Here is a 230686-nt window from a genome sequence, read left to right as displayed (position 1 = left end):
ACCTTATCGTGCCGCTGCCCTTCGAGCAGTGGCACACGGTGGTTGAGTACCCTGGTCTTGCCTGTCGTATTCGCCTGCAGCGTGCAGGGCATCTGCTGGGTTCCGCTTATGTCGAGTGCGATATGCAGCATGAGCAAACCAACAGCCGGTATGTGTTTTCTGGCGATCTGGGCGCTTGTGGCAACCCGCTGCTGCGCCCGGTGCAGCCCCCGGAGCGTGCTGACGTGCTGGTGCTGGAAAGCACCTACGGCGACCGCCTGCACCCGCAGGCAGACGACCGCCGTCAGCGGCTGGAAGACGCCATCGACCGAGCCCTCGCCGACAAGGGCACCCTCCTGATTCCTGCATTCAGTCTTGGTCGCACGCAGGAGCTATTGTACGAGCTGGAAGACATTCTGCACCGCAAAGCCCTGCTGAACACTACCGGCCCGGCTCCGGACGGTGAGCCAATCGACTGGTCACAGTTGCCCATCATCCTCGATTCGCCCTTGGCTCAGCGCATCACCAGCGTGTACCGGGAGCTGCACGAATACTGGAATGCTGAAGCCAGGGCGCGTGTTGCAGCAGGGCGCGATCCACTCGGCTTCAGCCAACTGATCAGTGTGGACACCCATGCCCGCCACCAGCAGGTGGTCAATTACCTCAAGAGCACCGGGCGACCGGCGATCGTGATTGCCGGCAATGGCATGTGTTCGGGTGGGCGCATCGTCAATTACCTCAAGGCCATGCTGGGGGATCCGCGGCATGAGGTGATGTTTGTGGGGTACCAGGCTAAGGGGACTCCGGGGGCGGTGATACAGGCGAGTGAGGGGGCTGAAGGTTTCGTGCAGCTAGATCTGGATGGAGAGGCTTGCGAGATTCGGGCTAAGGTGATGACGTTGAGTGGGTATTCTGGGCATGCGGATCAGGCCGGTCTCTTGGTATTCGCGACCGGAATACAGCATGCGCCCACTAAGATAGTGCTAGTGCACGGAGAGAGAGCTTCGAAAAACATGTTGGCATCCGTACTGAAGCAAGCGTTTGCGCGCGGTACATCAAGTACGCGTATTTCAGTTCCTGGTTGACCACTCTGCAGAGATTTTGAGGGCGCACAGCTACCTGGGAACCACTAACATCATAAGAACTCCAATCGTGTTCGTTTCATTCGTCTTGACCGGACGGTCTTGGTAGGGTGCAATTACGTGATGCATGCAGGCAAATTGACGCTACGCGATGCCACGTACCTCTATGGTGAGGCCTGTAGATCAAGTGCTTGGCCCGTACCAAGGATGAGCTCAGTGTTTGAATGATGTTAGACGGCCCCTAGGATAATCAGAATAAATGCGTAACGAACCTCAGTGCCCAAATCGTGATGATGAAATCGACCTTTTCGAATTGATGCAGGGAATATGGCGCCAGAGGTTGTGGGTGGGGGTGGTCGCTACACCAATTGTAGCGGCGGGCGTTGCTTATGCATTGTTGGCCACGCCAGTCTACGAGGCGAGGCTATTTGTAGAGCCGCCCAGCCAGAATGATATTGCGCAGTTGAATCTCGGCCGTGGTGGTGAGTCTGGCTTGAGCTACCTGACCGTGAAGGATGTGTATGACATCCACCTTCAGGCATTGCAGTCAGAGGGCGTGCGCTACGCTTTTTTCCGTGATGTGTATTTGCCAAGCTTGAGTGAAGAAAGGCGTAAGGGTTCGCGCGATTCGTTGTACAGCGAGTTTGCCAATTTGCTGGCTGTGGCGCCTGCAGGCAAAGGTTCCTCTACGCGCTACATGGTCACTGCTTCGGTTGCCGACCCTCAGCAGGCGGCTAAGTGGGTAGTGGCGTACAACGAGCTTGCCGCGGGGAACGCCAAACGTGAAGTGCTCGAAAGCAATCGCAGTGACATGCTAGTCAAGGCGGACAACCTGCAAACTCAGATTGACGCTCGGAAAGCCAGCGCGCGACGGGAGCGTGAAGACAACATTGTACGGTTGAAGGAGGCGCTGCTAGTTGCGAAATCCATTGGTCTGGAAAAACCACCAGTCATTTCGCAATCGCTGACCGATGAAGTGTCTGCGGCAATGGGGGGGGCGCTCACCTACATGCGAGGGAGCAAAGCGTTGGAGTCCGAGATCGCGAACCTTGAAGCGCGTACCTCTGATGAGCCGTTCATTCGTGGCCTACGTCCCTTGCAAGAAAAGGTCACGTTTTACCGTAATCTGAAGATTGACCCATCGGATATAAATGTGTTTGAACAGGATGGTGCTGTGGAGCTGCCGGACCGACCGGTCAAACCGAAAAGGGCGCTTATCGTTGTGCTGAGCGCAGTGCTGGGCCTCGGTGCTGGTGTTCTGTTGGCATTCGGCAGAGACCTCTGGATTCGGCGTCGGTCATTTTGAGTACCCCGCTTGTGAGCGATCGGTTTTAGTTGATATCAAAATACTGTTACGTGAGGGGCGATGACCGTTTTTCATAGGGCAAGGAGCCTGCCTTGATGACGTAAGGTAGTGCAAAGGTGTAGTGTGGATGGTCCGTCTATCACGAGATAGAGCGCGTTGGCGGGCTGTCGTTGCCGAGTTCATGGCGGGTCTGCGCCTCGAATCACGGTCGTACTGTTTTAGCTGGAGTTCATCCCCTCGTAGGATGAAATAGACATCTTAAACACCCCGCCTCCTGTCATATGTGCAGGCGGGTAATAGAGAAGGGTGGTTCACGCGATATGACGGATCTCAAGAAGCAGGCGGTTGAAAAGTTCAAGGGTAGAACAGCTCTGATAGGTATAGTAGGGCTTGGGTATGTTGGCCTGCCCCTCATGCTGCGTTATAACGCTATCGGCTTTAACGTTTTAGGCATAGACATTGACGAAGTAAAAGTTGGGCGCTTGAACGCAGGCCAGAGCTACATTGAGCATCTTTCCAGTGAGCGAATCGCTGCGGCTCGCCAGCAAGGGTTCGAGGCGACCTCAGATTTTAGTCGGGCCAGCGAATGTGACGCCCTCATTCTTTGCGTTCCTACGCCTCTGAATAAATATCGCGAACCTGACATGAGCTTCGTCATCAATACAACCGATGCGATAAAACCCTATTTGCGGGGCGGTCAGGTAGTGTCGCTGGAAAGTACTACCTACCCGGGTACCACCGAGGAGGAGCTGCTGCCGCGCCTGCAAGAAGGTGGTTTGAAGGTAGGGGAGGATATCTTCCTTGTTTATTCTCCAGAGCGGGAAGACCCGGGTAATCCGAACTTCGAAACACGAACGATTCCCAAAGTCATCGGCGGGCATACGCCAAGTTGCCTGGAAGTCGGCATCGCCCTGTATGACCAGGCTATCGAGAAAGTCGTACCGGTGAGTTCGACCAAGGCTGCCGAGATGACCAAGCTGCTAGAGAACATTCATCGTGCCGTCAACATCGGTCTGGTCAACGAAATGAAAATTGTCGCTGACCGCATGGGTATCGATATCTTCGAAGTGGTGGATGCAGCGGCAACCAAGCCATTCGGTTTTACCGCTTACTATCCCGGTCCGGGGCTTGGCGGACACTGCATTCCTATCGATCCTTTCTACCTGACCTGGAAGGCGCGTGAGTACGGTGTCAACACCCGCTTCATCGAGCTCTCGGGTGAGGTCAACCAGGGTATGCCGGAGTATGTCCTCGGTAAGCTGATGGATGGTCTGAATGAGTCAGGCAAGGCTCTGAAAGGGAGTCGAATCTTGGTGCTGGGAATTGCTTATAAGAAGAACGTCGATGACATGCGCGAATCGCCTTCGGTCGAGATTATGGAGTTGATCCAGGCTAAAGGTGGCGTGGTGGCCTACAGTGACCCGCATGTGCCGGTATTCCCGAAAATGCGCGAGCATCATTTCGACCTTCGCAGTGAGCCCTTGACGGCAGAAAACCTGGCTTCGTTCGATGCTGTGCTGTTGGCTACCGACCATGACAAGTTCGACTATGCGCTGATCGAAGCCAAGGCCAGGTTGATCGTAGACAGCCGTGGTAAGTACCGTTCTCCAGCTGCTCATATCATCAAGGCTTGAGCCTCGAGTCGATTCGCCCATCCGCCCGGGTTCTGGCTTCGGGCGGGTTCACCTGTTTGGTAAGGAAAGTTCATGAAGAATTTCGCACTGATCGGCGCCGCTGGTTACATTGCCCCCCGGCATATGCGGGCCATCAAGGACACCGGCAATCGCCTGGTCTCGGCCTACGACATCAATGATTCTGTGGGCATCATCGACAGCATCTCTCCTCAAAGCGAGTTCTTCACCGAGTTTGAATTTTTCCTCGAGCATGCACACAGCCTGAAGCGAGAAGCCGCGAGCGCGCTGGACTATGTCTCGATCTGCTCGCCGAATTACCTGCATTACCCACATATCGCTGCGGGTTTACGCCTGGGTTGCGATGTGATCTGCGAGAAGCCGCTGGTCCCAACGCCAGAAATGCTAGATCAGCTTTCGCTTATCGAAAATGAAACGGGTAAGCGCTTGTATAACATCCTGCAACTTCGTCATCACCAGGCGATTATCAAGCTCAAGGACAAGGTTGCCGCTGAGAACCGTGTACACAAATACGAAGTCGACCTTACCTATATCACTTCACGCGGCAAGTGGTACCTGAAGAGTTGGAAAGGTGACCCTCGCAAGTCGTTTGGGGTTGCTACCAATATTGGTGTCCACTTCTACGACATGCTTCATTTCATCTTCGGCAAGCTGCAGCGCAACGTCGTGCACTATTCATCCGAGCACAAGGCCGCCGGCTACCTTGAGTACGAGAAAGCGCGCGTGCGCTGGTTCCTTTCGGTAGATGCCAACGACCTACCCGAGTCCGTAAAAGGTAAAAAGCCAACTTACCGTTCAATCACTGTGGATGGCGAGGAAATGGAGTTCTCCGAAGGGTTCACCGACCTGCACACCACCAGCTATGAAGAAATTCTGGCAGGGCGTGGCTACGGTATCGAGGACGCCCGCCATTGTGTGGAGACCGTCAACGTAATCCGCAGCGCCGCTATAGCGCAGGCCAAGGACAACGAGGCGCACCCTTTCGTCCTCGGGCTTTCTCGCTGAAAACCCAGGGATAGCGGGCGGCCCGCAGGCCGCCTTTCCACGTGCGATACATTCAGTAAGGTCTTTGCCAGCTTGCCCAATAACAATGAAACTTTGCCGCAGGACTTGAACACGTTACGGTCGCGTAAGGGCATGCGGCTGGACGTTCAGGGGCTGCGCGCGGTAGCGGTTTTGGCTGTTCTTATCTGCCACATGGGCAGCGCATGGCTCCCGGCGGGGTTCGTCGGCGTCGAAGTGTTTTTCGTCATATCGGGTTTTATCATTACGGCGCTACTGACTGAGCCAGGGCAGAAGATCCACCTGGCAGGCTTCTACCTGAACCGTATTAAACGCATTGTTCCCGCGTACGCCGCCATGCTGGCGGCGGCCATTCTGCTAGTGTGGAGCACGATGAGAGTGGAGACGGGCGCGCAGGGCAGCCACTATTTCTCGCTCCTCGCTCGCATACCTGAATTCCTGGTGGGGGGCGTAGCCGCTCTCGGTCTACGGGATCGTGAAATACCCTCGCTTGTTTCGACGCTTCTCGGCTTGCTGGGCCTGGGCTTGCTTGCAGCCAGCTTTGTGCTGATTGATAAAACTCTATTCCCCGGTTTATGGTTGCTCGCACCTTGTTTAGGCACCGCACTGGTGATCGCGGCACGCCGAGGCCATGTCAATAATCTCCTGGCCACCCCAGGCTGGGTATGGGTCGGGGGCATCTCTTACTCTCTATATCTATGGCGAGCAGGGCAGGTGTGCATTTTCTGGACCTCTCCAATTCAGGTTTTTTGCCGACGCCCCTTACGAGCATGGAGCGGTTATCTACTTGGATAACCACCATCTGAATGAAGTCGGCGCGCGTCGCTACGGATATTTTGCGCGCGGGCGGCTACAGCAGTTGTACGACCAAACTCAATCCAGCGTGAGTCTCAAGTAATGAATCATTATCAGCATCCTAGTGCAATCGTCGATGAAGGCGCGCAGATTGGCAAAGATTCGCGTGTTTGGCATTTCGTCCATATATGTAGCGGTGCCCGGATCGGTGCAGGCGTTTCCCTTGGACAAAACGTCTTTGTCGGCAACAAGGTCGTGATTGGTGACCGCTGCAAGATTCAGAACAACGTGTCGGTGTACGACAACGTCACATTGGAGGAAGGGGTATTCTGCGGGCCGAGCATGGTCTTCACCAACGTCTACAACCCACGTTCGCTCATCGAGCGCAAGGACCAGTATCGGGACACCCTTGTGAAGAAAGGCGCAACTCTGGGGGCGAACTGCACGATCGTTTGCGGGGTCACAATTGGTGAATTTGCTTTTGTAGGTGCGGGCGCGGTGGTCAATAAGGACGTACCGGCCTATGCGCTGATGGTCGGAGTGCCGGCCAAACAGATCGGCTGGATGAGTGAGTTTGGCGAGCAACTGGATGTAGGCGTAGATGGCCAAGCCATTTGCTCACAAACAGGTGCAACGTACGTAGTACGCGGTAATTCCCTTGAAAAACTGGATGTTTGATCATGATTGAGTTCATCGACCTGAAACAGCAACAAACACGCATAAAGGCGTCTATCGATGCCGGTATTCAGCGCGTATTGAGTCATGGTCAATACATCTTGGGTCCTGAAGTAGCCGAGTTGGAGGACCGACTGGCGGCTTATGTCGGGGCGGCTCACTGCATCACCTGTGCCAATGGCACTGATGCCTTGCAAATTGTTCAAATGGCACTTGGTGTCGGGCCTGGTGACGAAGTTATCACGCCCGGTTTCACCTATATTGCGACGGCTGAAACTGTTGCGTTGCTCGGTGCGAAGCCTGTGTACGTCGATGTTGATGAGCGCACATGCAACCTGGATGTAGCGCAACTGGAGGCCGCCATAACGCCGCGTACGAAAGCGATAGTCCCCGTCTCGCTTTACGGGCAGTGCGCTGATTTTGATGCGATCAACCAGATTGCAGAAAAATATAATCTACCGGTTATTGAGGATGCGGCGCAGAGCTTTGGAGCTACTTACAATGGGCGGCGCTCTTGTGGGTTGACCACGGTGGCATGCACCAGTTTTTTTCCAAGTAAACCCCTCGGCGGTTATGGTGATGGTGGTGCGATATTTACAAACGACCCAGCGCTTGCTCTTATTATTCGTCAGATTGCCCGACACGGCCAGGAAAAGCGTTATCACCATATAAGGGTAGGCGTCAACAGTCGGCTCGATACCCTACAGGCCGCTGTACTTCTGGCGAAGCTCGATATTTTTGATAGTGAAATAGTGCTTCGTCAGCAGGCGGCGAAACGCTACTGTGAGCTTTTGAGTGGGCACGATTCAATCAAGCTCCCTCATATTGCAGCGGGGAATTCCTCGGTCTTTGCCCAATTCACTGTCCAGGTAGAGGATCGGGAGAAAGTCCAGGCTGAGTTGAAAAGTCGTGGGGTGCCGAGTGTGGTTCACTATCCCATTCCTCTTAATAAACAAACCGCAGTCGCTTCTGACGCTTATCTCCCGGTAGGGGATGCACTGGCGACTAAGGTATTGAGCTTGCCGATGCATCCCTATTTGAGTGAGGTCGAAATCAAAGCTGTAGCAGACGCTCTAATTAGTGCGTGCGGTAAGAATAAATGAAAGTTTTTGAGTATGTTTCGTCGTACTGGCGAGATGTTTTTTTGCAAGCCTCAGGAAATACGGTAGCACAAGTCGTTGGGGTGTTGGGTATTCCGTTGCTGTCAAGGTTGTATGCGCCCCAAGAGTTCGCGTTGCAAAGTATTTTCCTGCAGCTCGTCATGTTCTTCGCGGGTGTCATGACTTGGAGGTATGAGTATTTTTTTCAAATGCTTAAAGACGATCAGCAAGCGCGTTGGTTGTTATCTGGGATAATAAAGCTTGGCATTGTTTCTGGGGTTGTACTTACCATTGCGCTGTACGCGTTCTCGGCGGAAATTTCGCAACTGTTGTCCGTTGAACAAGGCGCTAATTTACTACTTATTGCACCTGTCAGTGCATTTCTAGTGTCCCTGGCGTTGGCGTTTCAACACAATGCCCAGCGCTTAGGTGACTACAAGATTTCCGCATTATCGGAAGTGTTTGGTAAATCATCCTATGTTGCGTCGGGCGCGTTGTTGGCGACGGTAAGCACGAGCGGTTTGGTTTTTACGACATTATTTAGTGCGTTGGGCAAAATTGGTGCCCTTCTGCGCTACTCTAAAGACCTTATCTACGGTGCTCGTGTACATGCGCCCAACACCATGAGCCCTTTTAAAAAGCATGCCAGTGGTGCCAATGCCATGGTGATGTCACATGTCTTGGTTACTGTTAGCAGTGCGGCACCCATTTTTTTCATATCGGCCGTATACGGTACGGAAGTACTTGGGCAATTTTCGATGGTCATGGCAACGATCTTCCTTCCCTCTGGACTGATAGGTGCAGCTATAGGCCAGGTTTTCTATCAGCGTGCGGCGTCGCACGCGGAGGAACCGCTGGTTCTTAGAGGGCTCTGGAACATGACCATACGAAAACTGACGCTATTTGGAGTTCCAATCTATTTGTGCGCTGGTATTTTGTCCCCTTGGCTTTATCCGTTTGTTTTGGGAAGCCAATGGGGTGATGCGGGACTGTACGCGCAAGTTTTGATGGTTGCCGCGCTCAGTGCCTTCGTCAGTACGCCCTTGGATCGCGTCTCATTGGTGCTTCGCTACAACTGGTATATGCCTGCATTACATGTGTTCAGGCTGACAGCAACAGGAGTGCTACTTGCGCTCGCTACTCATTTCGCCCTTGATTTCAAAGACTTCTTGCTATTTTATGTCGTGCAGGTATCGGCCGTGTATCTTCTCGATCTTTTGTTTGCTCATTTTTTGATCGTTCACGCGGTCAGGAACGGTGCGGCGGCAATGGGAGAGTCTTGATGTATGGTTGATATAATCAAAGTTTTGCGCATGGGTATGCTGTGATTGGCAAGGTAAGTTGTGTCGGGATAAATGGCATGCGTCGGCTAACCGAGAGCGATAGATCATAATGAGCAATGAAGTGTCGGGTCGTTATAGGGAGCAGGATGCTTTAGTGTTGCCAGGCTCTTTGGTGTTAGTAAGGTTGGCGCGCATAAAACTACTGGTGGCTGTGGTATTTTATGTTTGTGCACTTATTTACGGCCATGATCGATACCTTTCTCTAGTGCAGGGGTTTTGGGGGTTCAATTCGCCTAGCTTTAATCTTGGCAGTATGCTGCTTATCATCGTCCTGGCTGTGGTTCCTGTTTTTGTTATGCCTTTATACCTGACAAGGCCGTCTACTTTATTTATTTATGCTTTGGTATTTTGCGTTTACCTACCAGCGATCGTCATCGGAATGCTTAATCATGAAGACTCCCTTGATCGTTACTTCTGGTTATTCTTTTGTTTTTGCATCGGTCTTGTCGGTTGTTGCTTGGCTGTTCGCTGTGTTCCCTTGCGAAGTAACGCTTCCAGATCGTTGTCGAGGCCTTTGGTGCTTGCCTGCGTGCTGGGTTCGCTAACTTCCTTCTTGGTCTTGTTTCTGACGTATCGGGACATTCTTTCGTTTTCGGGTGCGGATGATATTTATGCGCAAAGGGAGAAGGGGGCGGCTACATCCTTGTTTATAGGCTACTGCCAGGTTTATTTGGCTTATTTTTTATCGCCGGTGCTTTTTGCTACCGGTTTAGTGTCGAGGCGTGTCCTGATCGCGTTGCTCGGCTTTGCTGGTTTTATTTTTGTGTTCATGATCACCGCTGAGCGAACGGTGTTTCTCATGCCTTTCGCAATGTTTTTGTTGGCTTTCATTTTCAAAAGGCGTGGCGGTAATCCTAATAATCCTGCGTATTTGTTTGCGGGCGGCGGGATGATGATCTTTCTGATTGCTGCGCTCTACGATCAGGTAGGTATTTTCAGAGAGTTGGGCTTCTATTTTTATACACGTTTAATCGCTTATCCTGGCTTATTTGTTACCCAGTATTATGATCTCTTCGCAGCGCAAGGTTTTACTTACTGGGCTCACGTGTCTGGCATCGGTCGATTAGTTGATGTCCCTGCAGCGTTTGCAACTGATGAAAAATGGCCTCTTCTTGGCAAAATTCTGGCTGAGCGGGTGCTCGGTGTACAAAGCCAGTCTAATGCCAGTTTTGTGGCTACCGATGGCGTCGCCGCTGCCGGCGCCCCGGGAATACTGGTCATCTTCGTGCTTTACACAGCCTGGCTGATTGCACTTGATTGGGTGTCCCAAGGGTGGAACAAGGTGTTGCTGCTGACGGCACTTTTTCCTCTCGCATTTGTAACCACGAATGGACCTTTTTTTACCATGCTGGCTTCCTTTGGCGGAGGGCTGTGGATTGCCATGCTTTGGGCTGACAAGTTTAGAATAAAACTATGGGGGTATCGACTGTGATTGGATATATCATCTCGCGGATACTAAAAAAATCACGGGGATCTGCGCTGATCGACTCGCATGTTCCTCGTAGTTCGAAGGTAGAGTCTGGCAGTACGTTATTTTCCACACGTTTTGGTGAGCATAGCTTTTGCGGCTATGATTGCACGTTCATAAAAACTACTATTGGGTCATTTTGCTCAGTTGCCAATAATGTTGTGGTGGGTGGCGCGCGACACCCAATCGAGTACGTCTCGACCAGTCCCGTGTTTCTGGCGCATAAAGAGAGTATCAAGAAGAAATTCTCTCGGCATGAGTACCGTTGGGACCCTACCACGACCATAGGGCACGATGTCTGGATCGGGGAGGGCGTTTTGATAAAGGGTGGGATTACGATCGGAACCGGTGCTGTGATAGGCATGGGCAGCGTGGTTACCAAGGATGTCCCTCCTTATGCTATCTATGGCGGCAACCCGGCACGCTTGATCCGTTACAGATTTCCTGAGTCCATTGTTGAGGGACTTCTGAAAAGTCGTTGGTGGGAACTATCGGATGAGCAATTGAGTGTGGCTGCTGCCCATTTCACCGATCCAGAAGCTTTTTTGAAAAATCAGAATTTGCTATGAAAATCATTCATCTGTGTGTTTCATGTTTCTATATCGATGGCTATCGGTATCAAGAAAATGAGCTAGTGCGCGAGCACGTAGATACCGGCCACGATGTATTAGTGGTGGCGTCCACGGAAACCTATCTGGATAATTTGACCCTTGGCTATACCACGCCAGGTGATTATATGGGGACGGATGGAGCTCGCGTTATACGGTTACCTTACAGTGGTTTCGGTCCGTTCTTTTTGAGAAAGAAGCTCAGGATTCACAAACAACTGGGGCGTATTCTTGAGACGTTTGCTCCAGATGTGATCATGTTTCATGGGTTGTGTGGCTGGGAGTTGCGCACTGCGGCGCGGTACAAATGCAAGCACGCGAATGTTAAGCTTTATGTCGATAGTCATGAGGATGCAAATAATAGTGCGGTAAGCAGGTTGTCAAAACTGCTTCACAAATTTTACTACCGTCCAATCATTAGGGCGGCGCTGCCGAGCATAGACAAGGTGCTTTGCATTTCTCGAGAGACTCTCGATTTTTGCCGAAAACAATACGGCATCGACGATGCATCTATGGAGTTTTTCCCGCTGGGCGGAAGGATCGCCGATGACTCAAGCTATACAAAAAATCGGTCTGAAACACGCGCGATGCTGGGTATCGCCCCTGGTCAAACAGTGTTTATTCAGTCTGGGAAGTTTGATGAAAAAAAGAAGCTGGTTCAAAGTCTTCGGGCGTTCTCGCGATTGCAATCTGAAGGTTTCCAGTTTTTGATCGTTGGGCAATTGCATGACTCCATTGCCGAGGAGGCGCGTGAGCTCATTGCCAGAGACCCCCGTATCACTTTCTTGGGCTGGAAAACTGCCGATGAATTATACGATTTGTTGTGCGCGGCTGATGTGTATGTCCAGCCCGGGAGCCAATCAGCGACAATGCAGATGAGCCTCTGCGCTCGCCGGCCTGTTATCGTTGCTGACGTGCCCAGTCATGTTCCGTTTGTGCAGGGAAATGGATGGACCATTCGAGATGAAAGCGATTTGCTCAGCGCCTTTGCAAAGATTGAGGCAGATCCTGGAATATTGGATACTTACTCGAGGCGGTCTTATGAAATTGCTTCGAGTCTTTTGGATTATCGTCGCATGGCAAAGCGCCTGCTGACCTAATTGCTGGAAGCTAATATGAAAAACTACAAGATTTGTACCCGTTGTATCATGGATACCAGTGATCCAAATATTCGCTTTGATCAGCATGGTGTTTGCGAGTACTGCGCCAACTTCGAGAGTGAAATCAAGCCCAATTGGGACACTGGCGCGCATGGCGAGTCCCAATTGATGGCGCTGGCAGAAAAAATCAAGAAGCACGGTAGAGGCAAGGATTTCGACTGCATCATCGGTTTGAGCGGCGGCCTGGACAGCTCCTATGCCGCTTACATAGCCAAAAATGTCATGGGGCTGAGACCGTTGCTGTTCCACGTAGATGCGGGATGGAACACTGATCAGGCTGTTGGCAACATCGAGCGCTTGGTCGACGGGCTCGGCCTGGATCTCTACACCGATGTAATCAATTGGGAAGAAATGAAGGACCTTCAAGTGGCCTTCTTGCGCTCGCAGATTTCCGACCAGGATTTACCGCAGGATGCAGCCTTCTTCTCTTCGCTTTACAAGTTTGCACGCAAGCACAAGATAAAATATGTCTTGACCGGCGCAAATTACTCGACGGAGTGCTGCCGTGAGCCCGAAGAGTGGGGCGGCTATCCAGGGATCGATAAGACATTATTCAATGACATTCATGGACAATTCGGAAAGCGATCACTGAAGAGCTTCCCGCTAGTTGATATCCTTACCTACAAGATTTTTTACCAGCGCATTCTCGGCATGCAGATTGTCAAGCCTCTGAATCTCGTGCCCTACGTCAAGGCGGATGCAGAAGCCACGTTGGAGCGCCTGTTCGGCTGGAAGCGATTCAAGCATAAGCACCACGAGTCACGCTTCACGCGTTTTTACGAAGATTACTGGATGCCGCGCAAGTTTGGCTACGAAAAGCGCCGCGCGCATTTCTCCAGCCTGATCATGACAGGCCAGCTGACGCGGGAGGCGGCCCTTGAGCGGATTGCCAAGCCTGAGATGGACGAAAACTTCCTGAAATCGGAGTTCGAGTACGTCGCGCACAAGCTGGACTTGACTGTGCCTGAGCTTCAGGGCATTTTTGAAGGTCAGAACAAGACCTTCCGTGACTACAAAAACAAACGTTTCCTGATCGGCATTGGGGCGAGAGTGCTCAGCGCCATCGGATTGGAAAGAAGGCTGTTCAGATGATTACCATCATTGATTACGGCTTGGGCAACATCCAGGCATTCGTCAACGTCTATAGACGCTTGCACATTCCGGTATCGGTTGCGCAAACCGCAGCGCAGTTGGACGGCGCAACCAAACTGATCCTCCCCGGCGTCGGCGCCTTCGACCACGCGATCGAACGGCTGGATGCCTCTGGCATGCGTCCTGCTCTCGAAGCGCTGGTACAGCAGCACAAGGTGCCTGTGCTTGGTATCTGTGTGGGTATGCAAATTCTCGCCAACAGCAGTGAGGAAGGGCAACTGGCAGGCCTGGGCTGGGTACCTGGGTGCGTTCGGTCCTTCAAGTCCGTCCCGAACCTTGCAGATCTGCCGTTGCCTCACATGGGTTGGAATGATGTGGCTGCACTCAACGACAACTCCTTGTTTAAAGGCTTCGAGGATGAGGCGCGGTTCTATTTCCTGCATTCGTTCTTCTTTGAGTGTGAACAGGAGCAGCACCGGGCAGCGATCTCATCCTACGGGCTTGAGTTCAGCTGCGCCGTTCAGGCCGGGAACGTCTATGGCGTTCAGTTCCATCCTGAGAAGAGTCACCACTTTGGTGTCGGCTTGCTGAAAAACTTCGCGGAACTGTGAGCGGAAACTGACAAATGCTAAGACCACGGATCATTCCATGCCTGCTCATCCAAGACGGTGGGCTGGTGAAGACGGTCAAATTCAAGGACCCGAAATACGTCGGAGATCCCATCAATGCGGTGAAGATCTTCAATGAAAAGGAAGCCGATGAACTGATCGTGATTGATATCGATGCCACTGCCCATGGTGTCGAGCCCAACTATACCCAGATCGCCAAGCTTGCAGCCGAGTGCCGCATGCCACTGTGTTATGGCGGGGGTATCCGCACTGCAGAACAAGCCAAGAAGATCATCCAGTTGGGCGTCGAGAAGGTGGCCATCAGTTCAGCTGCGCTCGATAACCCTCGGCTGGTGACCCAGATTGCCGAGGAAATCGGCACCCAGAGCGTCGTGGTAGTACTGGACCACAAATCGCGCTTGTTGAGCAAGCATCAGGAAGTATGGACGCACAACGGCACGCGCAATACCAAGCGTAACGTCGTTGAAGTTGCACAAGAGCTGGAAAAGCTTGGTGCCGGTGAGATCGTGCTCAACTCCATTGAGAACGATGGGAGGATGAAGGGCTATGACCTCGAGCTGGCCAGCAAGCTGCGGGCCGCGGTGCATATTCCTATCACCATACTGGGTGGGGGAGGGTCACTCGAAGATATGGCCAGCGTGGTCAAGGCGTGCGGTGTGGTAGGCGTGGCAGCAGGCAGTTTCTTCGTATTCAAGGGGACCTATCGAGCTGTGCTGATCAGCTACCCAACTGCCCAGCAGAAAGACGACATCATTTATTCCGCTCTACGAGCCCGCTAACTTCCAACGTGCGTCGCAAGGGTCAGATCATATGTTCAAAGGTAAGAAGCTCCTCATCACCGGTGGCACGGGGTCTTTTGGCAACGCTGTGCTCAAGCGGTTTCTCGATAGCGATATTGCTGAAGTGCGAGTTTTCAGCCGCGACGAAAAGAAGCAGGACGATATGCGCAAGCGCTACGACAGCGCCAAGTTAAAGTTTTACATCGGCGATGTTCGCGATTACCAGAGCGTGCTGAACGCCACGCGAGGGGTCGACTATATCTTCCACGCTGCCGCGTTGAAGCAGGTACCTTCCTGCGAGTTCCACCCGATGGAGGCTGTGAAGACCAACGTCCTCGGCACCGAGAACGTCCTTGAGGCAGCGATCCAGAACGAAGTACAGCGTGTGGTCTGCCTCAGTACCGACAAAGCGGTATATCCGATCAATGCCATGGGTATTTCCAAAGCCATGATGGAAAAGGTCATGGTGGCAAAGTCGCGCAACCTCGACCAGACCAAAACGGTCATTTGCGGTACCCGCTACGGCAATGTCATGGCATCGCGCGGGTCGGTGATTCCGCTATTCGTCGAGCAGGTTCGCGCAGGCAAGTCATTGTCGATCACAGACCCGAACATGACTCGTTTCATGATGACGCTGGCTGACGCTGTGGACCTGGTTCTGTATGCCTTCGAGCACGGTAACAACGGTGACCTGTTCGTACAGAAAGCGCCTGCTGCGACGGTCGAAACCTTGGCCATTGCATTGACCTCGCTGCTTGGCAAGCCCGAGCACCCTGTGCAGGTTATCGGTACCCGTCATGGTGAAAAACTCTACGAGGCCCTGCTCAGTCGTGAGGAGATGGCCTGTGCCGATGACATGGGCAACTACTTCCGGGTACCGCCAGACCTGCGCGATCTAAACTACAGCAAATTCGTTGAGCAAGGTGAAGAGAAGATCTCAAGGACTGAAGATTACAATTCGCACAACACTGAACGCCTAGACGTTATAGGCATGCAAGCATTGCTGCTCAAGCTCGAATTCATTCAGGCCATTCAGCGTGGCGAACATGCTACTCCGGAGGAATGAGTGATGAAGGTTCTGGTTACCGGCGGCAATGGCTTTATCGCGCGCAACCTGCTGGTTCACCTCAAGGAACGTAAGAACATCGAGGTGACTTTGTTTGTCCGCGGCGATGACCTGGGCACCTTGAACCGCAAGGTCGCCGAAGCGGATTGCATCTTCCATCTGGCAGGTGTAAATCGCCCCCAGGACCCCGCGGAGTTCGACAGCGGCAACAGCGAACTGACTCAGCAGCTATGTGATGCAGTCAAGGCTTCCGGGCGCAAGATACCGGTGGTGTACTCGTCATCCATTCAGGCGGAGCGTGACAATCCATATGGTGTCAGCAAGCTCGCGGCTGAGCGGGCTTTGACGACCTTGGGCCAGCAGAGCGAAAGCCCGGTTTACATCTTCCGGTTGCCCAACGTATTCGGGAAATGGGCACGACCGAACTACAACTCGGCCGTTGCGACCTTCTGCCATAACATTTCCCACGACCTACCTATCCAGATTCACGACGAATCTGCAGCATTGAACCTGGTCTATGTAGATGATGTGGTCAGCAAATTTCTCGCCATCATGGATGGAGAGGTGCCGAACAGCGGCCTGGTAGAGGTCGAACCGATCTACAGCACTACCGTAGGCGAGTTAGCGAAGCAGATACGCCGCTTCCGTGACAGCCGTGCCACCCTGGTTACCGAGAACGTGGGCGTGGGTCTGGTCAGAGCGCTGTACTCCACTTATCTGAGCTACCTGCCGCCATCTGCATTCACCTATGAGGTACCCAAGTACGGCGACCCGCGTGGCGTTTTCGTAGAAATGCTGAAAACCCCCGAAGCCGGGCAGTTTTCCTACTTTACGGCACACCCAGGCATTACACGTGGCGGTCACTATCATCACTCGAAAACCGAGAAGTTCCTAGTCATCAAAGGCAAGGCTAACTTCCGCTTCCGTCAGGTAGTGACAGGCGAGTTTTACGAGCTGCAGACCAGCGGTGAGTCGCCGACCATTGTCGAGACGGTACCAGGCTGGACCCATGACATCACCAATATCGGTGATGACGAGATGATCGTCATGCTTTGGGCCAATGAAATCTTTGACCGTGAACACCCAGACACCTATGCACTGCCGGTCTGCCCTTGACCCGGCTGGGCTAGGAATGAGAATTGTATGAAAAAGCTCAAAATCGTCACCGTTGTTGGAACACGTCCAGAAATCATTCGCTTGTCTAGGGTCCTGAGTGCGCTCGATGAACACTGTGAACATGTGCTGGTGCACACCGGGCAGAATTACGACTACGAACTGAACGAGATTTTTTTCCAGGATCTGGGCATTCGTAAGCCGGATCACTTCCTGAACGCAGCAGGTGCTTCCGGCGCCGAAACCATCGGTAATGTGATCATTGCGGTGGATCGTGTGCTGGCTGAGGTTAATCCGGAGGCTTTGCTGGTGCTGGGCGACACCAACAGCTGCATGGCTGTGATCTCGGCCAAGCGGCGTAAGATCCCTACCTTCCACATGGAAGCTGGCAACCGTTGTTTCGACATGCGCGTGCCCGAAGAGATCAACCGCCGCATCGTGGACCATACCGCTGACATCAACCTTACCTACAGCACCATCGCGCGTGACTACCTGTTACGCGAAGGCCTACCAGCCGATCGCGTCATCAAGACCGGTAGCCCGATGTTCGAAGTGCTCAACCATTACCGCGACGGTATTGAGGCGTCCGATGTGCTTGAGCGGCTTGGGCTTGAGGCGGGTAAGTTCTTTGTGGTCAGCGCGCACCGCGAAGAAAACATCGATTCCGACAAAAACTTCCTCAAGTTGGTCGATGCACTCAATACCGTTGCCGAACAATTTGATTTGCCAGTTATTGTTTCTACCCACCCCCGCACCCAAAAGCGCGTCGACGTGATGGGGGTTACGTTCCATGCCAATGTACGCTTGCTGAAGCCCTTGGGTTTCAAGGATTACAACAAGCTGCAACTCACCTCCAAGGCGGTGCTGTCCGACAGCGGCACCATCAACGAAGAGGCGTCGATACTCAACTTCCCAGCCTTGAATATCCGTGAGGCTCATGAGCGCCCTGAAGGCATGGAGGAAGCGGCTGCGATGATGGTCGGACTTGATGCCGAGCGGATTCTGCAGGGGCTGAGCATTCTCGAAAGCCAATTGCGCGGCGAGCAGCGCAGCCTGCGATTGGTGGCCGATTACAGCATGCCGAACGTTTCGGACAAGGTGGTGCGTATCGTTCACAGCTACACCGACTACGTTAACCGCACAGTATGGAAACGGTACTGAACCTGTGGAAGGCATACCCGAGAAGAAACTGAAGGTGCTGGTGGTCAGTCAGTACTTCTGGCCAGAGAACATGCGTATCAATGACATGGTTCGTGACCTCACGGAAAAGGGCCACGAAGTCACGGTGCTGACGGGGTGGCCAAACTACCCCGAGGGCAAAGTTTTCCAGCGATACAAGGATAATCCTGACCAGTTCTATAACTACGAAGGGGCCGAAGTCGTCAGGGTGCCACTGGTACCCCGTGGCAAGCGCAGTATCCAGTTGATACTAAACTACCTTTCATTCGTGCTATCGGCATCTGTGCTGGGGCCACTCAAGCTCAGAGGAAAACAGTTCGATGCCATATTTGTTTATGCGGTGTCGCCGATTCTTGCCGCGATTCCCGCAGTGGTGCTTCGCCGTTTGAAGCGCGCGCCGTTGTTCATCTGGGTGCTCGACTTGTGGCCGGAAACGCTGCGCGCGGTGAATGTCATCCACAATCCCAAAGTGTTGGAACTGGTGGGTTTGGCTGTTTCCTGGATCTACAACCGCACCGATTACCTATTGTTGCAGTCTCACGGCTTTTTCGACAACGTGCGCCGTTATTGCACAAAGCCCATCGATGCAGATCGCCTAGTGTACTTCCCAAGCTGGGCCGAAGATGATTTTTCGGCTCAGGTGCTTGAGACTTCGAAGCTGATTAAACCCGATGATGCGACGTTCACCGTGGTGTTTGCCGGTAACTTGGGGGAAGCACAGGATTTTCCGGCAATTCTCGATGCTGCAGAGGTGTTGCGTAGCCAGGTTTCGGTGCGTTGGGTGATCGTTGGGGATGGTCGTATGAGTAGCTGGCTCGAGGAGCAGGTACGCAGCCGAGGGCTGGACAACATTTTGCTGCTCGGACGACATCCGTTGGAAGAAATGCCGCCGCTGTTTGCACAGGCTGATGCTTTGCTGGTGTCCCTGCGGACCAATGACGTCTTCGAGAAGACTATTCCCGGCAAGGTTCAGGCATACCTGGCATCCGGCCGCCCGATACTCGGCATGATCAACGGGGAAGCCGCGCGCGTGATCGAGTCGTCTGGGGCAGGGTTCGCCTGCGAATCGGGAAATGGCGGCGGGTTGGCCAATATTACCCGGCAGCTGGCGGAGCTAACTGCGGCACAACGCCAGCAGATGGGCACGGCAGGGCGGCAATATTACGAACAGGAGTTCGCTCGGCCTGCGCTGTTGACGCGACTGGAACGCCTTTTTAGCAACGCCACTATGAGAAGGTCAGGACGATGAGCCACAAGGTTTTTCTCACCGGAGCCAGCGGCTTCGTCGGGAGTGCAATTTTGCGCAGGCTCGTGGCTGATGGGACCCCCGTGACTGCTGCTGTCAGGCGGGGGAGTGCAGCGCCGTCTCCGTTGGTACGGAGCGTACTGTTCCAGTCGTTCGAACAAGATAACGATTGGGGGGGGGCACTGACAGAGTGTGATGTTGTGGTCCATAGCGCAGCGCGTGTTCATGTGATGAATGACACCGAGGCCGACCCGTTAGCAGCCTTTAGAAGAGTCAACGTAGAAGGGACATTGGCACTGGCCCGCCAAGCCATTGCGGCAGGGGTTAAACGGTTTGTGTTCATCAGTTCGATCAAAGTGAACGGTGAAGGTACCCTGCCTGGTAGACCTTATTCCGCCAATGACACCCCGCTGCCGCAAGATCCGTATGGCGTTTCAAAGCTGGAGGCTGAAGTGGCCTTGCAGGCGCTCGCAAGGGAATCTGGCCTTGAGGTGGTGATCGTGCGCCCGGTGCTGGTGTACGGGCCAGGTGTAAAGGCCAACTTCCTTAATATGATGCGCTGGCTCGACCGAGGCATCCCTCTGCCGTTTGGGGCCATACACAATCGACGAAGCCTGGTAGCTCTGGAGAATCTGGTGGACTTGGTTGTCACGTGCATTGGTCATGAAGCGGCAGCCAACCAGGTATTTTTGGTCAGTGATGGAGAGGACCTTTCCACTACCGAGTTGCTGCGGCGTATGGCGAAGGCGCTGGGCAGACCGGCGCGATTGCTGCCGGTACCGGCAGGCTTGCTGAGTGCTGGTGCCAAAGCGCTCGGCAAAGGTAGTTTGTCTCAGCGCCTATGTGGATCGTTGCAGGTGGATATCAAGAAAACACGCGATTTGCTCGGCTGGTGCCCCCCGGTAAAGGTGGATACTGCGCTTCAAGCTGCCGCCAGGCACTATCAGGAATACGATAAGAAATGATGCTTTTGTGGTTTCTTCCGGCCATATTGATTATGTCACTCTTGATGACAGCGGGCTTGCGCCGCTATGCGCTGGCGCGCAGTGTCATGGACGTGCCCAATGCACGTAGCTCGCATACAGTCCCCACACCAAGGGGCGGCGGCGTGGCTATTGTTCTGACGTTCCTGCTGGCCATGATTGGCCTCATGCTGTCAGGTACCGAACAGATCAATACGCTGCTGGCGGTGGGGGGAGCAGGGGCATTGATCGCGGTCATTGGTTTCATGGATGACCATGGGCATATTGCTGCTCGCTGGCGACTGCTCGGGCACTTCGTTGCGGCTGCCTGGATGCTTGGTTGGCTGGGTGGGCTGCCACCACTGGTAATGTTTGGCTGGACGCTGGAGCTGGGCTGGTTTGGGGGGCTGCTGGCTGCTTTCTATCTGGTGTGGTTGCTTAACCTGTACAACTTCATGGATGGTATTGACGGCATTGCCAGCGTCGAAGCCATTACTGCGTGCCTTGGCGCGGCGTGGCTTTACTGGCTCGCAGGCCTCGGCGGTACCGCTGTGTTGCCGTTGCTGCTGGCAGCGTCGGTGTCAGGCTTTCTTTACTGGAACTTTCCTCCTGCGAAGATTTTCATGGGGGATGCAGGCAGCGGGTTCATCGGCATTGTGCTGGGCGGGCTTTCGCTACAGGCAGCGTGGGTGTCCCCCTCCATGTTTTGGTGCTGGCTGATTTTGCTGGGGGTATTCATTGTTGATGCAACCTATACCCTTGTGAGGCGTTTGCTGCGCGGCGACAAGGTCTACGAGGCTCACCGCAGCCATGCTTATCAATTTGCCTCGCGCGCTTACGGCAAGCACCTGCCGGTTACTGTCGCGGTAGCTGCCCTCAATGTCTGCTGGTTGCTGCCTATTGCATATTGTGTTGCCCAGTTGGGCCTGGATGGCGCGGTGGGGGTGGTGCTGGCCTATGTGCCATTGATATTGCTGGCGATACGGTACCGTGCGGGCGACCTGGAAAATTGACACTAGAGTAATGGGACAACGGATTGCCGGTTGACAAATGGAAGGCATTTAGAGGGGTTATGGGAATAGTGCGAAAAAAACTGCTTGCTCTGCCTCGTCGGCACAAGCGCATGTTGCAGGTGCTGACCGATATCGTGTTGATATGGGTCGCTCTGTGGATGGCGTTTGTGGTGCGTCTCGGTATCGAAGAGCTGGCCAACCCCATCATCGACCACTCGTGGTTGTTCCTGTGTGCCCCGGTTGTGTCCATCCCGCTGTTCATTCGTTTTGGTCTGTACCGCGCCGTCATGCGCTACTTCGGCAACGACGCTCTGATTGCCATCATCAAGGCCGTTACGCTGTCCGCGCTGCTTCTGGGGTTCATCATTTATTGGGCCAGTAACCACCAGAACGTCGTGCCACGCTCAATCACCTTCAACTACTGGTGGCTCAGCCTGATCATGATCGGCGGGCTGCGTCTGGCCATGCGCCAGTACTTCCTGGGCGACTGGTTTGCCGCAGCCGCGCAACATGTACCGTTCGCCCAACGTGACGATGGCCTGCCCAAAGTCGCCATCTATGGTGCAGGTGCTGCCGGTAACCAGCTGGTGGCTGCCTTGCGCATGGACCGGGCCATGCGCCCTGTGGCGTTCATCGATGACGATCCCAGTATCAGTGATCGCGTGATTGCAGGGCTGCAGGTCTACCGTCCAGAGCAACTTGACCAGATGATCAACGTGACGGGCGCCCAGGAAATTCTGCTGGCCATCCCTTCATCAACGCGCACCCGTCGCAGGGAGATTCTCAACTTCCTGGAAGGCTATCCGCTCCATGTTCGCAGTGTGCCGGGCATCATGGACTTGGCCAGCGGCCGGGTGAAAGTCGATGATATTCAGGAGGTCGACATTGGCGACTTGCTGGGGCGGGATACAGTGCCTGCCCAGGCTGACCTCCTGGAGCGCTGCATTACCGAGCAAACGGTGTTGGTGACCGGGGCTGGTGGTTCCATTGGTTCAGAGCTTTGCCGGCAGATTTTGGGGCAGACGCCCAAGTACTTGCTGCTTTTCGATCACAGCGAATTCAACCTCTACAGCATCCTCTCCGAGCTGGAGCAGCGTGTTGCCCGTGAATCCCTTACGGTCAGCCTGGTACCCATCCTGGGCTCGGTGCGCAACCAGTCCCAGCTTCTGGACATCATGCGCACCTGGCACGTCGACACTGTCTATCACGCAGCTGCCTATAAGCACGTGCCGATGGTGGAGCACAACATCACCGAAGGCCTGATGAATAATGTCATCGGCACACTGCACACTGCCCAGGCCGCGTTGCAGGCCGGAGTTGCCAACTTCGTGCTGATTTCCACCGACAAGGCCGTGCGCCCGACCAATGTGATGGGCAGCACCAAGCGCTTGGCCGAGATGACCCTGCAGGCGCTGAGCCGTGAAGTGGCGCCGGTGCTGTTTGGCGACAGCAGCAACGTTTCGCAGGTGAACAAGACCCGCTTCACCATGGTGCGCTTCGGTAACGTGCTGGGCTCATCGGGGTCGGTGATTCCGCTGTTCCACAAGCAGATCAAGGCGGGCGGCCCGCTTACCGTCACCCACCCCAAGATCACCCGCTACTTCATGACCATTCCCGAGGCCGCGCAGCTGGTAATTCAGGCCGGCTCCATGGGCAAGGGGGGCGATGTGTTCGTGCTGGACATGGGCGAGCCGGTGAAAATTGTGGAACTGGCCGAGAAGATGATTCACCTGTCTGGCTTCAGTGTGCGCTCCGAGCGTAACCCGATGGGTGATATTGCCATTGAGTTCACCGGGTTGCGCCCGGGTGAAAAGCTATATGAAGAGTTGCTGATCGGCGATAACGTCATTGCGACCCGTCACCCGATGATCATGAGTGCCAACGAAGACTTCCTGCCCTGGGATACGCTCAAGGAGTTCCTGCGGCAGCTGATGGCGGCAGCGGCGGTTGATGACTTTGTGCGGGTACGGCAGTTACTGCGCGAAACCGTGAGCGGCTATTCGCCGGAAGGCGAGATTGTCGACTGGATTTACCAGCAGCGGCGCCTGGAGCCTTGACCTTGCTTTGCAGGTAAACCTGCTTCCACAGGGCCGCAGCGCGGCCCCTGTATCTCCGCCATTCCAGCCTGAATATCACGTTGCCATCGTCTTCGCTCTCGAATCAACCGCCGACAGGCTAGAATCCTGAAAGTGGAAGCGCAGACCCTGACAACGGAAGCAGACAAACATGACCATTCTGGTAACCGGCGGTGCAGGCTTTATCGGGGCGAACTTCGTTTTGGACTGGCTGGCCGGCGATGACGAACCCGTGGTCAACCTGGACAAACTCACCTATGCAGGCAACCTGCAGACCCTGAGCAGCCTGCAGGGCGACAAGCGCCATATCTTCGTGCACGGCGACATTGCCGATAGCCGGCTGGTCGCGGAATTACTCAATGCCCATCAGCCCCGTGCCATCATCAACTTTGCCGCCGAGTCTCACGTCGACCGCTCGATCCATGGCCCGCAAGCCTTCATCGAAACCAACGTCGTCGGCACGTTCCAGTTGCTGGAAGCCGCGCGTGCATACTGGGGCGGCCTTGATGAGCCGGCGCGGCAGGCATTCCGCTTCCTGCATGTGTCTACCGACGAAGTGTATGGCTCTCTGACTGCCGACGAACCGGCTTTCACTGAAACCCACCAGTACCAGCCTAACAGCCCGTACTCGGCCAGCAAGGCTGCCAGCGACCACTTGGTGCGTTCGTACTACCACACCTACGGCCTGCCGGTGCTGACCACCAATTGCTCGAACAATTACGGCCCTTATCACTTCCCGGAAAAGCTCATCCCGCTGATGATCGTCAACGCCCTGGCCGGCAAGCCGCTGCCGGTATATGGCGACGGTCAGCAGATTCGCGACTGGTTGTACGTAAAGGACCACTGCAGCGCCATCCGCCGCGTACTGGAGGCCGGCAAAGCCGGTGAGGTGTACAACGTCGGCGGCTGGAATGAAAAGCCCAACCTGGACATCGTCAACCGCGTATGCGCGCTGCTGGACGAACTGCGCCCACGCGCCGACGGCAAGCCCTACGCCGAACAGATCACCTATGTAAGCGACCGTCCAGGTCACGACCGCCGTTATGCCATCGATGCCCGCAAGCTGGAGCAGGAGCTTGGCTGGAAGCCTGCGGAAACGTTCGAAACCGGCATCCGCAAAACCGTGGCCTGGTACCTCGACAACCAGGACTGGGTGCAGAACGTGCAGTCTGGCAGTTACCGCGACTGGGTAGAAAAAAACTACGCAGGGCGTTCTGCATGAAGGTGCTGCTGCTGGGCAAGGACGGTCAGGTAGGATGGGAACTGCAACGCAGCCTGGCCCCACTGGGGCAGTTGCTGGCGCTGAACGCTCGCAGCCAGGCGTACTGTGGCGACCTGGCCAACTTGCCGGGCCTGGCCGAAACTGTCCGTGTCTATGCCCCCGATGTCATCGTCAATGCGGCGGCCTACACTGCCGTGGACAAGGCCGAGAGTGACCGTGAGCAAGCCTTCAAGGTAAACGCCGACGCCGTCGGCGTGCTGGCCCGCGCTGCCGCCGAATGTGGCGCGCTACTGGTACATTACTCCACCGACTATGTGTTCCCGGGGCAGGGCACCCAGCCCTGGCGCGAAGACGATGCCGTTGACCCATTGAATACCTATGGCGCCAGCAAGCTGGCCGGCGAGCAAGCGATCCAGGCTGCCGGTTGCCAGCACCTGATCTTCCGCACCTGCTGGGTGTATGCCGCACGCGGCAACAATTTCGCCAAAACCATGCTGCGCCTGGCTGCGGAGCGTGACAGCCTGGGCGTGATCGATGACCAGCACGGTGCCCCGACGGGGGCAGAACTGATCGCCGACATCACCGCCCACGCCATTGTCGCCACGCGCCGCAACCCATCCCTGGCTGGCCTGTACCACCTGGCCGCTGAGGGTGAAACCACCTGGTGCGGCTATGCCCGTTACGTACTGGAGCAAGCGGCGGTCCATGGCGTGCCGCTGAAAGCTCATGCCGAGAACGTCACCCCCTTGACCACAGAGGCTTACCCGACGGCGGCCATGCGGCCGGCCAACTCGCGTCTCGATACCCATAAACTGCAGAAGGCCTTTGCCCTGACCCTGCCAGACTGGCGCCTGGGTGTGGCTCGCATGCTGACGGAAATCCACGAGAAAGGACCACTATGAAGCGTAAAGGCATCATTCTGGCGGGTGGGTCGGGTACCCGCCTGCACCCGGCGACCCTGGCAATTTCCAAGCAACTGCTGCCGGTGTACGACAAGCCGATGATCTATTACCCGCTGACCACACTGATGCTGGCGGGCATTCATGACATCCTGATCATCTCCACCCCGCAAGACACCCCCCGCTTCGAGCAGCTGCTGGGCAACGGCCACCGCTGGGGCATCAACATCACCTACGCCGTGCAGCCATCTCCGGACGGCCTGGCCCAGGCGTTTCTAATTGGCGAAGACTTCCTCGGCAACGCCCCCACCGCGCTGGTGCTGGGTGACAACATCTATTACGGCCACGACTTCCAGCAGTTGCTGCGCAACGCGATGGACCGCCAGGGCAGCGCCAGTGTGTTCGCCTATCACGTGCAAGACCCCGAGCGTTATGGCGTGGTCGAATTCGACGGGCAAGGTAATGCCATCAGCCTGGAAGAGAAACCGGCCAAACCCAAGTCCAACTATGCCGTGACCGGGTTGTACTTCTACGACAACGACGTGATCGAGATTGCCAAAAGCATTCGGCCATCCGCGCGTGGTGAGCTGGAGATTACCGACGTGAACCGCGCGTACCTGGAGCAGCACCGTTTGTCGGTAGAGATCATGGGGCGCGGGTATGCCTGGCTGGATACCGGGACGCATGACTCGTTGCTTGAGGCAAGCGGGTATATCGCGACGATCGAGCGGCGGCAAGGGCTGAAAGTGGCCTGTCCCGAAGAGGTGGCATTCCGGCAGGGGTGGATCGATGCCCAACAGTTGGAAACGCTGGCAGCACCGCTGGCCAAGACCGGTTATGGCCAGTACCTGCTGCGTTTGATTCAAGGCACGGTTTATTGAGGTAACAACCTCGGTGGGGCGGGGCCGCCATTCCACGGGCGGTTCAAGCCTCGAAGGGGCCGGGCCTGCTGGCCAATTTCCACCCGCCGTTCACCGTTGCCGGCGCTACCGTATTCGCGGGTAAACCCGCTCCTACGCAGATTGGTGGTGGACACACCTCGGTGGCTGGGCACGGGCCGTCGTGTAGGAGCGGGTTTACCCGCGAAAGGGCCGCCCCTGCTGGCCAATTTCCACCCGCCGTTCACCGTTGCCGGCGCTACCGTATTCGCGGGTAAACCCGCTCCTACACAGATTGGTGGTGGACACACCTCGGTGGTTGGACACAGGCCGCCGTGTAGGAGCGGGTTTACCCGCGAAAGGGCCGGCCCTGCTGGCCAATCTCCACCCGCCATTCACCGTCGCAGCCGCCACCGTATTCGCGGGTAAACCCGCTCCTACGCAGATTGGTGGTGGACACACCTCGGGGGTTGGACACAGGCTGGTGGTGGACACAGGTCGGTGGGTGGGCACAGGCCGTCGTGTAGGAGCGGGTTTACCCGCGAAGGGGCCGGGCCTGCTGGCCAATTTCCACCCGCCGTTCACCGTTGCCGGCGCCACCGTATTCGCGGGTAAACCCGCTCCCACGCTGTGAACCATCCCTCACCCCAGGGTTTTCCCACCCCCACAACCCGCGTATCATCTGCACACACAAATCTGAACATTCCCACGCCAGTTCCAGACCATGAGTCTTGCGCCCCCTGCGTGCATGGCAGTTTCAGGTACCCAGACAATCATCAGTGACATATAACGAATGGCCAGTTTCGTGGCCAGGCCAGGCATGCCGGCTGTCCGACGGATGGGACGGTGCCCGATGAGATTTGAAGGAATAGGTTTTGATCAAGCGTAGAAAGGTTGCAATCGTTGGTTGTGCGTACCGTTTTCCTGGCTCTTCCAATGCGGGCTTCTGGCAAAACCTGATGGAGGGCCGCGACCTGGTGACCCAGGTTGACCCGTCGCGTTGGAACAAACGCGAGTTCCTGCACCCGGACAAGGCCAGCCCTGCATCCAGCTACACCTTCGCCTCAGGCACCCTGGGTGATATCAGCGCTTTCGACGCTGGCTTCTTCAGCATCTCGCCGCGTGAAGCCGCGATGATGGACCCGCAGCAGCGCATGCTGCTGGAAATGTGCTGGGAAACCTTCGAAAACGCCGGGGTCAAGCCGTCCAGCCTGCGTGGCAGCAACTGTGGCGTGTACCTGGGCATCGCCGGTGTCGAGCAGTCCTACCGCCTGCTCGAGGACCTGTCGGCCATCGATGGCGCCACGGCGACCGGCAACACCATGAGTATCGCGGCCAACCGCCTGTCGTTTTTCTACGACCTGCGTGGCCCAAGCATGGCCATCGACACCGCCTGCTCGTCGTCGCTGGTGGCCTTCCACCAGGCGTGCCAGGCCATCCTCAGCGGTGATGTCGACCAAGCCGTGACGGGCGGTATCAGCCTGCACATGCACCCGTTCGGTTTCATGATCTTCGCCAAGGCGACCATGCTGTCGCGCACCGGGCGCTGCCAGTCGTTCGACGAAAACGGCGACGGTTACGCCCGCTCCGAAGGCGGCGGGTTGTTCCTGCTCAAGGACTACGACCAGGCAGTGGCCGATGGAAATACCATTTTGGCGGTGGTGGCGGCCAGTGCGGTGAACACCGACGGACGCAAGTCCAGCCTGACCCTGCCCAATGCCGAGGCCCAGGCGGCATTGCTCAAGCGCGCCTACGCCCAGGCCGGCATCGCCCCCGAGCAATTGGACTACCTGGAGGCCCACGGCACCGGTACCGCCGTGGGAGACCCGATCGAAACCCGCGCCATCGGCGAGGCGCTGGGCCAGGCGCGCGGCGCCGGCAACCCGCTGCCAATCGGCTCGGTGAAGAGCAACCTCGGGCACCTTGAAGCCGCCTCTGGCGTGGCTGGCCTGATGAAGGCACTGAACTGCCTGGCCGAGCGCACCGTGCCCGCTACCATTGGCGTGCAGGCGCTCAACCCGAACATCGCGTTCGCCGACCTCAACCTGCAGGTGGTCACCGAGCCCCTTCCGCTCAAGGCCGATGGCCAGTTGACCGTGGGGGTGAACTCGTTCGGCTTTGGCGGCGCCAACGCCCATGTCATCCTGCAAAGCCCCGAGCCACAGGCGCCGGCAGCGCAAGCGGGCAGCGCCCGGCGCGTGCCGTTACTGCTCAGTGCCAAGAGCGAACAAGGCCTGCGCGCAACCGCAGAGCGCTTTGCCGCCTACCTGGCCGGGCAGCCCCAGGCCGACTATTACGATGTGGCCTACCAGGCGATGTTCCGCCGTGATGCACACAGCCACCGCCTGCTGCTGGTCTGCGACAACGCGGCCGAAGCCGCCCAGGCGCTGGACGACTATGCCCAGGACCCGACCCTCAGCGAACTGAGTGCAGTGCTGGAGGCCGGCCAGGCTCTGGACGGCGCCTCGGCACCGGTATTTGTCTACTCCGGCAACGGCTCGCAATGGCAGGGCATGGGCCGGGCGATGCTCGACCAGCCGCTGTTCGCTGCCGCCGTGGATGAAGTGGACGCGTTGTTCCAGCCCTTGGCGGGCTACTCGCTGCGCGCCGAGCTGCTGGGTGACAACGGCGAAGGCCGTTATGCACGTACCGAAATCGCCCAGCCTGCGCTGTTTGCCCTGCAAGTGGCGGTTACCAAAGTGCTGGCTGCCGAAGGCATCCACCCGGTGGCGGTGATCGGCCACAGTGTGGGTGAAGTGGCGGCAGCCTGGGCCAGCGGCGCGTTGAGCCTGGAGGACGCCACCCAGGTCATCTACCACCGCAGCCGCCTGCAGGGCCTGACCCGTGGTACCGGTAAGATGACCGCGGTCGGCCTCTCGGGTGAAGCCACGGCGCAGCTGATTGCCGAACTGAAACTGGACGGCCGCCTGGTGGTGGCGGGCGAGAACAGCGCCCGCGGCGCCACTGTGGCCGGTGAGGTCGACGCCCTGGCACTGCTGGAAGCGGCCCTGGAAGAGCGCCAGGTATTCGCCCGTCGCCTGGACCTGGACTACGCCTTCCACTCGCCGGCCATGGACCCGATCAAGCAAGCGGTTATCGACGACCTCGCGCATATCCGCCCGCAGGCTACGAAGATCCCGTTCTACTCCACTGTCGTCGGTGGCCAGTTGAACGGCGAACGCCTGGACAGCCAGTACTGGTGGCAGAACATTCGCTTCCCGGTGCTGTTCCAGGGCGCGCTGGCTGCCTTGGTGCGCAATGGCCTTAACCTGTTCGTCGAAGTGGGCCCGCATGCGATCCTGCGCAGCTACGTCAACGATGTGCTGGTTGAGTGCGAACAACCGGGGCAGGTGATTGGTACCCTCAAGCGCAACGACCACAGCCCGCTGCTGCTGGAACGTACCGTAGCCCGCCTGCAGATTGCCGCCGTCGAGCCACAGTGGCAGGCACGCTTCCCGGTGACCGGGCGCCCGCTTCGCCTGCCTAACTATGCCTGGCAGCACGACCATTTCAGCTTGCCGGTCACTGCCGAGGCCTATGGCCCGCTGAGCCACGAGCGCGTGCACCCGTTGCTGGGTTACCCGGTAACAGACCAGGCGCTGACCTGGGAAAACCGCCTGGATACCCAGCAGTACCCGACCCTGGCCGACCACAAGGTGGGTGAGTCGGTACTGTTCCCGGGTGCAGGCTTTACCGAGCTGGCCCTGGCCGTGGCGCAACTGCACCAGCCGGGCGAGTTCGTCGATATCGAAGAGCTGGAAATTCACAACCCTCTGCTGCTGAGCAGCGAGGTCATCAAGAAAGTGCGCGTGCAGGTCGAAGAGGCCGACGGCACATTGCGCATCAGCTCGCGCACGTTGATGCAACGCGAAGACTGGGTACAGCACGTGGTTGCACGCTTGCCGGGCGAAGCGCGCGGTGTGCTGCTGGACTCCCGGGCACCGGCGTTGCCAGCCCGCCCGGCAGACTTCACCGGCGAGCAGCACCTGGCAATGACCAGCGCGGTTGGCCTGAACTACGGCCCCGCTTACCAGACCGTGGCCGCAGCCTGGGTGGAAGGGGAGCGCGTGTTGGCTCAGTTGGTCGTGCCTGCTGCCATCGAACACGAACTGGCAAGCCTGCACCTGCACCCGGCGCTGCTGGATGGTGCCTTCCAGCTGATTACCGAGCTGCTGGCCAGCCGCCAGGGGCATGACGATGGCCTGGCGTTCATCCCCGTCAAGCTTGGGCGCGTTGCCTTTACCAATGCTGGCGGTGTGCCGGTGCTGGCCGAGGTGCGCCAGCGCAAGCGCACCGCGCATTCGCTGCTGGTCGACTTCACCCTGTTCGATGCCAGCGGCGCTGCCGTACTGGCGATCAAGGATGCGCGCATGCGTGCCGTGCGCCTGCAGTACGACCGCAGTGGCGACATCAAGCGTATGGGCCATGTAGGGCAGGCCGCGCCAGGCGCGGTTGTGCCTGTGCAGCGTAACGCCGCGGCCTGCTCGCCGCTGGCCGAGGCCTTGCAGTGCCTGGCCGACGAGCCGGCACAGGTGCGTTACCTGAATGAAGTGGAGCCACTGCTGGATGTGCTGTGCAGCAGCTTTGTCCTCGATGCGGTGGAACAGGCCGGCGGCCGCATCAGTGCCGAGCAGGTCGCGCAGTGGTCGCAGGGCCAGGGCGACTTCCTGGCGATGCTGTTGCGCCATGCCGAGCACGACGGCAGCCTGCTGCGTAGCGCTGACGGTGGCTGGCAATTGGTCGACCAGGGCGAGCGCCCGACCTCGCAGGCTATCTGGCAAGAGCTGTTCAGAAGCTACCCCGAGTACTTCCAGATTATCCATTCCGTGGGCCGTATCGGCCGTCATCTGTCGGCGTTGCTGGATGGCAGCCAGGCCTTCGACACTCTGCAACCGCGCGAAACCAGCGGTGCCAGCCTGGCGCGCCTGGTGCTGGGTGCGGCAGGGCAGCAGCACCTGCTCAGCGGTATTGGCCAAACCCTGGCCGCGCGCCTGGCGCAGCTGCCGCCCGGCCAGCGCCTGCGGGTGCTGGAATTCGGCTTTGGTGGCGCTTCGTTTGCCGAGCTGTTGTACGCCGGTCTGGATTTCGATCGCCTCGATTATGCCTACTGCGTCGCCGAGCCCGAGCTTGAGCAGCGTCTGCGTGACGATTGCCCGGCGTTGGAGGTACTTGGCCTGGAGCAACTGGCCGAAGCCGGTACGTTCGACTGGGTCCTGGTGCCTACCGACTTCGGCCCCCTTGGTACCGTGGGTGACGCCCTGCGCCTGGCCAGTGGCCGGCTCAACCCGCACGGCCAGTTGGCGCTGCTTGGGCAGTACCCGGCGCGCTGGGCCGATTTCGTCTTCGGTGCCCAGCCAGATTGGTGGCTGGCCGGCCCGCAGCAGGCGTTGTCGCGCCAGCAAGGCCCGGCGTTCTGGAGCCATGAGCTGCAGCGACATGGCCTGACCGCGCTGCGCACGCTGGAGGCGTTGCCGGGTAACGCCTGTGGTAGCTACCTGTTGCTGGCGGACAAGCCCGCCGGTGCTGACACTGCTGCACCCGTGGCCGTGCAGCGCTGGGCCGTACTCGCCGAAGCCGGGCAGGGCGCTGCCCTGCGCCTGGCAGAGCAACTGCGCGCCCAAGGCCAGCAGGTTGACCTGTTGCAGCCGGGTGACGCCCAGGCGCTGGCGGCCCAGCTTGGCGCCTTTGCCCAGCCCCCTGAGCATGTGCTGCACCTGGCTGGTTTCGACAGCGGCACAGGCCTCGATGGCCAGGCCGAGCGCTGCATGCAAGCGGCCGCGCTGGTGCAGGCCTGTGAGTCGCTGACGATCGCCCCGCAGTGCTGGCTGTTCAGCCGTGGCGCTGCCGAGCACCTGTACAGCGTCGACACCGCCGCTGAGGTTGCGGCCATCGGCGACGCCGCCTTGTGGGGCTTTGGCCGTACCTTGGCCAACGAATCCCCGCACTGTCGTATTCGCCTGCTCGATCTGGCCCACGCGGCAGCGGTCGAGCTGGCGGTACCTGCGTTGCTGCACGCCGACAGCGAAACCGAGCTGGCCCTGGACGCCGAAGGCCGTCGCTACGTGCCGCGCCTGCGCGTGCTGGCCGACCAGCCGCGCCGCGCAGTGGGCGATGCGCAGTGGGTGTGCCTGGGCTTCGACCTGCCGGGCCAGCTGCGCAACCTGCGCTGGGAAGTGCGTGAGCCGCGTCAACCGGCGGCGGATGAGCTGGACATTCAGGTGCGTGCGACGGGCCTTAACTTCCGTGACGTGATGTTCGCCCTCGGCCTGCTGTCGGATGAAGCCATCGAAAACGGCTTCTCCGGCCCTACCTTGGGCTTCGAATTTGCCGGTGTGGTGCAAGGCAAAGGCGCCGAGGCAGTGGGCGACTTCGCCCCGGGTGACCGTGTGGTGGGCTTTGGCCCCTGCAGCTTCGCCAACCGCCTGGTCACCAACGCCAACGCCGTTGCACGCATCCCCGAAGGGATGTCGTTCGAAGCGGCGGCGACCATTCCGAGTACCTTCTTCACCGTGTACTACGCGCTGCATCACCTGGCGCGCCTGGAGCCGGGCGAGAAGGTGCTGATCCACGGCGCTGCCGGTGGCGTGGGCATCGCGGCCATCCAGATCGCCAAATGGCTGGGCGCAGAAATTCACGCCACCGCAGGCAGCGACGAGAAGCGCGACTTCCTGCGCCTGCTGGGCGTCAGCCACATCTACGACTCCCGTTCGCTGGCGTATGCCGACCAGGTGCTGGCAGCCACCGGTGGGCGTGGCGTGGACGTGGTGCTCAATTCGCTGGCCGGTGAGGCCATCAACCGCAACCTGCAGGTGCTGAAGCCGTTTGGTCGCTTCCTGGAGTTGGGCAAGCGCGACTTCTACCAGAACACCCGTATTGGCTTGCGCCCGTTCCGCAACAACATCAGCTATTTCGGTATCGACGCTGACCAACTGATGAGCGAGCGCCCCGCGCTCACCCGCCGCCTGTTCGCCGAGATGATGGAACTGTTCGAGCAGGGCATCCTGCACCCGTTGCCGTTCCGCGAGTTCGACGCCAACCAGGTGGTCGAGGCCTACCGTTACATGCAGCAGGCGCGGCAGATTGGCAAGGTCGTGGTGACGTACGCCAACCCGATCCAGCAAACCGTCGACACCCGCGTGCAGCCGGTGCGGGCACTGCAGCTTGCCGCCGATGCCAGCTACCTGGTCACCGGCGGCCTGGGTGGCTTTGGCTTGCGTACTGCGCAGTGGCTGATCGACAAAGGTGCCCGTCACCTGGTGTTGCTGGGCCGTCGTGGCCCGGCCAGTGAAGAGGCCCAACCGCAGCTGGCGTTGTGGCACGCCCAAGGTATCGATGTGCAGGCCGTGGCGTGCGACATCACCGACCGTGAGCAACTGCGCGGGGTGTTCGATCGCATCGGCGCCAGCCCATGGCCACTGCGTGGCCTGGTGCATGCCGCGACGGTGATTGACGACAGCCTGATCCGCAACCTTGACGGCGACCAGTTGCGTCGCGTGCTGGAACCCAAGGCCAAGGGCGCTCAGTACCTGCACGAGCTGACCCAGGGCCTGGCGCTGGACTTCTTCGTGATGTTCTCCTCGGCCACCACCTTGTTCGGCAACCCCGGCCAGGCCAACTACGTGGCGGCCAACCACTGGCTCGAAGCCCTTGCGCGGCACCGTCGTGCTCAGGGCCAGGCAGCCACCGCCGTGCTGTGGGGCGCCATCGACGATGTCGGTTTCCTGGCGCGCAACAGCCAGATCAAGGACGCCCTGCAGAGCCGCATGGGGGGCTCGGCGCTGCGGGCCGAGGCCGCCTTGGCACAGCTTGAGGCCATGCTGTTGCAGGGTGATAACGGCCATGGCGTGCTGGAGCTGGACTTCAAGGCGCTGGCGCGCTTCCTGCCGAGCGCCACTACACCGCGCTTCAGCGAACTGGCCCGCGCCTATGGCGGCGACCATGAGGATGAAGGTGGCGGTGAGGACATCCAGCGCATGCTGGAGGAGCTTGACGATGGCGAACTGCTCGAACGCTTCGTAGACATGCTCAAGCACGAGGTGTGCGAGATTTTGCGCCTGCCGCCAGCACGCCTGGATGCCCAGCGCCCGCTGCAGGAAATGGGGCTCGATTCGTTGATGAGCGTTGAGTTGGTGGTGGCGCTGGAAGAGCGTTTCGGTATTCGCCTGCCGGTGATGGAACTGAGCGACAGCTCCAGCATCGACAAGCTTGCCGCACGCTTGCTGGAGCTGCTGCGCGGTGAAGCGGGCAGCGGCGAAGAGCAACTGGCGCAGAATGTGCTTGCCCGCCATGGCAGCGAGCACAGTGCCGAAGAGTTGGCGCAGTTGAACGCAGCCTTGGCCGACAGCAACGCGGCACCCAACCGATTGATTGATTAAGAGTGCCAGATGACAGCCAGAACCCCGACCGGCCTTGGTGGCGATGCCAAGCAACGCCTGATCCAGCAAGCCCTCGCCCGGCGCCGCCATGTGGCTGCCGAGGGCGAGCAGGGCGCCACCCTGGAGCAGGTACAGCAGGCTGCCCTGAAGGTGCCCGAAGCGCACTATCGCTTTGATCTGCACCCGGGGTACCAGCAACTGCGGGTACTCCAGCAAAGCGCCATGCAGTTGGGCGTGAGCAACCCGTTCTTCCGTATGCACCAGGGCACCGCCGGTGCCCAGACGCAGATTGGCGAGCGCGAGTTTCTCAACTTTGCCAGTTACAACTACCTGGGCTACTCCGGCCACCCGACCGTGGCCGAAGCGGCCAAGGCGGCGATCGACCGCTACGGCACCTCGGTGTCGGCCAGCCGCCCGGTGTCTGGCGACCGCCCGCTGCACCGCGAGCTGGAGCGCGAACTGGCGCGCCTGTACGAGGTGGACGATGCGGTGGTGATGGTCAGCGGCCATGCCACCAACGTCACCACCATCGGCTACCTGTTCGGGCCACGCGACCTGGTGGTGCATGACGAGCTGATTCACAACAGCGTGCTGCAGGGTATCCAGCTGTCCGGTGCCCGCCGTCTGAGTTTTGCCCACAACGACTGGCAGGCGCTGGACCGCCTGCTGGGCGAGCAACGCCAGCACTTCGAGCGGGTGCTGGTGGTGGTGGAAGGCATCTACAGCATGGACGGCGACTACCCCGAGCTACCCCGGTTCGTCGAGCTCAAGCATAAGCACAAGGTTTTCCTCATGGTGGATGAAGCTCATTCGCTGGGGGTGATGGGTGCGACGGGCAAAGGTATTCGCGAGCACTATGGGTTGGCTGGCGATGACGTCGACATCTGGATGGGGACCTTGAGCAAGACCCTGGCCAGTTGCGGCGGGTACATTGCGGGCCGCACGGCACTGATCGAGCACCTGAAGTTTCTGGCGCCGGGCTTCTTGTACAGTGTTGGCATGCCGCCGGCGGTCACGGCCTCTGCGTTGGCAGCGTTGAAGCTGCTGGCTACAGACAGCGAGCGGGTAGCGCAAGTGCAGGCGCGAGGGGAGCTGTTCCTGCGCCTGGCGCGTGAAGCTGGGTTGGACACGGCGACCAGTACCGGGTTGGCGGTGATCCCGGTGATTACCGGCAGTTCGTTCAAGGCCGGCCGCTTGTCCAGCGCCCTGTTCGAGCGTGGCATCAATGCCCAGCCGATCCTGTACCCCGCGGTGCCCGAGCATTCGGCGCGGGTGCGGTTTTTTGTGTCTTGCGAGCATACGGAAGAGCAGATCAGGCATACCGTGGCGGTGGTGGCGCAGGAGATGGCGCGGCTGGGGTGAGGGCCACGCCTACAGCCAGATGGCATCCCAGTGTGGGTATTCGCCGACATTGGGTGCCAGGCCGGCCCTGACTGGGTTGGCAATGATGTAGCGAGCGGCGTTGAGCAGTTCATCATCCTTGCGCATGGCGCGATCGCAGTAGCCCGCCTGCCAGATGGGGTTGGTTGTTACGCCAGCCTTGTGCAAGGCAAGGCTGGACCTTGATTTGAAGCGGCGCATCAACGTGGCCAGCGTCACCTGTTTCAGTTCTATCAGCCAATGCACATGGTCGGGCATGACCACCCAGGCCAGCGTGGCGCAGCTGTTTTCCCGGTCTGCCTGGCGCAGGTGATTGACCACCAGCCTGGCCAGGTTGAAGTTGTGAAACAGCGGGCGACGCTGGTGGGTGACGGTTGTCAGCATGTACAGCCTGCCGGGGTGTGAAACCCGATGGCGGCGCAGATGGTGGGCGTGGGCGTAGTGCATGTGGTCATCCTTGAGGCTTCGATCGTTCGAGCCAGCGTAGACGTCCTCATGACGTCAGCAGCGATTCAACCATTGCAGAATGTGCCCACTGACCAGGGGGGACGGTGATTGGCCAGGGATATTGGCTAGCAGGCCCGGCCCTTTCGCGGGTAAACCCGCTCCTACGACGGCGTGCGCCCAACCACGGATGCGTTTCCGTGTAGGAGCGGGTTCACCCGCGAATACGGTGGCGGCAGCAACGGTGAACGGCCAGGGATACTGGCCCGCAGGCCCGGCCCTTTCGCGGGTAAACCCGCTCCTACGAGGGCCTGCGCCCAACCACCGATCTGTGTCCACCCCAGATCAGGTGTAGGAGCGGGTTCACCCGCGAATACGGTGGCGGCAGCTACGGTGAACGGCCAAGGATACTGGCCCGCAGGCCCGGCCCTTTCGCGGGTAAACCCGCTCCTACGACGGTCGGCGCTCAACCACGGATGCGTTTCCGTGTAGGAGCGGGTTTACCCGCGAATACGGTGGCGGCGGCAACGGTGAATGACCAGGGATATTGGCCCGCAGGCCCGGCCCTTTCGCGGGTAAACCCGCTCCTACGACGGTTTGCGTTCAACCACCGGTCCGGTCCGGGCCGGGCGTGGGTCAGATATGCGGTGCCTCATACGCATTCAACTGCTCCACAAACCGCCAATGGCTCTTCTTGCCAAACCCCATCAACCGCTTCAACCGGATATCCCAGCGCATGTGGTGATTGGCAATCCATGGCAATGCAAACAGGTGCGCCCCGCGCCAGGGGATGAACGGGTTACGCCGCAGGCTGGCATAAATCTCGACGCGGTGGCTGGCCTGATGGCTCGCACAGCGGGCATGGAAACCAGACGTGTCGGCCACCACCAGGGTGTTGGCTGGCACCGCAAAGCGACGGGGCGGCGGCAGACCGAGGGCCGCCAGCTCGGGCTCGTCGATGCGGAATGAACCCTCACGGTGCATCTGCTCGCCGGAGCGCGCCGCCCCCAAGCTTTGACGATACTCCCAGGCCAAACGCTCCGGCGTCAGGCGGTGCGAGCCCGGCACATAACTGAACGGCCCTTGGTCATCCGCCACATCGTCCAGGAACAACCACGCTTTCGCCGTGGGGTGGAAGGTGTCGGCATGCAGGCGGGTCTGCGGGTCCTGGTCGGCATTGGCAGCGTCGATCACGATCGACTGCAACTGGTAGGTAATGCCACCTGTATTGGACGACGCATAGGCAATCAGGTCGCGCACCCCACGGTCCGCCACAAACGCCGCACTGGCCGGGTTTTGCGCCAGCACGTCCTGGTCAAGGCTGACCCGGCGGGTAACCGCGCGGCCCTGGCGCATTTCCCAGCCAGTGCTGCGCAATGCACCCAGCTCGGCGCGCAAGGCCGCAAACTGCTCGGCAGGCAGGGCGTTTTCACGAATGAAAAAACCGTTCTGCTCAAAATGCGCACGCTCACCGGCATCCAGCCGCGAGGCCAGCGCATTGCGACGGTAACCTGCCATGGCCATCGCCAACTGACGACGCTGCACATGCAGGCCCAGGGCATTGAGCCGGGCGCTGCCCAGCACCGGGTTGTTCTCGAACGACTTGGCATGGGTAGCCAACTGCAGGCAATGCCAGGGGAGTGCCGCGTAACGGCCGATGTCCTTGATCGAAACAGGCATGATCTAGTCCTTTGATGGGGCCAATGGCCGGCCACAGCCGAGCATGGTCCGGGTATAGTTGAGCAACGGCGCCACTCGCCGATAGGCCACCGGCGCCGGGTGGGGCGCGCTGAGGCAGGCGAGGGCGTGCCAGGCATCGCAGGGCAGGTCTTGCTGGACGTCGGCATAGCGCGCATAGCGCAACAAGGCGCCGGCTACCAACTGGTCCAGGGTTAAACGCCGGGTGCGGCGGGGCAAGGGCTGATGGTCCTCGGTCAGGCCCCAGCCGGCATAGAACGGCGTGCCATAGGTGACCACCGGCAGCCCGCGCAGCAAGGCTTCGAAACCGGCGGTGGAACTGAGCGTATGCAGTGCATCGACCTGGCCATACAGGCTGGCGATGTCCACACCCGCCAGTACCTGATCGGCCAGCCCCACCAGCTGTGCCGGGGCAATGTGCCCGCGGCGCTTGCCGGCTTCCACGTCCGGGTGCGGCTTGTACAGAATCCAGGCATCCGGCAACCGCGCGCGCACCTGTTGCAGCAGCCGCAGGTTGCACCCGGCACCGCCACCACTGCATAGCGCCGAGGCGTCATCTTCGACCTGGCCCACCACCAGTACCCGCAGCTGCCCCGGCTGCCCCAGCAAGGCCGGGCGCACATTGCTGCGCAGGTTGAACTTGCTGGTGCCGCTGGCAACGATCTGCGCCCGCAAGCGCGCCGCTTCGGCCAGGCATGGGGCGTCGAATTCACCCTGCTGCAACAGCTGCTCCAGGTCGCTGGCAGACTGCGCATCGTAATGAATGCCACCCCGGTCCAGCACCAGTGACAGCGCCGGGCTGTTGGTAGCCCCCAACCCCGTGGAGCGCAAGAAACCATCCTCGACCCGCCACACTGGCACCCCCGCCTGGCGCGCACGTTCGGCCAGGCCGGCCGGCTCGCGCGCAGCCCATACCAGCAGCCGGCCCTGTTCGGCCGCTACCTGGCTTATCAGTTGCGGGCTGTCCACGCTGAAGCGCAACTGCCCCCAACGGCTTGCGAAAAAGCGCCGGATGTTGTGCTGCTTGTGCCGCTTCACGCCCAGTACCGTGGTGGGGCCGGCAAACGCAGCATCGCGGGCTTTCTTGCTGGCCAACTGGCGGGCAACGGTCAAGGCATCGGTCAATTGGCCGCTCAATGGGTCGACATAACGGCAGTAACGCACATAGGCCGCCGCCACCAGTTGCACAAGGTCTGGCCGTGCCTGCCGGCGAGCAATGGCCATGCGGTCATCGGTCAGCCCCCAGCCCGCATAGAACGGTAGCCCGAAGCAGGTGACCGGCACGCCCTGGATCAACGCCTCCAGCCCGGCCTGGCTGGTACCCACGTACACGCGCCGGGCACGCCGGGCCAGTGACGCCCAGGCTACCGGCCGCGCCTCCAGCGTTACCCCACGGGCCCGCGCGGCATCCAGCAGGCAACTGGGCTTTTGCCCGCCCAGGCAGTCTGGGTGAATGCGCACGCGCACGTCGGCATCCGGGTTTTCTGCCAGGGCCTCATCCAGCATTCGCACATAGTCGGCTTCGCATAGCCCGCCGCCCGGGATCGAATAATCCCCGGCAGTTTGGTCCACCACCAGCACCAGCGGTCGTTCACGGCCCAGCGGGTCGTCGTCGGGCAGGTCCTGGGCGTTGTTGTACTTGCCGATGCCGCTGCTGCGCATCAAGGCAATCAGTTCGCGGGCGCAATTCAGTTCATAAGCGCTAAGCGCCTCGGGCTGCTGCAGGATGTTTTCCAGCAGCGAAGGGCGGTCAGCCAGGTAGTGGATGCCCACCGGGTCGACCACCATGGACATCGGCGTATCGCCCTCGATGCCCAGCGACGAAGAGCGCAAAAAACCGTCTTCCAGCGCAATGTAGGGCAGCCCCCAGCGCTGGCACAGCACCCGGGCATGGGCCGACGACTGCTTGTAGCCGATACCGGCAATGGCCTTGAGCCCTTTGGGCGCCTTGCGGCCACGGCGCCACAGCCAGAAGGGCGGGCCTTCCGGGCCGAGGAACTGCGGCAGGTGCAGGACCTTCCAGGCCACCCATTGCGACATGATGCCGACCCAGCCGGTGCCCTCTACCAGGGCATCGGGTGGCGAGTAACCTTCGGGCGAGTTGGGTGCAAAGGGCGGTGTGTTGTGCATTACACGGCCCGCCACATGTTGCGCACCGGCGGGAACGGCACCCAGCGCTTGCGGCGCAGGGCAAAGCCATTATGCAGGTACAGGTGCTGCGCCCGATGATTGCTCAGCGGCACCTCCAACTCTACCTGGGTAAAGCCCTGGCCGGCGGCGTGCGCGCAGCACGCCTGCACCAGCGCCGAGCCCACGCCTTGCTGGCGTGCGGCCTTGCTGACCCGCAGCCCGTACAGCAAGAACGGGTAGCGCCATTCGCGCAGCTCGCTCAGGCAGAACCCGATAAACCGCACCCAGCCACTCAACACGCCGAACTCACGCACGAACGGCCGCCAGTGCCAGGCAAACGGCCCGCGCCGGCCATGCTTGAACGCGGCAAAGCCCAGTGCCTGCTCGCCGTCGAAGGCCAGCAGCACACGGTCCCAGTGGATAGCCGACCCCAGCAAGCGATAGCGGCAGGCCGTATTGCCAATCAGAAACGCCAGCGACCCCCGCCCCTCGGTCAGCAAGCGGGCCAAGGCAGGGTCTGCGGCACGCTCCGGCGACAGGTCCGATCCCAAAACGATACGCACCACGTTGTCAGGCTACCCCGGCACTGGCCATGGGCGTGTCCTGGCGGGTTGCCGGCGCCAAGGCATGGGCCAGCAATGTGCTGGAAAGCTGCTGCACCGGCATTGGCCTGGCCCCACAGCCAGGCTGGCGGCGGTTGGACCACACCAGGTAGTCGGTATCACCCGCGGGCGCACCAACAGCCTGGTACACCTCGGGCAGGATCGGCACATGGTCGCCAAAGAAGCACAGCAGCGCCTCGTTCGGCTGGGCCAGCAAGGTTTCGCGCAGCATGCCCAGCATGCGGTCGGCATTGCCGATGTGCCGCAGGTAGGGCGCCAGGTCTTTCATGCCCGGTTGCAGCGGGCGGTCGAACCAGGCGGGCAGCTCGTGCGCGGCTACGCTTTCCAGGTGCAATGGGCCATGGTTTTCCATGGTGACCGCATGGATGAACAGCGGCTGGGTGCGGCCTGGCGCCTGCAGCAGCGCGCGGATTTTGTCTGCCACGGCGCAATCACCAATGAACGGCCCGGCCTTTTGCGAAGCGTTGAACGCCTTCACATCGATGAATTCATCAAAGCCCAATGCCGGCAGCACCTTGTTGCGGCCATAGAAACCACCATCGTACGGGTGGATGCAAATGGTCCGGTACCCCTGCGCCTTGAGCCTGGAGGCGATACTGGGCAGGCCCTGGCGGGCCAGCACCCGGTACGGGTTGAAGCGGTGCACGCCCAGCCGGTCGGCAGGGATGCCGGTAAGGTAGGCGAACTCGGTCCGCACCGTATTGGCGCCCCAGGCCGCCACCTGCAGTTTGCCCCGGGCCAGCGCCTGGCTGGCCAGCAGGTCGTACTGTTCGAGCACTTGCGGACGCACGCCAGGCCACAGCCCACGCACATCGAAGAACGACTCACTCTGCACCGAGACCAAGTCCGGCAGCGCCCCGGCCTGGGCCACTGGCGGCTGCGAAGAGGCCGGCGCAGCCCCACCCGCAAACGGCGAGCCCAGCCCGTCCCGATCCACCGGCGCCCGCGCCGCCCAGAAGTACCGCCACAAGCTGGCCGCCAACCCCCAGCCACGCACATCCTGCTCGGCATCAAAGCTCGGCTTCACAGGCCGATGCCCCAGGCGCAGCAAGCCCAGGCCCAGCGCCAACGGCAGCAACGCCTCAAGCCGCGCGCCCGCCACCTCGAAGCTCAACCCCGCCCACAGGTAAACCAGAAAGCCCACCGCCAGCAGCGCGGCCTTGCCAAAGCCAAAGAACGGCAAGTACAACCGCGGAAACTTCACTGCATCGCTGAAATACTCGAAATCTGCACACACAAACGGCTCGCGCAGCGAGTGATACTTGGCGTTGCTGACCAGCACGATCAGCAGCCACAGCAGCAACACATTCACGCCACTGAACAACGGCCGCGCCGTCAGGGCATACAACAGCCCGAAGGCCACACACCACAGTCCCGCGTGCAGCAGCCAGCAATCGGCCGGGCGACGCAGGGCAGGGCGGGGAACCAGCAGGCGCTCGACCGCGACGGTCAAGCCCAGGCCGATCAAAGCGACCGGCAACATGGAAACATCAATCACTGTACTTCAACCCACGCAGGATCATCGAAGAAAGCCACTGCGGGATAAGCCCCAGCAGCCAGGTGCCCAGGTTGAGCGGGAACGGAAAGCTGATACGCGCCTGGTTCGCCGCCAGCCCGCGCTTGATACGCCTGGCCGCTTTGTCGGCGGTCCACAGAAAAGGTTTAGGCCCGGGCATTTCGAAGCACATCTTCGACTCCACATACCCCGGCACAATCACATTCACTTTTACCCCTTCCGGCGCCAGCCAGTCGCGGATGGCCTCGCCGTACACCCGGATGGCGGCCTTGCTGGCGCTGTAGGTCGGAGTGACCGGCAAGCCACGCCAGCCCGCCAGCGAGCTGAACAGGGCGATCTGCCCGTCGCCTCGGCTGCGCATGGCGGGCAGGGCGGCTTCGACGGTGGCCAGGGCGGCCATCACGTTCACTTCGATCAGGGCGCGGCTCTCGTCCCAGTCTTCCGCTTCGCCATTGGCGCCCACGGCGGTGTTAAGCCCTGCGCCCACCAGCACCAGGTCGGGCTGATGCTGCTCGCTCACCCGGCGCACCATGGCCCGCAGGGCGTCCAGGTCGCGCACGTCGAGGGCCTCCAGCAACACCTGGGCACCCAGGACGCGGCATTGTTCGGCCATTTCGGCCAGGCGGTCCTGGCGCCGGCCTTGCAGGATCAGCGTCACCCCCGGGGCGGCGTAGGCAGGCGCCAGCGCGCCACCGATACCGCCTGTGGCGCCGGTGATGAGGATGCAGCGGGGTGAGGCATGCGAACTCATAGGTATTTTTCGATTCTTGAGGTTTTCGCCATCAGCACTTCCAGGCAGTTGGCCACGGCCATGTCCATGCCGCAGGCGGTGTAGAAGCCGCCGTTGACCTGGGTGGTGTGGATGACCGTGTTGCGGAAGCGATGGAAGAGCTTGATGTCCGGCATGTCCGGTGTGTGCCAGAAATCAGCCAGGCTGCCTTGGTGGGTAAGGCCGGGCATGGCGTAGATAGGGTCGGCCAGGGTGATGGTCGGGCGCCCGTGCAGCAGCGCCGAAGCGCCGGCGGTGCTGTTGACGGTAATCATGCCATTGATGTGCGAGAGCAAGGTTGGCATATGCCCGCTTTCCATGAACTCGACCCGGTCGGCTACATCGTATTCGCGGGCCAGCGCCTCGGTGACGCGCCGGTAGTTGACCAGGCCAGGCGTCAGCGGATGGTTCTTGACCAGCAGGCGGGCATTGAACGGGGCGTGCAGCGAGAACGAGTCGATCACGTGCTCGATGACCTGAGTCATGTTGTCGAACGGCGAGTGATCGCGGATCTGCGCGTCGCTGTCCAACTGCAGCGGCAGCAGGAAGGTGGGCTGGCGCTCACGGGCGACATCGGCGACCAGAGCGTCGTCGCGGCTGCGGGCGCGGAGCAGGCGCAGGCCTTGGCGAATGAAGCCTGCGTATTCCACTGCGGCGTTGAAAGGGGCATGGGTTCGGTAGTTCGGGTAGAAAAGGGCGTTAAGGGCGCCCCCGGTGTGATACATCACATCATGTGCTGCGCGCGCGGTGAACGACAGTTTGAACGAGTTGCCGTTTTGGTAGCGCGGGATGTATTTGCCCACATCGCGGTACCACTCCGGGTCCCGTGGCAAGCGCGAGTTGTTGTTGACGCCGTCGCGCTCCAGAGTGATCCAGTAAGGGCGGAAGTAGCCTTCCTCGAAGACGTGCACGCGAATGCCTTGCAGGCGGGCAAGCCTTATCGCCGTGCGGTGTACCGGGCGGCAGTCGCCGAACAGGACAAGGTCGGTGATGTTCAGCTCACCAAAAGTCTTCGCATAGTAGGCCTCTAAATCAGCTGTTTGCTGGCCACAGCGCTGCCGTGAACCGGAACCATAGAGCACGTCACCTACGTTGAAGCTTATGCTGTGCACCCGCTGATCAATCGAACGAAGGCCTTTGGCCAAACGATTGAAAAAGGGTGAGCTCACGCCTTGTAGAAACAGAAAGCTATTACGCGGAATCCCCAGCAGCGGACGACGCGTCGGCTCGAGAATCAGGCTGCCGGGCGCTTCCTGCCCAGCAAACTGCTCAACCGTCGTTTCAAATCCTGCCATCTGGAAGTTGCTCCGGGCTGCGGTAATGCATGCCAGTGTTGTAGTTCGTAAAGGGTCTGTTCTGCAGTGGTGAAACGATTGGTGATTCGGCTGACGTAGGTGGGATAAAGCAGGAGCGTCGCCGCCACCAGTTCATCCAGCGTTAACGTTCGACAGCGTCGACTTCGCACTTGAGCATCCAGCTCGTTGTCCATCGTCAGTCCCCAGCCGGCATAGAATGGCTGGCCATAGGTGGTAACCGGCACTCCACGAAGCAGTGCCTCGAAGCCCGACTGCGAAGTGAGCACATGCACCTCATCGACCACCGCCAACAGTTGATGCAGGGGAGTGTCGCCGATGACTTCGTCGCACCAGTGCACCGTTTGCGCTTCGTCGCTGCCGCTTGCACGTGTACCTGCCAGTACTTCTGGATGCGGCTTGTACAGCACCCAGGCCTGTGGATTACGTTCGCGTACTGCACGCAGCAACTGCAGGTTGCTGAGAATGCTTGTGCCACCGAAGCGAATCGAGGCATCACCCTCGACTTGCCCGGTGACGAGAATTACCTTGTGCGCATCTGTTGGCCGTTGCCAGGACTTGCCCGGCAGGTTGTATTTGGTCAGCCCCGCGTTGCAGATCGCCAGGCGCAGCTCTTGTGCGCGCATCAATAACTGGGTGTCAAACGTATTGTTGGCGAGCATTTGTTCCAAGCGCGACGGGCGTGTGGCGTCGTAATAAATGCCAATATCATCGATCACCCACGACAGTGGCCGAGCTTTACCAGCGCCTAGGCCGACAGAGCGCAAAAAACCGTCTTCAACGCGGTGGATCTTTTGGGGGTGGCCGAGCAGCTCAAAATCGAGTTTGCAGCCCCAAGTAATGACGGGCATCGACGCAGACACACGCTTCTTGGGTTTGACGAAGCGTATCGCACTGCCGTTGAAGAACAGTTTGGCTAATGGCTCTTTCCAGCGGCTGAAACCGCATACTTGCATCGATGCTGGCATCAAGCTGCGATGGTAGCGTTGCAGGCCTAACCATTTGATCAAAGATTCCGGGGTACTCGGCTCGCCCCGTTCAGGACAGATGTAGCGTGGGTAGCGCACCAAGCTCGCGTGGATCAGTTGGGCAAGACTAATCGGCGAGCGGCGAGAAGGGGCGGGCAGACGATCATCCGTCAGCCCCCATCCGGCATAAAATGGCATGCCCCAGGTATGTACCTGTACCCCCCACAGCAATGCGTCGAAGCCTAGCTGCGAAGTCATTACGTATACCGCGCGCATGCGCGGCAAAAGCTCAGCAGGATGAACGTTCTGAGTTAGAACCATCACCCGCGGGAGCTTTGCTACTGCAGCCAGATCGAAGTGCCCCGACTTACGCCCCGCAACCACGTCAGGGTGGACCTTGAGGAGAATTGTGCTGGCTGGGTAACGAGCCAAAGCTTCATTGAGCATCGCCACGAAATCGTCAGCTGTCGCACCTTGCAACGATGCGTCGCCGAACGTTTGGTCTGCCACTAGTACGCAGTTCGCTGGAAGGGCGGGCACTTCAATACGCGAATCGTTGTATTTCGACACCCGCTGCTCTTGCCAGAGCGCTTTGAGCGCCATCGCTCGTGCTTGCTGCTCGTGAGTGAGGGGCTCAGCGATCAACTGCTCCAGCCGAGAAGGTTGGCGGGCGTCGTAGTAGACACCGACATCATCGACAATCAGAGACAGTGGCGGCTCATCGGCACCTAGGCCTACAGAACGCAGGAACCCATCTTCGATGGTCAGCACCGGCTTTCCGGCTTTGCGCGCAGCGGCCATGGCCAAGTGCGCGCTTGGTTTGCGGCCCCATGCCATTACCCAATCCGCTTCCGAAACGTCAGCCACGACGCCGTTCTGCAGCTCGAAATCGGGCAGCAGCGCAGGCAAAGTTCTGATCTGCTGAGCCCCTTTGGACAGGATCAACAGGCGTTGGCGAGGCAAAACGTCATCCATAAACGTGTAGCGGGGTTCCGTTACCAAGGTCGCAATGGGCAGAAGGCCAAGTATCCAGTGGGCGATTTGAAGCGGCGAATCTTAATACAGATTCAGGATTGTTGGATGGTTTTATTGCGTTTTTTTCCCGGTGAAACGCAATGGATCCGGGTAGATCTCAGAGGATGACATCAAAGTGACATCTATTCACAGCAGGCTGAGGAGGTACTTGTACTTCTCCAGCAGCAGAGGCATGCGATCTCGCTCACGGTACTCTTGGATGGTTTCGGGGCGCAGGCAGTGGTAAAGCGCTGTCAAAAGGAACACATACTGCTGGTTCCGAGCAGCTTCATCAGGATTGAATTTCTCTGGTAGCGCGCTGCGGTAAGCTTCGCTGAACTCCTTCTGCGCTGACAGGAAAAGCGCCATTTCCTTTCGTCGGAACAGGCTTCCCAAATAGGCGCCGCCGTCGAAGCCAATGCGCCCTATCTTGACCTCGCTCCAGTCAATCAGATGCAACTGTCCATTGGTGACGAAGAGGTTTTTGCGTAGGTAGTCCATGTGGCAGATGCAATGTGGACTGCGCTGCGCCGCAACGGCCAGCTTACGTATTAATGGCTTGAACTTATCGAAACGCTCGGCCAATCCAGCAAATAGCGCATCCTCACGCCCAAGTGCAACTAGCCCAGGCAAACATCGCAAAAAATTGAATCGAGGCCTTAAGAGGAACCATGGCCGGAAGAAATCCATGCTCCATAGCAATGGTGCCTTGCTCAGCGATTGATCCCTTATCCAGCTATGGCTAAGGTCTTCCAGTTCAGTAATGCCCAGTGCCAGTTGACGCGCTATCGCGTGCATACGCGGTGGCTTGCCGCGTACAAACTCGGTGAAAATCAAACTCTCCCAGGGCGTTTCGATTACCCCCAGGCATGACGGGTATCTAAAATGTGTGCTACCTGTCAGCATTCCCTCCGCGCGATGCAGTCGCGCCTCCTGACTGCCAAGGAACGCAATCTTACGAATCGATTTTTCTACTAACTCGACGGGTTGCCCGGTACATGGGTCAATCAGGCGGTGGTGGCGCACGTAGTTAACAAACGAGGCATTCGAGGCCAAGTCCTGGCTACTGATGTCCAGCGCCAGCCCCCTCCACTGGGGCATCAGTGCGTGCAAGTGGTTTGCCAGGGGGGCATGGTGCCAGCGGTAGAGCGTCTTGCCCAGTGCAGGCGGGTGAGAAGGGGTATTCATGACATCCAATCAGCAGCAGCCCTTCGTCAATCTATAGCTCTAAAGACGACCATGCTGCGTCATGTAGGGCCAAGACACAACGAAAAATTACAACAAGATGTTGATTTTCAAGGCGCATACGGAGGCACGCAGGGTTGTATCCCTTGGGTTGGGTGGGCGGCGACGATCCTTCCGCGCTTCATTTTTAACGGCTCAGGGGGGAGGTTTGATCCAGCTTCTGCCCTTGGCGCTTTGCTTAACATGCCAAAAACCTTACCATTCGGTACGCCGTACTATCTGCAATCTCAGAGACGAAAATGAACCACCTCAGCATCGCTAAAGAAGCTCTCATTGCACAGGCGCAGGCCGTAACCCAATTGGCAGACCGCTTGGATGGGGAATTCCAAAGCGCCGTTGAACTCATTCTCGGTTGCCAAGGCCGTACCGTAGTCTGCGGAATGGGCAAATCTGGCCTGATAGGACAAAAGATGGTTGCCACCTTCGCCTCCACGGGTACGCCAAGCTTTTTCCTGCACCCTGCCGAGGCTTTCCATGGCGATCTGGGAATGCTTAAGCCGATCGATGTCCTGATTCTCATCAGCTACAGCGGCGAAACGGAAGAGTTGATTAAGCTGATCCCGAGCCTGAAGTCGTTTGGGAACAAAATCATCGCCATGACGGGAAATGGCAAATCGACATTGGCAAAGCACGCCGACATTTGGTTGGATATTTCGGTGGAGCGCGAGGTTTGTCCGAATAATCTGGCACCGACAACATCGACTTTGGCGACTATGGCCATGGGAGACGCCTTGGCTGTCGCATTGATTGAAGCGATCCGCTTCAAGCCAATGGATTTTGCTCGTTATCACCCCGGTGGCAGCTTGGGTAGAAAGCTATTGACCCGCGTCTGCGATGTTATGCATTCACCAGCGCCGGTCGTAACACCAACTACAAGTTTCCATGACTGTCTGCTTGTCATGACTCAAAGCCGATTGGGCCTTACCATTGTGATGGATGGCGATAAGCTGGTCGGCATCGTCACTGATGGGGATCTCCGTCGTGCATTGCTGGCGGATGAAAGAACTATTCACTCCGTCGTGAGTGAGTTTATGACAGGCAACCCTCATACGATACAACAAGATGCGCAGCTTTCGGTGGCTGAATCTTACATGCTTGACAATAAAATTAGGGCTCTGGCGGTTACAAACGAAAGTGGTGTGCTTGTTGGTGTAGTAGAGATCTTTGATTGATCTGGTGTTGATGGTTTGAGCGCGCATAGCCATCAAGTAGAAGGTCTTGTTATTTTTACCAGAAAATTATTACAGTTTTTGGATGGAAGAAAAAGCTCTTAGTAAGAATATGCTGACGAACGGCTAGAGGTTTTAATAAAAATGAAATATTGGCGCGGTTATATATGGCCTAGATTGCTTTTTCAGCAATGCAGGACTAACGATAATGACCTTGCTAATATTACTGGGTATTTTGTTCGTTGCGTTGACCTTCTCTGGTTTTGGTTGGTACTTTCATCTATGTAAAGGTATGCACTATGAGTAGTGCTTTGTCTAAAAAAGCCACCTAAAGGTGGCTTTTTCTTACGACGCTTTACCTGCTTTGTAAAAATTTGCAAAACAGAAATTTGTCGCGTCGATGTAGCCTTCGGCGCCACCGCAGTCGAAACGCTTGCCCTTGAATTTGTAGGCGATCACGCAGCCTTTCTGCGCCTGTTGCATAAGCGCGTCGGTGATCTGGATTTCACCGCCTTTGCCCGGCTGGGTATTGGCGATGATGTCGAAGATATCCGGGGTCAAGATGTAGCGGCCAATGATCGCCAGGTTCGACGGGGCGTCTTCAGGCTTTGGCTTCTCGACCATGTTGGTGACGCGGAAAATGTCGTCACGGATCATGTCGCCAGCGATTACGCCGTATTTGTTGGTTTCCTGCGGGTCGACTTCTTGGATGGCGACAATCGAGCAGCGGAATTGCTTGTAAAGCTTAACCATCTGAGTCAGTACGCCGTCACCTTCCGGGTTGACGCACAGGTCATCTGCCAATACCACGGCGAATGGCTCTTCACCGATCAGCGGGCGGCCGGTGAGGATAGCGTGGCCGAGGCCTTTCATCTCGGTCTGGCGGGTGTAGGAGAACGAGCACTCGTCTAGCAAACGACGGATACCGACCAGGTATTTTTCCTTGTCGGTGCCCTTGATCTGGTTCTCCAGCTCGTAGCTGATGTCGAAGTGGTCTTCCAGGGCGCGCTTGCCGCGACCGGTGACGATTGAGATCTCATTCAGGCCGGCATCCAATGCCTCTTCGACGCCATACTGGATCAATGGCTTGTTGACCACCGGCAGCATTTCCTTAGGCATGGCTTTGGTTGCAGGCAGGAAGCGAGTACCGTAGCCAGCTGCAGGGAACAAACATTTGCGAATCATGAAATTCCTTATCAAAATGAAAGCGTGGAAGCATGGAAAATAATACACAAATGTACTTTGATGGGCAACTGAGAATTGCTATTCTGTAGCTCGCTGGAAGTTGTGAGCGTCGATCTGATTTTTTCCTGTACGGGATTCAGGGCGTTTAATTTATTAAGCTGTATAGATATATGATTGAGAGGGATGATGTCGGACTTGAAATATAGGGTGGCGGTTTGTGCGATTTGCCGAAATGAACGCAACTATATTGAGGAGTGGGTGGCTTTCTATAAGTCACTTGGGTTTGAGGGGGTCTTCATATATGACAATGTCAGCGATGATGGTACTTCAGAACTCTTGGCGTCATTGCATGCAGTAAAAGAATTAACTCGAGTTCACTGGCCGCGTAAAGAAGGTATTCCGCCCCAGCGTGATGCATATGGACACTTTTTAGAGTGTTATGCACAAGATTACGATTATGTGTTGATATGCGATCTTGATGAGTTTTTGGTTATTGACGATGGCAGTGTGCAGTCTCTAATTGCCGAGGCAGAGCATGTAAGCCCTAATGTAGGGGCTATTGCTTTCCCATGGCTAATATTTGGGTCCGGTGGTCAGCTCACGGAAACCAATGAATTGGTAATAGAGCGCTTCACAAAATGTGATGCAAAAGTGGCTAGGACGGTGAAAACACTGTTCGCGAGTAAGAATACTTACAATATGCGGACTCATATATGTGACCTGCTAGGTGGTATTTACCTTGATAATGCATTGAGAACGGCTGAGTGGGATCAGCGGATGCCTATCAAGTTAAAGTCACCAGTAGCCGGCAAAGCCAGGATTCATCATTACTACACAAAATCCAAGGAGGAGTGGCTGAGGCGTAGGGCGCAACCTAAAGCAGATAGGGCGAAATTGGAGTTGAAAAATATTGAAGAGTATGAAAAGTACAGCGCTCTCCATACTGAAAATCTCCAAGGTTGTGCATTGTCTGCGCAAGTCAGGCCAATCATACAAGAGTTACGCTCAAAGGTTGCTGGTTTGCAAGAAAGTGTGCGGAATGCTGAGGTGGAATTAGTCTCGGTAAGTAGTGAATGGCTATTTGGTTTGATAAAAAATATTTCAAGTTCAACGCCAGTCGCTCTTAGGCTTTCCGGTGAGACTGGAGATGAGGTCTCGATTAACTCGAAAAGAATCTCAGAGGATGTCCATATTTTCACATATAAGAATAAGTGGAGAAAGACTTACTCGAAAAGTTTCAGTTTGTCACTGGTAGGCTCTGATAGAACGCAGAGCTTCACTGAGAGCGACTACCCTGAAGCTATGAATAGCTTAGCTTTGTTAGCTAAATTTATGCCAAGCGCAGAAGAGCACATTTTCTCAATAGCCTTGCTGGCATTGAGCCAAAGAACTAGTCGCCAGGTTTTTGAGTTCTGCAATAAGATTGAATTTCCTCGAAATAGGAAATTCAAGCGGTTTTTTGCATTGCTTTCGGTATACGAAGTTAGTGCTGACAAGGATGCTTTTAGAAGAGAGCTCGAGAAAGAGGATGATGACTTCAAGAAAATGATATTTGATAGAAAAAAATCTCCGTATATATCTGGTTTGTTGTGCTAGTCATAATATGCGACCAGTTTCGGCTGGTCGCATGAAAGACAGGAATAATTACTTAAATTATTGTGCGCTCCCAAGGTGCGCGATGACTCAATCTTAGCTCAAAGAACTTTTTTGTCATTTCTTTGTAATTGGTGTCGTCAGCGCTTCCGTTACCGTCGTTGAAGCAAAGGAATTTATACTTAAACGCATCCTTGGATATGATGGCGCTAATATTGTTAGGTCGGACAATTAGTCCGGATGCGTCGGATTTGACTGCTTGCCCTGTTAGCTGCGCATAGTGATGATAGAAAAACGATGTAATGTTTACATCTTGTTCGCTTCTCAGTTTGGAAAGTCGAGTCTTGGTGAATGCGCTTGGGTACTTTGATTCGATTTCAGCCATAACTGATTTTTTCAGGCAGTAGGGCACATGTCGATGCAGGGTTCTCGCATTGTAATGTGGGAAGTCTTTAGCCAAAAGTGCTCTAACATTATTTGCTGCAATAAGATAGTCCGGTGCTTCTGCTGTAGGTATTCCGCTTACCATGCCATAGGGCTCAAAGTAAGTGACGGATCGGCCTGTCTCATCAAAAAAGTCTACAGGTAGGCAGGGTTGTGAAAGTATGAAGTCATCATTGAGATAGATGAATTTTTCTGTCAAACCTGGAATTCTGTGTAGGCAAGCTTCTATCGCATGCGAGTTGAATGTCGGTAGAGCACTTTTGTCTGGGAAAATCGCTTCGTGCGTAACCCAGTTTATTCTTGAGTCATCTACTAGCCAAGTGGGTTTGCTACAATTAGAGACGATATGAATACGATTCAGCCATGGGGCGTACTTGTTGAGTGAGCGCAGAGAGTACCGTAGCTCATCATTGCTTGTGTAGCGGTCGGGGTCGAACGGCTGCTCTGGGAATGACTCTTTCCAAAGAGACTGCCACGTAGTATCTGCATGATTTACCCAAGTGTAAACCGCATCAATCTTCTCACATTCAGCATCTGCAGCTTTATTAAAAATTCTGTCAAAGTCTTGAACGGCAAACCGCCTGACCCAAGCACGATTAGAGCGAACGGTAGCGTCGCCGTCCGGGCCAATGTCATATGGGTAAAAATGCAGAACGCACAATTGTCCTTGAGGGCTTGAAATCTCGACCACAAAGTTTGGTCGTGAACTAAGCGCTTTGGAGGTTGATGCTGTGTCGAGTTTTTGAGCTGCCGGGGATACAATGTTAACACCTCCACCTAGCGTGTAAATTGTAATGTCCGTAGGCGCGGCAGCCTTAAGGTCAGCCAGAAATGAAATAAGTCCAGTTATGTAGCCACTCCAAATTACAATACTATTCGGGTCTCTACCATCCTCAGCACCTTGACCAGTGTTTAAGTGCTTGCGGATATAAGCTGGTAAACCAGTGCGGTTAACCTCCATCAGGTCAATGGTTTTGGCGGTAGTCAGTGACGTCTGAGCGGTCTTCTGAAGCGCGGCCGGTGGGGCACCTTTGAATACACGCTTACGAAACATGTCATAGAAGAAGAGGTTAGGGTCACGAATTAGTTTTTTAAGTTTTTTGTAGCGTACGGGTTTATTAGTCATTGATTAAAAACCTTAAGCGGCGTTTAAATGTGTCGTACCTGTCTACATGTCCTGGTTTATTTTCGAACAATGCAGAAAAATGTGAAATTAGTTGGCCGTTATTTGAGCATAACTTGATAAAGTCTTCAATAAGTGTGGCGGATTCTTCTCCACTGGAAGATAGTACTTGATGCTTGCTTTTGAAGATCTCGAAGTTGCTTGCTCGGCTGTCGTGATATTTAGAAGCTTTGGGTTTTGTGTGATGTAGGTGATATGCAAAATCTTTATTTAATAAAGCGGGCAAGCATAACCTGCCCAGCTCTCGCCGAAACCCAGAGGCGAATAACGGAGAGCGAGATGTTTGATTAGAAAAAAATGAAGGCGTTGGCGATATCAGTTCGTGGTGGCGCGCCAAGCGAATCATAAAGTCGAAATCTTCATAACCGTGACCTTCAAATTTTTGATCGAAGCCGCCAACTTGTAGAAAGTCTCCAGAATGCATAAAGGTAATGGATGAGGGGCTAGCGATATGCAAGAAATCTTTACGGGAAAAGTTGAAAAATCTTTTTGTTAGTTCGGCAGGGTTTAATTTTTTCTTTCTAAGGTCTTTCGTTCCTTTTGCTGTAAGATATACGCACGGAATGAAGAACAAAGGTGATTTCTCGCTGGCGAGAAGCGCGAGGTATTTAGTGAATAGCTCAAGATCGGGCCATATATCAACGTCCAATATAAGTAAGAACTTAGTTTGAACGCGTTCAAAGGCGATATTCCTAAGTAAAGAGGTGTTGATGGCGTGGTTGTCTGTTTTCTTGCTTGCTACATGTGTTTTTGAGAAGGAGCTAAGGGTATTATAGGCGAATCTGTCAATCAGTGTCCCACGATCAGCATGGCCAAATACTATTTTGCAGCCGATCGAATTGATAGTTTTGCATAGATGGTAGGCCTTAGACAATATATCGAATGGCCTCTGGGAGAAATCCAGTGGTACTAAGATAGTCAAGTCATCAAACGGCGATTTATTCATACGCAAATGCATTGCTTTCCGAGGTGGCTGCGATAATAGGTTTTGCTAAATGAAACGGCGCGCGATTAAAAGGTCCGCGCGCCGTTCACAGCTTAAGACGCCACTTGGCCAATGTGACCTTGTTTAATATCAGACGCTATTTTGGCACTCCTGCTGTCTTCACCATGCTTTTTGTTGTAGTCGGCAAGGGCTTTTTCAGCGGCTAATGTGTTCCCGGATTTATGCAGTGCATAGGCGAGGTCCAGCTTTGCGTCTCTGTTAGGTTTAAGGTCCTTCCTGGAAAGGAAGTAATTAAAGCTTTCAATAGCAGCATCCCAGTTGCTCAAGGCGAGATGAATCAGGGAGGTTTCTTGCAGCTTTAAACGCTCATTCGTAGACTCTAACCCGTTTATCAACGCTTCTTTGGCTAGCTCTGGATTACCAGCACGACGTCGCGCTCTAGCAAGCTTCAGCCAGGTGTCTGCGTGCAGCTGATTTGATTGGCTCGCAAGCGTCCAATACTTGTCTGCATCCGCCCATTTTGAATTCTGGAAAAATACTTCAGCAGCAGGTATGTTCAGCGCGCCAAAATCCTTGGTGTCTCGCATTTGTTTAAGTGTGAGCATGCACTCTTGATGCTGATTAGCATTGTATTGCGCTTCGAATAGTTTGAGGCGATGATCTTCGGTAGGGGAGGTGTATAGTACTTGTTTCCAAAGATCAGCGGCGTTTGCCCAATCACTACTTTCTAGTGCAACTGTTGCTCGGCAGCGGATTATATCCGGATGGGATTCGTTGTCCGCGAATGTAAGTTGCGCCAATGCCTTATCGGGTAGGCCCTGGGCTACGTAGTGGTTGGCCGCAGTTGCGACAATCGATGAGAGAATAGACTTTGGCTTGGCAGTTGTTATTAGTTTTTCATAAATACTGACCGCATCGTTAATTGGGCGCATCTTGAAAATGGCCTGCAGGCTGAAGCTATTGAGTTCATCGTTGTTGCCATGGATAGCTTGAGCATGCTCCAGCACCTCAAGGGAGCGCTTATGGTCCCCTGATTCCTGTAGTGACTTAATGAGTCTAGCGTATACGCCGACGTCAGGCTGCAACGGAGAGGCAATAGCTTGTTCAAAGCAATAAATAGCCAGACTCCAGTTTTTGGCAGTCATTGCAAAAGTGCCGGTTTCAAACAGGGCGGAAGTTTCGTGGTGCTTCGGGACTACATTGAGCTCGAGCTTTTTGATCGCCTCAACTGTACGACGGCAGTTGTTACCATCATGGAAGACGAAAGTCTTTTCGCATCGCGCGTAATAGAGCTTTGACTCTTCACTATCAGGGGTGAGCAAGTTCTCAATGTTACTTTCTACTTCTACTTGGCTCGAGCACACTGGGCCGAATCCGTCACGACGATAGTCAAAGTAGCCCGGCCTACTTGTATGCTTAGACAAGAATTCTGATTCGTCAAACTGATAGTAGATTACAGGCTTGTTCATTGCTGCCATGTCAAAAGCAACAGATGAATAATCCGTTATCATAATTTTTGAGGACTTAAACAAGGTTTGGATGGACTCTGATCCGTCGTCCTTCCAAATCTCTATATATTCAGGGCACTCGAATTCATTGATGTAAGGTCTAATATTTACGTGTGGTGCGAAGATAACCTTTGTATTGCTTTCGGTGGCAAGTTTCTTCAGTGTTTGGCTATTCAGCAATCCCTTCCAGTGGTGGGCGTACTCTGTTTCAGAGAAGTCTGGATTAATTTCCCTGATATTACTATTGCCAATCGGAGCGCCAACGATGTTGTTACGCCAAGTAGGCATAATCAAAATAGCTGAGCTCTGGGTGTGGTTTCCATCATAGAATACATCATGCCGGGGAAGCCCAGTGATAGCTACTTCCTTGCTGGAGAACAGGTATGGGCTCGTTCCAGAAATGGAGTTGAATTCATCTTGAGTTGAGGTGATAAAGCAGTCAATGTTTTTTGTGTTCAGCCAGACTGACAGATCATTATGAATTACACCGTGTTGCAAGAATGTAAACTTATAATTTATCAGGTCCCCAAAATGCTTTTTGGTGATGCCTGAGAAGATATAATTGTCCGCGTGGGACGAAATGAAATGTGCGCAGTTAATCAGTGCGGCCTTGTGCTCAATGCTGTCAAACGCGACTAAGTTAAATTCCTCGCGAGTAAGACGTTCGTAGTCTGAACTTTCTTCGTGGAGCACAAAGAATGCTTTAATTTCAGGGTGGTGCTTTGATATATACCGATATAGGTGCTCTGCGTTATCGTCGGCATAATTGTCTCTATCCATCAAAAGCCAGCATCCACCAAATTTACTTACCATGGTGGGTTCAGATGCTGCTCGACGAATCTCCAAGATGTCTTCTGGAAGATTGGATTCGTCTATAGGTTTTTTGTCAAATGCACGATAGATTAATTCGATCGGAACTTCGTCTTTGAACTGTTTGCCTTGCAAAGTGATTCGGGTGGGCTTGTTCTGGGCTGTAATCCGGAAGTTATTCCCATCGCCCAACTGTAGCCACAAAATTCGCTCGTAAAGAAACGGTTCGTCAAAGAAGCGATGAATCCGTGTCTTGCTATAAGTTGGTACTAAAATCTTGTTGTCAACAAATACTTGTTCGTCTATTTCGTTAGTAGGTGTAAAGTATTTGAGCTTTACCAGATTTTTTGTGGCGTCGTAGTTGTCAATGTAACTTATGTTGAAGTTTGGCGTGTGCCCTTTGTACTTTGCCACTAGTCCAAGTTTTTGGAAGAACCACATTCCTGCAAGCTCGAAGTTCATCAGCGTATCTTGTTCGATATGGCTGAAAATTTCCTGCATTAATGACTTGTAGTGATCAAGCTGAGGTTCGGTTAAACTGCGAATATCGGAGTCAAATCGAATGACTTTATTTATGTGCCAGGCGATATCATACATGGCTACGCGCTGAATAAATTTCGGTACGCTTCCAAGTAGAGCGATACTTTTTTTGATCAGGCCTAGAGAACCAAGGCGAAGTTGATGGTCATATCGACCAGGGTGCTGCCAGGCGGTATCAAGTGTTGATGTTCCATTATCACGCTTTCTGTAAATGTACTTTGCATCTGCACAGAAGCCAACCTTATCTTTGTAGGCTTCAAGCAAGTAGCTATTTACAAACAAACTGTCTTCAAAGCCGGGCTTCACAAGAGGGTTAAATTGCAGGCCGCTCTGTATTAGTCTCGCGCGCTTGAAAAATACGGCATTGACATTCAGTGCAATGTTTCTACCGGGGTTGGAAATGGGTAGTGTTACATTGCCGTTTGCGAAGCGGAATCTCAAGGGGTGGCTATCGCTCAGTTCTTTCTTGTTTTCATAATAAAATATGAAATTCGCACAAACAGCTTTAAGTTCAGTGGTGTTAGAGCTAATGAACTTATCGATGCATTCAAAATAGTCGCGGGAGAGTAAATCGTCTGAATCGATGAAGGTTACCCATTCATTGGTGGCGTATTCTAGGCCATTGTTCCTTGCTGCACCTTGTCCAGCATTCTGCTGATATAGATATCGAATGTTTTTGGGGTGGCGACGTACCCAAGACGCTGCGATGTTTGCAGTATCATCCTGTGAGCCATCATCAACAATGATTAATTCAATGTGTTTTTCAAAGTCAATGGTCTGTTCTGTGACGCTGCTAAGAAACTCGTCAAGATAAGCTTCGACATTGTAAGCAGCTGTTACAATAGAGTATTTCCTAGTTGCACTTTTTTTAGGTGCAGGAACAACCACTTCTGCAACAGCGGTTTCAAGCTCGGGTGCTTGGACTGCGGCTGGTTTTTGGGAGAACTTAGCCAGGTTATTTTTCCGATTTTTCAATTTTTTTTTCCATAAAAAAGCCAAGACATTCTTCATGTCTTGGCGAAAATAAAGAAGCTTAGTAGGCGCTTACTGCACGCCCCATTACCATGGTCTGTACAATTGGCGAAATGATTTTTTGCCACTCGTAGACCGCCGCATTAGTTACATAAATTGTGTCATCCGGTTTAATCATGATTTGGCGTGCATAAAACAACGCTGCAGGATCGCGCATGTCCAGTCGAAGAACTGTTGGTTTTGCATCAGCGGTGCCTTCAGGCATGCGGAACACAAATACACCTTCTGGGTTGGCATTTGCTTCACGCAGGCCACCTACGCTGCCCAATGCATCAAGTAAGCTTGTATTCTGAGATGGCAAATCTTTCAGGCCGGGTTCGCCAACTGCACCCATGGCCACAAAACGTTGACGCGCGCGGTCCAGCACGACTTCTGAGTTCGGACGTAGAACCATGTTGTTGCCCGCCAGTACATCTTCATAGTTGAACTGCTGAACCTGGCTGCCCGTGCGAACGGTGACGTTGACCAAGTGCGGTTCTAAAACTGGCCCGCCTGCTTGGTTGACAGCGTCCAGCAATGTCAGCGGTCCTTGAAGTGTACTGAAACGACCAGGTGTCTTCACGGCGCCCGCGACCAGCACTGAACCTGACAAATCCCCTACCAGTTCAACGTGGGTCTGCACATCAGTTGTTACGCCTTTAAGCTGCTTGCGAATCATGTTCTCAACTTGGTTGAGTGTCATGCCGGCTACATACTGACGACCAACGTAGGGTAGCGAAATGGTGCCTTGATCATCGATTCGAGTCTTAAGTTGCGTGCCTCCAGTGGCCAACGGTGCGAACAGCGCCGAACCTTCCGGAGCGTTGTCGGTGATCAGCACATTGAGAATATCTCCGGGCATAAGCCGCGCGGTAGGTGCTACTGGCTTGGCGATACTGGATTGAGCAGGCCGCACGGTGGGGCGCATATATGGCGCAATGGTGTTGGCATTGATCTCGACGAGGTTATACGACTCATTTTTGCTCTCGATATCACCCTTGTATGGGCCTGCGCCCGATAGGGTGCCGCCACATCCAGCCAGGCTTAGGGCTGCGAGGGTCAGTGCTGCCAATTTCAGCTTGAAGTTGTGGGATGCAACAACGGATTTAATCACGATGATCCTCGATAGAAGCCAGGATGAAGCGGGTGATGCCGTACAGCATTAGCAGGCCAAGTAATATGGTTGCCAGGTTGTACAGTCGTTCTGGATACAGGGCCAGTTGGGGAGTGTTGGGGCTGACGACAGTAACCAGAGTGCGAATTTTTTTACTGGCTTCGATACGTGCGTTATCAAGAGCGGCCACGGCTGTCTTATAGCTCTCTTCGGCGATACCTGAATCCAGGGTAAGCTGCTGGAATCGAGAGGCGACAACGTTCAATTGCGAGCCATTGGGCGAAGACACGAGCAGGCGTTTTTCTTTGGCCAGTTGCTGGGTGATGGCGTTGACTTTCTGTATTTGCTGCTTGACCTGAGGTGCATCGGCGCGCAGCTTAAACTGCATTTCAGTGAGAGTTGCCTGTTCCTTGGTGTACTGTCCTTCAAGCTCGGCAATAATACTGGCACGGCTTTGGGCGGTGTTACCGCCGTCAAGTACCTTGTTGATGTTCTGGAAATTTATCAGCTCAGTTTTGCGCTCAGCATAATTGAGGCGTGCAGTTTCCAGTTCACCTTTGGCGAATTTCATTTGCTCGCGGGCAATACTATGACTGACTTCGTTTACGAACTGCTCGCTTGCCTTGAGGATGGTGCGCAGCATTTGTTCTGAAAGCTCTGGTGTGAAGGCTTGCACTTCGACCCGCAGTAGACCTGTGGTTTCGTCATAATGTGCCGAGACCATCCGCTGGTAGTACTTAAGCAAGTCTTCGCGATCGGCATCCTTGTCCAACCAGAAAAAAATGTCACTGCGTTGAGCAGAGTATTGCTGTACCCAGTGGAGTCGGTCTTCGAGCAGTAGCATCATGTCAGTTGACACAATGTACTCGCGCAGGTATAGGGTCTCTTCTCGTGAGGCTGGGTTATTACCTGTCAGCAGTGTGGCTAAGCCGGGGACTTGCGCACCCTGATTGCCGCCGTCCTGACGAACCACTACTTGGGCATAGCTAACGTAGCGGTCGATGGCGAACCCGCCGTAATAAATGGCCGCCAGGATCATTGGCAAGACCACCATGCCAATTGCTAGGCGCCAGCCCTTGAGTTTACCTGTACTGCTCATATGTGATGCATCCTTGAATTGGAACCGTGCTGCGATGTTGGAAAGGAAGGGTCATCCGTTATAGGCTTTTATGCCTTCAGCGACATCGTCATAGATTTGGATACCGCCATCACGTACCAGCAGAACGATGTCGCATAACTTTTCAATTTCCGGCATGGAGTGGGAGACTAAGACGACGTTTGACTTCTGCAATCTCTCCTTGAAAACTTCTGCGCATTTGCGCTTGAACTGCGCATCACCCACCGACATCACTTCATCGATCAGGTAGTAATCAAAGTCGAATGCCATGCTCAGGCCGAACGCTAGGCGTGAGCGCATGCCGGAGGAGTATGTCTTGATCGGTTCGTCTATCCAGTCACCAATTTCTGCAAATTCTTGTACGTATCGAATTTTTTCGCGCATGGCGTCGCCAATTGCGCCGTAAATACGGCACACGAACTTCACGTTGTCGCGGCCTGTCATGCTGCCTTGAAAGCCGCCTGTCAGGCCAACTGGCCAGGAGATGCTGCGATCAGTGACAATTGTGCCAGAGTCGGGCACATCCGCGCCGCCGAGCAGGCGCATAAGCGTCGACTTGCCCGCACCGTTGCGTCCTATAAGTCCGATGTTTTTCCCTGGCGGTATGGCCATTGAGAGATTGCGGAAGACATACCGTCGGCCGTTGGGTGTCAGATACGACTTGGTTACGTTTCTAAGCTCGAACACGTTTGGCCTGTACTTAACCGTTTTTCGTGGAAATCAGGTGCATCCTGCGGGCGCGGTAGGCTCCCAGAGATAGGAACAGCAAAATCAATGTGAAGCTGATGACATAGGTCTCGGACACGCCATCCACCGGGGTGTAATGAGGCAGCACCTCGGCGCGAATCAGTTCAAGGATATGCAGGAACGGGTTCAGCAGTAGCAGAGGCATCATTGCCTGGGGTAGGTAAGACGCAGGAACCAGCACACCTGAAATGAAATACAGTGGAAAGAACGCCATGCGAATAACGATTTTTATGCTAGGAAGGGCGTGAGTGATAAGCGCTAGAAGCATGCCCAATCCAAGCGCAAACATAAGGCCTAACAGCAAGGTGGCGACCCATTGCAATGGGCTTTTGATCGACATATCGAAGCCTACCCATGCGAACCCAAACAGCAGCATGGTGTAAACGGTGACGGCAATGCAGGTCTCGACAATAACGCGTGCGATATATGTATCGAGTGGTTTGATCTGTTTGTAGCCAAACAGCGAACGGTTTTCGCGAAGACTGTCCATTAAACGTAGGGCGGTATTGCGATAGAGCAGGAATGGGGCTAGGCCAACCAAAATGAATACCGGGTATTCAACGCCGGAAACGGTACGGCCTCGTATCAGTGCGAACAGCAGAGAAAAAAGAAGGAGGTGAACCAGGGGCTCGAGTAGCATCCACAGCGCGCCTAGGCGTGTGTCGCCGACACGAGCACGCGCCTCGCGTAGGACAAGGGCAAAGATGACGGATTTCTGGATCTGCAGAGACGAACGAGGCTTCAAGATTGCGACCGCAAAACAATGCGGCGCGCCTAGGCACGCCGGAATTCATCTTCAGGAAAGTCCCGTCCTGCGGGCTATTTCACGCGGATATTCCGGAAACTTCCCTGTTCGTAAGGGGCAGAAGGGTAAGCGTCAGGAGGCATGAGCGTCAAGAGAGGTACACCAATAACGAAGGAAAGTTCTGGCTCGCTGTCTATTTTTAAGACGAATGGCGTAAGCGCCATACCATTCATGGGTTTTTTTTGCAACTGTTAATTCGTTTTGTCCTTGGGGTGCGAAGGACTCAAAGGGCGTGGAGCGCCTGGTCGAGCGCTCCGCTGTTTCGCTAGCTTCTATGTTGTTGCTGCTTCGATCAGGGGCTTGGCGTAGGGGCTACGCTATCTCGTGTTGCTCGGTTCAGGCTTGGGCGCCCTCAGTGTTCGATCTGGCGCTATGTGGGGTTGAAATTTTATTCTAAGCAATGATGTCGAGCATTCTAGCCGCTGAATTTAAAATTGCTTCCGTCAATATGACTCCAGGATTGCTTTACTTCGTTATACAAAGACTTCGTGCCATCTGAAAGGCCTAGCATTTGTGCAGCCAAGTAGGCGTAGGCCGCGCACGGAAAGTTTCGGCGGTTTGTTAGCTCAAATGATAGAATTAAGCAATCATAAATGTCTCGCAAGCTAATTGCATATCCATTTACAATGGCGGATGAGTTTCCTTTGGTGAAGGCTGTTAATAGAAGACTTTTGGCTAGGTAGTAAAAGATGTAGTGGTTGCTTATGTCCATTTCGCTCCAATGGCTCCATGCTGCCATGCCCATAGCTAAAACATCTTTATGTCTTGACTCGCGGGCGGCTAAGCTAAGCGAACTTTGGGAGAAATTATCTCCAAATTGAACCGGCCTACCTGCTACAAGAAATCTAGACCAAGTGATCCCGCTCTTAATAATTTTTGCAGGGTTTCCGCCAATTACGACGTTGCTTGGGTGGCGACCGCTTACAACTGCGCCGGCTCCTACAACGGTGTCATTCGAAATTTGCGCGCCCTTAAGAATTAACGCATTGGTAGCAAGCCAGACCCTGTCGCCAAGAAGGATATCTCGAGAGTAGTTGATGCGCTCTCCATTTTCGGCGAAAATTGAATGCATGTCTGATGAGAGTAGTTGAGGGTTGGCAAATAGGCAGTCTTTTCCAATAATTACATTGCTGTTTTCGGATGCATGAATTTTTATGTCGCCGTTGCAGATTAGCCCCTCGCCGATAATAACCTTACACCCTGGCGCAACGATGATTCGTCCGCGAATCTCGCTCATGCCACCAATTCTAAGTTCGGATCCTTCGCCAATTGTGATGTTTGCCTTGGTTAGTTTGATGTCCAGGCCAAGCTCTAGGATTGAATTGGATTCCATTTCAATCCAAGATGATACCATGTGAAGGTTTTTGTGGTTAACTGTCTTTGGAAGAGAGGCAGTTTTAGAGTAGCGAGACCCCATTAAATAAACCCCAACTAAATTTTGCGTTACATTGTTTAATGATTTTGGCTGAATGGCCTTGGGGTGAAAAAGCAGTTCATGACAGCTATTCATCTTTTCCTGGAACATTGGTCGATTCTGATGCTGTCAGGCCAAGATCCTGAACTCTTCACCTTTCAATCGTCCAGTAAGGTAAGCGGCTTCCGCTCAACCAAAGCTCCAGCCCTTTACTTTCAATGCAATCCAGCATTTCTCGAAGGCGTCTCCAGTATCTTCAACTTTTACACGGTAAGACCACGTTATCAAGAGGAAATGATCTGTGAGCGGCTTACGGGGCTTGGTGATCAGTTCCTTGCGCAGATGCACCATGGGGCAGCGAGGATTCAGCAGGGCTGGGAAAAGTCTACGTGTAACTGATACGAGGAGCTGAGCCCGTCGTCCGATGAGGTGGAGGGGGGGGGGCTCTGGGCATTCAAGCTGCTAGCGCCGCTGGTCGTCGTCGGACCATTATCTCCTGCGAGATCAAGAGGCGCTGAAGCGCGGCACGTCATATATGGCCCAATGATATATTGCCTTAAGCAATATTTTATGAACTATGCTTAAGTGCCCCATCAATGCTCGAATGTGTAAAATCGCCTCTTTTTCACTTTTCACCATCCCAAAATGATGAGGCTTCAGCAGGTAACTAGCTTAACCTCATCATTTAGGAGCATCTGTTGAAAATCGCGTAAAAGAAGTCAATGGTGGTTAGGCTGGCTTTGGACTACTCTGGATCCAATCAAGAAATAATCAGCGGCGGGAAAGATTTGACCAGGTCATCCAGCGCCTTGATCTGCGCGAGGAACGGTTCCAACTTATCTAATGGAAGTGCGCTAGGACCATCGCACTTGGCCTGATCCGGATTCGGGTGCGCTTCCAGGAATAGGCCAGCCAAGCCCACGCCCATGCCTGCGCGCGCAAGATCGACGATCTGCTCACGTCGGCCGCCGGAAGCAGCACCGGATGGGTCGCGATTCTGCAGGGCGTGCGTCACGTCAAAAATGATCGGCAGGTCATTGCACATGCGCTTCATCACGCCAAAGCCAAGCATGTCTACAACCAAGTTGTCGTAGCCCATGCAAGTACCGCGATCGCAGAGAATTAACTGGTCGTTACCAGCCTCCTTGAATTTGTGCACGATGTTTTGCATTTGCGATGGGCTAAGGAACTGGGGCTTCTTGATATTGACAGGTTTGCCAGTCTTGGCCAGCGCGACCACAAGGTCGGTTTGCCGCGCAAGGAAGGCAGGAAGCTGCAGCACATCAACCACTTCAGCAACCGGAGCAGCTTGATAAATTTCGTGAACGTCGGTGATGATCGGGACGCCGAACTCAGCTTTCACCTTTTCAAAGATGCGCAATCCTTCTTCCATGCCTGGGCCGCGGAAGGAATGGATGGAAGAGCGATTGGCTTTGTCAAAGCTGGCCTTGAAAACATACGGGATGCCCAGCTTCTCTGTAACGCGTACGTATTCCGCGCATGCTTTCAGGGCAAGGTCTTCGGACTCAAGGACGTTGATTCCACCGAACAGGACAAAAGGAACCAAGTTCGAGCATTCGATTGTGGGGGTGATTCTGATCATTTTTTACTCAATATGTCCATGGGGAGGGGCCCATAGGGAGTGGCGAGGGGGTAAGCAGCATTCCCTCGCTACGCGTGGTTGATCCGATTCTACAATTTTTTGCCAGGTTGATCAGGGTTTACTGAGATGGGCGGATCAGGGCAGCTCTGAGCGTAATACATCTGATTTAGGGTGTTTCTCCACCAGAAGAAACGGGCTTTTCCTCGCCCTTAAAAGCTAATCATTCGAGCTTTTCCCTTTCCCACGCGTGCTCAATGCCTATAATGGCGCCGAATCTGAACCTGGCAATGACTGCTGGGTTCAAGCATCACCCAGCATCAAGGATCTCCCTGCAATGGCGTTTTACCGTACACCCCACGATGTCACTGCTTTGCCAACCTGGAAGGCGCTTCAGCAACACCGCGATGCCATGCAAGGCTTCAGTATGCGTGAAGCCTTTAGCAACGATGTCGATCGTTTCGACCGATTCTCCCTGAGTAGCTGCGGCCTGTTCCTGGATTATTCGAAAAACCTGATCACCGACCAGACTCGTGACTTGTTGGTGAACTTGGCCAGCGAGGTGGGCCTTCAGGGTGCGATCCGGTCGATGCTCGGCGGTGAGGTCATCAACGCTACCGAAGGTCGTCCGGTGCTTCACACGGCATTGCGCCGGCCGGTGGCTGACAAGCTGTATATCAACGGGGTGGACATCATTCCTGAGGTGCACAAGGTACTTAACAAGATTACCGATTTGGTCGGTCGTATCCACAATGGTCTGTGGCGCGGCTACACCGAAAAACCGATTACTGACGTGGTCAATATCGGAATTGGCGGTTCGTTCCTTGGCCCTGAGCTGGTTTCCGAAGCGTTGCTGCCCTATGCCCAACGTGGCGTGCGCTGCCACTATCTCGCAAATATCGACGGTAGCGAGTTCCATGAGCTGTCTGCCAATCTGCGCGCTGAAACCACGTTGTTTATCGTTTCGTCGAAGTCGTTCAACACCCTTGAAACCCTGAAGAACGCTACCGCAGCGCGTACGTGGTACTTGGCGCAGGGTGGTACGGAGGCTGAACTTTATCGTCATTTCATCGCCGTCTCGAGCAATAAGTCTGCTGCATTAGCTTTCGGTATTCGAGAGGAAAACATCTTCCCAATGTGGGATTGGGTGGGTGGACGTTATTCGCTGTGGTCGGCAATCGGCCTGCCGATTGCCCTGGCGATCGGTACTGCAAATTTCAAGGAACTGTTATCTGGTGCGCATGCCATGGACCAGCATTTCCAGTCCGCGCCTTTCAGTGAAAACATGCCCGTGTTGCTGGCTTTGCTGGGCGTGTGGTACGGCAACTTCTGGGGGGCGCATAGCCACGCGATCCTGCCGTATGATCACTACCTGCGCAACATCACCAAACACTTACAGCAGTTGGATATGGAGTCCAATGGTAAGAGTATTTTGCAGGATGGCACACCCGTCAAAACTGAGACCGGGCCGGTAATCTGGGGCGGTGTTGGCTGCAACGGGCAACACGCCTACCACCAACTTTTGCATCAAGGCACTCAGCTGATTCCAGCTGACTTCATCGTACCAGTAGTGAGCTTCAATCCCGTAGCGGACCATCACCAGTGGCTGTACGCCAACTGCCTTTCGCAGAGCCAGGCGTTGATGCTGGGCAAAACGCGTGATGAGGTCGAAGCTGAACTGCGTGGCCAAGGCTTGAGCGAAACAGATATCGAAAGGTTGGCACCACACAAGGTAATTCCAGGCAACCGCCCGAGTAATACCTTGGTGGTCGAGCGCATCAGCCCACGACGTTTGGGTGCCTTGGTAGCCATGTACGAACACAAAGTCTTCGTTCAAAGCGTTATCTGGGGCATCAACGCGTTTGACCAATGGGGCGTGGAACTCGGTAAGGAGTTAGGTGAGGGGGTCTATCAGCGCTTGAACGGGAGCGTTGAAGAGAATGCTGAAGATGGGTCCACGCAGGGACTGATCAACCACTTCCGCAGTCGGCACCGGGGTTGATTCTTCCTAGCGCCAAGAGTCTTTAACGGGTGTAGGTAGGCGTAAGCTTGAAGCCGAACAGAGTTTTTATCGTTTAAATGCTATCGTAAGTCATTCAAATGTATAGCCTCTGCCATGGTGACGCTCGCTTTTTGAAGCGCTATGAGTAATCGAGGCGTGCCAATTACGGCGCGTCTCCCTTAACGTGAAACGATGAAAATCCTTAACCTCAAGAAGTTGTTTATGCCTGATATTTCAGCAGACACAGCCAGCCTTATCCATGCCATAGCCTCTGCCACTGCGGTAATCGCTGCGCTGATCGCCGCCAGTGCGATGATCATTGCCCATATGACCTCGGATGTAAAAAGCCAGCAAACCGAAGTGCCCGTTTCGCGGGGGGCGCAGGTGGTTACTGTTGTCCAGGAGTCGGACGTGCAGGCCAGGCTGGAGATCGAGCAGCTCATGGAGCAGAACGATGCGCTCAGGGCCGAACTTGAGCGCGAGCGGGCCGGGCGGTTGAAGCTGGAAGCCAGCCTGAAGCCCCGAGCGCTGACGCCGCAGGCACATGATGCGTTCAAGGCATTGGCGGGCGAGCTGAAGGCTAAGACGCTGGCGCCGGTGGTGTTGCTGAATATCCACAAAGATGACAAGGAAGCTGTGCGCTTTGCCAAGGAAATTGCCGTTGCGCTGACCAAGGCGGGTGTGCAGGTTCAGATCAAGCAATTGGCTCTGCAGAAGCACAATACCGGTACCCAGGTGGTCGTTTATGCCGGGGTGGGCGGTGACGAGCTTGAGCAGGCATTCAAGACCGCTGAGTTTGCCTCTGACATCAAGCGCTCGGGGCAGAGCCCGCGGGTGAAGGTGGATGATGGGGATGCAATTGCCATTTCGGCGTTTATCAGTGTTTATCCGCGCAGTGAGATTTGAGCGGCGGGTGGGGGTTGTGATCTCGTAGGCATGGGGTGGATGGCACCGGCGGTGCCGGTGTTCGCGGGCGCGCCCGCTCCCACAGTGTGGGGGGGGCTTGGCCAATGCAGTGGTTTGCCCTCGCCACGTCTGGCCTGATGAAGCCCATTTCTTCTGACGGCAAGCGAGGCATAGCCTCGCCTGGTCTCGCGTCATTCCCTTCAGTGGTGCCTGTTTTTCGCAATCTCGATGTCGTTCATCAGGGCTTTTGCGGTGGCCAGCAGGTAATCCGCTGCGCCCAGCATCTTGTGGTCGTCTTCCATGTCACCTTCGCGTACCAAGTGCTTGCAGTAGCCCAGCAGGACGGAGACGTGTTCATAGGCGTCATCGACGGGGATGCCGGGTTGGACGCGCAGCAGGTCCAGGGTGGGGTTGCCGGCTTCGAGGAAGGTTTCGATGCCTGCGGTGAGGAGGGGGGATTGGTTGTGGTTTTTCATGGTGAGAACCCAGTGCGTTGACAGAACCCACCACCTCGATCTTTCTCACGGACAAAGGTGGCAGCCATTGCGCGGGGTGAGAAACCGATGCACTGAAAACGGCCAAGCCGAAGCTTGCCCGCGAATGGCTGCCATTGAACAGTAGAGCAGCAGTGCACAACGGGTTCTCACGCCCGGTCACCAACATGGCGACCCGGTGACGTTATCCCTGAGGCATTTCCCCGACAATTCAGCTGCTTCTGACTGGCGCGTAGGATAGTTCGCTTGGTTGTCCGAGCTGAAGAGGTGGGGCGGGGTTTCAGGAAAGTCTGACGTGAGGAATGTGCATTCCAAGGCAAATATCTTCGCGGTGATTGTTGACTGTTGTTGGGGGGGCACGCGGAAGGGGGGCTGCTGGCCAGTTTTTACTGGGGGTTCAGGGGAGGGCGCGGCTGTCGTATTCGCGGGTGAACCCGCTCCTACATTGAGCGGTGGGGGGTGTTCCAGGTGGCCAGGGCTTCGCGGATGCGCGCGCAGGCTTTGCCATCGCCATAGGGGTTATGGGCGAAGCTCATTTCGCGATACGCCGCCTCATCGGTCAGCAAGGTACTCAACGCCCGCACAATCGATGCCACTTCGGTGCCCACCAGCTTGACCGTACCTGCCGCCACGGCTTCTGGGCGCTCGGTGGTGTCGCGCATCACCAGCACCGGTTTGCCCAGGGCCGGTGCTTCCTCCTGAATGCCACCCGAGTCGGTCAGAATCACATAGGCTCGGGTCATGAGGTAAACGAACGGCAGGTAATCCAGCGGTTCGACAAGGTGGATGTTGCTTACATCCCCCAACAGCCGGTTGACCGGCTCGCGCACGTTGGGGTTGAGGTGGACCGGGTACACCACGTCCAACTCGGGGAATTGCCGCGCAGTCTGCACCAGGGCCTGGCAGATGCGCTCGAAGCCGCCACCAAAGTTCTCGCGCCGGTGGCCGGTGACCAGCAACAGTCGGCGTTCGGCTGCCAGGTAGCTGAAGTGGCTGGCGAAACGGGCCTTCAGCGCGGGGCTTTGCAGCTTTTGCTCCACCTCCAGCAAGGCGTCGATCACGGTGTTGCCGGTGGTGAAGATGTGCGCCGGGTCGGTGCCTTCGCGCAACAGGTTGTCGCGCGAGGTGGCGGTGGGCGCGAAGTGCAGCGCGGCAAGGGCCCCGGTCAGGCGCCGGTTGCCTTCTTCGGGCCAGGGTGAATACAGGTTGTTGGTGCGCAGGCCGGCTTCTACATGGGCAATGGGGATTTGCTGGTAGTAGGCCGCCAGGCTGGTGGCAAAGGTGGTGGCGGTGTCGCCGTGCACCAGCACCACGTCGGGCTTGAACGCAGTTAGCACCGGTCGGATGCCTTGCAAGATGGCGGTGGTCACACCGGTCAGGTCCTGGCCGGCTTTCATGATGTTCAAGTCGTAATCGGGGCTGATGCCGAACAGCTCCAGCACCTGGTCGAGCATTTGCCGGTGCTGGCCGGTGACGCACACGCGGGCTTCGAAGCGGCTGTCCTGGGCCAGTTGCAGGGCTAGCGGGGCCATCTTGATGGCTTCTGGGCGGGTACCGAAAACAGTCAGGGTCTTGAGGGGCACGGCAGTGATCCTCTTGCTCGGGTCCTTGAAGCAGGCCGGTTTCCATTGCTCAAAAATCTAGCAGGCGGGCAATGGCGTGCCAGTTTGTCGGGGGGAGGCTTACCGACTGGGGGGAGGGCGGTTTACCGGGCGGGCCTTGTTCGGCGGGCGTTGTAGGAGAATGGCCGGGCAGTGGTGGGCAGCGGGTATCGGACAAACGGGGATTTGGCTACAGGCACTAGGCCAGGGTCTTGTGCGTTCAGGGCCGGGCCGAGCGGGGCGGAAACGGCCACGGTTTGTGGGTGGGCGAAGTTGAGCGTTTTGCTGACCGATTCGGTAACCATTCGCCGGGGTAGTTGGGTATTGTGCGGCCGGGTTACCCGCTAGGGTTGGTTGCGCAGCCGAAGGAAAGCGGTTGCTGGAAAATGACCAACCCAAGGAGTGTTGACCATGCGCAATAACGTTCTGTCGTACCTGCTGCTGCCGCTGTTCGCCAGTCTGTCGTTCTCCCTGAGCGCCGCCCCGGCCAGCACCATGGCTATGCCCGAACCGGTGCCGGTGGTGGCCCAGGCCCAGGCCCAGCAGGCGCCAAGGCTGGACTTGAACACGGCGGATGCACTCACCCTGCAAAAGGAGCTGAACGGCATTGGCAAGGCCAAGGCGGAGGCTATCGTGGCCTACCGTGAGGCCAATGGGCCGTTTGCTTCGGTGGATGAGCTGCTGGAGATAAAGGGGATAGGCAATGCGTTGCTGGAGCGCAACCGGGACAAGGTGATGGTGGAGTAAGCGGGCAGGGGCCGGGGTGATGCCCTGGCCCGGCCTTTAGCGGTCCTGCGCGTCCTTGGCATCCGCTTCGGCATTACGCTCATGGACCTTGCGCAGTTGTTCTTCGGTCAGCGGCAGTTTCTTGGCCGTGTCGCGCAGCAGCATCAACCCGCCGACAATCGAGCCGAGGGCTATGATGAGTATCAGCCAGGCATACCAGGGCATTGTCGTTCTCCTTAGATCGGGCCGTGGGCAACGGTTACATGAATTTTGAGCAATTGCCCGTTCCGTTGGTTCAATTATAGGTGCCAGGCCTTGTTGGGCCAATTCCGTGACCTGCGGGCCCCAAAGCCTGCGCCACTTCGTTTACAATGCGCGCCGTTTTCGACTTGCCAAGAGACCCTGCCCATGTCCGCCTGCCAGACGCCCCTGATCGTCGCCCTGGATTTCCCTACCCGTGAGGCCGCCCTGAAGCTGGCTGACCAGCTTGACCCTGCGCTGTGCCGGGTGAAGGTTGGCAAGGAGCTGTTCACCAGCAGCGCTTCGGGCATTGTCGAAACCCTGTGTGACAAGGGCTTCGAAGTGTTCCTGGACCTCAAGTTCCACGACATTCCCAATACCACCGCCATGGCGGTAAAGGCTGCCGCCGAGATGGGCGTGTGGATGGTCAACGTGCATTGCTCCGGTGGCCTGCGCATGATGGCGGCCTGCCGTGAAGAACTGGCCAAGCGCAGCGGCCCGCAGCCGTTGCTGATTGGCGTGACCGTGCTGACCAGCATGGAGCGTGAAGACCTGGCCGGCATTGGCCTGGATGTCGACCCCCAGGAGCAAGTGCTGCGTTTGGCGGCGCTGGCGGAAAAAGCGGGTATGGACGGTTTGGTGTGCTCGGCGCTCGAGGCCCCGGCACTGAAGGCGGCGCACCCCTCGTTGCAATTGGTGACCCCGGGCATTCGCCCGGCGGGCAGCGCGCAGGATGACCAGCGCCGTATCCTCACCCCGCGTCAGGCACTGGATGCTGGTTCGGACTACCTGGTGATCGGCCGGCCGATCAGCCAGGCTGCAGACCCTGCGCAAGCGTTGGCAGCGGTGGTAGCGGAGATCCGTGGGTAATTAACCTGCGGCTGTCCAGCAAGGGCCTGTGCCGAACCACCGATGCCTGTGTCGAACCCCTGATGTGGCTGCACCCCTGATCCGTGTGTAGGAGCGGGTTTACCCGCGAATACGGTAGCGGCGGCAACGGTGAACGGCCGGTGGAAATTGGCCGGCAGGCCCGGCCCTTTCGCGGGTGAACCCGCTCCTACGACGGGCTGTGTCGAGCTATCGATGTGTGTCCCCCGTGAATACGGGGGCGGGGCAACGGTGGACGGCGGGTGGAAATTGGCCGGCAGGCCTGGCCCTTTCGCGGGTGAACCCGCTCCTACGACGGGCTGTGCCGAGCCATCGATGTGTGTGACCGCGAACACGGTGGCGGCGGCAACGGTGGATGGCCGGTGGAAATTGGCCGGCAGGCCTGGCCCTTTCGCGGGTGAACCCGCTCCTACGACGGGCTGTGCCGAGCCATCGATGTGTGTCCCCGCGAATACGGGGGCGGGGGCAACGGTTGACGGCGGGTGGAGATTGGTCGGCAGGGCTGGCCCTTTCGCGGGTGAACCCGCTCCTACGACGGGCTGTGCCGAGCCATCGATGTGTGTGACCGCGAATACGGTGGCGGCGGCAACGGTTGACGGCTGGTGGAAATTGGCCGGCAGGCCTGGCCCTTTCGGGCCACCGATGCCTGTGTCGAACCATTGAAGTGGCTGCGCCCCCGATCCGTGTAGGAGCGGGTTTACCCGCGAATACGGTGGCGGCGGCAACGGTGGACGATTGGTGGAAATTGGCCGGCAGGCCTGGCCCTTTCGCGGGTGAACCCGCTCCTACGACGGGCTGTGCCGGGCCAGCGATGTGTGTCACCGCGAATGCGGGGGCGGCGGCAACGGTGGACGGCCGGTGGTAATTGGTCGGCAGGGCTGGCCCTTTCGCGGGTGAACCCGCTCCTACGACGGGCTGTGCCGGGCCATCGATGTGTGTCCCCATAAATACGGGGGCGGCGGCAACGGTGGACGGCTGGTGGGAATTGGCCGGCAGGGCTGGCCCTTTCGCGGGTGAACCCGCTCCTACGACGGGCTGTGTCGAGCCAGCGATGTGTGTCCCCCGCGAATACGGGGGCGGGGGCAACGGTTGACGGCGGGTGGAGATTGGTCGGCAGGGCTGGCCCTTTCGCGGGTGAACCCGCTCCTACGACGGGCTGTGCCCAGCCACCGATGTGTGTCACCGCGAACACGGTGGCGGCGGCAACGGTGGATGGCCGGTGGAAATTGGCCGGCAGGCCTGGCCCTTTCGCGGGTGAACCCGCTCCTACGACGGGCTGTGCCGAGCCATCGATGTGTGTCACCGCGAATACGGTGGTGCCGGCAACGGTGGACGGCGGGTGGAGATTGGCCGGTAGGCCTGGCCCTTTCGGGCCACCGATGCCTGTGTCGAACCATTGATGTGGCTGCGCCCCCGATCCGTGTAGGAGCGGGTTTACCCGCGAATACGGTGGCGGCGGCAACGGTGGACGGCCGGTGGAAATTGGCCGGCAGGCCCGGCCCTTTCGCGGGTGAACCCGATTACAAGGGCCTGTGCCGGGCCATCGGTGGCGTGCAGGGGCGTTTAAACCTTCAACACCAACTTGCCAAAATTCTCCCCGCTGAACAGCTTCAACAAGGTCTCCGGGAAGGTTTCCAGCCCTTCCACCACATCCTCTTTGCTCTTCACCTGACCACTGGCCAACCAGCCGGCAATCTCCTGCGCGGCCTTGCCGTAGTCCTTGGTGTAATCCATCACCACAAAGCCTTCCATGCGCGCGCGGTTCACCAGCAGCGACAGGTAGTTGGCCGGGCCTTTCACCGCTTCTTTGTTGTTGTACTGGCTGATCGCGCCGCAAATCACGATGCGTGCCTTGAAGTTGATGCGCGTCAGCACGGCATCGAGGATATCGCCGCCCACGTTGTCGAAGTACACGTCCACGCCTTTGGGGCATTCGCGCTTCAGGCCGGCCAGCACGTCTTCGGCCTTGTAGTCGATCACGCCGTCAAAGCCCAGTTCGTCCTTCAGGTACTGGCACTTTTCGGCCCCGCCGGCAATGCCGACCACGCGACAGCCTTTGATCTTGGCAATCTGCCCGACAATGCTGCCCACCGCACCGGCCGCGCCGGAAATGACCACGGTGTCGCCAGCTTTGGGTTGGCCGACCTCCAGCAGGGCGAAGTAGGCGGTCATGCCGGTCATGCCCAAGGCTGACAGATAACGGGGCAGGGGGGCCAGCTTGGGGTCGATCTTGTGCAGGCCCTGGGGCTCGCCGGTGAAGTAGTCTTGCACACCGAGGGCGCCGCTCACGTGGTCGCCGGGCTGGTAGCCGGGGTGATTGGAGGCAACCACCTCACCCACACCCAGCGCACGCATTACCTGGCCCAGGGCCACGGGCGGGATGTAGGACTTGCCTTCGTTCATCCAGCCGCGCATGGCCGGGTCCAGCGACAGGTACAGGTTGCGCACCAGTACCTGGCCTTCGCCGGGTTGTTCGGCGGGTACGGTCTCGAAGCTGAAGTCGTCACGGCGCACGGCGCCGACCGGGCGTTTGGCAAGCAGGAAGCGGCGGTTGGTCTGGGTCATGGCGGGTCCTTGTGGGCGGTGGAGGGCGTAAGGCGTTCAATCTACCTTGTTGATGAAGACGGTTCCTTAAAATCACTGACAAGCATGGTAGCCCAACCGTTGCTGTGATGATGCTGCCCGGCCGAGTGGTGGCTGACTATGCTCTGAACCCCACCCCAAACCCTCACAGGAGCACGCGATGAGCATGACGTTTTCTGGCCAGGTAGCCCTGGTGACCGGCGCGGCTGCCGGTATCGGCCGGGCAACCGCCCTGGCGTTCGCCCACGAGGGCATGAAAGTGGTGGTGGCCGACCTCGACCCGGTCGGCGGTGAGGCCACCGTGGCGCAGATCCACGCGGCGGGCGGCGAAGCGCTGTTCATTGCCTGCGACGTGACCCGCGACGCCGAGGTGCGCCAGTTGCATGAGCGCCTGATTGCCGCATATGGCCGGTTGGACTACGCCTTCAACAACGCCGGGATCGAGATCGAGCAACACCGCCTGGCCGAAGGCAGCGAAGCGGAGTTCGATGCCATCATGGGCGTGAACGTGAAGGGCGTGTGGTTGTGCATGAAGTATCAGTTGCCCTTGTTGCTGGCCCAAGGCGGTGGGGCCATCGTCAATACCGCGTCGGTGGCGGGGCTAGGGGCGGCGCCGAAGATGAGCATCTACAGCGCCAGCAAGCATGCGGTCATCGGCCTGACCAAGTCGGCGGCCATCGAGTACGCCAAGAAGGGCATCCGCGTGAACGCCGTGTGCCCGGCCGTGATCGACACCGACATGTTCCGCCGCGCCTACCAGGCCGACCCGCGCAAGGCCGAGTTCGCCGCAGCCATGCACCCGGTGGGGCGCATTGGCAAGGTCGAGGAAATCGCCAGCGCCGTGCTGTACCTGTGCAGTGATGGCGCGGCGTTTACCACCGGGCATTGCCTGACGGTGGATGGTGGGGCTACGGCGATCTGAGTGGATGCCGTGCGGGCTGCTTTGTGGGCAAGCCCGCCCCTGACAAATGCGATCACCAGGCCAAAGCCTACGATGTCGCGTATGGACAGGAGGGGCGTGCCCAGGCCGTTCTGAGCAAGCCGGGCAGCCAGCCGGCCACTCGGCTAAAAGCTGACGCCTATTTTCAGGCCGTACTCGTCACGGGTTTGTTCGTCCGAGTCGGTCATCAGGAACTGCCCGTCCAGTTCATAGTTGTAGCGGCTGAAGTAAAGCGAAGCGTATACCGGCACAGTACCGTGTTGGTTGAACAGCACGCTAAGTTCGGCAAAGGGGTTGGTGGTATCTTTCAAATCAACCTCTTCGTTGCTGACGCCATGTATTTTCAATTGCGAATCGCCATTGATAACCTGGCGTATGCCCGCTTCGAAACGCAAGGTGGCATTATTGAAGCGGTAATTGTACCCCGCCGCCAGTTTGGCGAACGGCGTGCGGTTGGTAAGGTCGACATCATGGCGACTGGTATTGGGTTCCAACCGGTTCCACTTGTAGCCGGCGCCCAGCAGCAGGTCGACTGAATGCCGTTCGGCCAGTGCCAAGCGCCAGCCCAGGTCCAGGTCGGCCTGGCCGTCCTTGAGCTTCTGGTCATGCTGTTTCGAGTACATGCCGCTGGCTTCGGCCTGGTAGACAAGGCCTTGCCTGGCCGTCATCTTGTTGCCGTAGTTAATGAATAAGCCACCTTCGGGCATATCTTCGGTTTCATTATTACGGCCGTTGAGTTCCAGTTGGGTGTAGCTCCCTTGTAGGCCAAGGGTGAACAACGGGGCGGTGGAAGTTTCGGCATAGCCAACGGTTGGCACAGTAAACAGCAGCAACGGGGTGACCACAGCAGTAAACATGGCTGTTTTCATTGCAAACTCCAGGGTGCACTGCAGGTCCGGAGAACGGGCCAGTTACCGATCACGATAGCGACGTTTTTATTGTGTGCAGGGGTGTTTAAAAAAATTTCAATACCCCACTTTTGGCGCAAATTTAATGGCGTCAATAGTGTTCGATAAAGTGTGGATTGGAATAAATGAATGTTTTACTTGCGTCGATTTAATATGGGCAGGTGCCGTCGCAGGTTGAGGGACGGGCTATCATTGATGGCCTAGTGATATCTTTTACAGCTGGCACTGAAAGCGACCCTTTTGCAGTCAAAAACGACAAGACATAGCTATTTGACACTATTCTGACGCCAGGCCCTTGTTCATTGGCAGATAACGTTGCCACCCTTAGCCTTCGGGATAACCTCACTGGCTGAAAGGGGATCGGTGATGGGCACGAGCAAGCACGGTGTGCTGGCCAACCTGGGCATGGCCCGCAAACTTGGCCTGGGCTTTGCCTTGGTGCTGCTGCTGACGCTGGCGGTGGCGGCCATCGGCGTCGTGGCGTTGCAAAGCGTTGGCCAGCGCTTCGACAGCTTGCGTCAGCTGGCCCAGTTCAATACCGACTTGCTGCGCTTGCGCGAGCATGAGCAGGCGTTTGCCCTGCGCTCCGACATGCAGCAGGCCGACGCTTTGCGTGGCGGCCTGCAGGGTTTGGTTGAACGCGCCCGAGGCCTGCCGGCGCTGGCGGCGGCGCAAACCGATCTCGCCGCCTATGGCCAGGCATTCGAAGCCTTTGTCGAGGCCGTGCAAGCCAAGGAGCTGGCGCTGGACATGGCCAGCTGGTCGGTGTCCAACGTGTCCAACAACCTTGATGTGCTGCAGGCCGGCCTGGCCGATGACGGCGTGTACACCCTCAAGCAGTCCCAGGGCCAGCAGGGTGGCGAGTTTCTTGAGCAAGCCGCGCAGGTGGCCCAGGTGTCGCGGCTGATGCTGCAGGCCATGGACGAAGCACGGGTACGCCTGGAAAAAAGCCGCAAGGGCGAGGAGGGTGTGAGCCAGGAGCGTATTGCCCAGACGGTGGAGGCCGCTGGCCTGGTCAGCCAGTTGCAAGGCGCGGTTGGCGATGCCGGTTACCAGAGTGTGTTGGGCGAAGTGGCGGGGCACATTGGCAGTTTCTCGGAAAAACTCAACGAATACACCGACCAGCTGGCCCGCGAGCAGGGGCTGAAGGCGCAGTTGCAAGCCAGCGCCGAGCGGGTTACCGGGCGTGTCGACCAAGCCTATCTTGGGCAGGAGCAGGCCCTGCAAGGCGAGCTGCAGCGCAATGCCATCGCCATCGGCCTGGCCACGGCGCTGGCGTTGCTTGTCGGCGTGTTGGCGGCCTGGCTGATTACCCGCGCTGTGGTCGGCCCGTTGAAGCATGTGATCGCTCGCGCCCAGCGCATTGCGGCGGGTGAACTGGGCTTCGACGCCCAGGCGCCGCGCCGGGATGAGGTGGGGCAACTGATGCAGGCCATGCAGCAGATGGCGGCGGGGCTCTCGGGCATTGTCAGCGGCTTGCAGCAGGGTATCGAACAATTGGCCGGCAGCGCCCAGGCGTTGTCGACGGTGACCGAGCAGACCAACCGTGAGGTGGGCAGCCAGAAGGAGGAAACCGAACAGGTGGCGACCGCCATGCAGCAGATGACTGCCACCGTCCACGATGTGGCGCGCAATGCCGAGGAGGCGGCGCAGGCGGCCCAGGCCGCGGACGAGAAGGTCGACACCGGCCAACAGGTGGTGCGCCAGAGCATGCAGCGCATCGAGCAGCTGGCGTCGGCGGCAGAAGCTGCCAGCGCCGGCATCGACAGCCTCAGTGCCGAAATCCACACCATTGGTGACGTGCTGGAAGTGATCAAGAGCGTGGCCGAGCAAACCAACTTGCTGGCGCTGAATGCCGCCATCGAGGCTGCCCGCGCCGGCGAGCAGGGGCGCGGCTTTGCCGTGGTGGCCGATGAAGTGCGCGCGCTGGCGCGGCGTACCCGGCAATCCACCGAACAGATCGAGACCTTGGTGGCCAGCCTGCGCGGCAATGCCCAACAGTCGGTGGCGCAGATCCGCGGCAGTACCGAGCTGGTACGGCTGGCCGTGGCCGATGCACTGCAGACCGAAAGTGCGCTGGGCAGCATTGCCGCAGCGGTGTCATTGATTCAGCAGATGAACCAGCAGATTGCCGCAGCCGCCGAGCAGCAGAGTTCGGTGGCGGAAGAGATCAGCCGCAGTGTCACGCAGATTCGCGGCAGTGCGGACCAGGCGGCATTGGCGATGCAGGACAATGCCCGGTCCAGTGTCGAGCTGGCGCAGCTGGGCACCGATTTGAAGGGCATGGTGGGGCATTTCAGGTTGTAATCTCGTTACCTGTGCCGGCCCATTCGCGGGTTGTGTGATTTCCCGTCGTAGGAGCGGGTTTACCCGCGAAGAGGCCACCCCAGGCAACAACAACCCTCACCCCCTACGCGAGTTAAGAATCACCAAAGCCAACACCCCCGCCACAATCCCCCAGAACGCCGAACCAATCGAGAACAAGGTCAGCCCCGAAGCGGTCACCATAAAGGTGATCACCGCTGCCTCCCGCTCACGCGCCTCGCTCATGGCCACGGTCAAACCGTTCATGATCGAACCAAACAGGGCCAGTGCCGCAATCGACAGCACCAGCTCTTTCGGCAATGCCGCGAACAGTGCCGCCAAGGTGGCCCCGAACACCCCGGCAATCCCGTAGAAAATCCCGCACCACACTGCCGCGGTGTAGCGTTTGCCTGGGTCTTCATGGGCATGCGGCCCGGTGCAGATCGCCGCGCTGATCGCCGCCAGGTTGACCCCGTGCGAGCCGAACGGCGCCAGCAGCAGCGAGGCAAAGCCAGTGGCCGAAATCAGCGGCGAGGCCGGTACCTGGTAGCCGTCGGCACGCAGGACGGCCACGCCGGGCATGTTCTGTGAGGTCATGGCCACCACGAACAGCGGTATGCCGATGCTGATGGTTGCCGCCAGCGAGAAGCTTGGGGTGGTCCACACCGGCTTGGCCACTTCCAGGTGGAAGCCGCTGAAGTCCAGCAGGCCCAACGCGCCGGACAATGCCGTGCCCACCAGCAGCGCGGCCAGCACGCAATAGCGCGGCGACAGGCGCTTGACCAGCAGATAGCTGAAGAACATGCCCAGCACCAGCAGCGTGCGGTGCTGCGCGGCCACGAAGATTTCGCTGCCGATCTTGAACAGGATGCCCGCCAGCAGCGCCGAGGCCAGCGAGGCCGGGATGCGTTTGACCAGGCGCTCGAAGCTGCCGGTCAGGCCGCACACCAGCACCAGCAAGGCGCAGGTGATGTAGGCGCCAATGGCTTCGCCATAGCTGACCCCACCCAGGCTGGTGATCAGCAGCGCCGCGCCGGGGGTGGACCAGGCGACGGTGATCGGTGTGCGGTAGCGTAGCGATAGGCCGATGCTGCATACCGCCATGCCGATCGACAGCGCCCAGATCCAGGATGAGATCTGCGCGGTGGTCAGCCCGGCAGCCTGGCCGGCCTGGAACATCAGCACCAGCGAACTGGTATAGCCGGTGAGCATGGCAATGAAGCCGGCGACCACCGCCGAGGGGGAGGTGTCTGCCAGGGGCCGCAGGCGTGCGGAAGTGGCATCGGTCATGAACAAAATCCTTGTAAAGGTGTAAGCAGTTTTTTCAGACTACAGCGAGCAAGGTTGATCCTTGCCATACAGCGGCCATTGCTTTTAGCCGTACAGTCGCCAAATATTGGGCGCAATTGCGAAACTGCTTTGCAGGGAGGGTCGATGTACAAGGTTTATGGCGACTACCAGTCGGGTAACTGTTACAAGGTCAAGCTCATGTTGAGCCTGCTGGGCCGGCCGTATGAATGGCACCCGGTGGACATTCTCAAGGGTGAGACCGAAACGCCCGAGTTTCTGGCGATGAACCCTAACGGCAAGGTACCGGTGCTGGAACTGGAAGACGGTAGCTACCTGTGGGAGTCCAACGCCATTCTCAACTACCTGGCCGATGGCAGCGAGTTCCTGCCCAGCGAGCCGCGCCTGCGTACCCAGGTGCTGCAGTGGCAGTTTTTCGAGCAGTACAGCCATGAGCCGTACATTGCCGTGGCGCGGTTCATCCAGTTCTACCTGGGGCTGCCGGACGAGCGCCTGGACGAGTACCGCAAGTTGCACAAAGGCGGCTACAAGGCGCTGAAGGTGATGGAGCGCCAGTTGCAGATGACGCCTTACCTGGTGGGTGAGCAGTACTCGATTGCCGATGTGGCGTTGTATGCCTACACCCATGTGGCGCAGCAGGGCGGGTTCGACCTGGCAGAGTACCCGGCGGTAAGGGCCTGGCTGGAGCGGGTCAGCAGCCACCCGCGGCATGTGCCGATGGTGGGTTGAAAACCGACCTGTTTTCCAGGCTTGTGGGAGCGGGCGTGCCCGCGAACACGGGCGCAGCCCGTGCCAACCACCGCGGTGCCTGCTTCGCGGGCTCGCCCGCTCCCACAAGGGATCTGCAGCGTCAGTCAGATGGCAGCAAACCGCTTATTCCGGTGGTTAGGGTCTGGCTTGAGCGGGTCAGCAGCCACCCGCGGCATGTGCCGATGGTGGGTTGAAAACCGACCTGTTTTCCAGGCGCTTGCGCAATCGTTGTGGTGGGAGCGGGCGTGCCCGCGAACACGGGCGCAGCCCGTGCCAACCACCGCGGTGCCTGCTTCGCGGGCTCGCCCGCTCCCACAAGGGATCTGCAGCGTCAGTCAGATGGCAGCAAACCGCTTATTCCGGTGGTTAGGGTCTGGCTTGAGCGGGTCAGCAGCCACCCGCGGCATGTGCCGATGGTGGGTTGAAAACCGACCTGTTTTCCAGGCGCTTGCGCAATCGTTGTGGGAGCGGGCGTGCCCGCGAACACGGGCGTAGCCCGTGCCAACCACCGCGGTGCCTGCTCCCACAAGGGATCTGCAGCGTCAGTCAGATGGCGGCAAACCGCTTATTCCGGCGGTTAGGGTCTGGCTTGAGCGGGTCATCAGCCACCCGCGGCATGTGCCGATGGTGGGTTGAAAACCGACCTTTTTTCCAGGCGCTTGCGCAATCCTTGTGGGAGCGGGCGTGCCCGCGAACACGGGCGCAGCCCGTGCCAACCACCGCGGAGCCTGCTTCGCGGGCTCGCCCGCTCCCACAAGGGATCTGCAGCGTCAGTCAGATGGCGGCAAACCGCTTATTCCGGCGGTTAGGGTCTGGCTTGAGCGGCTCAGCAGCCACCCGCGGCATGTGCCGATGGTGGGTTGAAAGGACCTGTTTTCCAGGCGCTTGCGCAACCCTTGTGGGAGCGGGCGTGCCCGCGAACACGGGCGCAGCCCGTGCCAACCACCGCGGTGCCTGCTTCGCGGGCTCGCCCGCTCCCACAGAGGGATCTGCAGCGTCAGTCAGATGGCGGCAAACCGCTCATCCAGGTAAGCGATGATTGCCTTGGACTCATACATCCAGGTCACCTTGCCGGCTTCTTCAATGCGCAGGCATGGCACTTTCACCCGGCCGCCACCTTCTTGCAGGGCCTGGCGGTGCACCGGGTCGTTCTTGGCGTCGCGCAGCGCCACCGGCACGTTCAACCGGTGCAGGGTGCGGCGGGTTTTGACGCAGAACGGGCAGGCGTGGAACTGGTACAGCGCCAGCCCCTTGGCCGCTTGCTCGATGCGGGCCTGGGCGGCGGCGTCGCGTTTGCGCTTGGCCGGGCGGCTGATCCAGTCACCGAAGACGATGAGCTGGCCGAGGCCAACCCGCAGGGCTTTGACGATCATGGGCAACTCCTGAAATGCAAAAGCCGACCCTGAAGGGTCGGCTCGGGGTCAGCAACCAATCACTTGATCAGGCTGAGGAACTCGCTACGGGTGGCGGCGTTGTCGCGGAACTCACCCAGCATCACCGAGGTGATCATGGTCGAATTCTGCTTCTCGACACCGCGCATCATCATGCACATGTGCTTGGCTTCGACCACCACGGCCACACCCGCGGCACCGGTTACCTGCTGCACGGCTTCGGCGATCTGGCGGCTGAGGTTTTCCTGGATCTGCAGGCGGCGGGCGTACATGTCGACGATACGTGCCACCTTCGACAGGCCCAGTACCTTGCCCTTCGGCAGGTAGGCAACGTGTGCCTTGCCAATGAACGGCAGCATGTGGTGTTCGCACATCGAATACAGCTCGATGTCCCGGACCAGCACCATTTCGCTGTTGTCAGAGCTGAACAAAGCGTTGTTGGTGACTTCTTCCAGTGTTTGCTCATAACCGCGGCAAAGGTACTTCATCGCCTTTGCAGCCCGCTTGGGCGTGTCGAGCAGGCCCTCACGGGAGACGTCCTCGCCAATCTGGCTGAGGATCTCGGTGTAGTTCTGTTCCAGGGACATGGATCTACCTGTGGGAAAAAATCGCAAAAACGAAGGGTACGGCGGTGAGGGCGGCGCTGCAAGCGCGGCGTTACTCGTCGCGGCCTTCGAGCATGGTTCGCTTCAGCATCACATACACCGCGCCGGTGCCGCCGTGGCGGGCACTGCACGAGGCAAAACCGAGCACTTGCGGGTGCTGGCGCAGCCAGGTGTTGACGTGGCTTTTGATCATCGGGCGCTTGCCGTCCAGGCGCGCGGCCTTGCCGTGGGTCACCCGCACGCAGCGCACCTCCAGTTTGGTGGCTTCGGCGATGAAGTCCCACAAGGTTTCGCGGGCCTTTTCCACCGTCATGCCGTGCAGGTCGAGGCTGCCCTCGAACGGAATCTGCCCCAGCTTCAGCTTGCGCAGCTGGCCTTCCTGTACGCCATCGCGGCGCCACATCAGCTCGTCTTCGGCGCCTACGTCGATGACGAACTGGTCGGACATGCCATCGATGACCAAAGCCTTGTCACTGCGCACGGTTGCCGCCTGGCGCAGGCCGGCCAGCTGCTGGCGGTCGGCCTTGGGCTTGCCGACTTCGGCGCGGTCGTGGCGGATCGGCTTTACGCCGCGCACTTCGGCCTTGAACAGGGAAAAATCGTCGTCTTGCATGATGCCTCCACGTAGGCGGCGTAGTTTACGCGACTGTGGGGCCGTGTGCAGCCTGTGCGGGCCTCTTCGCGGGTGAACCCGCTCCTACGGGGATTGCACATGGCTTCAGGCCGATGCGATCGGGGTGGGAGCGGCCTTGTGTCGCGAAAGGGGTGCGCAGCGCCCCCGAGGATTTCAGCTTCACTGCATGAGTTGCCGGGGCAGCCTGTGCGGGCCTCTTCGCGGGTGAACCCGCTGCTACGGGGATGTCACAGAGCCTGAAGGCGGCGGGGTACCTGTAGGAGCGGGTTTACCCGCGAAGAGGCCCGCACAGGTTACGCAAAACCATCAATCGTGCTTCTTCATCAGGTGCGGCGACAGGTTAAGCTCCCGCCCGCGGCGCAAGCGGATACGGCTGCGCCGCCAGAAGCGCACGCCCAGCCATAGCAACAGCAGGCCGGCCACGGCCAGGGTGCCGGACAACGGTTTGTTGGCATTCAATTCCTGCAGGGCAGGGTAGTTGCCCAGCAGCCCGGCGACGCCGGCCATGGCCAGCAATACGCCCAGCGTCGCCAGCAGGGCCGACAGGCCGGCCGCCAGGCGGGCGCCCCAGTTACGCGGCTCGCGCGGGCGCAGGCGCTTGGCGTCGAAACTGCCTTTAAGCTTCATTCCGCTCTCCTCGGTGGATATCCGGAATTCGACCTGCTGCTGCCCATCCGGTTCCGCCCGGCTGCCGGGCGGTCCTGCAAGCCGCTCAGATCAGGCTGGCGGTGGGGGCCACGCAAGCGAAGTTGTCAGCCATCACGGCCATTTCGCACTGGTGAATCTGCGCGGCCGGAATGACGCCGTCCTTGAATGCCAGGTCACGGGTGGCCGACGCGTCTTCTACCAGGGTGCACCGATAACCATAGTCCTTGGCGCGGCGAACGGTGGTGCTGACGCTGGAATGGCTCATGAAACCACAGACGATCAGGTCCAGGTGGCCCAGCTCCTGCAATGTTTCGTGCAGCTTGGTGTTCTTGAACGCGTTGGGCATGCGTTTTTCGATGACGATTTCACCTTCCAGCGGCTCCAGCCCCGGAATGAACTGGCCAGCCGGCCCCTGGGGGTCGAAGCGGCCACCAACAGTGCCCAGGTGGCGAACATGGATGATCGGACGGCCGCTTTTACGGGCGGCGTCGAGCAACCTGGCGATGTTGGCCACGGCCTCGTCCATGCCTGACAGCTTCAGGGGACCACTGAGGTACTCCTTTTGTGCATCGATGATGATCAGGCTGGCGTGGCTCAGCTTGGCCGGCGGATAGTCGCGGCCAGTGAGGCGAAACATCGTGGTTGGAACGGACATCAAGGGCTCCTTGGATAGGGCTTTTGTATACCTATTCTCCCCTGCCTTGGCGCCAATGGGAATGGTTGACAACGCAAGCGGCGTGGTTACTGGCCTGTGGCTAGCCTTTGGGCAAGGCAAAGGAACAAATGTGCGGGTGGGGCTGTTAGACTTTTGTCCGGTCTGAAAATAGGAGTACCCCGTGATCACATCCCGTCTGCGCACGCTGCGCGACTACATCCGCTGGGCGGTCAGCCGCTTCCACGAGCATGACCTGTTCTTCGGTCACGGTGCCGACAACGCCTGGGACGAAGCCCGCCTGCTGGTGCTGGGTGCGGTGCACCTGCCATGGGAGGTGGCCGACAGCTACCTGGACTGCATGCTCGAGGACGACGAGCGAGTACGCCTTCAGCACCTGCTCAAGCGCCGTATCGAAGAGCGTGTACCGGCCGCCTACCTGCTGGGCGAGGCCTGGTTCTGCGGCATGTCGTTCATCGTCGACGAACGGGTGCTGGTGCCGCGTTCGCCCATTGGCCAGCTGATCGAAAAACGTTTTGAGCCGTGGCTGGCCAGCGAGCCGGCGCGCATTCTGGACCTGTGCACGGGGTCGGGTTGCATCGGCATCGTCGCCGCTGACGTGTTCCCCGAGGCCGAGGTGGTGTTGGCCGACCTGTCGTTCCAGGCCCTTGAAGTGGCCAACCAGAACATCGAGCGCCATGGCCTGGACGGGCGCGTGTACACCGTGCAGGGCGATGGCTTTGGTGGTTTGCCGGGGCAGCGTTTCGACCTGATCCTGTCCAACCCGCCGTATGTCGATGCCGAAGACTTCGACGACATGCCGGCCGAGTACCACCATGAGCCCGAGCTGGGCCTGGCCTGCGGCAGCGACGGCCTGGACCTGGTACGGCGGATGCTGGCCGAAGCGGCTGACCACCTGACCGAGAAGGGTTTGCTGATTGTCGAAGTGGGCAACAGCCAGGTGCATGTCGAGGCGTTGTACCCAGAGGTGGACTTTGCCTGGCTGGAATTCGAGCGTGGCGGGCACGGGGTGTTCATGCTCACCGCCGAGCAGTGCCGCCAGCATCAGGAATTGTTCAAGGCCCGCGTTTAGGCTATTTGGGGCTGCTTTGCAGCCCATCGCGACACAAGGCTCCACAAGGTGCGCGATCAATCTGGACTGCCCCCCAAAAGTTGGACAGTTTTAAGCTGCAGCCTGAGCCCTGTACTCCACAGGGCTCAGGCCATTGAGCCTCAGCTTGATGCGATCATGGTTGTAGTAGTGAATGTACTCATCCAGACCCGCTCTCAGCTCATCAATGCTCTCGAAACGCTTCAGGTAGAAAAACTCAGATTTGAGCGTGCCGAAGAAGCTTTCCATGGCCGCGTTGTCCAGGCAATTGCCTTTTCGAGACATGCTCTGCTTTATCCCGCATTCGCTTAGCTTACGGCGGTATTGCGCCTGCTGGTAATGCCATCCCTGATCCGAATGCAACACGAGCTTCGGTTTCTCTCCCAGGCAATCGAGCGCTTTGCCAAGCATGTTCCCAACCAGGCTATAGCACGGGCGACTGGCCATTTCGTAGGCCACGATTTCGCCGTTGTACAAATCCATCACGGGCGACAGATAGAGCTTCTGTTGAGCTACTTTGAACTCGGTTACGTCAGTCACCCACTTCTGGTTTGGGCGTTGAGCGACAAAATTTCGCTCCAGTACATTCGCTGCCACTTTGCCGACGGTACCTCGATAGGAGCGATATTTCTTGGGGCGCACTACTGATTTCAATCCCTGCTCAGCCATCAGCCGTTCAATGACCTTCTTGTTCACCCGCTTTTCCTTCCTGATTACGAGTGCGATACGGCGATAACCATAAAGCCGTTTCTGCTCGTGATAGACGCGATGCACCAATGCCTTGAGCTCAGCATGCCGGTCTGGCTTCTGCTGAGCTTTGAGCTGGTAGTAGAAGGTGCTGCGCGCCAGCTCGACCAACTGAAGGAGGTCAGGCAAAGGAAACCTGCGCTTGAGTTTGGAAACGATCAGGGCTTTTTCCCGCGTGTTCGTTCCTTTTCCTCGCGCAGAGCCTTGAGCTCCTTTAGGACAGCATTCTCCATGCGCAGGTACTCAAGTTCAGCCATCAGCTGATCTCGAGACTTCTGATCATCATTGGTATCGGTGGGTTTGGCAGGCTTGATCTTCTTCGACACGTCGATTGGCTTTCTTGGCTTGATGGCAGTAGAGGGTGCAGGACTGCCACTGTAGTACTGCCGCTGCCAAATGCCTATCTGAGAGGACTGCCCAAGACCAAAGTGGGCAGCGGTCTGGCGCAGCGAAAGCCGATGCTCGTGCATATAGCTAAGCACCTGCTGTTTGAAATCACTGGTATAGCGCCGCCCATGCGAGCCTGGACCAATGCCATTATTGGCCTGATAACTGGCCACCCAGCGTCGAAGCAGGCTGAAATCGATACCTAAGTGTTGAGCCACCTTTCGGAAACCGTTGCTGCCATCCAGGTAGGCTGTGATCGCTGTGAGCTTGAATTGCTCGGTGTACTTACCCATAGATCCCCCAAGGGTTGGATTGGTGTCCAACTTCTTGGGGGCAGTCCAATCTGTGGGAGCGGCCTTGTGTCGCGATGGGCCGCGAAGCGGCCCCAATCTCCACCGGCTGATGCGGTCTTAGCGGGTAGCAATCCAGATCAACAGCCCTGCCTGGAACACGGCAAACGCTACCAGGCAGGTAATGGTGAAACGCAATCCGCCGTCTTCGCGCTGGTATTTGGCCACGCGCTCATCCCGCTCGCGCAGTTGCCCTTCCTTTTCCTGCAGTTGCTGGTCCGCCTGCTGCAGCAGGTTGGCGGCATCCAGAATCTCCACCCGCTGCAGGCGCTCGTTGCTCCAGGCGGCCTTGAGCTGGCCCACGGTCATATCCGCGGTACGGCCCTTCAGGTGCTGGCTGTCCTCGTACTGCACCTCGATACCCACCCCGCGCAAGCAGTGGTCACGGCGCAGGCGTGAGTCCTCGTTCAGGGCATCCTTGCTCGGCAGCGCCATGCCTTCAACCCGGTAGTGCGACCACCTGCGCTGCAACCACTGCGCGGCCTGGGCCAGCATGAAACGGCCGATGCCACGGTTCACCGGTTCCAGTTGCAGGCCATGTTCATTGCCAATGCGCACCAGGCGCTCGGCATGGTCGACGCGGATGTCCAGGCGGTTCTGCTCTTTGTGCACTTTCTGTCCAGGCAACTGGATTTCCATGCGCAGCAGGCTGTGTGCCTTGTCATGGCGCTCGGCATAGCCGAACTGCACAAAACGCAGCGGCCGCGCGCCGGTGCTGCGGTCGGTAGGCAGTGCTGCCAGGCGCAGCAGCTGGAAATGTTCGGCGGTCAGCTCGGCCCAGGGCAGGGCGGGGATTTCCTGGGGTTCTTCGGCCGGCTCGACGGCGGTGGGGGAGGTGGTCATCAGGGCTTGTCCTCAGCTATGCCTGCTGTATCGGCAGGCATGGCTGAGACCTGAGCCTGTTTGACTTACGCCGAAGGCAAATGCTGGATGAACGTCACAATTCGCTCGCCCAGCTCACGCGCCAGCGGCAGCTCGGGGTTGAGGTAGCTGTCGCGCTGCTGGCTCATGCCCTTGGGGCTGATGCGCAGCATGTGGTTCATGCCATCAATCAGGACCAGTTGTGCATCTGGCTTGGCCGCTTTCAGCCGTTGGGCGTCGGCCACGTCCACCTGTACGTCGTTGCGCCCCTGCACGATCAGCGCGGGCATGGGCAGGCGGGCAAAGGCGGCTGCCGGGTTTTGCTGGAACAGCGAAATCAGGTACGGCTGCACGCTGGGGCGAAACACCTGGCGCAACGGCGCAGGCACGTCCAGGCTGGTCTGCCCGGCCTGCAGGCGGTCGAGCAGGGCACTGCCACTGGCCAGTTGCGCGGGCGGCAGGCGCTGGGCCAGTTGTTCGTGCAGCACCTCGGCCAGCGGCCGGCCGCTGCCGGCCAGGGTGATGACTGCGCTGGCGCCAGCCTGCTCGGCGGCCAGGCTGGCAATCAGTGCGCCTTCGCTGTGGCCAATCAGGATCAGCGGGCCGAAGCGCGGGTCGGCTTTGAGCTTGTGGCTCCAGGCGACCACATCGGCCACGTAGCGCTCCACGCTGAGGTCACGCTCGTCAGGCGTGGCCGGCTGGCTGGCGGCCACCCCGCGTTTGTCGTAACGCACGCTGGCAATGTGTTCGTTGGCCAGCAGCAGGGCCAGGCGCTTCAGGTTGTCGACCCGGCCCGACGCCGGGTTGTTGCCGTCGCGGTCGGTGGGGCCGGAGCCGGCGATGATCAGCACCACTGGCGGCGGGGTGTCCTGTTGCGGCAGCAGCAGGCTGCCGTGCAGCACGCCCTGGCCGGTGTCCAGGTCGATCGGGCGTTGCAGTACAGTGGGGGCGGCGGCCTGGGCCAGGCCGGTGCACAGCAGGAAGAGCAAGGCGACGAGGCGCGACATCATGCGGTACTACATGGGGAGATGTGGGTTTGACCCACTGTTGGCGGGAAGGTTCTATGCAGGGCAGGTCTAGCCCTTTCGCGGGTGAACCCGCTCCTACGGGGGCTGCACACCATTGGAATCTGGTGGTGACCGTGTAGGAGCGGGTTTACCCGCGAAGAGGCCAGCACAGGCCACCCAACCATCTGTATACTGCTGCTTTCGTCCATTTCAGGCAGAACTCGCGGAGCGTCCATGTCCGGCAATACCTACGGCAAGCTGTTCACTGTCACCACCGCTGGCGAGAGCCATGGCCCGGCGTTGGTCGCCATTGTCGATGGATGCCCACCGGGCCTGGAAATTTCCCTCGCCGACCTGCAGCACGACCTTGACCGGCGCAAGCCCGGCACCAGCCGGCACACCACCCAGCGCCAGGAAGCCGACGAGGTGGAAATCCTTTCCGGCGTGTTCGAAGGCCGCACCACCGGCTGCTCGATCGGCCTGCTGATCCGCAACACCGATCAGAAGTCCAAGGACTACTCGGCCATCAAGGACCTGTTCCGCCCGGCCCACGCCGACTACACCTACCACCACAAGTACGGTATCCGCGACTACCGCGGTGGCGGCCGCAGCTCGGCCCGTGAAACCGCCATGCGCGTGGCCGCCGGCGCTATCGCCAAGAAGTTCCTGGCCACCCAGGGCATCACCGTGCGTGGCTACATGAGCCAGCTGGGCCCGATCGAAATCCCGTTCAAGACCTGGGAGTCGGTGGAGCAGAACGCCTTCTTCAGCCCCGATCCGGACAAAGTACCTGAGCTGGAGGCCTACATGGACCAGCTGCGCCGAGACCAGGATTCGGTGGGCGCCAAGATCACCGTGGTCGCAGAAGGCGTGATGCCCGGGCTGGGCGAGCCGATCTTCGACCGCCTGGATGCAGAGCTGGCCCATGCGCTGATGAGCATCAACGCGGTCAAGGGCGTGGAAATCGGCGCCGGTTTCGCCAGTGTGGCCCAGCGCGGCACCGAGCACCGGGACGAACTGACCCCGGAAGGCTTCCTCAGCAACAACGCGGGCGGCATTCTGGGCGGTATTTCCTCGGGCCAGCCGATCGTTGCCCACCTGGCACTGAAGCCCACTTCCAGCATCACCACCCCGGGCCGCTCGATCGATGTCGATGGCAACCCGGTGGACGTCATCACCAAGGGCCGCCACGACCCGTGCGTGGGCATCCGTGCCACGCCGATTGCCGAGGCGATGATGGCCATCGCGTTGATGGACCACCTGCTGCGCCACCGTGCGCAGAATGCCGATGTGCAAGTGAATACCCCGGTGCTGGGCCAGCGCTGATCCAACTGCGCCGGCCTCTTCGCGGGTAAACCCGCTCCTACATTGGGATATCACTGCCCTCAGGTGCAGTGACAGGGTGAAATCCGCGTAGGAGCGGGTTCACCCGCGAAGAGGCCGGCCCAGGTCCCCACAAGGCCACCCCATGCAACCCATTCCCTACTGGCGCCTGTCCAGCTTCTACCTGTTCTATTTCGCCCTGCTGGGCTCCACCGCACCTTTCCTGGCGCTGTACTTCGACCACCTGGGTTTTTCCCCGGCGCGCATCGGCGAGCTGGTGGCCATCCCCATGCTGATGCGCTGCGTGGCCCCCAACCTGTGGGGCTGGCTGGGCGATCGCACGGGCCAGCGGCTGTTGATCGTCCGCCTTGGCGCGCTGTGCACCCTGGCCACCTTCGCCCTGATCTTCTTCGGCAAAAGCTACGCCTGGCTGGCGCTGGTGATGGCCCTGCACGCGTTCTTCTGGCATGCGGTGCTGCCGCAGTTCGAGGTCATCACCCTGGCCCACCTGCACGGGCAGACGTCGCGCTACAGCCAGGTACGTCTGTGGGGTTCGATCGGTTTCATCCTCACCGTGGTTGGCCTGGGCCGCTTGTTCGAATGGTTGAGCCTGGACATCTACCCGGTGGCGCTGGTCACGATCATGGCCGGCATCGTCGCCGCCAGCCTGTGGGTGCCCAATGCCCAGCCGGTGGAGCAGGGCGGGCGCAGCGGCACCGGGGGCTTTCTGCAGCAGTTGCGTGCCCCGGGGGTGATCGCGTTCTACGCGTGCGTGGCCTTGATGCAGCTCAGCCACGGGCCTTACTACACCTTCCTTACCCTGCACCTGGAGCACTTGGGCTACACGCGCGGTGCCATCGGCCTTCTATGGGCGCTTGGGGTGGTGGCCGAGGTGCTGATGTTCATGGTCATGAGCCGCCTGTTCGCCCGTTTCAGCGTGCAGCGCGTGTTGTTGGTCAGCTTCCTGCTGGCGGCATTGCGCTGGCTGCTGCTGGGTAACCTGGCGCAGGAGCCGGCAGTACTGATCTTCGCCCAGCTGCTGCACGCGGCCACCTTCGGCTGCTTCCATGCCGCCAGCATCGCCTTCGTCCAGGCCAGCTTCGGTGCCCGCCAGCAGGGCCAGGGCCAGGCGCTTTACGCAGCGCTGTCGGGGACCGGCGGTGCGCTGGGGGCGCTGTACTCAGGCTACAGCTGGAAGCTGCTGGGCCCCACCTTCACCTTTGGTATGGCCAGTGCCGCAGCCTTGGCCGCAGCCGTTATCATTGCCCTTTGTTCGCAACCGACCAGGACCCGCCCCTGATGAGCATTCTCAGCGTTTTCCACCCCGCCAGCCCGGCACTGCCGAACAAGGTGCTGACTCACCACGACGACATCGCCGCTACGTTGGCCGAGCAGGGCGTGCGCTTTGTGCATGCCGAACCTGGCCTGCGGGTGCGCCCGGGCACGGCCCAGGACGAGGTGCTGGAGGTTTGCCGCGTGTATCTGGATGAGTTGATGACGGCGCATGGTAGCAAGGCCTTCGCGCTGCTCAACCGTGACGGTGAAGACCCGGCACAGGTCGATGTGCGTGAGGAACATGTGCATGATGCCGACGAGCTGTTTGCCGTGATCAGCGGGCGGGCGCAGGTTGGCCTGCGGCTGGGGGACTGGGTGTATTCGGTGCTGTGCGAGAAGGGTGACCAGCTGCTGGTGCCGGCCGGGACGCGGCGTTGGGTTGAGTTGGGTGATACACCGTTTTGCCTGGCGTTGCGCTTGTATGGCAGCGAGCAGGGTGTGGAGGCCCGGTTTACCGGGGATGTGACGGCGCGGGCATTTCTTGGGATCGACGAGCTGTAATCGCATTGCCGGCCTCTTCGCGGGTGAACCCGCTCCTACATTGGTTGCGCCGCCCTTAGGCATCGCGCAGTCAATGTTGCGCCGCCCTTAGACATCGCGCAGTCAATGTAGGAGCGGGTTTACCCGCGAAGAGGCCAGTTCAGGCAATACACCCCTCAGCGGTAAGTCGGCAGGGCAAACCGCTGCTGGCTCTGCAGCATCGAGATGACCGGCAATTCACTGGCCTCTTCAGCCAGGTCACGACGGATAGCACTGATCGCCCAGGACAACTGTTCGGCACTGTGCAGTTGCCCATAGGTCAGCACCCGGCGGGTAACCTTGCCATCCGCTGCGCGCAGGGTAAGCAGTACACCGCCATCGGGCCGGGCTTTGGTATTCACCTGATAGGCCGAAAATACCGATGCGAACTTTTGCTGGATGAGGTCCATATCAACTCCTGGCTGTTGTGTGGCAGACATGAGTTGATGGTTGCAGTGACCGTGCCAGAATCCTGTTTGGCGAAAAAACCAGTAAATACAGTGGGTTACGTGGGGTTTGCAGATGCGGCATCGTGCAGGCTGCACGGTCGTGCATTTTGCACAGTGCATTTTGCACGGGTCAGGGTTTGCCTATCGGTTTCATAGAATCTGAACCTTTGACCGCAATGGCATGCCTGACGAACACTTGGGCCATCAATTATGCCAGGAGGTTCCCTATGTCCAGCCAAGCCGCACCCGCCACCATGAACGATGACGAAACCGCTGCGTTCGCCGAGCAGGTGTTCGAACGTGCCCGCCAGGGCGACGCCGACATGCTCGGGCGCCTGCTTGCCAGCGGCCTGCCGGCCAACCTGCGTAACCACAAGGGCGATACCCTGCTGATGCTGGCCAGCTACCACGGTCACCACGAGGCGGTGCGCGTGCTGCTGGCGCAAGGTGCCGATCCGCTGATTGCCAACGACAACGGCCAGCTGCCGATTGCCGGTGCCGCATTCAAAGGGGACCTGGCGATGATTCGCCTGCTGGTGGAGCATGGCGTGCCGGTGGATGCCGCCGCACAGGACGGTCGCACCGCGCTGATGTTGGCGGCCATGTTCAACCGCAGCGAAATTCTCGACTACCTGCTGGCACAAGGGGCCAACCCGGCGCACCAGGATGCCCGCGGCATCACTGCCCTGATGGCAGCGCAAACCATGGGCGCAGCAGACACTGCCGCGCGCTTGCAAGCGCTGGCCGGCTAACCGCCAGGGGGCATTTGCGGCTATCCTTGGCGACTTTTCACCCGTCGCAGGCCCCCTTTCATGAAAACTCAGTTGCTCGAATTCATCAGCCTCATTGGCGCCGGCTGCATGCGTGAGGCAGACATCGAGCGTATCGCCGACGAGGCCGCCCAGGCCTACGCCGACCCTGCCGCCTTCCTGGCCGCCAACCCCGACATCAACTACGACGACACTTTCCCGATTCCCTTGGGCGAATGGGTGGTGCTGGGCAGCCTGCCGGATACCGTGGTGTTCCAGGCCGACAGCTATCAGGAGCTGTTTCAGCAGATCAGTGATTCGTTCGACAACAGCGTGCCGTTTACCCTCAAGCCCAAGCAACTGGCCCGTACCGAGCCACTGACCGCGCTCAACCGCATCCAGGTGCAGATGGGCGCGCTGAACAAGGAGGCGGGTGGTTATGTGCTGCTCAACTTCAGCCAGTTGCTCGATGACGAGCTGCAGATGGTCATGGTGGGGCAGCAGGACCTGGCACGGGTAATGGAGCTGGGTGCAGCGCTGGGCATCAAGGTCGAGCCGGCGCTGGAGGCTTTGAAAGTCGCCGTCCACATCTGATACCAGTGATTGCTTGTTAGCGGGCATGCCCGCTCCCTCAGGTACTCCAGCGCATCAGGCCCTGTGATAACCCTGTGGGAGCGGGCGAGCCCGCGAAGAGGCCGGCTCACGAAACATCAATCTTCAGCCCAGCGCAGTGTCGAGAAACATCATCACCGCAAACCCGCCCATCAACCCCAGGGTCGCCGCTGTCTGGTGCCCGTTGCGGTGGGTTTCGGGGATCACCTCGTGGCTGACCACAAAGATCATCGCCCCTGCCGCCAGCCCCATGCTGATCGGGTAGGCGAGGGCAAAGCCGGTAGAAATCCCCAGCCCGATCACCGCCCCTAGCGGCTCCATCAGGCCCGACCCTATCGCCACCAACGCGGCCTTCAGGTTGGAAAGCCCGGTGGCGCGCAAGGCCAGTGCCACGGCCAGCCCCTCGGGGATGTCCTGGATGGCTATGGCACTGGTCAGCGGCAGGCCGATGTTCATGTCGCCATTGGCAAAGCTCACGCCAATCGCCATGCCTTCAGGCAGGTTGTGCAGGGTAATCGCCAGCACAAACAGCCACACCCGGCTGATGCGCTCGGCTTCGGGCCCGCACGGGCCGGTGCTTTCGTGTTCATGCGGGGTGAAGCGGTCCAGGCCCAGCATCAGCAGCACACCCAGGCCCATGCCGAGCACCACGGTAAACGCCGCGGCCGGGCCATTGCCCGTGATCTCGCGGGCAGCCTCCAGGCCTGGCAGAATCAGCGAAAACGAACTGGCTGCCAGCATCATGCCGGCAGCAAAGCCCAGCATCACATCCTGGGTGCGCGCGTTGACATCGCGCAGCACCACCGCCAGCACGGCGCCCAGTGCGGTGGCGCCAAAGCCCGACAATCCGCCCAGCATGGCCAGGTGCAGGTTGTCGGCATGGTCGCCGTTCACCGCGTTCCAGAGGCTGGCGGCCAGCAGCACGCCCACCGCCAGCAGGCTCAGCCCCAGGCCGGCACTGAGCCAGGGGGTATCGATGGCTTGCTGGCGCCAGGCCTGCAGCAGTGAAGGTGGGGCGGCGCTTTGGCTGTGGGTAGGTGGCATACGAACCTCGAATCAGTGAATGCAGTCAGTCTATCGAGGGACCTGCGACATCCGCCAAGGATTCCCTTCTATTGGCGCGATAGCTGACTATGCTGTGCAGCAAAGCCTCTGGACAGGAATTCAGACATGGGATCAACCTTCAACAGCCTGGTCGGGCTGATCATTCTGGCGCTGGATATCTGGGCCATTCTCAACGTGATCAAGAGTGGTAGCGAGGTGGGCATCAAGGTGTTGTGGATCTTGTTGATCGCCTTGCTGCCGGTGGTGGGGCTGGTGATCTGGGCAATTGCCGGGCCGCGGGGGAATGTGCGGCTCTAGGCGCGGTACTGACATAGCCAGTAATGGGGCCGTGACAAAATTTTCACATTGGTTTAAACAGAATCCGCACCCGCATAATGCTGCGTTGGCCTGGCGCCATCGCCTCTTCGCAAACCGCAATCCTAGGACCTTCCCATTCATGGCTACCTCCGACGCCTTGAAGCAACAGGGCGCGCGAACGTCATTTTCGCCGACCCTGAAATCCCACCTGGCCTACACGCTGCTCAGTGGCCTGGTGATCATGCTGATGCTCAGCCTGGTGCGCCTGGCGCTGCTGGCCTACAACAACGACATGGTCGGCGATACCCCTTATTCGACGGTCGCCGAAGGCTTCTTCAACGGCTTGCGCTTCGACCTGCGGGTGGTGGTGTACATCAGCATCCCCCTGCTGCTGGCCATGCTCAGCCCCTGGGCCATGGCCCGGCGTGGCGTGTTCCGTTTCTGGCTGACCCTCGCTTCGAGCGTGGTGATGTTCCTCGGCCTGATGGAAATGGACTTCTACCGCGAGTTCCACCAGCGCCTCAACGGCCTGGTGTTCCAGTACATCAAGGAAGACCCGAAAACCGTCATGAGCATGCTCTGGTACGGTTTCCCGGTGGTCCGCTACCTGCTGGCCTGGGCCTTCGGTACCTGGCTGCTGAGCCTGCTGTTCAAAGGTATCGATCGCGCCACCCGCGCCGAAGGCCTGCACCGCGTTGCCCCGTGGTACAAGCGCCTGGCGGTATTCATGGTGATCCTGCTGGTGGCCGTGGCCGCTGCCCGTGGCACCCTGCGCCAGGGCCCGCCGATGCGCTGGGGTGATGCCTTTACCACTGACTCCAACTTCGTCAACCAGCTGGGCCTGAACGGCACCCTGACCCTGATCGACGCCGCCAAGAGCCGCTTTGGCGAGGACCGTGCCAACATCTGGAAGCCAGTCCTGGAGCAGGACGTGGCCACGCAAAGTGTGCGTGAGCAACTGCTGACCGCCCACGACACGCTGGTCGACGCCGACGAAGCCGCTATCCGCCGCGACTTTGTGCCGCCGGCTGACCGTACCCTGCCGATCAAGAACGTGGTGGTGATCCTGATGGAAAGCTTCGCCGGCCACTCGGTAGGTGCGCTGGGCAGCCCCAACAACATCACCCCGTACTTCGACAAGCTGGCCAAAGAAGGCCTGCTGTTCGACCGCTTCTTCTCCAACGGCACCCATACCCACCAGGGCATGTTCGCCACCATGGCCTGCTTCCCCAACCTGCCAGGTTTCGAATACCTGATGCAGACCCCGGAAGGCGGCCATAAGCTGTCGGGCCTGCCGGCCCTGCTCGGCGCCCGTGACTACGACGACGTGTACGTCTACAACGGCGACTTTGCCTGGGACAACCAGTCCGGGTTCTTCGGCAACCAGGGGATGACCACCTTCATCGGCCGTAATGACTTCGTCAACCCGGTGTTCTCCGACCCGACCTGGGGTGTGTCCGACCAGGACATGTTCGACCGGGGCAACGAAGAGCTGGCCAGGCACGATGGCAAGAAGCCGATCTACGCGCTGCTGCAGACGCTGTCCAACCACACGCCGTATGCCCTGCCGAAGGACTTGCCGGTAGAGAAGGTTACCGGCCAGGGCCGTCTGGACGAGCACCTGACCGCCATGCGTTATTCGGACTGGGCGCTGGGCCAGTTCTTCGAGAAGGCGCGTAAGGAGCCTTACTTCAAGGACACCCTGTTCGTCATCGTCGGTGACCATGGCTTTGGCAACCACCAGCAGGTTACCGAGCTGGACCTGGGCCGCTTCAACGTGCCGCTGCTGCTGATTGCCCCGGGCATTCAGGAGAAGTTCGGTGCGGTGAACCACACCGTGGGTACCCAGGTCGACATCGTGCCGACCATCATGGGCCGCCTGGGTGGCAAGGCTCGCCACCAGTGCTGGGGGCGCGACCTGCTCAACCTGCCCGAGGGTGACCAGGGCGTGGGCATGATCAAACCGTCGGGCAGCGAGCAGATTGTCGGGCTGGTGCAGGGTGACCGTATCCTGATCGAGTCCAAGGACATGAGCCCGCGGATGTACCGCTACCAGTTGGGCAGCGAGTTCAAGGCCGAACTGATCGAAAGCCCGGACCAGCCGGAAATGCTCAAGAAGCTGGAAGCGTATATCCAGACGGCGACCAAGAGCCTGCTGGATAACACCGCTGGCGTGGTGCACGGCACACCGAAGTAAACCGGGGCCGCGTTGCGGCCCATTCGCGGGCTTGCCCGCTCCCACAGGCATGCACAGGGTGTGAACCTTGTGCTGGCCCTGTGGGAGCGGGCAAGCCCGCGAATGGGCCCCGCACAATTTTCCCAGACTGAACATTATCCCCGCCCCAAGGTCAGTTATTCAGGCATCACACACCTGGTGTTCGTTGACTGAGAGGGTCCGTTCAATGAAAGAGTGGGAAGTCATTTTTGCCGACCAGAAGGGCGAACCGTCCGCATTGCTGTTGCATGCCGAGCATTGCCCCAGCGAGGAAGACGCTGCGCGGGCCATCCGCTCACACCTGTTTCCGGTGATGGACGAGCTGGACCTCAACGACTTCCAGGACCGTATCATCTCCCCGACCGCACGCTGGCTCAAAGAGCATAGTGGTGTGACCATCACCAGCATTCACGAAGTACCCTGAACCACACGTTTGCGTGGTGCCCTGGCAGGCGCTACGCTGGTGGAGGGCCTACCTGTTCTGTGGGTTGGCGCCGCCTCAATAATTCGCGTCTTGCATCAGCTCGAACTGCCCGGCCGTTGCCGGCAGGTGCGTAGTGCACGGAAAGTCTATCCATTGCTTTATTCAGGAGGACGATTCATGAGCAGCCAGAACGACGATATCAGCAGCAACGTCCTGCGCCAGATGAAGGCAGGCGGTTTCGACTTCACCCAGATCCACCCCATCGAGTTCTATGCCGTATTCCCGGACGAAGCAGGGGCCCGTCGTGCAGCCGGGCAGTTTCGCGGGGAATCGCTCAATGCCCAGGTGAAGGAGCTGGGCGACGGTGCCTGGCACCTGGAACTGAGCAAGGTCATGTACGCCACCCATGGCGGGATTGGCGACTTTGAAGAGGCCTTCGAGCAGTTGGTGACACCGTATGGGGGTGAGGTGGAAGGGTGGGGCGTCAAGCACGAACGGCTCACGGCCTGACAGTTTTGTGTTGGCCCTTTCGCGGGTTAACCCGCGCCTACACATTGATGGATGGTGGACGCCACCTGCCGTTGTAGGAGCGGGTTCACCCGCGAATACGGTGGCGGCGGCAACGATGAACGGCCAGGGATATTGGCCAGCAGGCCCGGCCCTTTCGCGGGTGAACCCGCTCCTACGACGGTCTGTGTCCGACCCCAGGTGTGTGTCCAACCCCCGGTGTGTGTCCATCACCGTGTAGGAGCGGGTTTACCCGCGAAGAGGTCCTCAAGGCTTACGCGTTGCCATGTGCCCCAAATAGGCCAACAGCGCATCCAGTTCCTGTTCACTCAACACACTTTCGGCAAACCCCGGCATCTTCGCCTGCGGCCACTGCCGCAGGCTTTGCGGGTCGCGTATCAACTTGCGTAAATAAACCGGCTGAAAATACTCGGTCGGGTTATACGGCACATTCAAGTCCGGCCCGACCTGGCCATCCCCCGCACCGTTCAACCGATGGCACACCAGGCAGTTCTGCTGGAACAGGGCAAAGCCCTGACGCACCGGGCTGTCGGCCGGCAGCTTCGGGTCGGGCAGCAGCGCAGGAAACCGCTGGTCCACCGGGGCCAGCTTGCGAAGGGTGGCAATTTGGAATGGCCACTGTTCAGGGCGGATGCCGCTGGCCTGCGGCGCAGTCCACACCAGGTAGAACGGCCCGGCACTTGGCTTGCCTTGACCCAGTGGCGGCCACGGCTTGCCTGGGTCTTCCACGGCCAGCCAGGCCCGTGCTGGCCCTGGCTGCAGCAATGCCGCAGCGGGCATTTCGGCGGCAAAGCCATCCAGCGCCACGGCCTGCAGGTGATCGCGGGCGTTCACACCTTCCAGCAGCGTGGCCAGCGGCACTGCCCGATAGTGCATGGGGCGTTTGTAGGATACGTCCTGCTCGATACTGATGTCCTGGGCCTCAGGGTGGCCAAGCAGTTCGGCGCTGCTCCACTGGCGCGATGTCGCGCCCAGTTCAAGGTGCAGTTGCGCCGCCGACAATGGCAGGCTCAGGAGCAACGCTAGCAGGGCAAGGCAGTGGCGCATAGGCAATCTCCGACCATCAAGGCCAGCAGGTTACCTGTGCGTTGCCCGTTGGCGCCACCGCTGCCGTCAGCCAAACAAACGTGTCAGGTTCGGCAAGATCAATAGCAACGTGGTGGCAAATAAAATGAGCCCGGCTTGGCGAATTTTCGATTGTCTGAACATGGCGGACCGCCTTCTTGTTGTTATTCCTGAATACCCGTTGGCTTCCTTGTCGTCGCGCTTCGGGTCGATCGCAGTGGCGTTGCATGGCGCCGGACTGCTTGCCTCTTGAAAGTGGATATACCTTCAACAGTAGGGTGTGCGTTATCCATATTTGAGAACCCTTTGTTCTAACCGTGCACTAAAACCATTCCTCTGGCTATGAGGCCAAGTGCTATCTAGCTGGCACGCTCTATCTAGACAGTGGCGCAACTACCCGGCACGCGCCGACGAAATGTGACCGTTCGTCAGTGCAGCCTACTTGCTTGTACGTGCCTTTCGCGGCAGTCTCTACAGCAGATTCCCACCCATGTCGTTCAGGACTACCCCTATGTCGTTACGCATCTGCATCCTTGAAACCGATGTCCTGCGACCGGAGTTGACGGCGCAATATCAGGGCTACGGCAGGATGTTCGAGCAGCTCTTCTCGCGTCAGCCGATTGCCGCCGAATTTTGTGTGTACAACGTGATGCACGGCGACTATCCCGCCGACAGTGAAAAGTTCGATGCCTACCTTGTGACGGGCAGCAAGGCCGATTCGTTCGGTACCGACCCGTGGATCCAGACGCTAAAGGCCTACCTGCTCAAGCTGTACGAGCGCGGTGAAAAGCTGCTGGGCGTGTGTTTTGGCCACCAGTTGCTGGCCTTGACCCTGGGTGGCAAGGCCGAGCGGGCTGAGCAAGGCTGGGGCGTGGGTATTCATCGCTACTCGTTGGCGGCGCATGCGCCGTGGATGGACCCGGAGGTGTCGGAGCTGACCTTGCTGATCAGTCACCAGGACCAGGTGACCGAACTGCCGGAAGGCGCTACGGTGATCGCCTCCAGCGATTTCTGCCCGAATGCGGCGTACCACATTCGCGACCAGGTGCTGTGCTTCCAGGGCCACCCGGAATTCGTGCATGACTACTCCCGCGCACTGCTCGATGCGCGCCAGGAATACCTGGGTGACGAGGTGTACCACAAGGCCGTCGCCAGCCTGGCCACCGAGCACCAGGGTGATTTGGTAGGGGAGTGGATGTTGCGCTTTATCCAGCAGCCGTCAAAGGCCGGCGACAGCGCCGCGTAATCGGTGGCAACCCTTCGCGGGCACGCCCGCTCCCACAGGTGATGCACAATTTCCAGCATTGTGTGCGACCTGTGGGAGCGGGCGCGCCCGCGAAGAGGCCATCAAAGCCAACCCGATTTCTTGAAGCTGGCATACAACCCGGCACACCCCGTCACAATCACCCCCAGTACCGCGAAGTAACCGTAGTGCCAGCTCAGCTCCGGCATGTTCTGGAAGTTCATCCCGTAAACCCCGGCAATCGCCGTAGGGAATGCCAGAATCGCCGCCCAGGCCGCGAATTTGCGCTGCACGATGCTTTGCCGTGACGACTCCAGCAGCATGCCGATCTCGATCGTCTGGCTGGCAATGTCGCGTATACCGGCCAAGTCCTCCATCTGCCGCGTCACGTGAATCTGCACATCACGAAAGTACGGGCGCATGTTCTTGTCGATGAACGGGAAGCTCAGGCGCTGCAGTTCTTCGCTCACTTCAACCAGGGGTGCCACGTAGCGGCGCAGGCGCAGGATGTCTCGGCGCAGGCTGTGCAGGCGGCGGATGTCGTCTTCCCGCAGCGAGCCGCCCAGTACGCTTTCCTCCAGCGCTTCGATCTCGCCATGAATGGCCTCGCTGACCGGTTGGTAGTTCTCGGTGACGAAGTCGAGCAGGGCGTACAGCACGAAGTCTTCGCCATGTTCCAGCAGCAGGGGCCGAGCCTCGCAGCGCTGGCGGACCATGGCGTAGGATTTGGAGTGGCCGTTGCGGCAGGTGATGATGTAGCCGTTGCCCGCGAAGATATGGGTTTCGATGAATTCCAGCTTGCCTTCGTGGCGCACTGGCGAATAGGTGACGATGAACAACGCGTCACCGAAGGTTTCCAGCTTGGGCCGGCTGTGTTTTTCCAGGGCATCTTCGATGGCCAGTTCGTGCAGGTTGAACTGCGACTGCAGGTTGGCCAGCTCTTCGGCATTGGGCTCTTCCAGGCCGATCCACACGAAATGCCCCGGCTTGCGCGCCCACTCGCTGCCTTCGTCGATGCTGATGTTGGTGACCTTTCTGCCGGCGCTGTACACCGCCGATGCCACGACTCGACCCATGGTTGTCCGCTTATTCGTTTGAACACGGATACAGCTTGGGCTGTACCCGGCTCCAGAGCAACCCCGGATCAGGCCAGTTCTTTTTCCATGCGGTCAATGCACTGCTGCATTTGCCCACGGCATTGCTCGATCAGCGCTGGCAGGTCCTGCAGCGTCATGCCCGTCGTGGCAATGGGCGGCAGCGAGCGCACGATTACCGTGCGCTGGCGCCAGCTGTTCAGGCTCAGGCGCCTGGCATAGCGGCTGACGCAGACCGGCACGATCGGCACACCGGCCTCGATGGCCATTTGAAATGCGCCTTTCTTGAAGGCCAGCAGATGCTCGCCGGGATTGCGGGTGCCTTCGGGGAAAATCCAGATCGAGGTGTCGTCCTGCAGAACCCGGGTGGTCTTCTGTATGGCCCTGCGCGCCTGATAGGCATTCTTGCGGTCGACCAGCACGTTGCCGCCCAGCCAGAACAGTTGGCCGAACAGCGGGATCCAGCCCAGGCTCTTCTTGCCGATGGCGACGGTGCGCTGCGGCACCACTTGGCCCAGCACGAACAGATCGAAGTTGGACTGGTGGTTGGCCACGATCACGCAGCCGGGCGGGTGGTCCCACAATGGGCCGACTTCGGCCTTGACCTTGATGCGCATCAGCCAGGTGGCCGGCAAGCTGTAGAGCCGGGCGAAAACGCGGCTGTTGTCAGGGTTGAAGGGGCGGCACAGGCCAATGAGCAGGCCCACGGTGCCAACGGCAAGAAAATGCAGCCCCAGCAGGAACATACGCAATGAATAAAGCATGGTACGACTCACACCAGACGGTCGCGGTGCAGTGTACGGGTGTGCACTGGCTGGGGCAAACCTTGGTGCAGGCCTGTTCCGGCCCTTTCGCGGGCAAGCCCGCGAAAAGGGCCCGTGCGGCTAGCCCATATGCTGCTGATCCAGTTCGATCGCCTTGTCCAGCGCCTCCAGCAGCCCTTTGCGCACTTTCAGCTTGGTGTTCTTATGCGCCAGCATGTTCAGCTTCTTCAGCTCCCGCGCTGCGGTCATTGCCGCTTCCTGCAACTGCTCGGCCGGCACCACCTTGTCGAGGAAGCCGGCATCCACCGCACCCTGCGGGTCAAACACTTCGGCATTGATCACCGAGCGGTGGAAGGCCGAGCGGCGCAGGCGGTCGCGGGCCAGTTCAATGCCGGCGTGGTGCATGGTCATGCCGATCTGCACTTCGTTCAGGCATACCTTGTACGGCCCTTCGACGCCAATGCGGTAGTCGGCCGACAGCAGCAGGAAGGCGCCCTTGGCCACGGCATTGCCGGGGCAGGCGACCACCACCGGGAACGGGTGCGACAGCAGCCGGCGGGCGAGGGTGGAACCGGCGGTGACCAGGCTGATGGCCTCTTGGGGGCCGCGGGTCATCACCTTGAGGTCGTAACCGCCTGACAGAATGCCCGGTTGCCCGGTGATGATCACTACTGCACGCTCCTCGGTAGCGCGGTCCAGCGCTGCATTGAAGGCAGTGATGACGTCCGGCGAGATGGCATTGACCTTGCCGTTGTTCAGGGTAAGGGTGGCGATGCCGTCTTCGGCGTGGTAGGTAATCAGCTCGCTCATGGCAGAGTCCTTTTGTTGGCGTGGCGACGACGTTACCCAGCGCCAAGGGCGAGGTAAAGCAGCAAGGCTGACTGGTCGGTCAGTGCTCATGGCAGCCCAAGTGCAAATACATGAAAAAATTGAAAAAAATGCTTGCCAAAGGGAAAGTCTTTCACTAAATTAGCGCACCACGACAGGCTGCAAGGCTTGAAGAGAAACGGTGAAGTGTCCGAGTGGTCGAAGGAGCACGCCTGGAAAGTGTGTATACGAGAAATCGTATCAAGGGTTCAAATCCCTTCTTCACCGCCACATTCTACAAAAAGCCCCCGCGCTGAAAAGCACGGGGGCTTTTTGTTTTCAGGGCCATTGGGGGCTGCTGTGCAGCCCATCGCGACACAAGCGGGCTTGCCCGCGAAGCCAACACCGTGGTGGATGGCACGGGCTTCGCCCGTGTTCGCGGGCAAGCCCGCTCCCACAGGGATCGCGCCAGCTTTTAGAAATTGAGCAAGACAGTTGATCCCACAGGCAATCGGGGTACTCCTGGACTGTCCCCAAGAAGTTGGACACCAATCCAACCCTTGGGAGCAGTCCACACCTGTGGGAGCGGCCTTGTGTCGCGAAAGGGCCGCAGAGCGGCCCCGGCAATCTAGAAGCTGATCGAAGCCGAAAGCCGAGCGGTACGCGGTGCCCCCTGGAACAGGTAGTTATCCCCCAGGTAATCCCCCACATCGCGCCAGTAACGCTTGTCCAGCACGTTATCCACCGTCAGCCGCAGCACCGTGTCATACCCGGCAATACGGGTCCTGTAGCGGCTGCCAAGGTCGAACACGGTATACCCGCCAACCTCAACATTGCCCGCCTGGCTCGCATGCTTGCTGGCGCTATACCGCGCACCGCCCAGCAGCGCCAGCCCCGGAACCGGCAGGGTATATTCCGCATGCAGCGCCGCCCGGAATTTAGGCACGTTGATCGCCTGGTGCCCTTCATAGGCTTCGGTACCGCTGTTCTGCACCCGCGCCCGAATGGCTGCCGCACTGGCCTGTACCTGCAGGTTCGGGGTCACCCGGCCGCTGGCGCCCAGTTCCAGGCCGGTATTCTTCTGCTGCCCTTGCTGTACGTAGGTGAAGTTGCCGGTGCCGTCCGGGCGCGCGTACTGGTAAGCCTGGCGGATCTGGAACAGGGCGGCACTCAGGCTCAGGCCTTGCCAGTCGTGCTTGACGCCCAGTTCCAATTGGCGGGAGGTGGTGGGTGCAAGGATCTCAGCTGCATTGCTGGCGAACCAGGGGGCCGTGCCTCCGGCAGACAGGCCCTTGGCGTAGCTGGCGTATACCGTGGTGTTCGGCTGCGGTTTGTAGATAAGCGCAGCGTTGGGCAGTAGCTCGTATTGGCGGGTATGGCGCCCGGCTACGCCGTTCTCGTCCCAGGTCTTTTCATCCAGGCGCACTTCACGGGCGCCCAGCACGGTCTGCCATTGCTCGTTGAAGCTGATGCGGTCGCTGACGAACAAGCCGTACTGGCGGCTGTCGAGCCGGCGTTCGCTGGCGCCGACGGGTTTGTCGGACGGATCGAGGTCCGGGGCGCCGGTATGGATGTTGCCGGTACCAAGCCACTCGTTGTAGTACGGGCGCTGATCCAGTGTGCGTCGCTGCGCACTGGTACCCACGGTCAGCTCGTGCCCCACCCCCAGCGCATCGAAGTGCCCGTTGAGCATGGCCTGCGCCTCGTCTGTACGGCGGGTATCGTCGGGGCTGCGGAAGTCATAGATGTCGTAGTCGCCATTGCTGCCGAAAAACGCCCCCTCGCTCGAACCCCAGGCAAACGCGCTGTAGTCGTCGATCACCACTTTGCTGCGGGAGGCGCTCACGGTGCCGGTCCAGGTATCGTTGAAGCGGTATTCGAAGCGCCCACCCAGGTTCAGCGAGTCGTTCTGCACGGGCTTTGCCCAATGCTGGTAGGCCAGGCGGTCTTCCGGGTCGATGCCGTGGGGCACGTCAGTGCCTCCGAGCAGTTGGTAACCCGGCACCGACGCCTGTTCGCGATGCTGGTACTCGGCATCCAGCTGCAGGGTGGCATCCGGGTTGATCTGCCAGTCGAATGCCAGCGAGGCGAAGTCGCGCTTGCCGTCAGCGTGGTCGACGTAGGTGCGGATGTCTTCATGGGCCAGGTTGGCGCGCAGGCCGAACTGCTTTTCGCTGCCGAACCAGCCGCCAAGGTCGGTGGCCAGATAGCGTTCGCCCTGTTCGTTGGTCGATACCGTGAAGCTGCGTATGTCTTCGGCGCGCTTGGTCACATAGTTGATCAAGCCGCCCGGCTCCGACACGCCGGCTTGCAGCCCGGACAGGCCCTTGAGCAATTCCACCTGCTGCTTGTTTTCCAGGGCTACGTTCTGCTCTCCGGCAATGGTCTGGCCATTGATGCGGTAGCTACTGGCGGCGTTCAGCTCGAAGCCGCGCACATTGAAGTTTTCGTAGTAGCCGATGGGTGCATAGCTTTCGCCGACCGAGGCATCGCTTTGCAACACTTCGCTAAGCTTGCGTACCTGGCGGTCTTCCAGCAACTGCTGGCTGAACACGCTGACAGAGGCGGGGGTGTCGAGCAGGGGCGCGGGCTGGAAGCCGCCCACAGCGGCCTGGCGTGCCTGGTAGCCATCATTGGCGTAGGTGTCGGAGACCTGCAACGGGGCCAGCATCACGCTGTCTTCGGCAAACACAGAGGGGCACTGCAGGGCCAGGCCCAGGCTGAGCAGGCTCAGGGGCAGGCGGGGGTGATGCGGGGGCATGCGGTGGGGCTCCTGGATGCGCGATACCTGTGCCGGCCCTTTCGCGGGTAAACCCGCTCCTACACCGGGTGGTGGTACATCGGTTTATGATGTACCGGTTGGTGATACACCAGGTGGTGACACCCGTGTAGGAGCGGGTTTACCCGCGAAGAGGCCGGCACAGGCCATGAAAAAGGCGGCATCTTACCAGCCGCCTTCCACATAAAACGATCCAGGCCCGGTGTATTCAGTCAGCCTGTCCTGATCGGCCGCTTGTGCTGCCGCCAGTTGTCATCGATCTTCGACCAGGTCTTGCCATCGGTAATGGCCATCAACTTGCGTCCATCCTTGAAGGTGGCCAGAAAGGTCGCTTCTTCTTCCTTGCCACCCAACCACAGCCCGGCCAGCAGCCCTACTGGCCCTGCCACCAGGGCGCCGGCCACGCCCCAGCCCAAGGCGCTGCCAAGGCTGCGGTTGGTTTCCAGGCTGGCCAGCCGCAAGTCGCTGATGCGTGCCAGGGAAATCCGCTCACCGGGTGAGGGGCTGCGCGCGGTCTTGAGTGTGAGCGATCCATTGCGATACTCGCCTTCACCTTGCAAGAAATCGCCGGACTGTACCGTGAGTCTTGTCATAAATTCATCCTGTCAGGGAAAGGGCATTCCAGCGCTTACTGAGCGCTGCCCCGGCAGGCAAGTCAACGGCATTGCGACGGAGGGTAGTGCGGTACTTTGTCGCCATGGCTGGCCTCTTCGCGGGCATGCTCGTACCCACAGGCGTATCACTGCCCTGAGGTTTGTGAGGCACCTGTGGGAGCGGGCGTGCCCGCGAAGAATCCAGCAAGCATTTTCAGGCCACCTGCAAGGTGTTCTTGCGCTTGCGTTCGGCCCATCCCCAGGCCAGCAACGCCAGCCCGCCAATCACCAGCCCCGCCACCACGATGCCCATCCAGCCCTGGCGCTGGAACAGCTGCGTGCCCAGCAACGACCCAAGCGCCCCGCCAATGAAGTAGCAGGTGATATAACCGGCATTCAGCCGCGTGCGTGCCTCGGGCCGCAGGGCGATCACTGCGTTCTGGTTGCTCACATGCACCAGTTGTACCGCCAGGTCGAGCATCAGCACGCCCAGCAGCAAGGCGAGCAGCGACTGTTCGGCAAATCCCAGCGGCACCCACGACAGCAGCAACACCACCAGGCCCACGGTGGTACCCAGCGCGCCCTTGCCACGGTCTGCCAGGCGCCCGGCCCAGTTGGCCGACAATGCACCCGCCGCACCGGCCAGGCCGAACAGGCCGATCACTGCATCCGAATAGTGGTAGGGGCCTTTCGCCAGCAGAAACGCCAGTGGGGTCCAGAACAGGGCGAACAGGCTGAATGCCAACAGACCGAGCAGCGAGCGCAGGCGCAGCACGGGCTCTTCGATGAACAGACGGAACACGGAGCCGATCAGCGCCGGGTATTTCAGCCCGGCGTGGCTGTGGTGCTGTGGCAGGCTGCGGTACAGCGCCACGGCGGTAACTGCCATCAGCACTGCGGCCAGCACGTAGATACTGCGCCAGCCACCCAGCTCGGCCATGAAGCCGGCAGCAGTACGCGCCAGCAGGATGCCCAGCAGCAGGCCGCTCATCAGTGTGCCGACCGCGCGCCCACGCTGATGCGGCTCGCTCAGGGTCGCTGCCATCGGCACGAGGATCTGTGCCACCACCGAGAACAGCCCGGTCAGCGCCGTGCCGAGCAGCAGCCAGGGCAGGCTGGGTGCACAGGCGCTGATGACCAGGCCCAGGGTGGAGACAACGGTCATCACGGTAATCAGCCGGCGCTGCTCGAACAGGTCGCCCAGCGGTGCCAGCAGCAACAGGCCGGCGCCATAGCTGAGCTGCGCGGCAATCACGATGCTGCCGGCGCTGGCGGTGCTCAAGCCAAACTGCTGGGCGATGCTGTGTAGCAGCGGTTGGGCGTAATAGTTGCTGGCCACGGCCAGGCCTGTGGCGGTAGCCATCAGCAGGATCAAGGCGCGGCTGAGAGTGGGGGTGTGCATGCAATTCTCGTGGGGGCAGTGGTGTGTAGTGATGATTATCAGCAAGTGTCAGGCATGACACCAATGTATAGTTTTCAGTTTATTCATCTTGAAAGCAGATAGATCGATGAACCTCAAGCAGCTCGAATATGCCCTTGCCGTGGCCGACACCGGCAGTTTTACCCGCGCGGCGGAGCGCTGCCATGTGGTGCAGTCGGCCCTTAGCCATCAGGTGGCGCGGCTGGAGGCGCAGCTGGGTGTGAGCCTGTTCGAGCGTAGTTCGCGACGGGTGCGCCTGACACCTGCGGGGGAAGCCTTTGTGCTCAGCGCGCGGCCCGCGGTGGAAGCGGCCCGGCGCATTGCCGATGACGTGGCGGCGGCCTGCGGCCAGGTGCGCGGGCGGCTGGCGATTGGTGAAATCAGCTCGCTCACCGCGCTGGATCTGGTCGACCTGTTGGCGGTGTTCCACGGTCGTTATCCGGATGTGGATGTGCGCTGGCTCACGGCCAAGAGCGAATTGCTGATCGCTGACGTACTCGAGCGGCGCCTGGACGTCGGCTTTATCGGGCTGTGGCAGGGCGAAGTAGTGCAGGGGGTGCAGCATCGGTTGCTGGCCAGGGAAGAACTGGTGGCGGTGTTGCCGTTGGGGCATCGCCTGGCGGGCAGGGCACAACTGGCGCTGGCTGACCTGGCAGGCGAAGTGTTGGTGGATTTCCCCGAAGGCACCGGGGCGCGACGACAGACTGACGAGGCGTTTCAGGCGGTGGGGTTGCAGCGCAGGGTGCAGTTCGAGATCGGGCATGTTCGTCTGGTAGAGAAATTCGTTCAGCGGGGCATGGCCGTCGGCCTGGTGCCCGAGCGGGTGGCTCAGGGCATCGAAGGGGTGGCCGTGGCGCGGTTGGTGGATGCGCCGGTGCGGCACTTGTATGCGGTGTGGTCGTCCAGCCCCACACCGGCTGCCCGGGCTTTTCTGGAGGTGATGGAACAGTGCCTGGGGGCAAAGAAAGGCTAAGCCTGTGCCGGCGCTGTCGCGGCACAGGCAAGCGTTCAATCAGGCTGCAAACCCACCATCCACCGTCAGGCTGGCCCCGGTGATATACCCGGCTTCAGGCCCTGCCAGGTAAGCCACGAAGCTGGCAATCTCCTCCGGCTCGCCATATCGCCCAATGGCCATCAGCGGAATCAGGCTCTCGGCAAACTCGCCACTGGCCGGGTTCATGTCGGTGTCCACCGGGCCGGGCTGCACGTTGTTCACGGTAATGCCCTGCGGCCCGAGGTCGCGTGCCATGCCGCGGGTCAGGCCAACCAGTGCCGACTTGCTCATGGCGTACGGTGCACCACCGGCAAACGGCATGCGCTCGGCGTTGGTGCTGCCAATGTTGATGATACGACCGCCCTGGCCCATATAGCGTGCCGCGGCCTGGCTGGCGACGAACACGCTGCGTACGTTCACGGCCAGCATATGATCGAAGTCGGCCAGGTCGAACTCTGTCACCGGCGCCACTGCCAGCACACCGGCGTTGTTGACCAGGATATCCAGCCGGCCCAAGGCCTTCACGGTGTCATCAACCGCCAGCTGCACGGCCGCGGCATCAGCGCTGTCAGCCCGCAGGGCCAAGGCTTTGCCACCGTTCTCGGTAATTTCCCGAGCCAGTTCTTCAGCCGGGCCGGCAGAGCTGACATAGGTGAAGGCCACTTGCGCGCCTTCGCGGGCCAGGCGCCTTACGATAGCTGCGCCAATGCCTCGGGAACCGCCCTGAACAAGGGCCACTTTACCTTCGAGTGTAAGTTGCTTGGACATGCTGTTCTCCTGCTGGAAGCCAGGCCGAAATGCCTTGGATGGGCACAGTATCGGCGCTCAATTGCCTACTGATAAGATGGTAATCACTATCAGCAGAGTAAACCTTTGGTTGCTAATCATGGCCATGGAATCATTCAGCGCGTTGGAATGCTTCATCCGCAGTGCCGAGGTCGGCAGTTTTGCCGAAGCCGCCAGGCGCCTGAGCCTTACCCCGGCTGCCGTGGGCAAGCACGTTGCGCAGCTGGAAGCGCGCCTGGGTGTGCGGTTGTTCCAGCGTAGTACCCGCAAGCTGACCTTGACCGAAGCGGGGCAGCGTTTTCTCGGCGAGGTCAGTGACAGCTTTCGCACCATTCAGTACGCCGTGGCCAACCTGGCCAGTGCAGAAGGCCAGCCGGCCGGGTCGTTACGGGTGAGCATGGGCACGGTGTTCGGGCGTTTGTATGTGCTGCCGTTGCTGGGGGAATTCTTGCGCCGATACCCGGCGATTACCCCGGATTGGCATTTCGACAACCGCCAGGTCGACCTGATCGGCCAGGGCTTCGATGCAGCGATTGGCGGTGGTTTCGAACTGCCGCCAGGGGTGGTGGCGCGCAAGCTGACCCCGGCGCACCGGGTGTTGGTGGCGGCGCCGGCCTATCTGCAGCGGCACGCGCCGATAGAAGACCCGCAGGTGCTGCAACGCCATGACGGCATCCTGGTGCGGTCACCGCAGACCGGGCGGGTGCGCTCGTGGCCGTTGACCAGCCGTTGGCAGGCGCAACAGCCGCTGCAATTGCGCCAGGCGATGACCATGAGCGATTCGGACGCGGCGTGCGCGGTGGCCGAGCAGGGGCTGGGCATTGCCCTGGTGAGCCTGCCGTTTGCCGTGCCCTACTTGCTGGCCGGGCGGCTGCTGCGGGTGTTGCCGGACTGGTATGTGGACGATGGGCATATCAGCCTGTATTTCGCCGAGCACAAGCTGTTGCCGGGCAAGACCCGGGCGTTCATCGATTTTGTGGTGGAGCAGTTTGCCGAGCAGGGGCTGGTGGGGCGGTTCGATGCCCTGCAGGCCCTTTAGAGAATTATTGCCTGTGCCGGACTTTTCGCGGGCCCGCCCGCACCCACAGGGATATCACAGCCCTGAAGACAGTGGGGTCCTTGTGGGAGCGGGCGTGCCCGCGAAGAGGCCGGTTCAGACAACATCGACAATGAACGATACCTGCGCCCCCAGGCTCACCTCGTCATCCACCCGCTTGCCCAGCAACAGCTGCCCCAGCGGCGAACGCGGGGTAATCACCGTCACCAGCCCGTCACCCTCGCCAATCTTCAACCCCGCTGCCTCAGGCCCGAGAAACAGCCGGCGCTGCCCGCCATCTTCATTTTCCAGGGTCACCAGGTTGCTTACCTGCACACCGCGCGCCGGGTCGTAATCACGCAGCAGCAACTGCTGGTAGATCACCAGCGCCTGGCGGATCTCGGCACTGCGGCGCGCCTGGCCGGTGGCCAGGTACGAGGCCTCCAGGCCAAGCGTGTCGTACTTGTTCTCGGCGATGTTCTCTTCGGCGGTGGCGGCCTCGTAGGCGGTTTGCGCCGCGCGGGTCAGCACGTCCAGGTCATGCTCGAGGGTGGCGACAATCAGCGCCAGCAGGTGGGGCTTGTCCATGGTCAGTAACAGAACTCCAGCACGTTGGCCTGGCTTTTTTCGGTGGGCGCGGTACGGTTTTGCTGCAGCCAGAACTGGCACTTGGGGCTGTTGAGGTTGCGCGGGTTGCCTTGGGCGGCATCGGCGGCCTGTTGCAGCTCCTGTTTGTGCAGGATGTCCTTGTAGCGTTCGAACATCTCGGCCTGGGCATCCTGGGCAGTGGCCGGTGCAGGCGTTGCAACGGGGCGGTCTGCATGCGGGGCTACAACCTGGGCCAGAGGTTGCACCTGCTGTGGCCACAACTGCTGGGCCAGCCACAGGCTCGCGGCAATGGCCATGGCGCCTAGCCACAGGCCCAAGGCAACGCACATGATCAACGGCAACGGCTTGAGGGTGATCTTCAATTCACGGTGGCGCGGCATGGCAGCCTCCTGGCAGCGTGGTAGGGGGGCATTGTCGCATGCGCTTGGGCATTTTTCTGCGCAGGTGCTTTTGTCAGCGCCAATTTATGCGCAGAATTCGCGTTTTTTGCACCAGCACGGGAGGGGCGCATGAAAGCCACCTGGGACATCTTCTGCAGCGTCGTCGACAACTACGGCGATATCGGCGTGACCTGGCGCCTGGCCCGGCAGTTGGTGGCCGAGCACGGCCTGGCGGTGCGCCTGTGGGTGGATGACCTCAACGCTTTCACGCCCATGTGCCCTGGCGCCGATGCCACGGCGGCGCAACAGTGGCAGCACGGTGTGGATGTACGCCACTGGCCGGCAGCGTGGTTGCCGGTGGCGCCGGCCGATGTGGTGATCGGCGCATTCGCCTGCCAGTTGCCCGCAGCCTATGTCGAGGCCATGCGTGCCCGCCCGCAGCCGCCGCTCTGGCTCAACCTCGAGTACCTGAGTGCCGAGGACTGGGTGGAGGGTTGCCACGGGTTGCCTTCGCCGCAGCCCAACGGTTTGCGCAAGGTATTTTTCTTCCCGGGCTTTACCGACAAAACGGGTGGTTTGCTGCGCGAAGGTTCGCTGCTGGCCCGGCGTGACGCGTTCCAGCAGTCGGCGGAGGCGCGCCGTGCCTTTTTGCAGGGGCTTGGTGTAGACCTTGTGCCGGGTGCGCTGCTGATCTCGCTATTTGCCTATGAAAACCCGCAGCTGGGCAACTGGCTTGATGCCCTGGCCACGGCTGACCAGCCTTGCCACCTGTTGGTCCCGCAAGGGCGCGTCGTCGCGGGGCTCAGCCAGTGGTTGGGCGAGGGCCCGCTGCACGTGGGTGATGTGCGCACCCGCGGGGCGCTGACCGTTCAGGTGCTGCCTTTCGTCAGCCAGGACGACTTCGACCGGCTGTTATGGAGCTGTGATTTCAATGCCGTGCGTGGCGAAGACTCGTTCGTGCGTGCGCAGTGGGCGGGGCAGCCGATGCTGTGGCACATCTATGTGCAGGACGAGAATGCCCATTGGGAAAAGCTCGAAGCGTTCCTCGCGCATTATCGCTGCGGCCTGTCAGACGATGCCGATACAGCCCTGCTGGGCCTGTGGCGTGCCTGGAACATGGATTTCGACATGGGCCAGGCCTGGCGGGCGGCCCGCCAGCATTGGCCGGAACTGCAGCAGCATGCCCGCCTTTGGGGGGCGCGACAGGCCGCTCAGCCGGACCTTGCCACAGCGCTAGTACACTTTTACCGAAATTCGCTATGATACGCGGCCTCGATTTTTATAAATCCATCCAGATTCGGATACTTCGTAATGAAAACTGGTAAAGAACTGAAACCCGGTACCGTCCTGCGGATCGACAACGACCCGTGGCTGGTTCAAAAAGCTGAGTTCACCAAGTCGGGCCGTAACAGCGCGATCATGAAGACCAAGCTGAAGAACCTGCTGACCGGCTACAAGACCGAAACCGTATACGGTGCGGACGACAAGCTGGACGACGTGATCCTGGATCGCAAAGAAGCGACCCTGTCGTTCATCAATGGTGACGAGTACACCTTCATGGACACCACCGACTACACCATGTACGAGCTGAACGCCGAGGACATCGAAGCCGTTCTGCCGTACATCGAAGAAGGCATGGAAGACGTCTGCGAAGCCGTGTTCTTCGAAGGCCGTCTGGTGTCGGTTGAGCTGCCGACCACCATCAGCCGTAAAGTTGTCTACACCGAGAACGCTGCTCGCGGTGACACCTCCGGCAAAGTCATGAAGCCTGCCAAGCTGGCGAACGGTACCGAGATCTCGGTTGCCGACTTCATCCAGATCGACGAGTGGATCGACATCGACACTCGCGACAACAGCTTCAAAGGCCGTTCCAAGAAGTAATGCTTCTTGCGAGACGCAAAAAACCCGGCGCAAGCCGGGTTTTTTTATACCTGTGTGCTCGTGCTTTTGTGGGTGCAACTGTCGTGCTCAATTTCTAAAAGCTGGCGCAGATCCGTGTGGGAGCGGGCTTGCCCGCGAACACGGGCGAAGCCCGTGCCATCCACCGCGGTGTATTCTTCGCGGGTAAACCCACCCACAGGGGATCGCGCAAGCCTTTGCGCCTTAGACGGTTACGTGCAGGCGCACATCCACATTACCGCGGGTGGCATTGGAGTACGGGCACACCTGGTGCGCCTTTTCCACCAGCCCTTCGGCATCGGCTTGGGCCAGGCCCGGCAGGTTGATGTGCAGGTCGATGTCCAGGCCGAAACCGCCCGGGATCTGGCCGATGCCCACCTTGGCGGTGATCGAGGAATCTGCCGGCAGGGCTTTCTTCTCTTGCCCGGCCACGAACTTCAAGGCGCCGATGAAGCAGGCCGAGTAACCAGCGGCGAACATCTGCTCGGGGTTGGTGCCGTCACCGCCCGCGCCGCCCAGTTCTTTGGGGGTGCTGAGCTTGACTTCCAGCTTGCCGTCGCTGGAGCGGGATTTGCCGTCGCGCCCACCGGTGGAGGTTGCTTCTGCGATGTACAGCGGAGTGACCTTTTGCATCTTGAGCCTCGCTAATGTGCTGTGCACTCCCGTTTGCAGGAGGGCGGGGGTTGGTGTGGGATTTAAATTAGCGCGCAATTAGTTAGCGCGCAAGATAAATCATCACCGTTCATCTGAACGGCCATCTCACAGCATAGCGCTCAGAGGTTTTTTTGCAGGTTGTCGCGCAGGATCAGCAGGTCGGCTTGCAGTTGCTGCAGCTGCTCCAGGCTGCGCCCGCTGGCCTTGAGAATGCATTGCGGCACCTCTTTGGCCCGCTGTTGCAGGGCGCGGCCCTTGTCGGTCAGTTGCACCATCACTACCCGTTCATCTTCGCGGCTGCGGTTACGCTGCAACAGGCCTTCGCTTTCCAGGCGCTTGAGCAGCGGGGTCAGCGAGCCCGGGTCGGTCAGCAGGTGCTGGCTGATTTCGCCCACGGTCAGGCCGTCACGCTCCCAGAGTACGAGCATGGCAAGGTATTGCGGGTAGGTCAGGCCCAGCGCCTGCAGCAGCGGTTTGTAGACCTTGGTCATCAGCAACGAGGTGGAGTGCAGGGCGAAACAGACCTGGTTGTCCAGCAGCAGCTCGTCACAGGAGGCTTGGGTGTCGGCGTTCATGCAGGTCCTTGAAAGTCATCAATGGAAAATTCTGGCACGCTGATCATCAGTGCGCGAATTAATCGCGCAGTTCACTGCGCAAGGCCAGGTCCCAGGGTGGAATCGGGCTGAAGCGGCTCTTGAGGAATTCGAGCAGCAAACGGCTGCGAGAGTTCGTTTCATGTGCCAGGCGTAGCGCGTAAATGCCGCTGGTCTCCGCTTCAGGCAAGCCGCCGTCGCAGAACAACGGGATCAGCTCGCCGCGCAGCAGGTATTCACTGATCAGCCAAGTGGGAAGGTGGGCTATCCCCAGGCCGGCGAGGGTGCCGAACAACAAGGTCTCGGCGTTGTTGGCGGCCATGCGCATGCGCGCGGGGCGGTACAGGCGGGTTTGCCCGGCCACACTGAAGCGCCAGGCGAACGGCGGCGCCAGGCCATCCCAGTCCAGCCCGTCATGCCCGGGCAGTTCGCTGGGGCAGGTGGGGATGCCGCGGCTGGCCAGGTAGGTGGGGCTGGCGCAGGCGATGCGTACCATGTAGGCGAGCGGCGTGGCGACCAGACGGGTGTCGGCCAAGGGGCCGGCGCGCAGCACCAGGTCGACCTCGCCCAGGTGGCTGCCCTGCAGGTCGACGAAGCTGTCGATCAACCGCAGTTGCACGTCCAGGCCCGGGTAGGCCACCAGGAAGTCGGCAATGGCCGGGGCCAGGTGGCGGCGGCCAAACGCGGCAGGGGCGTCGATGCGGATCAGGCCTTCCGGGGCATTGCTCAGTGACACCGCTTCAGCCCGGGCCAGGCGCAACTCCTCGATGATGCGCCTGGCCCGCTCGGCAAAAGCGTTGCCTGCAGGCGTGGCCCGCACCGCGTGGGTGCTGCGAGTGAACAGGCGGCTGCCGACGGCGCTTTCCAGGTTGTCGATGCGCCGTGCTACCGCAGACGGGGTCAGCGGGTGGCGACGGGCGGCGGCAGAAAAGCTGCCGGTTTCCAGCACATCGAGGAACAGGCTCAATTGGTCGGTCAGGGTATCGGGGCTCATGGCTGCCTTGCTTTTGCGAAAAACGCACAGCCATTGTGCGCTGCTGTGCGTTTCCCCGCCAGCGCACAATCGTTAGCATGCTCGCATTATTGGTACAGGCGGACGAGGCCCTGATGATCGAGTGGTTGTTGTATATCGTGCTGGGCGCAGCCCTAGGCACCATGGGGGGCTTGTTTGGCATAGGCGGCGGGCTGATTGCGATTCCGGCGCTGGGCGTGCTGTTTGGCCTGGACCAGCAGTTGGCGCAGGGGACGGCGTTGGTGATGGTGGTGCCGAACGTGCTGCTGGCGCTGTGGCGGTATCACCAGCGCAACCGCATCGCGTTGCGCCATGCGTTGCCGCTGTCGGCGTGCAGCTTCTTGTTCGCCTGGCTGGGATCGATCTGGGCGGTGGGGCTTGATGCGCATTCCATGCGCCTGGGTTTTGTCGGCTTTCTGGTGGCGCTGGCGGCGTGGAACGTGGTGCGGATGTTCATGAAGGTGTCGCCGCCGAGTGCCGAGCTGCGTCATGCCTGGCCGTGGCTGGGTGTGCTGGGCAGCTTTGCCGGCACCATGGGCGGCTTGTTCGGGGTGGGTGGGGCCGTGGTAGCCACGCCGATCCTGACCAGTGTGTTTGGCGCTACTCAGGTGGTGGCGCAGGGGCTGTCACTGGCGCTGGCGGCGCCGAGTACCTTGGTAACGCTGGTGACCTATGGCGTGCACCATAGCGTTGACTGGGGGGTTGGGATTCCCTTGGCGGTGGGTGGCTTGCTCAGCATCAGCTGGGGCGTGAAGCTGGCCCACGCGTTGCCGGAGAAGGTATTGCGGGCGATGTTCTGTGTGTTTCTGGTGGTCTGTGCGGTGATGCTGGGGTTTGAGCTTTGAGAGGTTGGGGCCGTTTTTCGGCCCCCGATCACTTGAAACCCTCAACGATGTAGTCGGCCATGCAGTCGGTGATTGGCGAGGGGGTCTGTGTACTGCGCACCAGCATTACATTGGCCATCGGCAACTGCGGCAGCCCTTCGCTCTCACCCAGTATGCGGATGTTGCCCCCGATCAGGCTCTGCAGCTGCGCGGTCACTGCCAGCCCGGCGGTGACGATGGCAAAGATCGCCGCCAGGCTCGGGCTGGTGTAGGCAATACGGTAATCGATGCCCTGTGCCTCCAGCGCATTGCAGGTCCAGGCGCGACAGAAGCAGTCGGTGTTGAACAGAGCCACCGGCATCGGCCGCTGTTCGTGTGGGCAAAAGCCTTCTGCCGCGGCCCACACCAGGCGTTCCTGGCGCAGCAACTGGCCAATCTCGTTGCCGGGCTCGCGGGTGACGATGGTCAGGTCCAGATCCTGGCGCAGCATCAGCTGCTTGGATGAATCGCAATGCACTTCCACCTGCACCAGCGGGTAGGCTTGGGCAAAGCTCGACAAGATGGTCGGCAGGAAGCGCATGGCGTAGTCGTCTGGTGTGCCGATGCGCACCAGCCCAACCATGTGGGGCATGCGCAGGGTGTTGAACACTTCGCCATGCAACTTGAGAATGCGCCGGGCATACCCCAGCAGTACCTGGCCTTCGGCGGTCAGCCGCACCTGACGGCCATCACGTTCGAATAGCTGGCGCTGCAGAATGTCTTCTTCCAGGCGTTTCATCTGCATGCTGACCGCTGACTGGGTGCGGTTGACCACTTCGCCAGCGCGGGTAAAGCCGCCTTGCTCGGCAATGGCGACGAAGGTGCGCAGGACGTCCGCGTCGAGGCTCTGGTACTGGGACATTGCATCAATCTCCGAGATGCATCGCATCAGAAACATTCGTTGGATTGATCTTATGCCTGGCGTGAGACTGAGGCCATCAACACGGAGGGCTTCACGATGAAAGGTCATGTCAGCAGCATCCAGCAACCTGCCTTTTCCCTGAGCTACCTGTGGCATGCGGCCTTGCAGCGTCCGGCGCGTTGGCTGGAGTTGTACCGTCAGCGTCAGGAACTGGCCAGTCTCAGTGATGCAACTTTGCGCGACTTGGGGTTGAGTCGGGCGGATATCCAGCAAGAGGCCGAGCGGCATTTCTGGGATGATCCACTGAGGAAGTGATGCCAGGCGTGGCAGTCGCTCCAGCTCCAGCTCCAGCTCCAGCTCCAGCTCCAGCTCTTGCTTTGGCTTTTGCTTCTAAGCGCGCGGTAGTTCAGGCGACGCAGATTGCGACTTCAGGAGGCCGAGCGCAGGGCTTGCGGAGGGAGGTGACGGGCATGGATGCCCGTCAAGCGCTGGGCCCCAGGATGGGGCCTGCAGCGCGGTCCTCCCGGGAGCAAGCCCGGAGCGAGGGGACCCCGGAGCGCAGCGTAGGGGCCGGATGATGGGAGCCGACGGTTTTGGTTACTTTGGCCACGACCAAAGTAACCCGCCGGAAGGGCGGAAAGGTGAATAGGCGCCTACATCGTGAATGAATGTCTACTTGATGTGAAAGCGCACAACCCAAAGGCCCAAAAGCTCAAAAGCTCAAAAGCTCAAAAGCTCAAAGCTTAAGCGCTGGTTCTGATCGGGCGTACAGTCCGTTTGCGATGGCGACGCCAACTCACCTTTCCGCCCTTACGGCGGGTCCCTTTTTGTCGTGGCAAAAAGGGACCAAAAACCGTCGGCTCCCATCATCCGGCCCCTACGCTGCGCTCCGGGGTCCCCTCGCTCCGGCCTTGCTCCCGGGAGCACGCGCTGCAGGCCCCATCCATGGGGCCTCAGCGCTTGACGGGCATCCATGCCCGTCATCTCCCTCCGCAAGGCCTCCACTCGGCCTCCTGAAGTCGCAATCTGCGTCGCCTGGACTACCGCGCGCTTAGAAGCAAGATCAAAAGCGAAAAGCGAAAAGCGAAAAGCGAAAAGCGCTCAGCGCCGCACTTGCTTGAGGGTTTCGGCAATCAGGAATGCCAACTCCAGCGACTGATCAGCATTCATCCGCGGATCACAATGGGTGTGATACCGGTCAGACAACGCATCCTCGGTGATCGGCCGGGCACCGCCGATGCATTCGGTGACGTTCTGCCCAGTCATCTCGATATGGATACCGCCGGCATGGCTGCCCTCGGCCTGGTGTACCTGGAAGAACTGCTTCACCTCATCCAGAATCTGCGCAAAATCGCGGGTCTTGTAACCGCTGCTGGCCTTGATGGTGTTGCCGTGCATCGGATCGGAACTCCACAGCACCTTGCGCCCCTCGCGCTCGACAGTGCGGATCAGCCCCGGCAAGTGGTCGCCAACCTTGCCCGCGCCCATGCGCACGATCAGGTTCAAACGCCCCGGGTCGTTCGCCGGGTTGAGCGTGTCGATCAGGCGGATCAGCTCTTCGGGGTTCATGCTCGGGCCAACCTTTACCCCAATCGGGTTGTGCACGCCACGCAGGAACTCCACATGAGCCCCATCGAGCTGGCGGGTGCGGTCGCCAATCCACAGCATGTGCGCCGAGCAGTCGTAGTAGTCGCCAGTCAGGCTGTCCTGGCGCACGAAGGCTTCTTCATAGTTCAGCAGCAGCGCTTCGTGAGCCGTAAAGAAGCTGGTTTCGCGCAGTTGCGGCGCACTGTCCAGGCCACAGGCACGCATGAACGCCAGGGTTTCATCGATGCGATTGGCCAACTGGTGGTACTTGTCGGCCAGCGCCGAGTTGGCGATGAAGTCCAGGTTCCACTTGTGCACCTGATGCAGGTCGGCAAACCCGCCCTGGGCGAACGCACGCAGCAAGTTGAGGCTGGCGGTGGCCTGGTGGTAGGCCTGCAGCAGCCGCTCCGGGTCCGGAATGCGGCTTTTGGCGTCGAAACCGATGCCGTTGACGATGTCGCCACGGTAGGCGGGGAGGGTGACGTCGCCGATGGTTTCATCGCCAGATGAGCGCGGTTTGGCGAACTGCCCGGCCATACGCCCCACTTTCACCACCGGGCAGCCGGCGGCAAAGGTCATGACAATGGCCATTTGCAGCAACACCTTGAAGGTGTCGCGGATTTTTGCAGCCGAGAACTCGGCGAAGCTCTCGGCGCAATCGCCGCCCTGAAGCAGGAAGGCACGGCCTTCGGTGACCTCGGCGAACTGCCGGCGCAGCTCGCGCGCCTCACCCGCGAACACCAGCGGCGGGTAGCTGGCCAGGGTCTGTTCAACCTTCAGCAGGTGCGCGGCATCGGGGTAGGTCGGTTGCTGCTGGATCGGCAGGGCGCGCCAGCTGTCGGGGCTCCACGGTTGGTTCATCTTGGGCTCGGTCTTGTCGGTTGTAGGCTATGAGCCATGGTAACAGTTGGCGCTGCGCTTGTTGCATCAAGGGTGTTGGCGGACAATGCGCGTTTTTGCGCAGGTGGGTGGTGGACATGACGGCGGAACGGCAAGAGCGGCTGCTGGCACGCGTGGAAGATGCGTTTGGCGTCATCAGCGTGTACGAAGTAGACGACTACCGCTTTCTGGAATTCGGCGATGCGATCGAGCAAAGCTGCGTGTTCACCGCCGACCCCAGCTGGCTGGAGTACGACTACACCCGCGCCATGCTGGTGGGGGCGCTGTGCCACGAATCGCCGGAGAGCGCACTGTTTCTGGGCCTGGGCGCCGGCACGCTGACCCAGGCCTGCATGAAGTTCCTGCCGCTGGAGGACATCGAGGCCATTGAGCTGCGCCCGGATGTGCCGCGCCTGGCCATGGATTACCTGGGCCTGGATGACGACCCGCGGCTGTATGTGCGCATCGGCGATGCCCTGGAGCTGCTGCCCACGGCAGAGAAGGCCGACCTGCTGTTCGTTGACTTGTACACCGACCATGGTCCTGGGGTCGGGCACCTGGCGTGGAACTTCCTGGAGAACTGCCAGCAGCACCTGAACCCGGGCGGCTGGCTGGTGATCAACCAGTGGGCCACCGATGATGGCAGGCCGCTGGGCGCGGCGTTGCTGCGGGGGTTGTACCACCGGCATTATTGGGAACTGCCTGTGAAGGAGGGCAATGTGATTCTGCTGGTGCCGGCAGACCTGGAGCAGTCGCTGGACCTGGACGGTTTGAGAGCCCGGGCCGAGGCGCTGGCGCCGCGTTTGGGGTACAGCCTCGACGGACTGATCCGCGAGATTCGGCCGGCTACCTGAATGGCGGACGCGCGCCGACACCGAGCGCGTAAGGCTTCAGGGGATTATCGATTCAGCCTGTCGTGCGCGATGGCCCGATACTGGCCCTGCCTCCATGAAAATTTTCCTCACGTACGCGACTATTTCAGGTATAGTACGCGCCGGTCTTTTAGCGGACCTCAAAATCAGGTGGTGCAAATCCTCCGAGTCCAGCTTCGGCTGCGCGTCCGCTAGGCGGACCTTCCCAAGTTTTCTTTTTCAATCGTTTTCGCAAATCCCCGCCGCCAAAGCTGCCTGGGTGACCTGACGGTCTTTCAAGGCATGTGCAGCTTTGGAGCATGGGTCTTTGCGGATGCACCTAGAGGCAGACCCATGACCCAGGAAACCGGCGGCTTCGCCGCTCTCGATCTTAACCCGAACATTGTTGCTGCCGTTGTGGCTACCGGCTACGAAGAGCCGTCCGCCATTCAGCAACAATCGATCCCGATCATCCTCGCCGGTCACGACATGATCGGCCAGGCGCAGACTGGCACCGGCAAAACCGCTGCCTTCGCCCTGCCGATCCTGAACAAGATCGATGTGAGCAAGCGCGAACCGCAAGCCCTGATCCTGGCGCCAACCCGTGAGTTGGCGCTGCAAGTTGCTACCGCTTTCGAAACCTACGCCAAGCAGATGCCGGGCGTGAACGTTGTCGCCGTCTACGGTGGTGCCCCGATGGGCCCACAGCTACGTGCGATCCGCAACGGCGCGCAAATCGTCGTGGCCACCCCGGGCCGTCTGTGCGACCACCTGCGTCGTGACGAAAAAGTCTTGTCGACCGTACAGTACCTGGTACTGGACGAAGCCGACGAGATGCTGAAGCTGGGCTTCATGGACGACCTCGAAGTGATCTTCGACGCAATCCCGGCTACTCGTCAGACCGTACTGTTCTCCGCAACCCTGCCGTCGTCGATCCGTTCGATCGCCGAGCGTCACCTGCGTGAACCCAAGCACGTCAAGATCCAGACCAAGACCCAGACCGTTACCGCGATCGAGCAGGCCCACCTGATGGTCCACGCGGACCAGAAGATCCCGGCTGTGCTGCGTCTGCTGGAAGTGGAAGAGTTCGACGCGCTGATCGCCTTCGTGCGTACCAAGCAAGCCACCCTGGACCTGGCCGCCGCGCTTGAAGCCAAAGGCTACAAGGCTGCTGCACTGAACGGCGATATCGCCCAGAACCAGCGTGAGCGCGTGATCGACTCGCTCAAGGATGGCCGCCTGGACATCGTCGTCGCCACCGACGTCGCTGCCCGTGGCCTGGACGTACCGCGCATCACTCACGTGTTCAACGTTGACATGCCGTACGACCCGGAGTCCTACGTACACCGTATCGGCCGTACTGGCCGTGCCGGTCGCGATGGCCGTGCACTGTTGCTGGTTACCCCGCGTGAGCGCCGCATGCTGCAGGTGATCGAGCGTGTTACCGGGCAGAAGGTTGCCGAAGCGCGCCTGCCGAATGCCCAGGCCGTGCTGGATGCCCGCATCAAGAAGCTGACCTCGAGCCTGGCGCCGCTGGTAGCCGAAGCAGAAGCTACCCACGGCGAGCTGTTCGACCGCCTGACCACCGACCTGGGTTGCAGCGCGCGTGCCCTGGCTTCGGCCCTGCTGCGCAAGGCCACCAATGGCCAAGCGCTGGACCTGGCGGCGGTAGAGCGTGAGCAGCCGCTGGTGCCGAGCTTCGCCCCGCGTGGTGAGCGTACCGAGCGCGGTGAGCGTGGCGAGCGTCCTGACCGTGGTGACCGTGAGCGCCGTGCACCGCTGCCGTTGGCAGAAGGCCGCGTGCGTTGCCGTACCGCCCTGGGTGCCCGTGATGGCATCGCTGCCAAGAACCTGCTGGGTGCGATCCTCAACGAAGGTGGCCTGGCGCGTGACGCTATCGGCCGCATCCAGGTGCGCGACAGCTTCAGCCTGGTCGAGCTGCCGGAAGACGGCCTCGAGAAGCTGCTGTCCAAGCTCAAGGACACCCGCGTGGCTGGCAAGCAGCTGAAGCTGCGTCGCTACCGCGAGGATTGATCCTGGCGTAACGAAAAAATCCCCGGCTTAGGTCGGGGATTTTTTTTGCCAGTACCGGCCCTTTCGCGGGCTTGCCCGCGAAGAGGCCCTTCAGTCGAACCGATAGATGTCCATCCCCAGCGCGCCCAGGGTAAACCCCTGATGCACCACGCCGAACTTGCTCCCGGCCCCGAGGGCAAAGAACAGCGGCAGCAAATGCTCATCACTGGGATGGTTGCGCACCGCAAACGGCGCCTGCTGCCGGTAATCCAGCAACGCCGCCTGGTCATCCTCCTGCAGCCGGTCTACCACCCAATCCCTGAACGCCAGCGCCCATGGCTCGATCACATCCGGCCCTGCATGCCAGTCCAACTCACCCAGGTTGTGGGTAATGCTGCCCGACCCTATCAGCAGTACATCCTCGGTACGCAACCCCGCCAGTGCCTGGCCCACCTTCAGCTGCAGCGCCGGCCCCATGTGGCTGGGCAGTGAAACCTGCACCACGGGAATGCGCGCATCCGGGTACATCAGCGACAGCGGCACCCAGGCGCCATGGTCGAATGGGCGTTGCATGTCCAGTCGCGCGGGTAACCCCGCAGCCTTCAACCGCTCACTGACCTGGCCAGCAAGCCCGGGCTCGCCCGGCGCCGGGTACTGCACCGCATACAGGGCTGGTGGGAAGCCGTAGAAGTCATGCCAGGTTTCGGGCTGTGCGCTGCCGGTGACCAGCAGCTCGCGGCTTTCCCAGTGTGCCGACACCACCACGATCGCTTTCGGCCGGGGCAGCGCGTTGGCCAACCCGGACAGTGCCGGCCCGCTGGCGCCGGGTTGCAGGGCAAGCATGGGGGAACCATGGGAAATGAACAGGCTGGGCAGCATGGCGGGGTCCTGAAGGTTAAGATGCAACCATCATCGATTAACTACAGATCGAAATCCAAACCAAGTTTTACCGACAAATCATCTAAAAATCGGGAGTAATCATGGAACCAGCGTTCTGGCAGCAGCGGTGGGCCGACAACCAGATCGGCTTTCACCAGGCGCAGGTGAACCCCTATCTGCAGACGTATTGGCCACAGTTGCAGTTGGCGCCCGGCAGCCGTGTGCTGGTGCCGTTGTGCGGCAAGAGCCTGGACTTGGCCTGGCTGGCAGGGCAGGGCCATCGCGTATTGGGTGTGGAGCTGTCGCGGCGGGCGGTGGAGGATTTTTTCCGTGAGCACGGGCTTGAGGCCGAGGTTCGGCAGCAGGGCGCATTCGAGGTTTGGCGCAGTGGAGATGTGCAGCTGTGGTGTGGCGACTTCTTTGCCTTGCGGGCAGAGGATGTGGCTGACTGCGTGGGGCTGTATGACCGGGCGGCGGTGATTGCGCTGCCGGTGCAGATGCGTGCGCGGTATATGCAGCTGTTGTCGGGGTTGCTGCCGGCGAATTGCGGTGGGTTGGTGGTGACGCTGGAGTATGACCAGTCGTTGTTGGCCGGGCCGCCGTTTTCGGTCAGGGATGAAGAGCTGAGACAGGGGTTTGCGGGGTGGCAGGTGGAGCAGCTGGAGGCCGTGGAGGTGATTGAGGACAGCCCGAAGTTTGTGCAGGCCGGGGCGTCGAGTTTGTTGGAGCGGGTGTACCGGCTCAGCCGGTAAGCAGGTAGGGCAGGCTGACCCGGCCCATGTGGGAGCGGGCGCGCCCGCGAAACAGGCGACGCGGTAGATGGCACCGGCTTTGCCGGTGTTCGCGGGCGCGCCCGCTCCCACAGAAGGCTGCGTAAGGCCGGGAATAAAAAAGGGCGACCGAAGTCGCCCTTTGTTTTTATCAGGTGGATCAGCCGCGCTGACGCAGGGCCTCGATGCGGTCTTCCAGCGGTGGGTGGCTCATCAGCAACCCAGCCAGGCCGTGCTTGAGGCCGCCATTGATGCCGAAGGCCTTCATGGTGTCGGGCATGTGCACTGGCAGGCCTTGTTCCACGCGTAGGCGCTGCAGGGCGCCGATCATTGCCGCGGTACCGGCCAGTTGCGCACCGGCTTCGTCGGCGCGGAATTCGCGGCGGCGCGAGAACCACATCACGATCATGCTGGCCAGGATGCCAAGGATCAGCTCGGCAACGATGGTCGCCACATAGTAGGCAATGCCTTGGCCCTCTTCGTTCTTGAAGATGACCTTGTCGACAAAGTTGCCGATGATGCGTGCAAAGAACATCACGAAGGTGTTCACCACGCCCTGCACCAGCGCCAGGGTGACCATGTCGCCGTTGGCAACGTGGCCGATTTCGTGGGCCAGTACCGCGCGCACTTCATCGGGCGAGAAACGCTCCAGCAAGCCCTGGGACACTGCGACCAGCGCGTCGTTGCGGTTCCAGCCGGTGGCGAAGGCGTTGGCCTCGTAAGCCGGGAAGATACCCACCTCAGGCATTTTGATGCCCGCTTCGCGGGACAGCTCTTCGACCGTTTGCAGCAGCCACTGCTCGTGGCGGGTGCGCGGCTGGCTGATGATCTGGGTGCCAGTGGTCATCTTCGCCATCCACTTGGAGATGAACAGCGAGACGAGGGAGCCGGCAAAGCCGAACACGGCGCAGAACACCAGCAGGCTGCTGAGGTTCAGGTCGACCCCGTTGGCGGCCATGAACCCGTTGAAACCGAACAGGCTCAGGGTAATGCTTGCAACCAGCACCACCGCGAGGTTGGTGGCTACAAACAACAGAATGCGCATCATGGTTGTTACGTTCTCCTGACGGATGAGTTGTCGCTTACTGCGGGGTATATAAGGGGCCTGCCGCGCCGATTCAATCGGGGGACTATTTCAAACTGTGTACGGCGGAGTATGGCAGAGGATGGCGTGGGGGCTGTGGGATAGAGCGTTGCAGGATGTAAGAAACATTCGGCTTGGGGGCTGCGTCAAGGCCGCTGGGTGTTTGCCGCAAGTGGTGTGGCGCCTGTGAGATCGAGCGCCGCCCGCGCGGCGCTTCGCGGGTAAACCCGCTCCTACGTTTGTTTCGGGCCAGTCCATCCTGTGCCAGGCGCGCGCGATCGCCTTGTTTGTACGACGCGATATCGAGCCATGCGCCAGGGCGTTCGCGCGCAAATCCCACAGGCATAATTGGCCCGAAACAAACGTAGGAGCGGGTTTACCCGCGAAGCGCCGCGCGGGCGGCGCTCGATCTGCGCCCCACCACCAACCCCGCGTCGAACCTCTCGTAGCCCCCGGCGCCCCCCGTCGAACCCTACTGCGAATAACCCTTCAGGAAATTGCCGATCCGGCCAATTGCCGCTTCCAGGTCATCCACCCGCGGCAAGGTCACCACGCGGAAGTGGTCCGGCCACGGCCAGTTGAACGCCGTCCCTTGTACGATCAGCAGTTTCTCCGACAGCAGCAGGTCAAGGGCGAACTTCTCGTCGTTTAGGATAGGGCAAACCTTCGGGTCGATCCGCGGGAACGCATACAGCGCCCCCATCGGCTTCACGCAGCTGACCCCGGGGATATCGTTGAGCAGTTCGTAGGTGCGGTTGCGCTGCTCCAGCAGGCGCCCCGGTGGCAGCACTAGGTCGTTGATGCTCTGGTAGCCGCCCAACGCGGTCTGGATGGCATGCTGGGCCGGCACGTTGGCGCACAGGCGCATGTTGGCCAGCATGTCGATGCCTTCGATGTAGCTGTGTGCGTGGTGTTTGGGCCCGGAGATGATCAGCCAGCCAGAGCGGAAGCCCGCCACCCGGTACGACTTGGACAAGCCGTTGAAGGTCAGGCACAGCAGGTCGGGGGCCAGCGAGGCGGTGCTGATGTGCACGGCTTCGTCGTACAGGATCTTGTCGTAGATCTCGTCGGAAAACACCACCAGGTTGTGCTGGCGCGCCAGCTCCAGCATGCCCAGCAGCAGCTCTTTGGAGTAGACGGCGCCGGTTGGGTTGTTCGGGTTGATGATCACCAGCGCCTTGGTGTTCGGGGTGATCTTGGCCTTGATGTCCTCAAGGTCAGGGAACCAGTCGGCCTGCTCGTCGCACAGGTAGTGCACCGGCTTGCCGCCGGCCAGGCTCACGGCGGCTGTCCACAGTGGGTAGTCGGGGGCCGGGATCAGCACTTCGTCGCCGTTGTTGAGCAGCGCCTGCATCGACATGACGATCAGCTCGGACACACCATTACCCAGGTAGATGTCCTCGATGGTGACGCCTTCGATTTCTTTCTGCTGGCAGTACTGCATCACGGCCTTGCGTGCGCTGAACAGGCCTTTGGAGTCGCTGTAGCCCTGTGCGGTTGGCAGGTTGCGGATCACATCCTGAAGGATTTCATCAGGCGCCTCGAAGCCAAACGGCGCCGGGTTGCCGATGTTCAGCTTGAGGATGCGGTGGCCTTCCTCCTCCAGGCGTTTGGCGTGCTTGAGCACTGGGCCGCGAATGTCGTAGCAGACATTGGCGAGCTTGTTCGATTTGCTGAACTGCATGATGGGATCCCGATTGAGAAAACGCGCTACGCCCCGCCGAAAGGTTTGAAAGGGCAGGAAGCGGGTGCCAGACTGAACGCCTGGCACACGAAGCCAACTAATATACGTGCCACCCGCGCCCCGGAAAAGACGGTGCGGGGTGAAATTCAGCCTGCCGAGGTCCCTACATGAAAAAGATTGAAAAAACCCTGGACGAATGGCGGTCGATGCTCGACCCCGAGCAGTACCAGGTATGCCGCCTCAAGGGCACCGAACGGCCATTCAGCGGCAAGTACAACAGCGAGCGCCGCGATGGCATCTACCATTGCATTTGCTGCGGCCTGGCGCTGTTCGATGCGCAGACCAAGTTCGACGCTGGCTGTGGTTGGCCAAGTTTTTACGCGCCGATCGAGGACAGCGCGATGATCGAGATCCGCGACACATCCCACGGCATGATCCGTACCGAGGTCACCTGCGCCCGTTGCGACGCGCACCTGGGGCATGTGTTCCCTGACGGCCCGCCACCGACCGGCCTGCGCTACTGCATCAACTCGGTGTGCATCGACCTTCGTCCGCGCGACTGACCGGAGCCCGACCATGGCTGCAACGATGCTGAACATTCCCTGCGTGACCCTGGGCGGCGAGCACAAGACGCTCGGCGACTTCCCGGGCAAGGTGCTGTTGGTGGTCAATACCGCCAGCCAGTGCGGTTTTACCCCGCAGTACAAGGGCCTGGAGCAACTGTGGCAGGCCTACTGCGACCGTGGCCTGGTGGTACTGGGCTTTCCGTGCAACCAGTTCGGCAAGCAGGAACCTGGCGATGCGCGGGAAATTGCGCAGTTCTGCGAGCGTAATTTCGGCGTGAGTTTTCCGCTGTTTCGCAAGGTCGAGGTCAACGGCCCGGGCGCTCACCCTCTGTTCGTCGAACTCAAGCAGCGCGCGCCGGGTATTTTGGGTAGCCAGAAGATCAAGTGGAACTTCACCAAGTTTCTGGTCGACCCGGCCAGTGGCCAGGTCAAGCGCTATGCCCCCACCACCAAGCCACAGGCCCTGGAGGCGGACATCGAGCGTTTGCTCAGCCGCTGAAGGGCACCCAATGGTCGACCAGGGCCAGTAGCTCTTCGCGGCGGAATGGCTTGGCCAGGTAGTCGTTCATGCCCGCCGCCCGGCAGCGTTCGCGCTCTTCGGGCATGGCGTTGGCGGTGAGGGCGACGATGGGCAACTCGGGCCAGCGGCCGCTTTGGCGGATATGCCGGCTGGCCTCGTAGCCGTCCATCACCGGCATGTTGCAGTCCATCAGCACCAGGTCGAATTCCTCACGCGCCAGCAGCTCAAGGGCCTCCGCCCCCTGGGTGGCCAGTTGCACCTGGCAGCCGAGCTTGGCCAGCATGCCCTTGGCCACCAGCTGGTTCACCGGGTTGTCCTCTACCAGCAGAATCCTCGCACGGCCTTGTTCCTGGGTAATGGCCGGGATGGCCAGCGGGTGTTCGGGTTCATGGCCTTGCAAGGTGCGGCGCAGGGTCTGGTACAGGGCGTTGCGTGCCAATGGTCGGGCCAACTGGTGCAGCGGGGCCAAGGCCAGGGACTGCTCGTTGGGCAGGAAGTTGCCGTAGGCAGTCACCAGCAGAATCGGGGTTTTCAATGCTGGGCGCAGTGCGAACAGGTGCTCGACGTCGTCGGTGATCAACAGGTCGATCACTGCCGCATCCAGCGTGGCGCAACTGTCATGGCGCTGGTAGGTCAGGCCCCAGGCGGGCAACAAGTGCTGCAACAGTTCATTGAGCCCGCTGCCGGCTGCGCTCAGTGCGGCCACGCGGCCATGCAAGGGCACTGGCGGGATGGCTTCGGTGTGAACGGTCAGCGGCAACTCGGCGGTAAAACAGCTGCCAAAGCCCGGCTCGGAGCGAATGTGCAGGTGGCCTTGCATGGCCTTGCACAGGTTGCGCGTCAGCGCCAGGCCCAGGCCGGTGCCACCGTACTGGCGGGTGATGCCGGCGCCGGCCTGGGTGAAAGGCTGGAAGATGCGCGCCTGGGCGTCTTCGGGGATGCCGATGCCGGTATCCCGTACCTCCAGACGCACACCACCGACAATGGCCGCCAAGCGCACGTCGACGCGGCCGAAGCGGGTGAACTTCAGCGCGTTGGACAGCAGGTTGCTGACGATCTGCCGCACACGCGTGGGGTCGCCGAGCACGCTGCTGGGGAAGTCGCTGGCGATCAGGCAGGTCAGCTCCACGCTTTGCGCGGTGTTCTGCGACAGCAGGTTGGCGGTGTCTTCCACCATCGAGCCCATGTCGAACGCAATGCGTTCCAGCTCAAGCTGGCCGGCATCGAACTTGGACAAGTCGAGAATATCGTTCAGCAGCTCTACCAGCACCTTGCCCGAGTCATGGGCGATAGCCAGTTGCTGGCGTTGCTCGCTGGGCAGCGGGTTGTCCAGCGCCAGGGCGATCATGCCGAGCATGCCGTTGAGCGGGGTGCGGATTTCGTGGCTCATGTTGGCCAGGAAGGCGGCGCGTGCCTGGGCCATGTCCAGCGCTCGGCTGCGGGCTTGTTCCAGCTCCTGGTTGGACAGGCTCAGGCTGCTGTTGCTGGCCTTGAGCTCGTTGGTGCGCGCCGACACGATGTCTTCCAGCTCGTTCAGGTACTGGGTCAGGCGGTTTTCCGCGGTGCGCCGCTGTTCGATCTCGGTGGCCATGCTGACGAACTGCTGGTTGGCGACCTTCACCAGCACGCCGATTTCGTCATGCTCGTGTCCGTGTGGGCATTCCAGGCGCGTTTGCCGGGGTTTGCGCGGATCGCTGCCGCTGAGTGCGCCAATCACCGTCACCAGCGGCTTGGTCAGCATCATGTAGAACAGCGCCAGCAGGAGGCCGGTGAGCACCAGGCTGCGGGCAAAACCATTGAGCAGGGTGATGCCGGCACGGTCGAGAAAGCGGCTGCCGAAGGCGAAGGTGTCGATGTCCAGGTGCAGGGTGCCCAGGTATTGCTCCGGCATGTGGGTCAGGTACAGGCGCTCCTTGAACTGGCGTTGCTCGCCGAACAGGAAGTCGCTGAGTGGCCGGTAGCGGTCCTGCAGCCTGGGCCGCTCGACATCGGCCAGTACCGTTTCGTTGTTGTCGATCAGCCGTGCGCGGATGACGGCTGGCGACTGCAGCAGGCCGCGGGTCAGCTCCAGCGCCAGTTCCGAGTCGATGTTGTAGGCGATACGCGAGGCCGGGTTGTGGCTGATTTGCAGCAACGCGTTCACTTCACGGTTGATGGACGCGTCTTCGCTGGCATAATCGATGCCGATCTGGATGAGACTGAGCAATGTTCCCAGGATGAAGCCGACCAGGACTGTCAACCGGGCTTGCTTGTATGACAGGCGATTGGTGAACTTGATATCCATGAGTCCCGAGCCGGTTTCCCGTTCCTTGCGCTGCGCAAGCATAGCCGAATAGCCCCGGCTGCTGGTGGGTCTGTCTGTTCATTTCAGTTGATCGCCAAGCGGGGGTCGCTTGGCGCCCCTTCGCGGGCTTGCCCGCTCCCACAGGTACAGCTTAGCCCCAGGCTGCAAGCCCTGTGGGAGCGGGCAAGCCCGCGAAGGGGCGCGCAGCGGCCCCCAAAAAACTGAAATTGTTAGGAGTCGTCATGGACGCTCGCTTGATCGCTTTTCTGGACCGCGCCGAATCGGTACTGGCGCGCCTTGAACCCCTGTTGCCGGCACAACGCCCGCACATCGACTGGGGCACCACACTGGCCGCGCGCTGGCAGCGTGATGGCCGCAGCGGCTACCTGCTGCCGCTGGACGTCAGCCTGGACATCCGCCTGACCGACCTGATCGGCGTCGACAAACAGCGCGACCAGCTGGGCCGCAACACCCACCAGTTCATCAACGGCCTGCCAGCCAACCACGCGTTGCTGTGGGGCTCGCGTGGTACCGGCAAGTCGTCGCTGGTACGTGCCCTGCTGGCCGAGCACGCCAGCGCCGGCCTGCGCCTGATCGAAATCGAACGTGACCACCTGGCCGACCTGCCACGGGTGGTCGAGCAGCTGCAGAAGCTGCCGCAACGCTTCATCCTGTTCTGCGACGATCTGTCGTTCGAAGCCGGGGAGGGCGACTACCGGGTGCTCAAGAGCGTGCTCGACGGCTCGCTGGAGCAGGCCCCGGACAATGTGCTGCTGTACGCCACCTCCAACCGCCGCCACCTGGTGCCCGAGAAGGAAAGCGACAACGAGAACTGGAAGCGTGTGGACGGCGAGCTGCACCCCAGCGAAGCCGTGGAGGACAAGATTGCCCTGTCTGACCGTTTTGGCCTGTGGCTGTCGTTCTACCCGTTCACCCAGGACCATTTCCTGAACGTTGTGGAGCACTGGATTGGCCAGTTGGCACAACCTGCGGGCCTTGTGTGGCAGCGTACCGAAGAACTCGACATCCTCGCCGTGCGCTGGGCCACCGGCCGCGGCAACCGTAATGGCCGTTGTGCCTATCAGTTCGCCCGCTACTGGGTCGGGCTGCAATTGCTGGAGCAAAAGTAAATGATCGACCTCAATGCCAGTGGCGCCGGCCTCGACGGCTATAACCTGCTGGCGGCGCAAGTGCAGGCGCTGTTCGCCGACGAGCGTGACTTCATCGCCAACGCCGCGCAGTTTTCCGCGTTTCTGTATAACCAGGTGGACGACCTGAACTGGGCGGGGTTCTACCTCAACCGCAACGAAGAGCTGGTGCTGGGCCCGTTCCAGGGCCAGGTGGCGTGTGTGCGTATTCCGTTCAGTAAAGGTGTGTGCGGGGCTGCGGCGGCAACGCGGCAGACCCAGCGGGTCGAGGATGTTCATGCATTCCCGGGCCACATTGCCTGTGACAGTGCCTCCAACAGTGAGCTGGTGATCCCGTTGGTGAAGGACGGCAGGTTGATTGGCGTGCTGGACCTGGACAGCCCGACGGTCGGGCGGTTCAGCGAGGCGGACCAAGTGGGGCTGGAGCGTTTGGCAGCGATCTTTCTGATGTTGACTGACTGCTGATCGATGTTGCCTGTGCCGGCCTCTTCGCTTGTAGGAGCGGGTTTACCCGCGAATACGGGGGGCGGCGGCAACGGTGAATGACCAGGGATATTTGTCAGCAGGCCCGGCCCTTTCGCGGGTAAACCCGCTCCTACAACGGCCTGCGCCCAACACCCGATGTGGGTACACCGGCCGTGTAGGAGCGGGTTTACCCGCGAATACGGTGGCGGCGGCAACGGTGAATGACCAGGGATATTTGTCAGCAGGCCCGGCCCTTTCGCGGGTAAACCCGCTCCTACAACGGCCTGCGCCCAACACCCATGTGGGTACACCGGCCGTGTAGGAGCGGGTTTACCCGCGAATACGGGGGGCGGCGGCAACGGTGAATGACCAGGGATATTTGTCAGCGGGCCCGGCCCTTTCGCGGGTAAACCCGCTCCTACATCGGCCTGCGCCCAACACCCGATGTGGGTACCCCGCCGTGTAGGAGCGGGTTTACCCGCGAAGAGGCCGGTACAGGTTAACCAATCAATCGTAGATCACCTTCTTCTTCCAGGTTTCTTCCTCATCGGTCTTGAGCCCATCGGTCAATTCGTTGTGCTCGTCCTCCGCCGGTGCCATGCGGTCCAGCACCTGGGCATTGGCCCGGGCCAACAGTTTCTCAAGATACGTCAGCTGCTCTTCATACACCTTCGGCTCCGGCTGCTTGCGCAAATACTGCACGCCGCGCTCGAAGGCCAGGCGCGCCTGGCCGGGTTGGCCTTTTTGCAGGGCCTGTTGGCCGAGGTTGTTGAAGAACTCTATATGCAGCAGCACCAGGATATGGCGGATTTCCTTGACCCAATGCTTGGCCTCGACGGCGGGCAAGAAGCCCTCATGGGCAGCGCGGGTCACCTGGTTGTGCAGCGCCTCCAGCAAGAAGCGTACGTCCTTGGCCTTGATCTCGGTGTGGATCGGGTTAGGTGGGTTGTTGACCGGGATCTTGTCACCCAGGGCAATCAGCCCTTCCAGTTCGGCGATGCGCGCCTTGAATTCGGCATTGCGCTTGTCCACCGCCAGCAGGCGCTGGTTGAGGTTCAGCTCCAGGCGGGTCAGCAGCAACTTGAGGGCCGGGGTCATGAACTGGCCGGGGAACGTCTCGGTGATCTCGCCACAGCGGCGCAGGCGGTCGGCGAGCTCGATCTTCATCCGGGCGCGCTCAAGCTTGCCATTCTCGACCACATTGTTGAGGTAGCCGATCACGATCAGCAACGCGATGCCCGCCACGATGAGCAGGGTGATCAGAAGTGGTGTCACCGTTAATGCCTCATGAATAGGTTTGCATGATTGAGTGTAGGAGCGAGCGTGCTCGCGAGAGGCCCTGACAGCCATTCTCTTTTTCTATCGGCAAACTGTGCCATGACTGGATGCTGGCACATTAATGCTGACTTGACGCCAGAAAATCAACGCCAAACCCCAGCAGGCTTGCCAAAACAGCGCTGGGTGTACCCGGAAGTCATTGATTTAAATAAATTTCTACAAAGGGGTTGACGCCTTCCCGAACCATCCATAGAATGCGCGCCACTTGCAGCGTAAAGCACACAGCGAAACGCGGCAGGGAGTGAAAGCAGGCAGTAATGCCAGCAGCGTGTCCCCTTCGTCTAGTGGCCTAGGACACCGCCCTTTCACGGCGGTAACAGGGGTTCGAGTCCCCTAGGGGACGCCAATGCGGGAATAGCTCAGTTGGTAGAGCACGACCTTGCCAAGGTCGGGGTCGCGAGTTCGAGTCTCGTTTCCCGCTCCAGTTTCTCCGGCACTGCGTAACGGCGGGGCAGGAAAAGAAAATCCAGGCTGAATCGTGAGGTTCATGTTCTGGTGCACTGAAAAGTGTTGTGTGTCCCCTTCGTCTAGTGGCCTAGGACACCGCCCTTTCACGGCGGTAACAGGGGTTCGAGTCCCCTAGGGGACGCCAAATGCGGGAATAGCTCAGTTGGTAGAGCACGACCTTGCCAAGGTCGGGGTCGCGAGTTCGAGTCTCGTTTCCCGCTCCAGTTTAAATACTGTGGCGTCTATGCGGTGCAGTGGTGGTGAAGGCTGTAAAGGCGCTTCACGCCGAACGTGGTAAAGCTTCAAATTGCGGGAATAGCTCAGTTGGTAGAGCACGACCTTGCCAAGGTCGGGGTCGCGAGTTCGAGTCTCGTTTCCCGCTCCAAATCAAGATCTACAGAGTCGCATAAGATTCTGTAAGTCCTCGAAAAAAGACGCTTCGGCGTCTTTTTTCGTTTCAGCGCAGTTTGCCTGAATCCATCATCAGCCTTGAAATTCAAAGTGCCACTGCTAGGCGCCCTTCGCACAGACGAACAGTGCAAAGCCTGCGGGGGCTATGAGGGCGTGGTTCCTTGTCGAAGCCGGTTTCCTTGAGCAGCCAAGGGAGTGGTTTTGTCAATCCACCAGTTTCACGGGTACGTGAGGGAACGGGATCCAGGTGAGTTTGTTGTCCACGCTGAAATAGCACAGGATGTCGATCTGAAGAGAGACCGTGAACACGCCCAGCGCTGCCGGGGTTACCGAACCTACCGTCATGATCCCTGTTGCCGACGTTACCGGGGTCGCGTCTGTGACCACGACAGGAGCGTCGCCTCCATCGTTACGCTTGCCGGTGATGTGCAGCCTGACGAACTGACTGGTATCCCTGAGTGGCCAGATGTTGAGGGTAAAGGTGGCTTGGTCTCCCATCCCACTCAGGCTCAGCTCACCACTCTGGATCGCCTCACACTGAGGCGCGGGCAGATTGTTGGGGGCTCGTACCGTCAGCGTGTGAAGCCCGGATGTATGAGTTGTGCCGCGACGGGTTACCGTGTAATACAGCGCAAGGCTACTGCCCATACGGGCCGCAACGTTGGTTCTGGGGATGGGGCAGGCGATGTTGCCGGTAGCCACCTCGACGGGGGCGTCATAGGCGCCGTGTTCCCCCGGGTTTGCCCAGTGTACCCTCACGCTGTCAGTGGGCTCGAAGGGGTTACCTGCTTTGATGATGACGGTTGCGCCATTCGAGGCCCGAAGCGGGTCCAGCGTGCTGCTGCTGCCCGTACTGCCCGTTTCCTCTAGGTAGGGTGTGGAGAAGTTCACGGGTAACGGAGTGGGTTTGGCGTCCAGCAGCACAATTTGCGACTGTAGTTCTGGCGTGCCCACATAATCCTGAACCGTGTACCGCGCATAGCGTAGGCCGTCAGCCATATCACGGATGTGCTTGCCTGGAATGATCACCTTCAGCGGTTTGTTGATGTCTCCCTGTGTTACGGACCTGCTCCCTGCCTGGTGCATGCCGGAGGGGGACGTGGACCAATACCAGGTCAGCACATCACCCGCACGGATACCTGAATAAAGGGGCACAGTGGCCTCCAGTTCTTCATTGTGCTCCACCAGATAGGCGTCGGTGACACCGTTTTGGACCACCTCAGGGTCGAACACCAGCATGTTGTCCGTCGGAAGTTGAGGGGGCGTTCGGTCGATGGTGATGTGAAAGGGTAGTGAAGACGAATGGTTGCCGTTGTAGAGCTTTACATCATGAAACAGGGTATGTCTCCCCTCGCTGAGCAACAGGTGTTGCGATACATGGAGGAACAGGTCGTCCTCGGGCACCGGCGCTGTCCATGACTTTTGAGCGACTGCTGTATCGTCCCAGTACAGCGTCAGCGTTTCCTCACCCATTGCGGGATCGGAGTTCTTCCACATCTTGAACCTGACCTCAAGCGGCTGATGGGTTGCGCTGAAGCGCAGCAAGTGGGTTTCGCCACCCTCAAGGTCTGGTAGCAGCGCCGCGATCTCGGGTGGATCGAGTGGGTCTGCCTGAGTGGTCCGCCCCTTGAGCGAGGACCAGAGTGAACGGATCAGGGTAATCAATGGCATGGCTTGGTCTCCTGTCAAGGACAAGCATTGAGTGCTGATTTGTGCCCTGCGTGCGCCGGACGGCGCCGCAGGGTGCTGCAATCACCAGTTGTAACGGACGCCCACGCTCACCCCCCAAGGCTGTTCGAGCTGCTCGCCGTTGGCATAGTCGAACTCCGCATGTACCTGCCATTGCTGGTCCCAGGCTGCCACTACACCGGCGCCCAGTTCGGCGCGCGAGCCCGCCAGGTCATTGTCGAGGCTGTTGCCGTTCACCTTCACGCGGTTGTTGTTGACGAACTCGTGAGCTGCGGCAACCCGTACATAAGGCTGAATCATGCGGCCCTGGCCGTAGTCGAAGGTGCGCCCGGCAGTTGTACCCAGCTTGCCCTGCAGCGAGCGGGTGTCTTCACCGCTGGCCTGCAAGCCATTGGACAGGTGATACGACTGACCTTCGATGGTCATGGCTGCCAGTTGGGCATAAGGCTCGATGAAGTAACCATCCTCCAGCTTGATATGCCGACCGGCCTCCAGTGACACCCCGATGCCGTGATTGCTGTAGTCGCCTTTGGTCTTGCTGCCATCACTCAACTGCACATCGGCCCGGTTCTGGTAGCGGTTGACTTTTACAACGCCATCGAAGTAGTAGCCGTTTTGCGAGTCGAGCCAAGTGGTGTAGGCCCCCATGTGGTAGCTGTCGACCTTGCCCGAGCTGCCGCCCTGCAAGTTGAGGTCTGAGTTGCTGTAGCCCGCTGTGACCCCGACCAGCCAGTTGCCATCGCCGATTGGCAGGCGACCGTCGGCACCGAACGACAGCCCTTGTTGCTGCTGCTTGTAGCCGAAGCCGGAGGTAGAAGCGTTGAACTGGTTGCCATAGCTGCGCATCCAGCCACCCGCTGCGCCGTCGTTACGGCGTACCTCACCCATGCGGCTGCGCAAGGTGGTAAGTTCGCCATACCAGACGGTAGGGGCGGTATTGGCCAGTGCCAGGATGGTCTTGGTGCCATTGCTGAGCGAGCGCATCGAGGCGTCCAGGTACCAGTCATTGCCGCGCTGGGTCAGGCCATAGGCGAAGGTGCCCAGGTCAACCGGACCGCCCGCCAGCGAGAAGCTCGCATCGCCTGCGGCGGTATGCACCAGATGCAGTTCGGTGTCGGCCAGCGGGTCTTTGCCTGTGCTGGTCACGCGGATCTCATGGTTGCCGGTGGCGGTACCCGTCACCTCGAGCAGGTCGCTTTTGCCGTCGGCAAAGTCGGCGTTCATGATGAGGGTGCCGCTACCTTCCAGGTTGGCCACCTGCAAGGTGTAGAACTCGCCATCATCACCAAACGCCACTGCACCGCCGTCCAGGGCCAGGTCCTTGAGCTGTGCGTCGCCAGTCATGGTCCATTGGCCACCGCTGTTCAAGGCCAGCCGGTCAAGGTTTTCCAGGCGGCCTTTGAGGGTTGCCTGGTTGGCCAAGGTCAGCTTGCCGCTGCCGCCTTCGGCGACGACGATATCGCCCTCCAGGGCGCTGGCGCTGACCAGGATATCGGCGGTGCCGACGGCGCCGACTTCCACCAGTGTGCCATTACCGGCCTTGAGGGTGGAGCCGTTCAATACCTCGATCCTGGCACTCGCCGGTGCGTTCCCCGCCGTAGCGACGGCAATTGCAGAACCGTTCAGGCCCTCTACGTGGCTGGCATCCAGTACCACTGTGCTGGTTCCGGCGGGCTGGCCGCTGTCGCCACGCACGCGGAGGCCATCCTGGTCGCCGACGATGCGGCTGCCTGCAGTGGCCTGCAGGTTGCCATCGAACAGGTTGATCCCGGCACTGTTGGTGTTGGTGCCAGTGACTTGGCTGCCTGACAGCGTCAGCAGGCTATTGTTGATGACCGCGCCCACCGCGCCGCCGCTGATGGTGCTGTCAAGCGCGTCAACCCGTGCGCCGCTGCCTATGGACAGGCCCTGGAAGGCAGATGTCACGCGGCTGTTGCTGATAGTGGCTCCGGCCGCGCTGATGCGCAGGCCTGCGGCGTTGCCAGTGGCGTTTACCTGGCTACCATTGAGCACCAGCCTTGAGCCCTCCTGCACCCTGATGTCACGGGTAATGGCGCCGTTGGCCGTGAGGGTGGCGCCATCCATTACCGTGTAGTTGTCAAGTGCTGCGCTGCCATCGATCGTTGTGTCATTCTTGATCAGTGTCTGGGCCCAGCTGTCCGGGCTGAGCAGGAGCGCAGGGGCGAATGTGGCTGCGCGCAGAACCTGGCGTAGGGGCAAGGGGGAGAATGCTGACATGCGAATACCTGTGTCTTGTCCAAGTCGGAACCGGCCAGCGCCTGTTGCAGGCTGGCCATTGGTGCCGAAGTCTATGGATTTAGCGGACATTTCCTGTAGGAAAAGCCTGATTAAGCTCGCGGCTTTTCCTATCTATGAGCGCGGGCTACCTTGCCAGCCCGTCCATGGGCGCCCCGTTCATGGAATCGCACAGGTGCCTGATCCTGTGCCCAGGCTGACCACAGCTTCGGCTGTTTTCGATGTGACGGTTTCTCCCCCGTGCTGGAAGCTGTACTGGACGCGGCCGCGACCATCCGCGCCATGACCAGTGGGGTCATAGATACTGAGGATGTGGGGACTGTAGGGTTTGACTTCCCAATAAAAGCCCGCGGCCGCTTCTGCTGCGCTGATTGTGCGGGCCTCGGTCAGTCTGGCTGCCGGAATCTCATTATCCCCGGTGTAGCCACCCCATCCAGTCCATGTCAGGGTTACCTCACCGCCATTGGGCAGGTACTGGTTCAGTGGTGGCACGAACACCTTGAACGCAGGGTCGCCAGTTGGGTTCAGGGGGTCTTCCCAAAGGGATTCACAGTTGAGGAATCTATTATTGTACAGACGTTGAAACTCGGGAGCGTCCGGCTCGATGACAACGGCATTGGCATTGACCACAGCAGTAGGCGAGTTTTGCTCGTTACCTGCCCCGGTCGCTTTGCGGATGGTGTAGTGCACCGGTAGCGTGGGGTTATTGCTGGCATTAAGTATGTAGGTCCAGGGAAGCGGTCGCTCGATATCTGCAGGGTCGCTTAAATCGACAGAGTACGTGGCCTCGGTGACCAGCGTGCCGGCCCAATAGAAGTCCATGATGTCAGTATCTTTGGCATCGTCATGACGTTTGACCTTGAACGTGGCCTCCTCGCCGGAATCACTCCGATCCAGCACGTTTTCCTGTTGAGAGTTCTTGCCCCAGACCGCAGGGGCGTCTAGTTTGCTGTTGATGGGGTCTGGCCAAGTGGGGTCGGGGTCGGGGCGGTCGGGGCCTGCGACAGAGAAATCAACCTTCAGCGTGGTGCTTTCCGGGCCATAGGGAACGCCATGGCGCAGTACACGATAACTGACGTCGGTCTCTAGTTCGGTATCTGCGGCACCATAGGCTTCACGCAGGCGATCGTGGGGGACACTGATGGAAAGCGGCGGCTCACGCGAGCCAATTTCTTCGGTGAAGGGCTTGGACGTGCCCCAGGTGACCTCGACAATGTCGCTTCTCCGGTAGTTGGTATAGTCGACTTCAACCGTGACGCCTGCCTGCGCATCGGCCAGGTCGATCAGGCCATCACCTTGGGCGAGGGGTACTACTGGCGCTTGCAGCGCGGTGGGTAACGACCCAAGGTTTACATAAACCTCCGCGATCTTGGAGATGCGGCTGCGGTTGGTGGCTTTATCCAACAGGATATAAACAATGTAGAAGTGACCGTCACTCAGCCTTTCTATGTCGGCCTTGGTTATTAGTAGTTCCCGGTTCGCTGGTAGTGGGCCATAACCAATGGCGGGTGGTATTTGCCCCTCAACCGGAACGGTGTCAGAGTAATAAAGTGCGTAAGTATCCTTTGCGTCCTGGTCAGTATAAGGCGGTAATGTTACTGTCAGGCCGGTTGGGTTGGTGCCGAAAAAAGCGTCTGTCACCACGTTTCCATTGAGTGCCGCTGCTTCAGGTTCAACAGCATCCCACGGCGGTGTTTTATCGAATATCAGATCGATTGCGGGAGAGTATTCTGGCGTAGGCGTATTGTACCTGTCGATTCTATAGCGCAGTTGGCGCTTGCCGTCATGGGGGTAATCAGCTTTGGGTATCTGCAGCGTCGTAGGGAATATCGGGTCGCCGATGAGGGCGCATTGGGTTTGCAACACCTGGGCCTGTAACCGATAGCGCAGTACCAGGCCCAAGCCTGTGGCATCGAAATGCCCGGTGAACAATTCGGTGTCGACCGTATGCTGGCCGGGGGCAATATCCCCCGTTTTGACCAGGGTGACCTCGCTCGTGATACCGCTGAGCTTGAAGCCCCCAAGCTGGTTGTTGGCCTGCATGGTCGACCGCATCGGGATGAAAGGGTTGTGTGGGCCACCCTCTGGCATGAAGAAAGTGGGGACTGCGCCGTTGAAAGGTGCACGTAGCCGGATGCGCGCGCCGACCCCGTCGATGTTGGTTTTCAGGATATAGCCATCGGAGGGCTCACCTTCAACGGGGGGGAGCGGGTCGGGAAATACATCCCTGGCGTTCATGTCGAAACGCCAGAGTACGTCGCCATCGTTGAAGCAGAGCAGTTCCGATCGTGGCATGGACTGGGTATACGAGGACAGGTTGGGTGTGCCGATGGCGCTGCCTGGCTCGGCGTTCGCAGGGACATGCATCACGCCGCTGAGTATGCGGGTTATGGTCATTGGCTGGCTGCCAGTGTTCCAATTGCAGCGGTCGGCGGCGTGGGCTTGATAGCTGCTGAGCAGCGCTATGGGCAGCGCCCAAGGCATGAGGCGTTTCATTCGCGGTTCCTGGTGTTGAGCGGCCGTTCTGGGCACGAGTTGCATGGCGAGAAGGGCGCGGGTGAAGTCATTCACATGTCAGCGATAGCACGCGATAGCCTTGCTGTTGAGCAATGGTCTGCGGGTCCAGCGCGAAGCTGCAGCGGTTTTCGGACGCTTCGCCCCAGCGGGCTTCGAGGCGCTGCAGGCCGTCGGCAACAGACACCATCACGCGGCCTGCCGGGCCGACCATGCCCAACACGTTTTCATTGGCGTCGTGGAGCTGGCTGCCAAAGGGCAAAGGCTGCTGGTCTTTGGTGGCAAGGGTCAGCACCACACGGTTGGCGCGACGGGCCTGGAACTGGGTTTTGATGACTGCGCCGCGGCGAGGTATGGCATTGGCGATGCCATTGCTGATCTCGACCTCCGGGTTCAGCCGGTCGGTGTCGAGCACGAGCTGGTTCAGCCGGTAGGGACGCAAATGGGGAACCAGGGCATAGCCTTTGGTGTTGGTGCGCACGGCGCCGTGGCTCTGTAACCCCACGTCAGCGGTATCGGGGACATGCAACAGACCAATGGTTTCGCCCAGGTAGGGCCCGAATTCCAAACCATCAGCGTGCAGCAATGCCGCGCCACTCATGTTCAGCGACAGGCTGCTGTAGTCATCCGATACTGACAGGCCGGCGCCGAGGGTTGCCTGAGGTGCCTGGTAGGCCACGGACAGGCCGGCGCTTTGTTGCCGCTGTTCGCTGGATGCGACTGTGGCATTGTAGCTTACGCGGTCCACTTGGCCGTTCAACGCTGCCCGCTGTGAAGTACCGTGGGCAGAGTTTTGCAAGTCGAGGCTTAAACTGCTGCTGCGGCCGAACTCCAGCGGCAGCGATATGCTCAGGCCGAACTGACGGTCACTGCCCGAACTGTTTTGCGTCAGTGATTGCGACCCGTAGAGGTTGTAGCTGACGCCGTTGTGCGAGGTGTTGAAATTGAGCTGGAACTGACGCTGGCTATCGCTGCGTTGCCAGTAATCCTGCTGCGAAAGCGTAAGGCTGAGTGTGCTGCGCTCGCCCACACGCTGGTTGATCGAGCCCTCTATTCGGCTACGCCGGCTGCCCAGGAACAATCGGTCGCTGCTGCGCTGGCTGACCCACTCGTCGAAGTCTCGATAGCCTTGGGTGGAATAGCGGTACCCGGCAAAGCGCAAGTGTGTGCCGTTGTTGAAGGCTTTGCTGTATCTGGCACCATAGCTCATGCCTTGCAGGGAACGATGTTCCATGGGGGCGATATCGCTGCGTGCATGGGTGATATCGAAGGAAAGCGCCCCGATTGCCCCCAGGTCCCGGGCGATGCCGATGGCGCCGGCGGTGTAGCCTTGGCTGGCCATCAAGCCGCCATACAGGGTGGCATTCCAGACCATGCCCAATGCCATTGTTCCTTGCCACAGCAGCGGGTCATCATGGCTTTGGGCCGGGTTGTAGCGGCCCAGCGTGGTGCTGTAGCGCCAGACCCCGGGACGAAGCAGGTTGGTAATGCTGGCATAGGGCTGGATGAACCGCCGCACCTGGCCATCGGCTTCGGTCAGTACCACCTCCAGCTCGCCCGTGGCGCCCACGTTCAGGTCGTCGATAGCGTACGGGCCAGGGCTGACATACGTTGAGTAGATCGGGTAGCCGTTCTGCCACACTTCGAGTTTGGCGCGCGATTGCGCCACGCCGCGCAGGGTGGGGGCATAACTGCGCACCGCGTCAGGCAGCATGTCGAAATCGGAGGCAAGCCGCACGCCGGTGACTGGCACGCTGCGGAATATGTCGCTGCTGGTGAAGGTTTCGCCCAGCGTGATGTTGCCCCAACTGCCTGGCAGGTCGTGCTGGGCGTAGGTGTAGGAACGGTCCCAGGTTTGCCGGCCCTGCTCGTCGCGGCGCCAGGACTGGTTGCTGCGCAAACGCCAGCCGGCAAGGTTGATGCCGCTGTTCAGGAACAAATCCTGGCTGTTCTGGCTGCCGCGTCCGCGGCTTTGGCTTTGCTGCGTGGCCGCCTGGTAACTGACGAAGGCGGCCGGTATGCCATCTTCCCAGCGCGCCGGGTCTACCTGGCCTGCCATATCGCGCTGCAGTGCGATTTGCGGTATGGAAATAGCCAGTTGCAATAGGCTGGCATCGAAGTCGACGCGTGCGCCCGGCACCAGCCTGGGCAGGTCGAGGCAGGCGTTTTCAAGTGTGGTGGGGTCAGAAATGGCATCCAGTCGCAGCCCCAGTTCGGCCATCAGGCCGGGGGGCAGGCACGGCTGCAATTGCCCATCCCCAGCTGGCGGCTCGAACACAAGTTCATGCACGCCGGCGGGGCTCAGGTTGACCAGCACTTGCACGGGATAGCGCCCGGGCGGCAACTCTTGCTGTTCGGACAGCGCGTGCAGGGCCTGAGCGGCGTTCGTCCTGGGCTGCCCAGGGGACAGGTACAGAAAGCTTGCCTCGAACTCGGCGCCTACCGGTGGTGTGGGTGTTGCCAGCACCTTGCCGGACGCCAGGCAGAGAACCATTGGGCAAACGTGGCGCAGGCGAATACGCCTGCACCCGTGGGGTTGCAGGATCATTGTGGTTCCTTCAGGAGTAGCCGGAGGTCAGGGGGTGTCGTGCACCGGAAGCGTCAGCGGTTTGCTGATGCCGCCGTAGTCATTGATCACCGCTACGATGGCCTGCAAGCCAGGGCCTTCCAGACTGGGTGGCAGCAGGTAGCTGAGCTCGGACATGGGGGGCACCATGTCTACACCCGGCAGGGCTTCCTGTTGCTTGCCCTTGACCAGGTCCAGCCGGTTGAAGGTGTAGTGATAGGGCGTGGGGTTGTGCAAAGTCAGGTGTGGGCGGCCGTCGCGCAGGGTTCTGACCAGGCGTAGCTCCTTGAGCCTGTGCACCGGATTACCTTGAACCTGCGTCGGGCGGTAGAACAATTTAATCCGCGTGCGCAGGGCAATGTTCAGGGTGTTCTGTTTACCGTCGATGGCCTGGGGAATTTCTTGCAGGTTGAAAAAGAACAACGATTCGCGGTCCTGGGGCAGGTCGTTTGGCAGGCCGCTGATCTGAACCGACTGGTCCTTGCCTGCAGCCAGCCTGAACAAGGCCGGGGCGGTCATGAGCGGTACGGCCGTGGTGGTGTCATCGGCCTGGGTATTGACCCAGGTCTGGGCGGCGAAGGGGCGTTGGCTGGGGTTGGCAACTACCACCGAAGCGCTGCGCTGACTGCTTTCGTAGATGATGCGCGTGCTGCTGATGGTAAGGGCGGCCTGGGCGCTGTTCAGCAAGCTGGCCAGAAGCAGCAGGCAACCGCCCAGCATCGTCGAAGTGCGGGTGACGGGGAGCATGGAAAATGACCGATTTTGAGTGACAGTGGGATCCAGGTGCGCGAAGGCACCTGGCAGGGCATCAAGGCAGCGTGATACTGAAGTTCACATCTGCGTTGGCATCACCATCGGTCACTGTGCCGGTCTTCAAGTACGAAGCGTAGAACTTGAGGTCCGTTACGCCTGTGGATGCAATGTCGTAGTCCTTGGATGGCGTTCGCGGAGCGATATTTGTGAACGTATCATCCTTGATGGTCAACGCCAGGCCCTGCGCTAATCCACCGCCGCTGCGAATGGCATAGTGAGCATTTCCCGGGCCTGCATCGCCGTGGTGAGAGTTGAATGTGACTTGGCTTTTGTAAGGATTTGGAATATTGCAGCTGCCTACATCTGCATCAACGCGTAACGCGAATGGGATGTCGGGGGTGACGGTGTTGGTGTCGAAGTATTTGACCGCGTAGTTTCCAAGCTCAACGGCGCCAATTGCGCCCGAGCCCGGTATGACAATCTCGATCGGGCAAGTACCGCCGCCGTTGATATGCCCTTTGAAAAGGATTTGGCCCCTTTCATCGGCAAAAGCCGTGGTACTTGCCAGGCCCAAGGCTAGCGTCATGAAGATCTTGTTCATGGTTCAATCCGTACGTTGATAGGTTGGCTGGCTGCGTGAAAGGCACGCAGCGTCTCAGGGTTGCCAGGGCATCCTTGAAACGAGCGACAGCGTACGGGCGGGGGGGCGAAGCGGATGTAGGGCGGAGTGCGACCAGCGTGTTGAAATGTCGACAAGCACCCGGCTAGAGCGCCGGGTGCATGGAAAGATCAGTGACGGGAGGCTGGGCCGGTTGGGCTCAATAGCTGTTTTTCAGCATGCCAGTCGAAGGGTTCGTCATTCTGCTCTGCCTCGTAGCGGCGCTCCTCCAGTTGCTGGTAAACGGACAGTTCTTCATCGGGCATGTAGTGCAGGCAGTCGCCGCCGAAGAACCACAGCAGGTCCCGTGGCACCAAGTGGGCGATTTGCGGGTAGCGCTGAATCACCTGGCATATCAGGTCCTGGCCCAGGTATTGGCTTTCCAGTGGGTTTTGCGGCAGCAGGGTCAGCAGTTCGTCGAAGCGTTCGAGGAACAGGGCGTGGCTTTCCTCCGGCACCTGCTCGGCTTCACCCAGGGCCACCAATATGGTGCGCAGGTGGTTCAGCAGTTGCAGGTGATATTCCAGGTGGGGGTTAGCCATTGGGGTGGTCCTCGAGGTGGTTGAAACGGGGCGCGGAGTATACGCCGGTTGGGGAAGGGGCCGCAAAACGGCCCCTGTTTCAGCGTATCTTGCCTTGCTCCGGCAGCAGCTGTGCCTTGTCGAAGGCATCCACGTCGATCACCGCACGGCGCGCTTGCTCGGCTGCATGCAGGCGTTGCGCCTGATCAGGCTGAAGTACACCACTGTCGACTGCCGCATCGATCACCGACTGCCCGGGCGCCGGTCGTACCTTGCCTTCCTTGATTGCCTGATGCAGCGCGTTGTGTAGCGGCGTCGACGCCTCCAGCAGGTCGCAGGCCCGTTGCAGGGCTGCCACCGGGTCGCCGTCGGCTTGCGGCCTGAAGCAACCGGCAAGCAGCTCTTCCAGCGCAGGGTCGCCTTTGCTGCGCCCGATCAGCGCTGCCACCTCGGCGTCCAGTTCATCGCTCGGCCCGGTGTGACGGCGGCCGAAGGGGAACACCAGCACCCGTAGCGCGCAGCCGACGAAGCGGTTGGGGAAGTTGTCGAGCAACCGGTCCAGGGCGTGCTCCGCCTGGCCCAGGCTTTCTTCCATGGCCCAGCGCAGCAGGGGCTGCATGTGCTCGGGCGAACCGAGATCGTGGTAGCGCTTGAGTGCGGCACTGGACAGGTACAGGTAGCTGAGTACATCGCCCAGCCGCGCACTCAGGCGCTCCCGGCGCTTGAGCGCCCCGCCCAGCAGCATCATCGACAGGTCGGCCAGCAGGGCAAAGGCGGCGGCCTGGCGGTTGAGGGCCCGGAAGTAGCCTTGGCTCAGCGTGTCCCCCGGTACTTTCTCGAAAAGCCCCAGCCCCAGGTTGAACACCAAAGTGCTGGCCGCATTGCCGGCGGCGAACAGGATGTGTTTCATCAGCAGGTCATCGAATTCCTGGAGTGCCTGATCGTGGTCCTCACGCCCGGCCAACGCCATTTCCTTGAGCACGAACGGATGGCAGCGTATGGCGCCCTGGCCGAAGATCATCAGGTTGCGCGAAAGGATGTTGGCGCCTTCGACCGTGATGAAGATCGGCGCCCCTTGCCAGTTGCGGCCCAGGTAGTTGTTCGGGCCCATGATGATGCCCTTGCCACCGTGCACGTCCATGGCGTGCTGGATACATTCTCGGCCACGCTCGGTGAGGTGGTACTTGAGGATCGCCGACAGCACCGAGGGTTTCTCGCCCAGGTCCACGGCCTTGGCGGTCAGCAGGCGGGCACTGTCCATCAGCCAGGCGTTGCCGCCAATGCGTGCCAGCGATTCCTGGATGCCTTCGAAGGCAGCCAGTGGCACGTTGAACTGCTCGCGGATATTGGCGTACTGGCCGGTCACCAGGCTGGTGTACTTGGCAGCCCCTGTACCCACGGCAGGCAGTGAGATGGAGCGACCTACCGACAGGCAGTTCATCAGCATCATCCAGCCTTTGCCGAGCATGGCTTGGCCGCCAATGAGGAAATCCAGCGGGACGAACACGTCCTTGCCGCTGTTGGGGCCATTCATGAACGCGGCGCCCAGTGGCAGGTGGCGTTTACCGATTTCCACCCCGGGGGTATCGGTGGGGATCAGTGCCAGGCTGATGCCCAGTGCTTCCTCATCGCCCAGCAGGTGGTCCGGGTCGTAGGCCTTGAATGCCAGGCCCAGCAGGGTGGCGACTGGACCGAGGGTGATGTAGCGCTTTTCCCAGTTCAGGCGCAGGCCGATCACTTCTTCGCCTTGCCACTGGCCTTTGCAGATGATGCCGGTGTCGGGCATGGCGCCAGCGTCGGAGCCGGCCAGTGGGCCGGTGAGAGCGAAGCAGGGGATTTCCTCGCCTTGGGCCAGGCGCGGCAGGTAGTGATTGCGTTGTTCGTCAGTGCCGTAGTGCAGCAGCAGTTCGGCCGGGCCCAGGGAGTTGGGCACCATTACCGTGGAGGCCAGGTCGCCGCTGCGGGTGGCCAGCTTCATCGCCACCTGGGAGTGGGCGTAGGCGGAGAAGCCCTTGCCGCCGTATTCCTTGGGGATGATCAGGGCGAAAAAGCCATGCTGCTTGATATGTGCCCAGGCTTCGGGCGGCAGGTCCAGGTCCTGGCCGATCTGCCAGTCGCTGACCATGGCGCACAGCGCTTCGGTAGGGCCATCGATGAAGGCTTGCTCTTCTTCAGTCAGCTTTGGTGCCGGGTAGGCCAGCAAAGTCCGCCAGTCGGGGCGGCCACTGAACAGTTCGCCGTCCCACCACACGGTGCCGGCGTCGATGGCTTCGCGCTCGGTCTGCGACATGGGTGGCAGAGTGCGCTGGAACCAGCGGAATACCGGGGCGGTAAAGACTTTGCGTCGCCACTGCGGGAGCGCAACCAGGGCGATCTTCAGGGCCAGCACCACCCAGATCAGCGCCAGCAGCCAGCCGGGGGCACTGCTGAAAATGCCCATCAACAGCACATAGGCCGCCACGATGCCGAGAATCTGCAAGGGCGCCAGGCGCCGGTGCGTGAGGTACGCCGCGCCGATCACCAGCACCACCAACCACAACAGCAACATAATCGGTCCTCCTTGGAACCAAGGGCTTGAGCCATTCCAGACAGCTTAGACGCAATGCTGTGAACGGCATGTTCAGAACAGTGACAGGGTGTGGCGGGGGGAGTTTCAGTTCATTTGTTCGCTTGTACCGGCCTCTTCGCGGGTGAACCCGCTCCTACGACGGTGTGGCGAGCCCCCCGATCGATGTGGGAGCGGGCTTGCCCGCGAATGCGATGGTGCTGCGACGGTGAATGATCTGGGATATTGGCTGGCAGGTCCGGCCCTTTCGCGGGTGAACCCGCTCCTACGACGGTATGTGGCAACATTACAGAGCGATGTAGGGGCGGCTTGCCCGCGAAGAGGCCCGTACAGGCGGCGAAGGTCTGGAGTAGACTGTGCCACCTCCGCACTCAAAAGGATGTTGCCATGCTGAAGATCTGGGGCCGCAAGAATTCGAGCAATGTGCGCAAGGCGCTGTGGATCGCCCACGAGTTGGGCCTGGACTTCGAATCCATCGACGCCGGCGGCGCCTTCGGCGTGGTCAACGAGCCGCACTACCGCGCCCGCAACCCCAACGGCCTGGTGCCGATGCTCGAAGACGGCGACCTGACCTTGTGGGAATCCAACACCATCGTCCGCTACCTGTGCGCGGAGTACGGTACGGAGCAGGGCTGGTATCTGGCAGACCCACGCCAGCGCGCCCTGGCCGACAAATGGATGGACTGGACCACATCGTCCTTCGCTACCCCATTCCGGCCCCTGTTCTGGGGCCTGCTGCGCACGCCGGAAGACCAGCGCGACTGGGTGGCGATCAACGCCGCGCACAAGCAGTGCGCGCAATTGCTGGCCATTGCCGACGAAACCCTGGCCAGTCAGCCATACCTGTCCGGTGACCAGATCGGCATGGGCGACATCCCACTGGGTAGCTTCATCTATGCCTGGTTCGAACTGCCCATCGAGCGCCCGGACATGTACCACCTTCAAGCCTGGTATGAACGCCTGAAGCAACGCCCGGCCTACCAGGCCGCCGTGATGACCGCGCTCACTTGAACCCGCTTCGATAGTCATTATCAATAGATGTGACTGTACTTGTGCAGCCTGGCCTTGCACCATGGCTGCACTCACTGCGCCAGTGACTTTACCTGGCGTGTCCTGCACCTTTTTCTTCGGTAAGTGACCCGCTATGAGTTCCGCCCTGTCCATCCGACAGCTGACCAAGACCTACGGCAATGGCTTTCAGGCCCTCAAAGGCATCGACCTCGATGTTGCCGAAGGCGACTTCTTCGCCTTGCTCGGCCCCAACGGCGCCGGCAAATCCACCACCATCGGCATTCTCTCGACCCTGGTGAACAAGACCAGCGGCACAGTGAACGTGTTCGGCCACGACTTGGACCGCGAGCCCTCCGCGCTCAAGCGTTGCCTGGGCGTGGTGCCGCAAGAGTTCAACTTCAACCAGTTCGAAAAGACCTTCGACATCGTCGTGACCCAGGCCGGGTACTACGGCATCCCGCCCAAGCTGGCCAAGGAGCGCGCCGAGCAGTACCTGACCCAGCTGGGCCTGTGGGACAAACGTGATGTGCAGTCGCGTTCGTTGTCCGGCGGCATGAAGCGGCGCCTGATGATTGCCCGTGCATTGATCCACGAACCGCGCCTGCTGATCCTGGACGAACCCACCGCCGGGGTGGATATCGAGCTGCGCCGCTCGATGTGGAGCTTCCTCACCGAGCTGAACCAGAAGGGCATCACCATCATCCTCACCACCCACTACCTGGAAGAGGCTGAGCAGCTGTGCCGTAACATCGGCATCATCGACCATGGCACCATCGTCGAGAACACCAGCATGCGCCAGTTGCTGGGCAAGCTGCATGTCGAAACCTTCGTGCTCGACCTCAAGCAGGACCTGGCCGCGGCGCCGGTACTGCAGGGCTACCCGTGCCGGTTGCTGACCCCGCATACCCTGGAAGTGCAGGTGGAGAAGGACATCGGCATCACCGCGCTGTTCGGCCAGCTGGCGCTGCAGAACATCGAGGTACAGAGCCTGCGCAACAAGACCAACCGACTCGAGGAGCTGTTCGTGTCCCTGGTGGAAAAAAACCTGTCAAAGGTGGCCGTATGAGTGTGGAACTGCGCACCAACTGGGTCGCCCTGAACACCATCGTCTACCGCGAAGTGCGGCGCTTCCTGCGCATCTGGCCGCAGACGTTGCTGCCACCAGCGATCACCATGGTCCTGTACTTCGTCATCTTCGGTAACCTGATTGGCCGGCAGATCGGCGACATGGGTGGCTTCACCTACATGCAGTACATCGTGCCGGGGCTGATCATGATGTCGGTGATCACCAACTCCTACGGCAACGTGGTATCGAGCTTTTTCGGCAGCAAGTTCCAGCGCTCGATCGAAGAACTGATGGTGTCGCCGGTGTCGCCGCACACCATTCTCGTCGGCTATGTGCTGGGTGGGGTGCTGCGTGGTTTGGCGGTGGGTGTGATCGTGACCATCCTGTCGATGTTCTTCACCGACCTGCAGGTGCACCACCTGGGCGTGACCGTGGTGGTGGTGCTGCTGACGGCCACCATCTTTTCGCTGCTTGGCTTCGTCAACGCAGTGTTCGCGCGCAACTTCGACGACATCTCGATCATCCCGACCTTCGTGCTGACGCCGCTGACCTACCTGGGCGGCGTGTTCTACTCGATCAACCTGCTGCCGCCGTTCTGGCAGACCGTGTCGTTGGCCAACCCGGTGCTGCACATGGTCAACTCGTTCCGCTACGGCATTCTAGGGGTGTCGGATATCAGCATTGGCACGGCGATCACCTTCATGCTGGTGGCCACTGCGGTGCTCTACGTTGTTTGCGTTCGCTTGCTGGTCAGCGGCCGCGGCATGCGTGCCTGAAGCCCTGCACCGGCATTGGCGACGACGCCACTGCCGGCCCACCCACCAGCGCCAGTAGAACATGGTGGAGAAGTAGGCAAGGATGCCCAGCACCACGCCGCACACCACCGAGCCGAGCAGGAAGGGTTGCCACAGCGTCGACAGCTGGTCGGTGATCCACTGGAAGGTCAGCTCGTCGGGCAGGGTGCGCGGCGGTACCTGCATCAGCCAGGCACCGGTCATGTAGGTGACGAAGAACACCGGCGGCATGGTCAACGGGTTGGTCAGCCACACCAGGCTGACGGCGACCGGCAGGTTGCCGCGCACCGGGATCGCCAGGGCCGCCGCCAGCAGCATCTGCATCGGGATGGGAATAAGCGCCGCGAACAGGCCCACACCCATGGCTCTGGCCACCGAATGGCGGTTCAGGTGCCAGAGGTTGGGATCGTGCAGCAACTTGCCGAAAAAGCGTAAGGATTTGTGTTCCCGAATGCTGGTCGGGTCCGGCATGTAGCGTTTGAAAAGTCGGCGCGGCATGTAGGCTCCCGGAGCGTTGACCCTGGCAGTATGCCCTTAATCCTGCTCCGACTCGTTTAGAGTTTGTGACAATTGTTGAGCAAGCGTTGCCGGCAATTGGGCTATGCCTCAGGAGGTGATTCGCCTTCTGGAGCTCTACCTCATGCGCACAGGGATGTTTGCGCTCGCGCTCGGGCTGTTGTGCCTGGGCTTTCTGCCCGCATTGCCATCGGTCGGATGGTTGATAACCCTGGCAGCCTGCGCTGTCGGCAGCCTGTTTACCCGCGTCTGGCCGCTGGGTTGGTTTCTGCTGGGCTTGTGTTGGGCGTGCGGGTCTGCTCAGCAGGCCCTTGATGATCGTCTGGCTGCCGGCCTGGAGGGGCGCACCTTGTGGCTGGAGGGGCGGGTGGCGGGTTTGCCGGCCCGTACTGCACACGGTGTGCGTTTCGAGCTGGAAGCGCCACGCTCGCGGCGGGCCGAACTGCCTCAGCGCCTGCAACTGAGCTGGTTCGACGGCCCGCCGCTGCGGGCGGGCGAGCAGTGGCGGCTGGCCGTGACCTTGCAGCGCCCGGACGGGCTGCTGAACCCGCATGGGCCCGACCGTGAAGCGCAGTTGCTGGCGCGACGGGTGGGCGCGACGGGTACGGTCAAGGCGGGGCAGTTGCTGGCGCCAGTCGCCGGTGGTTGGCGCGATGCACTGCGTCAGCGCTTGCTGATGGTCGAAGCCAATGGCCGACAGGCAGCGCTGGTGGCCCTGGTGCTTGGCGATGGTGCGGGCCTGGCCCGGGAGGACTGGCAGACGTTGCAGGCCACCGGCACGGTGCACCTGCTGGTGATTTCCGGCCAGCACATCGGCCTGGTCGCCGGTTTGCTCTATGGCCTGGTCGCCGGGCTGGCGCGTTGGGGGCTATGGCCGGCAAGGCTACCGTGGTTGCCCTGGGCCTGCGGCCTGGCCATGGCCGCAGCGCTGGCCTACGGGTGGCTGGCTGGCGGTGGGGTGCCAGTACAGCGGGCCTGCCTGATGCTGGCCGTGGTGTTGCTCTGGCGTCTGCGCTTTCGCCACCTTGGCGCGTTTTTTCCGTTGCTTCTTGCACTGGTCGCCGTGCTTGTCTTCGAGCCACTGGCGGCGTTGCTGCCTGGGTTCTGGCTGTCGTTCGCCGCCGTGGCCACGCTCATCTACTGCTTCAGTGCCCGGTTGGGTGGTTGGCGGCCCTGGCAGGCCTGGACACGAGCGCAATGGGTGATCGCTGTCGGCTTGCTGCCGGTGTTGCTGGCCACCGGCTTGCCGGTGAGCCTCAGTGCGCCGCTGGCCAACCTTGTGGCGGTGCCGTGGGTCAGCCTGGCGGTCTTGCCGTTGGCGTTGCTGGGCACGCTGATGTTGCCGCTGACGGGCGTTGGCGAGGCGTTGCTCTGGCTGGCAGGTGGCCTGCTGGATGTGCTGTTCCGCGGGCTGGCGCTGGTGGCGCAGCAGCGCCCGGCATGGATGCCGCCGGCCCTGCCGTTGTGGGCCTGGCTGCTGGTATGTCTGGGTACGCTGTTGGTTTTGCTGCCCCGTGGTGTGCCGCTGCGCGGGTTGGGAGGGGTGATGCTGCTGGCGCTGTGGGTGCCCCGGGAGCCGGTGCCGTTCGGCCAGGTCGAGGTCTGGCAGCTGGATGTTGGCCAGGGGCTGGCGGTGCTATTGCGTACGCGGCATCACAGCCTGCTCTACGATGCCGGGCCGGCCAGGGGGGAAAGCGACCTGGGGGAACGCGTGGTGCTGCCAACCTTGCGCAAGTTGGGGGTGGGCGGCCTTGACGTGATGGTGATCAGCCATGCGCACGCCGATCATGCGGGCGGGGCCGGAGCCATTGCGCGTGGTTTGCCGATCAAGCGGATAATCGGTGGGGAAGCACTGGTTGATATTCCGTTGCAGCCTTGTGCCAGTGGCGAGCAATGGGATTGGGATGGCGTGCGCTTTTCGCTGTGGCGCTGGGTGGACGGGCAGAGTAGTAATGACCGTTCCTGTGTCTTGTTGGTGGAAGCGCAGGGCGAGCGCTTGCTGCTGGCGGGGGATATGGAAGCTGCTGCCGAAAGGGCCTGGCTGGCGGACACTGAAGTGCCGCGTATCGACTGGCTGCAGGCGCCGCATCATGGCAGCCGCAGCTCGTCCACCGAGGCGTTCGTCCGGGCTACCGCACCGCGCGGGGTATTGATTTCGCGGGGGCGCAACAACAGCTTCGGGCACCCGCACGTGCAGGTGGTCGAACGGTATGGGCGGCATGGGGTGGTGATGAATGATACGGCGGTGGAGGGGGCATTGCGGTTGGTGCTGGGGCGGCATGGGGTAGTCGAGGGGGTTAGGGGGCAGCGGCGGTTCTGGCGGGTTCGAGGGGAGTGAGGCAGAGACAGGCATCTGCCAGCCCAGACCCCAATTCCCTGACCTCCGGCAGATGAGCCCTCGGCGCGCCTATGGTAGAGTGGCGGCCTTTTTCCGAAGGGGCGTTTATTGTGTGGGAATTGGTCAAGTCCGGTGGTTGGATGATGCTGCCGATCATTCTGAGCTCCATCGCTGCCATGGCTATCGTCGTCGAACGCCTGTGGACCTTGCGCGCCAGTCGCGTCACCCCGCCGCACCTGCTGGGCCAGGTATGGATGTGGATCAAGGACAAGCAACTGACCAGTGACAAGCTCAAGGCCCTGCGTGCCGATTCGCCACTGGGTGAAATCCTCGCGGCGGGCCTGGCCAATTCGCGTCACGGTCGGGAGATCATGAAAGAGTGCATCGAGGAGGCCGCCTCGCGCGTCATCCATGAACTGGAGCGCTACATCAGCACCCTCGGCACCATCGCCGCCATGGCGCCTCTGCTGGGCCTGCTGGGCACCGTGCTGGGCATGATCGACATTTTCAGCGCCTTCATGGGCTCGCAGATGACCGCCAACGCCGCCGTGCTGGCCAGTGGTATCTCCAAGGCCCTGGTCACCACTGCGGCTGGCCTGATGGTCGGTATCCCGGCAGTGTTCTTCCACCGTTTCCTGCTGCGCCGCATCGATGAACTGGTGATCGGCATGGAGCAGGAGGCGATCAAGCTGGTGGAAGTGATCCAGGGTGACCGTGAAGTGGAAGTGGCCGGAGGCAAGGCGTGAAGTTCCGGCGCAATCGCCAGCGGGAGAACGTCGACATCAACCTGGCGTCGCTGATTGACGTGGTGTTCGTCCTGCTGCTGTTCTTCGTGGTTACCACCACCTTCACCCGCGAAACGCAACTTCGCGTCGAGCTGCCCGAAGCTACCAGCGCCGAGCCGGCGCCGGCCGACCCGGGCAAGCTGGTGGAAATCACCATCAGCGCCGAAGGCGTGTATTCGGTGAACAACCACCTGCTGCCCAAAAGCGACCTGGCCACCCTGAGCGAGGCCATAGAGCGCGAGTCGGGCGGCGACAACAAGTTGCCGCTGGCCATCAGCGCCGACGGCAAGACCCCGCATCAGGCTGTGGTCACCGCAATGGATGCTGCCGGCAAGCTCGGTTTCAGCCAGTTGCGCATGACCACCGTCGAGGCGGCCCAGGGCACGCCTTGATGGCGTTCGCCGACCGCTTGCTCGCTGCCTGGTACGCCGGGCATCCGGCGCTGGCGCTGCTGCGTCCGCTGGAGGCCTTGTATCGCCGCGTGGTCACGCGCAAGCGGGCACGTTTTCTAAGGGGTGACAGTGCCAGCTACCGGGCGCCGGTACCGGTCATTGTGGTGGGCAACATCACCGTCGGTGGCACCGGCAAGACGCCGATGATCCTCTGGCTGATCGAACACTGTCGCCAGCAGGGGCTGAAGGTGGGTGTGGTCAGCCGCGGTTATGGTGCCAAGCCTCCACAGCTGCCCTGGCGGGTGCAGGCCGATCAGCCGGCCGATGAGGCGGGCGACGAGCCGCTGCTGATCGTGCAACGCACCGGCGTGCCACTGATGATCGACCCGGATCGCGCCCGTGCCGTGCAGGCATTGCTGGCCAGCGAACCCCTCGACCTGATCCTGTGCGACGACGGTATGCAGCATTACCGCCTGGCCCGTGACCTGGAACTGGTGCTGATCGACGCTGCCCGCGGCCTGGGCAATGGCCGCTGCCTGCCGGCGGGGCCGTTGCGTGAGCCGGCCGACCGCTTGCGTGAGGCTGACGCGGTGCTGTTCAACGGCGCCAGCGAAGACCGCACCGATGGTTTCGGTTTCTGCCTGCAGCCGTCCGCCCTGGTCAACGTGCGCAGTGGCGAGCGCCGTGCGCTCGACCATTTCCCCGCCGGCCAGCGCCTGCATGCGGTGGCCGGTATCGGCAACCCGCAACGTTTCTTCAACACCCTGCTGGGGCTAAACTGGCAGCCGGTGCCGCATCCCTTCGCCGACCATGCGCAGTTCAGTGCCCGGAGCCTGGCTTTCAGCCCGCCACTGCCGCTGGTCATGACCGAGAAGGACGCGGTGAAATGCCGGGCCTTTGCCGCTGACGACTGGTGGTACCTGGCCGTCGAAGCGCAGCCTACGCCGGCTTTCAGCGCCTGGTTCGACAACCAGCTGCAACGCTTGTTGCGCAAACCCTGAGCCCGTTTTCAATTTCCGGCCACCTGGCCTAAAGGAAGCCTCCAATGGACACCAAACTGCTCGATATCCTGGCCTGCCCGATCACCAAGGGCCCGCTCAAGCTGAGCGCCGACAAGACCGAGCTGATCAGCAAAGGCGCTGGCCTGGCCTACCCGATTCGCGACGGTATCCCGGTCATGCTGGAAAGCGAGGCACGCACCCTGACCGACGACGAGCGTCTTGACAAATGAGCCTGGAATTTACGGTAGTAATCCCCGCCCGGCTGCGCTCCACCCGCCTGCCAGGCAAACCGCTGCTGCTGATTGCCGGCAAGCCGATGGTGCAACATGTGTGGGAGCAGGCCCGCAAGAGCGGTGCCAGCCGTGTGGTCATCGCCACCGACGACACCAGCATCCTTGAAGCCTGCCAGGCCTTCGGCGCCGAAGTGCTGATGACCCGTGCCGATCATGAATCGGGCACTGACCGCCTGGCCGAAGTGGCCGCGTACCTCGGTTTGCCGGCTGACGCTATCGTGGTCAACGTGCAGGGCGACGAGCCGCTGATCCCGCCGGTGATCATCGACCAGGTGGCGGCCAACCTGGCTGCGCATCCGGAAGCGGGTATCGCCACCCTGGCCGAGCCGATCCATGAGCCGGAAACCGTGTTCAACCCTAACGCGGTCAAGGTAGTGAGTGACAAGAACGGCCTGGCTCTGACGTTCAGCCGGGCGCCGCTGCCCTGGGCCCGCGATACCTTCGCCAAGGCCCGCGACGTGCTGCCGGAAGGGGTGCCATATCGCCGCCATATTGGCATGTACGCCTACCGTGTCGGCTTCCTGCACGACTTTGTCAGCTGGGGCCCATGCTGGCTCGAGCAGGCTGAAGCGCTGGAGCAGCTGCGTGCCCTGTGGCACGGCGTACGCATTCACATCGAGGACGCCATCGAGGCGCCTGCCGTGGGTGTCGACACCCCTGAGGATCTGGAGCGCGTACGGCGCTTGCTGGAGGCCTGATGCGCGTCCTGTTCGTGTGCCTGGGCAACATCTGCCGCTCGCCCACCGCCGAAGGCGTGCTGCGCCATCAATTGCAGGCCGCCGGGCTCGCCGACAAGGTGCAGGTGGCTTCTGCCGGCACCGGCGATTGGCATGTCGGCAAGGCGCCAGACAGCCGCACCTGCAAGGCGGCGCTGGCGCGCGGTTACGATCTGTCGCAGCAACGCGCCCAACAGGTCAAGGCATCGCACTTCGCCGAATACGACCTGGTGTTGGCCATGGATGAGCACAACCTGCGCGATCTGCGCGCCTTGCGCCCGTCCACGGCAGTGGGTGAACTCGACCTGTTCCTGCGCCGCTACGGTGCAGCCCTGGATGAAGTGCCAGACCCGTACTACGGTGGCGCCGACGGCTTCGAGCAGGTGCTGGATCTGGTGGAAGCGGCTTGCCAGGCGCTGGTACTGGAAATCAAGGGGCGTCTATGACCGTGCAGTGGCAGGAGCAGGTATCGCTCAAGCCTTACAATACCTTCGGCATCGACGTGAAGGCGCGCTATTTCAGCCAGGTGCAGGACGACCAGCAGGTGCGTCAGGCGCTGGGCCAGGCACAGCAAAGGGGCTTGCCGGTACTGGTGATCGGGGGTGGCAGCAACCTGCTGCTGACCCGCGATATCGATGCACTGGTGCTGCACATGGCCAGCCGCGGTCGGCGTGTGCTCAGTGACGATGGCGAGCGTATCGTGGTCGAGGCCGAGGCCGGTGAGCCGTGGCACGCGTTTGTGCAGTGGACGCTGGCGCAGGGCTATTGCGGGTTGGAGAACCTCAGCCTGATCCCCGGCACCGTCGGTGCTGCGCCGATGCAGAACGTGGGCGCATACGGGGTGGAGATCAAGGACGTATTCGCCGGGCTGACAGCCCTGGACCGTGAGACGGGCGAGCTGCGTGACTTCGGTTTGGCAGAATGCGCTTTCGCCTATCGCGACAGCCTTTTCAAGCGCAACCCCGGCCGCTGGTTGATCCTGCGGGTGCGCTTTGCCCTGACCCGCACCCTGCACGCTCATCTGGATTACGGCCCGGTGCGCCAACGCCTGTCTGAGCGGGGTGTGATCGAGCTGACCGCGCAAGCGATCAGTGATGCAATCTGCAGCATTCGCCGCGAGAAGCTGCCAGATCCGGCAGAGCTGGGCAATGCCGGGAGCTTCTTCAAGAACCCGGTGGTAACGGCTGATCTGGTCGAGCGTATTCGTGCGCAGTATCCCGGTGTCGTGGCATACCCACAGGCTGATGGCCAGGTGAAACTGGCGGCGGGCTGGTTGATTGAGCAGGCGGGCTGGAAGGGCCATCGTGAGGGTGATGCTGGCGTGCATCGCTTGCAGTCGCTGGTGCTGGTCAACTATGGCCAGGCGAGCGGGGCGCAGATGCATGCGCTGGCGCGCAAGATTCAGGCGGATATCTTCGAGCGGTTTGGGGTTGAGCTGGAGATGGAGCCTAATCTTTACTGATTTGCCGGCTGTGAACCTCCCGTAGGAGCGGGTTTACCCGCGAAGAGGCCGGGCCTGGTGGCCAATTTCCACCCGCCGTTCACTGTTGACGCTGCCACCGTATTCGCGGGTAAACCCGCTCCTACACCGGATTGGTGGTGGACACAGGTCGGTGGTTGGGCACAGGCCGTCGTGTAGGAGCGGGTTTACCCGCGAAAGGGCCGGTCCTGCTGGCCAATCTCCACCCGCCGTTCACTGTTGACGCCGCCACCGTATTCGCAGGTAAACCCGCTCCTACACCTGATCGGTGGTGGACACACATCGGGGGTTGGACACAGGCCGCCGTGTAGGAGCGGGTTTACCCGCGAAGAGGCCCGTCAGGCAAACCAAAAAAAGCCCCGCCAGTTCGCACTGGCGGGGCTTTTTCATTCAGCTTTGGCTATCAGCCGTGATGAGGTTTGTGCTCATCGGCGGTTTCCAAGGCTGGTTCCTGGGAAGCTGCAGCAGCTTCCTGTGCGGCTTTGGCAGCAGCCTCGGCCTCGCGCTTACGGCGACGCACTTCACGTGGGTCGTTCGGTGCGCGGCCGTTGGCCAGCATGACAGTGGCAGGTTCGACCACTGCAGGTGCCGGTGCAGGCTCGGCCACTACTTCTGGCTGGGCTTCGACAACCGGGGCAGGCTGCACGGCAACCGGAGCGACTTCGACCACGGCCGGGGCCTGTTCGATTTCACCGACTTCTACCGCTGGGGCTTCTGCCGGGGTTTCAGTGACCACGGTTTCTGCAACCACGACCGGCTCAACAGCAGGTGCATCTTCAGCGACAGGCTGCGGGGCCATTTCAACCACAGGCTCGGCAGTTGCCTCGGCTGCGGCCACTGGCTCGGTGACCGGCTGCTCGACCGCTGGGGCCACGGACGCTTCTTCAGCTTTGGTGGCCGCTTCGACCTGCTCGACCGCTTGGGCGGCTTCCCTGTTGTCGGTTTCTGCAACGGCAGCGACTTCGGCGGTAGCACGCTCGGCCTGCTGGTTAGCCTGGGCTTCTGCGTCCGAGCTGATGTTGCTGGTGGCGACAGCAGCCGTCACGGCAAGGCCAGCAGCCAGTTCGGCACCCAGCTCGGTGGCCTGGTGCTGTTGTGGCTGCTCTTCACTGCCTTCTTCTTCACTGCCGTCGATCAGCTCGCCATTGGCATTGCGCTGACGCTCACGACGGTTGCTGCGACGACGCTGGCCACGGGAGCGGCGGCGCGGGCGCTCGCCATCGGTGCCTTCCTGCTCGTCTTGCAGCAGCTCTTCGCCTGGCAGTTGCTCTTCGGCCAGCTCGGCTGCCTGTTCGGTTGCTTCTTCGGCAGCGCGTGGTTGGCGCTCTTCGCGTGGTGGGCGCGGGGCGCGTTCTTCGCGTGGAGCACGCTCTTCGCGCGGTGCGCGTTCTTCACGTGGAGCACGTTCTTCGCGAGGGGCGCGTTCTTCACGTGGAGCACGTTCTTCGCGAGGGGTGCGTTCTTCACGCGGTGCCCGTTCTTCACGTGGAGCACGCTCTTCACGCGGTGCGCGTTCTTCACGTGGAGCACGCTCTTCGCGGGCTACACGTTCTTCACGTGGCTGGCGCTCTTCGCGTTCGGCTGGCGGGGTAGCGTCCAGCGGCTCGCGCAGTTCGCGAACGCGCTCTTCGCCGCGGTTGCCACGGCGGTCTTCGCGTGGTTGGCGCGGCGCACGTTCTTCGCGCGGTGCACGCTCTTCACGTGGGGCGCGTTCCTCACGCGGCGCACGCTCTTCGCGTGGGGCGCGTTCCTCGCGCGGTGCACGCTCTTCACGCGGTGCGCGCTCGGCACGCTCTTCACGCGGCTTGCGTTCTTCGTCGCGGCGGCCGTTGCGGTTGCGGCTTTGCTGGCGGCCGTTGCGGCGTTCTTCGTTGCGCGGGCTGCGCTCGGCAGCCGGTTTTTCGGCGGCGGGAGCCACTGGCGCGGCGGCAGGCTCGTCCTTGCCGGCGAACAGGCTCACCAGCGACTTCACCAGGCCTTTGAACAGGCTTGGCTCCGGAGCGCTCGGGGCAGGGGCGACCGGCGCGGCAGCCTGGGGCTCTTCAGCGGCGGCCGGTACCGGTGCGTTGGCGCGGGCCGGGGCCGTTTTCACTGCGGCTTCCTGGCGTACTAGGGTGCGGGTGGCGGTCGGTTGCGGCGCTTCTTCGGCTTCGGCGGCGGCGATTTCGTAGCTGGACTGGCTGTTCAGCACTTCAGGGTTGTCGTCGCGCAGGCGCTGGACTTCGAAGTGCGGGGTCTCCAGGTGGTCGTTCGGCAGGATGATGATGCGCGCACGGGTGCGCAGCTCGATCTTGGTGATCGAGTTACGCTTTTCGTTCAGCAGGAACGCGGCTACCGGGATCGGCACTTGAGCACGTACTTCGGCGGTGCGGTCCTTCAGGGCTTCTTCTTCGATCAGGCGCAGGATGGCCAGCGACAGCGATTCGACGTCACGGATGATGCCGGTGCCGGAGCAGCGTGGGCAGACGATGCCGCTGCTTTCGCCCAGCGATGGGCGCAGGCGCTGACGGGACATTTCCAGCAGGCCGAAGCGCGAGATGCGGCCTACCTGGACGCGGGCGCGGTCGGCTTCCAGGCATTCACGCACGCGCTCTTCAACGGCGCGCTGGTTCTTCGCCGGGGTCATGTCGATGAAGTCGATGACGATCAGGCCGCCGATGTCACGCAGGCGCAGCTGGCGGGCGATTTCCTCGGCCGCTTCCAGGTTGGTCTGCAGGGCGGTTTCTTCGATGTCGCTGCCTTTGGTGGCGCGCGCCGAGTTGATATCGATGGACACCAGGGCTTCGGTCGGGTCGATCACGATCGAACCGCCGGACGGCAGGTCGACCACGCGCTGGAAGGCGGTCTCGATCTGGCTTTCGATCTGGAAGCGGTTGAACAGCGGCACGCTGTCTTCGTACAGCTTGACCTTGCTGGCGTACTGCGGCATCACCTGGCGGATGAAGGTCAGCGCTTCTTCCTGGGCGTCGATGCTGTCGATCAGCACTTCGCCGATGTCCTGACGCAGGTAGTCGCGGATGGCGCGGATGATGACGTTGCTTTCCTGGTAGATCAGGAATGGCGCGGCGCGGTCCAGGGACGCTTCCTTGATGGCGGTCCACAGCTGCAGCAGGTAATCCAGGTCCCACTGCATTTCTTCGCTGCTGCGGCCAAGGCCGGCAGTGCGCACGATCAGGCCCATATCGCCCGGTACGGTCAGGCCGTTCAGGGCTTCGCGCAGTTCGTTGCGCTCTTCGCCTTCGATGCGGCGCGAGATGCCACCGGCACGCGGGTTGTTGGGCATCAGCACCAGGTAGCGGCCGGCCAGGCTGATAAAGGTGGTGAGGGCGGCGCCTTTGTTGCCGCGCTCTTCCTTCTCGACCTGGACGATGACTTCCTGGCCTTCGCTGAGCACTTCCTTGATGTTGACCCGGCCTTCAGGGGCCTTCTTGAAGTACTCGCGGGAGATTTCTTTCAGCGGCAGGAAGCCGTGACGTTCGGAACCGAAGTCGACGAAGGCGGCTTCGAGGCTGGGTTCGATGCGGGTGATCTTGCCTTTGTAGATGTTGGCCTTTTTCTGCTCGCGCGCGCCGGACTCGATGTCCAGGTCGTAGAGACGTTGGCCGTCCACCAGGGCTACACGCAACTCTTCGGGTTGAGTCGCGTTAATCAGCATTCTTTTCATGTTGTACCGTCGGTTTCCGGGCTGCCGGAAACGGCGTTCGGCACACACGACGTCTCATGGTCGGTGCCAAGGTGCGCAAAGGGTGGCCGGGCCACCCCCGTGTCGAGCGACGTTCGGCACCAGCCGGTTGCCCAGCCTGCCGTTGTCGCGACGACGCGTCCTGTTTGCTGCGGTGCCAACAAGGCCCCGGTGGCTTCGAATAGGTATCCGAATCAACCAAGCGGGCCTTGTGCACTCAGTCAGGAGGAGGAATCAACCGTCAGCCGTGGACGCCCGGAGGGCATCTGTTCAGGACCTTATCCGCTCACCAGCCGTCAGTGGGCTGGTGGCCGGACGCGGTGCTACACGGTCCGAGGGCTGTGCATCTCCACCCTGCACGTATCCCTGATAATTCGGGTGCTGCCGCGCGCTGAATCCGCAACGGGTTGCATTTTTCGCCAGCGCTGGTTCTGCGCTGGCGCCATTCATGTCCAAGGCAGGTATTTCCGAAGCATTCGCCGGGCGATGCGTGGAAGCGACTCGCGGGCAGAGGTGCAGCGAAAAGAATCGGGTAAGCAGGTGAAACACCGCACTTGTCGTTTTTTTTCGGTCTTCTCTACACGGCGCTGGTGGCGATTCCAGGCATTTCGGTAAACTGGCGAAAACCCCGTAGGACGGCCTCGCGTCCTGGAGAATTGCGAAGGTCAGGGACCGGCAAAGAGCCTGGTGCCGCTGGCCTGCCGCTTTTGGCGGCGTTCGCGACTATAGCAGCAATGATTAAGTGCTTCAATTCCATAAAAAATTGTTATGATCTCGCAATGACGACCAATACCCCTCCGACTTCCGGCGTTCAGCTGATCGAAGTCGCGCCGGAGCTTGCCGGCCAACGCATCGATAATTTCCTCATCACGGCCCTCAAGGGCGTGCCCAAGACACTGGTCTACCGCATCCTGCGCAAGGGTGAGGTGAGGGTCAACAAGGGCCGCGTCAAGCCGGAGTACAAGATCCAGGCCGGCGACATCGTGCGGGTCCCGCCCGTCCGCTTGCCGGAACGAGACGAACCGGCGCCGGTGGCCCAAGGCCTACTGCAGCGTCTGGAAGCCGCCATTGTCTACGAGGACAAAGCGCTTATCGTGATGAACAAGCCGGCCGGCATTGCCGTGCACGGCGGCAGTGGCCTGAGCTTCGGGGTGATCGAGGCGCTGCGCCAGTTGCGCCCGGACGCCAAGGAGCTGGAGCTGGTGCACCGCCTGGATCGCGACACGTCTGGCCTGTTGATGATCGCCAAGAAGCGCAGCATGCTGCGTCACCTGCATGCCGCCCTGCGCGGTGATGGTGTCGACAAGCGCTATATGGCGCTGGTGCGCGGCCATTGGCCAACCTCGAAAAAGCAGGTCAACGCGCCGTTGCTCAAGAGCAACCTGCGTTCCGGCGAGCGCATGGTCGAAGTGAACGATGAAGGCAAGGAGGCGCTGACCCTGTTTCGCGTCCTGCGCCGTTTTGGTGACTTTGCCACCATCGTCGAGGCGCGCCCGATAACCGGTCGTACCCATCAGATCCGCGTGCACACCCTGCATGCCGGGCACATGATCGCTGGCGACAGCAAATACGGCGACGAAGACTTCAGCCGGGAAATTCGCGAGTTGGGCGGCAAGCGCCTGTTTCTGCATGCCTATGCGTTGACTGTACCGCTGCCGGACGGTGGTGAATTGAAGCTCGAGGCGCCTGTGGATGAGGTCTGGGCGAAAACCGTTGAACGTCTGAGTGCGTCCTGATCCATGAAAAAAGGCTATGAGCTACTGATCTTCGACTGGGATGGCACCCTGGCCGATTCCATTGGGCGTATCGTCGAGGCCATGAATGTCGCCGCAGAGCGTGCCGGCGAGGCGCAGAGCAGCGACGCTGCGGTCAAGGGTATCATCGGTCTGGCCTTGGACGAGGCGATCCACACCCTGTACCCGCACCTGGCGCCTGCAGAGGTTGCCAGCTTCCGCCAGCACTATGCCGATGTCTACGTTGCGCTGGATCAGCAACCTTCGCCGTTGTTCGATGGCGTGGTCGAGTCGCTGGATGCCTTTCGCGCCGAGGGTTACCGCCTGGCGGTGGCCACCGGCAAGGCCCGTCGCGGGCTGGATCGGGTGCTCAAGGCCAATGGCTGGGAGCGGTTCTTCGACATCACCCGCGCGGCTGACGAGACCCGTGGCAAGCCACACCCGCTGATGCTTGAGGAAATCCTCGGGCATTGTGGCGTCGAACCGTCGCGTGCGCTGATGGTCGGAGATTCGGCATTCGACCTGCAGATGGCCAGCAATGCCGGCATGCATTCGGTGGCGGTTGGCTATGGTGCCATGTCGCTGCAGGCGCTGGCTGAGTTTGGCCCGCAGGTATGCATCGATCACTTTTCCCAGTTGCGCGAGTGGCTGGGTGGTTCCGCAATTCCACTTCCAAGGTAGGTAAGCATGGCAGACGAATGGAAAGCCCCTGAGGCCGAGCCCGGGGAGCGCGAAGAGCGCAACAGCTGGAAGCTGCTGGAAAAGACCTTGCTGGCCAGCGTGCAGGAGCAGCGACGGTCGCGGCGCTGGGGGATCTTCTTCAAGCTGCTGACCTTCGTCTACCTGTTCGGCATTCTGGCGTTGTTCTCGCCGCTGATGGACATGGACAAGGCCGCTTCGCGCAGTGCCAGCCATACCGCGCTAGTCGAGGTGCGCGGGGTGATTGCCGATCAGGAGGCTGCCAGCGCCGATAACATCGTCAAGAGCCTGCGCGAAGCGTTCAAGGACGACAAGACCAAGGCTGTGGTGATGCGCATCAATAGCCCGGGTGGCAGCCCGGTGCAAGCGGGTTACGTGTATGACGAAATCCGTCGCCTGCGTACCGAATATCCCGCCATCAAGCTGTATGCGGTGATCGCTGACCTTGGTGCTTCCGGTGCCTATTACATCGCCAGTGCGGCGGACGAGATCTATGCCGACAAGGCCAGCCTGGTGGGGTCCATTGGGGTGACGGCGGCGGGTTATGGCTTTGTTGGCACCATGGAGAAGCTAGGGGTCGAGCGCCGTGCCTATACATCGGGTGAGCACAAGGCGTTCCTTGATCCGTTTTCGCCGGAAAAACCAGAAGAGACCCGGTTCTGGCAGGGTGTGCTGGATACCACGCACCGGCAGTTCATCGCCATGGTCAAGCAGGGGCGGGGTGAGCGCCTGAAGGATAAGGAGCACCCGGAGTTGTTCAGCGGCCTGATCTGGTCGGGTGAGCAGGCCAAGGCGCTGGGGCTGGTGGATGGCTTGGGCAGTGCCAGCTATGTGGCGCGTGAGGTCGTGGGCGAGAAGGAGTTGGTTGACTTCACCGTTCAGGAGTCGCCTTTCGATCGCTTCTCCAAGCGCGTGGGTGCCAGCGTGGCTGAGCACCTGGCGATGTGGATGGGGTTCCAGGGGCCGCAGTTGCGTTGAGTTCGTCGCAGTTTTTGTGGTGTCTGGCAGATCAAGCGCCGCCTGCGCGGCGCATTGCGCGCAGGCTCGCTCATCGATCAGGGTGCCCAGCGGTGCGTTGTAGGCGCGGGTTTACCCGCGAATAGGCCAGACCTGCCGGCCAATATCCCTGGCCATTCACCGTCGCAGCACCATCGCATTCGCAGGCATGAGGTGGTGTCGCCACGCCCGTTGTAGGAGCGGGTTTACCCGCGAATAGGCCGGACCCGCCGTCCAATATCCCCGATCGTTCACCCTCCCGGGCGGCGCTCGATCTGCCGGGCGCCCAAATCCCCAGCCAGGTTACGGAACCATCACCCCTTCCTTGGTCAGCATATCCACCAGCCGAATCAGCGGCAGCCCGATCAGGCTGGTCGCGTCGCACCCGTGCGTGCTCTGGAACAAGCTCACCCCCAGCCCCTCCGCCTTGAAACTCCCTGCGCAATCCAGCGGCTGTTCTGCTGCCACGTAACGCTCGACCTGCTCCCTGCTCAGTTCACGCAGTGTCACGGTAAAAGGCACGCAATCCACCTGGCATTGCCCGGTGGCGCTGTTCAGCAGTGCCAGCCCGGTAAGAAAGCTCACCTGCTGCCCGCTACACTCCAGCAGTTGCTCGCAAGCGCGCTCGAACGTATGCGGCTTGCCCAGCACCTGCTCGCCCAATACCGCAACCTGGTCCGAGCCTATGATCAGGTGTCGGGGGTGGCTGCCTGCCAATGCCTCGGCCTTTTGCCTGGCCAGCCGGCGCACCAGCTCTACGGGCGGTTCGCCATCCAGGCGCTGCTCGTCTATGTCGGGGCTTGCCCAGGTGAAGGGCAGGTGCAGGCGTGCGAGCAGTTCGCGGCGATAGGCAGAGCTGGAAGCCAGTAACAAAGGAAGCATGGTAGACTCCGGGTTCGGTTGAACCAATTCTATCACGCACGATGCCGCCTAATTTCCTTTGACAGGGGCGGGGGGCATCCCTAGAATGCTGCGCCTATGTTGAATGACCCGATTCCACCTCACGTTGACCCGCGCAAATTAGCCGATCGTGGCGTAACCCTTAACGGTTCGCTGCAACTCGCTGATTTGGAAAGACTCTGCGACCCGCTTTCCGACAATGTCGGTACGGTGCAGGCGAAGTTCGATTTTGAACGAGATGAACAGCACGTGGTGGTTATCCACAGCGAGCTGGACGTCGAAGTCAAGATGGTTTGCCAGCGTTGTCTTGAGCTGGTCACCCTACCGATCCACAGCGAATGTACATACGCCGTGGTGAAGGAGGGTGCGAATACCCAGTCGTTGCCGAAAGGCTATGACGTGCTGGAACTGGGCGAAGATCCTTTGGATCTGCAGGCATTGGTTGAGGAGGAGCTTTTGCTCGCCTTGCCAATCGTGCCTGCTCATCATCCGGAAGAATGCCAGCAGCCGGCGGGCGCAGACGAGCCCGAATCGAGCAAGGACGAGGTATCGCGGTCCAACCCGTTCAGTGTTTTGGCGCAGTTAAAGCGTGACCCAAACGTTTAGGAGTTAATCAATTATGGCTGTTCAGCAGAACAAAAAATCCCGCTCTGCCCGTGACATGCGCCGTTCGCACGACGCCCTGTCGGAAAACGCGCTGTCGGTAGAGAAAACCACCGGTGAAGTTCACCTGCGTCACCACGTTTCGCCAGAAGGCGTATACCGTGGTCGTAAAGTGGTCGACAAGGGCGCTGACGAGTAATCCTTGTCCGCTCAGGTCATCGCGATCGACGCAATGGGCGGGGACTTCGGTCCCCGCAGCATTGTCCAGGCTAGCATTGCCTGCCTTTCGGCTACCCCCTCGCTTCATCTGACCCTCGTCGGTCAACCCTCCCTCCTTGAAGATCTCGTCAGCGGCCTGCCAGCTGCGGATCGCGCGCGCCTGCAGATTGTCGCCGCCAGTGAGGTAGTCGGCATGGACGAGCGGCCATCCCAGGCGTTGCGTGGCAAGCCGGATTCGTCGATGCGCATCGCCCTCGAACTGGTGCGCGACGGAAAAGCCCAGGCCTGTGTCAGTGCCGGCAATACCGGGGCGCTGATGGCGTTGTCGCGCTTCGTGCTCAAGACCCTGCCGGGTATCGACCGGCCGGCCATGGTGGCGGCGATCCCGACCCAGGCGGGTTACTGCCAACTGCTCGATCTGGGCGCGAATGTCGACTGCAGTGCCGAAAACCTCTACCAGTTCGCGGTAATGGGCTCGGTGGCCGCTCAGGCCCTGGGTGTGCATCGGCCACGCGTGGCGCTGTTGAATATCGGTACCGAGGACATCAAGGGTAACCAGCAGGTCAAGCTGGCTGCCACGCTGTTGCAGAACGCCCGCGGCCTCAACTATGTCGGTTTCGTCGAAGGGGATGGCCTGTACCGGGGTGAGGCAGACGTGGTGGTGTGCGACGGTTTTGTCGGCAACATACTGCTCAAGTCCAGCGAGGGCCTGGCGACGATGATTGGTGCGCGCATCGAAAAACTGTTCAAGGGCGGTGCTTTTGCCCGCGTTGCCGGGGCCGTTGCCATGCCGCTGCTCAAGCGTCTGCAGGCCGACCTGGCGCCGGCGCGGCACAATGGGGCGAGCTTCCTGGGGCTGCAGGGTATCGTCATCAAGAGTCATGGCTCGGCGGGCGTGCAGGGGTTTCAGAGTGCCATCCAGCGGGCGCTGATCGAAATTCAGGAAAACCTGCCGCAGCGGCTGCACGGCCGCCTTGAAGATCTGTTGCCTTAGGCATTTCGCCGATGAAGTGCTTAAATGTGACCGCTTGGTCTATGTTTCCATCCAAGTTTTCAGATTCCGCGCCTGGCCTCGGGCCTGGCGCACACTATCCGACGACAAGATCATAAGGGCTTGTTCAATGTCTGCATCCCTCGCATTCGTCTTTCCCGGTCAAGGTTCCCAGTCGCTGGGCATGCTCGCCGAGCTCGGCGCCGAGAAGCCAGTGATCATCGAAACCTTCAAGGAAGCGTCCGAAGCGCTCGGCTACGACCTGTGGAAGCTGGTCCAGGACGGCCCGGAAGAGCAACTCAACCAGACCGACAAGACCCAGCCGGCAATCCTTACTGCGTCCATCGCACTGTGGCGCCTGTGGCTGGAAGAGGGCGGTGCCAAGCCTGCCTTCGTGTCCGGGCACAGCCTGGGCGAATACAGCGCCCTGGTCGCCGCTGGCAGCATCAGCCTGAAAGATGCCGTTCGCCTGGTCGAGCGCCGCGGTCAGCTGATGCAGGAAGCCGTACCGGCCGGTCACGGCGCCATGGCTGCCATTCTCGGCCTGGACGATGCTGTGGTCGTGGAACTCTGCGCCGAAGCCGCTGAAGATGAAGTGGTCAGCGCCGTGAACTTCAACTCGCCTGGTCAGGTGGTCATCGCCGGTAACAAGGCGGCGGTAGACCGCGCCATGGAGCTGTGCAAGGCCAAAGGTGCCAAGCGCGCCCTGCCACTGGCGGTGAGCGTCCCGTCGCACTGCGCCCTGATGAAGCCAGCTGCCGAGCGCTTTGCCGAATCGGTCAATGCCATCGAATGGAAGGCCCCGCAGATTCCGGTGGTGCAGAACGTCACTGCCGCCGTCGCCGCCGACCTCGATGCCCTCAAGCACGACCTGCTGGCACAGCTGTACCAGCCGGTACGCTGGGTCGAGTGCGTGCAGACCCTGGCCGCCAACGGTGCGGTCAACCTGGTCGAGTGTGGCCCGGGTAAGGTCCTGGCTGGCCTTAACAAGCGTTGCGCCGACGGCGTGACCACCTACAACCTCAACACCCCTGACGCCGTTGCTGCCACCCGCGCGGCACTGGCCTGATTTGGAGAAGCTTGCATGAGCCTGCAAGGTAAAGTTGCACTGGTTACCGGCGCCAGCCGTGGCATTGGCCAGGCCATCGCCCTCGAGCTGGGCCGCCAGGGCGCGACCGTGATCGGTACCGCCACTTCGGCGTCCGGCGCCGAGCGCATCGCTGCCACCCTGAAAGAACACGGCATCACCGGCACCGGCATGGAGCTGAATGTGACCAGCGCCGAATCGGTTGAAGCCGTACTGGCCGCCATTGGCGAGCAGTTCGGTGCGCCGGCCATCCTGGTCAACAACGCCGGTATCACCCGCGACAACCTCATGCTGCGCATGAAAGACGACGAGTGGTTCGATGTCATCGACACCAACCTCAACAGCCTCTACCGTCTGTCCAAGGGCGTGCTGCGTGGCATGACCAAGGCACGTTGGGGTCGTATCATCAGCATCGGCTCGGTCGTCGGTGCCATGGGTAACGCGGGTCAGGCCAACTACGCGGCGGCCAAGGCCGGTCTGGAAGGCTTCAGTCGCGCCCTGGCGCGTGAAGTGGGTTCGCGTGGCATCACCGTCAACTCGGTGACCCCGGGCTTCATCGATACCGACATGACCCGCGAGCTGCCGGAAGCTCAGCGCGAAGCCCTGCAGACCCAGATTCCGCTGGGCCGCCTGGGCCAGGCTGACGAAATTGCCAAGGTGGTTTCGTTCCTGGCGTCCGACGGCGCCGCCTACGTGACCGGCGCTACCGTGCCGGTCAACGGCGGGATGTACATGTAATACTGCAACTCAATGTGACGGGTTTCGTAAAAAAAGAGTCATACTGCGAGCCTAAAATCCGTTATAAAGCTGCAACCAGATTCCAGGCAGCGGGTGTGGTGACTAGCCTGAAGGTGCGTTTAGCTTGAAAAGCGAACGTCTTTCTATAAAATTAGCCACCGGCCAGCTGCCTGACATATATCCATTAGGAGTGAAAACTAGGTATGAGCACCATCGAAGAACGCGTCAAGAAAATCGTCGCCGAGCAACTGGGCGTCAAGGAAGAAGAAGTGACTGAGACTAAGTCCTTCGTCGATGACCTGGGTGCCGATTCGCTTGACACCGTTGAACTGGTGATGGCTCTGGAAGAGGAATTCGAGACCGAAATCCCTGACGAAGAAGCCGAGAAGATCACTACCGTTCAAGCTGCCATCGACTACGTCAAAGCCCACCAGGCCTAAGACGCTACAGTCGACGTTTCTTGTCGGGGAAAACCGCACTGCCTTCGCCGGCGTGCGGTTTTTTCTTTGCGAGCGCCTCGCATTTATCAGGCGGCTTCGTTCACCGCGCACCAAGAGCTTGTTGCCATTTCATTCCAGTACTTGAATGCAATGGCAAGAGACTCTGTTATTAGAAAAGGAGAGTACTGTGTCGCGTAGACGCGTCGTGGTCACCGGTATGGGTATGCTGTCGCCACTGGGTACCGATGTACCGAGCACCTGGCAGGGCATTCTGGCTGGCCGCAGTGGCATCGGTCCGATCGAACACACGGACCTGTCTGCCTACTCCACCCGTTTTGGCGGCTCGGTGAAAGGCTTCGAGGTTGAGCAGTACTTGTCGGCCAAAGAGGCCCGCAAGCTCGACCTGTTCATCCAATACGGCCTGGCGGCTGGTTTCCAGGCCGTGCGTAATGCCGGCCTGGAGGTCACCGATGCCAACCGCGAGCGTATTGGCGTGGCCATGGGCTCGGGTATCGGTGGTCTGACCAACATCGAAGAAACCAGCCGCACCCTGCACGATTCAGGGCCGCGCCGCATTTCGCCGTTCTTCGTGCCGGGTTCGATCATCAACATGATCTCCGGTTTCCTGTCGATCCACCTGGGTCTGCAAGGGCCGAACTATGCCATCGCCACTGCGTGCACCACTGGCACCCATTGCATCGGCATGGCCGCGCGCAATATCGCCTACGGTGAGGCTGACGTGATGATCGCAGGTGGCGCCGAGATGGCCGCTTGTGGTCTGGGCATGGGCGGTTTTGGCGCTTCGCGCGCACTGTCTACCCGCAACGATGAACCCAGCCGGGCCAGCCGCCCGTGGGACAAGGGTCGTGACGGCTTTGTATTGTCCGACGGTGCCGGAGCCCTGGTGCTCGAGGAGCTGGAGCACGCCAAGGCCCGCGGTGCGACTATCTATGCCGAGCTGGTTGGCTTTGGCATGAGCGGCGACGCCTACCACATGACCTCGCCACCCGACTCTGGCGAGGGCGCTGCCCGCTGCATGGCCAACGCTTTGCGCGATGCCGGTATCCAGCCGGAAGACGTCAGCTACATCAACGCCCACGGCACTTCTACCCCGGCGGGCGATGTGGCCGAAGTGGCGGCGATCAAGCGCGTGTTCGGCGAGCATGCCTACAAGCTGGCGGTCAGCTCGACCAAGTCGATGACGGGCCACTTGCTGGGCGCCGCGGGCGCGGTGGAAGCGATCTTCAGCGTGCTGGCAATCAATAGCCAGATGGCCCCACCGACCATCAACCTGGACGAGCCGGACGAAGGGTGTGACCTCGACTTCGTTCCCCACCAGGCGCGCAGCATGCCGATCGACGTGGTGCTGTCCAACTCGTTCGGCTTTGGCGGCACCAACGGCTCGCTGGTATTCCGCCGGTTTGCCGACTGATGCACAGCTGGATCGACGGCCAGCCGGCGACTGCACTCAACCTGCAGAACCGCGGCCTGGCCTACGGCGATGGCCTGTTCGAAACCATCGCCGTGCGAGGTGCCCGGCCCAGCTTGCTGGACGGCCACCTTGCACGCCTGGCGCTGGGCTGCCAGCGCTTGGCGATCAACACCGACCTGGCGCTGGTGCGCGACGAGTTGCTGCGTTACGCCAGCCAGCTGGGTGAGGGTGTCGTCAAACTTATCCTTACCCGTGGCGATAGCCAGCGTGGCTATGCGCCAGCTGTCGATGCAGCGCCGCGGCGTATCCTGCAAGGCAGCCCATTACCCCGTTATCCTGTCGAGCATGCTGAGCATGGTGTGCGGTTGTTCCCCTGCCAGACCCGGCTTGGGGAACAACCACTGCTGGCTGGCCTCAAACACCTTAACCGCCTGGAGCAGGTGCTGGCCCGTGCCGAATGGCAGGACAGCGTCCATGCCGAAGGCCTGATGCGTGACGCGCAGGGCAGGGTGATCGAAGGGGTATACAGCAATCTGTTTCTGGTGCGTGATGGCGTGCTGCTTACCGCCGACCTTAGCCGTTGTGGCGTGGCGGGCGTGATGCGTGCCGCACTGCTGGAACAGGCCCCGCTGCTGGGTATTGCGGCACACGTCTGCGACCTGTCGTTCGAGGCGCTTGAGCAAGCGGATGAAGTATTTGTTTGCAATAGCGTTTACGGCATTTGGCCCGTGTGTGGCGTAGCCGCGCTAAACTGGTCGCCGGGCCCGCTCACTCGTAAACTGCAGGCCGTTGCCCGTACGTTACTGGAAACCTGAATTCGTGAGACGTAAATTCCTGCTGTTGCTGGAAATGGGCTTGATCCTTGCCGGCCTGGCGTTTGGCTGGTCGGCCTGGAAGGTCAACTCGGTCCTGGAGCAGCCCCTGCACGTCACGCAGGAGCGCCTGCTGGATGTGCCCAATGGCACTAACCCCAACCGCATGTTCTACAGCATGCAAAGAGAAGGGTTGCTTGACGATGCTGTCTGGTTGCGTTTGTACTGGCGCTTCAACATGGCCGGCACACCGCTGCACACTGGCGAGTACCGTCTTACCCCTGGCATGACCGTCGAGCAGTTGTTCGACGCCTGGCGCCGTGCCGACGTGGTGCAGTACAACCTCACCCTGGTCGAAGGCTGGACCTTCCGCCAGGTGCGTGCGGCCGTGGCCAAGCATGAAAAGATCAAGCATACCCTGGACGGCTTGTCGGATGCCGAGGTCATGGACAAGCTCGGCCATACCGGTGTATTCCCCGAAGGCCGCTTCTTCCCCGACACCTACCGCTTCGTGCGGGGTATGAGCGATGTCGAGTTGCTGCAGCAGGCCTACATGCGTCTGGACGAAGTGCTGGCCAAGGAGTGGGCCGAGCGGTCCACCGACCTGCCGTATCGTGACCCGTACCAGGCGCTGATCATGGCCTCCCTGGTAGAGAAGGAAACCGGCATTCCGCAGGAGCGCGGGCAGATCGCCGGCGTGTTCGTGCGGCGCATGCGCCTGGGTATGATGCTGCAGACCGACCCGACGGTTATCTATGGCATGGGTGAACGCTACAACGGCAAGATCACCCGCGCCGACCTGCGCGAGCCGACGCCCTATAACACCTACACCATGACCGGCCTGCCGCCGACCCCGATCGCCATGGTCGGCCGCGAGGCGATTCACGCGGCGCTGAACCCATCCAATGGCACCAGTCTTTACTTCGTCGCCCGCGGCGATGGCAGCCATGTGTTTTCCGACGACCTCGACGACCACAATTCGGCAGTGCGCGAGTTCCAGCTCAAGCGCCGGTCGGACTACCGCTCCAGCCCCGCGCCGCAGCAAGAGGCCAAGCCAGGTGCCGATGATGCCGAACAGGCATCGGGCGCCGACGATGCGCAGCGCCCTGAGCCCCCAGCAGCGGACCCGTCAGCAGCGGATGAGCCAACTGCGCAGCCAGCCCCCGATGAAGCGCCCGCGCAGGATGCCCCTGCCGGCGGTGCGCAAGCGGCCGAGCGGCCGACGCCTGACGAACAACATTAAGGACTGCCTGTGAGCGGCTTGTTTATTACTTTGGAAGGCCCCGAAGGCGCGGGCAAGAGCACCAATCGCGACTACCTGGCCGCGCGCCTGCGCGAGCACGGCCTGGACGTGGTGCTGACCCGTGAGCCAGGCGGTACGCCGCTGGCGGAAAAGGTGCGTGAACTGTTGCTGACGCCCAGCGACGAAGGCATGGCGGCCGACACTGAGCTGCTGCTGGTGTTCGCCGCTCGCGCCCAGCACCTGGCGCAGGTCATCCGCCCGGCGCTGGCCCGCGGGGCTGTTGTACTGTGTGATCGTTTCACGGACGCCACCTATGCCTATCAGGGTGGCGGGCGTGGTCTGTCGGTCGAGCGTATCGCGGTTCTGGAACAATTCGTCCAGGGCGACCTGCGCCCGGACCTGACCCTGGTCTTCGACCTGCCGGTGGAAGTGGGCCTTGCCCGCGCCGCCGCCCGTGGCCGCCTTGACCGATTCGAGCAGGAAGGGCAGGCGTTCTTCGAAGCGGTGCGCCAGGCGTACCTGCAGCGTGCCCAAGGCGCGCCACAGCGCTACAGCCTGCTTGATGCGGCACAATCCCTGGAGGCGGTGCAGCGTGACATCGACGTACTGCTGCCAGGCATTCTGGAGCGTTGCCGTGGCTGAGGCCTACCCTTGGCAGCAGGCGCTGTGGCAGCAACTGGCCGGTCGCAGCCGCCATGCCCACGCTTACCTGCTGCATGGGCCGCAGGGTATTGGCAAGCGGGCCATGGCCGAGCGTCTGATGGCGCGCCTGTTGTGCCAGCAGCCGCAGGGCCTGGACGCTTGTGGGGCGTGTAAGTCGTGCCTGTTGCTCAAGGCCGGCAGCCACCCGGACAACTTCGTCCTCGAGCCGGAGGAGGCTGACAAGCCGATCAAGGTCGACCAGGTACGCGAGCTTGTGGCCTTTGTGGTGCAGACCGCGCAGCTGGGCGGGCGCAAGGTGGTGTTGATCGAGCCGGTGGAGGCGATGAATGTCAACGCCTCCAACGCCCTGCTCAAAAGCCTTGAAGAACCTTCCGGTGATACCGTGTTGTTGCTGGTGACGCACCAGCCCAGCCGTCTGTTGCCGACGATCAAGAGCCGCTGCCAGCAGGTGGCCTGTCCGCAGCCCAGTCTGGCCCAGAGCCAGGCATGGCTGACTGGCGCGTTACCCGACTGCGACGAGGTCGAGCGCGATGAGCTGCTGACGCTGGCGGCAGGTTCGCCATTGATGGCGGTCAGCCTGCAGGCGCAGGGTGTGCGCGAGCAACGCGCGCTGGTGGCCGATGGGGTGAAGAAGCTGCTCAAGCAGCAGCAATCGCCGAGCCAGCTGGCCGATGCCTGGAGCGGTGTGCCGTTGTTGCTGCTGTTCGACTGGTTCTGCGATTGGTCGCACCTGATCCTGCGCTATCAGTTGACCCAGGACGAGGAAGGGTTAGGCTTGGCCGATATGCGCAAGGTCGTGCAATACCTGGCGCAGAAGAGCCGCCAGGCCAAGGTGCTGGAGGTGCAGGCATGGATCCTCGAACAGCGCCAGAAGGTACTGGGCAAGGCCAACCTCAACCGCGCCTTGTTGCTTGAATCGCTGCTGGCTCACTGGCTGCAACTGCCGGGTGCCCGCTGATTTTCCATTTTTCATGTGTGCCGTTATCCCATGCTCGTAGATTCCCATTGCCACCTCGACCGTCTTGACCTCACTGCTCACCAGGGCTCCCTCGACGCTGCCCTGCAGGCGGCGCGTGAGCGTGGGGTCGGGCATTTCCTGTGCATTGGCGTCAGTGCCGAGAATGCGGGTGCAGTGAAGGCGCTGAGCGAGCAGTACGCTGACGTCGACTGCTCGGTGGGCGTGCACCCGCTGGACCTGGCCCCTGGCGAAACCCCGGCGTTGGAATGGTTGTTGCGCGAACTGGCCCACCCGCATGTGGTGGCGATTGGTGAAACCGGGCTGGATTACCACTACGAGCCGGAGGCTGCCGAGCTGCAGCAGGCTTCGTTCCGCTTGCACCTGGAGGCCTCCAGGCAGACCGGCAAACCGGTGATCGTGCATACCCGGGCGGCGCGTGCCGATACCCTGGCGCTGCTGCGTGAGGCCAACCTGCCGCAGGCTGGCGTGCTGCACTGCTTTACCGAGGACTGGGACATGGCCAAGGCCGCGCTGGACCTGGGTTATTACATCTCGCTGTCGGGCATCGTGACCTTCCGCAATGCCGATGCCTTGCGTGAAGTGGCGCGGCAGGTGCCGGTCGATCGCTTGCTGGTGGAGACCGATTCGCCGTACCTGGCGCCGATTCCGCACCGGGGCAAGCCGAACCTGCCGCAGTATGTGCGGGAGGTGGCGGAGTATGTGGCTTCGTTGCGTGGGGCCAGTTATGAGCAGTTGGCGGAGCAGACTACCGCCAACTTCAAGCGGCTGTTCCCGTTGGCGCGGGTGGCTTGATTTACCGGGGTTAAAGATTGTGTGAGGGGCACAAGGTGCCTGCCACAACCCTTGCAGCGCCTGTGAGATCGAGCGCCGCCCGCGCGGCGCTTCGCGGGTAAACCCGCTCCTACATTTGTTTCGGGCCAGTCCGTCCTGTGCCAGGCGCGCGCGGCCGCCTTGTTTGTACGACGCGATATCGAGGCGTGCGCCAAGGCGTTCGCACGCAAATCCCATAGGCCTAATTGGCCCGAAACAAATGTAGGAGCGGGTTTACCCGCGAAGCGCCGCGCGGGCGGCGCTCTTCTGTGCCAGGCGCGCGCGACCGCCTTGTTTGTACGACGCGATATCGAGGCGTGCGCCAAGGCGTTCGCGCGCAAATCCCCCAGGCCTAATTGGCCCGAAACAAGCGTAGGAGCGGGTTTACCCGCGAAGCGCCGCGCGGGCGACGCTCGATCTCACAGGCGCTGACAATCTTGCGTCACGCACCTGACAGCCGTCACACCATCCTCCCCACAAAAACACAAAAAAAACCCGGGTTCTGGGGGAGGAATCCGGGTTAAGACCATTAGGAGTAAAACAAAGGTACGCGGTCCCTGAGCACCTTTATCGGCGCGCCACTGGGGGGGATGCGCCGCGCCAACACTTCAAGTATTGGTCAGGTTTGGCGCAGTGCCAGTGCATATTGGACGTTTTTTAAACAGATTTGGAATACGCCAACGTTTCGTTCCTCCCGCAGCGCATGGCCGTATGCATCGTGAAACACAGACATGCGTGGATGATCCGTGCAATTTCCCGCAAGTTAGGCATAATAAACCGCTTCGATTGTCATCCAGTCCTTCCCATGCAGAAAGAACCTCGTAAGGTCCGTGAGTTTCGCCGTCGCGAACAGGAAATCCTCGATACCGCGCTCAAGCTGTTTCTCGAGCAAGGTGAAGACAGCGTCACCGTCGAGATGATCGCCGACGCCGTGGGCATCGGCAAAGGCACGATCTACAAGCACTTCAAGTCCAAGGCGGAGATCTACCTGCGCCTGATGCTCGATTACGAGCGTGACCTGAACGAGCTGTTGCACTCGGCCGACGTCGACCGTGACAAGGAAGCGCTGTCGCGCGCCTACTTCGAGTTCCGCATGCGCGACCCGCAACGCTACCGGCTGTTCGACCGCCTTGAAGAAAAGGTGGTCAAGGGCAATCAGGTGCCGGAAATGGTCGAGCAGCTGCACAGCATCCGTGCCTCCAATTTCGACCGCCTGACCCAGCTGATCAAGGGCCGTATCAGCGAAGGCAAGCTCGAAGACGTGCCGCCGTATTTCCACTACTGCGCTGCCTGGGCGCTGGTGCACGGCGCTGTGGCGCTGTACCACTCGCCGTTCTGGAGCAACGTGCTGGAAGACCAGGAAGGCTTCTTCCAGTTCCTGATGGACATTGGCGTGCGTATGGGTAACAAGCGCAAGCGCGACCCGGAACCCTCGAACTGAGCATTTAGCGAAACGGCGTCGTGCGTCCGCTGCGCGGCAGTGCAGCCCGAAGCGTTTGGCTATCGTTTGGAAATTCGGCATTGCGCATTGGGGCTTGCAAAAACCTGATTTATGAGTCAGGTTTTGCCGGCCCCTTCATCCATGCCGGAGTCATTCATGATTGTCGATCGTCAAGGCAGGCGCTTTCGCAACCTGCGCGTCAGCCTGACGGCTGCCTGCAACTACGCCTGTACCTACTGTGTACCTGACGGAAAGCGGCTGGTGGCGGCGCAGGACGAGCTGTCGGCTGATGCCTTGGCCCGTGGCGTGGCCTACCTGATCGAAGCCGCCGGCATCGAGCGCCTGCGGATTACTGGCGGTGAGCCACTGGTCAGCCCGCGCCTGGATGCCTTTCTGGCTGCCGTGGCCAAACTCGACCTTGATGACGTCTCGCTGACCACCAACGGCCAGTTGCTGGCGCGCAAGTTGCCGCAACTGCAGGCGGCTGGGATTCGTCGGCTGAACGTTTCCCTCGACACCCTCGACCCGCTGGCTTTCCGCCAGATTGCCCGTGGCGGCGACCTGGGCACTGTGCTGGATGGAATGGAGCAGGCCAGCGCCCTGGGTATGCGAATCAAGGTCAACATGGTGCCGATGCGCGGGAAAAACCTTGATCAGGTACTGCCCCTGCTGGATTACTGCCTCGCGCGCGGCTTCGAGCTGCGCTTCATCGAACTGATGCGCATGGGCCACCTCTCTCACGATCGCAACGCCTTCCTCCAGCAGTTTGTAGGCCTCGACCAGCTGCTTGCGCTGATCGGCGGCCAGCATACCTACGCCCAGGTGAATGCGCCGCTGGACGCCACTGCCATGCGTTACCACATCCCCGGCAGGGGCCACTTCGGCGTCATTGCCAACGAAAGCGTGCCGTTTTGCCGTACCTGCTCGCGGCTGCGCCTGTCTTCTACGGGGTGGCTGCATGGCTGCCTGTCGTCAGGTAACCGGCACTTCGTCGGCGACCTGCTGGAAAAACCGCGTCATCAGGCGCTGCCGGCCTTGCAGCGGTTGTTGGTAAAGGCTTTGGCTGACAAGCAAGACGTGGCCTTTTCCGGCGGCGTGACCGTCATGAAAGTGATCGGTGGCTGAAGCTGGCGCAAAAGCTGCATCCGCCGGCTATTCGCCGGTTTTTCGTCGCCGGCCACTGGAGGAAAGATGCGTAGCCTGGTCTTGCTGCTGGCGCTGATGGCGCTGGGCGGCTGCATGAATGTCAGCGATATGGGCGAAGGCGTCCGCTATCACATGAGCGATGCCGGTCTGCTGGACCACAGCGAAACCCGTCGCTCCTTGTCGATCCGCCTGCAGCCTGATTCGTTCATTTTCATTGGCCAGGGTGCATTCGTGCCGCCGGGCGAGGGGCCGGTGCCTCGGCAGAATGCAGTGGCCCAGCAGGCCTTCAAGAGCTTCGTCGAATACTTCCCGATGGTACGTCGCGCCCAGGGCCCGCTGGGCCTCGAAGAGGCCATCGCCCAGGCGCGCGCGGTGGGTGCGGACTACGTGTTGTACACGCGCTTCGCACGTACCGACGATCGCATCGGCAATGGTGACGAGTGGTATGACGAGCAGGCCGTCGACCGCTTGGGCTGGGACACTGGCGTGGTGCAGATGATGCTGATCGAAACCAGTACCCGCTACCTGATCGACACCGCACGCATCAAGAGCCGTGGCGGTTTGTTGACGTTCCACGACAACACCCCGGAGGATTTGCTTGGTGCGCCGATGCGCGAGTACGCTCGTAGCCTTCTGGGCATGAGTGAATGAGGCAAGCGTGATGAGCGACTCCGGCAAGGCCAATGACCTTCTGGCGCAGATCCCCAAGGCCAAGGGGCTGCCGCCGGTGCACCTGTGGAACCCGGAATTCTGTGGTGACATCGACATGCGCATTGCCCGCGATGGCACCTGGTACTACCTGGGCACGCCGATCGGGCGCAAGCCGATGGTGCGGCTGTTCTCTACCATCATTCGCCGCGACGGCGATGACTACTTCCTGATTACCCCGGTAGAGAAGGTCGGCATTCGTGTTGACGATGCGCCGTTCGTGGCCGTGTTGCTGGAAGTGCAGGGCGAAGGCGAGCAGCAGGTGCTGCGTTTTACCAGCAATGTCGAGGACCAGGTCGAGGCGGGGCCGGATAATCCCCTGCGGGTGGTGATCGACCCGCTGACGCAGGAGCCATCACCGTATGTGCTGATGCGCAGCAACCTGGAGGCGCTGATAAATCGCAATGTGTTTTACCAACTGGTGGAGCTGGCGGTGCCGCATGTGATCGACGGGGAGGAATGGCTTGGGGTGTGGAGCCGGGGGGCGTTTTACCCGATCGGGCGCAGTGATTGAGGCCTCTGTTGGCGATGCCGGCCTCTTCGCGGGTAAACCCGCTCCTACACCGGATCGGTGGTGGACACACATCGGTGGTTGAACACAGGCCGTCGTAGGAGCGGGTTTACCCGCGAAAGGGCCGGGCCTGCTGGCCAATCTCCGCCCGCCGTTCACCGTTGCTGGCCAATAATTTCAGCGCAACGAAAAAGCCCCCGGTTGCTTGCGCATCCGGGGGCTTCTTCAATGTCTGGCTCCGCGACCTGGACTCGAACCAGGGACCCAATGATTAACAGTCATTTGCTCTACCGACTGAGCTATCGCGGAATCTGCGCGTATCTTACTGATTGCCCGGGAGAAGTCAACCCACCCCCAGGCAAAACAATGAGTTACAGCACTTCCACGATCGCTTTGGTCACCACGTGGATGTTGCTCTGGTTCAGCGCGGCCACCGCGATACGGCCGGTGTCCAGGGCATAGATGCCGAAGTCGTTCTTCAGGCGGGTGACCTGTTCAACGGTCAGGCCCGAGTAGGAGAACATGCCGACCTGGCGGCCAACGAAGCTGAAGTCGCGGTTGGCACCGTATTCGGCCAGCAGCGATACCATCTGCTTGCGCATGCCGTGGATGCGCTCGCGCATTTCGGCCAGTTCGGTTTCCCACATCTGGCGCAGTTCTGCGCTGTTCAGCACGGTGGCAACAATGGTTGCGCCGTGGGTTGGCGGGTTGGAGTAGGTGGTGCGGATCACGCGCTTGACCTGCGACAGCACGCGGGTGCTCTCGTCCTTGGAGGCGGTGACGATCGACAGTGCGCCGACGCGCTCGCCGTACAGCGAGAACGATTTGGAGAACGAGCTGGAAACGAAGAACTCCAGGCCCGACTCGGCGAACAGGCGCACGGCGAAGGCGTCTTCGGCGATACCGTCACCAAAGCCCTGGTAGGCCATGTCGAGGAACGGCACGTGGCCCTTGGCCTTGACCACTTCCAGGACGTTCTTCCAGTCGTCCAGGTTCAGGTCGACACCGGTCGGGTTGTGGCAGCAGGCGTGCAGCACCACGATCGAACCGGATGGCAGGGCGTTGAGGTCTTCGAGCATGCCCGCGCGGTTGACGTCGTTGGTCGGCGCATCGTAGTAGCGGTAGGTCTGCACCGGGAAGCCGGCCGATTCGAACAGCGCACGGTGGTTTTCCCAGCTAGGGTCGCTGATGGCAACCACGGCGTTGGGCGAGAGGCGCTTGAGGAAGTCGGCACCGATCTTCAGCGCGCCGGTACCACCGACGGCCTGCACGGTGACCACGCGGCCGGCGGCCAGCAGTGGCGACTCGGCGCCGAACAGCAGCTTCTGCACAGCCTGGTCGTAGGTGGCGATGCCGTCGATCGGCAGGTAGCCGCGCGAAGCGTGCTGGGCGGCACGCTGGGTTTCGGCTTCGATCACGGCGCGCAGCAGCGGAATGCGGCCTTCCTCATTGCAATACACGCCTACGCCCAGGTTGACCTTGTCGGTACGTGGGTCGGCGTTGAATGCTTCGTTGAGGCCCAGAATAGGGTCGCGGGGTGCCAGCTCGACAGCGGAAAACAGGCTCATTGTTACCTTGGCTCTGATTGGAGTGTGATAGGGCGTACACGCTCCAGCCGAATGCACTGAAGCGGTGCACAAACGGGGAGTCAGTATAGTGATACCGACCGGTCACCGCGACACTCTGGCGCAGCTTTTGGGGCTATTTGCGCAAATATTTTTCGACCATTGGTCTAAATGCCGTGTCCACCGTTGCATGCGCCCACACCTGTGCCTTGAAAGCGCCCCCGAACGGGCGCATTTGGGTATAGACTACTGGCTAAATTTACAGCTGCTGCACCGCGAGGTCCTTCATGTCCGAGTTCCAGCTCGTCACACGTTTCCAGCCGGCTGGCGACCAGCCCGAGGCTATCCGCCAGTTGGTCGAAGGCATAGAGGCGGGGCTGTCGCACCAGACGTTGCTTGGGGTGACCGGTTCGGGCAAGACCTTCAGCATTGCCAACGTCATCCAGCAGGTGCAGCGCCCGACGCTGGTGCTGGCGCCCAACAAGACGCTGGCCGCCCAGTTGTACGGGGAGTTCAAGGCATTCTTCCCCAACAACGCGGTGGAGTACTTCGTTTCCTATTACGACTACTACCAGCCGGAAGCCTATGTGCCGTCGTCGGACACCTTCATCGAGAAGGACGCCTCGATCAACGACCACATCGAGCAGATGCGCCTGTCGGCGACCAAGGCGCTGCTGGAGCGGCGTGACGCGATCATCGTGACCACTGTGTCGTGCATCTACGGCCTGGGCAGCCCTGAGACCTACCTGAAAATGGTCCTGCACGTGGACCGTGGCGACAAGCTCGACCAGCGCGCGCTGCTGCGCCGCCTGGCCGACCTGCAGTACACCCGCAACGAAATGGACTTTGCCCGCGCCACCTTCCGGGTACGCGGCGATGTGATCGACATCTTCCCGGCCGAATCGGATCTGGAAGCCATCCGCATCGAGCTGTTCGATGATGAAGTGGAGAACATCGCCGCCTTCGATCCGTTGACCGGCGAGGTTTTCCGCAAGCTGCCACGTTTCACGTTCTACCCCAAGAGCCACTACGTGACCCCGCGGGAAACCCTGCTGGAAGCGGTGGAGGGCATCAAGGAAGAACTGAAGGAGCGTCTGGAATACCTGCACAAGGCCAACAAGCTGGTCGAAGCGCAGCGTCTGGAGCAACGCACCCGCTTCGATCTGGAGATGATCCTCGAGCTGGGCTACTGCAACGGCATCGAAAACTACTCGCGTTACCTGTCCGGGCGCCCGGCCGGGGCGCCGCCGCCCACCCTGTACGATTACCTGCCGCCCGATGCGCTGCTGGTGATCGATGAATCACACGTCAGCGTTCCGCAGGTCGGCGCCATGTACAAGGGCGACCGTTCACGCAAGGAGACCCTCGTCGAGTACGGCTTCCGCATGCCTTCCGCGCTGGACAACCGGCCGATGCGTTTCGACGAGTGGGAGGATGTCAGCCCGCAGACCATTTTCGTTTCGGCCACTCCGGGCCCCTACGAGGCTGAGCATGCCGGACGCGTGGTGGAGCAGGTGGTGCGCCCGACCGGGCTGGTCGACCCGCAGGTAGAGGTGCGCCCGGCGCTGACCCAGGTCGACGACCTGCTGTCCGAGATCCGCAAGCGTGTCGCGGCAGGCGAGCGAGTGCTGGCGACCACGTTGACCAAACGCATGGCCGAGGACCTCAGCGATTACCTGGCCGACCACGACGTGCGGGTACGCTACCTGCACTCGGACATCGATACGGTGGAGCGGGTGGAGATTATCCGCGACCTGCGCCTGGGCACCTTCGACGTGCTGGTGGGCATCAACCTGCTGCGCGAGGGCCTGGACATGCCCGAGGTGTCGCTGGTGGCCATCCTCGATGCGGACAAGGAAGGTTTTCTGCGTTCCGAGCGCTCCCTGATCCAGACCATTGGCCGCGCGGCACGTAACCTCAATGGCCGGGCCATTCTGTACGCCGATAACGTAACAGGCTCGATGCAGCGGGCCATCGACGAAACCGAGCGCCGCCGCGAGAAGCAGATCGCCTTCAACGAAGCCAACGGCATCGTGCCCAAGGGTGTGGTCAAGGACATCACCGACATCATGGAAGGTGCCACCGTGCCCGGTGCGCGCAGCAAGAAGCGCAAGGGCATGGCCAAGGCGGCGGAGGAGAGCGCCCGTTACGAGGCCGAACTGCGTACGCCGGGCGAGATCACCAAGCGCATCAAGCAGTTGGAAGAGAAAATGATGCAGTTCGCCCGCGACCTGGAGTTCGAAGCTGCGGCGCAGTTGCGTGACGAGATTGCGCAACTGCGGGAGCGGTTGATTAGCAGCTGAAGCCGGGCGCGGGCCCTGTGGGAGCGGGCGTGCCCGCGAAGAATTCAACGCGGTGGCTGGCACCGGCTGCGCCGGTGTTCGCGGGCATGCCCGTTCCCACAGGGACCGCATCTAATCTGTAATAGCCTCAATGGGCTTCCCCAGCCTTCAACCCTTCCGGCAACTTGCGGGTCATCAACACCGCCACCATGCTCACCGCCAACCCGATCCCGACAAAGTGGAAGGCATCGTTGTAAGCCATGATCAGCGCCTGCTGGTGGGTAATCTCGCTAAGTTTGCCCAGCGCCGCATTGTCATTGCCCAAGCGCTCCGCCAATTGCGCCAGCCGCTCAGCCACCTGTGGGTTGCTCGGCACCACCGATTCGCGCAGGTAGTCGAAGTACACCTTGGTGCGCGCATCCAGCAGGGTGGCCAGCAAGGCAATACCAATCGCGCCACCGAGGTTACGCAGAATATTGAACAGGCTCGACGCGGACCCTGCATCCTGTTGTTGGATATACGCGGTGGCAATCAGCGAGATGGTCACCATGATCATCGGCTGGCCCAGGGCGCGTATGATCTGGATATGGTTGAACTGCGGCCCGGCAAAGTCCGGGTTGAGCACCCCCGAACCGAAACTGGCAGCGCCGAACAGGCAAAACCCCAGCGCGCATAGTACCTTGGGCGATATCACCTTCATCAGTTGCGGCACCAGCGGGATCAGGAACAACTGCGGAATACCCATCCACATGATCACCTCGCCAATCTGCAAGGCGTTGTAACCCTGTACCTGCGCCAGGTACAGCGGTAGCAGATAGATCGAACCGTACAGGCCCACACCCATGCCCAGGCTGGCGATGCTCGACAGGCCAAAGTTGCGGTTGCCGAGGATACGCAGGTTGATCAGCGGGTGTGGCTTGGAAAACTGCAGGATGACGAAGGTGATCAGGCTGACCAGGGCAACGCTGCCCAGGCCGACGATCAGGTGCGACTCCAGCCAGTCCTTGCGATGGCCTTCCTCGAGAAACACCTGCAGGCAGCCCAACCCAAGGCCGAGCGTGACGATGCCGGCGTAATCGGTACTTTTCAGCAGCTCCCAGTGCGCCTCCTTCTTCTCAAGCCCGTATAACAAGCCGGCGATCATTAGCAGGCCCGGTGGGATATTGATGTAGAAGATGTATTCCCAGCCCCAGTTCTCGGTCAGCCAGCCGCCCAGGGTGGGGCCGATGGAGGGGGCAAAAGTGGCGGTCATGGCGAACATCGCCATGCCTTTGGCGCGGTGGTGCTCGGGCAGCTTGATCAGGGTCAGGGTGAAGGCCAGCGGGATCAGCGCGCCGCCGGTGAAACCCTGCAAGGCACGGAACAGGATCATGCTCTCCAGGTTCCAGGCCATCGAGCACAGCAGCGACGACAGCAGGAAACCGCCGGATACCCACACCGCCAGGCGCCGCGCCGACAACAGCTGCACCAGCCAGGCCGTCAGCGGGATCATGATGATTTCCGCCACCAGGTACGAGGTGGAAATCCATGAGCCTTCTTCCAGGGTCGCCGACAGAGCGCCCTGGATGTCCTTCAGCGAGGAGTTGGTGATCTGGATATCCAGCACTGCCATGAAGGCGCCGAGCATCACGCTCATCACCGCGATCCAGTCGCGTCGGGTTGGCTCCGCCGTAGGGCGCAGCAGCTGGTCACCGGCCATTGTGGCCTTCGTCTTCGCTGCGCAGGTCGACGGTGGCGGTCACCGACATGCCGGGGCGAATACGCCCATGCAATGGGTTGTCGGCGTGGAACGTGAGTTTTATCGGGATACGCTGCACAACTTTGGTGAAGTTGCCGGTGGCGTTGTCCGGTGGCAGCAGGCTGAACTGCGCACCGGACGCGGCGAACAGGCTGTCCACCCGGCCTTCGATCGGTGTGTCGGGGTAGCTGTCGAACAACAGCTCCGCGCGCTGGCCGGGGTGCATGCGCCCGATCTGGGTTTCCTTGAAGTTGGCCTGCACCCAGATGTCTTCATCCGGCACGATCGACAGCAGGTAGGCGCCGGCCTGCACCACCTGGCCATTGCGCGCATTGCGCTGGCCGATGGTGCCGCTGATCGGTGCATGGATTTCGCAGCGGGTCAGGTTCAGTTCGGCCTGGGCCAGGTCGGTGCGGGCATTGGCGATTTGCGCATCGAGGCGCTTGAGCTCGGCGTTCAGGGCGGTGACCTGCTGGCGCTGGCTTTGCAGGTCGGCGCGGGCCTTGTCGACCTGGGAGCCGGCGACATGGCTGTCCGCCGACAGGGTAGTGACCCGCTCTTCAGAGACAAAACCCGGTTTGCGCAGCTTCTCGGCGCGGCTCAGGTCCAGCCGCGAACGGTCGAACGTGGCCTGGGTGGCCGCCAATTGGGCCTGGCCGGCGGCAATCAGGCTGCCTTGCTGGGTGAGGCGGCTTTGCGCTTGTGCGTACTCGGCTTCGCGGGTAGCCAAGGCGGCACGGGCGCGTTCGACCGCCAGCTCGAAGTCGGCGGCTTCCAGGCGCACCAGCAGGTCGCCCTTGCTGACGTGCTGGTTGTCCTCGACCGGCACCGTTTCGATACGGGCGCCAAGCTGGCTGGAGATACGGGTGATCTCACCCTGCACATAAGCGTTGTCGGTGCTCTCGTAGAAGCGGCCCTTGAAGTACCAGTGGCCCAGGAAGGCGAGGGCGATGATGGCCACCAGGGCGAAGAAGATCGTCAGGCGGCGTTTGAGTTGGGCAGGCATGGGGGCTATCGTTCCAGAAATGTAAACAAATTTAACAGCGGCACAGGGCCCGTCGACAAGTGACGTTCGCGCCATTGCTGGAGCCCGGTGCCCGCCTCCTGCTAACATCCCGCCTTTGTTTCATCTTTCGTTCGAGACTCTCCATGACCACCGTACGCACGCGTATTGCGCCATCGCCTACCGGCGACCCCCATGTCGGCACTGCCTACATCGCCCTGTTCAACTACTGCTTTGCCAAGCAGCACGGCGGTGAGTTCATCCTGCGCATCGAAGACACCGATCAGCTGCGCTCCACGCGCGAGTCGGAGCAACAGATCTTCGACGCTCTGCGCTGGCTTGGCATCGAATGGAACGAAGGCCCGGATGTCGGCGGCCCACATGGCCCTTACCGGCAGAGCGAGCGTGGCGAAATCTACGCCAAATACGCCAAGGAACTGGTAGACGCCGGCCACGCCTTCTACTGCTTCTGCACCGCCGAAGAGCTGGAACAGATGCGTGCCGAACAGCAGGCCCGCGGCGAAACCCCGCGCTACGATGGCCGTGCGTTGCTGATGAGCGCCGAAGAAGTGCAGCGCCGCCTGGACGCTGGCGAGCCGCACGTGATCCGCATGAAGGTGCCGAGCGAAGGGATCTGCGTGGTGCCGGACATGCTGCGCGGCGATGTCGAGATCCCGTGGGACCGCATGGACATGCAGGTGCTGATGAAGAACGACGGCCTGCCGACGTACTTCCTGGCCAACGTGGTCGACGACCACCTGATGGGCATCACCCACGTGCTGCGTGGGGAAGAGTGGCTGCCATCGGCGCCCAAACTGATCAAGCTGTACGAGTACTTCGGCTGGGAGCAGCCCAAGCTGTGCTACATGCCGCTGCTGCGCAACCCGGACAAATCCAAACTGTCCAAGCGCAAGAACCCGACCTCGGTCACCTTCTACGAGCGCATGGGCTTCATGCCTGAAGCGATGCTCAACTACCTTGGCCGCATGGGCTGGTCGATGCCTGACGAGCGCGAGAAGTTCTCGCTGGCCGAAATGGTCGAGCACTTCGACCTGTCACGTATCTCGCTGGGCGGCCCGATCTTCGACATCGAGAAGCTGTCCTGGCTCAACGGCCAGTGGCTGCGCGAGCTGCCGGTAGAGGAGTTTGCCGCACGCCTGCAGAAGTGGGCGTTCAACAGCGACTACATGATGAAGATTGCCCCGCACGTGCAAGGCAGGGTCGAAACCTTCAGCCAGGTTGCCCCGTTGGGCGGGTTCTTCTTCGAAGGCGCGCTCAAGCTGGACGCCAAGCTGTTCGAAAGCAAGAAACTGTCGGCCGACCAGGTGCGCCAGGTGATCCAGCTGATCCTGTGGAAGCTTGAAAGCCTGCGTCAGTGGGAAAAAGAGCGCATCACCGGTTGCATCCAGGCCGTGGTCGAAGCGCTGGAGCTGAAGCTGCGTGACGCCATGCCGCTGATGTTCGCCGCCATCACGGGCCAGGCCAGCTCGGTTTCGGTGCTGGACGCCATGGAAATCCTCGGTCCCGACCTGACGCGCTACCGCCTGCGCCAGGCCTTGGACCTGCTGGGTGGGGTGTCGAAGAAAGAAAACAAAGAGTGGGAAAAGCTGTTGGCTTCCATTGCCTGATTCAGCTTTGCACCTAACTTGTGGGAGCGGGCGTGCCCGCGAATGCAATGGTAAATTCAATACCGCATTCGCGGGCACGCCCGCTCCCACAGGCCAACTAAGCCCCAAAAAACCGGGGTAGGGCGGTAAGTGATTGTTATCTGTGAAAAAATTTTTGAATATTTTTGAAAATTAGTTTGACAGCCCTGCAATCCGAACTTAATATGCGCCCCGTCCACAGCGATGAACGAAAACGAAACGCCAGGCACCCAGCCAGCGATTCAGTTCAAAGCGACATTGTGGGGCTATAGCTCAGCTGGGAGAGCGCCTGCATGGCATGCAGGAGGTCAGCGGTTCGATCCCGCTTAGCTCCACCAAATTCCGCTTAGCAGCCAAGGCTGATAAGCAAGACCGGGTCCAGCAACCGGGTCTTGAAGGTAAGAAGGTTCGTCCCCTTCGTCTAGTGGCCTAGGACACCGCCCTTTCACGGCGGTAACAGGGGTTCGAGTCCCCTAGGGGACGCCAGTTTTACACAAGCGATGTTTTTATGTCGCTGGGCCGCGAGGCTAGAAATCCGGGGCTATAGCTCAGCTGGGAGAGCGCCTGCATGGCATGCAGGAGGTCAGCGGTTCGATCCCGCTTAGCTCCACCATTTCTGCCAGGGTTCACGCAAGTGGATCGGCACGAAGGTTACGTCCCCTTCGTCTAGTGGCCTAGGACACCGCCCTTTCACGGCGGTAACAGGGGTTCGAGTCCCCTAGGGGACGCCACTTTTCCTGCGTTTTGCAGGGCTTAAAAAGGCTCGTCGATTATTGATGAGCCTTTTGTTTCGGGGCTATAGCTCAGCTGGGAGAGCGCCTGCATGGCATGCAGGAGGTCAGCGGTTCGATCCCGCTTAGCTCCACCATTTCTGCCAGGGTTCACGCAAGTGGATCTTCGCGAAGGTTACGTCCCCTTCGTCTAGTGGCCTAGGACACCGCCCTTTCACGGCGGTAACAGGGGTTCGAGTCCCCTAGGGGACGCCACGTTTACCCGCGTTTTGCGGGACTTTAAAGGCTCATTCGCTTATTGAATGGGCCTTTTGTTTTTTCCCGTCTCAATAATTTTCCCCCGACAAACGGCCGCACATTTTGCTTGCCAAAAAATATGATGAGAATAATATTTCGATCATCATATTTTGTTTGGTGCGTGCCAGATGAGCGACAAGAAGAGCAGAACCCGCGAACGCATTCTGGAGGCGGCGCGCAGTGCGCTGATCCAGCACGGCCCGGCCGAGCCCAGCGTCAGTCAGGTGATGGGCGCGGCAGGCCTGACCGTCGGCGGCTTCTATGCGCACTTCGACAGCAAGGACGAGCTGATGCTCGAAGCGTTCCGCCAGTTGTTGGGTGAGCGCCGTGCCTTGCTCGCCCAGATCGACCCCAATCTCGATGGCGCCGGGCGGCGAGCGCTGGCCGGGGCCTTCTACCTCTCGCGCAAGCACCGGGACTGCGAAGTACATGCTTGCCCGCTGCCTAACGCGTTGGGCGAAATGCAGCGCCTGCCGGAGGTCTTCCGCGAGGTGCTGGCCGAGCACATCGAGTTGATGACTGCCGCGATGGTCGACCGCCCTGAGGATGCCGACAAAGCGCTGGCCGACCTGGCCCTGATGGTGGGAGGGCTGGCGTTGGCCCGGGCCTTGGGGACCAGTGACCTGTCTGACCGTATTCTGCGCGCCGCCAAATCGGCGGTGCTTTAACCCTGGAGCATGGCGATGACCACCCTGAGCTGGATTCGCGGTGTCAATGGCACCTTGGGCCGCCTGGCCCCCGAGCATGTCGCGGGCAAGATGCGCCGAGCCTTCATGACCCCGCGCAACTTGCCGCCGCGGGATTGGGAGCTGCCTGTGCTGGCCAGCGCCGAGCGCATTACGCTGCGCTTCGGCCTGTCTGCCTTGCGCTGGGGTCAAGGGCCGACCGTGCTGCTGATGCACGGTTGGGAAGGGCGCCCGACGCAGTTTGCCGCCTTGATCGAGACCTTGGTTCAGGCGGGGCATACGGTGGTGTCGCTGGAAGGGCCTGGGCATGGTCGTTCGCCTGGCGAGCAAGCGAATGTGGTGCTGTTTGCCCGGGCGCTGCTTGAGGCTGCGGCTGAGTTGCCGCCCTTGCGTGCAGTCATTGGCCATTCCATGGGTGGGGCGAGCGTGCTGCTGGCTTTGCAGATGGGGCTGCGTACAGAGGCGGCTGTCAGCATTGCAGCGCCGGCGCGGTTGCTCGGTGTGTTGCGTGGTTTTGCCCATCGCCTGGGGCTGCCAGCCCGGGCACGGGCAGCGTTCATTCGCCAGATCGAGCGCGATGTGGGCATGCAGATTGCGCGGCTGGATGTCACGGGTTACCAGCTGGAGCTACCGGGGCTGGTGGTGCATGCTGCCGATGATGCTCTCGTGCCCGCAGATGAGGCACATGTCATCCACAAGTCCTGGTTCGATAGCCGGCTGATGCTGCTGGAAGAGGGTGGTCACCAGCGAGTGCTGGCCGACCCGCGGCTGAGTGAAGCCGTGCTCGAATTGCTGGCTCGGGCTGAAGCGGCTAGTGCCGGGGCGGCTTCAGCCGCGAACATCGGTATCGCCGCCGGTGCCATCCGCCGCAGTGTCTGATTCGCGGGCAAGCCGCCCCTATAACGACTGCCTCAGGCTCACAGGGGCTGGACATTGCCCCGCAGATCGCTGCTAAATCGCCTTTTGCGCCAAGGAAGCGAAAATGAGCTGGGACCTGGCAACACCCTTCGTCATCGACCTGCGCGTCGGCAGCGAGGACATCGACGGCCTTGGCCATGCCAACAATGCCGTCTACGTCACCTGGCTTGAGCGCTGCGCCTGGCGCCACTCCCAGCGTCTGGGGCTGGACCTGGCCGAGTACCGGCGCCTTGACCGGGCGATGGCTGTGGTGCGCCACGAAATCGACTATCTGGCTGCCGCCTATGAAGACGACGAGCTGCAACTGGCCACCTGGATCATTGACTGGGACCAGCGCCTGCGCATGACGCGGCGGTTTCAGCTCAAGCGCCCGCGCGATGGTGTGACGCTGCTGCGCGCGCAAACCACCTTCGCCTGCATCGAGCTGTCCAGCGGCAAGCCCAGGCGCATGCCGGCGGAATTCGTCGAAGGTTACGGTCCGGCGCTGATCGGCGCCTGAGTCGCCGGCATTTTTTGTTAAACTGCCGGCTTTTTCCGCTGAGACCCCGACATGCAAATTGCCCTGGCCCCCATGGAGGGGCTGGTCGACAACATCCTGCGCGACGTATTGACCCGTGTGGGCGGTATCGACTGGTGCGTCACCGAGTTCATTCGCGTGTGCGACCGCCTGTTGCCGGCGTCCTCGTTCGACAAGCTGGCGCCTGAACTGCGCCAGGGCGCGCGCACGGCTGCCGGTGTGCCCATGCGCGTGCAATTGCTGGGTTCTGACCCGGTATGCCTGGCGGAAAACGCCGCACTGGCTTGTGAGCTTGGGGCGCCGGTGATCGACCTGAACTTTGGTTGCCCGGCAAAGACGGTGAACAAGTCGCGTGGTGGTGCGGTACTGCTCAAAGAGCCGGAGTTGCTGCACGCCATTGTGCGTGAAGTGCGGCGGGCGGTGCCGGCGAATATCCCGGTGACCTCGAAGATGCGCCTGGGCTTCGACAGCCCCGACGGGGCACTGGAGTGCGCCACGGCTTTGGCCGAAGGCGGTTCGGCACACCTTGTGGTGCACGCTCGGACCAAGGTTGAGGGCTACAAGCCGCCAGCGCACTGGGAGTGGGTGGCGCGGGTACAGGATGTGGTCAAGGTGCCGGTGTTCGCCAATGGTGAGATCTGGACGGTCGATGACTGGCGGCGTTGCCGCGAGGTCAGTGGCGCTGAAGACATCATGCTCGGGCGTGGGCTGGTATCGCGCCCGGACCTGGGCCTGCAGATTGCAGCGGCGCGGGATGGGCGCGACTATCAGCCGATGAGCTGGCATGATTTGTTGCCACTGTTGCGTGAGTTCTGGCGCCAGGCCCAGGCCAAATTGTCGCCGCGTTATGCGCCGGGGCGGATGAAGCAGTGGCTGGCGATGCTGACTCGCAGTTACCCTGAAGCGGTGGTGTTGTTTGCCGAGTTGCGCCGGGAAGATGACTGCGCGCGGATCAGCCGGTTGCTGGGGGTAGAGGCTCAAGCCTTGGAGGCTTGCGTCGCCTGAGCAGGCCTCTCCGCGGGTACTGCGCCTGTCGGCGCGGCTTCACACGCGAAAGGGCCGGGCCTGCTGGCCAATTTCCACCATCCGTTCACCGTTGCCGCCGCTACCATATTCGCGGGTAAACCCGCTCCTACGCCGGATCGGGAGTGGGCACAGGTCGGTGGTTGGGCACAGGCCATCGTGTAGGAGCGGGTTCACCCGCGAAAGGGCCGGCCCTGCTGGCCAATTTCAACCATCCGTTCACCGTTGCCGCCGCTACCGTATTCGCGGGTAAACCCGCTCCTACGCCTGATCGAGGATGGACACAGGTCGGTGGCTGTGCACAGGCCCCGGTAGGAGCGGGTTTACCCGCGAAGAGGCCGGCCCTGCTGGCCAATTACCACCCGCCGTTCACCGTTGCCGCCGCTACCGTATTCGCGGGTAAATCCGCCCCGACGCCTGATCGAGGTTGGACACAGGTCGGTGGTTGGACACAGGCCGCCGTGTAGGAGCGGGTTCACCCGCGAAAGGGCCGGCCCTGCTGGCCAATTTCAACCATCCGTTCACCGTTGCCGCCGCTACCGTATTCGCGGGTAAACCCGCTCCTACGCCGGATCGGTGGTGGACACAGATCGGTGGTTGGGCACAGGCCCCGGTAGGAGCGGGTTTACCCGCGAAGAGGCCGGCCCTGCTGGCCAATTACCACCCGCCGTTCACCGTTGTCGCCGCTACCGTATTCGCGGGTAAATCCGCCCCGACGCCTGATCGAGGGTGGACACAGGTCGGTGGTTGGACACAGGCCGCCGTGTAGGAACGGGTTCACCCGCGAAGAGGCCATCAAACCCCGTGCAAAAAAATCAAATTTTTTCTATTTACCCCTTGAAAGCATTTCCCTCGGCCATATCTTTTGAGTACGCGATGCCGAAGCCGGGTCGCGTAATGACTTACTTGCTGAATCTCAGGAGTTTATGACCATGACTACTGCTTTCTCTCTTGCTCCACTGTTCCGTCATTCCGTTGGTTTCGACCGTTTCAACGACCTGTTCGAATCCGCGGCACGTAACGAGGCCGGTAGCAGCTACCCGCCCTATAACGTGGAAAAGCATGGCGATGACCACTACCGCATCGTGGTTGCTGCAGCCGGTTTCCAGGAAGAGGACCTCGACCTGCAGGTCGAAAAAGGTGTCCTGACCGTGACCGGTGGCAAGCGCGACAATAGCGCCGCTGAAGTGACCTACCTGCACCAGGGTATCGCACAACGCGCCTTCAAGCTGTCGTTCCGCCTGGCAGATCACATCGAAGTGAAGGCCGCCGGCCTGGCCAATGGCCTGCTCAGCATCGACCTGCTGCGCATCGTGCCTGAAGAAGCCAAGGCCAAGCGCATTCCGATCAATGGCGAAAAACCAGCGCTGAACTGACCGCGCGGCACTGAAAAAAGGGCACCTCCAGAGGTGCCCTTTTTCGTGCTTCTCACGCGGTCCCAGGTAGGTGCGCGGCCGTCATGCGATCAGTAATCTGCCGGCGCCTCCAGCAACATCTGCCGAAACTCCAGCAACGGCAATGGCCGGCTGTGCAGATAACCCTGGTACAGATGGCACCCCAGCCGCTCGAGAAACGCCAGCTGTTCGGTCAGTTCTACCCCTTCGGCAATCACCGCCAGGTCCAGGCTGCGCGCCATGGCGACAATGGCGCGGACAATTTCTGCGTCGTTGGGGTCGACCGGTGCATCGCGCACGAAGCTCTGGTCGATTTTCAGCGCATCGACCGGCAGGCGCTTCAGGTAAGTCAGCGAGGAATAGCCGGTGCCGAAGTCATCCATGGCAAAACTCACCCCGTAGCGCTTCAGCTCGCACATCTTGCTGATGGTGTCTTCCAGGTTCTGGATGACGATGCCTTCTGTGATTTCCAGCGTCAGCATCTGCCGCGGCAGGCGGTAATCGTCCAGGCTGCGCAGCACCCGCCCGACAAAGTCGTTCTGGCGGAACTGTCGCGGGCTTATGTTCACGCACAGGTTGAAATCATCAGCGTCGATCAGCCCGTCGGTCAGCATGCGGGCGCAGGCGTCGCAGGCTTCGTCGAGAATCCAGCTGCCAACTTCAAGGATCAGGCCACTTTCTTCCAGTACCTGGATGAACTGCGAGGGCGGTTGCTGACCCAGTTGCGGGTGGTGCCAGCGCAACAGTACTTCGGCACCGACGATGCGGTTGTCGCGGGCATCCACCTGCGGCTGGAAGTGCAGTGCCAGCTCGCCACGGGCCAGGGCCAGGCGCAGGTCGTTTTCCATGCGCAGGCGCTCGCTGGCGGCCTTCTGCATGGTGGTGTGGAACAGCTGGGTGGTGTTGCGACCGGAGTCCTTGGCCCGGTACAGGGCGATATCGGCACGCTTGAGCAGGTCGGCCGGTGTGGTGCCGTGGTCGGGGATCAGCGCCACGCCGATGCTGGGCGTTACCTGCAGGCGCTGGCCATCCAGTGACATTGGCTCGGCCAGCAGTTCGCGCAGGGTGTCGGCCAGCTCGCGCACTTTCTCTTCCACGTGTTCGCGGCTCCCTTCCAGGCCGCTAAGCAGCACCACGAATTCGTCGCCCCCCAGACGCGCCACGGTGTCCTCCAGGCGCACGCTGGCCTCAAGGCGGGCGGTGATGATCTTCAGCACGGTGTCGCCCACCGGGTGGCCCAGCGAGTCGTTGATGTGCTTGAAGTGGTCGAGGTCGAGGAACAGCAGGGCGCCACGCAGGTTATGGCGCTTGAGCAGGGCGATCTGCTGGCTCAGGCGGTCCATCAGCAAGGCGCGGTTGGGCAGGTTGGTCAGCGGGTCGTGATAGGCCAGGTGGCGTATCTGCGCCTGGGCGTTCTTCAGCTGGCTGACGTCGCGGGCGGTCAGCAGCAGGCAATCCACTTCGTTGAGGGTGATCGGTTCCACCGAAACCTCGACCGTGAGGATATCGCCACGCTTGTTGCGCCCGAGCATCTCGCGGTGGTGTACCCGGCCGCGCTCGCGCAACTCGGCCAGCAGCGCGCTGCGCTGCTTGTCGTCGGCCCAGATGCCGATCTCATACACCGTGTGGCCGATCACTTCATCAGTGCTGTAGCCGGTCAGGCGGCAGAAGCCGTCGTTGACCTCCAGGTAGCGGCCGCTGTGGCGTTCGGTGATGGTGATGGCATCGGGGCTGGAGTGGAAGGCCTTGGCGAACTTCTCCTCGCTGGACTTCAGCGCGGCTTCGGCGCGTTGTTGCTGGGTGATGTCGCGCAGGGTGGTCACGCTGCAGGGCTGGTCGTCGACGGTGATCAGGCGGCTGGAAATCACACAGGTCAGCGGGTCGCCATTGCGGTGGTTGAGTACCACGGCGACGTTGCTCAAGGCCTGTTCGCGGATCACCTGCTCGATACGTTTCGCGCGCTCGACGGACTCGGCCCACAGGCCGATTTCCTCGGCGGTACGCCCAAGCACCTGCGCGCTGCTCCAGCCGAAGGTCTGGGTGAACGCCGGATTGATCTCGATGAACTGGCCAGTGTCCTGGCGGGTGACGCAGATCGGGTCGGGGCTGACCTGGAACAGGCTGGCAAACTTCTCTTCCGAGGCGCTCAGGCGCTGTTCGCGCTCCACCTGATCGGTGATGTCGAGCAAGGTGCCCGCCATGCGCAGGGGGATGCCCTGGTCGTCGCGGTACAGCCGCGCGCGGCTTTCGATGTAGCGTGAAGTGCCGTTTTCCAGCTGCACCCGGTAGGTGATCTGATAGTTGCCGGCGGGCCCTTCGCGCAGGCTACGGTAGGCTTGTCGCATCGAGTTGCGCTCGTGCTCCGGCACGCCCTCGAAGAACGCATCGAACGATTCATGAAAGGGGATGGGCGGCAAGCCATGCAGCTGCGCGGCGCGGGCCGAGCCGTAGAGCATGCCGCTTGGGATGTGCCAGTCCCAGGTGCCAAGTTGCGCCGAGTCCAGGGCCAGGTCCAGGCGCTCCTGGCTGTCCTTCAGGGCCTGCTCGGCGCGCTTGCGTTCGGTGGTGTCGACGAATGTACTGATCAGGAAGGTCACGCCTTCCAGCTCGATGCCCTGGGTGCACAGGATGCCGTCATGCACCTTGCCGCTGGTTGCGCGGAATTGCACCTCCATGATCAGCGGGCCGCCGTTGGCGCGGGTCGACTCCACTATCTGGTGGCGCTGTTCGGGGTTGACCCACAGGCCCAGTTCCAGACTGGTCTTGCCGATCACCTGGTTGCCGGGCCAGCCGAACATGTCTTCGAAGTGCTGGTTGACCTCGAAGATCATGCCATCGTGGCGGCGGGTCAGCAAAATGGCGTTGGGGCTCAGGTGAAACAGCGTGGCGAAGCGCTTTTCCGAATTGATCAGCGCCGTTTCCCGCTCGCGCTGGCGGGTGATCTCGCGGATCACACCGATCATCTGCGGTCGGCCGTGCGGGTCGCGGGTCAGGCTGCCGTTGATCTCCAGCCAGTGCAGGCTGCCGTCCGGCCAGCGGATACGGTGGCGCATGGCCTGCTCCACCGGCTCGCCGTTGAACACTGCCTGGAACATCTGGCGCGTGCGTGCGCGATCCTCCTCGGGCAGCAGGTCGAGGTAATCGATATCGGCGGGCAGTGGCCGCTGTGGATCGAAGCCGAACAGGGCCTGGGTGCCCCGCGACCAACTGACCCTGCCGCTTTCGATATCCCATAGCCAGGCACCCAGGTGCGCACCGTTGAGCGCTGCCAGCAGTTGCGGGGCGTTCTGCCAGGCCTGCTCGGACTCCTGGGGATCAGCTGCGGGTATTCGCGGCAGGCGCAAAAAGCGGTTTGCTGATTTGGGCATTGGTACCAGACCTGTGGCGTATGACGTGTCCTTGGAATACGAATAGCTGGCTGACAGCCGGTCAGGTGGGCCCTGAGTGGCTGTCGAGCAGGGCCATGAATGCCCTGGCCGCATTCGATAGCGTACGCTCCGTGTGCAGAATGTAGCCTAGCTGGCGCGACAGCTGTATGCCGGGTAAAGCGATGGGTGCAACCTGTTCGTCGAGCATGGTGCGTGGCAGCACGCTCCAGGCCAGGCCGATCGACACCATCATCTTGATGGTTTCCAGGTAGTTGGTGCTCATGGCGATGTTCGGCGTCAAGCCCTGGCTTTCGAACAGGCGCTGGACAATATGGTGGGTAAAGGTGTTGCCGCCGGGAAATACCGCCGGGTGGCGGGCGATGTCAGCCAGGCTGACCGACTGGTTGTTGGCCAGCGGGTGCTCGGGGGCGGCGACGAAGTCCAGGGCGTCGTCCCACACCGGCACGGCCTTGACCAAATGGTGCGGCTCGGGCGCCAGGGTGATAACGGCGATTTCGGCGCGGCCATGCAGAATCTCGTCGTAGGCCTGTTCCGAATCCATGAACTGAATATCCAGTGCCACTGCCGGGTACTGGCGGGTGAAAACCCGTAACAACGGGGGCAGGCGGTGAAGGCCGATGTGGTGGCTGGTGGCCAGGGTCAGGCGACCGCTCACGGCCCCGGTCAGATTGGTCAGCGCCCGTCGGGTATCATCCAGGACGTTGAGGATCTGGTACGCCCGCGGCAGCAGTGCGCGCCCGGCTTCAGTCAGGGTCACCTCGCGGCCCAGGCGGTCGAACAGGCGCACGTCCAGTTGCTGCTCCAGGCCGGCGATGCGTTTGCTGATGGCCGGCTGGGTCAGGAACAGGCGTTCGGCTGCGCCGGAAAAGCTGCCGGTTTCGGCAATGGCGATGAAGGCACTGAGGTTGGCCAGGTCCATGATGTTGTATTCCTTTGGGTTATCCAAAGCATAAAAATTATGAATTTGAGTTATTCAATCTAACCCCCTAGCATCGTCCGTACAAGCCAAGGGGTCTTTGGCATAGAAAGACGCTGATGAGGAACAGTCTGATGGCTGGCAAAACGCTCTACGACAAACTCTGGGAAGCCCATGAGGTCAAGCGCCGTGATGACGGCTCGTCCTTGATCTACATCGACCGCCACATCATCCACGAAGTGACGTCGCCCCAGGCCTTCGAAGGCCTGCGCCTGGCCAACCGCAAGCCATGGCGTATCGACGCCAACATCGCCACGCCCGACCACAACGTGCCGACCACGCCAGAGCGCAAGGGCGGTATCGAGGCGATCGTCGACCAGGTGTCGCGCCTGCAGGTGCAGACCCTCGACGAGAACTGTGACGAATACGGCATCGTCGAATTCAAGATGAACGACGAGCGCCAGGGCATCGTCCACGTCATCAGCCCGGAGCAGGGCGCCACCTTGCCGGGCATGACCGTGGTCTGCGGTGACTCGCACACCTCCACCCACGGCGCCTTCGGTGCCTTGGCCCATGGCATCGGCACTTCCGAGGTCGAGCACGTGCTCGCCACCCAGTGCCTGGTCGCCAAGAAGATGAAGAACATGCTGGTGCGCGTGGAAGGCCAATTGCCGGCCGGCGTTACCGCCAAGGACATCGTGTTGGCCGTGATCGGCAAGATCGGCACCGCCGGTGGAAACGGTCACGCCATGGAATTCGCAGGCAGTGCCATTCGCGAATTGTCGATGGAAGGCCGCATGACCATCTGCAACATGTCCATCGAAGCCGGTGCCCGCGTGGGCCTGGTGGCGACCGATGCCACTACCGTTGCCTACGTCGAAGGGCGCCCGTACGCGCCGAAGGGCGAGCAGTGGAAGCAAGCGGTCGAGTCGTGGAAGGACTTGGTGTCGGATGACGATGCCGTATTCGACACCGTGGTCGAGCTGGATGCCAGCCAGATCAAGCCACAGGTCAGCTGGGGTACTTCGCCCGAGATGGTCCTGGCCGTCGACCAGCGTGTACCAGACCCAGCTGCCGAGACCGACCTGGTCAAGCGTGGTTCGATCGAGCGTGCCTTGAAGTACATGGGGCTGACCGCCAACCAGGCGATCACCGACATCAAGCTGGACCGTGTGTTCATCGGCTCGTGCACCAACTCGCGAATCGAGGACCTGCGCGCTGCGGCGGAAATCGCCAAGGGCCGCAAGGTGGCCGCCAGCGTCAAGCAAGCCATCGTCGTGCCAGGTTCCGGTCTGGTCAAGGCCCAGGCCGAGCGTGAAGGCCTGGACAAGATCTTCCTCGAAGCCGGTTTCGAATGGCGTGAGCCAGGCTGCTCGATGTGCCTGGCGATGAACCCGGACCGCCTTGAAAGCGGCGAGCACTGTGCGTCCACCTCCAACCGCAACTTCGAAGGCCGTCAGGGCGCCGGTGGCCGTACCCACCTGGTCAGTCCGGCCATGGCCGCCGCTGCTGCTGTAGCGGGCCACTTCATCGATGTCCGCGAGTTGATCCAAGGGAGCGCAGCATGAAAGCCTTTACCCAGCACACTGGCCTCGTCGCACCGTTGGACCGTGCCAACGTCGACACCGACCAGATCATCCCCAAGCAGTTCTTGAAGTCGATCAAGCGCACCGGCTTTGGCCCGAACCTGTTCGACGAGTGGCGTTACCTGGACGTGGGTCAGCCCTACCAGGACAACAGCAAGCGCCCGCTCAACGAAGAGTTCGTGCTCAACCACGCGCGCTACCAAGGTGCCAGCGTGTTGCTGGCGCGGGAAAACTTTGGTTGCGGCTCCAGCCGTGAGCATGCCCCCTGGGCGTTGGACGAGTACGGTTTCCGCAGCATCATTGCGCCGAGCTTTGCCGACATTTTCTTCAACAACAGCTTCAAGAACGGCTTGCTGCCGATCATTCTCAGCGATGAGGAAGTCGACGAGCTGTTCAAGCAGGTCGAAGCCAACCCGGGCTACCAGCTGACCATCGACCTGCAGGCGCAGGCGGTGACCCGCCCGGATGGCAAGGTGCTGCACTTCGAAATCGATGCGTTCCGCAAGCACTGCCTGCTCAACGGTCTGGACGATATCGGCCTGACCCTGCAGGACAGCGACGCGATCAAGGCCTTCGAAGCCAAGCATCGCGCCAGCCAGCCTTGGCTGTTCCGTGATGCCTGAAGTTCATAGGTGACAGTGCGGGCCTCTTCGCTCCTACAGAAATTTACGCGGTCGCTGTAGGAGCGGGTTTACCCGCGAAGAGGCCGGCACAGGCAACAAAAATCTAAAGGAACGAGACATGACCAGCACCCAGCACATCGATGTGGTCCAACGCCAGTTCGGCGAACAGGCCAGCGCCTACCTCAGCAGCGCCGTGCACGCCCAAGGCAGTGAATTCGCCCTGCTGCAGGCTGAGCTGGCAGGGCAGGCCCATGCCCGCGTGCTGGACCTGGGCTGCGGTGCCGGTCATGTCAGCTTCCACGTCGCTCCGCTGGTTACCGAAGTGGTCGCCTACGACCTCTCGCAGTCCATGCTCGACGTGGTCGCCAGCGCCGCCGCCGAACGCGGCCTGGCCAATATCACGACCGAACGCGGCGCTGCCGAACGCCTGCCGTTCGCCGACGCTTCGTTCGACTTTGTCTTCAGCCGTTATTCGGCCCACCACTGGAGCGACCTGGGCCTGGCTCTGCGCGAGGTGCGCCGGGTGCTCAAGCCAGGTGGTGTGGCGGCGTTCATCGACGTGATGTCGCCGGGCAGCCCGCTGCTCGACACTTACCTGCAAACGGTCGAAGTGCTGCGCGACACCAGCCATGTGCGTGACTACTCCGCCGCCGAGTGGCAACGCCAGGTCAGCGAAGCCGGCCTGCACGTGCGCAGCCACACCCGCCAACCGTTGCGCCTGGAGTGGAGCACCTGGGTTGAGCGCATGCGCACCCCCGAGCCGATGCGCGTGGCCATCCGCCAATTGCAGCAAGCCATGGGCGAAGAAGTACGGCAGTATTACCAGATCGAGGCCGACGGCTCGTTCAGCACCGATGTGCTGGTGTTGTGGGCCGAGCGTTAAGCACTTTTCGGTGGGGCCCGCTTGGCCACGCCGCGTGAATGGATAGAGGAAAGCATGAGCAAGCAGATTCTGATTCTCCCAGGTGACGGTATCGGCCCGGAAATCATGGCCGAGGCAGTCAAGGTACTGGAGCTGGCCAACGACAAGTTCCAGCTCGGCTTCAGCCTGGCGCACGACTTGATTGGCGGTGCCGCCATCGACAAGCACGGCGTGCCGCTGGCCGACGAAACCCTGGAGCGTGCGCGCAAGGCCGATGCGGTGCTGCTGGGGGCTGTGGGCGGGCCGAAGTGGGACAAGATCGAGCGAGACATTCGCCCCGAGCGCGGCCTGCTGAAGATCCGCTCGCAACTGGGTCTGTTCGCCAACCTGCGCCCAGCCATCCTTTACCCACAACTGGCCGATGCTTCGTCGCTGAAGCCGGAAATCGTATCGGGCCTGGACATCCTCATCGTTCGTGAGCTGACCGGCGGCATCTACTTCGGTGCCCCGCGTGGCCAGCGCGAGCTGGAAGGTGGCGAACGCCAGGCCTACGACACCCTGCCGTACAGCGAAAGCGAAGTGCGCCGCATTGCCCGTGTCGGCTTCGACATGGCCCGCGTGCGCGGCAAGAAGCTGTGCTCGGTGGACAAGGCCAACGTTCTGGCCTCCAGCCAGCTGTGGCGTGAAGTGGTCGAAGACGTGGCCAAGGACTACCCGGACGTGGAACTCAGCCACATGTACGTCGACAACGCTGCCATGCAGCTGGTGCGTGCACCCAAACAGTTCGACGTGATGGTGACCGACAACATGTTCGGTGACATTCTGTCGGATGAAGCTTCCATGTTGACCGGTTCCATCGGCATGCTGCCGTCGGCGTCCCTGGATGCCGACAACAAGGGCATGTACGAGCCGTGCCACGGCTCGGCACCGGACATCGCCGGCCTTGGTATCGCCAACCCACTGGCGACCATTCTGTCGGTGTCGATGATGTTGCGTTACAGCTTCAATCAGTCGGCTGCCGCCGAGGCGATCGAGAAGGCCGTGAGCCTGGTTCTGGACCAGGGGCTGCGTACCGGCGACATCTTCTCGGAAGGCTGCCGCAAAGTTGGTACGCAGGAAATGGGCGACGCAGTAGTCGCAGCGCTGCGGAATCTGTAATCTCTCTGGCCCGCCCCCCAAAATTCCCGGTGGCGGCCCACTTTTAGCAAAGGTGTAGTTGCGATGAAACGTGTAGGTCTGATCGGTTGGCGCGGTATGGTCGGTTCCGTGCTCATGCAGCGGATGCTGGAGGAGCAGGATTTCGACCTTATCGAGCCGGTGTTCTTCACTACCTCCAATGTTGGTGGCCAGGGTCCGAACGTGGGCAAGGATACAGCGCCCCTCAAGGACGCTTATTCGATTGAAGAACTCAAGACCCTCGACGTGATCCTGACCTGCCAGGGCGGCGACTACACCAACGAGGTCTTCCCCAAGCTGCGTGAAGCCGGCTGGCAGGGTTACTGGATCGACGCCGCTTCGTCCCTGCGCATGCAGGATGACGCGGTGATCATCCTTGACCCGGTCAACCGCAAGGTCATCGACCAGCAGCTGGACGCCGGTACCAAGAACTACATCGGTGGCAACTGCACCGTCAGCCTGATGCTGATGGGCCTGGGTGGCCTGTTCGAGGCCGGTCTGGTCGAGTGGATGAGCGCCATGACCTACCAGGCGGCGTCGGGTGCCGGCGCGCAGAACATGCGCGAGCTGATCAAGCAGATGGGTGCTACCCACGCGGCAGTGGCCGATGACCTGGCCAACCCGGCCAGCGCCATTCTCGATATCGACCGCAAGGTTGCCGAGACCATGCGCAGCGAAGCGTTCCCGACCGAGAACTTCGGCGTGCCGCTGGCGGGCAGCCTGATCCCATGGATCGACAAGGAACTGCCGAACGGTCAGAGCCGTGAAGAGTGGAAGGCCCAGGCCGAAACCAACAAGATCCTCGGTCGCTTCAAGAGCCCGATCCCGGTCGACGGCATCTGCGTGCGCATTGGCGCCATGCGCTGCCACAGCCAGGCGCTGACCATCAAGCTGAACAAGGACGTGCCGATCGCCGACATCGAAGGCATGATCAGCCAGCACAACCCTTGGGTGAAGCTGGTGCCGAACCAGCGTGAAATCAGCATGCAGGAACTGACCCCGACCAAGGTCACCGGCACCCTGAACATCCCGGTTGGCCGCCTGCGCAAGCTGAACATGGGTTCGCAGTACCTGGGCGCGTTCACCGTGGGTGACCAGCTGCTGTGGGGCGCCGCCGAACCGCTGCGCCGCATGTTGCGGATTCTGCTGGAGCGTTGATCGTTCAGGCTTCACCTGAAAAATACCGCACTGGTGACAGTGCGGTATTTTTTTATGCCTGAAGGTATGCATTTGGGTCGCGGGCCTAATCGCTGGATAAGTCATGCCGCTGTTTAATGGCGAAATGTCTGCTCTGACAGCCCCCTTGCTCTTGCTCTTGCTCTTGCTCTTGCCGTTGCCGTTGCCGTTGCCGTTGCTTTTGCTTCTAAGTGCGCGGTAGTTCAGGCGACGCAGATTGCGACTTCAGGAGGCCGAGCGCAGGGCTTGCGAAGGGAGGTGACGGGCATGGATGCCCGTCAAGCGCTGGGCCCCAGGATGGGGCCTGCAGCGCGGTCCTCCCGGGAGCAAACCCGGAGCGAGGGGACCCCGGAGCGCAGCGCAGGGGCCGGATGATGGGAGCCAACGGCTTTGGTTACTTTGGCCACGACCAAAGTAACCCGCCGGAAGGGCGGAAAGGTGACGATGCGCCACCTGCGCGAATGAATACCTACTCGGTGTGAGTGCGCACATCCAAGAAGCAAGACGCAATCGAGCAACAGCAACAGCAGCGCCGGGTGGGCACAGACAAAACCTTGCAATCCGAGTAAAGTGCCGCCCCCGCCGTTTACAGCAAAAGGATCCCTTCCATGACACACCCTTTGGATATCGCCGTCGTCGGCGCCACCGGCAGCGTCGGTGAAGCCTTGGTGCAGATCCTCGAGGAACTGGCATTCCCGGTTGCCACCCTGCACCTGCTGGCCAGCATGGAATCGGCGGGCAGCAGCGTGATGTTCGCTGGCAAGAAACTGAAGGTGCGCGAAGTCGACAGCTTCGACTTCACCCAGGTCAAGCTGGCCTTCTTCGCCACCGGCGCCGCCGTCAGCCGCAGCTTTGCCGGCAAGGCGCTGCAGGCGGGCTGCACGGTCATCGACCTGTCCGGCGGCCTGGACGACGCCCTGGCCCTGGTGCCGGAAGCCAACGCCGAACGCCTGGCCAGCCTGTCGTTGCCAGCGCGCATTGTCAGCCCATGCTCGGCCGCAGTAGCCCTGGCCGTCGCGCTGGCGCCGCTCAAAGGCCTGCTGGACATCGAGCGGGTGCAAGTGATGGCCGCATTGGCGGTGTCTGCGCAAGGCCGTGAAGCGGTCAGCGAGCTCGCCCGGCAAACCGCCGAACTGCTCAATGCCCGCCCGCTGGAGCCGCGTTTCTTCGACCGCCAGGTGGCATTCAACCTGCTGGCCCAAGTCGGTGCTACCGACGAGCAGGGCCATACCGCGCTGGAGCGCCGCCTGGTCAGCGAACTGCGCGTGCTGCTGGGCTTGCCTGAACTGAAGATTTCCGTGAGCTGTGTTCAAGTCCCGGTGTTTTTCGGCGATAGCTTCAGTGTGGCCGTGCAAAGCCGTCGCCCGGTAGACCTGGCAGCGGTCAACCAGGCCCTGGAGGCAGCCGACAGCATCGAACGGGTGGAAAACGATGATTATCCGACCCCGGTAGGTGACGCAGTGGGCCAAGACGTGGTCTATGTTGGACGTGTACGTCACGGTGTTGATGAAGACCAGCAACTCAACCTCTGGCTAACCACCGACAACGTGCGCAAAGGCGCCGCGCTCAATGCCGTGCAAGTGGCGCAATTGTTGATTAAACACATGCCGTAAAAGATACTGGCGAGCACTTTTGTCCTGCTCCGCATGCAGGTTTCGGGACGATTCATACAAGGGAAGAGGTCATGCTTCGAATTCGCAAACTGGTTCTGGCCATGGCTGCAGCATCCGCGCTGTCGTCTGGCATGGCGAATGCGCTGGGCCTGGGGGAGCTGACCCTGAAGTCGGCACAGAATCAGCCGCTGGACGCCGAGATCGAATTGCTCGACGTGCGCGACCTCAAAGCCGCCGAAGTGGCGCCGAGCCTGGCGCCACCGGAAGAGTTCAGCAAGGCCGGGGTGGCGTTTCCGACCTACCTCGAAGACCTGACCTTCACACCGGTGATCAACCCCAACGGCAAAAGTGTGCTGCGCGTGACCTCCAGTCAGCCGCTGCCAGGTCCGGTGGTCAAGTTCCTGGTGCAGGTGATGTGGCCGCAGGGCCGCCTGCTGCGTGACTATAGCGTGCTGCTCGATCAGGCCAAGGCACAGGGCGACCAGCCGGCGGCAGGCAATGTCACACCGGCCATCACCGGTGCCAGCAGCTACACCACCCAGCGTCGCGACACCTTGTGGCAGATTGCCGCGCGTAACACCCAGGGTGGATCGATCCAGCAGACCATGATCGCGATCCAGGCTTTGAACCCGGACGCCTTCATCGGCAACAACATCAACCAGCTGAAGGTTGGCCAGGTACTGCGCCTGCCCGACCAGCAGCAGATCCAGAGCATCGCCCAGGGCGAGGCGAACCGCGAGGTGGCCGAGCAGTATGCGGCCTGGCGTGAAGGCCGTCGCCTGGGGCCGCGTGCCCGCCAGCTGGATGCCACCCGCCGTGGCGCCGCCGAGGCTGCACCGTCGCGTATCGCCCAGGGCGACAACCTGCGCCTGGTCAGCCCGGGCAACCAGGCCGGTGCAGGCCAGGCCAAGGCGTTGAATGACGAGCTGGCCATGGCCCAGGAAAGCCTGGACACCAGCCGTCGCGACAACGAAGAACTGAAAAGCCGCATGGCCGACCTGCAGAGCCAACTGGACAAGCTGCAGCGCCTGATCGAGCTGAAGAACAACCAGTTGGCACGCCTGGAAGGCCAGGGCGCAGCCGCGTCGGCAGCGGCTGCCGATACCCCGGAGCAGCCCGTGGTCAATCCGGCACCTGCTGCTGCCGATACCGCACCCCAGCCTGTGCCGGACACCCAGCCAGCGCCCGCCAGCCAGCCGAAGGGAGCGCTCGACTCGGTCCTGGGCAACCCCTGGCTTCTGGGGGTGATTGCCGGTTCCAGCATCCTGGTGCTGGCACTGCTGCTGTGGCTGCTGGCGCGCAAACGCAAGGCCCAGCAAGAAGCCGAGAAGCACCTGCGCATGGCGCGGGCGCTGGAAGAAGAGCAGGGCATAGGTTTCGACAGCGATACCGAGAGCTTCGACGGCGTCGAATCCCGGGAGCCTGGCGTAACCCTGTCGCCGGCTGTGGTTGCCGCTTCGGCTGCAGCTGCCGTTGCTGCGGAAAAAGTGGCAGAACCGGTCACCGAGGCAGCGCCCGAGCCTGAACCACAAGCAGACCCGCACGCCGCGCTGCTGGCGCAAGTCGACCAATGCCTGGCCGAAGGCCGTCTTAATCGTGCCACCGAGCTGCTGGAGCCCGCCGTGGCCGCCGCGCCGGAGCGAGACGACCTGCGCCTGAAACTGATGGACGTGTACGCCCGTCAGGGTGACCAGAGCGCGTTCGCTGAACAGGAGCGTCAGTTGCCGGCCAGCGAGCAGAACGTTGCTGAAGTCGCCGGCCTGAAAGAGCGTTACCCCGCCATGCTCGGCCTGGCCGCTGCCGGCCTGGGTGCGGCGGCGCTGGCTGCCGAAATGGATGAGCAGTACGTCCAAGAGCTGCTGCACGATGAGCCCGAAGCGCCGGTGGTTGCCGATGTGGTGCCTGACGAGTTGTCCGGGTTCGAGCCGCAAGAGCAGGCCGAGCCAGAGGCTGTCGCGCAAGCAGCGCCTGACGCTGAGCTGGACGCCTTCGATGAAGTGCCAGCGCTCGATGCAACGGACCTGGCCGAGCAGGATCTGGACAGCGCCTTCGACCTGAGCCTGGGGGAAGACCTGGCCGATCAAGACCCGCTGGCCGCGTCCGTGCTGGACGAGCCGATGGCACAGGGGGGCGTACCCGACGAGCTGGTAATCGCTGAGCCTGTGCTGGATGAGCCCGTACAGGAAGAAGCTCAGCCGGAAGAACAGCCCTTTGCCGTGGATGCCGAGCTGCAAGCCGAAGCCGACGCCGATTTCGAGGCCATGCTGGCTCAGGCCGAGCCTCAGCCTGCCGTGGACCTGTCTGATTTCGACCTCGACGTCAGCGAGCCGGTTGCCCCGGCTGCCCCTGAGGCGCTGGAGCAAGATCCGCTGGATGTCACCGCCGAACTGGCTGCCTTCGACAGCGAACCGGAGTTTGATCCGGTCTCCGAGTTCGACTTGCCATCGGACTTCGACCTGTCCCTGTCGCTGGAAGATGATTCGCCGGCAGCCAAGAGCTTTGCCTCGGAGCTCAATGACGTCAACGCCGAGCTGGACAAGCTGTCGCAGAGCCTCGAAACGCCATCGCTGGAGCCGCATTTCACCAGTGAAGACGCGGTTGCGCAGCCAGAGCCCGAGCCTTTGGATGACCTGGACTTCGACTTCTTCTCCGGCAGTGACGAAGTTGCCACCAAGCTCGACCTGGCCCGTGCCTATATCGACATGGGTGACAGCCAGGGCGCGCGCGACATCCTGGATGAAGTGGTCAAGGATGGTGACGACAGCCAGCGTCAGGAAGCCGAGGACATGCTCTCCCGGCTGGTCTGATGCAAGCAGGGCAGGCCTCTTCGCGGGCTTGCCCGCACCCACGGGATCCCCACAGGTTGTCGACCTTGTGAGTGGCCTGTGGGAGCGAGCCCGCCCGCGAAGAGGCCCGCACATGCAGTGCGCATCCAACGGCAGCCCTACGAGGCTGCCGTTGTCGTTATAATCCCCGCCATTCCGTACACCCCACAGGTTTCATGCTCTTGGACATCATCGATACCGCTACCGCCGAATCCGCGGCCGAAGGCTACTCCCGCATCGCCCTGGGCGTGGAATACAAAGGCGCGCGCTACCGCGGCTGGCAACGTCAGGCCAGCGGCGTGCCGAGTGTCCAGCAAGCCCTGGAGCAAGCGCTGTCCAAGGTCGCCAACGAGCCGATTTCGGTGGTCTGCGCCGGGCGTACCGACGCCGGCGTTCACGGCTGCGGGCAGGTCGTTCACTTTGATACCCGTGCCGTGCGTGACGAGCGCGCCTGGACCATGGGTACCAACTTCAACCTGCCGCACGACATCAGTGTGGTCTGGTCGCGGCCCATGCCGGCCGATTTTCATGCCCGCTTCAAGGCCTGCGCCCGGCGCTACCGCTACGTCATCTACAACGACCCGATTCGCCCGGCGCACCTGGCCGAAGAAGTGACCTGGAACCACCGTCCGCTGGACGTCGATCGCATGGCCCAGGCGGCGCAGTACCTGCTCGGTACCCACGACTTCAGCGCCTTCCGCGCCAGCCAGTGTCAGGCCAAGTCACCGATCAAGCACATCTACCACCTGCGTGTTACCCGCCATGGCCAGATGATCGTGCTGGACGTGCGTGCCACCGCGTTCCTGCACCACATGGTGCGTAACATTGCCGGTGTGCTGATGGCCATCGGTGCGGGCGAGCGTCCGGTTGCCTGGGCACGCGAGGTGCTTGAAGGGCGCAACCGCCGTGAAGGTGGGGTAACAGCCCACCCATACGGGCTTTACCTGGTGCAGGTGGAGTACCCCGAAGCGTTTGCGTTGCCCAAGCGTTACATCGGCCCACACTTTTTGAGTGGTTACGAGGCGTTGGCAGACTGACGAGCGAAAAGCCATTTGCTAACATCCGCCCTTTCGCCGCAACAATCAGGGTTCTTGTTCCATGAGCAATGTTCGCAGCAAGATCTGCGGGATTACCCGCATCGAAGACGCACTGGCCGCTGCCGAAGCGGGGGCCGATGCCATCGGCTTCGTCTTCTATGCCAAGAGCCCGCGGGCGGTGGACGTGCGCCAGGCGCGGGCGATCATTGCCGAGTTGCCGCCGTTCGTGACCACGGTCGGGTTGTTCGTCAATGCCTCGCGCTGCGAGCTGAACGAGATCCTCGAAGTGGTCCCGCTGGACCTGCTACAGTTTCACGGCGATGAAACTCCGCAGGACTGTGAAGGCTACCACCGCCCCTGGATCAAGGCCCTGCGTGTGCGCCCTGGCGATGACCTGGAGGCGGCCAGTCGGCTTTACGCGGGTGCCCGCGGCATTTTGCTCGACACCTATGTACCGGGCGTGCCAGGGGGAACCGGCGAGGCGTTCGACTGGTCATTGGTACCGGCGCGTCTTGGCAAGCCGATCATCCTAGCGGGCGGGCTGTCGGCCGATAACGTTGGCCAGGCCATTGCCCAGGTAAAGCCTTATGCGGTGGATGTCAGCGGTGGCGTCGAACAGGCCAAGGGCATCAAGGATGCGGCGAAGATCGCGGCCTTCATGCGTGCGGTGAAACAGGCTTGATGGCAGATGTGACGGCTGGCTGCGCGCCATCGTCCATAGCTTTCGCAGCCCTGCGGGCCGCATGCCAGCACCTGTGGCGGCAAAAAAACACATTAGCGGTGGAGTGGCGCGCTGGAAGCCCCGGCGGCCGGTCCACCATCGTTTCATAAAAGATTTTGAGCTCAAGGGCAGGGCAGGGCCGGTGACGCCGTCCCCCGCCTGCCAATACTGGAGAAAGAAAGCATGAGCAACTGGTTAGTCGACAAACTGATCCCTTCGATCATGCGTTCCGAGGTGAAAAAGAGCTCGGTGCCTGAGGGCCTGTGGCACAAGTGCCCGTCCTGCGAGGCCGTGCTGTATCGTCCGGAGCTGGAAAAGACCCTGGATGTCTGCCCCAAGTGCAACCACCACATGCGCATCGGCGCACGTGCGCGCATCGACATCTTCCTTGACGCCGAAGGCCGGGCCGAACTGGGCGCTGACCTGGAACCGGTCGACCGCCTGAAATTCCGTGATGGCAAGAAGTACAAGGACCGCCTGACCGCTGCGCAGAAGCAGACCGGCGAAAAGGACGCGCTGATCTCCATGAGCGGCACCCTGATGGGCATGCCGATCGTGGTTAGTGCCTTCGAGTTCTCGTTCATGGGCGGCTCCATGGGTGCCATCGTCGGCGAGCGCTTCGTGCGCGCGGCCAACTATGCCCTGGAAAACCGCTGCCCAATGGTTTGCTTCTCCGCTTCGGGCGGTGCGCGCATGCAGGAAGCGCTGATCTCGCTTATGCAGATGGCCAAGACCTCTGCCGTGCTGGCGCGCCTGCGCGAAGAAGGCATCCCGTTCATCTCGGTCCTGACCGACCCGGTGTATGGCGGTGTTTCCGCCAGCCTGGCGATGCTCGGCGACGTCATCGTCGGTGAGCCGAAGGCCCTGATCGGTTTCGCCGGCCCACGCGTGATCGAGCAGACCGTACGCGAGAAGCTGCCTGAAGGCTTCCAGCGCAGCGAGTTCCTGCTGGAGCACGGTGCCATCGACCTGATCATCTCCCGGGGCGAATTGCGCCCGCGTCTGGCCCGCCTGCTGGCGCAGATGACCGGTCAGCAAACGCCGGAAGAAGCGCGTGAGGCGGCTGCCGTCGCGTGATGAAACAACGATCCCTGGGCGAATGGCTCGCCTACCTCGAGCAGTTGCACCCCTCGGCCATCGACATGGGCCTGGAGCGGTCGCAGAAGGTGCTTGCCCGCTTGGCGCTGGGCAAGCTGGCGCCGCGCGTGGTGACGGTAACCGGCACCAACGGCAAGGGTTCGACCTGCGCCTTCGTGGCGTCGTTGCTGCGTGCCCAGGGGCTCAAGGTCGGCGTGTACAGTTCGCCGCACCTGCTACGTTACAACGAGCGGGTGGTGATCGATGGTCAAGAGGCCAGCGATGAGCGCCTGTGCGAAGCCTTCGCCGCCGTCGAGGCGGTGCGGGGCGATATTTCCCTGACCTACTTCGAGATGGGGACGTTGGCCGCGTTCTGGTTGTTCTACCAGTCGCAGCTGGATGCGGTGGTGCTGGAGGTGGGCCTGGGTGGCCGCCTGGATACCGTCAACGTAGTGGATGCCGACTTCGCCCTGGTGACCAGCATCGGTGTCGACCATGTTGATTACCTGGGTGATACCCGCGAGCTGGTGGCCTTCGAGAAGGCGGGCATCTTCCGCCCGGGCAAGCCGGCCCTGTGCGGTGATCTGGATCCGCCCGGGCCGTTGCTGGACAAGGCCGCCGAACTGGCCGCGCCACTGTTCCTGCGCGGTCGGGAATTCGACCTGGCCAGCGCCGATGGCTGCTGGAGCTGGCGTGGTACTGCCGCCGATGGCGCGCAGGTCGAGCTGCGTGACCTGCCTTTGCTTGACCTGCCCATGGAAAACGCCACGCTGGCCTTGCAGGCTTACCTGCTGATGGGGCTGCCGTGGGACGCGGCGCAAGTCCGCCAGGCGCTGCTGGAAACCCGTATCACTGGGCGTCTCGACCTCCGTAATGTGAACTGGCAGGGCAAACCGGTAGCGTTGCTGCTGGATGTCGGGCACAACCCGCATGCGGCGCAGTACCTGGCCAGGCGCCTGGCGGCCCGGCCGCTGAAGGGGCGCCGCCTCGCGGTCTTTGGTCTGCTCGCCGACAAGGATCTGGAGGGCGTTATCGCGCCGCTGCAGGGCCTCATCGACGACTGGGCGGTGGCGCCGCTGGATACCCCGCGCAGTCGCCCGGCCGCAGAACTGGCCTCGTCCTTGGCGAACCTCGGTGCCGCGGTGAAGTCTTATGCCAGCGTCGACGCCGCCCTTGAAGGGCAATGTGCGCAGGCGACGGCGGATGATCAGATCCTGCTGTTCGGTTCGTTTTTCTGTGTCGCCCAGGCGCTGGAATGGCTGGAGCGGCACGCCCAGGAGGGTGGAATAGATGGCTGTGCTGGATAAAGGGATGAAACAGCGCATGGTGGGTGCGCTGGTGCTGGTGGCGCTGGCGGTTATCTTCCTGCCGATGCTGTTTACCCGCCAGGACGAGATGCGCCAGGTGCACGTCGAAGCCCCGCAGGCACCGGCCATGCCCAGCCTGCCGGAAGTGAAGGTGGAGCCGGTTGCCGTGCCGGAGCCACAGGTTATTGCGCAGGAGGCGCAGCAGGCGCCGGTGGTGATCGACGAGGCCACTGCGCCGGCGAGTACACCCAGCCAGCCAATCACCCCGTCGCCACAGACCCAGGCGCAGGTTCAGCCACCCAAGCCGCAGGCGCCCGCGCCCAAGGTGGAGGCCAAAGCCGCTGCAACACCCGCGCCTGCCGCGCCATCGAAGATCGACGCCAATGGCCTGCCCGTCAGTTGGTCGATCCAGCTGGCCAGTCTGTCCAACCGCGCTGGAGCCGAAAAGCTGCAGCAAACCCTGCGTAGCCAGGGTTACAACGCCTATATCCGTACGGCGGGTGGCATGAACCGCGTGTACGTGGGGCCGTTGATCGAGCGCGCCGAGGCCGAGCGCGTGCGTGACGCCATCAACCGTCAGAACAGCCTCAAGGGCTTTGTGGTGCGCTTCCAGCCTGAGCGCAGCTGATTCCCCGGGGCGGCTAGGCCGCCCATTCGCGGGTGAGCCCGCGCCTGCAGGTACTGTGCCGCTGCAAGGCTTACCCGGAACCTGTCGGGGCGGGTTTGCCTGCCAAGGCCCAACACCAATCCAGCTGACATTCCGCTTACTCCCGGCCCTCTGCTCTGGTAAAATGCGCCGCCTCAAACGTCTGCAGGCAACACCGTGGCATTTACCTTGGTTGATTGGGCGATCATCGCGATCATCGCCGTCTCCACACTGATCAGTCTCAAGCGCGGCTTCGTCAAGGAGGCCTTGTCCTTGCTCATCTGGATCATTGCCGGTGCGGTTGCCTGGATGTTCGGCGGTTCGCTCTCGGTGTATCTTGAGAGCTATATCCAGACGCCATCGATGCGCATCATCGCTGGCTGCGCCATTCTTTTCGTCGCCACCTTGCTGGTGGGGGCCATGGTCAACTTCCTTGTCGGTGAGCTGATCCGCGTGACCGGGCTGTCCGGCACCGATCGTTTCCTGGGCATGGCCTTTGGCGCTGCGCGCGGGGCCTTGCTGGTAGTGGTGGCCATAGGCCTGATCAGCCTGGGGCCGGTTCAACAAGACACCTGGTGGCAGGAATCACGCCTGATACCACAATTTCTCTTGGTCGCCGACTGGTCGAAAAACCTGATTCTGGGGTTCACCGACCAATGGACGCCCAGTGGGCTGATCAGCACTCCGGCTGATCTTCCGTTCAAGGAACAGTTGCTCGGGCCGTCCAAGCCCTGAGCGCTATTCACTCAAGTTTCATCAAAGTAGGGGTTGCGTCGCATGTGTGGCATCGTCGGTATCGTCGGTAAGTCGAACGTCAATCAGGCGCTGTATGACGCGCTTACGGTCCTCCAGCACCGCGGCCAGGACGCTGCCGGTATCGTGACCAGCCATGACGGCCGGTTGTTCCTGCGCAAGGATAATGGCCTGGTGCGCGACGTGTTCCAGCAGCGCCACATGCAGCGCCTGGTAGGCAACATCGGCATCGGCCACGTGCGCTACCCGACTGCGGGCAGCTCGACCTCGGCCGAGGCCCAGCCGTTCTACGTCAACTCGCCTTACGGCATCACCCTGGCTCACAACGGCAACCTGACCAACGTCGAGCAGTTGGCCAAGGAGATCTACGAGTCCGACCTGCGCCACGTCAACACCAACTCCGACTCGGAAGTGCTGCTGAACGTGTTCGCCCATGAGCTGGCGGTGCGCGGCAAGCTGCAGCCGACCGAAGAAGACGTGTTCGCTGCGGTCTCTCATGTGCACAGCCGCTGCGTTGGCGGTTACGCCGTGGTGGCCATGATCACCGGCTATGGCATCGTCGGTTTCCGCGACCCCCATGGCATTCGCCCGGTGGTGTTCGGCCAGCGTCACACCGACGAAGGCGTGGAATACATGATCGCCTCGGAAAGCGTCGCCCTGGACGTGCTCGGCTTCACCCTGATCCGCGACCTGGCGCCGGGCGAAGCGGTGTACATCACCGAAGAAGGCCAGTTGTTCACCAAGCAGTGCGCCGAATCGCCAAAGTTGCAGCCGTGCATCTTCGAGCACGTCTACCTGGCGCGCCCGGACTCGATCATCGATGGGGTCTCGGTGTACAAGGCGCGTCTGCGCATGGGTGAAAAGCTGGCCGACAAGATCATGCGCGAGCGCCCCGATCATGATATCGACGTGGTCATCCCGATCCCGGATACCAGTCGTACTGCCGCGCTGGAACTGGCCAACCGGTTGGGCGTCAAGTTCCGCGAAGGTTTCGTCAAGAACCGTTACATCGGCCGTACCTTCATCATGCCCGGCCAGGCCGCGCGCAAGAAGTCGGTGCGTCAGAAGCTCAACGCCATCGAGCTGGAGTTCCGCGGCAAGAATGTGATGCTGGTGGACGATTCGATCGTGCGCGGTACCACCTGCAAGCAGATCATCCAGATGGCCCGCGAAGCCGGCGCCAAGAATGTCTACTTCTGCTCCGCGGCCCCTGCAGTACGCTACCCCAACGTCTACGGCATCGACATGCCGAGTGTTCACGAACTGATCGCCCACAACCGCACCACCGAACAGGTGGGTGAGTTGATTGGCGCCGATTGGCTGGTCTATCAGGACCTGCCAGACCTGATCGACTCGGTCGGCGGCGGCAAGATCAAGATCGAGCAGTTCGATTGCGCGGTGTTCAACGGCGAGTACGTCACTGGCGATATCGACGAAGCCTACCTCGACCGCATCGAGCAGGCCCGTAACGACTTGGCCAAGGTCAAGAACCAGGCCGTCAGCGCGATCATCGACCTTTACAACAACTGATTTTGGGAGCGACGGCATGACGGATCAATGGGATGCCGGGCGACTGGACAGTGACCTCGAGGGTGTCGGTTTCGACACCCTGGCGGTACGCGCTGGCCAAAACCGTACCCCGGAAGGCGAGCACAGCGAAGCGCTGTTCCTGACCTCCAGCTATGTGTTCCGCACGGCAGCCGATGCTGCTGCGCGCTTTGCCGGCGAAACGCCGGGCAACGTCTACTCGCGCTACACCAACCCGTCGGTGCGTGCCTTTGAGGAGCGCCTGGCGGCCATGGAAGGTGCCGAACAGGCCGTGGGTACGTCCACCGGCATGGCGGCGATCCTGGCCGTGGTCATGTCGCTGTGCAGCGCCGGTGACCATGTGCTGGTGTCGCAGAGCGTATTCGGCTCCACCATCAGCCTGTTCGAGAAGTACTTCAAACGCTTTGGCGTACAAGTGGACTACGTGCCACTGGTCGACCTCACCGGCTGGGAAAAGGCCATCAAGGCCAACACCAAGCTGCTGATCGTCGAATCGCCCTCCAACCCGCTGGCCGAGTTGGTCGATATCACCGCGCTCAGCGAAATCGCCCATGCTCAGGGTGCCATGCTGGTGGTGGACAACTGTTTCAGTACCCCGGCGTTGCAGCAGCCGCTGAAGCTGGGTGCCGACATTGTGTTCCACTCGGCCACCAAGTTCATCGACGGCCAGGGCCGCTGCATGGGCGGTGTGGTTGCCGGCCGTACCGAGCAAATGAAAGAAGTAGTGGGTTTCCTGCGAACCGCAGGTCCAACCCTCAGCCCGTTCAACGCCTGGATCTTCACCAAGGGCCTGGAAACGCTGCGCCTGCGTATGCGTGCGCACTGCGAAAGCGCTCAGGCCCTGGCCGAATGGCTGGAGCAGCAGGATGGCGTGGAGAAGGTGCATTACGCCGGCCTGCCCAGCCACCCCCAGCACGAACTGGCCAAGCGCCAGATGAGCGGTTTCGGTGCAGTGGTCAGCTTCGAGGTCAAGGGTGGTAAAGAGGGCGCGTGGCGTTTCATCGACGCTACCCGTGTGATTTCCATCACTACCAACCTGGGTGACAGCAAAACCACCATCGCGCATCCGGCGACCACCTCACACGGTCGTCTGTCGCCGCAGGAGCGTGAAGCGGCTGGCATCCGCGACAGCCTGATCCGCGTTGCCGTGGGCCTGGAAGACGTGGCTGACCTGCAGGCTGACCTGGCGCGCGGGTTGGCGGCATTGTGATCGAAATCAGCGGCAGTACCCCGGGCCACAATGGCCGGGTAGCCTTGGTCACAGGTGCCGCCCGCGGCATCGGTCTGGGCATTGCCGCATGGCTGATCTGCGAAGGCTGGCAAGTGGTGCTGAGTGATCTGGACCGCCAGCGTGGTACCAAAGTGGCCAAGGCGTTGGGCGACAACGCCTGGTTCATCACCATGGACGTTGCCGACGAGGCCCAGGTCAGTGCCGGAGTGTCCGAAGTGCTCGGGCAGTTCGGCCGGCTGGACGCGCTGGTGTGCAATGCGGCCATTGCCAACCCGCACAACCAGACGCTGGAAAGCCTGAGCCTGGCACAATGGAACCGGGTGCTGGGGGTCAACCTCAGCGGCCCCATGCTGCTGGCCAAGCATTGTGCGCCGTACCTGCGTGCGCACAATGGGGCGATCATCAACCTGACCTCTACCCGTGCTCGGCAGTCCGAACCCGACACCGAGGCTTACGCGGCAAGCAAGGGCGGCCTGGTGGCTTTGACCCATGCCCTGGCCATGAGCCTGGGCCCGGAGATTCGTGTCAATGCGGTGAGCCCGGGCTGGATCGATGCCCGTGATCCGTCGCAGCGCCGTGCTGAGCCGTTGAGCGAAGCTGACCATGCCCAGCACCCAACGGGCAGGGTAGGGACCGTGGAAGATGTCGCGGCCATGGTTGCCTGGTTGCTGTCACGCCAGGCGGCATTTGTCACCGGCCAGGAGTTTGTGGTCGATGGCGGCATGACCCGCAAGATGATCTATACCTGAGCACCTTGTTTAAACTGCGCCGGCCTCTTCGCGGGTAAACCCGCTCCTACAACGGTTAATGTCCGACTGTAGGAGCGGGTTTACCCGCGAAGAGGCCGGCACAGGCAATAACCTCACGTTGCCTTTTTGAAAAAAATTCAATGGGGCTATTGACTTAGCTTCGCCACCTGCGTAAATTTCGCGGCCTCAGCGAAGCAAACGCAACAAGCAACATCGCGAGGGTGATTAGCTCAGCCGGGAGAGCATCTGCCTTACAAGCAGAGGGTCGGCGGTTCGATCCCGTCATCACCCACCACTTCCTGAGATGTTCCTGGAGCTTCGGGTTCGCAAGAAGCCGATAGCCAGAGAGGAACGCACTGCGCAGCGGTAGTTCAGTCGGTTAGAATACCGGCCTGTCACGCCGGGGGTCGCGGGTTCGAGTCCCGTCCGCTGCGCCATTTTTCAGTAACAGATGGGTGCCTGGCACCGGTCTGAAGCCACAAGGCACACGCCTTGGGCTGATCCCAGTTTCAATCGGGCGCAAGCCTGAACGATACGCAGCGGTAGTTCAGTCGGTTAGAATACCGGCCTGTCACGCCGGGGGTCGCGGGTTCGAGTCCCGTCCGCTGCGCCATCTTCGTTTCAAGGTCCCTAGAACACCTTGAAGCAAACACAAGAGAAGCGATCGCGTTATCGCTTTTTTTGTGCCTGCCCTGAGGCCATCGCGCCGGAAGGGTAGACCCAGGTTTCAATCGGGCGCAAGCCTGAATGATACGCAGCGGTAGTTCAGTCGGTTAGAATACCGGCCTGTCACGCCGGGGGTCGCGGGTTCGAGTCCCGTCCGCTGCGCCATCTTCGCTTCAAGGCCCCATGAACGCCTTGAAGCAACGTTAAAGCGACCTTCGGGTCGCTTTTTTCGTTAGTGCGCCTGGTAAGTGCCTGCCTTTACCCAGATTTACACCAACCTGACAGATTCTTCACCGACCAGCGGTTCCTGTGCCTGCCTGCTGTGTTGCACAATAGGCACTTTCCCGACATACCCGGAATTCGCAATGACCAGATCTTCCGTCTTTGGTGCGCTCGGGCTGGCCCTGGTGCTGGCGGGCGTGACCGGTTGTTCCTCGAAAAAAGCGGCCGTCTACGAGCACGAGAACTTCGATGACTCGGGTACCTTCTCGCGCAGCTTTCCGGTGAGCGATGCTGGCTCTTGCGAGGCCGCCCGGCGTGCTTTGCTCAGCCAGGGTTACATCATCACCAGCAGCGGCGCCAACCAGGTGGTGGGTAACAAGAGCTTTCAGCAAAACAGCGAGAACCACCTGCAGATCAGCTTCAATGTCACCTGTGCGCCGGACGTGAGCGACGATCAGCGCTCGACCATGTTCGCCAACGCCCTCCAGGACCGCTATGCGCTGAAAAAGTCCAACACCTCCGCCAGCCTGGGCGTGGGGGTGCTGGGTTCGGTGTCGATGCCGATCGGCTCCAGTGACGACTCGATGGTCAAGGTGGCCAGTGAGACGGTGACCGCGGCGCAGTTCTATGACCGTTATTTCGCCTTGGTGGAGAGCTACCTGCCCAAGCCGAAGAAGGTCGAAAAGGCCAAGGTCGAGGCGCCCAAGGTGGAAAAGCCGGCGGTGGACCTGGGGCTTCCGGAGCAGGCGGCGGCGAACCCGGTGGCGCCGGCCCCGGCAGTTGCACCTTTGGTTGAAGCGACGCCTGCACCTGCGGGAGTAGCCCCGGCCAGCGAGGCGGCAGCGGCGCCGGTGGTGGATGACAGCCAGGGTTCGCAGCCGGTGGCCCCACCGGTGGAGGCTGCACCCATTCAGGTACAGCAGGATGCCCAGCCGGCCGAGGCCGCCGCCCCCTCCCTTTGATGGGTCGCCTGAACCGGCCCTTTCGCCGGCAGCCCGCGAAAGGGCCGGTTCAGGCTGTAAACATCCCCTGTTACAGACGCCCCGCGATAACTTTCTGAACACCTGCTACGTTTACCACTCATAAGCTTGTCATCATCCCTTCATCCCACCTGCTTAGGCTGAAGGCGATACCTACAAAGGCAAAATGAGCAAAGAGGACGCAGGGCAATGGATGAATACCAGGAAGAACTACTCGAAACCCAGGCTTACGAACTGGACACCCCGGAACCGGCCGACGACGCCACCGAACTCTAGCTCGGCTGCCGCTGGCTGCGGCGGAACTCCCCCGGCGTGAGGCCCGTCCAGCGCTTGAATGCGCGCTGGAAGGCCTCGGCTGAAGCAAACCCCAACAGATAGGCAATCTCGCCAAAGGCCAGCGCCGTGTCACGGATGTAGGTCTCGGCCAGGTCGCGCCGGGTTTCGTTGAGCAGGTCGCGAAAGCGCGTGCCTTCCTCGGCGAGCTTGCGGCGCAAGGTCCAGCTTGGTAGCTGCAAGTGCAGCGCCACTTCTTCCAGGTCCGGTTCACGGCCGCCATTGAGCAGCGGGCCCAGCAGGTGGGTGATGCGCTCACCCAGGCTGCGCACCCGCGTGCGCTGCAGCAGCTCTGCTTCGCACAACTGCAACAGGTGCTGCCAGGTGCTCGGGCAATGCCCGGGGTTGGCCAGTTGCAAGGTAGCGCGGCTCAGACGCAGCTGATTGCCGTCGGCGGCGAACTGCACAGGCGTGCTGCAAAGCGGTTGATAGCGCGCGGCATAGGAGGGCGCGGCAAACTCGATCTCCAGGCGTTCGGCCTGCACCGGGGTGCCGGCAAGGTCGGCCAACTGGGCCAGCCAGCCGGCCAGCAGTGAGTCGACCACAAAGCGGTTGTAGTCGTTGTAGGGGCTGATGGAGTAGAAGCGCAGCCAGGCGCCCTGGGCATCTTCCTCAAAGCTGGAATGGCCGCGGTAGTTGGCCGCGTAAAGCGGCTCGAAACGCAGCAGGGTACGCGCGGCCTCACCCAGGGTGGGGGCCTGGGCCGCAGTGACCCCGGCCAGGCCCGTATGCGCCAGCCGGCTGAGGCGCCCCATACGCAGACCTAAAGCGGCCTCACCACTCATTTCGATGGCTGCGTGGCCCAGGTGCATGTAGCGGGGTATGGACAGGCGTGCGCCGGCTTCGCCCAGGCGGGTCGCGTCCAGGCCGTAGCGGCGCAGCAATGGTTCAGGGTCGTGGCCCAGCTCGCGCAGGGCTTCGCTCAAAGGCTGGACAAAACCAACCGACAGTTCGCCCAGGCGCACGCGGGGGCGGGCCATGGGCTTACAACCACACATTCAACAGGCGGGCGCCTGGGCTGGGGGGGCCGGCGAGCAACGCGCCCGACTGGCGGGCAAAGCCCTGGCCATCGCTGCCCTGTTCCCAGAACTGCCCGCGCATGAATACGCTCATGCTGCTGATGTCGGTTCCGGCTACTTCGGTCAGGCGTTGCCAAGCCGTCTGTTCACTGACTTCGCCGCGCTGCACGGCCAGCCCGGCGCTGGCATCCTGATGGCGATTTCCCCGCCAGGGTGCTTGCCAACTGCCCTTGCCACTGAGAAACGCCGGGTTGGCGACCAGTTGTACGGCTTGTTCAGTCAGTTGCTGGTGGTTTTCCGGGTACCAGCTGTCACTGCCCACCAGTATCCCCAGGCGCCCGGCCGGGGTCTGCACGACCTGCAGCGGGTGCTGGCGGCCGTGGTGGACGTAGCGGCGCATTTCACTGTCGGGATATTGCTGGCGCTGGGGCTGCCCCAGTAGCGAGCCGTCTCCGGCAAACACCACACTGCTGTTGAACAGCGGGCCACGGCCGGTATGCAGTACGCCTTGTTTCACATAAGGTTCGGGCAGCACGATCGAACCGGCCACCAAGGTGACGCCAAATTCCTTGGCCAGGCCGCCGAACAGCTGCTGGTAGTCTGCGGCCATCTGCTCGGCCTTCATGCGCAAGTGCGCATCGGCGCGCCAGTCGTCGCCGTCAGCGCCAAGAACCGCGAGGCCATAACGCAGCGGGTTGCTCAGTTCCAGCCATTGTTGGGCTTCGTGGCTCTGGGTGACTTTATACAGCTCGTTCTTCTCTCCGCGCGCCCACAGCCAGGTACCGATGTGTTCCGGCAGCACCACCACCGTGCGTGGGTTCACCAGGCCTTGGGCGCGGGCTTGCTCCAGATAGGCTGCGAGCTTGCGGTGCAGGCGTTGCAGGTTCTGATAGTCGCCCGGGTACAGCAGTGGTTCGACACCGAGCAGGTTGCCGTGCTCGCCCGGCACGCCATGGTTAAGCGCAAGCTCGATGCGCAGGTCGGACAGGTAGTGGCCTTCCGGGCGCTGTTGGGTCCAGAAGCCATAGCCGCAGAGGGCGGCGATCATCACCAGCGCCAGGGCGCTTGCCAGGAGTTTTCGCATCAAGCGTGGGTATTCGCTAAAAGTGGAGTGGCCATACGGAGCGATGCAGCCGCAATCTCGCGCCTTGTGATCGGTTTGAGCAGCGCACTGCATGGATCCATGCACAATCGACTTTTGATCATACCAAAGGAATGGCGATGGGCGTGCAACGAACCCCGGGCGTCGGGGCCCGGGGTTGTGTTGGCAGGGTCAGGCGGCCAGCGTCGCCAGGGCGAGACGTTTGTCCTGGATGCAGAATTTCTCGAGCAACTTCAGCGAGCCACCGAATATCAGCGCACCGGAGTAGGTGATGTCGGTCAGGACAAAGGCATCCGGTTCACTGAATGGCCATTTGACCTGGTTCGCCGCCACTTTGACCATGGGCGCTATGGACGGAATGTTGTTGGTTACCCCACCCGCCACCACGCGCTCGATGATCACGTGGATGACGATGCTGACAATGGCCACCACCAACGCTGCGATGATGCCGACGATCAACGCCATCACCTTGCCGCCCACACCACCAGCCACCGCGGTGGCCACGGCGGCAATCGCGCCCAGAATGGCTTCGGTGACGATCACCCAGGTGGCGATGTCTGTCGTGTTCTGGACATCCGGGTCTCCGACCATGGCATATACCATCACCTGTTCGCCCTTGTCGTTGACGCCCAGTTGCAGCGTCTGCTTGGTGACGATTCGGGTATAGGCCACGATACCCGGTGAGATATCGGTGCGTACCTTGCATTCGGTGCGGATATAGGACTCGTCGAAGTTGATATCGAACTTTTCGGCCACGGGATGATAGGTGATGGCCCCAAACTTGACGCTGTCGAGCTTCAGGTCGTTGGCAGTGATGGATGTGCCCGCTTCATCCAGGGTGAAGTTAGCCGCGGTGGTACCCTCGAAGATGAACGGCAATGCCGCCAGCAACTGGTACTTGACGAAGATCTCCCGGCTGATGAGGAAGTTGGCATTGTTGTCCGCAGCCAGCATCACGGCAGGCAACTGGTTCGGCAAACCCGTGGAGTCACGCTCGTTGGTCATTGCCAGCACCCCGAAGATGCTGCTTTCCTCGCTGTTCTTGTCGGTATAGGCATAGCTCATGGAGGTGGCCCGCAGCCATTTGAATTCCTCGCTTTCCTTGCCCATGTTGTTGATCAGTACGGTACTGAACAGGGTGTCGAACTTCTTCAGGTTCTCGGGCTGGTTCAGCCAGTCTTCGAGTACGCCGCGCATCACGCTCTGGTCAATGCCGCTCAAGACGTTGTTCGGGTCCCTCAGGGCAATCACCGCAGCGATCGGGTCATCCGGGTTCGTTGCCTGGGTGTTGACTTGCAGTTCATACGTGCCGTCTGAAGCCGATACTGGATTGGGCGCCGGGAAGTAGCTGAGCTTGACGTAGACATCCGCAGACATTCCCTGGACCTGGTAGGTTTTGCCGTTCAGGCCCTTGTATGTCCCTGAGCCGAAGGGGATGCGTACCTTGACGTTGCGTCCGTCGCCGCCGGTGGTAATCGACCAGGCGTCGAAGTCGGCCTTGAGCGAGAAGCTGTCGACCCCGGCGTCTATGCTGGCGGGGTAGGTTTTTTCCAGGGCGATGCGCTGGTTGAGCGCAGAGACCCGGCAGATGCTCACGGTATCCCAGCCATTGGTCGTGACCGTACTGGCCAGTGTTCCGGCATTGGTCAGTAGTTGCGCGGCGCGCAAGGTGTCTTCGGAACTGTGTACAAGCGCCGCGTTGCGGTACAGGGGCGATTCGCGCAGGGTCTGGCGCGCGGTTTCATTGAGGTGATCGAGGCGCAGCGAGATGGGTTGGGCAAACCCGGACAGCATGACCTTGCTTTCATTGCTCATGATACGGCTCCTTGTGTTGGTGGGGTCACACGTAGTTGATGACAAGGGCCTCGGCGAGGTAGCTCGACGAAGCGGTATGCGTGTCGTTGCTCCAGGACACGCAATCGATGGTGTCGGCCTTGACCGAGCCGCCACGCGCGGCGATGGCGCTGATCAGGTCATCGGAGATCACAGCGGCGACGATGTGGGTGATCAGGCTGACGATGGGCGAGAGCCAGGCCAGGTACCAGGGAATATGCACTTCCTTTCTGAAGTCGGACGATTGCTTGACGAAGTTGATGGTGTTGCCATCGAGCACCAGCTTCATCCTCAGCCAGCCGTTCCACTTCATGTCGATACCTGCGTGCAGGTCACAGTCGCCCTTATAGTCGACGGTGATGAAGTCACCGAGCATTCGTGCAGGGTTGCAACCGGCGAAGACAACGGGGGTGTACCAGATCGCTCCTGATTTGATGGCCTTCATGCGCAAGGTCGGTATGTTGACCATTTGCGTATTGTCGAAGCGGTAGTCCTGCGCCGTGGCACCCTGGTAAAGCTGAAGCAGCCCGGGCAGTACCAGATGCTCCAGGACCATGCGTGGAGAAAGCACATAGCTCGACTGTCCACCCTGGCTGATGCCCGACACATCGATATTCAGTGGCAGCCCACTGATGTCGCGTTCGGTACATACGGCCATGATCGCCAGGAAACCTGAATCGAGGTACGCATAGGTACATTTTCGCGGTCTGGCCCATTCCGGGGCAGTGGCTTTGCTGAAGTTGATGGTCGCGAAGGTATGGGTGAACTGTAGGGGATGCTCGACCAGGTAGGTGCAGATACAGTCCAGCACCACGGAGGCGAAAGGACCTAGCGAACCGTCGGGGTCTTGCAGGGTGATACCGCGCAGCCAGCCACCTTCGTCGCCCAGCAGGGGTTGAGTGGCTCCGGCCTTGTGCAGGAAGGCCGACTTCAACTGCACCTGGCCGTTGCCTTGTGGCAACAGCGACAGGGTGACCTCGATGATGGCAACCGCGCCGGCCAGCGAGCGGCTGGTACCACTGGCCTCGAAAAAACCTGAGCGTATAGGCATGCGCAGGCGCAGCAAGCGACCGCCGCCACCGTTGATGACCGACCAGCAGTCGAACACCCCGTGGCAGGCGTAGCCTTCATCCGAGGTGTAGGAAAATTCGTGGTCGAGGCTGTTCCAGCTGGCTGCCAGGTCACTGTTCACGCTGTCCTGGCGAACGATGCTGATGGTGTCCCATCCTTTTGTCAGCATGAGCGAACCCTCCGGGCGCACTGAGTAGGCGCCACGTTCCATGGGTGGATGATCAAACGTGCTTGAAGAGTCTGGCAGAGCCGCGTTGTCTGGCAAATGCGCGGGGAGACTGTTTGGCGATCAAGCCAGGCGAACCTTATAGCGCTGAAGTTCTGGAGCCTTCCCGACAGTCGCTGCCTCTGCTGTTCATCACGATCATTAACTTGTCAGTTTTGATCATTGAGCCCTTTCAAACGGCTGTTTAATGTCGCTGACAGACAAACGACGGGGCCCGCCATTCAGTGAGGTGCCCGCATTCCGTGATCACGCCATCAGGGGACCTTTCCATGGCCGCCGACCGCTACCCGCACCTGCTTGCTCCGCTGGACCTGGGCTTTACCACCTTGCGCAACCGCACCCTGATGGGCTCGATGCACACCGGCCTCGAAGAGCGCCCCGGCGGCTTCGAGCGCATGGCAGCTTACTTTGCCGAGCGCGCCCGCGGTGGCGTTGGCCTGATGGTCACTGGCGGCATTGCGCCCAACGATGAAGGTGGGGTGTATTCCGGTGCGGCAAAGCTCAGCACCGAGGAAGAGGCCGACAAGCACCGCATCGTCACCGAGGCGGTGCACGCCGCCGGTGGCAAGATCTGCCTGCAGATCCTGCACGCCGGGCGCTACGCCTACAGCCCACGGCAGGTGGCACCTAGCGCGATCCAGGCGCCGATCAACCCGTTCAAGCCCAAAGAGCTGGATGAGGCGGGCATCGAGAAGCAGATCGCCGACTTCGTCAACTGCGCGGCACTGGCTCAGCGTGCCGGTTACGACGGTGTCGAGATCATGGGTTCGGAAGGCTACTTCATCAACCAGTTCCTGGCCGCGCACACCAACCACCGCACTGACCGCTGGGGCGGCAGTTATGAAAACCGCATGCGCCTGGCGGTGGAAATCGTCAGCCGGGTGCGTGGCGCGGTAGGGCCTAACTTCATCATCATCTTCCGCCTGTCGATGCTCGACCTGGTCGAGGGGGGCAGCACCTGGGACGAGATCGAGCTGCTGGCCAAGGCCATCGAGCAGGCCGGCGCGACCTTGATCAACACCGGAATCGGCTGGCACGAGGCGCGCATTCCGACCATCGCCACCAAGGTGCCGCGTGCGGCCTTCAGCAAAGTCACCGCCAAGTTGCGCGGTGTGGTGAGCATTCCGCTGATCACCACCAACCGCATCAACACCCCGGAAGTGGCCGAGGCGGTGCTGGCCGAGGGCGATGCGGACATGGTCTCGATGGCTCGACCGTTTCTCGCCGACCCGGACTTCGTCAACAAGGCCGCTGCCGGTCGTGCGGATGAAATCAACACCTGCATCGGCTGCAACCAGGCCTGCCTGGACCATACCTTCGGCGGCAAGCTGACCAGTTGCCTGGTCAACCCGCGGGCCTGCCACGAGACCGAACTCAACTACTTGCCTGTACGTACGGTGAAGCGCATTGCCGTGGTTGGCGCTGGCCCGGCTGGCCTGGCGGCGGCCACCGTAGCGGCCGAGCGGGGCCACGCGGTGACCCTGTTTGACGCCGCCAGCGAAATCGGCGGCCAGTTCAACGTGGCCAAGCGGGTGCCGGGCAAGGAAGAATTCTTTGAAACGCTGCGTTACTTCCGCAACAAGGTCAAAAGCACTGGCGTCGACCTGCGCCTGAATACCCGCGTCGATGTGCAGGCACTGGTGGGCGGCGGCTTTGATGAAATCATCCTGGCTACCGGCATCGCCCCGCGTTCCCCGGACATCGCGGGCGTGGAGCATGCCAAGGTGCTCAGCTACCTGGACGTGCTGCTCGAGCGCAAGCCGGTGGGCAAGTCGGTGGCCGTGATTGGCGCGGGAGGTATCGGCTTCGATGTGTCCGAGTACCTGGTGCATCAGGGCGTGGCCACCAGTCAGGACCGAGCGGCATTCTGGAAAGAGTGGGGCATCGATACCCATCTTCAGGCGCGAGGTGGTGTGGCCGGGATCAAGGCCGAGCCGCATGCTCCGGCGCGGCAGGTGTACCTGTTGCAGCGCAAGAAATCCAAGGTGGGTGACGGTCTCGGCAAGACGACCGGCTGGATTCACCGCACCGGGTTGAAGAACAAGGGGGTGCAGATGCTCAACAGTGTCGAGTATCTGGCTATCGACGATGCCGGCCTGCACATTCGTGTGGACGGCGGCGAGCCGCAAGTGCTGGCGGTGGATAACGTGGTGATCTGTGCCGGGCAAGATCCGCTGCGCGAGCTGCAGGAAGGGCTGGTGGCGGCGGGGCAGTCGGTGCACCTGATTGGTGGCGCGGATGTGGCGGCCGAGCTGGATGCCAAGCGGGCGATCAACCAAGGCTCGCGGTTGGCGGCCGAACTCTGAGGGCGTCGGGGCTGCGTGAGCCCGATACCTGCACGGTAACCGGAGGGAGCGGGCATGCCCGCGAATTCGATGGCGGTGGCAACGGTGAACGGCGGGTGGAGATTGGCTAGCAGGCCCGGCCCTTTCGCGGGTGAACCCGCTCCTACGACGGTCTATACCGGGCCGTCGATGCCTGTGTCGAACCACTGATGCGCGTCCACCCTGGCACTGTGATGCCTCGGCGGGGGCGAGTCATCGATACAAGCGCTTGCGGGATTACCCTGTAAACTGCGATCCATGCATGTATTCGACCTCCCCCAAGCACCGCTGCAATTTCTGAACTTGCCCTGGCTGCAACAAGCCCAGGTCCAGGCCGCCATTCTGCGCCTGGACCTGATCGACCCGCTGATCAGCGGCAACAAGTGGTTCAAACTACGCCACCACCTGCAACAGGCCGGCGCCAGCAATGCTCCAGGCCTGATCAGCCTCGGCGGTAACCATTCCAACCATCTGCACGCCTTGGCCGCTGCCGGCAAGCGTTTCGGCTTCGCCACCGTCGGCCTGTTACGCGGCCATGCCCAGGACACGCCAACCGTGCGTGACCTGCAGGCGCTGGGCATGGAACTGCATTGGCTAGGCTACGGCGGCTACCGTGCGCGCAACGAGCCAGGATTCTGGGCCCCCTGGCAGGCCCGCTACCCAGGCTGGCACTGTATCCCCGAAGGGGGCGGCGGGCTGGCCGGTGCGCAGGGCTGCGCGCTGATCATGCAGCAGGCGCGCGCGCAGATCGCGGGATTGGGCTGGTCGGACCATGACGCCTGGTGGCTGGCTGCCGGAACGGGGACTACCTTGGCCGGCCTTGTACTGGCCGAGGCGGGTGCACATGCCGTACATGGCGCGCTGGCAGTGCCCAGGGATCATGGGGTGCCGGAGACGGTGGCAGCACTGGCCGGCACGCACGGCTACCAGCTACACGACGCCTGCCGTGGCGGTTTCGGGAAGTTCGACGATGAGCTACTGACGTTCATCGCCGACTGCGAGCAGCGCACTGGCGTGCCGCTCGAAGCCCTCTATACCGGCAAGGCTCTGCTGGCCTTGCGTGATCAGGTCGCTGCCGGGCTGTTCAAGCCCGGCAGCCGCCTGATCTTCGTACACACGGGGGGCCTGCAGGGGCGACGCGGTTACTTGTAGGGCAGCATGCGCAACAGCGTGTTGTCGCGCTGCACATAGTGGTGGTAAAGCCCGGCCAGTGCATGCAGGCCGATCAGCCAGTAGCCCCAGCTGCCAATACGCTCATGCCAACCTTTGATGAACTTGGCCTGGTCCGGGTTCGGGTCGATCAGATGGGGCAGTTCCAGGCCAAAGAACGGCACCGGTTTGTCGGCGGCACTGAGGATCAGCCAGCCGGCCAGCGGCAGGCCGATCATCATCAGGTACAGTGCCAGGTGCATCAGGTGCGCCAGGCCGGTCTGCCAGGCCGGTGGTTTGGGCACGATGGGCGGAGTCGGGCGGCTCAGGCGCATGGCCAGGCGCAGCCAGACCAGCACGAACACGCTGAGCCCGAGCATGAAGTGCAGGTCCTTCATCAGGTTGCGTTCGGCGCTGTCCTTGGGGAACAGGCCACGCAATTCGATGAGGGCATAGACAGCGGCCAGCAGCACCAGCATCAGCCAATGCAGGGCGATGGACAGGCGTGCGTAATGGGTGGTGGTGGGGGATGAAACCATGATTGGTCCTCGTCATCAGGTCTGAATGGCGCTCTTGCTGGCGCTCAGGAGTCATTTTAATGGCTACCGGAAACAGATCTTTGCGCCAGGTCTGTGAAAATTGTGTTGCCAGCCACCGGCCTCTTCGCGGGCACGCCCGCTCCCACAGGTACTGCACAGTCTTGGAAGCCTGTGCAGTTGGACCTGTGGGAGCGGGCGTGCCCGCGAAGGGGCCGGAACAGGCGACATCAGTTACCGGGCAGATACGGCCAGTCATCAGCCACCAGAAACACCCGCTCTGCCTCCTGCCAGGCACCATCGGCATCAGGCACCAGTCGTACCAGCAAGTGCGCCGGTGCCTGCTGCTCCAGCACATGCAGCCACGCCGCAAACTGCTCCGCCTGCCAGCACTCACCTGACTCCACCCTTGCCGGCGCCAGCCAGGCATGCCGCTGCAGCGGCTGCCAACGCTCGCCTTCGGCCATCACCCAGTCCCGCCGACGAAGCCAGCGCCCGCGCAAATGTTGCGGGTTGGCGCCCTCCGGCGCCTCGGCATGCCCAGGCCGTGGATAGAACAGGTAACCACCCAGCCACATTTGCGCCTGCACCTGCTCCACCCCTAGCTGCGCCAGCGCCTGACGGCTGTGCGCTCCCTTGGACATGGGCAACTGGTGCCCCGCCAGGTGCGCAAGCTTGGTCCCCAGCCGGTCATGGCAACCTGGCCCCAGCCAGGCATGGGGATCGTGCCCGGCGTCTTCCGGGCCCAGGTACAGCTTGATCGCCAGTTCCAGGTGGTGCACGCCGTCGCGGTCGCGCAGCACCACGTCGAGCTCGCCCAAGGTGCGCCCGCCGTCGCGAATCGCCAGGTTGGCGGCCAGCAGCTCGATGCCTGGCGCCTGGCCCAGGGCAAATTGCCACAGGCGTTCGTAGTAATGCCCCAGGCGCCGGCTGCCCAATTGCGCCAGCCACGCGCGCAACGGTCGGTCATCGGCATCCAGGGCCCGCAACCATTGTTCAAGGTGTTGCGGCTGCTGCGCCCACAGGCTGCCCGCCAGCGGGTGTCGCTGGGGGCAGGGTGGGGCGCTGAGCAGGGGCGGCGACAACAAGGCCCATGCCAGGTCACGCACGGTGGAGTGCTGCAGTTGTCGGGGCAGGTCGTGAAGCTGGGCGAATGGCGTCATCCTGCGAGCATAGCCGGTTTGCCGCTGCCCGGTGGTTTCGCCCATAATCGGCGCATCGTCACCCGCCGCAGAGCCTTGCAGGAGCCCCATGGAGCAATTTCGCAATATCGGTATCATCGGTCGCCTTGGCAGCTCGCAGGTGCTCGACACCATTCGCCGACTGAAAAAATTCCTCCTCGATCGCCACCTGCACGTGATCCTTGAGGACACCATTGCCGAAGTGCTGCCCGGCCATGGCTTGCAGACGTCCACCCGCAAGCTGCTGGGCGAGGTCTGCGACCTGGTCATCGTGGTCGGCGGCGACGGCAGCCTGCTGGGTGCTGCCCGCGCGCTGGC

191 protein-coding genes, 17 tRNA genes and 3 pseudogenes (2 of these 211 running past the window's edge) are annotated in these 230686 nt (G+C 60.7%); 133 read left to right on the top strand and 78 right to left on the bottom strand.

Features of this window, described 5'->3' with window-relative positions:
* The 26 genes from PRJ_RS20680 to PRJ_RS20545 all read left to right on the top strand — a co-directional run.
* Positions 1-1064, top strand: the 3' portion of a protein-coding gene (locus tag PRJ_RS20680) for an MBL fold metallo-hydrolase RNA specificity domain-containing protein (protein WP_104962364.1). Its footprint begins 370 nt before the window's first position; the window shows 1064 of its 1434 coding nt (coding positions 371-1434); the start codon falls outside the window, past its left edge; its stop codon occupies positions 1062-1064.
* Between the two features lie 256 nt (positions 1065-1320).
* Positions 1321-2367, top strand: a complete 1047-nt coding sequence (locus PRJ_RS20675; RefSeq protein ID WP_104962363.1) for an LPS O-antigen chain length determinant protein WzzB — start codon at positions 1321-1323, stop codon at positions 2365-2367.
* Positions 2368-2687: 320 nt separating this feature from the next.
* A complete protein-coding gene (gene wbpA, locus PRJ_RS20670) occupies positions 2688-4001 on the top strand; it encodes a UDP-N-acetyl-D-glucosamine 6-dehydrogenase (RefSeq protein WP_104962362.1) in 1314 nt (437 codons plus the stop codon).
* Positions 4002-4073: 72 nt separating this feature from the next.
* The gene (wbpB, locus tag PRJ_RS20665) at positions 4074-5024 is read left to right on the top strand and encodes a UDP-N-acetyl-2-amino-2-deoxy-D-glucuronate oxidase (protein WP_104962361.1); all 951 of its coding nucleotides are present in this window, start codon (positions 4074-4076) and stop codon (positions 5022-5024) included.
* Positions 5025-5096: 72 nt separating this feature from the next.
* Positions 5097-5837, top strand: coding sequence for an acyltransferase (locus PRJ_RS20660; RefSeq protein WP_263399883.1), 741 nt, complete (start codon positions 5097-5099; stop codon positions 5835-5837).
* Positions 5838-5939: 102 nt separating this feature from the next.
* Positions 5940-6515, top strand: a complete 576-nt coding sequence (gene wbpD / locus PRJ_RS20655; RefSeq protein ID WP_104962360.1) for a UDP-2-acetamido-3-amino-2,3-dideoxy-D-glucuronate N-acetyltransferase — start codon at positions 5940-5942, stop codon at positions 6513-6515.
* A gap of 2 nt (positions 6516-6517) precedes the next feature.
* A complete protein-coding gene (locus PRJ_RS20650) occupies positions 6518-7615 on the top strand; it encodes a DegT/DnrJ/EryC1/StrS aminotransferase family protein (RefSeq protein WP_104962359.1) in 1098 nt (365 codons plus the stop codon).
* Positions 7612-8895: a lipopolysaccharide biosynthesis protein gene (locus tag PRJ_RS20645; protein ID WP_104962358.1), complete on the top strand. Its 1284-nt coding sequence runs from the start codon at positions 7612-7614 to the stop codon at positions 8893-8895. Before PRJ_RS20650 ends, PRJ_RS20645 begins: the two co-directional genes overlap by 4 nt.
* A gap of 109 nt (positions 8896-9004) precedes the next feature.
* Positions 9005-10387 (top strand): hypothetical protein, encoded by a 1383-nt coding sequence (locus PRJ_RS20640; protein ID WP_104962357.1) that lies wholly within the window; start codon positions 9005-9007, stop codon positions 10385-10387.
* Positions 10384-10992 carry a CatB-related O-acetyltransferase gene (locus PRJ_RS30575; protein ID WP_274140432.1) on the top strand — a complete coding sequence of 203 codons (609 nt, stop codon included), beginning with the start codon at positions 10384-10386 and terminating at the stop codon, positions 10990-10992. Before PRJ_RS20640 ends, PRJ_RS30575 begins: the two co-directional genes overlap by 4 nt.
* Positions 10989-12131, top strand: a complete 1143-nt coding sequence (locus tag PRJ_RS20630) for a glycosyltransferase family 4 protein (RefSeq protein WP_104962355.1) — start codon at positions 10989-10991, stop codon at positions 12129-12131. The genes PRJ_RS30575 and PRJ_RS20630 overlap by 4 nt, the downstream gene beginning before the upstream one ends.
* Before the next feature lie 15 nt (positions 12132-12146).
* Positions 12147-13283: an N-acetyl sugar amidotransferase gene (locus tag PRJ_RS20625; RefSeq protein WP_104962354.1), complete on the top strand. Its 1137-nt coding sequence runs from the start codon at positions 12147-12149 to the stop codon at positions 13281-13283.
* Positions 13280-13894 (top strand): imidazole glycerol phosphate synthase subunit HisH, encoded by a 615-nt coding sequence (hisH, locus tag PRJ_RS20620; RefSeq protein WP_104962353.1) that lies wholly within the window; start codon positions 13280-13282, stop codon positions 13892-13894. Before PRJ_RS20625 ends, hisH begins: the two co-directional genes overlap by 4 nt.
* A 14-nt stretch (positions 13895-13908) precedes the next feature.
* On the top strand, positions 13909-14691 hold the full coding sequence (locus tag PRJ_RS20615) for an AglZ/HisF2 family acetamidino modification protein (protein WP_104962352.1): 783 nt from the start codon (positions 13909-13911) through the stop codon (positions 14689-14691).
* Positions 14692-14722: 31 nt separating this feature from the next.
* Positions 14723-15757, top strand: coding sequence for a polysaccharide biosynthesis protein (locus tag PRJ_RS20610; protein ID WP_104962351.1), 1035 nt, complete (start codon positions 14723-14725; stop codon positions 15755-15757).
* A 3-nt stretch (positions 15758-15760) separates the two neighbouring features.
* Entirely contained in the window at positions 15761-16873 is a 1113-nt protein-coding gene (locus tag PRJ_RS20605; RefSeq protein ID WP_104962350.1) for an NAD-dependent epimerase/dehydratase family protein, read from the top strand.
* Positions 16874-16900: 27 nt separating this feature from the next.
* Positions 16901-18031, top strand: a complete 1131-nt coding sequence (gene wecB, locus PRJ_RS20600; protein WP_104962349.1) for a non-hydrolyzing UDP-N-acetylglucosamine 2-epimerase — start codon at positions 16901-16903, stop codon at positions 18029-18031.
* A gap of 13 nt (positions 18032-18044) precedes the next feature.
* Positions 18045-19298: a glycosyltransferase family 4 protein gene (locus PRJ_RS20595; protein WP_104962911.1), complete on the top strand. Its 1254-nt coding sequence runs from the start codon at positions 18045-18047 to the stop codon at positions 19296-19298.
* Positions 19295-20260: an SDR family oxidoreductase gene (locus PRJ_RS20590; protein WP_104962348.1), complete on the top strand. Its 966-nt coding sequence runs from the start codon at positions 19295-19297 to the stop codon at positions 20258-20260. The genes PRJ_RS20595 and PRJ_RS20590 overlap by 4 nt, the downstream gene beginning before the upstream one ends.
* Entirely contained in the window at positions 20257-21270 is a 1014-nt protein-coding gene (locus PRJ_RS20585; RefSeq protein WP_104962347.1) for a glycosyltransferase family 4 protein, read from the top strand. The genes PRJ_RS20590 and PRJ_RS20585 overlap by 4 nt, the downstream gene beginning before the upstream one ends.
* A gap of 59 nt (positions 21271-21329) precedes the next feature.
* Positions 21330-23327 (top strand): nucleoside-diphosphate sugar epimerase/dehydratase, encoded by a 1998-nt coding sequence (locus tag PRJ_RS20580; RefSeq protein WP_104962346.1) that lies wholly within the window; start codon positions 21330-21332, stop codon positions 23325-23327.
* Between the two features lie 169 nt (positions 23328-23496).
* Positions 23497-24567, top strand: a complete 1071-nt coding sequence (rfbB, locus tag PRJ_RS20575) for a dTDP-glucose 4,6-dehydratase (protein ID WP_104962345.1) — start codon at positions 23497-23499, stop codon at positions 24565-24567.
* A complete protein-coding gene (gene rfbD, locus PRJ_RS20570; protein WP_019439159.1) occupies positions 24564-25469 on the top strand; it encodes a dTDP-4-dehydrorhamnose reductase in 906 nt (301 codons plus the stop codon). Before rfbB ends, rfbD begins: the two co-directional genes overlap by 4 nt.
* Positions 25466-26347, top strand: coding sequence for a glucose-1-phosphate thymidylyltransferase RfbA (gene rfbA / locus PRJ_RS20565; protein WP_014592009.1), 882 nt, complete (start codon positions 25466-25468; stop codon positions 26345-26347). Before rfbD ends, rfbA begins: the two co-directional genes overlap by 4 nt.
* An 872-nt stretch (positions 26348-27219) precedes the next feature.
* Positions 27220-34719, top strand: a complete 7500-nt coding sequence (locus tag PRJ_RS20550; RefSeq protein ID WP_104962344.1) for a type I polyketide synthase — start codon at positions 27220-27222, stop codon at positions 34717-34719.
* A 9-nt stretch (positions 34720-34728) separates the two neighbouring features.
* Complete coding sequence (locus tag PRJ_RS20545) at positions 34729-36081, top strand: aminotransferase class I/II-fold pyridoxal phosphate-dependent enzyme (protein ID WP_104962343.1); 1353 nt, start codon at positions 34729-34731, stop codon at positions 36079-36081.
* 9 nt (positions 36082-36090) lie between these two features.
* Here the strand turns inward: PRJ_RS20545 and PRJ_RS20540 are convergent, their stop codons facing one another.
* From PRJ_RS20540 to PRJ_RS20495, 9 genes are all read right to left on the bottom strand, one after another.
* Entirely contained in the window at positions 36091-36546 is a 456-nt protein-coding gene (locus PRJ_RS20540; RefSeq protein ID WP_104962342.1) for a transposase, read from the bottom strand.
* A gap of 633 nt (positions 36547-37179) precedes the next feature.
* The gene (locus PRJ_RS20530) at positions 37180-38223 is read right to left on the bottom strand and encodes a phytanoyl-CoA dioxygenase family protein (protein WP_004577660.1); all 1044 of its coding nucleotides are present in this window, start codon (positions 38221-38223) and stop codon (positions 37180-37182) included.
* Between the two features lie 3 nt (positions 38224-38226).
* Positions 38227-40371, bottom strand: a complete 2145-nt coding sequence (locus PRJ_RS20525) for a capsular polysaccharide biosynthesis protein (protein ID WP_104962341.1) — start codon at positions 40369-40371, stop codon at positions 38227-38229.
* A complete protein-coding gene (locus PRJ_RS20520; RefSeq protein ID WP_100773881.1) occupies positions 40371-40937 on the bottom strand; it encodes an N-acetyltransferase in 567 nt (188 codons plus the stop codon). The genes PRJ_RS20525 and PRJ_RS20520 overlap by 1 nt, the downstream gene beginning before the upstream one ends.
* Positions 40938-40941: 4 nt before the next feature.
* Positions 40942-42477, bottom strand: coding sequence for an LTA synthase family protein (locus PRJ_RS20515; protein WP_104962340.1), 1536 nt, complete (start codon positions 42475-42477; stop codon positions 40942-40944).
* Between the two features lie 7 nt (positions 42478-42484).
* Entirely contained in the window at positions 42485-43261 is a 777-nt protein-coding gene (locus PRJ_RS20510; RefSeq protein WP_104962339.1) for an SDR family oxidoreductase, read from the bottom strand.
* Positions 43258-44574, bottom strand: coding sequence for a capsule biosynthesis protein (locus PRJ_RS20505; RefSeq protein ID WP_104962338.1), 1317 nt, complete (start codon positions 44572-44574; stop codon positions 43258-43260). Before PRJ_RS20505 ends, PRJ_RS20510 begins: the two co-directional genes overlap by 4 nt.
* On the bottom strand, positions 44514-46535 hold the full coding sequence (locus PRJ_RS20500) for a capsular polysaccharide biosynthesis protein (RefSeq protein WP_104962910.1): 2022 nt from the start codon (positions 46533-46535) through the stop codon (positions 44514-44516). Before PRJ_RS20500 ends, PRJ_RS20505 begins: the two co-directional genes overlap by 61 nt.
* 186 nt (positions 46536-46721) lie before the next feature.
* Positions 46722-47762: a phosphotransferase family protein gene (locus PRJ_RS20495; RefSeq protein ID WP_104962337.1), complete on the bottom strand. Its 1041-nt coding sequence runs from the start codon at positions 47760-47762 to the stop codon at positions 46722-46724.
* Between the two features lie 296 nt (positions 47763-48058).
* On the opposite strand from PRJ_RS20495, the gene PRJ_RS20490 reads away from it, so the two are divergent.
* The gene (locus PRJ_RS20490; protein WP_104962336.1) at positions 48059-48991 is read left to right on the top strand and encodes an SIS domain-containing protein; all 933 of its coding nucleotides are present in this window, start codon (positions 48059-48061) and stop codon (positions 48989-48991) included.
* Positions 48992-49333: 342 nt separating this feature from the next.
* Here PRJ_RS20490 and galU read toward each other — a convergent pair whose 3' ends face one another.
* Positions 49334-50173 (bottom strand): UTP--glucose-1-phosphate uridylyltransferase GalU, encoded by an 840-nt coding sequence (gene galU / locus PRJ_RS20485; RefSeq protein ID WP_104962335.1) that lies wholly within the window; start codon positions 50171-50173, stop codon positions 49334-49336.
* A gap of 186 nt (positions 50174-50359) precedes the next feature.
* On the opposite strand from galU, the gene PRJ_RS20480 reads away from it, so the two are divergent.
* Positions 50360-51769: a glycosyltransferase family 2 protein gene (locus tag PRJ_RS20480; protein WP_158682570.1), complete on the top strand. Its 1410-nt coding sequence runs from the start codon at positions 50360-50362 to the stop codon at positions 51767-51769.
* Positions 51770-51821: 52 nt separating this feature from the next.
* Here the strand turns inward: PRJ_RS20480 and PRJ_RS20475 are convergent, their stop codons facing one another.
* From PRJ_RS20475 to kdsA, 9 genes are all read right to left on the bottom strand, one after another.
* Positions 51822-53336 (bottom strand): stealth conserved region 3 domain-containing protein, encoded by a 1515-nt coding sequence (locus PRJ_RS20475; protein ID WP_104962333.1) that lies wholly within the window; start codon positions 53334-53336, stop codon positions 51822-51824.
* The gene (locus PRJ_RS20470) at positions 53329-54339 is read right to left on the bottom strand and encodes a galactosyltransferase-related protein (protein WP_256597866.1); all 1011 of its coding nucleotides are present in this window, start codon (positions 54337-54339) and stop codon (positions 53329-53331) included. Before PRJ_RS20470 ends, PRJ_RS20475 begins: the two co-directional genes overlap by 8 nt.
* A gap of 92 nt (positions 54340-54431) precedes the next feature.
* Positions 54432-58208: a CDP-glycerol glycerophosphotransferase family protein gene (locus PRJ_RS20465; RefSeq protein ID WP_104962332.1), complete on the bottom strand. Its 3777-nt coding sequence runs from the start codon at positions 58206-58208 to the stop codon at positions 54432-54434.
* A 22-nt stretch (positions 58209-58230) separates the two neighbouring features.
* Positions 58231-59322 carry a polysaccharide biosynthesis/export family protein gene (locus tag PRJ_RS20460; protein WP_104962331.1) on the bottom strand — a complete coding sequence of 364 codons (1092 nt, stop codon included), beginning with the start codon at positions 59320-59322 and terminating at the stop codon, positions 58231-58233.
* Positions 59315-60421: an ABC transporter permease gene (locus PRJ_RS20455; protein WP_104962330.1), complete on the bottom strand. Its 1107-nt coding sequence runs from the start codon at positions 60419-60421 to the stop codon at positions 59315-59317. Before PRJ_RS20455 ends, PRJ_RS20460 begins: the two co-directional genes overlap by 8 nt.
* 51 nt (positions 60422-60472) lie before the next feature.
* Positions 60473-61051, bottom strand: coding sequence for an ABC transporter ATP-binding protein (locus tag PRJ_RS20450; protein WP_256597865.1), 579 nt, complete (start codon positions 61049-61051; stop codon positions 60473-60475).
* Between the two features lie 88 nt (positions 61052-61139).
* Positions 61140-61931: an ABC transporter permease gene (locus PRJ_RS20445; RefSeq protein WP_104962328.1), complete on the bottom strand. Its 792-nt coding sequence runs from the start codon at positions 61929-61931 to the stop codon at positions 61140-61142.
* 475 nt (positions 61932-62406) lie between these two features.
* Positions 62407-63516, bottom strand: coding sequence for an acyltransferase (locus tag PRJ_RS29870; RefSeq protein WP_158682569.1), 1110 nt, complete (start codon positions 63514-63516; stop codon positions 62407-62409).
* A gap of 649 nt (positions 63517-64165) precedes the next feature.
* Positions 64166-65008, bottom strand: a complete 843-nt coding sequence (kdsA, locus tag PRJ_RS20435) for a 3-deoxy-8-phosphooctulonate synthase (protein WP_104962326.1) — start codon at positions 65006-65008, stop codon at positions 64166-64168.
* Between the two features lie 334 nt (positions 65009-65342).
* On the opposite strand from kdsA, the gene pgi reads away from it, so the two are divergent.
* A complete protein-coding gene (gene pgi, locus PRJ_RS20430; RefSeq protein ID WP_104962325.1) occupies positions 65343-67007 on the top strand; it encodes a glucose-6-phosphate isomerase in 1665 nt (554 codons plus the stop codon).
* Positions 67008-67199: 192 nt separating this feature from the next.
* On the top strand, positions 67200-67913 hold the full coding sequence (locus PRJ_RS20425; RefSeq protein ID WP_104962324.1) for a hypothetical protein: 714 nt from the start codon (positions 67200-67202) through the stop codon (positions 67911-67913).
* Positions 67914-68113: 200 nt separating this feature from the next.
* On the opposite strand, the gene PRJ_RS20420 is transcribed toward PRJ_RS20425, so the two are convergent.
* Together PRJ_RS20420 and wecB (PRJ_RS20415) are read right to left on the bottom strand one after the other, a co-directional pair.
* On the bottom strand, positions 68114-68389 hold the full coding sequence (locus tag PRJ_RS20420; protein WP_104962323.1) for a DUF3077 domain-containing protein: 276 nt from the start codon (positions 68387-68389) through the stop codon (positions 68114-68116).
* 458 nt (positions 68390-68847) lie between these two features.
* Positions 68848-69990 (bottom strand): non-hydrolyzing UDP-N-acetylglucosamine 2-epimerase, encoded by a 1143-nt coding sequence (gene wecB / locus PRJ_RS20415; RefSeq protein ID WP_104962322.1) that lies wholly within the window; start codon positions 69988-69990, stop codon positions 68848-68850.
* A 429-nt stretch (positions 69991-70419) separates the two neighbouring features.
* Between wecB (PRJ_RS20415) and PRJ_RS20410 the strand changes: the two genes are divergently transcribed.
* Positions 70420-70755, top strand: coding sequence for a helix-hairpin-helix domain-containing protein (locus PRJ_RS20410; RefSeq protein WP_104962321.1), 336 nt, complete (start codon positions 70420-70422; stop codon positions 70753-70755).
* A 36-nt stretch (positions 70756-70791) separates the two neighbouring features.
* Here PRJ_RS20410 and PRJ_RS20405 read toward each other — a convergent pair whose 3' ends face one another.
* A complete protein-coding gene (locus tag PRJ_RS20405) occupies positions 70792-70959 on the bottom strand; it encodes a DUF2897 family protein (protein WP_010952850.1) in 168 nt (55 codons plus the stop codon).
* A gap of 183 nt (positions 70960-71142) precedes the next feature.
* On the opposite strand from PRJ_RS20405, the gene pyrF reads away from it, so the two are divergent.
* Positions 71143-71844: an orotidine-5'-phosphate decarboxylase gene (pyrF, locus tag PRJ_RS20400; protein WP_010952851.1), complete on the top strand. Its 702-nt coding sequence runs from the start codon at positions 71143-71145 to the stop codon at positions 71842-71844.
* A gap of 1581 nt (positions 71845-73425) precedes the next feature.
* Here pyrF and PRJ_RS20385 read toward each other — a convergent pair.
* Entirely contained in the window at positions 73426-74427 is a 1002-nt protein-coding gene (locus PRJ_RS20385; protein WP_014591984.1) for an NADP-dependent oxidoreductase, read from the bottom strand.
* Between the two features lie 178 nt (positions 74428-74605).
* Here PRJ_RS20385 and PRJ_RS20380 point away from each other — a divergent pair, with 178 nt between their 5' ends.
* Positions 74606-75367, top strand: coding sequence for an SDR family oxidoreductase (locus PRJ_RS20380; RefSeq protein WP_064491201.1), 762 nt, complete (start codon positions 74606-74608; stop codon positions 75365-75367).
* Between the two features lie 143 nt (positions 75368-75510).
* Here PRJ_RS20380 and PRJ_RS20375 read toward each other — a convergent pair whose 3' ends face one another.
* On the bottom strand, positions 75511-76254 hold the full coding sequence (locus tag PRJ_RS20375) for an outer membrane beta-barrel protein (protein ID WP_104962318.1): 744 nt from the start codon (positions 76252-76254) through the stop codon (positions 75511-75513).
* Positions 76255-76659: 405 nt separating this feature from the next.
* Here PRJ_RS20375 and PRJ_RS30750 point away from each other — a divergent pair.
* Together PRJ_RS30750 and PRJ_RS30745 are read left to right on the top strand one after the other, a co-directional pair.
* Positions 76660-77691, top strand: a pseudogene (locus PRJ_RS30750) (methyl-accepting chemotaxis protein); the annotation flags it as partial.
* A gap of 27 nt (positions 77692-77718) precedes the next feature.
* Positions 77719-78600: a methyl-accepting chemotaxis protein gene (locus tag PRJ_RS30745; RefSeq protein WP_371264248.1), complete on the top strand. Its 882-nt coding sequence runs from the start codon at positions 77719-77721 to the stop codon at positions 78598-78600.
* Between the two features lie 96 nt (positions 78601-78696).
* On the opposite strand, the gene PRJ_RS20365 is transcribed toward PRJ_RS30745, so the two are convergent.
* Positions 78697-79887 carry a benzoate/H(+) symporter BenE family transporter gene (locus PRJ_RS20365; RefSeq protein WP_104962317.1) on the bottom strand — a complete coding sequence of 397 codons (1191 nt, stop codon included), beginning with the start codon at positions 79885-79887 and terminating at the stop codon, positions 78697-78699.
* Positions 79888-80031: 144 nt separating this feature from the next.
* Between PRJ_RS20365 and PRJ_RS20360 the strand changes: the two genes are divergently transcribed.
* The gene (locus PRJ_RS20360; RefSeq protein WP_104887197.1) at positions 80032-80634 is read left to right on the top strand and encodes a glutathione S-transferase family protein; all 603 of its coding nucleotides are present in this window, start codon (positions 80032-80034) and stop codon (positions 80632-80634) included.
* Positions 80635-81656: 1022 nt separating this feature from the next.
* Here PRJ_RS20360 and PRJ_RS20340 read toward each other — a convergent pair.
* The 5 genes from PRJ_RS20340 to PRJ_RS20320 all read right to left on the bottom strand — a co-directional run bounded on the left by PRJ_RS20340 (position 81657) and on the right by PRJ_RS20320 (position 84588).
* Complete coding sequence (locus PRJ_RS20340) at positions 81657-82028, bottom strand: glutaredoxin (RefSeq protein WP_010952857.1); 372 nt, start codon at positions 82026-82028, stop codon at positions 81657-81659.
* Positions 82029-82087: 59 nt separating this feature from the next.
* Positions 82088-82633: a GTP cyclohydrolase I FolE gene (gene folE / locus PRJ_RS20335; protein ID WP_003252789.1), complete on the bottom strand. Its 546-nt coding sequence runs from the start codon at positions 82631-82633 to the stop codon at positions 82088-82090.
* Between the two features lie 70 nt (positions 82634-82703).
* Entirely contained in the window at positions 82704-83264 is a 561-nt protein-coding gene (locus PRJ_RS20330; protein ID WP_104962313.1) for a Smr/MutS family protein, read from the bottom strand.
* 327 nt (positions 83265-83591) lie between these two features.
* Entirely contained in the window at positions 83592-83912 is a 321-nt protein-coding gene (locus PRJ_RS20325) for a hypothetical protein (protein WP_104962312.1), read from the bottom strand.
* Between the two features lie 85 nt (positions 83913-83997).
* Positions 83998-84588 carry a cysteine hydrolase family protein gene (locus tag PRJ_RS20320; RefSeq protein ID WP_003252796.1) on the bottom strand — a complete coding sequence of 197 codons (591 nt, stop codon included), beginning with the start codon at positions 84586-84588 and terminating at the stop codon, positions 83998-84000.
* Between the two features lie 181 nt (positions 84589-84769).
* On the opposite strand from PRJ_RS20320, the gene prmB reads away from it, so the two are divergent.
* Positions 84770-85678, top strand: a complete 909-nt coding sequence (gene prmB, locus PRJ_RS20315; protein WP_003252797.1) for a 50S ribosomal protein L3 N(5)-glutamine methyltransferase — start codon at positions 84770-84772, stop codon at positions 85676-85678.
* A gap of 90 nt (positions 85679-85768) precedes the next feature.
* Here prmB and PRJ_RS20310 read toward each other — a convergent pair.
* The 3 genes from PRJ_RS20310 to PRJ_RS20300 form a co-directional block, all read right to left on the bottom strand.
* Positions 85769-87123, bottom strand: a protein-coding gene (locus PRJ_RS20310; protein ID WP_104960958.1) for an IS3 family transposase whose coding sequence is annotated in 2 segments (ribosomal slippage) — positions 85769-86647 and positions 86650-87123 — 1353 coding nt in all. Because the reading frame shifts where the segments join, the coding sequence is not laid out codon by codon here.
* A 117-nt stretch (positions 87124-87240) separates the two neighbouring features.
* Positions 87241-88023 carry a hypothetical protein gene (locus tag PRJ_RS20305; protein WP_003252799.1) on the bottom strand — a complete coding sequence of 261 codons (783 nt, stop codon included), beginning with the start codon at positions 88021-88023 and terminating at the stop codon, positions 87241-87243.
* Positions 88024-88088: 65 nt separating this feature from the next.
* The gene (locus PRJ_RS20300; RefSeq protein ID WP_104962311.1) at positions 88089-89051 is read right to left on the bottom strand and encodes an alpha/beta hydrolase; all 963 of its coding nucleotides are present in this window, start codon (positions 89049-89051) and stop codon (positions 88089-88091) included.
* Positions 89052-89282: 231 nt separating this feature from the next.
* On the opposite strand from PRJ_RS20300, the gene aroC reads away from it, so the two are divergent.
* From aroC to PRJ_RS20285, 3 genes are all read left to right on the top strand, one after another.
* Complete coding sequence (gene aroC / locus PRJ_RS20295) at positions 89283-90374, top strand: chorismate synthase (protein ID WP_003252803.1); 1092 nt, start codon at positions 89283-89285, stop codon at positions 90372-90374.
* Positions 90375-90516: 142 nt separating this feature from the next.
* A complete protein-coding gene (locus PRJ_RS20290; protein WP_004577081.1) occupies positions 90517-91671 on the top strand; it encodes an MFS transporter in 1155 nt (384 codons plus the stop codon).
* Positions 91671-92207, top strand: a complete 537-nt coding sequence (locus PRJ_RS20285) for an oxidase (RefSeq protein WP_104962310.1) — start codon at positions 91671-91673, stop codon at positions 92205-92207. The genes PRJ_RS20290 and PRJ_RS20285 overlap by 1 nt, the downstream gene beginning before the upstream one ends.
* Before the next feature lie 155 nt (positions 92208-92362).
* Here the strand turns inward: PRJ_RS20285 and PRJ_RS20280 are convergent, their stop codons facing one another.
* Entirely contained in the window at positions 92363-92635 is a 273-nt protein-coding gene (locus tag PRJ_RS20280) for a DUF3509 domain-containing protein (RefSeq protein WP_003252809.1), read from the bottom strand.
* A 266-nt stretch (positions 92636-92901) separates the two neighbouring features.
* On the opposite strand from PRJ_RS20280, the gene PRJ_RS20270 reads away from it, so the two are divergent.
* Complete coding sequence (locus tag PRJ_RS20270; protein WP_104962309.1) at positions 92902-93426, top strand: ankyrin repeat domain-containing protein; 525 nt, start codon at positions 92902-92904, stop codon at positions 93424-93426.
* Between the two features lie 60 nt (positions 93427-93486).
* Positions 93487-94017 (top strand): hypothetical protein, encoded by a 531-nt coding sequence (locus tag PRJ_RS20265; protein WP_104962308.1) that lies wholly within the window; start codon positions 93487-93489, stop codon positions 94015-94017.
* Between the two features lie 123 nt (positions 94018-94140).
* Here PRJ_RS20265 and PRJ_RS20260 read toward each other — a convergent pair whose 3' ends face one another.
* Positions 94141-95079 (bottom strand): ZIP family metal transporter, encoded by a 939-nt coding sequence (locus PRJ_RS20260; RefSeq protein WP_162497228.1) that lies wholly within the window; start codon positions 95077-95079, stop codon positions 94141-94143.
* 126 nt (positions 95080-95205) lie between these two features.
* Between PRJ_RS20260 and PRJ_RS20255 the strand changes: the two genes are divergently transcribed.
* The 4 genes from PRJ_RS20255 (at position 95206) to PRJ_RS20240 (ending at position 98546) form a co-directional block, all read left to right on the top strand.
* Positions 95206-95397, top strand: coding sequence for a PLDc N-terminal domain-containing protein (locus PRJ_RS20255; protein WP_003252818.1), 192 nt, complete (start codon positions 95206-95208; stop codon positions 95395-95397).
* A gap of 139 nt (positions 95398-95536) precedes the next feature.
* The gene (locus PRJ_RS20250; protein WP_104962307.1) at positions 95537-97594 is read left to right on the top strand and encodes an LTA synthase family protein; all 2058 of its coding nucleotides are present in this window, start codon (positions 95537-95539) and stop codon (positions 97592-97594) included.
* Between the two features lie 205 nt (positions 97595-97799).
* Positions 97800-98036, top strand: coding sequence for a hypothetical protein (locus PRJ_RS20245; RefSeq protein ID WP_020192211.1), 237 nt, complete (start codon positions 97800-97802; stop codon positions 98034-98036).
* A gap of 177 nt (positions 98037-98213) precedes the next feature.
* Positions 98214-98546, top strand: a complete 333-nt coding sequence (locus PRJ_RS20240) for a ribonuclease E inhibitor RraB (RefSeq protein ID WP_003252824.1) — start codon at positions 98214-98216, stop codon at positions 98544-98546.
* Positions 98547-98810: 264 nt separating this feature from the next.
* On the opposite strand, the gene PRJ_RS20235 is transcribed toward PRJ_RS20240, so the two are convergent.
* Complete coding sequence (locus PRJ_RS20235) at positions 98811-99611, bottom strand: cytochrome c (protein WP_104962306.1); 801 nt, start codon at positions 99609-99611, stop codon at positions 98811-98813.
* A gap of 529 nt (positions 99612-100140) precedes the next feature.
* Between PRJ_RS20235 and PRJ_RS20230 the strand changes: the two genes are divergently transcribed.
* A complete protein-coding gene (locus PRJ_RS20230; protein WP_010952873.1) occupies positions 100141-100875 on the top strand; it encodes an amidotransferase in 735 nt (244 codons plus the stop codon).
* A gap of 101 nt (positions 100876-100976) precedes the next feature.
* On the opposite strand, the gene PRJ_RS20225 is transcribed toward PRJ_RS20230, so the two are convergent.
* The 3 genes from PRJ_RS20225 to PRJ_RS20215 all read right to left on the bottom strand — a co-directional run bounded on the left by PRJ_RS20225 (position 100977) and on the right by PRJ_RS20215 (position 103540).
* The gene (locus PRJ_RS20225) at positions 100977-101948 is read right to left on the bottom strand and encodes a magnesium and cobalt transport protein CorA (RefSeq protein WP_003252830.1); all 972 of its coding nucleotides are present in this window, start codon (positions 101946-101948) and stop codon (positions 100977-100979) included.
* A gap of 68 nt (positions 101949-102016) precedes the next feature.
* Entirely contained in the window at positions 102017-102730 is a 714-nt protein-coding gene (locus PRJ_RS20220) for a 1-acyl-sn-glycerol-3-phosphate acyltransferase (protein ID WP_104962305.1), read from the bottom strand.
* A gap of 120 nt (positions 102731-102850) precedes the next feature.
* Positions 102851-103540: a crotonase/enoyl-CoA hydratase family protein gene (locus PRJ_RS20215; protein ID WP_076403568.1), complete on the bottom strand. Its 690-nt coding sequence runs from the start codon at positions 103538-103540 to the stop codon at positions 102851-102853.
* A 198-nt stretch (positions 103541-103738) separates the two neighbouring features.
* Between PRJ_RS20215 and PRJ_RS20210 the strand changes: the two genes are divergently transcribed.
* Positions 103739-103828 (top strand) — tRNA-Ser (locus tag PRJ_RS20210).
* A 337-nt stretch (positions 103829-104165) separates the two neighbouring features.
* Here PRJ_RS20210 and PRJ_RS20200 read toward each other — a convergent pair.
* The 3 genes from PRJ_RS20200 to PRJ_RS20190 form a co-directional block, all read right to left on the bottom strand.
* Entirely contained in the window at positions 104166-106298 is a 2133-nt protein-coding gene (locus PRJ_RS20200; protein WP_104962304.1) for a TonB-dependent siderophore receptor, read from the bottom strand.
* Between the two features lie 230 nt (positions 106299-106528).
* Positions 106529-106909 carry a hypothetical protein gene (locus PRJ_RS20195; protein ID WP_012053335.1) on the bottom strand — a complete coding sequence of 127 codons (381 nt, stop codon included), beginning with the start codon at positions 106907-106909 and terminating at the stop codon, positions 106529-106531.
* 214 nt (positions 106910-107123) lie between these two features.
* Positions 107124-108311 carry an MFS transporter gene (locus PRJ_RS20190; protein WP_054889472.1) on the bottom strand — a complete coding sequence of 396 codons (1188 nt, stop codon included), beginning with the start codon at positions 108309-108311 and terminating at the stop codon, positions 107124-107126.
* 106 nt (positions 108312-108417) lie between these two features.
* Between PRJ_RS20190 and PRJ_RS20185 the strand changes: the two genes are divergently transcribed.
* On the top strand, positions 108418-109302 hold the full coding sequence (locus PRJ_RS20185) for a LysR family transcriptional regulator (protein WP_104962303.1): 885 nt from the start codon (positions 108418-108420) through the stop codon (positions 109300-109302).
* A 39-nt stretch (positions 109303-109341) separates the two neighbouring features.
* On the opposite strand, the gene PRJ_RS20180 is transcribed toward PRJ_RS20185, so the two are convergent.
* Entirely contained in the window at positions 109342-110091 is a 750-nt protein-coding gene (locus tag PRJ_RS20180; RefSeq protein ID WP_064490987.1) for a 3-oxoacyl-ACP reductase family protein, read from the bottom strand.
* Positions 110092-110209: 118 nt separating this feature from the next.
* On the opposite strand from PRJ_RS20180, the gene PRJ_RS20175 reads away from it, so the two are divergent.
* A complete protein-coding gene (locus PRJ_RS20175; RefSeq protein WP_104962302.1) occupies positions 110210-111148 on the top strand; it encodes a LysR family transcriptional regulator in 939 nt (312 codons plus the stop codon).
* Between the two features lie 114 nt (positions 111149-111262).
* Here the strand turns inward: PRJ_RS20175 and PRJ_RS20170 are convergent, their stop codons facing one another.
* Together PRJ_RS20170 and PRJ_RS20165 are read right to left on the bottom strand one after the other, a co-directional pair.
* Positions 111263-111733 carry a GreA/GreB family elongation factor gene (locus PRJ_RS20170; RefSeq protein ID WP_104962301.1) on the bottom strand — a complete coding sequence of 157 codons (471 nt, stop codon included), beginning with the start codon at positions 111731-111733 and terminating at the stop codon, positions 111263-111265.
* A gap of 2 nt (positions 111734-111735) precedes the next feature.
* Positions 111736-112134 carry a hypothetical protein gene (locus tag PRJ_RS20165; RefSeq protein ID WP_020193656.1) on the bottom strand — a complete coding sequence of 133 codons (399 nt, stop codon included), beginning with the start codon at positions 112132-112134 and terminating at the stop codon, positions 111736-111738.
* 129 nt (positions 112135-112263) lie between these two features.
* On the opposite strand from PRJ_RS20165, the gene earP reads away from it, so the two are divergent.
* The gene (earP, locus tag PRJ_RS20160; RefSeq protein ID WP_104962300.1) at positions 112264-113397 is read left to right on the top strand and encodes an elongation factor P maturation arginine rhamnosyltransferase EarP; all 1134 of its coding nucleotides are present in this window, start codon (positions 112264-112266) and stop codon (positions 113395-113397) included.
* 48 nt (positions 113398-113445) lie between these two features.
* Positions 113446-114015: an elongation factor P gene (gene efp, locus PRJ_RS20155; RefSeq protein WP_003252871.1), complete on the top strand. Its 570-nt coding sequence runs from the start codon at positions 113446-113448 to the stop codon at positions 114013-114015.
* Between the two features lie 222 nt (positions 114016-114237).
* Here efp and PRJ_RS20145 read toward each other — a convergent pair whose 3' ends face one another.
* The 3 genes from PRJ_RS20145 to PRJ_RS20135 form a co-directional block, all read right to left on the bottom strand.
* Entirely contained in the window at positions 114238-114666 is a 429-nt protein-coding gene (locus tag PRJ_RS20145) for an organic hydroperoxide resistance protein (RefSeq protein WP_104962299.1), read from the bottom strand.
* A gap of 140 nt (positions 114667-114806) precedes the next feature.
* Positions 114807-115262, bottom strand: a complete 456-nt coding sequence (locus PRJ_RS20140; protein ID WP_104962298.1) for a MarR family winged helix-turn-helix transcriptional regulator — start codon at positions 115260-115262, stop codon at positions 114807-114809.
* Between the two features lie 58 nt (positions 115263-115320).
* On the bottom strand, positions 115321-116274 hold the full coding sequence (locus PRJ_RS20135; protein WP_104962297.1) for a LysR family transcriptional regulator: 954 nt from the start codon (positions 116272-116274) through the stop codon (positions 115321-115323).
* A gap of 113 nt (positions 116275-116387) precedes the next feature.
* On the opposite strand from PRJ_RS20135, the gene PRJ_RS20130 reads away from it, so the two are divergent.
* Positions 116388-117137, top strand: coding sequence for a sulfite exporter TauE/SafE family protein (locus PRJ_RS20130; protein WP_104962906.1), 750 nt, complete (start codon positions 116388-116390; stop codon positions 117135-117137).
* Positions 117138-117165: 28 nt separating this feature from the next.
* Here PRJ_RS20130 and PRJ_RS20125 read toward each other — a convergent pair whose 3' ends face one another.
* Complete coding sequence (locus PRJ_RS20125; protein WP_003252879.1) at positions 117166-118017, bottom strand: LysR substrate-binding domain-containing protein; 852 nt, start codon at positions 118015-118017, stop codon at positions 117166-117168.
* 96 nt (positions 118018-118113) lie between these two features.
* Between PRJ_RS20125 and PRJ_RS20120 the strand changes: the two genes are divergently transcribed.
* Complete coding sequence (locus PRJ_RS20120) at positions 118114-118332, top strand: DUF1127 domain-containing protein (RefSeq protein WP_014591954.1); 219 nt, start codon at positions 118114-118116, stop codon at positions 118330-118332.
* Positions 118333-119118: 786 nt separating this feature from the next.
* Here the strand turns inward: PRJ_RS20120 and PRJ_RS20110 are convergent.
* Complete coding sequence (locus tag PRJ_RS20110; RefSeq protein ID WP_010952895.1) at positions 119119-120465, bottom strand: class II 3-deoxy-7-phosphoheptulonate synthase; 1347 nt, start codon at positions 120463-120465, stop codon at positions 119119-119121.
* Positions 120466-120581: 116 nt separating this feature from the next.
* On the opposite strand from PRJ_RS20110, the gene PRJ_RS20105 reads away from it, so the two are divergent.
* Entirely contained in the window at positions 120582-121337 is a 756-nt protein-coding gene (locus PRJ_RS20105) for a spermidine synthase (RefSeq protein WP_010952896.1), read from the top strand.
* Positions 121338-121654: 317 nt separating this feature from the next.
* Positions 121655-123368: pseudogene (locus PRJ_RS20100) on the top strand (DEAD/DEAH box helicase).
* Positions 123369-123458: 90 nt separating this feature from the next.
* On the opposite strand, the gene PRJ_RS20095 reads toward PRJ_RS20100, so the two are convergent.
* A complete protein-coding gene (locus PRJ_RS20095) occupies positions 123459-124226 on the bottom strand; it encodes a class III extradiol ring-cleavage dioxygenase (RefSeq protein WP_104962296.1) in 768 nt (255 codons plus the stop codon).
* A gap of 101 nt (positions 124227-124327) precedes the next feature.
* Here PRJ_RS20095 and PRJ_RS20090 point away from each other — a divergent pair, with 101 nt between their 5' ends.
* Complete coding sequence (locus tag PRJ_RS20090; RefSeq protein WP_104962295.1) at positions 124328-124978, top strand: thiopurine S-methyltransferase; 651 nt, start codon at positions 124328-124330, stop codon at positions 124976-124978.
* Positions 124979-125156: 178 nt separating this feature from the next.
* Here the strand turns inward: PRJ_RS20090 and htpX are convergent, their stop codons facing one another.
* Positions 125157-126044, bottom strand: coding sequence for a protease HtpX (gene htpX, locus PRJ_RS20080; RefSeq protein WP_010952899.1), 888 nt, complete (start codon positions 126042-126044; stop codon positions 125157-125159).
* A gap of 508 nt (positions 126045-126552) precedes the next feature.
* Positions 126553-127764, bottom strand: a complete 1212-nt coding sequence (locus PRJ_RS20065) for a pyridoxal phosphate-dependent aminotransferase (RefSeq protein ID WP_003247100.1) — start codon at positions 127762-127764, stop codon at positions 126553-126555.
* Between the two features lie 167 nt (positions 127765-127931).
* On the opposite strand from PRJ_RS20065, the gene msrB reads away from it, so the two are divergent.
* Positions 127932-128327 carry a peptide-methionine (R)-S-oxide reductase MsrB gene (gene msrB / locus PRJ_RS20060; RefSeq protein ID WP_003247101.1) on the top strand — a complete coding sequence of 132 codons (396 nt, stop codon included), beginning with the start codon at positions 127932-127934 and terminating at the stop codon, positions 128325-128327.
* Between the two features lie 13 nt (positions 128328-128340).
* Entirely contained in the window at positions 128341-128829 is a 489-nt protein-coding gene (locus PRJ_RS20055; protein WP_104962293.1) for a glutathione peroxidase, read from the top strand.
* Here PRJ_RS20055 and PRJ_RS20050 read toward each other — a convergent pair.
* A complete protein-coding gene (locus tag PRJ_RS20050; protein ID WP_104962292.1) occupies positions 128819-131176 on the bottom strand; it encodes an ATP-binding protein in 2358 nt (785 codons plus the stop codon). The genes PRJ_RS20055 and PRJ_RS20050 overlap by 11 nt on opposite strands.
* A gap of 200 nt (positions 131177-131376) precedes the next feature.
* On the opposite strand from PRJ_RS20050, the gene PRJ_RS20045 reads away from it, so the two are divergent.
* A complete protein-coding gene (locus PRJ_RS20045; protein ID WP_020191217.1) occupies positions 131377-132264 on the top strand; it encodes an ATP-binding protein in 888 nt (295 codons plus the stop codon).
* Positions 132265-132747, top strand: coding sequence for a GAF domain-containing protein (locus tag PRJ_RS20040; RefSeq protein ID WP_104962291.1), 483 nt, complete (start codon positions 132265-132267; stop codon positions 132745-132747).
* Between the two features lie 507 nt (positions 132748-133254).
* Here PRJ_RS20040 and PRJ_RS20035 read toward each other — a convergent pair.
* Positions 133255-134022 (bottom strand): hypothetical protein, encoded by a 768-nt coding sequence (locus tag PRJ_RS20035; protein WP_020193184.1) that lies wholly within the window; start codon positions 134020-134022, stop codon positions 133255-133257.
* A 333-nt stretch (positions 134023-134355) separates the two neighbouring features.
* Between PRJ_RS20035 and PRJ_RS20025 the strand changes: the two genes are divergently transcribed.
* From PRJ_RS20025 to PRJ_RS20005, 5 genes are all read left to right on the top strand, one after another.
* Positions 134356-134431, top strand: a tRNA-Glu gene (locus tag PRJ_RS20025).
* A 2-nt stretch (positions 134432-134433) separates the two neighbouring features.
* Positions 134434-134509 (top strand) — tRNA-Gly (locus tag PRJ_RS20020).
* A gap of 92 nt (positions 134510-134601) precedes the next feature.
* Positions 134602-134677, top strand: a tRNA-Glu gene (locus tag PRJ_RS20015).
* A 3-nt stretch (positions 134678-134680) separates the two neighbouring features.
* Positions 134681-134756: transfer RNA gene (locus tag PRJ_RS20010), tRNA-Gly, on the top strand.
* Positions 134757-134841: 85 nt separating this feature from the next.
* A tRNA-Gly gene (locus PRJ_RS20005) sits at positions 134842-134917 on the top strand.
* Positions 134918-135147: 230 nt separating this feature from the next.
* Here PRJ_RS20005 and PRJ_RS20000 read toward each other — a convergent pair.
* The 8 genes from PRJ_RS20000 to PRJ_RS19960 form a co-directional block, all read right to left on the bottom strand.
* Entirely contained in the window at positions 135148-136614 is a 1467-nt protein-coding gene (locus PRJ_RS20000) for a hypothetical protein (RefSeq protein ID WP_104962290.1), read from the bottom strand.
* An 81-nt stretch (positions 136615-136695) separates the two neighbouring features.
* Entirely contained in the window at positions 136696-138870 is a 2175-nt protein-coding gene (locus PRJ_RS19995; RefSeq protein ID WP_104962289.1) for an autotransporter outer membrane beta-barrel domain-containing protein, read from the bottom strand.
* Between the two features lie 177 nt (positions 138871-139047).
* On the bottom strand, positions 139048-141384 hold the full coding sequence (locus PRJ_RS19990; RefSeq protein ID WP_256597862.1) for a hypothetical protein: 2337 nt from the start codon (positions 141382-141384) through the stop codon (positions 139048-139050).
* A gap of 67 nt (positions 141385-141451) precedes the next feature.
* The gene (locus PRJ_RS19980; RefSeq protein ID WP_064491460.1) at positions 141452-143950 is read right to left on the bottom strand and encodes a fimbria/pilus outer membrane usher protein; all 2499 of its coding nucleotides are present in this window, start codon (positions 143948-143950) and stop codon (positions 141452-141454) included.
* 27 nt (positions 143951-143977) lie between these two features.
* Positions 143978-144715 (bottom strand): molecular chaperone, encoded by a 738-nt coding sequence (locus PRJ_RS19975; RefSeq protein WP_064491461.1) that lies wholly within the window; start codon positions 144713-144715, stop codon positions 143978-143980.
* Positions 144716-144776: 61 nt separating this feature from the next.
* The gene (locus tag PRJ_RS19970) at positions 144777-145322 is read right to left on the bottom strand and encodes a fimbrial protein (protein WP_064491462.1); all 546 of its coding nucleotides are present in this window, start codon (positions 145320-145322) and stop codon (positions 144777-144779) included.
* Positions 145323-145510: 188 nt separating this feature from the next.
* Positions 145511-145921 carry a PA2817 family protein gene (locus tag PRJ_RS19965; RefSeq protein ID WP_064491463.1) on the bottom strand — a complete coding sequence of 137 codons (411 nt, stop codon included), beginning with the start codon at positions 145919-145921 and terminating at the stop codon, positions 145511-145513.
* Positions 145922-146000: 79 nt separating this feature from the next.
* Positions 146001-148448, bottom strand: coding sequence for an acyl-CoA dehydrogenase (locus tag PRJ_RS19960; protein WP_104962288.1), 2448 nt, complete (start codon positions 148446-148448; stop codon positions 146001-146003).
* A gap of 405 nt (positions 148449-148853) precedes the next feature.
* Here PRJ_RS19960 and PRJ_RS19955 point away from each other — a divergent pair, with 405 nt between their 5' ends.
* The 3 genes from PRJ_RS19955 to PRJ_RS19945 all read left to right on the top strand — a co-directional run bounded on the left by PRJ_RS19955 (position 148854) and on the right by PRJ_RS19945 (position 151319).
* Positions 148854-149477, top strand: coding sequence for a glutathione S-transferase (locus PRJ_RS19955; RefSeq protein WP_010952921.1), 624 nt, complete (start codon positions 148854-148856; stop codon positions 149475-149477).
* A 133-nt stretch (positions 149478-149610) separates the two neighbouring features.
* On the top strand, positions 149611-150543 hold the full coding sequence (locus PRJ_RS19950) for an ABC transporter ATP-binding protein (RefSeq protein ID WP_010952922.1): 933 nt from the start codon (positions 149611-149613) through the stop codon (positions 150541-150543).
* Positions 150540-151319 carry an ABC transporter permease gene (locus tag PRJ_RS19945; RefSeq protein WP_003247128.1) on the top strand — a complete coding sequence of 260 codons (780 nt, stop codon included), beginning with the start codon at positions 150540-150542 and terminating at the stop codon, positions 151317-151319. Before PRJ_RS19950 ends, PRJ_RS19945 begins: the two co-directional genes overlap by 4 nt.
* A 3-nt stretch (positions 151320-151322) precedes the next feature.
* Here PRJ_RS19945 and PRJ_RS19940 read toward each other — a convergent pair.
* A pseudogene (locus PRJ_RS19940) lies at positions 151323-151835 on the bottom strand (DUF2062 domain-containing protein); the annotation flags it as partial.
* Between the two features lie 142 nt (positions 151836-151977).
* Between PRJ_RS19940 and PRJ_RS19935 the strand changes: the two are divergent.
* The 8 genes from PRJ_RS19935 (at position 151978) to murB (ending at position 158840) form a co-directional block, all read left to right on the top strand.
* Positions 151978-154191 (top strand): DNA internalization-related competence protein ComEC/Rec2, encoded by a 2214-nt coding sequence (locus PRJ_RS19935; RefSeq protein ID WP_104962904.1) that lies wholly within the window; start codon positions 151978-151980, stop codon positions 154189-154191.
* A gap of 110 nt (positions 154192-154301) precedes the next feature.
* Complete coding sequence (locus PRJ_RS19930; RefSeq protein ID WP_026031862.1) at positions 154302-154937, top strand: MotA/TolQ/ExbB proton channel family protein; 636 nt, start codon at positions 154302-154304, stop codon at positions 154935-154937.
* Positions 154934-155368 (top strand): biopolymer transporter ExbD, encoded by a 435-nt coding sequence (locus PRJ_RS19925; RefSeq protein WP_010952926.1) that lies wholly within the window; start codon positions 154934-154936, stop codon positions 155366-155368. The genes PRJ_RS19930 and PRJ_RS19925 overlap by 4 nt, the downstream gene beginning before the upstream one ends.
* Positions 155368-156369: a tetraacyldisaccharide 4'-kinase gene (gene lpxK / locus PRJ_RS19920; RefSeq protein WP_104962287.1), complete on the top strand. Its 1002-nt coding sequence runs from the start codon at positions 155368-155370 to the stop codon at positions 156367-156369. Before PRJ_RS19925 ends, lpxK begins: the two co-directional genes overlap by 1 nt.
* Before the next feature lie 44 nt (positions 156370-156413).
* Complete coding sequence (locus PRJ_RS19915) at positions 156414-156599, top strand: Trm112 family protein (RefSeq protein WP_003247142.1); 186 nt, start codon at positions 156414-156416, stop codon at positions 156597-156599.
* Complete coding sequence (gene kdsB / locus PRJ_RS19910) at positions 156596-157360, top strand: 3-deoxy-manno-octulosonate cytidylyltransferase (RefSeq protein ID WP_003247143.1); 765 nt, start codon at positions 156596-156598, stop codon at positions 157358-157360. Before PRJ_RS19915 ends, kdsB begins: the two co-directional genes overlap by 4 nt.
* Positions 157360-157824, top strand: a complete 465-nt coding sequence (locus PRJ_RS19905; protein WP_064491353.1) for a low molecular weight protein-tyrosine-phosphatase — start codon at positions 157360-157362, stop codon at positions 157822-157824. Before kdsB ends, PRJ_RS19905 begins: the two co-directional genes overlap by 1 nt.
* Positions 157821-158840: a UDP-N-acetylmuramate dehydrogenase gene (gene murB, locus PRJ_RS19900; RefSeq protein WP_104962286.1), complete on the top strand. Its 1020-nt coding sequence runs from the start codon at positions 157821-157823 to the stop codon at positions 158838-158840. Before PRJ_RS19905 ends, murB begins: the two co-directional genes overlap by 4 nt.
* A gap of 421 nt (positions 158841-159261) precedes the next feature.
* On the opposite strand, the gene rne is transcribed toward murB, so the two are convergent.
* Positions 159262-162522 carry a ribonuclease E gene (rne, locus tag PRJ_RS19895; RefSeq protein ID WP_104962285.1) on the bottom strand — a complete coding sequence of 1087 codons (3261 nt, stop codon included), beginning with the start codon at positions 162520-162522 and terminating at the stop codon, positions 159262-159264.
* Positions 162523-163319: 797 nt separating this feature from the next.
* On the opposite strand from rne, the gene rluC reads away from it, so the two are divergent.
* From rluC to PRJ_RS19875, 3 genes are read left to right on the top strand one after another with little or no spacing between them, the layout of a single operon-like run.
* Positions 163320-164276 (top strand): 23S rRNA pseudouridine(955/2504/2580) synthase RluC, encoded by a 957-nt coding sequence (rluC, locus tag PRJ_RS19885; RefSeq protein WP_003247149.1) that lies wholly within the window; start codon positions 163320-163322, stop codon positions 164274-164276.
* A 3-nt stretch (positions 164277-164279) separates the two neighbouring features.
* Positions 164280-164954, top strand: coding sequence for an HAD family hydrolase (locus PRJ_RS19880; protein ID WP_010952931.1), 675 nt, complete (start codon positions 164280-164282; stop codon positions 164952-164954).
* Positions 164955-164960: 6 nt separating this feature from the next.
* The gene (locus PRJ_RS19875; protein WP_104962284.1) at positions 164961-165950 is read left to right on the top strand and encodes a S49 family peptidase; all 990 of its coding nucleotides are present in this window, start codon (positions 164961-164963) and stop codon (positions 165948-165950) included.
* 321 nt (positions 165951-166271) lie between these two features.
* Here PRJ_RS19875 and PRJ_RS19870 read toward each other — a convergent pair whose 3' ends face one another.
* Positions 166272-166850 carry a nucleoside triphosphate pyrophosphatase gene (locus PRJ_RS19870; RefSeq protein WP_049586855.1) on the bottom strand — a complete coding sequence of 193 codons (579 nt, stop codon included), beginning with the start codon at positions 166848-166850 and terminating at the stop codon, positions 166272-166274.
* A gap of 96 nt (positions 166851-166946) precedes the next feature.
* On the opposite strand from PRJ_RS19870, the gene PRJ_RS19865 reads away from it, so the two are divergent.
* The 16 genes from PRJ_RS19865 (at position 166947) to PRJ_RS19775 (ending at position 180694) form a co-directional block, all read left to right on the top strand.
* Positions 166947-167474, top strand: coding sequence for a YceD family protein (locus PRJ_RS19865; protein WP_010952934.1), 528 nt, complete (start codon positions 166947-166949; stop codon positions 167472-167474).
* Positions 167475-167487: 13 nt separating this feature from the next.
* Positions 167488-167670 carry a 50S ribosomal protein L32 gene (gene rpmF / locus PRJ_RS19860; RefSeq protein ID WP_003247154.1) on the top strand — a complete coding sequence of 61 codons (183 nt, stop codon included), beginning with the start codon at positions 167488-167490 and terminating at the stop codon, positions 167668-167670.
* A gap of 3 nt (positions 167671-167673) precedes the next feature.
* Positions 167674-168684, top strand: coding sequence for a phosphate acyltransferase PlsX (gene plsX / locus PRJ_RS19855; protein ID WP_104962283.1), 1011 nt, complete (start codon positions 167674-167676; stop codon positions 168682-168684).
* Positions 168685-168811: 127 nt separating this feature from the next.
* Positions 168812-169750, top strand: coding sequence for an ACP S-malonyltransferase (gene fabD, locus PRJ_RS19850; protein ID WP_010952936.1), 939 nt, complete (start codon positions 168812-168814; stop codon positions 169748-169750).
* Positions 169751-169765: 15 nt separating this feature from the next.
* Positions 169766-170506, top strand: a complete 741-nt coding sequence (fabG, locus tag PRJ_RS19845) for a 3-oxoacyl-ACP reductase FabG (protein WP_003247160.1) — start codon at positions 169766-169768, stop codon at positions 170504-170506.
* A gap of 203 nt (positions 170507-170709) precedes the next feature.
* Positions 170710-170946 (top strand): acyl carrier protein, encoded by a 237-nt coding sequence (gene acpP / locus PRJ_RS19840; protein WP_003247161.1) that lies wholly within the window; start codon positions 170710-170712, stop codon positions 170944-170946.
* A gap of 187 nt (positions 170947-171133) precedes the next feature.
* Positions 171134-172378 (top strand): beta-ketoacyl-ACP synthase II, encoded by a 1245-nt coding sequence (gene fabF, locus PRJ_RS19835; protein ID WP_003247162.1) that lies wholly within the window; start codon positions 171134-171136, stop codon positions 172376-172378.
* Positions 172378-173193 carry an aminodeoxychorismate lyase gene (gene pabC, locus PRJ_RS19830; protein ID WP_012053291.1) on the top strand — a complete coding sequence of 272 codons (816 nt, stop codon included), beginning with the start codon at positions 172378-172380 and terminating at the stop codon, positions 173191-173193. Before fabF ends, pabC begins: the two co-directional genes overlap by 1 nt.
* A gap of 4 nt (positions 173194-173197) precedes the next feature.
* The gene (gene mltG, locus PRJ_RS19825; protein ID WP_104962282.1) at positions 173198-174433 is read left to right on the top strand and encodes an endolytic transglycosylase MltG; all 1236 of its coding nucleotides are present in this window, start codon (positions 173198-173200) and stop codon (positions 174431-174433) included.
* Between the two features lie 9 nt (positions 174434-174442).
* The gene (gene tmk, locus PRJ_RS19820) at positions 174443-175075 is read left to right on the top strand and encodes a dTMP kinase (RefSeq protein ID WP_020192642.1); all 633 of its coding nucleotides are present in this window, start codon (positions 174443-174445) and stop codon (positions 175073-175075) included.
* On the top strand, positions 175068-176054 hold the full coding sequence (locus tag PRJ_RS19815) for a DNA polymerase III subunit delta' (RefSeq protein WP_104887229.1): 987 nt from the start codon (positions 175068-175070) through the stop codon (positions 176052-176054). The genes tmk and PRJ_RS19815 overlap by 8 nt, the downstream gene beginning before the upstream one ends.
* A gap of 30 nt (positions 176055-176084) precedes the next feature.
* Positions 176085-176867, top strand: coding sequence for a TatD family hydrolase (locus tag PRJ_RS19810; protein ID WP_010952986.1), 783 nt, complete (start codon positions 176085-176087; stop codon positions 176865-176867).
* Between the two features lie 823 nt (positions 176868-177690).
* Positions 177691-178326, top strand: coding sequence for a TetR/AcrR family transcriptional regulator (locus tag PRJ_RS19790; protein WP_003247170.1), 636 nt, complete (start codon positions 177691-177693; stop codon positions 178324-178326).
* 156 nt (positions 178327-178482) lie between these two features.
* Entirely contained in the window at positions 178483-179451 is a 969-nt protein-coding gene (locus PRJ_RS19785; protein WP_104962281.1) for a GTP 3',8-cyclase MoaA, read from the top strand.
* 66 nt (positions 179452-179517) lie between these two features.
* Entirely contained in the window at positions 179518-180123 is a 606-nt protein-coding gene (locus PRJ_RS19780; RefSeq protein ID WP_020193440.1) for a DUF4823 domain-containing protein, read from the top strand.
* A gap of 10 nt (positions 180124-180133) precedes the next feature.
* Positions 180134-180694, top strand: a complete 561-nt coding sequence (locus PRJ_RS19775) for a DUF1285 domain-containing protein (protein ID WP_104962280.1) — start codon at positions 180134-180136, stop codon at positions 180692-180694.
* Between the two features lie 230 nt (positions 180695-180924).
* Here PRJ_RS19775 and PRJ_RS19770 read toward each other — a convergent pair.
* Both PRJ_RS19770 and PRJ_RS19765 read right to left on the bottom strand, forming a co-directional pair.
* Positions 180925-181000 (bottom strand) — tRNA-Asn (locus PRJ_RS19770).
* 62 nt (positions 181001-181062) lie between these two features.
* Positions 181063-182259, bottom strand: a complete 1197-nt coding sequence (locus PRJ_RS19765; RefSeq protein WP_010952990.1) for an amino acid aminotransferase — start codon at positions 182257-182259, stop codon at positions 181063-181065.
* A gap of 284 nt (positions 182260-182543) precedes the next feature.
* Here PRJ_RS19765 and uvrB point away from each other — a divergent pair, with 284 nt between their 5' ends.
* Positions 182544-184559 carry an excinuclease ABC subunit UvrB gene (gene uvrB, locus PRJ_RS19760; RefSeq protein WP_010952992.1) on the top strand — a complete coding sequence of 672 codons (2016 nt, stop codon included), beginning with the start codon at positions 182544-182546 and terminating at the stop codon, positions 184557-184559.
* 127 nt (positions 184560-184686) lie between these two features.
* Here the strand turns inward: uvrB and PRJ_RS19750 are convergent, their stop codons facing one another.
* Both PRJ_RS19750 and PRJ_RS19745 read right to left on the bottom strand, forming a co-directional pair.
* Positions 184687-186177: an MDR family MFS transporter gene (locus PRJ_RS19750; protein ID WP_177410042.1), complete on the bottom strand. Its 1491-nt coding sequence runs from the start codon at positions 186175-186177 to the stop codon at positions 184687-184689.
* A 49-nt stretch (positions 186178-186226) separates the two neighbouring features.
* A complete protein-coding gene (locus PRJ_RS19745; protein WP_104962279.1) occupies positions 186227-187282 on the bottom strand; it encodes an HlyD family secretion protein in 1056 nt (351 codons plus the stop codon).
* 143 nt (positions 187283-187425) lie between these two features.
* Between PRJ_RS19745 and gltX the strand changes: the two genes are divergently transcribed.
* The 12 genes from gltX (at position 187426) to PRJ_RS19675 (ending at position 194473) form a co-directional block, all read left to right on the top strand.
* On the top strand, positions 187426-188907 hold the full coding sequence (gene gltX / locus PRJ_RS19740; RefSeq protein ID WP_010952995.1) for a glutamate--tRNA ligase: 1482 nt from the start codon (positions 187426-187428) through the stop codon (positions 188905-188907).
* A gap of 280 nt (positions 188908-189187) precedes the next feature.
* A tRNA-Ala gene (locus PRJ_RS19735) sits at positions 189188-189263 on the top strand.
* Between the two features lie 72 nt (positions 189264-189335).
* Positions 189336-189411, top strand: a tRNA-Glu gene (locus PRJ_RS19730).
* A gap of 51 nt (positions 189412-189462) precedes the next feature.
* Positions 189463-189538 (top strand) — tRNA-Ala (locus PRJ_RS19725).
* Between the two features lie 42 nt (positions 189539-189580).
* Positions 189581-189656 (top strand) — tRNA-Glu (locus PRJ_RS19720).
* Between the two features lie 61 nt (positions 189657-189717).
* Positions 189718-189793: transfer RNA gene (locus PRJ_RS19715), tRNA-Ala, on the top strand.
* Positions 189794-189835: 42 nt separating this feature from the next.
* Positions 189836-189911: transfer RNA gene (locus PRJ_RS19710), tRNA-Glu, on the top strand.
* Positions 189912-190081: 170 nt separating this feature from the next.
* Complete coding sequence (locus PRJ_RS19705; protein ID WP_104887233.1) at positions 190082-190621, top strand: TetR/AcrR family transcriptional regulator; 540 nt, start codon at positions 190082-190084, stop codon at positions 190619-190621.
* Positions 190622-190636: 15 nt separating this feature from the next.
* Entirely contained in the window at positions 190637-191518 is an 882-nt protein-coding gene (locus tag PRJ_RS19700; RefSeq protein ID WP_104962278.1) for an alpha/beta fold hydrolase, read from the top strand.
* Between the two features lie 103 nt (positions 191519-191621).
* Positions 191622-192056, top strand: a complete 435-nt coding sequence (locus PRJ_RS19695) for a thioesterase family protein (protein WP_003247186.1) — start codon at positions 191622-191624, stop codon at positions 192054-192056.
* Between the two features lie 51 nt (positions 192057-192107).
* On the top strand, positions 192108-193079 hold the full coding sequence (locus tag PRJ_RS19690) for a tRNA-dihydrouridine synthase (protein WP_014754050.1): 972 nt from the start codon (positions 192108-192110) through the stop codon (positions 193077-193079).
* 950 nt (positions 193080-194029) lie between these two features.
* A complete protein-coding gene (locus tag PRJ_RS19675; protein WP_019437397.1) occupies positions 194030-194473 on the top strand; it encodes an Hsp20 family protein in 444 nt (147 codons plus the stop codon).
* An 89-nt stretch (positions 194474-194562) separates the two neighbouring features.
* On the opposite strand, the gene PRJ_RS19670 is transcribed toward PRJ_RS19675, so the two are convergent.
* A complete protein-coding gene (locus tag PRJ_RS19670; RefSeq protein WP_104962277.1) occupies positions 194563-197859 on the bottom strand; it encodes a bifunctional diguanylate cyclase/phosphodiesterase in 3297 nt (1098 codons plus the stop codon).
* Positions 197860-197920: 61 nt separating this feature from the next.
* Positions 197921-198799, bottom strand: a complete 879-nt coding sequence (locus PRJ_RS19665; RefSeq protein ID WP_010953001.1) for a LysR family transcriptional regulator — start codon at positions 198797-198799, stop codon at positions 197921-197923.
* Between the two features lie 131 nt (positions 198800-198930).
* Between PRJ_RS19665 and leuC the strand changes: the two genes are divergently transcribed.
* From leuC to PRJ_RS19550, 21 genes are all read left to right on the top strand, one after another.
* Positions 198931-200364, top strand: coding sequence for a 3-isopropylmalate dehydratase large subunit (leuC, locus tag PRJ_RS19660; RefSeq protein WP_010953002.1), 1434 nt, complete (start codon positions 198931-198933; stop codon positions 200362-200364).
* Complete coding sequence (gene leuD / locus PRJ_RS19655; protein ID WP_020192544.1) at positions 200361-201005, top strand: 3-isopropylmalate dehydratase small subunit; 645 nt, start codon at positions 200361-200363, stop codon at positions 201003-201005. The genes leuC and leuD overlap by 4 nt, the downstream gene beginning before the upstream one ends.
* Positions 201006-201123: 118 nt before the next feature.
* Complete coding sequence (locus PRJ_RS19650) at positions 201124-201888, top strand: class I SAM-dependent methyltransferase (protein WP_104887237.1); 765 nt, start codon at positions 201124-201126, stop codon at positions 201886-201888.
* A 54-nt stretch (positions 201889-201942) separates the two neighbouring features.
* Positions 201943-203025, top strand: a complete 1083-nt coding sequence (leuB, locus tag PRJ_RS19645) for a 3-isopropylmalate dehydrogenase (RefSeq protein WP_020192546.1) — start codon at positions 201943-201945, stop codon at positions 203023-203025.
* Positions 203026-203088: 63 nt separating this feature from the next.
* Positions 203089-204201, top strand: a complete 1113-nt coding sequence (gene asd / locus PRJ_RS19640) for an aspartate-semialdehyde dehydrogenase (RefSeq protein ID WP_003247195.1) — start codon at positions 203089-203091, stop codon at positions 204199-204201.
* A 626-nt stretch (positions 204202-204827) separates the two neighbouring features.
* Positions 204828-205832 carry an aspartate-semialdehyde dehydrogenase gene (locus PRJ_RS19635; protein ID WP_104962276.1) on the top strand — a complete coding sequence of 335 codons (1005 nt, stop codon included), beginning with the start codon at positions 204828-204830 and terminating at the stop codon, positions 205830-205832.
* A gap of 71 nt (positions 205833-205903) precedes the next feature.
* Entirely contained in the window at positions 205904-208639 is a 2736-nt protein-coding gene (locus PRJ_RS19630) for a FimV/HubP family polar landmark protein (protein WP_104962275.1), read from the top strand.
* Positions 208640-208833: 194 nt separating this feature from the next.
* A complete protein-coding gene (truA, locus tag PRJ_RS19620; protein WP_104962274.1) occupies positions 208834-209694 on the top strand; it encodes a tRNA pseudouridine(38-40) synthase TruA in 861 nt (286 codons plus the stop codon).
* A gap of 61 nt (positions 209695-209755) precedes the next feature.
* The gene (locus PRJ_RS19615; RefSeq protein ID WP_104962273.1) at positions 209756-210376 is read left to right on the top strand and encodes a phosphoribosylanthranilate isomerase; all 621 of its coding nucleotides are present in this window, start codon (positions 209756-209758) and stop codon (positions 210374-210376) included.
* A gap of 222 nt (positions 210377-210598) precedes the next feature.
* Positions 210599-211492 carry an acetyl-CoA carboxylase, carboxyltransferase subunit beta gene (accD, locus tag PRJ_RS19610; protein ID WP_004574892.1) on the top strand — a complete coding sequence of 298 codons (894 nt, stop codon included), beginning with the start codon at positions 210599-210601 and terminating at the stop codon, positions 211490-211492.
* Positions 211492-212799 carry a bifunctional tetrahydrofolate synthase/dihydrofolate synthase gene (folC, locus tag PRJ_RS19605; protein ID WP_104962272.1) on the top strand — a complete coding sequence of 436 codons (1308 nt, stop codon included), beginning with the start codon at positions 211492-211494 and terminating at the stop codon, positions 212797-212799. Before accD ends, folC begins: the two co-directional genes overlap by 1 nt.
* Positions 212783-213427 (top strand): SPOR domain-containing protein, encoded by a 645-nt coding sequence (locus tag PRJ_RS19600; RefSeq protein WP_010953010.1) that lies wholly within the window; start codon positions 212783-212785, stop codon positions 213425-213427. Before folC ends, PRJ_RS19600 begins: the two co-directional genes overlap by 17 nt.
* A 195-nt stretch (positions 213428-213622) precedes the next feature.
* Positions 213623-214180, top strand: a complete 558-nt coding sequence (locus PRJ_RS19595; RefSeq protein ID WP_010953011.1) for a CvpA family protein — start codon at positions 213623-213625, stop codon at positions 214178-214180.
* A gap of 42 nt (positions 214181-214222) precedes the next feature.
* Positions 214223-215728 (top strand): amidophosphoribosyltransferase, encoded by a 1506-nt coding sequence (gene purF, locus PRJ_RS19590; RefSeq protein WP_003247207.1) that lies wholly within the window; start codon positions 214223-214225, stop codon positions 215726-215728.
* A 16-nt stretch (positions 215729-215744) separates the two neighbouring features.
* Positions 215745-216956 carry an O-succinylhomoserine sulfhydrylase gene (locus tag PRJ_RS19585; RefSeq protein ID WP_012053270.1) on the top strand — a complete coding sequence of 404 codons (1212 nt, stop codon included), beginning with the start codon at positions 215745-215747 and terminating at the stop codon, positions 216954-216956.
* The gene (locus tag PRJ_RS19580; protein ID WP_104962271.1) at positions 216953-217726 is read left to right on the top strand and encodes an SDR family oxidoreductase; all 774 of its coding nucleotides are present in this window, start codon (positions 216953-216955) and stop codon (positions 217724-217726) included. Before PRJ_RS19585 ends, PRJ_RS19580 begins: the two co-directional genes overlap by 4 nt.
* 219 nt (positions 217727-217945) lie before the next feature.
* Positions 217946-218021: transfer RNA gene (locus tag PRJ_RS19570), tRNA-Val, on the top strand.
* Between the two features lie 65 nt (positions 218022-218086).
* Positions 218087-218163: transfer RNA gene (locus PRJ_RS19565), tRNA-Asp, on the top strand.
* Positions 218164-218262: 99 nt separating this feature from the next.
* Positions 218263-218339 (top strand) — tRNA-Asp (locus PRJ_RS19560).
* Positions 218340-218480: 141 nt separating this feature from the next.
* Positions 218481-218557, top strand: a tRNA-Asp gene (locus PRJ_RS19555).
* Positions 218558-218757: 200 nt separating this feature from the next.
* The gene (locus tag PRJ_RS19550) at positions 218758-219576 is read left to right on the top strand and encodes a DUF2242 domain-containing protein (RefSeq protein ID WP_104962270.1); all 819 of its coding nucleotides are present in this window, start codon (positions 218758-218760) and stop codon (positions 219574-219576) included.
* 290 nt (positions 219577-219866) lie between these two features.
* Here PRJ_RS19550 and PRJ_RS19545 read toward each other — a convergent pair whose 3' ends face one another.
* The 4 genes from PRJ_RS19545 to PRJ_RS19530 all read right to left on the bottom strand — a co-directional run bounded on the left by PRJ_RS19545 (position 219867) and on the right by PRJ_RS19530 (position 225121).
* Positions 219867-220907 carry an AraC family transcriptional regulator gene (locus tag PRJ_RS19545; protein WP_104962269.1) on the bottom strand — a complete coding sequence of 347 codons (1041 nt, stop codon included), beginning with the start codon at positions 220905-220907 and terminating at the stop codon, positions 219867-219869.
* 4 nt (positions 220908-220911) lie between these two features.
* On the bottom strand, positions 220912-222030 hold the full coding sequence (locus tag PRJ_RS19540) for a nitrilase-related carbon-nitrogen hydrolase (protein WP_104962268.1): 1119 nt from the start codon (positions 222028-222030) through the stop codon (positions 220912-220914).
* A gap of 189 nt (positions 222031-222219) precedes the next feature.
* Positions 222220-223863 carry a TULIP family P47-like protein gene (locus PRJ_RS19535; protein WP_104962267.1) on the bottom strand — a complete coding sequence of 548 codons (1644 nt, stop codon included), beginning with the start codon at positions 223861-223863 and terminating at the stop codon, positions 222220-222222.
* A 25-nt stretch (positions 223864-223888) separates the two neighbouring features.
* Positions 223889-225121, bottom strand: coding sequence for a TULIP family P47-like protein (locus PRJ_RS19530; protein ID WP_256597859.1), 1233 nt, complete (start codon positions 225119-225121; stop codon positions 223889-223891).
* A 326-nt stretch (positions 225122-225447) separates the two neighbouring features.
* On the opposite strand from PRJ_RS19530, the gene PRJ_RS19525 reads away from it, so the two are divergent.
* Entirely contained in the window at positions 225448-227484 is a 2037-nt protein-coding gene (locus tag PRJ_RS19525) for an NADPH-dependent 2,4-dienoyl-CoA reductase (protein WP_104962265.1), read from the top strand.
* A gap of 276 nt (positions 227485-227760) precedes the next feature.
* The gene (locus PRJ_RS19520) at positions 227761-228654 is read left to right on the top strand and encodes a 1-aminocyclopropane-1-carboxylate deaminase/D-cysteine desulfhydrase (protein WP_104962264.1); all 894 of its coding nucleotides are present in this window, start codon (positions 227761-227763) and stop codon (positions 228652-228654) included.
* On the opposite strand, the gene PRJ_RS19515 is transcribed toward PRJ_RS19520, so the two are convergent.
* A complete protein-coding gene (locus tag PRJ_RS19515; RefSeq protein WP_104962263.1) occupies positions 228645-229190 on the bottom strand; it encodes a cytochrome b in 546 nt (181 codons plus the stop codon). The genes PRJ_RS19520 and PRJ_RS19515 overlap by 10 nt on opposite strands.
* Before the next feature lie 227 nt (positions 229191-229417).
* Positions 229418-230440: a DUF1853 family protein gene (locus PRJ_RS19510; protein WP_104962262.1), complete on the bottom strand. Its 1023-nt coding sequence runs from the start codon at positions 230438-230440 to the stop codon at positions 229418-229420.
* Here PRJ_RS19510 and PRJ_RS19505 point away from each other — a divergent pair.
* Positions 230439-230686: the 5' portion of an NAD(+) kinase gene (locus PRJ_RS19505; protein WP_003247220.1), read on the top strand. It continues 643 nt past the right edge of the window; the window shows 248 of its 891 coding nt (coding positions 1-248); it begins with the start codon at positions 230439-230441; its stop codon lies beyond the right edge, outside the window. The two genes, PRJ_RS19510 and PRJ_RS19505, sit on opposite strands and share 2 nt — an antisense overlap.

Origin of the sequence: Pseudomonas sp. XWY-1, assembly GCF_002953115.1 — a bacterium.
GTDB classification, from domain to species: domain Bacteria; phylum Pseudomonadota; class Gammaproteobacteria; order Pseudomonadales; family Pseudomonadaceae; genus Aquipseudomonas; species Aquipseudomonas alloputida.
This window is presented reverse-complemented; position numbering and strand designations above follow the sequence as displayed.

Excerpts from the sequence above, each read along its gene's own strand:
- PRJ_RS20675 (WP_104962363.1), top strand. The coding sequence starts at position 1,321 with ATGCGTAACGAACCTCAGTGCCCAAATCGTGATGATGAAATCGACCTT.
- wbpA (WP_104962362.1), top strand. The coding sequence starts at position 2,688 with ATGACGGATCTCAAGAAGCAGGCGGTTGAAAAGTTCAAGGGTAGAACA.
- wbpB (WP_104962361.1), top strand. The coding sequence starts at position 4,074 with ATGAAGAATTTCGCACTGATCGGCGCCGCTGGTTACATTGCCCCCCGG.
- wbpD (WP_104962360.1), top strand. The coding sequence starts at position 5,940 with ATGAATCATTATCAGCATCCTAGTGCAATCGTCGATGAAGGCGCGCAG.
- PRJ_RS20650 (WP_104962359.1), top strand. The coding sequence starts at position 6,518 with ATGATTGAGTTCATCGACCTGAAACAGCAACAAACACGCATAAAGGCG.
- PRJ_RS20645 (WP_104962358.1), top strand. The coding sequence starts at position 7,612 with ATGAAAGTTTTTGAGTATGTTTCGTCGTACTGGCGAGATGTTTTTTTG.
- PRJ_RS20640 (WP_104962357.1), top strand. The coding sequence starts at position 9,005 with ATGAGCAATGAAGTGTCGGGTCGTTATAGGGAGCAGGATGCTTTAGTG.
- PRJ_RS20630 (WP_104962355.1), top strand. The coding sequence starts at position 10,989 with ATGAAAATCATTCATCTGTGTGTTTCATGTTTCTATATCGATGGCTAT.
- PRJ_RS20625 (WP_104962354.1), top strand. The coding sequence starts at position 12,147 with ATGAAAAACTACAAGATTTGTACCCGTTGTATCATGGATACCAGTGAT.
- hisH (WP_104962353.1), top strand. The coding sequence starts at position 13,280 with ATGATTACCATCATTGATTACGGCTTGGGCAACATCCAGGCATTCGTC.
- PRJ_RS20615 (WP_104962352.1), top strand. The coding sequence starts at position 13,909 with ATGCTAAGACCACGGATCATTCCATGCCTGCTCATCCAAGACGGTGGG.
- PRJ_RS20610 (WP_104962351.1), top strand. The coding sequence starts at position 14,723 with ATGTTCAAAGGTAAGAAGCTCCTCATCACCGGTGGCACGGGGTCTTTT.
- PRJ_RS20605 (WP_104962350.1), top strand. The coding sequence starts at position 15,761 with ATGAAGGTTCTGGTTACCGGCGGCAATGGCTTTATCGCGCGCAACCTG.
- wecB (WP_104962349.1), top strand. The coding sequence starts at position 16,901 with ATGAAAAAGCTCAAAATCGTCACCGTTGTTGGAACACGTCCAGAAATC.
- PRJ_RS20590 (WP_104962348.1), top strand. The coding sequence starts at position 19,295 with ATGAGCCACAAGGTTTTTCTCACCGGAGCCAGCGGCTTCGTCGGGAGT.
- PRJ_RS20585 (WP_104962347.1), top strand. The coding sequence starts at position 20,257 with ATGATGCTTTTGTGGTTTCTTCCGGCCATATTGATTATGTCACTCTTG.
- PRJ_RS20580 (WP_104962346.1), top strand. The coding sequence starts at position 21,330 with ATGGGAATAGTGCGAAAAAAACTGCTTGCTCTGCCTCGTCGGCACAAG.
- rfbB (WP_104962345.1), top strand. The coding sequence starts at position 23,497 with ATGACCATTCTGGTAACCGGCGGTGCAGGCTTTATCGGGGCGAACTTC.
- rfbD (WP_019439159.1), top strand. The coding sequence starts at position 24,564 with ATGAAGGTGCTGCTGCTGGGCAAGGACGGTCAGGTAGGATGGGAACTG.
- rfbA (WP_014592009.1), top strand. The coding sequence starts at position 25,466 with ATGAAGCGTAAAGGCATCATTCTGGCGGGTGGGTCGGGTACCCGCCTG.
- PRJ_RS20545 (WP_104962343.1), top strand. The coding sequence starts at position 34,729 with ATGACAGCCAGAACCCCGACCGGCCTTGGTGGCGATGCCAAGCAACGC.
- PRJ_RS20540 (WP_104962342.1), bottom strand. The coding sequence starts at position 36,546 with ATGCACTACGCCCACGCCCACCATCTGCGCCGCCATCGGGTTTCACAC.
- PRJ_RS20530 (WP_004577660.1), bottom strand. The coding sequence starts at position 38,223 with ATGCCTGTTTCGATCAAGGACATCGGCCGTTACGCGGCACTCCCCTGG.
- PRJ_RS20525 (WP_104962341.1), bottom strand. The coding sequence starts at position 40,371 with ATGCACAACACACCGCCCTTTGCACCCAACTCGCCCGAAGGTTACTCG.
- PRJ_RS20515 (WP_104962340.1), bottom strand. The coding sequence starts at position 42,477 with ATGTTGCCGGTCGCTTTGATCGGCCTGGGCTTGACCGTCGCGGTCGAG.
- PRJ_RS20510 (WP_104962339.1), bottom strand. The coding sequence starts at position 43,261 with ATGAGTTCGCATGCCTCACCCCGCTGCATCCTCATCACCGGCGCCACA.
- PRJ_RS20505 (WP_104962338.1), bottom strand. The coding sequence starts at position 44,574 with ATGGCAGGATTTGAAACGACGGTTGAGCAGTTTGCTGGGCAGGAAGCG.
- PRJ_RS20500 (WP_104962910.1), bottom strand. The coding sequence starts at position 46,535 with ATGGATGACGTTTTGCCTCGCCAACGCCTGTTGATCCTGTCCAAAGGG.
- PRJ_RS20495 (WP_104962337.1), bottom strand. The coding sequence starts at position 47,762 with ATGAATACCCCTTCTCACCCGCCTGCACTGGGCAAGACGCTCTACCGC.
- PRJ_RS20490 (WP_104962336.1), top strand. The coding sequence starts at position 48,059 with ATGAACCACCTCAGCATCGCTAAAGAAGCTCTCATTGCACAGGCGCAG.
- galU (WP_104962335.1), bottom strand. The coding sequence starts at position 50,173 with ATGATTCGCAAATGTTTGTTCCCTGCAGCTGGCTACGGTACTCGCTTC.
- PRJ_RS20480 (WP_158682570.1), top strand. The coding sequence starts at position 50,360 with ATGTCGGACTTGAAATATAGGGTGGCGGTTTGTGCGATTTGCCGAAAT.
- PRJ_RS20475 (WP_104962333.1), bottom strand. The coding sequence starts at position 53,336 with ATGACTAATAAACCCGTACGCTACAAAAAACTTAAAAAACTAATTCGT.
- PRJ_RS20470 (WP_256597866.1), bottom strand. The coding sequence starts at position 54,339 with ATGAATAAATCGCCGTTTGATGACTTGACTATCTTAGTACCACTGGAT.
- PRJ_RS20465 (WP_104962332.1), bottom strand. The coding sequence starts at position 58,208 with ATGAAGAATGTCTTGGCTTTTTTATGGAAAAAAAAATTGAAAAATCGG.
- PRJ_RS20455 (WP_104962330.1), bottom strand. The coding sequence starts at position 60,421 with ATGAGCAGTACAGGTAAACTCAAGGGCTGGCGCCTAGCAATTGGCATG.
- PRJ_RS20450 (WP_256597865.1), bottom strand. The coding sequence starts at position 61,051 with ATGGCCATACCGCCAGGGAAAAACATCGGACTTATAGGACGCAACGGT.
- PRJ_RS29870 (WP_158682569.1), bottom strand. The coding sequence starts at position 63,516 with ATGTTCCAGGAAAAGATGAATAGCTGTCATGAACTGCTTTTTCACCCC.
- kdsA (WP_104962326.1), bottom strand. The coding sequence starts at position 65,008 with ATGATCAGAATCACCCCCACAATCGAATGCTCGAACTTGGTTCCTTTT.
- pgi (WP_104962325.1), top strand. The coding sequence starts at position 65,343 with ATGGCGTTTTACCGTACACCCCACGATGTCACTGCTTTGCCAACCTGG.
- PRJ_RS20425 (WP_104962324.1), top strand. The coding sequence starts at position 67,200 with ATGAAAATCCTTAACCTCAAGAAGTTGTTTATGCCTGATATTTCAGCA.
- PRJ_RS20420 (WP_104962323.1), bottom strand. The coding sequence starts at position 68,389 with ATGAAAAACCACAACCAATCCCCCCTCCTCACCGCAGGCATCGAAACC.
- PRJ_RS20410 (WP_104962321.1), top strand. The coding sequence starts at position 70,420 with ATGCGCAATAACGTTCTGTCGTACCTGCTGCTGCCGCTGTTCGCCAGT.
- PRJ_RS20405 (WP_010952850.1), bottom strand. The coding sequence starts at position 70,959 with ATGCCCTGGTATGCCTGGCTGATACTCATCATAGCCCTCGGCTCGATT.
- pyrF (WP_010952851.1), top strand. The coding sequence starts at position 71,143 with ATGTCCGCCTGCCAGACGCCCCTGATCGTCGCCCTGGATTTCCCTACC.
- PRJ_RS20385 (WP_014591984.1), bottom strand. The coding sequence starts at position 74,427 with ATGACCCAGACCAACCGCCGCTTCCTGCTTGCCAAACGCCCGGTCGGC.
- PRJ_RS20380 (WP_064491201.1), top strand. The coding sequence starts at position 74,606 with ATGAGCATGACGTTTTCTGGCCAGGTAGCCCTGGTGACCGGCGCGGCT.
- PRJ_RS20375 (WP_104962318.1), bottom strand. The coding sequence starts at position 76,254 with ATGAAAACAGCCATGTTTACTGCTGTGGTCACCCCGTTGCTGCTGTTT.
- PRJ_RS30745 (WP_371264248.1), top strand. The coding sequence starts at position 77,719 with ATGCAGGCCATGCAGCAGATGGCGGCGGGGCTCTCGGGCATTGTCAGC.
- PRJ_RS20365 (WP_104962317.1), bottom strand. The coding sequence starts at position 79,887 with ATGACCGATGCCACTTCCGCACGCCTGCGGCCCCTGGCAGACACCTCC.
- PRJ_RS20360 (WP_104887197.1), top strand. The coding sequence starts at position 80,032 with ATGTACAAGGTTTATGGCGACTACCAGTCGGGTAACTGTTACAAGGTC.
- PRJ_RS20340 (WP_010952857.1), bottom strand. The coding sequence starts at position 82,028 with ATGATCGTCAAAGCCCTGCGGGTTGGCCTCGGCCAGCTCATCGTCTTC.
- folE (WP_003252789.1), bottom strand. The coding sequence starts at position 82,633 with ATGTCCCTGGAACAGAACTACACCGAGATCCTCAGCCAGATTGGCGAG.
- PRJ_RS20330 (WP_104962313.1), bottom strand. The coding sequence starts at position 83,264 with ATGCAAGACGACGATTTTTCCCTGTTCAAGGCCGAAGTGCGCGGCGTA.
- PRJ_RS20325 (WP_104962312.1), bottom strand. The coding sequence starts at position 83,912 with ATGAAGCTTAAAGGCAGTTTCGACGCCAAGCGCCTGCGCCCGCGCGAG.
- PRJ_RS20320 (WP_003252796.1), bottom strand. The coding sequence starts at position 84,588 with ATGTCCGTTCCAACCACGATGTTTCGCCTCACTGGCCGCGACTATCCG.
- PRJ_RS20305 (WP_003252799.1), bottom strand. The coding sequence starts at position 88,023 with ATGACCACCTCCCCCACCGCCGTCGAGCCGGCCGAAGAACCCCAGGAA.
- PRJ_RS20300 (WP_104962311.1), bottom strand. The coding sequence starts at position 89,051 with ATGATGTCGCGCCTCGTCGCCTTGCTCTTCCTGCTGTGCACCGGCCTG.
- aroC (WP_003252803.1), top strand. The coding sequence starts at position 89,283 with ATGTCCGGCAATACCTACGGCAAGCTGTTCACTGTCACCACCGCTGGC.
- PRJ_RS20290 (WP_004577081.1), top strand. The coding sequence starts at position 90,517 with ATGCAACCCATTCCCTACTGGCGCCTGTCCAGCTTCTACCTGTTCTAT.
- PRJ_RS20285 (WP_104962310.1), top strand. The coding sequence starts at position 91,671 with ATGAGCATTCTCAGCGTTTTCCACCCCGCCAGCCCGGCACTGCCGAAC.
- PRJ_RS20280 (WP_003252809.1), bottom strand. The coding sequence starts at position 92,635 with ATGGACCTCATCCAGCAAAAGTTCGCATCGGTATTTTCGGCCTATCAG.
- PRJ_RS20270 (WP_104962309.1), top strand. The coding sequence starts at position 92,902 with ATGTCCAGCCAAGCCGCACCCGCCACCATGAACGATGACGAAACCGCT.
- PRJ_RS20265 (WP_104962308.1), top strand. The coding sequence starts at position 93,487 with ATGAAAACTCAGTTGCTCGAATTCATCAGCCTCATTGGCGCCGGCTGC.
- PRJ_RS20260 (WP_162497228.1), bottom strand. The coding sequence starts at position 95,079 with ATGCCACCTACCCACAGCCAAAGCGCCGCCCCACCTTCACTGCTGCAG.
- PRJ_RS20255 (WP_003252818.1), top strand. The coding sequence starts at position 95,206 with ATGGGATCAACCTTCAACAGCCTGGTCGGGCTGATCATTCTGGCGCTG.
- PRJ_RS20250 (WP_104962307.1), top strand. The coding sequence starts at position 95,537 with ATGGCTACCTCCGACGCCTTGAAGCAACAGGGCGCGCGAACGTCATTT.
- PRJ_RS20245 (WP_020192211.1), top strand. The coding sequence starts at position 97,800 with ATGAAAGAGTGGGAAGTCATTTTTGCCGACCAGAAGGGCGAACCGTCC.
- PRJ_RS20240 (WP_003252824.1), top strand. The coding sequence starts at position 98,214 with ATGAGCAGCCAGAACGACGATATCAGCAGCAACGTCCTGCGCCAGATG.
- PRJ_RS20235 (WP_104962306.1), bottom strand. The coding sequence starts at position 99,611 with ATGCGCCACTGCCTTGCCCTGCTAGCGTTGCTCCTGAGCCTGCCATTG.
- PRJ_RS20230 (WP_010952873.1), top strand. The coding sequence starts at position 100,141 with ATGTCGTTACGCATCTGCATCCTTGAAACCGATGTCCTGCGACCGGAG.
- PRJ_RS20225 (WP_003252830.1), bottom strand. The coding sequence starts at position 101,948 with ATGGGTCGAGTCGTGGCATCGGCGGTGTACAGCGCCGGCAGAAAGGTC.
- PRJ_RS20220 (WP_104962305.1), bottom strand. The coding sequence starts at position 102,730 with ATGCTTTATTCATTGCGTATGTTCCTGCTGGGGCTGCATTTTCTTGCC.
- PRJ_RS20215 (WP_076403568.1), bottom strand. The coding sequence starts at position 103,540 with ATGAGCGAGCTGATTACCTACCACGCCGAAGACGGCATCGCCACCCTT.
- PRJ_RS20200 (WP_104962304.1), bottom strand. The coding sequence starts at position 106,298 with ATGCCCCCGCATCACCCCCGCCTGCCCCTGAGCCTGCTCAGCCTGGGC.
- PRJ_RS20195 (WP_012053335.1), bottom strand. The coding sequence starts at position 106,909 with ATGACAAGACTCACGGTACAGTCCGGCGATTTCTTGCAAGGTGAAGGC.
- PRJ_RS20190 (WP_054889472.1), bottom strand. The coding sequence starts at position 108,311 with ATGCACACCCCCACTCTCAGCCGCGCCTTGATCCTGCTGATGGCTACC.
- PRJ_RS20185 (WP_104962303.1), top strand. The coding sequence starts at position 108,418 with ATGAACCTCAAGCAGCTCGAATATGCCCTTGCCGTGGCCGACACCGGC.
- PRJ_RS20180 (WP_064490987.1), bottom strand. The coding sequence starts at position 110,091 with ATGTCCAAGCAACTTACACTCGAAGGTAAAGTGGCCCTTGTTCAGGGC.
- PRJ_RS20175 (WP_104962302.1), top strand. The coding sequence starts at position 110,210 with ATGGCCATGGAATCATTCAGCGCGTTGGAATGCTTCATCCGCAGTGCC.
- PRJ_RS20170 (WP_104962301.1), bottom strand. The coding sequence starts at position 111,733 with ATGGACAAGCCCCACCTGCTGGCGCTGATTGTCGCCACCCTCGAGCAT.
- PRJ_RS20165 (WP_020193656.1), bottom strand. The coding sequence starts at position 112,134 with ATGCCGCGCCACCGTGAATTGAAGATCACCCTCAAGCCGTTGCCGTTG.
- earP (WP_104962300.1), top strand. The coding sequence starts at position 112,264 with ATGAAAGCCACCTGGGACATCTTCTGCAGCGTCGTCGACAACTACGGC.
- efp (WP_003252871.1), top strand. The coding sequence starts at position 113,446 with ATGAAAACTGGTAAAGAACTGAAACCCGGTACCGTCCTGCGGATCGAC.
- PRJ_RS20145 (WP_104962299.1), bottom strand. The coding sequence starts at position 114,666 with ATGCAAAAGGTCACTCCGCTGTACATCGCAGAAGCAACCTCCACCGGT.
- PRJ_RS20140 (WP_104962298.1), bottom strand. The coding sequence starts at position 115,262 with ATGAACGCCGACACCCAAGCCTCCTGTGACGAGCTGCTGCTGGACAAC.
- PRJ_RS20135 (WP_104962297.1), bottom strand. The coding sequence starts at position 116,274 with ATGAGCCCCGATACCCTGACCGACCAATTGAGCCTGTTCCTCGATGTG.
- PRJ_RS20130 (WP_104962906.1), top strand. The coding sequence starts at position 116,388 with ATGATCGAGTGGTTGTTGTATATCGTGCTGGGCGCAGCCCTAGGCACC.
- PRJ_RS20125 (WP_003252879.1), bottom strand. The coding sequence starts at position 118,017 with ATGTCCCAGTACCAGAGCCTCGACGCGGACGTCCTGCGCACCTTCGTC.
- PRJ_RS20120 (WP_014591954.1), top strand. The coding sequence starts at position 118,114 with ATGAAAGGTCATGTCAGCAGCATCCAGCAACCTGCCTTTTCCCTGAGC.
- PRJ_RS20110 (WP_010952895.1), bottom strand. The coding sequence starts at position 120,465 with ATGAACCAACCGTGGAGCCCCGACAGCTGGCGCGCCCTGCCGATCCAG.
- PRJ_RS20105 (WP_010952896.1), top strand. The coding sequence starts at position 120,582 with ATGACGGCGGAACGGCAAGAGCGGCTGCTGGCACGCGTGGAAGATGCG.
- PRJ_RS20095 (WP_104962296.1), bottom strand. The coding sequence starts at position 124,226 with ATGCTGCCCAGCCTGTTCATTTCCCATGGTTCCCCCATGCTTGCCCTG.
- PRJ_RS20090 (WP_104962295.1), top strand. The coding sequence starts at position 124,328 with ATGGAACCAGCGTTCTGGCAGCAGCGGTGGGCCGACAACCAGATCGGC.
- htpX (WP_010952899.1), bottom strand. The coding sequence starts at position 126,044 with ATGATGCGCATTCTGTTGTTTGTAGCCACCAACCTCGCGGTGGTGCTG.
- PRJ_RS20065 (WP_003247100.1), bottom strand. The coding sequence starts at position 127,764 with ATGCAGTTCAGCAAATCGAACAAGCTCGCCAATGTCTGCTACGACATT.
- msrB (WP_003247101.1), top strand. The coding sequence starts at position 127,932 with ATGAAAAAGATTGAAAAAACCCTGGACGAATGGCGGTCGATGCTCGAC.
- PRJ_RS20055 (WP_104962293.1), top strand. The coding sequence starts at position 128,341 with ATGGCTGCAACGATGCTGAACATTCCCTGCGTGACCCTGGGCGGCGAG.
- PRJ_RS20050 (WP_104962292.1), bottom strand. The coding sequence starts at position 131,176 with ATGCTTGCGCAGCGCAAGGAACGGGAAACCGGCTCGGGACTCATGGAT.
- PRJ_RS20045 (WP_020191217.1), top strand. The coding sequence starts at position 131,377 with ATGGACGCTCGCTTGATCGCTTTTCTGGACCGCGCCGAATCGGTACTG.
- PRJ_RS20040 (WP_104962291.1), top strand. The coding sequence starts at position 132,265 with ATGATCGACCTCAATGCCAGTGGCGCCGGCCTCGACGGCTATAACCTG.
- PRJ_RS20000 (WP_104962290.1), bottom strand. The coding sequence starts at position 136,614 with ATGCCATTGATTACCCTGATCCGTTCACTCTGGTCCTCGCTCAAGGGG.
- PRJ_RS19995 (WP_104962289.1), bottom strand. The coding sequence starts at position 138,870 with ATGTCAGCATTCTCCCCCTTGCCCCTACGCCAGGTTCTGCGCGCAGCC.
- PRJ_RS19990 (WP_256597862.1), bottom strand. The coding sequence starts at position 141,384 with ATGAAACGCCTCATGCCTTGGGCGCTGCCCATAGCGCTGCTCAGCAGC.
- PRJ_RS19980 (WP_064491460.1), bottom strand. The coding sequence starts at position 143,950 with ATGATCCTGCAACCCCACGGGTGCAGGCGTATTCGCCTGCGCCACGTT.
- PRJ_RS19975 (WP_064491461.1), bottom strand. The coding sequence starts at position 144,715 with ATGCTCCCCGTCACCCGCACTTCGACGATGCTGGGCGGTTGCCTGCTG.
- PRJ_RS19970 (WP_064491462.1), bottom strand. The coding sequence starts at position 145,322 with ATGAACAAGATCTTCATGACGCTAGCCTTGGGCCTGGCAAGTACCACG.
- PRJ_RS19965 (WP_064491463.1), bottom strand. The coding sequence starts at position 145,921 with ATGGCTAACCCCCACCTGGAATATCACCTGCAACTGCTGAACCACCTG.
- PRJ_RS19960 (WP_104962288.1), bottom strand. The coding sequence starts at position 148,448 with ATGTTGCTGTTGTGGTTGGTGGTGCTGGTGATCGGCGCGGCGTACCTC.
- PRJ_RS19955 (WP_010952921.1), top strand. The coding sequence starts at position 148,854 with ATGCTGAAGATCTGGGGCCGCAAGAATTCGAGCAATGTGCGCAAGGCG.
- PRJ_RS19950 (WP_010952922.1), top strand. The coding sequence starts at position 149,611 with ATGAGTTCCGCCCTGTCCATCCGACAGCTGACCAAGACCTACGGCAAT.
- PRJ_RS19945 (WP_003247128.1), top strand. The coding sequence starts at position 150,540 with ATGAGTGTGGAACTGCGCACCAACTGGGTCGCCCTGAACACCATCGTC.
- PRJ_RS19935 (WP_104962904.1), top strand. The coding sequence starts at position 151,978 with ATGCGCACAGGGATGTTTGCGCTCGCGCTCGGGCTGTTGTGCCTGGGC.
- lpxK (WP_104962287.1), top strand. The coding sequence starts at position 155,368 with ATGGCGTTCGCCGACCGCTTGCTCGCTGCCTGGTACGCCGGGCATCCG.
- PRJ_RS19915 (WP_003247142.1), top strand. The coding sequence starts at position 156,414 with ATGGACACCAAACTGCTCGATATCCTGGCCTGCCCGATCACCAAGGGC.
- kdsB (WP_003247143.1), top strand. The coding sequence starts at position 156,596 with ATGAGCCTGGAATTTACGGTAGTAATCCCCGCCCGGCTGCGCTCCACC.
- PRJ_RS19905 (WP_064491353.1), top strand. The coding sequence starts at position 157,360 with ATGCGCGTCCTGTTCGTGTGCCTGGGCAACATCTGCCGCTCGCCCACC.
- murB (WP_104962286.1), top strand. The coding sequence starts at position 157,821 with ATGACCGTGCAGTGGCAGGAGCAGGTATCGCTCAAGCCTTACAATACC.
- rne (WP_104962285.1), bottom strand. The coding sequence starts at position 162,522 with ATGAAAAGAATGCTGATTAACGCGACTCAACCCGAAGAGTTGCGTGTA.
- rluC (WP_003247149.1), top strand. The coding sequence starts at position 163,320 with ATGACGACCAATACCCCTCCGACTTCCGGCGTTCAGCTGATCGAAGTC.
- PRJ_RS19880 (WP_010952931.1), top strand. The coding sequence starts at position 164,280 with ATGAAAAAAGGCTATGAGCTACTGATCTTCGACTGGGATGGCACCCTG.
- PRJ_RS19875 (WP_104962284.1), top strand. The coding sequence starts at position 164,961 with ATGGCAGACGAATGGAAAGCCCCTGAGGCCGAGCCCGGGGAGCGCGAA.
- PRJ_RS19870 (WP_049586855.1), bottom strand. The coding sequence starts at position 166,850 with ATGCTTCCTTTGTTACTGGCTTCCAGCTCTGCCTATCGCCGCGAACTG.
- PRJ_RS19865 (WP_010952934.1), top strand. The coding sequence starts at position 166,947 with ATGTTGAATGACCCGATTCCACCTCACGTTGACCCGCGCAAATTAGCC.
- rpmF (WP_003247154.1), top strand. The coding sequence starts at position 167,488 with ATGGCTGTTCAGCAGAACAAAAAATCCCGCTCTGCCCGTGACATGCGC.
- fabD (WP_010952936.1), top strand. The coding sequence starts at position 168,812 with ATGTCTGCATCCCTCGCATTCGTCTTTCCCGGTCAAGGTTCCCAGTCG.
- fabG (WP_003247160.1), top strand. The coding sequence starts at position 169,766 with ATGAGCCTGCAAGGTAAAGTTGCACTGGTTACCGGCGCCAGCCGTGGC.
- acpP (WP_003247161.1), top strand. The coding sequence starts at position 170,710 with ATGAGCACCATCGAAGAACGCGTCAAGAAAATCGTCGCCGAGCAACTG.
- pabC (WP_012053291.1), top strand. The coding sequence starts at position 172,378 with ATGCACAGCTGGATCGACGGCCAGCCGGCGACTGCACTCAACCTGCAG.
- PRJ_RS19810 (WP_010952986.1), top strand. The coding sequence starts at position 176,085 with ATGCTCGTAGATTCCCATTGCCACCTCGACCGTCTTGACCTCACTGCT.
- PRJ_RS19790 (WP_003247170.1), top strand. The coding sequence starts at position 177,691 with ATGCAGAAAGAACCTCGTAAGGTCCGTGAGTTTCGCCGTCGCGAACAG.
- PRJ_RS19785 (WP_104962281.1), top strand. The coding sequence starts at position 178,483 with ATGATTGTCGATCGTCAAGGCAGGCGCTTTCGCAACCTGCGCGTCAGC.
- PRJ_RS19780 (WP_020193440.1), top strand. The coding sequence starts at position 179,518 with ATGCGTAGCCTGGTCTTGCTGCTGGCGCTGATGGCGCTGGGCGGCTGC.
- PRJ_RS19775 (WP_104962280.1), top strand. The coding sequence starts at position 180,134 with ATGAGCGACTCCGGCAAGGCCAATGACCTTCTGGCGCAGATCCCCAAG.
- PRJ_RS19765 (WP_010952990.1), bottom strand. The coding sequence starts at position 182,259 with ATGAGCCTGTTTTCCGCTGTCGAGCTGGCACCCCGCGACCCTATTCTG.
- uvrB (WP_010952992.1), top strand. The coding sequence starts at position 182,544 with ATGTCCGAGTTCCAGCTCGTCACACGTTTCCAGCCGGCTGGCGACCAG.
- PRJ_RS19745 (WP_104962279.1), bottom strand. The coding sequence starts at position 187,282 with ATGCCTGCCCAACTCAAACGCCGCCTGACGATCTTCTTCGCCCTGGTG.
- gltX (WP_010952995.1), top strand. The coding sequence starts at position 187,426 with ATGACCACCGTACGCACGCGTATTGCGCCATCGCCTACCGGCGACCCC.
- PRJ_RS19705 (WP_104887233.1), top strand. The coding sequence starts at position 190,082 with ATGAGCGACAAGAAGAGCAGAACCCGCGAACGCATTCTGGAGGCGGCG.
- PRJ_RS19700 (WP_104962278.1), top strand. The coding sequence starts at position 190,637 with ATGACCACCCTGAGCTGGATTCGCGGTGTCAATGGCACCTTGGGCCGC.
- PRJ_RS19695 (WP_003247186.1), top strand. The coding sequence starts at position 191,622 with ATGAGCTGGGACCTGGCAACACCCTTCGTCATCGACCTGCGCGTCGGC.
- PRJ_RS19690 (WP_014754050.1), top strand. The coding sequence starts at position 192,108 with ATGCAAATTGCCCTGGCCCCCATGGAGGGGCTGGTCGACAACATCCTG.
- PRJ_RS19675 (WP_019437397.1), top strand. The coding sequence starts at position 194,030 with ATGACTACTGCTTTCTCTCTTGCTCCACTGTTCCGTCATTCCGTTGGT.
- PRJ_RS19670 (WP_104962277.1), bottom strand. The coding sequence starts at position 197,859 with ATGCCCAAATCAGCAAACCGCTTTTTGCGCCTGCCGCGAATACCCGCA.
- PRJ_RS19665 (WP_010953001.1), bottom strand. The coding sequence starts at position 198,799 with ATGGACCTGGCCAACCTCAGTGCCTTCATCGCCATTGCCGAAACCGGC.
- leuC (WP_010953002.1), top strand. The coding sequence starts at position 198,931 with ATGGCTGGCAAAACGCTCTACGACAAACTCTGGGAAGCCCATGAGGTC.
- leuD (WP_020192544.1), top strand. The coding sequence starts at position 200,361 with ATGAAAGCCTTTACCCAGCACACTGGCCTCGTCGCACCGTTGGACCGT.
- PRJ_RS19650 (WP_104887237.1), top strand. The coding sequence starts at position 201,124 with ATGACCAGCACCCAGCACATCGATGTGGTCCAACGCCAGTTCGGCGAA.
- leuB (WP_020192546.1), top strand. The coding sequence starts at position 201,943 with ATGAGCAAGCAGATTCTGATTCTCCCAGGTGACGGTATCGGCCCGGAA.
- asd (WP_003247195.1), top strand. The coding sequence starts at position 203,089 with ATGAAACGTGTAGGTCTGATCGGTTGGCGCGGTATGGTCGGTTCCGTG.
- PRJ_RS19635 (WP_104962276.1), top strand. The coding sequence starts at position 204,828 with ATGACACACCCTTTGGATATCGCCGTCGTCGGCGCCACCGGCAGCGTC.
- PRJ_RS19630 (WP_104962275.1), top strand. The coding sequence starts at position 205,904 with ATGCTTCGAATTCGCAAACTGGTTCTGGCCATGGCTGCAGCATCCGCG.
- truA (WP_104962274.1), top strand. The coding sequence starts at position 208,834 with ATGCTCTTGGACATCATCGATACCGCTACCGCCGAATCCGCGGCCGAA.
- PRJ_RS19615 (WP_104962273.1), top strand. The coding sequence starts at position 209,756 with ATGAGCAATGTTCGCAGCAAGATCTGCGGGATTACCCGCATCGAAGAC.
- accD (WP_004574892.1), top strand. The coding sequence starts at position 210,599 with ATGAGCAACTGGTTAGTCGACAAACTGATCCCTTCGATCATGCGTTCC.
- folC (WP_104962272.1), top strand. The coding sequence starts at position 211,492 with ATGAAACAACGATCCCTGGGCGAATGGCTCGCCTACCTCGAGCAGTTG.
- PRJ_RS19600 (WP_010953010.1), top strand. The coding sequence starts at position 212,783 with ATGGCTGTGCTGGATAAAGGGATGAAACAGCGCATGGTGGGTGCGCTG.
- purF (WP_003247207.1), top strand. The coding sequence starts at position 214,223 with ATGTGTGGCATCGTCGGTATCGTCGGTAAGTCGAACGTCAATCAGGCG.
- PRJ_RS19585 (WP_012053270.1), top strand. The coding sequence starts at position 215,745 with ATGACGGATCAATGGGATGCCGGGCGACTGGACAGTGACCTCGAGGGT.
- PRJ_RS19550 (WP_104962270.1), top strand. The coding sequence starts at position 218,758 with ATGACCAGATCTTCCGTCTTTGGTGCGCTCGGGCTGGCCCTGGTGCTG.
- PRJ_RS19545 (WP_104962269.1), bottom strand. The coding sequence starts at position 220,907 with ATGGCCCGCCCCCGCGTGCGCCTGGGCGAACTGTCGGTTGGTTTTGTC.
- PRJ_RS19540 (WP_104962268.1), bottom strand. The coding sequence starts at position 222,030 with ATGCGAAAACTCCTGGCAAGCGCCCTGGCGCTGGTGATGATCGCCGCC.
- PRJ_RS19535 (WP_104962267.1), bottom strand. The coding sequence starts at position 223,863 with ATGAGCAATGAAAGCAAGGTCATGCTGTCCGGGTTTGCCCAACCCATC.
- PRJ_RS19530 (WP_256597859.1), bottom strand. The coding sequence starts at position 225,121 with ATGCTGACAAAAGGATGGGACACCATCAGCATCGTTCGCCAGGACAGC.
- PRJ_RS19525 (WP_104962265.1), top strand. The coding sequence starts at position 225,448 with ATGGCCGCCGACCGCTACCCGCACCTGCTTGCTCCGCTGGACCTGGGC.
- PRJ_RS19520 (WP_104962264.1), top strand. The coding sequence starts at position 227,761 with ATGCATGTATTCGACCTCCCCCAAGCACCGCTGCAATTTCTGAACTTG.
- PRJ_RS19515 (WP_104962263.1), bottom strand. The coding sequence starts at position 229,190 with ATGGTTTCATCCCCCACCACCACCCATTACGCACGCCTGTCCATCGCC.
- PRJ_RS19510 (WP_104962262.1), bottom strand. The coding sequence starts at position 230,440 with ATGGGGCTCCTGCAAGGCTCTGCGGCGGGTGACGATGCGCCGATTATG.